A 169,979-nucleotide genomic window follows, 5' to 3' on the forward strand; every position below is an offset into this window, starting at 1 on the left:
GCCTTTCGTCGAAGCGAGCCGCCTATTATGGCAGCCTTTTCGTTGCCGTCAACACCTCGATGAGGGTGACTCCAACTTCTTCCTTCGCTGCCAACCGGGGCCGGCTGCGAAGGAGCGGAACTATACGGCGTGATTCAAATTTTGGGAAGAGGTTCCGGAAAGAATTCCTGCTCTGGGTTCTTCCCGTTCAGCCGATTCCCGCACCACCCATAGAGAGGTGTATCAGGCCGCGACCAGCAGGACGCGGGCGAACGTGCGCTTGCCAACCTGCAGCAACCCCTCGAAACCCGGCTGCAGGACAACCTGCGCGTCCTCGACGACATTGCCGTCCACCTTCACCGCGCGCTCCTTGAGCTTGCGCGAGGCCTCCGAGTTGCTCGGCGTGAGGCCGGCCGCGGTCAGCAGCGCACCGATACGCAGACCCTCTGCCGGTACCGCCACTTCCTGCAGGGGCAGCTGGGTGATGTCGCCCTGCCCGGTGACCGCGGCGTTCCAGCCGGCGATGGCCTGCTCGGCGGCGGCGGCATCATGGAAGCGGGTGGTCAGTTCGCGCGCCAGGCGCAGCTTGATCTCGCGCGGATTGACCGCACCGGCTTCGACATCGGCCCGCAGCTGCTTCGCCTCGGCAATGGAGATGTCGAAACTCAGCAGGTCGATCCAGCGCCACATCAGCGTGTCGTCGATCTTCATGGTCTTGGTGACGATGTCGATCGCCGGCTCGCTGATGCCGATGTAGTTGCCCAGCGACTTGGACATCTTGTTCACGCCGTCCAGGCCTTCCAGCAACGGCATGGTCAGCACGATCTGCGCCTTCTGTCCGTAATGCTCCTGCAGGCCGCGGCCCATCAACAGGTTGAACTTCTGGTCGGTGCCGCCCAGCTCGACGTCCGCCTCCAGCGCCACCGAGTCGTAGCCCTGCACCAGCGGGTAAAGGAACTCATGGATGGCGATGGACTGCTGGGCCGCGTAGCGCTTGGCGAAGTCGTCGCGCTCGAGCATGCGGGCCACGGTGTGCTGGCCGGCGAGCTTGATCATGTCGGCCGCGCCCATCCTGCCGAACCACTCGGAATTGAAGCGGACCTCGGTGCGCTCGCGGTCGAGCACCTTGAACACCTGCTCCTCATAGGTGCGGGCATTGGCCAGTACATCCTCGCGGGTAAGCGGCTTGCGGGTGACGTTCTTGCCCGAAGGGTCGCCGATCATGCCGGTGAAATCGCCGATCAGGAAGATCACCTGGTGCCCGAGATCCTGGAACTGGCGCAGCTTGTTCAGCAGCACGGTATGGCCCAGGTGCAGGTCCGGCGCGGTGGGGTCGAAGCCGGCCTTGACCCGCAGCGGACGACCGCTTTCCAGACGCTGGCGCAGTTCATCCACCTTGAGGATTTCGTCGGCACCGCGGCCGATCAGGGCAAGGGCTTCATCAATCGAGGACACGCTAGGAACTCCCGGCTTCGCCGTCAGACATGGGGTGTTAAGTGCAGGTTAACCGCCCAATTCATCAAAAAGCCATGCGGCTCAATGGTTTGACGCGGTATTGAAGGGTGACTATGTTACCCGCGTTTGGGCCCGCGATCCGGGTCGACCAGAGAACCGAGCGATGTCCCAACCCGATCACGGCCAGGCGCGCAGACAGCGCTTCCAGGAACGACTCCATGTCCTGCACGACACCGCCCTGCATCGGAAGCTGAAGCAACATCTCCCGGCCGCGTTCAACGAACGCTGGACGCGCCGCCACTGGATCCACGCCAGCCTGTTCGCGACCATCGGCGCGCTGGCGGCGACCATCGTGCCGGGCTTCTCAAATGCCATCGACGCACCGCTGCCGTCGGCGCATTCGACCCTGGCCCTGCCGCTGCCGCCCCTTTCCCTGGCCCGGCGCGGCGAGACCCCCGGCGACAGCTGGCAGATCCTGCGGGTGGAACGTGGCCAGACCCTGAGCGATCTGTTCGAGCTGGCCGGCGTGCCGGCGACGGTGATGCACCAGTTGCTGGATTACCCGGGCACCCGCGAGGCGCTGACCCGGCTCCGCCCGGGCGCCGAGATCGCCTTCGACCTGCCGGTGAGCGGCCAGCTGCGCACCATCCGCTTCGACCGCGATCCCAGCCATCGCGTCGAACTGTCGCTGCAGGGCGACCAGATCCGCGAGAAGGTGCTCGAGCGCGTCACCACCACCCGCACCGTGGTCGCCAGCGGGGAAATCCGCAGTTCGCTCTATGCGTCGGCGCTCAAGGCCGGCCTGTCGCCCTCGGCCATCAACACGATGACCGACGAGATCTTCAAGTACGACATCGACTTCTCCAAGGACGTGCAGCCTGGCGACCGCTTCAGCGTGGTCATGGACGAGACCTGGCGCGAAGGCGAACGCATCGACACCAGCAAGATCCTCGCGGCGACCTTCAGCACCGGCGGCAAGACCTATACCGGCTTCCGCTTCGAGCGCGGCGGCAAGTTCGAATACTTCGACCTCAACGGCCGGCCGCTGAAGAAGAGCTTCATCCGCATGCCGATTCCGTTCGCGCGCCTGAGCTCCACCTTCGGCTCGCGCCGCCACCCCATCCTCGGCACCATGCGCATGCACAAGGGCGTGGACTACGCCGCCGGCACCGGCACGCCGATCATGGCCGCCGGCGACGCCCGCGTGCAGTTCGCCGGCACCCAGCGCGGCTACGGCAACGTGGTGATCCTCGACCATGGCCGCGGCTACACCACCCTGTACGGGCACATGTCGCGCTTCGGCAACATCAAGAGCGGCCAGCGCGTGAACCAGGGCACGGTAATCGGCTATGTCGGCTCGACCGGCATGGCCACCGGCCCGCACCTGCATTACGAATTCCGCGTCAACGGCGAGCACCGCAACCCGCTGTCGGTGACCATGCCGCCGCCGGAGCCGCTCAAGGGCGCCGAGCTTGCCGCGTTCCGCGCCCAGACCTCGCCGGCGATGGCGCGCATCCACGGCATGGAAGAGCTGATGTACGCCGATGCCGGCAAGGACAAGCCCGCCACCACTACGGCCAGCGCCGCGGTGCCTCCGGCCAGGAACAAGCGCGGCTGACAGCCGGTCCACCGCATTGACGACCAGGGCAGGGAGCATCGAAGCTTCCCTGCCCTTCTTCTTTCCGGCTTCCGCATGGCGCCCGTCGATCCGCAGCTGCCCCTGTACCTTGGCCTGATGTCCGGCACCAGCGCCGACGGCATCGATGCCGCGCTGGTGCAGTTCCCGGTCGAAGGCGGCTGCAGGTTCGTGCATGGGCACACCTTCGACTGGAAGGCGGAAACCCGCGCCGCGCTGGTCGCGCTGGGCCAGGGCGCCGAACCCGCATCGCTGGATGCGCTCGGGCAGCTGGATGCCGAGGTCGGCATCACATTCGCCGCCGCCGCCAATGGACTGCTGGAGCGCGCGGGCATCGACCACGCGCAGGTGCGGGCGATCGGCTCGCACGGGCAGACCATCCGCCATCGGCCCACGTCCAGCCCCGGCTTCACCTGGCAGATCGGCGACGCCAACCGCATCGCCGAACTCACCGGCATCGCCACCGTGGCCGACTTCCGTCGCCGCGACGTGGCCGCCGGCGGGCACGGCGCACCGCTGATGCCGGCCTTCCACCTGGCGATGCTGGGCAGCACCGGCGAAGACCGGGCGGTGCTCAACCTGGGCGGCATCGCCAACCTGAGCCTGCTCGCCCGCGACGGCAGCCTGCGCGGTTTCGACACCGGCCCGGCCAACGCGTTGCTGGATGGCTGGTGCCAGCGCCACCTCGGTACCGCGTTCGATGCCGGCGGCGCATTCGCCGCCAGTGGTCGAGTGGACGACGCGCTGCTGGCACGCCTGCTGGACGAGGCATGGTTCGCACTGCCGCCGCCCAAGAGCACCGGTCGCGAACAGTTCCACCTGGACTGGGTGGACGCACGGATCGGCGGTGAACCGCTGGCTCCGGCCGATGTGCAGGCCACCCTGCTGGAACTCACCGCGGTCACCGTGGCGGATGCGCTGCTGGCGCACCTGCCCGGCGCGCAGCGGCTGCTGGTCTGCGGCGGCGGCGTGCGCAATCCGCACCTGCTGCAACGCATCGCCGCGCGCCTGCCCGGCGTGGAGGTGGTCTCCAGCGCTGCGTACGGGCTCGACCCCGACTACATGGAAGCGATGGGCTTCGCGTGGCTGGCGCGCGAAACCCTGGCAGGACGCCCGGGCAACCTGCCCAGCGTCAGCGGCGCGCGTGGGCCGCGGATCCTTGGCGCGATCCATCCGGCGTGAAAGGTCGGGGGCCCCGCCCGGCCTGTTCGCTGTCGCAGGTGCCGGGCTTCACCGGGAAGGCTCCATGCGGAGCAAGCCCCTATCTCCATGGAAGTCTGGCAGGCCGGGGTTATCTCCCCGACGGATGTCTGCTCGAAGACCAAGGCGCCAGGGCGTAGACGCGCGCTTGAACGTCGAGGCGTCGGGGGCATAGCCCCACCCCAGGTTGGACGTGCACTCAACCGAATTCGGCGCCGGCCGGCAGTGCCTGCAGGGCATGGATGGCTTCGGACAGCACATCCACTTCGGGATGTTCGAAGCCGTGGCTCATCTCATGCTCGCCGGCGAACAGCCCCTGTTCGAGCAGCACCACGCAGGTGTGCTCGCGGGTCCAGCCGCGCGCCACCCCGAGGCGGCGGATGCGTTCAAGCAGCAGCGGGTCGACATCCCGCAAGATCACGTCGGCCATGTCATCCCGCCAGCAGTCCGGCGGATCCCCCCGCCCGCATCATCGGCGAGGCGGTGACCGGATTCAACGGCTGGCCGATGGACGCTGCCGCGATCCATCCGGCCTTTGCCGCATTCAGCCGGACGCGGTCGCCTTGCGCGCCTGCATCGCCGCCAACGCCAGGCACAGCAGCAGCACCGGGATCGCCAGCAACGCCGTGCCGATGAAGAACAGCGCGTACCCCTCCAGCAGGGTGCGGCCCTGCGCCAGGTACTGCACGGTCATGCCCGAAAAGCCCTTCAACGCCTTGCCAGGCATCGCATAGAACGAACTGAGCAGCGCATACTGGGTGGCGGTGTAGCCGATGCTGGTCAGGCTGGACATGTAGGCGATCAGCGCGGTGCCGGCGAAGCCGCTGGACAGGTTGTCCACCGCCATGGCGATGGCGAACTCCAGCTTGCCCGGGCCGACATGGGCCATCCATGCGAACGCAAGGTTGGAACAGGGGCCAAGGATGGCGCCGACCAGCAGCGCCGCCATCACGCCCCAGCGCACCGAGATCACGCCGGCCAGGGCGATGCCGAAGAAGGTCGCGACCAGGCCGACAGAACCGCGCACCGCGCCCACCGTGTCCTCGTCCAGGCCGAGGTCGACATAGAACGGGTTGGCCATCGGCCCCATCACGAAGTCGGCCATGCGGTAGATGCTGATCGCCGCCAGGATCAGCAGCGCACCACTGCGGTATTCGCGGAAGAACATCACGAACGGGCCGACCACCGCGTCGAACAGGCCACGCGGCGTCCACAGCCGGGCGGCCTGGTCGTGCACGGCGATCACCGCCCGCGCCGGTTCGCGCGCCAGCGCCACGGCGGCCACGCCCAGGCCCATCAGCGCCGCCATGATCTCGTAGGACACCTGCCAGCCCACGCGCGCGGCGATGATCAGGATCAGCGCGTCGGTGACCAGCAGCGCGGTGCGGTAGCCCAGTGCCGAGGAGGCGGTCAGCAGGCCCAACTGCTCGCTGCTGCTGGCGCTCTCGATGCGCCAGGCGTCGATGACGATGTCCTGCGTGGCCGAGGCGAAGGCCACCACCGTGGCCAGCACGCCGAACACCAGCAGGTGCTCCATGGACATGCCCAGCACCATCACGCTGCCGCCCTTGGGCTGCACCAGTGCCATGCCCACCAGCGCCAGCCCGGCGAACAGCTGCGACAGCTGCATCCAGCCACGGCGGCGCCCGAACATCCTCCCCAGCACCGGTACGTCGGTCTTGTCGACGATCGGCGCCCACAGGAACTTCATCGAGTACGCCAGGCCGACCCAGGACAGGAAGCCGATGGTGTCCAGCTCGATGCCTTCCTTGCGCATCCAGAAGCCGAGCGTGTTGCCGACCAGGTAGATCGGCAGCCCGGAACTGAAGCCCAGCAGCAGCATCGCCAGCACCTTGCGCTGGCGCAGGTTGCCCATCACCTCCCGCCAGCCCTGGCGGCGCTTCGCGGCGGCCTCGCTCACAGGTCGTAGTCCACGATGAAGGGCGCGTGGTCGGAGAAGCGTTCGTCGCGGTAGATCGAGCAGCCGCGCAGGCGCTCGCGCAGGCCCGGCGTGGCGAACTGGTAGTCAATGCGCCAACCGACGTTGTTGGCGCGCGCGGCGCCGCGGTTGCTCCACCACGTGTAGTCCTGCCCTTCCGGGTGCAGCGCGCGGTAGGCGTCCACCCAGCCGCGGCCGCCGGCCGGGTCGGCATGCTCGGGCAGGTCGGCGCACAGGCCGTTGAGCCAGTCGCGCTCTTCGGGCAGGCAGCCGGAGTTCTTCTGGTTGGACTTCCAGTTCTTGATGTCCAACGCGGTGCGGACGATGTTCCAGTCCCCGCACAGCACGTAATCGCGGCCGCTGGCCAGCCATTCGTCCAGGATCGGCCGCAGCCAGTCCATCACCTCGAACTTGAAGCCCTGGCGCAGCTCGCCCGACGAGCCGGACGGGATGTAGAAAGACACCACGCTCAGATTGCCGAAACGCGCCTCGATATAGCGGCCTTCGTCGTCGAACGGCGCCCAGCCCAGCGCGGTGCGCACCTCGTCCGGCTCGCGCCGGCTCCAGATCGCCACCCCGCTATAGCCCTTCTTGGTGATGGCGTCGCGGTAGAAGCAATGGTGGCCATCCGGTCGGAACAGCGGGTCGGCCAGCTGCGACTCCTGCGCCTTGGTCTCCTGGATGCACAGCACGTCGGCCTGCTGGCCGGCGAACCATTCGCTGAAACCCTTGGTGGCTGCCGAACGGATGCCGTTGGCGTTGAAGCTGATGATGCGCATGGAGAACCGCTGACAGGGCCGGGACGGCACAGCATACCGCCCGCGCCAGCATTCCCCGAAGCCATGCTTTACCCTAGACACCTTCTATAGACGACAAAGAAAGCGCATCAATGAGTGACCACCGTTCCCGCTTCCTGCAGCTGGCGCTGAACGCCGACGCCCTGCGTTTCGGCCAGTTCACCCTCAAGTCCGGGCGGGTAAGCCCCTATTTCTTCAACGCCGGCCGTTTCGACACCGGCCTGGCGCTGGCCCAGCTGGGCAACTGCTATGCCGACGCGGTCGAATCGTCCGGGGTCGCCTTCGACCAGCTGTTCGGCCCGGCCTACAAGGGCATCCCGCTGGCCACCGCCATCGCCTGCGAGTTCTCGCACCGCGGCCGCAACCTGCCGCTGACCTTCAACCGCAAGGAAGCCAAGGACCACGGCGAAGGCGGCACCCTGATCGGCGCCGACATGGCCGGCAAGCGCATCCTGATCGTCGACGACGTGATCACCGCCGGCACTGCCATCCGCGAGGCGCTGGCCATCATCCGCGCCGCCAACGGCATCCCCGCCGGCATCGTGGTCGCGCTGGACCGCCAGGAGATCGCCTCCGAGGACGACCCCCGTTCGGCCGCCCAGGCCGTGGCCGCCGAGACCGGCATCCCGGTGATCGCCGTGGCCAACCTCGCCGACCTGCTTGCATTCGCCTCCGGGAACCCGGAACTTGTCGGCTACCGCGAACCGTTGCTGGCCTACCGGGCCCGTTACGGAAGCAATCCAACGGGCTGACCGCAGGGGGCTGCCATGAGGCCGAATCCGTCCATCGCCGGCGCTGGCATGCTGCTGGTACTGGCTGCGCTGGCCGCACCCGCGCTGGCGCAGAACAAGCCAGCCGACGCCGGCAAGAAGCTCTACTGCTGGGACAATGCCCGCGGCGAACGGATCTGCTCGGACACCCTGCCGCCGGAAGCGGTCAACAGCGCGCGCCAGGAATTCAACGCGCGCAGCGGCCTGCGCAGCGCCGAGGTGCAGCGCGCGCTCACCGTCGAGGAGCGCGCCGACGCGGAGCTCGCGGCGGCGCAGGCGCAGGTGGACGCGGCGGCGGTGGAAACCCGCCGGCGCACCGAACAGGCCATGCTGTCCACCTATGGCAGCGAGGACGCACTGCGCCGTGTGTTCAACGAACGCGCAGCCATCGTCGACAACAACATCAAGACCGCCATCTACAACGTGGGCAGCCTGCGCGAAGCCCTGGCCACCCAGCTCTCCACCGCCGGCGACCGCGAACTGGCCGGGCAGAAGGTGACCGACAAGCAGGCCGGGGACATCCGCCAGCGCCATACCGAACTGCTCGCCCAGCTGCGGCTGCAGGCGGCCTTTGAGCAGCAGCGCAAGGCACTGGACGTGGAAATCGCCGAAACCCTGGCCCGTTACCGCGAGCTCAAGGGCATCGCTGCACCGGCCGATGCGGCGGGCGCGCCGGTTTCGCCGCCGGGCTGAGCGGCCTGTCGGCATCGGGTACATGCGAGCGGCCTTCGGGCCGCTTTTTTGTTCCCGCCATCCCTGGCGGGAACCCTTCAGGTCATCGACGAGCGATGTAAAAAACTGCTCCCGGCGATTTTTTGTTGCCGCTCTCGCCTGCCGACACCCCTTCGAACCATCGGCAGGCGAGGTCAAAACCGCCCCCGACGGCTTTTCGCTGCCGCCGCTCCTGACGGCAGCCTCGACGGCGATATTGGCCCCCGACCTCGGCCATGACCGCGAACCACCGACCCGCATTTTTATGGCGTTTTTACGCCCGCGCCCGTTCCGCGGCATCGCACGTTTACGGCCTTCGGGAGGACGATAGCGGTCCTGATCGGGACGACGGCATACGACAACGGCGCCGCCCCGCCCTTCCACCGGCACGTCCGCGAGTGGCGTCCCGAAAGCGAGGTTTCCCATGCCCGGCTGGCTTTCCCTGTTGTGCGGACTGGTGGCGCTGGTCGCAGCCGCCTACCTGCTGTACGCGGTCCTGCGTCCCGAGTCGTTCTGAGGAACCCGCCATGACCGAAGCCCTTGTCATCCTGCTGGCCGGCATCGCCCTGGCGTGGCCGCTGGGCCTGTACCTGGCGCGGCTGATGCGCGGCACGCCGATGCGCATCGACCCGCTGTTCCATTGGATCGAAAAGCCGCTGTACCGGCTGCTGGGCGTGGACCCGGAGCGCGCCATGTCCTGGCGTGGCTATGCCGTCGCCTTCCTGCTCGGCAACCTGGTACTGGCCGTGCCGACGCTGGCCGTGTTCATGACCCAGGCCTGGCTTCCGCTCAATCCGGACCACATTCCCAACCTGCGCTGGGACACCGCGCTGCACACGATGGTGTCGTTCCTGACCAACACCAACCAGCAGCACTACAGCGGCCAGGCACAGCTGTCCTATCTGTCGCAGATGACCGCCATCACCGGCCTGCAGGTGATCACGCCGATGATGGGCCTCGCCCTGGCCGTGGCGACACTGCGGGCGCTGTTCGCCAAGGTGCCGGCCGATGGCGCCGACCTGGCTGCGCCCGCACGTGTCCGGGTCGGCAACTACTACGCCGACGTGGTGCGCCTGTGCCTGCGCTTCCTRCTGCCGCTGTGCCTGGTCTGGACGCTGCTGCTGACCTGGCAGGGCGTACCGTCGACACTCGCGGCTGGCCCGCAGGCCGTGCCGATCGATGCCGACGCCGGCATGCAGGCGCAGAAGATCCCGCTGGGCCCGGTGGCGGCGATGGTCGCGGCCAAGCAGCTCGGCGCCAACGGCGGCGGCTGGTACGGGCCGAACAGCAGTTTCCCGCTGGAAAACCCGACGCCGCTGTCCAATGCGCTGGAACTGCTCGGCATCGTACTGGTGCCGATGGCGGTCGTCTTCATGATCGGGGCCTTCACCGGCCGGCGCCGGTTCGGCGCGCTGGTGTTCGGCTGCATGCTCGGCATGTCGCTGCTGTCCACCTTCGGCACGGTGTGGCTGGAGGGCCACGGCGCCACCGCCGCCAGTCCACTGCTGATGGAAGGCAAGGAAACCCGCTTCGGCGCGGACGGCACCGCGCTGTGGGCCACGCTCACCACGCAGGTGCAGAACGGCTCGATCAACGGCATGCAGGATTCGATGAGCCCGCTGACCGGCATGGCGTCACTGGTCAACATGCTGGTCGGCGCCATCTGGGGCGGCATCGGCTGCGGCCTGCAGCAGTTCCTGGTGTACCTGATGCTGGCGGTGTTCCTGGCCGGGCTGATGACCGGTCGAACGCCCGAATTGTTCGGCCGCAAGCTGGAAACGCCGCAGGTACGACTGCTTGCCGTGCTGGTACTGCTGCAACCCGTCACCCTGCTCGGCCTGACCGCGCTGACCCTGGCCATCCCAGGGCTGGCCGGCACTTCCAACCCAGGTTTCCACGGCATCACCCAGGTGTTCTACGAGTTCACCTCGGCCTATGCCAACAACGGCTCGGGTTTCGCCGGGCTCGCCACCAATACCGTGTGGTGGAACCTGAGCTGCGCGCTGGTACTGGTGCTGGGCCGTTTCCCGATCCTGGTGGTCCCGCTGGTCATCGCCGCGCAGCTGGCCGGCAAACGGCAGGCGCCACAAAGCGCCGGCAGCCTGCAGATCGAAACCCCGACCTTCGCCCTGACCCTGGTCTGCGTGATCGTCGTCCTCACCGTGCTGCAGTTCATGCCGACACTGGTCCTCGGCCCGGTGGCCGACCACCTGGGCCTGGCGCTGCAGGGAACCCGATAACCATGAGTCTCCCGATGAATGCCCCTGCCTCCCGGGCCGCCACGCGCCGCCCTCCGCTGCTCGACGCCGCCGGCTGGCGGCGCGCCCTGCTGGAGTCGGTACGCAAGCTTGCGCCGATGCACCTGCTGCACAACCCGGTGATGGCCATCGTCATGGCCGGCACCCTGCTGGCACTGCTGCTCACGCTCAGCGGCAACGCACCGCTGGGCTTCGGCCTGTCGGTCACCGCGATCCTGCTGGTGACGGTGCTGTTCGGCAATTTCGCCGAAGCCGTGGCCGAGGCGCGCGGCCGCGGCCAGGCGGCGTCGCTGCGCCGTGCGCGCCGGGACCTGGTGGCGCGGCGCCTGGCCACCGCGATGGCCGGCGCTACCGAAGAGAAGGTCGCCGCCGCCGAGCTGCGCCCCGGCGACCACGTGATCGTCGGCGCCGGCGAATTCGTGCCGGCCGATGGCGAGATCGTGCAGGGCCTGGCCACGATCAACGAAGCGGCCGTCACCGGCGAATCGGCGCCGGTGCTGCGCGAGGCCGATACCGACCGCTCCGGCGTGATCGGCGGCACCAAGGTGCTCTCCGACCAGATCATCGTGCGCGTCACCGCCGAGCCGGGACACAGCTTCCTCGACCGCATGATCGCTCTGGTGGAAGGCGCCAACCGGCAGAAGACCCCGAACGAAATCGCGCTGACCCTGTTGCTGGCGGCGATGTCGCTGACCTTCCTGGTGGTGGTGGCGACACTGCCGGCGATCGCCGGCTTCGTCGGCGTGCGCGTCGATCCGCTGCTGCTGATCGCGCTGCTGGTCTGCCTGATCCCGACCACCATCGGCGGCCTGCTGCCGGCCATCGGCATCGCCGGCATGAACCGCGCGCTGGCGGCCAACGTGCTGGCCAAATCCGGCAAGGCGGTGGAGGTGGCCGGCGACGTGGACGTGCTGCTGCTCGACAAGACCGGCACCATCACCTATGGCGACCGTCAGGCCACGGCCTTCCACCCGTTGGCCGGCATCGAGACCTCGCACCTGCGCGAGGCGGCGCTGCTGTCCTCACTGGCCGACCCGACACCGGAAGGCAAATCCATCGTGCGGCTGGCCCGCGAGCAGGGATGCGCCGCCAGTGAGCCGGAAAGAGCGGACTACCTGGCCTTCAGCGCGCAGACCCGCATGTCCGGCGTCGATCTGGACGATGGCCGCCGTATCCGCAAGGGCGCGGCCGACGCCATCGCCGCGCACGTGTTGGCGCTGGGTGGCAACGTGCCGAACGAACTGCAGGCCCGCGTGGACCAGATCGCGCGCGGCGGCGCCACGCCGCTGGCGGTGTGCGAAGGCCGCCACCTGCTCGGCGTGGTCGAGCTGGCCGACGTGGTCAAGCACGGCATGCGCGAGAAGTTCGCACAGCTGCGGGCGATGGGCATCCGCACGGTGATGATCACCGGCGACAACCCGTTGACCGCGGCGGCCATCGCCGCCGAAGCCGGCGTGGACGACTACATCGCCCAGGCCAGGCCGGAGGACAAGCTGGCCCGGATACGCAGCGAACAGGCGGGCGGGCGGCTGGTGGCGATGGTCGGCGACGGCACCAACGACGCGCCCGCGCTGGCCCAGGCCGACATCGGCCTGGCGATGAATTCCGGCACGCAGGCGGCCAAGGAGGCGGGCAACATGGTCGACCTGGATTCGGACCCGGCCAAGCTGCTGGCGGTGGTGGAAGTGGGCAAGCAGCAGCTGATCACCCGCGGCGCACTGACCACCTTCTCGCTGGCCAACGACGTCTCCAAGTATTTCGCGATCCTGCCGGCGCTGTTCGCCGCGGCCATCCCGTCGATGGCGACGCTGAACGTGATGCAGCTCTCCAGCCCACACAACGCGGTACTGGCGGCGCTGATCTTCAACGCGCTGGTGATTCCGGCCCTGATCCCGCTGGCACTGCGCGGCGTGCGCTTCCGCCCGGCCACCGCCACCGCGCTGCTGCGCCGGAACATGCTGGTGTACGGCGTCGGCGGCGTGCTGCTGCCGTTCGTGGCGATCAAGGCCATCGACCTTCTCCTCGTCCTGGTGTCCGGCACATGAATCCTGCAATGCACACTCCACTGTGGCGCCCGGCCATCGGCCTGTCGCTGTTCGGCCTGCTTGGCACCGGCCTGCTCTACGCCGTGCTCGCCACCGGCATCGCCGGCACGCTGTTTCCGGCGCAGGCCGACGGCAGCCTGATCCGCGATGCTGACGGCACGGTGCGCGGCTCGTTGCTGCTGGCCCAACCCTTCGTCGGCGATGGCTATTTCCAGGCACGGCCATCGGCCGCCGGCTACGACCCCATGGCCGCCGCCGGCAGCAACCTGGCGCGCAGCAATCCGGCACTGGCCAGGCGCGTGGCCGAAGCCACTGCCGCCGCGGCCGCGCGCGAACGGGTCGCGCCGGCGCAGGTACCGGGCGATCTGGTCACTGCATCCGCCAGCGGACTCGACCCGGAACTCTCGCCGGCGGCGGCACGGTTGCAGGTGGCGCGCGTGGCGCGGGCGCGCGGCTGGCCGCCGCAGCGCGTGCAGGTGCTGCTGGAGAAGCAATTGCAGGACCGGCAATGGGGCGTATTCGGGCAGCCGCGCGTCAACGTGGTCGCCCTGAACCGCGCCCTGGATGCCGCCGCGCATGCGCCTTGATGCCGCGCATGCCGGCCGCGGCGCACAATCGCGGCCATGAACGACCCCCGCAGCCGCCAGGCCGATGCGCTGGCCGAAAGCCTGCAACGCGAAGCCGGCGGCAAACTGACGGTTTTCCTCGGCGCCGCGCCCGGCGTGGGCAAGACCTACGCCATGCTCACCCGCGCGCAGGAGCAGCTGCGCCGCGGCGTGGATGTGGTCGCGGCCGTGGTGGAAACGCATGGCCGCGGCGACACCGCCGCGCTGTTGAGCGGGCTGCCGGCGGTCGCGCTGCGCGAGGTCGACTACCGCGGCCACCGCCTGCAGGAAATGGACCTGGACGCGGTGCTGGCGCGGCACCCTGCGCTGGTGCTGGTCGACGAACTGGCCCACCGCAACGCGCCCGGCAGCCGCCATGAGCGACGCTGGCAGGACGTCATGGAACTGCTCGACGCCGGCATCGATGTCTGGACGACCATCAATATCCAGCACCTGGAAAGCCTCAACGACGTGGTGATGCGCATCACCGGTGTGCGTGTCGGCGAGACCGTGCCGGACGCGGTGTTCGACCGCCTGCACGACATCGTGCTGGTCGACCTGCCGCCGCGCGAGCTGATCGAGCGCCTGCGCCAGGGCAAGGTCTATGTACCCGAGCAGGCCGCGCAGGCGTTGCAGGCGTTCTTCTCGCCGGCCAACCTCACCGCGCTGCGCGAACTGGCCATGCAGGAAGCCGCCGACCGCGTCGACAGCAGCCTGCGCGAGACCCGCGCGGCGCGCGGCGAGGGCAACCTGCCGTTGCGGCGGCGCGTGCTGGTCGCCATCGACGGTGGCGGCCAGAGCGAGTACCTGGTGCGCGTGGCGCGGCGCATCGCCGAGCGCCGCGATGCGCCGTGGACGGTGGTGACGGTGCAGCACCGCCGCCACGACGAGGCCACCCGCCGCGAAATCGACGCCGCGTTCGCGCTGGCGCGCCGCCTGGGCGGCGACGCCGAACTGCTGCACGGGCCCGGCATCGCCGACGTGCTGCTGGACTACGCCTCGCACAATGCCGTGTCCTCCCTGGTGCTGGGCCGCACCCGCGAACGCCCGCTGGCGCGGCTGTTCAACCAGACCCTGACCCAGCAGTTGATCCAGCGCGGCGCGCACTACGAGATCACCATCATCAGTACACCGCAGGCACGCGCCAGCGCGCGCCGGGCCGGACTGTCGCTCGACCCGGAAAACCTGGGCAGGGATGCCGCGCTGGCGGTGCTGGCCACCGCCGTGGCCTGCGTGGCGGCGTGGCTGGGCGAGCGCTGGATCGGCCTGAGCGACCTGGCGATGGTGTTCATCGTCGCCGTGGTGCTGGTGGCCGCGCGCACCCGCATGAGCGCGGCGGTGCTGGCGGCCACGCTGTGCTTCCTGGCCTACAACTTCTTCTTCATCGCGCCGCGCTTCACCTTCGCCATCGGCGCGCGCCAGGGCGTGATCACCGTGTTCCTGTTCCTGGCCGCGGCACTGGTGGCCGGGCGGCTGGCGTCGCGGCTGCGCATGCAGGTGGTGGCGCTGCGCGCGGCCAACCGCCACGCCAACATGCGCCAGGCGCTGGGACGGCAACTGGTCGGCGCGACCGACAACGCGCAGGTGGCGCACGCCGGCCGCGTCGCGCTGGAACAGGCGCTGGACGCGCCGGCCTGGGTACGGGTGGCGCACGACACCAGCACCAGCGGCAGCGCGGCACCGGGGGCTACCGACCTGGCCGCAGCCGACTGGGCGCTGCGCCACGGGCAGACGGCGGGCCGTTTCACCGACACGCTGGCCGGCGCCGACTGGTGGTTCCTGCCGCTGCTGGACGGCGAAGGGCATGGCATCGGCGTGGCTGGCCTGCGCCTGGACCGCCAGTACCCGCGGCTGGCGCCGGAGCAGCGCCAGCTGGCCGAGGCCATGGCCGATGACATCGCCCAGGCGGCGCTGCGCACGCGGCTGGTCGCCGACCTGGAAACCGCGCACCTGCATAACGAGACCGAGCGACTGCGCTCGGCCCTGCTGTCGTCGGTATCGCACGACCTGCGCTCGCCGCTGGCGGCGATGATCGGCTCGGCCGACAGCCTTTCCAGCTATGCCGATGCGATGGATGCCAGCGACCGCCGCGCCCTGCTCGACACCATCGTGGTCGAAGGCGAACGCCTGGACCGCTACATCCAGAACCTGCTGGACATGACCCGGCTCGGCCACGACGGCCTCAAGCTCAGCCGCGACTGGATCGGCGTGGACGAACTGGTCGGTTCGGCGGCGCGGCGCCTGCAGCGCTACCAGCCGGACACGCTGCTGAAGCTGGACATCCCGCACGACCTGGCGCCGATCTGGGTGCATCCGGCGCTGGTCGAGCAGGCGGTGTTCAACGTGATGGAGAACGCGGCCAGGTTCTCCCCACCGGGCGTGGCGGTGGAAGTGCGCGCGCGCCTGCGCGATGGCGAACTGTGCATCGAGGTGATCGACGAGGGCCCCGGCATTCCCGATGCCGAGCGTGCGCGCATCTTCGACATGTTCTACAGCGTGGAGCGCGGCGACCGCGGCCGCCAGGGCACCGGCCTGGGCCTGACCATCTGCCAGGGAATGATCGGCGCGCACGGCGGCCACGTCGAAGCACTGCCCGGACGCGACGGCCGCGGTACGCTGGTGCGCATGACCCTGCCCCTCCTCCAGCCGCACCAGGAGAGCCCACGCGACGATGGCTGACGTCCCCGCCATTCCGCCGGCGCGCGTGCTGGTGATCGACGACGAGGTGCAGATCCGCCGCTTCCTCGACATCTCGCTGCGCGCGCAGGGCTACGCCTCCGTGCAGGCCGCCAGCGGTGGCGAGGGACTGCGCAGGCTGGCCGACGAAGGCGCGGACCTGGTGATCCTGGACATCGGCCTGCCCGACATGGAGGGCCACGAAGTGCTGGCCGAGCTGCGCCAGTGGAGCCAGGTGCCGGTGATCATGCTCAGCGTGCGCGCCGGCGAGGCGGAAAAGGTGCGGGCGCTGGACAACGGCGCCAACGACTACGTGACCAAGCCGTTCGGCACGCAGGAACTGATGGCGCGGGTACGGGCGCTGCTGCGTGGCCGCAGCGCCGACGGCGAAGGCCTGGTGCCGCTGTTCGACGACGGCCACCTGCGCATCGACCTGGCCCGCCGCGAGGTGCGCGTGGACGGCGCGGCGGTGGCGTTGACCCGCAAGGAGTACGCGCTGCTGGCGCTGCTGCTGCGCAATGCCGGACGCGTGGTCACCCAGCCGCAGATCCTTCAGGAAGTCTGGGGTCCGAGCCATCGCCACGACACGCATTACCTGCGCATCCTGGTCGGCCGGCTGCGGCACAAGCTGGGCGACTCGGCGCTGGAATCGCGCTACCTGTTCACCGAACCCGGCGTCGGCCTGCGTTTCCACGCGGCATAGGGCCGGGCGACGCCTGCTCCGGAATGCGGCCTCCCATCAAGCGGAAGGCCACCCGTGCATCGCACGGACGGCCTCCGGTTGCGCCATCGCCGCCGTTCAGAAGCCCGGTTCGGTTTCCGCCGGCAATACCTGCCGCAGCTGTTCGCGGAACAGGCCCTTGATCCGCTCCAGCGCGGCCTCGTCGTCCGCCTCGAAGCGCAGCACCAGCACCGGCGTGGTGTTGGACGCGCGCACCAGGCCCCAGCCGTCGCTGAAGTCGGCGCGCAGGCCGTCGATGGTGGAGATGCGGGCGCCGGCGAACGGCGAATCCTCGGCCTGCGCCGCGGCCACAATCAGTGCCACCTGCGCGTGCTGGGTGCCCTCGGCCACTGCGACCTTCAGCTCCGGCGTGGAGATGGCGTCGGGCAGTTCGTCGAACACGTCAGACGGGTCTTCCTCGCGCTGCGCCAGGATCTCCAGCAGGCGCGCGGCCGCGTACAGGCCGTCGTCGAAGCCGTACCAGCGTTCCTTGAAGAAGAAGTGGCCGCTCATCTCGCCGGCCAGTTCGGCGTCGGTCTCGCGCATGCGCGCCTTGATCAGCGAGTGCCCGGTCTTCCACATCATCGGGCTGCCGCCGTTGCGCAGGATGTAGTCCGACAGCCTGCCCGTGCACTTGACGTCGTAGATGACCATCGCGCCGGGGTTGCGCGCCAGCACGTCGGCGGCGAACAGCATCAGCAGGCGGTCGGCGAACACGATCCTGCCTTCCTTCGTCACCACGCCCAGGCGGTCGCCGTCGCCATCGAAGGCGATGCCGAGGTCGGCGTCGAAACGCCGGACCATCTGCACCAGGTCCTCGAGGTTGTGCGGCTCGCTCGGGTCCGGGTGATGGTTGGGAAACTGCCCGTCCACCTCGCAGTACAGCGGGATCACCTCCGCGCCGATGGCTTCCAGCAGCTGCGGCGCGACCGCGCCGGCGATGCCGTTGCCCGCGTCGGCCACCACCTTGAGCGGCCGGTCCAGCTGCACGTCGTCGGCGATGCGCTGTACGTAGTCGGCAATGACCTCGCGCTGCTGCAGCCCACCCGGCGCGTCGGCGCGCTGCAGGCGGCCTTCGGCGATGCGCCGGTACAGGTCGGTGATCGCCTCGCCGGACAGCGTCTCGCCGCCGATGACGATCTTGAAGCCGTTGTAGTCCGGCGGGTTGTGGCTGCCGGTCACCGCCACGCAACTGCCGGCACGCAGGTGGTAGGCGGCGAAATACACCACCGGCGTCGGCGCCATGCCGATATCGATGACCTCGCAGCCGGCGCGGCGCAGGCCTTCGACCAGCCCCGCGACCAGTTCGGGACCGGACAGGCGGCCGTCGCGGCCCACCACCACGTCGCGCAGGCCCTGCGCCTGCATCTGGCTGCCGATGGCCTGGCCGATCAGCGCGGCCACGGCCGGCGTCAGCTCGCTGCCCACCACGCCGCGGATGTCGTAGGCGCGGAAAATGCCGGGGATCACGGCGCTGATGTCCGCTCCGGGCGCCGCAGGCTCCTCGTCAGCCTCCCGCTCGCGCACCGCCGCCACCGGCAGCGGTTCCTGCGCCAGCGCCTCGCTCAGGGTGACGCCATCGTCGGCGGCCACCGCTTCGCCGCTTCGCCGCCGCGCCGGCAGGCGCAGACGCTTGCGGCCGACCAGCAACAGCACCGCGGTCGCCAGCATCAGCGCCGCGACCGTCGCGCTGGCCACCGTGCCCAGGCCCAGTGGGCCTTCCGTCGTGTCGGGCATTTCCGCCACCACGCGCAGGCCGGTGTCGGCCACCGGCCGCGCCAGCGCGTCGGCGCCGTTGCCCAGCGCGGCATCGCCGCGCCGCAATACGGTGAAGCTGCCCTGGCGCAGGCCGAGGAAGGCGGAATCCGGCGAATCCAGCGCATCGAACACCGCGCCCAGGCGCGTCAGCGGCTGGCGGACATAGGCGACCGCCGACCGCTCCTGCAGGCGCACCGGCGCGGCCAGGCCCAGACGCGGCCCATTGCCGTCGCGCACCACGCGCGCGACCGGCCTGCCTTCGCTCATCGCCAGTTCCAGCAGGGCCAGCCGCGAATAGCCAAACGTCGCCGGGTCGGCATAGGCGTCGGACAGCGCGCCATCGAGCACCTGCGCATCGTCCACACCGCTCCATTTCTCGCGCATCGCCGCCGCCGCTGCGGCGGCGTTGCCATTGGCGAGGGCGGCCTTGACCGGCTCCAGCTCGAGCTGGCGGGCGAACTGCGCGGCCTGCGCGACGATGGTCTTGTGCAGTTCCTCCACCGCCTGGTCGCGCGCCTGCTCCAGCCTGGCGCTGGTACCGGCCTGCTGCCACTGCTCGAAGGCGCCCCAGCCGAACCAGCCGGCCAGCAGCACCAGCAGCGCCGCCAGCAACGGTGTCGAACGGCCGAGCGCCGCGCGCGGGCGCCGGTTTTCGTTCCCTTGGCTCATCGTGCGTTTCCCCTGTCAGCGCACTCCGGTGTGGCCGAATCCACCCGTTCCACGCGCACTGTCGATGAAAGTATCCACCACCTGCAAGGTCACGCGGGCGATGGGCAGGACAACCAGCTGGGCGATGCGGTCGCCCGGTTCGATGGTGAACGGCTCTCGGCCGCGGTTCCACACGCTGATCAGCAACGGCCCCTGGTAATCGGCATCGATCAGGCCGGTGCCGTTGCCCAGCACGATGCCGTGGCGATGGCCCAGCCCGGAGCGCGGCAGCACCACGGCGCACAGGCCCGGATCGGCGATATGGATGGCGATGCCGCTGGGCAGCAGCGCCGCATCGCCGGGCTCCAGCGTCATCGGCGCCTCGATCGCCGCGCGCAGGTCCATGCCGGCGCTGGCTTCGGTGGCATAGGCCGGCAGCGGCCAGGCATCGCCGAAGCGCGGGTCCAGCAGTTTCACCTGCAGCGGCTGCAGGGCGATGTCCGTCTTCATGCGTCCAGTCTCTCCGCGATCAGGTCCAGCAGTTGTTCGGCCAGCTGCGTCTTGGCGGTGCCGGGGAAGGCGCGCTGGCCGTCGTTCCAGTAAGCGGTGGCCGCGTTCTGGTCGCTCTCGAAACCGCCGCCGGCGATGCCGACCTGGTTGGCGATGATCAGGTCCAGGTGCTTGTCGGCGAGCTTGCCGCGCGCGTACTTCTCCACGTCGTGGGTCTCGGCGGCGAAACCGACCACCAGCTTCAGCATCTGCTCCTGCGCGGCCACCTCGGCCAGGATGTCCGGGGTGCGCACCAGCTCCAGCGTCAGCGTCTGGCTGCCGGCGGTCTTCTTCAACTTCTGCTGCGCCACCTGCCGCGGCGTGTAGTCGGCCACCGCCGCCGCGCCGATGTAGATGTCGGCCGGCAGCGCGGCCAGCACCGCCTCGCGCATCTGCGCGGCCGAGCGCACGTCCACCCGTTGCACGCCGGGCGGCGTCGGCAACTGCACCGGCCCACTGACCAGCATCACCTGCGCGCCACGGCGCGCCGCGGCTGCCGCCAGCGAGTACCCCATCTTGCCGCTGGAGCGGTTGCCGACGTAGCGCACCGGGTCCAGGTCTTCATACGTGGGGCCGGCGCTGATCAGTACGCGCATGCCCTGCAGCCGGTCCGGCACGGCCGGCGCCGCGGGTCCGGCATTGCCGGCCAGCGCGGCGACGATCGCCTCCGGTTCGCTCAGCCGGCCGGGGCCGGATTCGCCCTCGGCCAGCGGGCCGTCCTCCGGCCCGACCACCTGCACGCCACGCTCGCGCAGCAGCGCGATGTTGGCCTGCGTGGCCGGGTGCAGCCACATGCGGTGGTTCATCGCCGGGCACACGGTCAACGGCGCGGTCGTGGCCAGGCACAGCGTGCTGACCAGGTCGTCGGCGTGGCCCTGGGCCAGCCGCGCCAGCAGGTCGGCCGTGGCGGGCGCGATGACGATGCGGTCGGCCCAACGGGCCAGTTCGATATGGCCCATCGCCTGTTCGGCGGCGCTGTCCCACAGCGTGGTGCGGACCGGCTGGCCGGACAGGGCCTGGAAGCTCAGCGGCGTGACGAACTGCTGGGCACCATCGGTCATCGCCACCTGTACGCTGGCGCCGGCGTCGCGCAGACGGCGTACCAGCTCCAGCGATTTGTAAGCCGCGATGCCGCCGCCGACGCACAGCAGCAGCTTCTGTCCGTCCAGCGGCCGGGACGGCGCATGGACACTGTGGGGAAAGCCGGTCACTTGGGAAATCCTACCTGCACAAGAATCTTTAGCTTACCCGAAGGGTCCGTGACGACTTATTACCTTGCGCACGGTCCGCGCTCACCCTGCAGCCATGCACATCCGCCACTGGCCCAACTCCGAACGCCCCCGCGAAAAGCTGCTGGCACATGGCGCCCGCATCCTTTCCGACGCGGAGCTGCTGGCGATCTTCCTGGGCTCGGGCCTGCCCGGCCAGGATGCGATACGGACCGCGCGCGAGATGCTGCAGACGCACGGCCCGCTGCGGCAGCTGATGGACCGCAGCGCGCGCGAACTGATGCGGGTGCCGGGGCTGGGCCCGGCCCGCGCCTGCCGGCTGGTCGCGGCGCTGGAGCTGGGCCAGCGCCATCTGGCTTCCGACCTGGAACGGGGTACCACCCTGACCGACCCGGACTCGGCCGGCCGCTATTTCGTCCAGCGGCTGCGGCCCCAGCCCCACGAGGTCTTCGCGGCCCTGTTCCTGGACACCCGGCACCGGGCGCTGGCCTTCGAGGAGCTGTTCCGCGGCACCATCGACAGCGCCGAGGTTTACCCTCGCGAACTCGTGCGCAGGGCCCTAGCCCACAACGCCGCGGCGGTCATCGTGGGCCACAACCACCCTTCAGGCAGCACCGAGCCCTCCACGGCCGACCGCGCCGTCACCCTGCGCCTGCGCGACGCCCTTTCCCTGGTGCAGGTACGGTTGCTGGACCATTTCGTCATCGGCGACGGTCTGCCGGTGTCCCTGGCTGCCCGTGGCTGGATGTAGCCCGGGTGCTTGCCCCCGCGTACTCCGGTCCGCCCCCCTGCAGTGGAGCACCGCGGGCCGGATCGATGGCGACCTGCATCACGGGCGGCGCGCGCAGGCCAGCCGCCGCGCGCGTCCACCCCCATGGGTGCGGCCTGCCGCCCGGCCCTGCACCCCGCGTTGACTTCGCTGACCGCCGGGCCGGCCCCGGAAGCAGCTCCCCCGTCGGTCGGGTAAAATGCGCAGTTCCGCGCTCCAAGCAGACAGTCACGTGAAATCCCTACTCCGCGCCCTGATCGGCCAAGGCATCGAAGCCTTGCGCGCCAACGGCACCCTGCCTGCCGACACCCTGCCACCGGATTTCGTGGTCGAACGACCCAAGACCCGCGAGCATGGCGACTTCGCCACCAACGCCGCAATGCTGCTGGCCAAGGCCGCGCGCAGCAACCCGCGTGCCGTGGCGCAGGCGCTGGTCGCGGCGCTGCCGCCCAGCGACGACGTCACCAGCGTCGAGATCGCCGGCCCGGGCTTCATCAACTTCAAGCTGGCGCCGGTGGCCTTCCAGCGGGAAGTGGCCAGCGTGCTGCGCGAAGGCGCCGACTATGGCCGCAACCTTGGCGGCAACGGCCGCAGCGTCGGCGTCGAATATGTTTCGGCCAACCCGACCGGCCCACTGCATGTCGGCCACGGCCGCGCCGGCGCCATCGGCGACTGCATCGCCCGCGTGCTGGAAGCCAACGGCTGGAACGCCAAGCGCGAGTTCTACTACAACGACGCCGGCGTGCAGATCGAGAACCTGGCCCGTTCGGTGCAGGCACGCGCACGCGGCTTCAAGCCGGGTGACGAGCAGTGGCCCACCGAGGCCTACAACGGCGAGTACATCGCCGACGTCGCCAAAGCCTACCTGCTCGGCCAGACCGTCGAACTGGAAGGCAGCCAGGTTGTCGGTGCCGGCGATGCCGGAGACTTCGAGGCCATCCGCCGTTTCGCCGTGGCCTACCTGCGCAACGAGCAGAATCTGGATCTGGCCGCGTTCGGCGTGGATTTCGACATCTACTTCCTGGAAAGCTCGCTGTACAAGGACGGCAAGGTCACCGAGGCGGTGGATCAGCTGGTCGCGTCGGGCCATACCTACGAGGAAGGCGGTGCGCTTTGGCTGCGTTCGACCGACTTCGGTGATGACAAGGACCGCGTGATGCGCAAGTCCGACGGCACCTACACCTACTTCCTGCCGGACGTTGCCTATCACCTGAGCAAGTGGCAGCGCGGCTACGAACGCGCCATCACCGAGCTGGGCGCCGATCACCACGGCTCGCTGGCGCGCGTGCGCGCCGGCCTGCAGGCGCTCGGCGTGGGCATCCCGCAGGGCTGGCCGGAATACGTGCTGCACCAGATGGTGACGGTGATGCGCGGCGGCGAGGAAGTGAAGCTGTCCAAGCGCGCCGGCAGCTACCTGACCCTGCGCGACCTGATCGACGAAGTCGGCAGCGACGCCGTGCGCTGGTTCCTGATCGCGCGCAAGCCCGATTCGCAGCTGACATTCGACATCGACCTGGCCCGCCAGCAGAGCAACGACAACCCGGTATTCTACGTGCAGTACGCGCATGCCCGTGTCTGCTCGCTGCTGCGCCAGGCACAGGAAAAGGGCCTGGACCATGACCAGGCGCAGGGCCTGGCCGCGCTGGCGCAGCTGGACGACGACGCCTCGCTGGAGCTGATGAACGAGATCTCGCGTTACCCGGAAGTGGTCGAAGCCGCCGGTGTGGCGCTGGAACCGCACCTGGTCGCGCAGTACCTGCGTGAATTGGCGCACGCCTTCCACACGTGGTATCACGGGACGCCGGTGCTGGTGGACGATGCCGCCACGCGCAACACCCGGCTCGCCCTCGCCGGCGCGGCGCGGCAGACGCTCGCCAACGGCCTGGGCCTGCTGGGCGTAAGCGCACCGGAAAAGATGTAAGCAAGGAGAAGCAGCAGAAATGGCAGCACGACGCGGCAAGAGCCAGGCCCGGCGCAACAGCGGCAACGGGACGCCCGGCTGGGTATGGCTGGTCGCCGGCGCGGCGATCGCGGCCGTGGTGTTCCTGGCCGCCCCGAATCTGTTCAAGAAGGATGGCGACGGCTTCCTGCGGGTAGGCCCGCAGCCCAACCCGGACGCGCAGCCGGCACCGGTCGCCGATGCCGACATCGACGCCGGCGCGGACCTGCCGCGTCCGGCCGCGCGCACGGGAGCGCAGCCGGCAGATAAGCCGGCCGCGACCCAGTACGACTTCTACACCCTGCTGCCGGGCAAGGAAGTGCAGATGTCCGACGCCGAACTGGCCGCCAGCGCCCGTGCCGAGGAACAGCGCCGCGCCCAGGCCGCGCGTACGGCACAGACCAGCGAAGCCCAGCGCGCGCAGGCGGCCCTGGAAGGACGCCCGGTACCGCCGGCGACCGCACCGCTGCCCGCACCCATCAGCGAGGCGCCGCGCCAGGCGGTGGCCAGCGAGAACGCGACTGCCCGCACCACTGCCCCCGCTACGGCGCCTGCCGCCACGGCGGCAGCGGACAGCACGGCGAAGCGCCCGGAACCGGCGGCACCAGCGACCGGCGCGACCAGCGACAACGTCCGCTACATCCTCCAGGCTGGCGCCTTCGGTGCTTCCGGCGATGCCGAGGCGACCAAGGCCAAGCTGGCGATGATGGGCCTGGCTGCGCGTGTCGAATCGGCGCAGATCAATGGCAATACGGTCTACCGCGTGCGCATGGGGCCCTACGGCACCGCCAGCGAACTGGCCGAGGCCAAGGCCAAGCTCAACGGCAGCGGGCTGCAGGCCATGGCCATAAAGGCGCAGTAACACCGCTTTGGCGGTGTTAACCCAAGGTTTGCGGAGCAAACCTTGGGCCCCGTGCCCGCTATCTCCACAACCCCGCGCCTGTCGGCGCGCCTCGGCAACACCGCCACGGCGGTGTTGCCCCAACGTCTGCTGCGCAGACATTGGGCCCAACGCCCTTTACCTCCACATCCCCGCGCCAGTCGGCACGCCCCTTGACTCAAGGGGGCTGTTTCTCCGATTGGTAGATGCAAGGGATCGCGCTGCGTGGGAGCGACTTCAGCCACAATGGCTTTGGCTTTCCGGTCCGTTGGTTCAAGCATCCGCGGGTGAACCCTGCTTCCCCGAAGCGGCCGCTCGCCGCTCTCTCCGATGCCATGCGCGGATCGGGCAAGACAGGTCGGACACGAGCATGCGAGAGCCACGATCCCGCGAAGGTGCGAAAATCGACGGCCCCCTTTCCCTGGAAATCCGTCATGTCCAAGACTGTCCTGATCACCGGCGCCACGTCCGGTTTCGGCGCCGCTGCGGCGCGCCGCTTTGCCGGTGCCGGCTGGAAAGTGATCGCCACCGGCCGCCGCGCCGCGCGCCTGCAGCCGCTGGTGGACGAGTTCGGTGCGGACACGGTGCACGCGGCAGTCTTCGACATCCGCGACGCCGCGGCGATGGAAGCGGCGCTGGCGGCGCTGCCTGCGGCGTTCCGCGGCATTGACCTGCTGGTCAACAACGCCGGGCTGGCGCAGGGCACCGCCGCCGCCCAGCACGCCCGCCTGGAAGACTGGCGCACGATGATCGACACCAACATCACCGCCTTGGTCACCCTCACCCATCGCCTGCTGCCGCAGCTGATCGAGCGCCGTGGCGCGATCATCAACATCAGCTCCACCGCTGCGATCCATCCGTATCCGGGCGGCAATGCCTATGGCGGCACCAAGGCCTTCGTCAGCCAGTTCTCGCTGGGCCTGCGCGCCGACCTGCACGGTACCGGCGTGCGCGTGACCGCGATCGAACCGGGCATGGCCGAGACCGAGTTCACCCTGGTGCGCACCCATGGCAACCAGGCCGCCTCGGACCAGCTCTACAAGGGCGCCAACCCGATGACCGCGCAGGACATCGCCGAACAGATCTTCTGGGTCGCCACCCTGCCGCCGCACCTGAACGTCAACCGCCTGGAACTGATGCCGGTCAGCCAGTCGTTCGCCGGCTTCCAGGTCGCGCGCGAAAGCTGACGTCCCCGCCGCCTGCGCGCCAGCGGCGCTCAGGCCGGCGCTTCGGTGGCATGGATGCGGTAGCCGTTCTTGCCACCACCCTTGATCTGGTACATGGCCCGGTCCGCGCACTCCAGCAGCTCACCCAGCGTATCGCCATGCAACGGGTACAGGCTGACGCCGATGCTCGCGCCCAGCACATACTCGCGCCCCTCCACCCGCAGCGGCGCGGTGAACTCGCGCAGCAGCTTCTGTGCGATGCCGTGGGCATGGTCCGCATCTTCCAGCTGGGTGCAGATGGCGACGAATTCGTCGCCGCCGATGCGGGCGCAGATATCGGTGCTGCGCGTGGACTGGCGCAGCCGCGCGGCCAGCGTCTTGAGTACTTCGTCGCCGACCCGGTGCCCGGCGCGGTCGTTGACCGGCTTGAAGTTGTCCACGTCGATATAGATGACCGCCGCCAACTGGTGCGGACGATGGGCCAGGACCAGCGCGCTCTCGAACAGCGTGCGCATGTAGCGCTGGTTGCTCAGCCCGGTCAGCGGATCCTGGAAGGCCATGTCCAGCGCCTTCGATTCGGCCTCCAGCAGGCGCTTCTGGAAACTGCGCAGCACCGCGGCAAGCAGCGAGAAATACTGCACCAGCACCAGCAGCGCGCCGAACAGGAAGCCGTAGACGAACCAGGCCGGCACGCGCTCGATGATGGCGAACGCCGTGGCCCAGTGCAGGGCGAGCAGGGCGCTGGCCGCGGCGGTGACCGACAGCAGGCGGCGGTCGAGCTGGTCGCGCCGGGTCCATGCGATCCAGGCCGCAACGGCCAGCAGCCCGGCGTTGAACAGCGCCACCCCGGCGCCGCGCAGCAGCGGCGGGAACGCCCAGGCCCAGGCCGCGAGTATCCAGACCTCGATCGCGAAAGTGGCGACCAGCAGGTCGCGCAACCGCACCGGCACCTCGAAGAACCGCACCAGGCCGACCACCAAGCAGGACTTCTCGACCACGTTCAACGCGGTGTAGACCGATACGAGGGCCGTGCGTCCGTGGTACTCGTCCAGCGGGAAGACGAACACCAGCCGGGAGGCGAGCGCGAACAACATCGCCAGGGCCCACCAACCGGCGCCGGGATTGATCCGCGGCGTGCGCCGCACCCACAGGAACAGCAGGAAAAAGATGAAATACACGGTCGAGCCGATCGTATGGACGATCTCGTACGGCATGCGGCACCCCCTGTTGTGCCTTTCCACACGCAGGCGCGGCCCGCACCGGGCTGACTTCGTCCCGGTATGGAGTGCCGCTTCCTTCGTTCCCCGGCGCCACTATCGACCCGATGTGACGGTCATTACAAGTCTTCCGCGACCACGGTCACGCTGTTCCGGTTCGACCACGCACATGGGCGCGCCAAGGCCTTCCGCCAGCACCACCCAGGTCCCACCCGCGGGGCAGAGACAGGGGCGCAGCTGTCGCCCGGCACGATGCGGATGCGTGCAGTGACCGGGGGCGCGGCGTGGCCTGCCTCCCTCTCCTCGATCGCTATCGGCGATGGAGGAGAGGGAGGCAGCATCTGCCGCCGCCTTCGCCTGGATCACCTGCCCGGGGCTCAGCCCAGCGGCTCGTCCGACAGGTAGGTATAGCCGGTCAGGCCGGCTTCCAGTGCCGCATCCAGCTCGGCCGCGCGCACGGCCGGCAGATTGGCGGCGGCCACGCGCTGGCGGTAGGCCGCGCGCAGGTCGTCCAGCCGGTAGCCGACGTAGTCGAGCATCACGTCGGTGGTGTCGCCACGGCGCTGCTGGGCGATGCGGTAACCGGCGTCATCGACCGTGACCTCCACCGCGTCGGTGTCACCGAACAGGTTGTGGATGTCGCCGAGGATTTCCTGGTAGGCGCCGACCAGGAAGAAGCCGATGCGGTAGCTCTCGCCATGGCGCACGGCGTGCAGCGGCAGCGAGCTGTCCAGGCTCTCGTTCTCGACATAGGTCTTGACCATGCCGTCCGAGTCGCAGGTCATGTCGGCGATCACGCCGCGACGCTGCGGGCGCTCGTCCAGGCGCTCGATCGGCACGATCGGGAACACCTGGTCGATCGCCCAGGCATCGGGGATCGATTCGAACACGCTGAAGTTGACGAAATACTTGTCGACCAGGCGGTCGTTCAGTTCGTCCAGCGCCGGGCGATGGCTCTTTTCGTCGTAGCTCAGGCGCGCGCGCACGCCGTTGGCGATGGCGTAGAACAGGTCGTCGATGCGCGCGCGCTGCGGCAGGTCGATCTGGCCCAGCGCGTAGGCGCTCAGGCCTTCGGCATGGAAATGCTGGGCTTCCTGGAACAGTTCCACCGCCGGGCGCTGGTCCAGTTCGTCGTGGATCTCGCGCAGGTGGCGGATGGCGGCCGGTTCATCGTCGTGCGCTTCCGGCACGCGGCCTTCGGCGGCCTGCTCCACTTCCGACACGTTGGCGATCAGCACCGCGTGGTGCGCGGTCATCGCGCGGCCGCATTCGGTGACGATGCGCGGCTGCGGCAGGCCATTGGCCTCGCAGGCCTCGGCCAGCGGCTGCACGATGTTGCTGGCGTAGGAACCGAGCCCGTAGTTGATCGAGCAGTAGCTGCGCGAACGCGTGCCTTCGTAGTCGATGCCCAGGCCGCCGCCGACGTCCACGTGGCTGATCTTCGCGCCCAGCCGCGACAGCTCGACGAAGTAGCGGGTGGCCTCGCGCATGCCGTTGGCGATGTCGCGCACGTTGCTGATCTGGCTGCCCATGTGGAAGTGCAGCAGGTTCAGGCAATCGGCGTACTCGGTGTCGCGCAGCGACTTCCACAGGTCCAGCAGCTGCCGCGGCGACAGCCCGAACTTGGCCTTGTCGCCGCCGCTGTTCTGCCACTTGCCGGCGCCCAGCGAGGCCAGGCGCATGCGCACGCCGATGCCCGGCTTCACGTCCAGCGCCTTGCATTCCTCCAGCACCAGCTTCAGCTCGGACGGCTTCTCGATGACGATATAGGTCTGCAGGCCGAGCTTGCGGCCGATCAGCGCCAGGCGGATGTATTCGCGGTCCTTGTAGCCGTTGCAGACGATCAGGCCACCCGGGCGCGACAGCGCCAGCACCGCCATCAGTTCGGGCTTGGAGCCGGCCTCCAGGCCGAAGCCCTCGCCATGGTGCGACGCCAGCGTGCCGGCCACGCCCTGGTGCTGGTTGACCTTGATCGGGTACACGGCGGTGTAGCCACCGGTGTAGTCCCAGTCGCGCTGGGCCTGGGCGAATGCCGCCTGCAGCTTGCCCAGGCGCTGGCCGAGAATGTCCGGGAAGCGCACCAGCAGCGGCAGCTTGGCGCCGGCAGCGCGGGCCGAGTCGACGATTTCCGGCAGCGACACGGCCGGGCCCTGCGCGCCGGTGGGGCGCACCACGACATGCCCGGCGGCATCGACGTCGAAATAACCATCGGACCAGTGCGGGATCGAATAGGTCTTGCGGGCCTGGTCGAGGGACCAATCGCTCATCGGCGTAGCAACTCTCGGCTGTGGGTAAGAATGGCGCGCATTCTAACGCCTGCGGGGCGGCGGTCCGTTACAATCCGCGCCCGCGCCACCTCCCCTCTCCCGGGGAGAGCGATCGGCCTGGACGTCAGTCCAGGTGAAACCTGCCCGTGGCAGGCTTCGCCCGGCCGCATCCTTTCCTTCCAGGCACTTCTCCGGTCGGGAGAAGGACCAGCCCCCAGCATTCAGGATCACCATGACCACCAACGAGAACTGGTTCATCGAACACTTCCAGCCGACTGGCTCGGCCATCGGTTTCCGCATCACCGCCAAGCTGGACGAAGTGCAGTCGCCGTTCCAGAAGATCGAGATCTACGACAGCACCGACTGGGGCAAGCTGATGGTCATCGACGGCGCGATGATGCTGACCACCAAGGACAATTTCTTCTACCACGAGATGATCAGCCACCCGGTGCTGTTCACCCACCCGGCGCCCAAGCGCGTGGTGATCATCGGCGGCGGCGACTGCGGCACCCTGCGCGAGGTGCTCAAGCACCCGGGCGTGGAGAGCGCCACCCAGTGCGACATCGACGAGCAGGTCACCCGCATGGCCGAGAAGTACTTCCCGGAGCTGTGCGAATCCAACGGTGACGCACGCGCCGAGCTGCTGTTCGACGACGGCGTTGCCTACATGGCCAACTGCGCCCCGGGCAGCGTGGACGTGGTGATCGTGGACTCCACCGACCCGGTCGGCCCGGCCGAAGGCCTGTTCAACAAGGCGTTCTTCGAAAGCTGCTTCCGCGCCCTGAAGGACGACGGCCTGCTGGTGCAGCAGAGCGAATCGCCGCTGGCCCTGCTGGACCTGATCAAGGACATGCGCGCGGAAATGGGCAAGGCCGGCTTCCAGTCGTTCAAGACCCTGCCGTTCCCGCAGCCGTGCTACCCGACCGGCTGGTGGTCGGTGACCGTGGCCAGCAAGCAGGCCGGTTTCGGCTTCGGCTTCCGTGAGGCCGACTCGGCCGCCAAGCCGTTCGACACGCTGTACTACACCGCCCCGCTGCACACCGGCGTGCTGGTCAGCCCGCCGTTCGTGGCCAAGGCGCTGGGCGAGTAAGCCCACGCCACATCGCAGTGCCGTACCCCAACCCCGCGCCGGCCACCGGCGCGGGGTTTTCATTGCTCTTGCTTGTTCCCTGCTCCCCCGTCCGGATCCATCTTCCCGCCGTGCGCAGCCATCCCCGACACGAGCAGGCATCTCGCCCAAAGAGAAGTCCCGGGCAATGCCGGACGACCACTTGACTACAAGTGTAGTCAATCGATAGTTTTAGGCGGGTTCTCCAACTGAGGTCAGTCAATGCGCCCCATTACCTGGGTGTGTGGTGTCGCCCTGCTGATGTGCAGCGCTCTCGCCCAGGCGAAGCAGCCTCCAACCGCCGATGAACTGCGCCGCCTGGCCGACAGCTATGCGGATCACCGTGGGTTCAATGGGACGGTGCTGGTGGCGCGGGGAGATCAGGTGCTTCTGCGTGCCGCCTATGGCCAGGCCAATGTCGAATGGGCGACGCCCAACCGGGTGGATGGGCGCTATCGGGTCGGTTCACTGAGCAAGCCGCTGGTCGCCACGCTCACGATGCAGTTGATCCAGCAGGGCAAGCTGCGGCCGGAGGGAACATTGGGGGAGTACCTGCCGGCGCTCTATGCCGGGACGCCCGCCGCAGCCGTGACGGTGGCCCAGCTGCTCAGCCACACCTCGGGGCTTGCCGACATCCCCGGGCGCTACACCGACCCGTGGTGGCAGACCGTCGCGCGCCAAAGCCATGCACCGATGGACTTTGCCCGGGAGTGGATCAAACCGGCACTTCTGGAGAACCCGGGCCAGCAGTGGCGATACAACAACAACGGCTTCTTCCTGCTCGGCCTTCTGATCGAACAGGTAACGGGGCAGTCTCTTGCGGACAACCTGCAGGAGCGGATATTCGCGCCGGCGGACATGGCTTCCAGCGGTCTTTTCAACGGCAGCTCGGTGCTGGAACGGCTCGCCGAAGGCTACACCCGCACCGTGGATGGCACCTTGGTGCACCCGCAGTGGATCGACCCGAGCGTGTCGTTCGCGGCAGCAGGAATCTACACCACGGTCGACGATCTCTACCGCTTCGATCGAGCGCTATACAGCGAGCGCCTGCTGAGCCATGACACGCGGCGGCAGATGCTGACAGCGCAGGCTTCCAACTATGGGTTTGGATGGAACATCGACAACTGGACCTTGCCCGACGGCGCCAAGCTGCAGGTCGTTTCCCACACCGGCAGCGTACCGGGCTACCAGAGCTATTACCTGCGGTCCGAGTCGCACGAGGACTGCGTCATCATCCTCGACAATTTCTGGCAGGGTTCGCTTGTGGTGACGATGGGCCAGGACTTCATGGAGGTCCTCAACGGCAAGCCGATGCAACCGGTAAAGCGGAGCCTGGACGACCTGCTGACGCCGATCGCCTATCGTGAGGGGCTCAAGGCCATGACGGCGGCATATGAAGGCCTGGGGTCGCGCCGCGACGACTACGACCACAGCGAGCGGGCATTGAACACGCTGGGCTACAGGTTTCTTCGTGCCGACCGGAAGGATGAGGCGGTCAGAGTATTCGAATGGGGCGTGGCGGCGTATCCCGGCTCGGCCAATACCCACGACAGTCTCGGCGAGGCGTATCGCGCGGCGAAGCGGCTGGATGAAGCGCGCAGAAGCTACCAGGTCGCGTTGAAGCTTGATCCGGCCAGCCAGAGCGCCCGCGCTGCGCTGGAAGAAATGGAGGCGGCCAGCCAACCAGAAGAGAGCAGCGATTGAGGCATGCCGATGCCTCCCGGCATGCGATCACCTCGTCCTGATGATCTCTTCCTGCAAAGAGCCATCACGCCAGATCGCCGCTTCTGGCCAGCCCGCCGTTCGTGGCCAGGACATCGGGCGAGAAGCCCGGTCTTCGTCCAGAAAAAACCCGCGGCGACGCGGGTTTTTCATTTCCGGAACGGATCCTCCCCCGGATAACGAAGTCGCAGCCCTGGAAAACCCGATCCCGGCAGGATCAGCCCTGGAAATCGCGCCACAGCGGGATGCCACGCCGACGCGCATTCCAACGCCCGTGCAGCCCCATTGCCAGGCCGAACAGCACGCCGGCCAGCACCATCGCCAGCAGCACCATGCCCACCGGCATCTGCGAACGGCGCCACAGTATCAGCCACATCATCAGGCCCCACACCGGCCCGAAGAAGGCACCGGTCAACAGGGCGGTGGAAGCCAGACCCGCCATCGGCGGTGGCGGCACGCGGAAGCCGAGCTTCCACAGCAACTGGTACAGCAGCGGCGCGGACGTACCGCGCGGCAGGCCCTTGCCATCCAGCATCGCCAGGGCCCGCTGCAGGCGCTGGCCGAATTCCCCGTCCATGGTCGCCACGGCTCAGAGCGCGTCGGCGTCGAGCTCGCCGGTGCGGATGCGCACCACGCTGCCCAGGTCGTAGACGAACACCTTGCCATCGCCGATCTTGCCGGTGCCTGCGGCCTTGACGATGGCTTCCACCACCTCGTCGGCCTGGGCGTCGGTGACCGCGACCTCGATCTTCACCTTGGGCAGGAAATCGACCACGTACTCGGCGCCGCGGTACAGCTCGGTATGGCCCTTCTGCCGGCCGAACCCCTTGACCTCGGTGACGGTGATGCCGGCCACGCCACGCTCGGCAAGCGCCTCGCGCACGTCGTCCAGTTTGAACGGCTTGACGATGGCCATGATCATTTTCATCGGTCGTTTTCCTGTCGGTGTGCCGATGGAAGGATAGCCTGCCCGGCCCCGGCCGGGGCGTGCCCCCGCAGGCACCAAGGGATTATCCTTACGTCCCTACGCAACAGAGCCCGATGGCCGCGGTTGTGGGTGGCACCTAATCTGCCAGCCTGCCCCTGCGGAGACTCCCCATGATCGACCTCAACCACATCGATGCGCTGGCCCGCCGCCTGAGCGACCTGGTGCCGCCGGGACTGCGCGAATCGCGCGAGGAACTGCAGGCCACCTTCAAGAGCGCCCTGCAGGCCGGCCTGGCCAAGCTGGACCTGGTCACACGCGAGGAATTCGAGGTGCAGCGCGCCGTGCTGCTGCGCACCCGCGAGAAGCTGGACGCACTGGAACAAGCTGTCGCCGCACTGGAAAAGCGTCCCGCCAGCGACGCCTGAGGCGCCGGCCATGAGCCTGGCGCTGGTGCACAGCCGTGCACGCGCCGGCGTGCATGCGCCGCCGGTACGGGTCGAAGTGCATCTGTCCGGCGGATTGCCCTGCACCCAGATCGTGGGTCTGCCCGAAGCGGCGGTGCGCGAATCCCGCGACCGTGTGCGCGCGGCCATCCTCTGCGCGCAGTTCGAGTTCCCGGCCCGGCGCATCACCATCAACCTGGCCCCGGCCGACCTCCCCAAGGATGGCGGCCGCTTCGACCTGCCCATCGCGCTGGGCATCCTCGCCGCCAGTGGACAGATCGACCGCCAGGCCCTGTCCGGCCATGAATTCATCGGCGAACTGGCGTTGACCGGCGAACTGCGTGGCGTGGATGGCACACTGCCGGCCGCCATCGCCGCGGCGCGCGAACAGCGCACGCTGGTGGTGGCGCCGGACAACGCAGACGAAGCCGCGCTCGCCCGGCAGGCGACGGTCAAGGTCGCACGTACCCTGCTGGAAGTCTGCGCTGCACTGTCCGGCGAGAAAGCACTGCCGGATGCGCAGGTCGCCGCCACGGATCCGGTTCCGCTGCCTGACCTCGCCGATGTACGCGGCCATGCGCAGGCACGCCGCGCACTGGAGATCGCCGCCGCCGGAAGCCACCATCTGCTGCTGGTCGGCTCACCCGGTTGCGGCAAGACCCTGTTGGCCTCGCGGCTGCCCGGCATCCTGCCCGAAGCCAGCGAAGCCGAAGCGCTGGAAACCGCCGCCATCGCCTCTACCGGCCGGCATGGCGTGGATCCGGCACGCTGGCGGCAGCGGCCATACCGATCACCGCATCACACGGCCAGCGCGGTGGCCCTCGTCGGAGGGGGCTCTCTCCCCCGGCCCGGCGAAGTGTCGCTTGCGCACAACGGTGTGCTCTTTCTCGACGAGCTGCCCGAGTGGAAGCGCCAGGCGCTGGAAGTGTTGCGCGAACCACTGGAGTCAGGTGTGGTCACCATCTCACGGGCGGCGCGCAGCACCGAGTTCCCCGCCTGCTTCCAGCTCGTCGCGGCCATGAATCCGTGTCCCTGCGGATGGGCGGGCGACCGCAGTGGCCGCTGCCGCTGCTCCGGGGACGCGATCGCCCGCTATCGCGCCCGCATCTCCGGTCCGCTGCTGGACCGCATCGACCTGCAGCTGCAGGTTCCACGGCTGCCACCGGCCGAATTGCACGGCGATACGCCCCCCGGGGAAAGCAGCGCCACCGTGCGGGAGCGGGTGGCACGGGCCCGCGCCCGCCAGTTGCAGCGGGCGGGCCGGCCCAATGCGCGACTGGACCCCGGACAGACCCTGCGCGACTGCGCACTGGCCCGCCCGGACCAGGCGATGCTCGAACAGGCGATGGAACGCCTGCAGTTGTCGGCACGCTCGATGCACCGCATCCTGCGCGTGGCCCGCACCATCGCCGACCTGGCCGGTGGCGGCCCCATCGAACGTGCGCACCTTGCCGAGGCCATCGGCTACCGCCAGCTGGATCGCGCCTCTCCAGACAGTCCGCTGTAGGCGGACAGGATTCCACCGCAGGCTTCAGCGGGAATGTTCCGCCGGGTGTTGTCAGACACGACAATGCGCCGCGGCCCATCGGACAGGGCATTCGCGAATGCCCTTCTGAACGGGGCAACGTCGTCCTGCAGGCTCCCGCGAAATGTCCAGCCGGGCCATGTCCGGCGCTGCACGACACCACAGCCCCATTGGACTGCAGCTCCTCCGCAGGCCTCCATGGGGCTGATGGCACCTTGCCGCAGACTGACGATGAACAGGCGTCGTTTCGATACTACGAGGCACGCTGACCAGTGCCCGGTCGCCCTCGGTGAAGCACGACAGTATCCCGCCAGGCTCCACGTCGAACCTGCGTCGAAGCAGGCGTGCCCGCTGAACTCGCCGGCCCGCACCTGCCGCATGCCCGGCCCGATGCAGCGGGCCTGCGAGGAACGCCGCCCGGCACGGCAGCCCCTTCGACCGACCCGGCATCGCCCAGGTCCACCCCCGGTCGCCCCGAATGCGACGACAATGGCCGAGCATCGCCTTCCCCTCCCGCGGAGCCGGACATGGACAGGATCGAACGCCCTTTCTTCCCGATCATCTACGTGCGCGGTTACGCGATGACACGCTCGGAGATCGTCGAGACCACCTCCACGCCCTACATGGGCCTGGAGGCCGGCTCCACCAAGATCCGCCAGGCGCAGGACGGCTCGGTGGTGAAGTTCGTGTTCGAGTCGCCGCTGGTGCGGTTGATGAAGGACTACGGTTACCGCGACGTCTACGACGGCGGCGCCGAACTGCGCAGCGGCATCGCGCCGCGCAGCATCGTCATCCACCGCTATTACGACGTGGCCGACCCCGCGTTCGGCGATGGCAAGGCGCCGTCCATCACCGAGGCCGCCGCCAGCCTGGGCCGGCGCATCCTGGAGTTGCGCGACAGCGTGTGCGGCAACAATGCCAGCCAGCGCCGCGACTTCCGCGTGTACCTGGTCGCGCACTCGATGGGTGGGTTGATCTGCCGCTGCCTGCTGCAGAACCCCGAGGTCGCCAGTGCCGAGGCGCGCACGCTGGTGGACAAGGTGTTCACCTATGCCACGCCGCATAACGGCATCGACATCGCCGGCATCAACGTGCCCGATCTGCTGTCGGCCAACGACATGAACAACTTCAACCGCGGCAACATGGCGCGTTACCTGAAGGTGTCCAAGGACAAGGTCAACACGCTGGGCGACTCCGGCTTCCCGCCCGAGCGCATGTTCTGCCTGATCGGCACCAACAGCCGCGACTACGCGGTGGCGCGCGGACTGTCCTCGTTCGCGGTCGGCGCGCTCAGCGACGGCCTGGTGCGCATCGCCAATGCCTACGTGGAAGGTGCGCCGCGCGCCTTCGTCAACCGCAGCCACAGCGGCTACTTCGGCATCGTCAATTCCGAGGAGGGCTACCAGAACCTGTCGCGCTTCCTGTTCGGCGACATCTGCGCCACCGCGCAGCTGGACATCACCGCGCTGGCTCTGCCGCCGGAAGTCGAGGCCGCGCGCAGGCGCGGCAAGCAGGTCCGCTCCTCGTACTACATCGAAGCCACCGTGGCGCCGCGCGGCGCCTATACCTACGAACTCACTGCGCGCACCCAGGCCAACGAGTGCGCGGTGCGCCGCGAATACAGCGACATCTTCGACGCGGACGGCAAGGTACGCCGCGACGCGCGCGCGCCGGTGCTGTTCTCGGTGTTCCTGGACAGCCGCCGCATCACCGCCGGCAGCGAGGTTGCCTTCTCCATCGAGCTGGCGGTGTGCAACGCCGGTTACGAGGTCGATGGCGCGCTGTTCCTGAAGAACCACATCCCCGGCGAATACCTGTTCCGCAACACGCTGGTGCTGTTCGCCAAGCCCGATGGGGGCAGCTGGCGGCTGCGCTATGTCTGGGGCGACGACCAGTGGGCCGGCGGCCCGAAGACCCAGGCCGAGCTGGACAGCGCCAAGGCCCGGGCCATCGGCATCGGCCAGCAGGCTCCCAACGTGTTCACGGTGCCCCTGTCCTCGGCCAAGGGTTTCGCGGCGGAACTGAAGATCGCGCTGTCGGACTGGGAGTGAGGCGGGATCGGCTGCGGATGGCGACGCTCTGCCCGCGGGTGCCGGAGCGGATGAGGCGGTAGAAGCCCGCGTCGTGCCGGCAAGCGCGACGTCGGCACGCAGGCCCCCGACATGTTCAACCTGCAACCACTTGAAGTGGTCGAGGGCCGCCGGCGGCGATCTTCAAGCGCCTGGGCGTGCGCAACAGCACCCAGGCCAGCGTGGTGCTGCGCGCCGATGCGGTACTGGTCAAGCTGCAGGGCGGGGCGGCAGACGCAGCTGGCGCTGGCCGAAGGCGAGCAGCTGCAGGTGCCGCCGATACCGGCCCGCCCCGTACCGCGCCGATGCCGACGGTGGCCGCCAACCGCGCGGTGTTCAGCACCACTCCGTGCTGGAACCGAGCTGCATGCAGCGACCGGTCGTCGGCCCTGCCGGGCGCCGCGAAGGTAGCGCAGCGCCTGCGTCCCCCCGGCCGCAGCCCTCCCGTGTGTTGCGCTAGTGGAAATCCCGCGAACGGGTCTGCAGGTCGCCCAGCAGGTGGCTGAGGTCGTGCAGGTCGCGGGCGATCAGGTGCTGCACGCCGTCCACCTGTTCCCAGCGCCCGCGCACCGCCATCAACCGCGCACCCAGCAGCACCTTGCGCCGGCGCGCGGCCAGGTCCTGCCATACCACCACGTTGAGTGGGCCGTGCTCGTCCTCGAGGGTGACGAACACCGTGCCCTTGGCCGTGCCCGGGCGTTGCCGCTGCACGACGATGCCGGCCACGTGCGCGCCGCGCCCATGCGACAGCTGCCGGACCTGGGCGATGTCGAGCACGCGCTCGCGCCGCAGCCGCGCGCGCAGCAGCGACAGCGGGTGTTCGCCGAGGGTGAGGCCGAGCGTGCGATAGTCGGCCAGCACGTCCTCACCGGCAGAGGGCGCCGGCAACGACACCGCCTCCTCGTCGGGGCTGCCGGGCAGCAGCGGCCGCTGCCGCTCGATGCCGGCCACTTCCCAGCGCGCGGCATGGCGGTGCCCGGCCAGCGCCTGCAGCGCACCGGCCTCGGCCAGCGCACGCCGCACCCGGTCGTCCAGGCCGGCACGCAGGCACAGGTCGCGCACGTCGGCGAACGGTCGCCTGGCACGCGCGGCGACGATGGCCGACGCCACGGCTTCCGATAGTCCGGCCACCTGGCGCAGGCCAAGCCGGATGGCCGCCTGCCCCTCGTCGTCGTCCTCGCCGCGACGCGCCCGTCCACCTTCCAGCGTGTTGTCCCATCCGCTGCAGGTCACGTCCACCGGCCGCACCTCCACGCCACGGCGTCCACCGCGACCCTCGCGGCGCGCGTCCTGCACGATCTCGCTGGGCGAATAGAAGCCCATCGGTTGCGCGTTGAGCAGGGCGCAGGCGAAGGCCGCCGGCTCGTGGCGCTTGAGCCAGCTGCTGATATAGACCAGCTTGGCGAACGAGGCGGCATGGCTCTGCGGAAAGCCATAGGAGCCGAAGCCCTTTATCTGCTCGAAGATCTGGTCGATGAATTCGTCGGAATAATTATTGCCCCGCATCCGTTCGCGGATGCGGACGCGATGCGGCTCCATGTCGCCGCCCCGGCCCCAGGCCGCCATCGAGCGGCGCAGGACGTCCGCTTCGCTGTGGGTGTAATCGGCGGCGATGATGACCAGTTCCATCACCTGTTCCTGGAACAGCGGAATGCCGCAGGTGCGCCCGAGGATTTCCTTCAATGCATCCGGACAGGTCGCCTCCTCCTTGCCCTGTCGTCGCCGCAGGTAGGGATGCACCATGCCGCCCTGGATCGGCCCGGGGCGCACGATCGCCACCTCGATCACCAGGTCGTAGAAACAGCGGGGCTTCAGCCGCGGCAGCATGCTCATCTGCGCGCGCGATTCGATCTGGAACACGCCGATGGTGTCGGCGGCCTGGATCATCGCGTAGGTGGGCTTGTCGCCGGCCGGCAGCCGCGCCAGGTCGATGCGATGGCCGCGGTGGCGCTCCACCAGCTCCAGCGCCTTGCGGATGCAGGTGAGCATGCCCAGCGCCAGGCAGTCGACCTTGAGCAGCTTCATCGTCTCCAGGTCGTCCTTGTCCCACTGGATGATGGTGCGCCCGTCCATGGCCGCGTTCTCCACCGGCACCACGCTGGACAGCGGCGCATCGCTGATGACGAAGCCGCCCACATGCTGGGACAGATGGCGCGGATGGCCGCGCAGCTGCATGGTCACCGCCATCAGCCGCTGGATCAGCGGGTTGTCCGGGTCGAAGCCGGTCTCTCGCAGCCGCTGCGCCATCGGCACTTCGCCATTGCCCCAGCCATGGCAGCCGGCCAGCAGCGCGATCTGGTCCGGCGGCAGGCCGAAGGCACGGGCCACGTCGCGCACCGCGCTCCTGCCGCGGTAGCGGATCACCGTGGCCGCCAGCGCGGCGCGGTGGCGACCGTATTTTCCGTAGACGTACTGCAGCACTTCCTCGCGCCGCTCGTGCTCGAAGTCCACGTCGATGTCCGGCGGCTCGTCGCGCTCGCGCGACAGGAAGCGCGCCATCAGCAGCCGGCTTTCGGCAGGGTTCACCACGGTGATGCCCAGTGCGAAGCACACCGCCGAGTTGGCCGAGGAACCGCGGCCCTGGCACAGGATCTTCCGCTCCCTGGCGAAGCGCACGATGTCCTGCACGGTCAGGAAGAAGGCTTCGTACTGCTTGTAGGCGATCAGCTCCAGCTCGTCCTCGATCTGCCGGGCGACGTCCACCGGCGTTCCCTCCGGCCAGCGTTCGCGCATGCCGCGTCCGGTCAGCTCGCGCAGCCAGCTGGTGGGGGTATGCCCGGCGGGCACCAGTTCGGTCGGGTACCGGTACTGCAGCTGGCCCATGTCGAAGCTGCAGCGGCGTGCCAGCCGCACCGCGTTGTCCAGCAGCGCAGGCGGATGGATGTTGCCCAGCGCGCGGCGGGTACGCAGGTGGCGCTCGCCGTTGCGGAACAGGTGCGCGCCGCAGTCGGCCAGCGGCAGGTTGTGGCGGATGGCGGTCATCGTGTCCTGCAGCATGCGGCGGCGGCGCACGTCCATGTGCACGTCGCCGCTGGCCAGCGGCGTCATCCGCAGTGCCTCGGCCAGCACCAGCAACTGCTGCAGCCGCGCGGCGTCGTCCTGCTCGCGGTGCAGTTCCACCGCCAGGTGCGCGTGCGCGCCGAACCGCGCCTGCAGCCAGCGCCCCTGTTCCTCCTGCGGTTCCGCGCCCGGCAGCCACAACGCGAACAGGCCCGAGGCTTCCAGCGCGATGCCCTCCAACACTGTTTCCACGTCCGCACGTCCCAGCAGGTAGGCACCCTTTCCGGCGGCACGGCGGCCGCGGGTGATAAGTTCGCACAACCGCGCGTAGCCGGCGGCGGTTTCCACCAGCAGCACGCAGCGCAGGCCGCAGGCCAGGGCGAACTCGCTGCCGACCACCAGTTTCACGCCGCTGGCACGCGCGGCTTCCCAGGCACGCACGATGCCCGCCAGCGAGCATTCGTCGGTGATCGCCAGCGCCTCGTAGCCGCAGTCGCGCGCGCGCGCGAACAGTTCCTCGGCGCTGGCCGCGCCGCGCAGGAAGGAGAAGTCGGACAGGCAGTGCAGCTCGGCGTAGGCGGGCAGGCTTTCCTCGCCGGGCGCGCCGTCGTTGGCGGCTTCGCGGCCCAGCCGCTGCGCCACTTCCCAGGCGCGCGGCGCGCGGGTGCCTGCATGCGAGTCGCGCGCTTCGCGCCGGCTCATGCGAACCATCCGTGCAGCATCCAGCCGCCCTGCTCGCCCGGCGGCGCGAACGCCCAGGCGCGCTGGCCCTGCGAGGTTTCCAGCACGTAGTAGTCGCGGCGCGCGTCGTCGCCGTCCCACCAGCCGCTTTCCAGCCGTTCCGGACCGGACACGATGCGCGGGCGCGGATCGCGCAGCGGCACCGGCTGCGGCAGCAGCCAGGCCGGGCGTGGCGGCAGCCCCGGTGCCGCGTCGCCGATGCGGCCTTCGTCGCCCTGCAGCGGCCGCCAGGCGCGTTCCGGGCGCGGATCGCAGGTGGGCGTGATGCGGTGCACCGCGCTGTCTCCCAACCGCGCGCGCAGCCGCTCGCGCAGCTGCGGCCACGGCTGCTGCTGGCGTGTGCGCGGATCGAAAAGATCGCGCGAGGCCGGCACGAACGGCGGCAGTTCGCGCGCCAGCAGGCGCAGCGCGACCACCGGCCGGTTGATCCGCACCTGTTCGAGGCGGTTGCGTACCAGCTCGAACAGCAGCGCCGGCTCGCGCTCGGCGGCCAGCAGCCCCACCGCCACGTCGCTGTGGCCTTGCTCGTGTTCCAGCCGCAGCACGAAACGCTGCACGCCGCCGTCGCGCACCGACAGGTAGGTGCACAGGTCGCCGACCAGGCGGCGCAGCGGGAACAGCAGCGCGGTATGGCTCTCGACCTCGTAGCCCAGTTCCAGGTGCGCGTCGAAGTGGTCCGGCGGTGCGTAGTACGCCAGCGGGTCGTCGGCCTGACCGTAGAGCCGGTCCAGGTGTTCCAGCAGCGGCAGGCCGAAACGGCGGCGCAGCGCATCGCGCGGCAGCGCGCGCAGCGTGCGCAGGTCGCCGATGCCCATGTGCCGCAGGCGCTCGCCGCCATCCTCCGGCAGTCGTGCACGGCGCACCGGCACGCAGTCCAGCAGGGCCGCCATCGCCGCCGGCTGAGTCACCGCCAGGCCGTCGCGCAGGTCGGCCAGCACCTGCGCGGCGCGCGGCGTCGACGCCAGCGCGATGCGGTGGCTGAAGCCCAGCAGTTCCAGTTCCTCGCGCAGCCGCGCCTCGATGCGCGGCCAGGGACCGAGCAGGGCGAAGCTGGCGCGCACCTCCAGCACGATGCAGCCAGACCATTGCGCGCTGACCAGCGAACTGTGCCGGTAGGCCCATGCGGCGAGGAAACGCTGCCAGCGCTGCTCGGCCTGCGGATCGTGCTCGACCAGGGCCAGCCCGGGCAGCAGCGCATGCGCGGCGGTCAGGCGCATGCCGGCCTGCACGCCGGCGGCAGCCGCGGCGGCGTTGACCGCATGCAGGGTGCGCAGCTGCGCCGGGCCGGTGACCAGGGCCAGCGGCGCCAGTGGATCAGGACAGCGGCGGAGGACGGCGTCCAGCGCCAGCTGCGGCAGCAGTACACAGGCCCAGAGCATGGCCGCACCTCACCGCGTGGCCAGGGCGAAGGCACGCGCCGGCGCCGGACCGCCACGGCATTTGCGCACCTGCCAGGCGCTGCCGCCGTGCGCGTCGCGCACCGCCTCCAGGCGCAGCGCGGCCGGCGAGGGATTGGCCGCATGGCGGCGGTCGCGCAGGGCGAAGCCCAGGCATTGCCCGCTGTCGGCCGCCACCTGCAACCGCCGCAACGCCTGCGCATCGGCGTGCAGCGGCCAGCCCAGCACAGCGGCGCAGGCGCCGCTGCGCAGGCATTGCTCGAACGCCCACAGCGCGTCGCGCGGCGTGGCCTGCACGATCTCCAGCCGTTCCAGCGCCACGCCCGCGGCCTGCCAGGCCGGGGCGTAGGGAACATAGGGCGGCGCCACTACCGCCACGGTGGCGCCAGCCCCGCTCAGGCGCGCCAGGGTGGGCAGCAGCAGGGCCAGTTCGCCCACGCCATCGGCCGGCAGCAACAGTTCGGTCAGCGCATGCCGCGGCCAGCCACCCTGCGGCAGCAGCGCATCGAGCGCGGCATGGCCGGTGGGCTCGCCCAGCGCCGCGACCGACGCACGCCCGGCGTGCCACAGCGTCTGCGCGGCCAGCAGGCTGTCGAGGGCGACTACCGTGCCCATTCAACCCGGGCGTACCAGCCCGCAGTAGACGCCTTCGATGGCGAAGTCCTGGCCCGGCCGCACCTCGATCGGCGCATGCGCGCGGTTGCGCGGCAGCAGGCGGATGCGCTTCGGCCCGCGCTGCAGGCGCTTGATGGTCAGTTCGCCATCGACGCGCGCCACCACGGTCTGGCCGTCGCGCGCCTCGGGCGTGCGCTGCACACCGACCAGGTCGCCGTCGAGGATGCCGTCGTCGATCATCGAATCGCCCTGCACGCGGAGCAGGTAATCCGGGCGCAGCGCGAACAGGCGCCGGTCCAGCCAGAACTGCTGGTCCAGGCCGATGTCGGCGCCGATCGGCTGGCCCGCGGCCACCCGCCCCAGTACAGGCAGCGGCAGCAGGTCGGCATCGCCCCCGGGCAGGCGCAGGCCGCGTTTGCGACCCGGCACCTGCTCCAGCAGGCCCTCGGCCAGCAGCGCCTGCACGTGCTTCTGCGCGGCGTTGCGCGAGGAAAAGCCGAAGGCCGCGGCGATCTCGGCCAGGCTGGGCGCACGCCCGGCCGCCAGCTCCCCGCGCAGGAAGGCGAGGACGGCAGCACGTTGCGGTGGCAGGTCGGCGGGGATCATGGGTGTACATTTGTACACCCACCGCGTGGCCAAGGCCAGTGATGGCGCAGGGAGGAGCTGCGGATGACGGCAACAGACCATCCTCTGGCACGCTTCCGGGATCACCTGCCGATGGCCCGGAAGATGACCGCCATCCCTGACGGACACAAGCAAGAAAGCCGGAGCCAATGCTCCGGCTTTCTTCTCGCCATTGTCGAGGGTGCGCTCCCGTTGAACTGATGGGCAGGGACCGTGCCTGCATGCCAGGCGTGCAGGGTGATCAGAGTCCCTGCCGCTCAGAACTCCGGCAGGTTTTCGAGATTGTCCCGGGGCAAGCCGTTATCCACGGTCTTGATGTATTCGACACCGTTGACCCTGATGACGTAGACCGGCTGCCCCTTCTGCCACTGGCCGTTCGCCTGGGGGATGGTGATGAACGTGACCCCTTCCTTGATCACTTCGACGATGACTGCACACTCATGCTCGGTAGGCGGCTCGAAGGTTCCACCGTTGTCCTGATGGATGCGTACCCGGTCGATATGCGTATGTGCCGCGTTATACCGGACAGCCGAAATGCCGTAATCCGCCCACTTGGTCATGTTGCCCCCTGCATTTGATTGGCAGGGCAGTGGTAACGGGGAGGCATCGCATGGGCTGCGACGGAAAGACAGAAGGCCGCCTCGATGAGCGGCCTTCCCATGACCCCAGAAATACCGGGGCTGGATCACGCAGAGCGTCGCAAGTGATTGACGCTCTGGAAAAGATGGCGCGCCCGGAGGGGTGAGGAGCCGCGCCTGCACGCCACTGGCGTGCGCGGCGCCGAACGCCTGAGCGCTCCGCGCGAGGGCGGGCAATCACGACGAAGCGACATCGAAGATGGCGCGCCCGGAGGGATTCGAACCCCCGACCAATGGCTTCGGAAGCCACTACTCTATCCGGCTGAGCTACGGGCGCGTTGTGTGTCGCAGCGGGAGCCGCATGGCTCCCTGCCGACCGGCGCTGCCGGGCGGAGGCGCATTCTAACGGCAAATGCATGCGCAGGTCTGCCCCCGTCGTAACCACGCGCCGCAACGGCGCGCCGGGCCCGGCTGGTAACCTGTGCGCATGGGTTACGAACGATACGAACGAGAGCCGGCGCCCACGCCCTCGCGGCTGGCCAGCTACTGGAAACTGATGCGCGCCGACCGCCCGATCGGCACCCTGCTGCTGCTGTGGCCGACGTGGTGGGCGCTGTGGCTGGCTTCCGGCGGACTGCCATCGCCGTGGACGCTGTTCGTGTTCACCGCCGGCGTGTGGTTGACCCGCTCGGCCGGCTGCGTGATCAACGACTACGCCGACCGCTGGCTGGACCCGCACGTCAAGCGCACCAGGGATCGCCCGCTGGCCACCGGCGCGGTGTCCGGGCGCCAGGCGCTGGCGTTGTTCGCCGGGCTGATGCTGGTCGCGTTCGCGCTGGTGCTGACCCTGAACGCGCTGACCATCGGCCTGAGCTTCGTCGGCGTGTTCCTGGCCGCCACGTATCCCTATCTGAAGCGCTACACCCACCTGCCGCAGGTCTACCTGGGCATGGCCTTCGGCTGGGGCATCCCGATGGCCTTCGCCGCAGTGCAGGGCAAGGTGCCGCCGCTGGGCTGGGTGCTGTACGCAGCCAACATCCTGTGGTCCACCGCCTACGACACCTGGTACGCGATGGTGGACCGCGACGACGACCTCAAGGTCGGCTCGCATTCCACCGCCATCCTGTTCGGCGACCTGGACCTGGTGATCCAGGGCATCCTCTACGCGCTGTTCTTCGCCGCGATGGCCTTGGTCGGGCAGCGTGCCGGACTCGGAACGATGTATTGGTCCGGGCTCGGCGTGGCCGCGGCGCTGGTGGCGTGGGAGTTCTGGCTGTGCCGCGGGCGCGGGCGCGAGGCCTGCTTCCGCGCCTTCCTGCACAACAACTGGGTCGGGGCCGCGCTGTTCGCCGGCATCGTCGCCAGCCAGTACCTGGACTGACACGCAACGGCCCGCCGCATGGCGGGCCGTCCGCTTCCAGGACCGTGCCGATGGCTCAGACGGCGGTCCTGCCCAGGCTGCGCAGGCGGAACGCGACCACCACCTGCAGCACGCCATAGACCAACGCCATCGCGCCGATCCACAGCGAGGTGACCATCAGCCCGCCCAGCGGGTTGAGCGCGAACATCACGCCCAGCGCCACCGCCAGCAGGCCGCTGAGGATCAGCAGCCATTCGCCGCGGATGTGCCTGCGCACGCGGATGGCGAAGACGATGCGGTAGATGCCGCCGACCACCAGCCACGCCGCCAGGAACAGCAGCAGCACGCTCGCGGTGGCCAGCGGGTTGAGGAGGGCGAGCACACCGAAGGCGATGGATACCAGCGCGTAGAACACCGCCCAGCCGCGCGATACCGGCGCCGAACCGCCGATCGCCGATGCCAGCGCCACCACGCCTTCGACGATCGCCATCACACCCAGCCACATTGCCAGCACCGCCGCGGTGCGCACCGGCGCCATCAGCGCCAGCACGCCGAAGGCCACCGCGAACAGGCCGAACAGCAGTACCACCCACCAGTGGCGGGACAGCGCGCCGAACAGCGGGCCGGCCGGGAAACTCGGATTGCCACTCATGTCATCGCTCCTTGCAGTGATCGTAGGGAATGCCGCTACCGGCCGAGCATAGGCACCGGGACGTCATCCCGCCGTGTTCACGGCACCCGCGCGCAGACCCAGGCGTCGACCCGCGCCACGCCCGCCCGGTGCAGCGCGCGGGCGGCGGCCTGCAGGGTGGCGCCGGTGGTCATCACATCGTCGACCAGGGCCACGTGCGCCGGCAGCGTGCCACGGGCGACGAAAGCCACGCGCAGGTTGCGGCGCCGCGCGGCCGCGTCCAGTTCCGACTGCGCCGCGGTGGCGCGGGTGCGGCGCAGCCCGGCCAGCAGCGGCAGGCGCAGCGCGCGGGCCAGCGGCCGCGCCAGCTCCAGCGCCTGGTCGTAGCCGCGCCGGCGCAGGCGCGACAGGTGCAGCGGCACCGGTATCAGCGCCTGCGGCAGCTCTACGGCCGCCAGCCGTGCGTGCATCAGCTGCGCCAGCAGGCGCCCGGCGGCAAGGTCGCCGTGGAACTTGAAGCGGCGCAGCAGCCCATCCACTGGTGCGGCATACAGGAACGCGGCATGGACCCCCGCCAGCGGCGAGCGGCCCGGACGGCAGGCACCGCACAGCGCACCGTCCGGCTCGGTGACCGGCAGCGGCAGGGCGCAGCCGCGGCAGGCGCTTTCCAGCCATGGCAGCGCGACGGCGCAGGCCGGACACAGATCGCGGCCAGGCTGGCCCGGCTCCCCGCATACGAGGCAGGAAGGAGGAAACAGCAGGTCGGACAGCTGCCCACCCACCCTGTAAACCAGACCACAAAGCGTTTTGTTGACAGTGGCGTGCATGCTCACCAGACTGCCCCGCTTCCGTTGCCCGATCTGTCAGGAAACACCCATGTCTGCCGTCATCCGCCACGACTGGAGCCGCGAGGAATTGCTGGCGCTGTTCGACCTGCCCTTCCCCGAACTGCTGTTCCGCGCCGCCAGCGTGCACCGCGAGCATTTCGACCCGGCGCAGGTGCAGGTCTCCACCCTGCTGTCGGTCAAGACCGGCGGCTGCCCGGAGGACTGCGCCTACTGCCCGCAGGCGCAGCGCTACGACACCGGCGTGGACGCGCAGAAGCTGATGGACACCGACAGCGTGGTCGCCCGCGCCCGCGCCGCCAAGCAGGCCGGCGCCTCGCGCTTCTGCATGGGCGCGGCCTGGCGCTCGCCCAAGGACCGCGACATCCCCAAGGTGGCGGCGATGATCCGCGAGGTGAAGGCGCTGGGCCTGGAGACCTGCGCCACCTTGGGGATGCTCGAAGGCCACCAGGCCCGCGCGCTCAAGGACGCCGGGCTGGACTACTACAACCACAACCTCGACACCGCGCCGGACTACTACGATTCGATCATCCACACCCGCCAGTACCAGGACCGGCTGGACACGCTCGAACACGTGCGCAACGCCGGCCTGAAGACCTGCTGCGGCGGCATCGTCGGCATGGGCGAGACCCGCGAGCACCGCGCCGGCCTGCTGCTGGCGCTGGCCAACCTGCCGGCGCACCCGGATTCGGTGCCGATCAACCGGCTGGTGCAGGTCGCCGGTACACCCTTACATGGAAGTGCGGAGCTGGATCCGTTCGAGTTCGTGCGCATGATCGCGGTGGCGCGCATCGCCATGCCGCGCTCGATGGTGCGGCTGTCGGCCGGGCGCGAGAGCATGAGCGACGAACTGCAGGCGCTGTGCTTCGCCGCCGGCGCCAATTCCATCTTCTACGGCGAGAAGCTGCTGACCACCGGCAACCCGGACACCGCGCGCGACCAGGCGCTGTTCGCGCGGCTGGGCATCCGCCCGATGGAAGTGAACGTCGATGCCGACGACCACGACCATCCCGGCACGGTGCACCTGGACATCGCCCCGCAGTGCGGCTGCGCGGCCTGACCCGGTAGGAGCGCACTTCAGTGCGCGAAGGGGCTCTACCGGGAAAGCCTCATCGCGCACTGAAGTGCGCTCCTACCGTGCGCCCCTACGCCGATAACCCGCCCCGCAAGCGGTTCCACCGGCAACCGGTTACGCTAGCCGCCCACCCGCCCATGAACTGACGCCATGGCCCGTCCCGACCTCCTCGCCCGCCTGCAGGACCAGCGCAAGCTGCGCGAAGCGCAGGGGCGCATCCGCGTCCGCCGCAGCGTCGCCCGCCGCGACGGCGTGCGCCTGGACGTCGGCGGCAAGTGGCTCACCGGCTTCTGCAGCAACGACTACCTGGGCCTGTCGCAGCAGTTCGAAGTGGTCGCCGCGCTGCAGGACGCCGCCGGCCGCGAAGGTGCCGGCAGCACCGCCTCGCACCTGGTCTGCGGCCACCACGTGCTGCACGAGCAACTGGAACGCGAGATGGCCGACTGGCTCGGCTACCCGCGCGCACTGCTGTTCGACAGCGGCTTCATGGCCAACCTCGCCGTGCAGCAGGCGCTGCTGTCCGAGGACAGCGACGTCTGCGTGCAGGACCGCCTCAACCACGCCAGCCTGCTCGACGCCACGCGCCTGGCCGGCTGCCGCCTGCGCCGTTACCCGCACCTGGACAGCGAAGGCGCCATGCGCCAGCTGAAAAATGCCGCCGACGGCGCCGCCATGCTCGCCACCGATGGCGTGTTCAGCATGGATGGCGACATCGCCCCGCTGCGCTCGCTGTCGCTGGTGGCGCGCATGCAGGAAGCGCTGTTCTACGTCGACGACGCGCACGGCATCGGCGTGGTCGGCGAGCACGGCCGCGGCTGCGTCGCCGACGCCGGGCTCGGCGTGAACGAAGTGCCGCTGCAGCTGGCCACGCTGGGCAAGGCACTGGGCAGCCACGGTGCGGTGGTGCTGGGCGAGGAAAACCTGATCCAGCACCTGGCCGAAACCGCGCGCCCCTACATCTACACCACTGCGCTGCCGCCGGCGCAGGCCGCCGCGTCGCTGGCGGCGGTGAAGCTGGCGCGCCGCGACCACTGGCGCCGCGAGAAGCTGGTCGAGCTGATCGCCGCCTTCCGCGATGGCGCGCGCCGCAACGGGCTGGAACTGATGCCCTCGGACACGCCGATCCAGCCCCTGCTGTGCGGCGACGAGGCCACGGTGATGGCGCTGGGCGCCGCGCTGGAGCAGTCCGGCTTCCTGGTCGGCGCGATCCGCCCGCCGACCGTGCCCGAAGGCAGGGCGCGGCTGCGCATCACGCTGTCGGCGCTGCACACCGTCGAGCAGGTCAAGGCGCTGGTCGACGCCACCGCGCGCGCGCGCGACCTGCTCTCCTACGAGCAGTCACTGAACACCGCCAGCGCCTGAAGAACGCCGTACACGCATGCACATCCACGTCACCGGCACCGGTCCGGCACTGGTCCTGATCCACGGCTGGGCGCTGCATGGCGGCATCTTCGCGCCGCTGGTCGAACGCCTTGCGCCGCAGTTCCAGCTGCACGTGGTGGACCTGCCCGGCCACGGCTTCAGCCGCGACGACGACACCCCGCTGCGCCTGCCCTACCTGGTCAATGCCATCGCCGCCGCCACGCCGCCGGCGGTGTGGTGCGGCTGGTCGCTGGGCGGGCTGGTGGCGCTGCATGCCGCCGCCACGCTGCCGCAGGTACGCGGACTGGCGATGCTCGCCGCCACGCCGCGTTTCGTCCGCGATGCCGATTGGCCCGACGCGGTGGACCGCAGCGTGTTCGAGCAGTTCGGCCAGGACCTGGAACGGGATTACCGCGGCACGCTGGAACGCTTCCTCGCGCTGGACGTGATGGGCTCGCAGCACGCGCGCAGCGAACTGCGCACCCTGCGCGACGCCCTGGTCGAGCGCGGCGAGCCGGCGCCGCGCGCCCTGCACGAAGGCCTGGCCCTGCTGGACCGCAGCGACCTGCGCGGCGCCCTGCCCAACCTGCGCACGCCCGGCCTGTGGATCGGCGGCCAGCGCGACCGGCTGGTACCGTCCAAGGCCATGCACAGCGCCGCGGCACTGGCGCCGGCTGGCCTGCATGCCGCACACACCATCGACGGTGGTGGGCATGCGCCGTTCCTCGGCCATGCCGACGATGTCGCCGGGCGCCTGCAACGCTTCGTTGCGGGCTGCGCGTGAGCCGCCGCATGCGCGCATCGCCGATCATGTGCGGCCACCGAACACACCAGGAGTAGGCCGATGGATCTTGGAATCGCCGGGCGCTGGGCGCTGGTCTGCGGCGCCAGCAAGGGACTGGGGCTGGGCTGCGCGCGTGCGCTGGCCGGCGAAGGCGCGAACGTGGTCATCGTCGCCCGCGGCGCCGATGCGCTGGAAGTGGCCGCGGCGGAACTGCGCGCCCTTCCCGGCGCCGGGCAGGTCATCGCCGTCGCTGCCGACATCACCACCGCCGCCGGCCGCGACGCCGCACTCGCCGCCTGCCCGCAGGTGGACATCCTGGTCACCAATGCCGGCGGCCCGCCGCCGGGTGACTTCCGCGACTGGGACCGCGACCGCTGGCTGGCCGCGCTGGACGCCAACATGCTCACCCCGATCGAGCTGATCCGCGCCACCGTCGACGCCATGGCCGCGCGCGGCTTCGGCCGCGTGGTCAACATCACCTCCAGTTCGGTGAAGGCGCCCATCGACATCCTCGGCCTGTCCAATGGCGCGCGCTCGGGATTGACCGGCTTCGTCGCCGGCGTCGCCCGCACCCATCTGGCGCGCAACGTCACGATCAACAACCTGCTGCCCGGCGCGTTCGACACCGACCGCCTGCGCGGCACGCTGGAAGCCAGCGCGCACCGGCAGCAGCAGCCGCTGGACGAAGTGGCCGCGCGGCGCCGCGCCGGCATCCCTGCCGGCCGCTTCGGCACGCCCGACGAGTTCGGCGCCGCCTGCGCCTTCCTGTGCAGCACGCACGCCGGCTACATCACCGGGCAGAACCTGCTGATCGACGGCGGCGCCTACCCCGGTACCTTCTGACAACGTTGCAAGCGCGTATTCCCATGCCTTCCCTGTTCGATTCCAAGCACGTCCGCCGCGCCTTCTCGCGCGCCGCCTCCAGCTACCATGCCGCCGCCGTGCTGCAGCAGGAGGTCGCCAAGCGCCTGCTGGAATCGCTGGACTACCTGGAGCAACGGCAACCGCAGGTGGTGCTGGACATCGGCAGCGGCCCGGGGCATTCGACCGCGGCGATGAAGAAGCGCTGGCCCAAGGCGCAGGTGATCGCGCTGGACCTTGCGATGCCGATGCTTGCCGAAGCGAAGAAGCAGGCCGGCTGGTGGCGCCCGTTCTCGCGCGTGTGCGCCGACGCGCGGGCGCTGCCGCTGGCCGACAACAGCGTGGACGTGATCTTCAGCAATCTGTGCCTGCAATGGGTGGAAGACCTGCCGTCGGTGTTCGCCGGCTTCCGCCGCGTGCTCAAGCCCGGCGGCCTGCTGGTGTGCTCCACCTTCGGCCCGGACACGCTCATCGAACTGCGCGAAGCCTTCTCGCAGGCCGACGCCACCCCGCACGTGAGCCGCTTCGTGCAGATCGCGCAGTTCGGCGACGCGCTGATGATGGCCGGCTTCCGTGACCCGGTGCTGGACCGCGACCTGTTCACCCTCACCTACGACGGCCTGCCGGCGCTGATGCGCGAACTCAAGGCCATCGGCGCGACCAACGCGCTGAGCGAACGCCGCCACACGCTCACCGGGCGCAGCCGCTTCAACGCCGCGCAGGCGGCCTACGAACCGCTGCGCCGGCCCGACGGCAAACTGCCCAGCAGCTGGGAAATCATCTACGCCCACGCCTGGGCGCCGGAGCCGGGCGCACCGATCCGCGAACACGGCCATGATGTCGCTTCGGTGCCGGTGTCGGCGATTCCGATCCGGCGGAAGAATCCCTCGTAGGAGCGCACCTTGGTGCGCGATGGGGCCTTACCGGAAATGCCTCCCGCGCACCAAGGTGCGCTCCTGCAGGCGGCTCAGCCGCCGACCTGCGCGATCCAGTCCTGCAGGTTGTAGTAATTGCTGACGCGCGCGATGCGCCCATCCCGGATATCGAAGAACGCACCGCCAGGCAGCACGTAACGCTGGCCGTTGGCCGGCGGCAGGCCTTCGTCGGTCTGGTGGTATTCACCATGCACCACGTATTCGGCAGCGGCGCGGGTGCCATCCATGCTGGCCATCACCACCACCTCGCGCAGCTGTTCGCGGTAGCTGGCGTCCATGCGCCGCAGGAAGGCGGCGAACGCATCGACGCCGCTTTCGCGCGCGCCCTGGTTCAGGTCGTGCACCACGTCGACGGTCAGGCACTCCAGCATCCCGGCCCAGTCGCCGCGGTTGAAGGCATCGTAGTAGCCGCGGACCAGGTCGATGGCCTGCTGCTGCGCGGGGGAAACATCGTGGCTCATGGGGTTTCTCGCAGAAGGAACGATGGCCGCGCTCAGGTGCCGCCGGCAAACAGGTCGCGGTGGAAGAAATAGACTTCCTGCGCCAGGAACCGCCAGCTGGTGTGGAAGCTGCGGAAGCGCGTGCTCGGCGTGGACGAGGCCAGCGCGTCGATGCCCAGTTCCCGCGACAGGCGCAGCGCGCGCGCCATGTGCAGCGGGTCGCTGACCAGGATGGCGCGGCGCATGCCATGCGCGTCCATCAGGCGCTTGGCCTCGACCAGGTTCTGGCGGGTGGTGCGCGAGCGGTTTTCGATCAGGATGTCCGTGGCGGGGATTTCCTGCTTCAGCGCATAACGGCGCGCGACCTGCGATTCGGAGAAACGCGCGCCGGCGCCGCCGAAGCCGCCGGTGAAGATCAGCTTGGGCGCATAGCCCTGCCGGTACAGGTCCAGCCCGTGGCGGATGCGCTCCTCGAACACCGGCGACGGCTTGGCGTCATAGGCCGCCGCGCCCAGCACGATGATCGCGTCGGCCGGCGCGGCCTGGTCGCGATCACCCACCCAGATGATCCACGCCGCCACGCCGAGCAGCCACAGCAGCACCAGCACGCACAGGCGCCACAGCCAATCGAACAGGCCGGCAGGCCTGCGGCTCACGCGCCCATCCACGGCAGCGCGTCCAGGTCGACGTTGCCGCCGGACAGCACCAGGCCCACGTTGCGCCCGGCAAAGCGCTGCGGCTGCGCCAGCACCGCCGCCAGCACCGTGGCCGACGAGGGTTCCACCACCTGCTTGAGCACCTGCCACAGCAGGCGCATCGCCGCCACGGTGGCGGCGTCGTCCACGGTGACGACTGTGGCGTTGCCATGCAGCAGCGCGAAATTGGGTTCGCCCAGCGCACCGCGCAGGCCATCGCAGACGGTATCCGGCTCGAAATCGATCAGCCGCCGCCCGGCTTGCAGCGAACGCGCGGTGTCGGCCGCGCCGGCCGGTTCGGCCAGTACCAGCTCACAACCCGGCGCCGCCTGGCGCAATGCCAGCAGGGTGCCCGAGGCCAGCCCGCCACCGCCGGCCGGCACCACCACCGCATCGAGCGCCGTGCCGGCCTGGCGCAGCAGTTCCAGCGTCGCCGTGCCCTGGCCGGCGATCACCTGCGCGTCGGCATAGGGGTGGACCAGGGTCGCCCCGGTTTCCTGCTGCACCCGCGCGCACTCGGCCTCGCGCGCGGCCTGGGTCGGCGCACAGCGCCACAGGGTTGCGCCATGGCGGGCGATGTTGGCCAGCTTGGCCGCCACCGCGCCTTCGGGCACCACCACATGGCAGGGAATGCCGCGCGAGCGCGCCGCCAGGGCCAGCGCCGCGCCATGGTTGCCGGAGGAATGGGTCACCACGCCGTGGCGGGCCTGTTCCTCGTCCAGCGCCCAGACCGCGTTGCAGGCGCCGCGGAACTTGAAGGCGCCGCCGCGCTGCAGGTGTTCGGCCTTGAAATGCAGGTGGGCACCGGACAGCGCATCCAGTCCGCGCGAACGCAGGACCGGGGTGACCGTGGCATGCGGCGCGATGCGGGCCGCGGCGGCCAGCACGTCGGCCGGCCCTGGCAGGATGAGTTCAACCATGGGGAAAGGTTAACGTAGGCCCCCGGTGCCGGACCATCTCGGGGATCGCTGGACCTGCGTTCAGCCCCCGCCGGCAGGGTTAAGGACCGATTCAATGCAAGCGCACGAAGCTGGCTGCGTGCCCAACAGGGGGAAACTCATGAAAATGCGCCTGATCCTATCGGCCGGCCTGCTGCTCGGCCTGTCCGGCTGCGCCACCTACGACTATGTCGGCAGCGGTGCGGGCGGCTATTACAGCGGTGCGGCGTCGGTGCAGCGCACCTACCCGTACGGCTATCCCTACGGTTCCTATGGCTATGGCTCCTACGGCTACGGCCCCTACGGTTATGGCAGCTACGGCTATTACGACCGCTACCCGTACCCGGTCTACCGCCCGCCGTACAACCCGCCGCCGCGACCGCCGCACGGCGGCCACTGGGGCGACGGACATCGCCCGCCGCCGGGCCATGGCAATGGCAATGGCGGCCACCGCCCGCCGCCGCGTCCGGGTGATGGCGATGGCAATGGGCGCCCGCCGCGTCCCCGTCCACCGATGGATGGCGGTGGCAGCGGCAAGTCGCCGTGGCGCGACATGGACCGCCTGACACGCCCGCAACCGCGTCCGCAGGCGCAGGCGATGCCGCGTTCGATGCCATCGCCCCAGGCCAATGGCGCACCGCGCCCGATGATGCAGCGCCCGGCACCGGCACGACCGCCGTCACAGTCCCGTCGGCCGGAGTCGGCACGGCAACAGGAGCCCTGAGGCGCTTGCATTTGCGGAAAAACCAGGCAATCTTGTCGAACCGGGTGACCGGCAGCGTCGCTAACTGACACGAACTGCCCTTCACACCTCACCGCTTCAATGTCGATGTCCGTCAGGAAATCTGGATCCCCCCTGTTCCGGCCCTGTCGGGCATCGGCGCCTACAACGACAAAGCCCCGGCCATGCCGGGGCTTTGTCTTTCCGGGTTCCGCTCCGTTCCCTCAAGCCGCCTGGACAAGCGGGCCCACATGAGGCCCCGCTTGCCCGGGCACCCGCGCCCGGCCCGGTGGAAACCCGCTTGAAACAGCGGCAGGACAGCCGTTTCACGGCGATGCCGCCCGAAGGGTGGCGCACCATGAAAAAAGGGCCGGCAGTCCCCCGACTGCCGGCCCCATGCTTCCCCGGTATGCGCCTCGGCTGGCCCCTGTTCCAATTCCAGCCACTGCGCCCATGTCGCATGCCACACCGGGTGCAATGACGTTAGCTGCAGTTTGTGTGCCAACTTTAGGGCTTCCTCCATGCCCGACAGGCATTGGCGGTAAAATCACCACACCCTCGCCAAGGGCCTGCGCCACAGGCCGGCGACGGACTTCACACTTCCAGCCTCCACCCCATTCATGACCGACTCCTTCCATCGTTACGACGTCATCGTCATCGGCGGCGGCCACGCCGGCACCGAGGCCGCACTGGCCGCGGCGCGTGGCGGCGCCCGCACCCTGCTGCTGACCCACAACGTGGAAACGGTGGGCGCGATGAGCTGCAACCCGGCCATCGGCGGCATCGGCAAGGGCCACCTGGTCAAGGAGATCGACGCCCTGGGTGGGGCCATGGCGCACGCCGCCGACCTGGCCGGCATCCAGTGGCGCACGCTCAACGCCTCCAAGGGCCCGGCGGTACGCGCCACCCGCTGTCAGGCCGACCGCAACCTGTACCGCATGGCGATCCGCCGCATCGTCGAATCGCAGCCCAACCTGACCGTGTTCCAGGCGGCGGTGGACGACCTGGTGATCGAAGGCGACGCCGTGCGCGGCGCCGTCACCCAGACCGGGCTGACCTTCCATGCGCCGGCCGTGGTGCTCACCGCCGGCACCTTCCTGGCCGGCAAGATCCACATCGGCGAAACCCAGTACACCGCCGGGCGCATGGGCGACCCGCCGGCCACCACCCTGGCCGCGCGCCTGCGCGAGCGCCCCTTCGCCATCGACCGCCTCAAGACCGGAACGCCGCCACGCATCGACGGCCGCTCGCTCGACTACAGCGTCATGGACGAACAACCCGGCGACGACCCCCTGCCGGTGATGTCCTACCTGGGCAACGTGGCCGAGCACCCGCGCCAGGTGAGCTGCTGGATCACCCACACCAGCGAGCGCACCCACGAGGTGATCCGCAACGCGCTGCACCGCTCGCCGCTGTATTCCGGCCAGATCGAAGGCATCGGCCCGCGCTACTGCCCGTCCATCGAGGACAAGGTGGTGCGCTTCGCCGAAAAGGACAGCCACCAGATCTTCGTCGAGCCCGAAGGCCTGGACGTGGTGGAGATCTACCCCAACGGCATTTCCACCTCGCTGCCGTTCGACGTGCAGCTGGAACTGGTGCGCAGCATCCGCGGCTTCGAGCACGCGCACATCACCCGCCCCGGCTACGCCATCGAATACGACTTCTTCGACCCCCGCGGGCTGAAGAACACACTGGAAACCCGCCAGGTCGCCGGCCTGTTCTTCGCCGGCCAGATCAACGGCACCACCGGCTACGAGGAAGCCGGCGCGCAGGGCCTGCTGGCCGGCGTCAACGCCGCGCTGTTCGTGCAGGGCCGCGAGGGCTGGTGCCCGCGCCGCGACGAGGCCTACATCGGCGTGCTGGTGGACGACCTCATCACCCACGGCACCAGCGAGCCCTACCGCATGTTCACCAGCCGCGCCGAATACCGGCTGCAGCTGCGCGAGGACAACGCCGACGCGCGCCTGACCCCGACCGGCCGCGAGCTGGGCCTGGTCGACGACCGCCGCTGGCAGGCGTTCGAGACCAAGCAGGCCGCCGTCGCCAGCGAAAGCGCGCGCCTGCGCGGCCTGTGGGCCACACCCGCCAACGCGCTGGGCCGCGAAGTGCAGGAAACCACCGGCGTGGCGGTGAGCCGCGAAACCAACGTGCTCGACCTGATCAAGCGCCCGGAACTGGACTACGCCACGCTCATGCAGGTGCCCTCGCTCGGCCCCGGCGTGGAGGATGCGCGCGTGGCCGAACAGGTGGAAATCAGCGTCAAGTACGCCGGCTACCTGGACCGCCAGCGCGAAGAGATCGAACGCCAGCAGCGCCACGAGAACACCGCCATTGCCGAAGGCTTCGACTTCACCGCCGTGCGCGGCCTCTCCGCCGAAGTGCTGCAGAAACTCGAACGCGTGCGCCCGCAGACCATCGGCCAGGCCCAGCGCATCCCCGGCATGACCCCGGCCGCAATCTCGCTGCTGCTGGTGCACCTGGAGCGGGCGCGGCGCGCGAAGGTGGCGTGACTGCGCCCGCTGTGAAGGACGCTGGTCGAGCAGAAGACGTTTGATCTCCTGCGCAACGCCTTCGCACTCGGCAACCGGAAGCATTGCCCAAGAAGAAGCCCGCTTACGCGGGCTTCTTCTTTTCATGACTGCGGAGAGCGCACTGCGGCGGCCAGCGCCATCAGTAAGCATCTATCGTTGAACAGCCCCAGCACGGCACCGCTCAATCGCTTTCCTTGCGGCTGATCAACAACAGTCCATTACCGACCGTCACTTGCAACGCATCACCCACGGAAAAGCCGCAGCGTTCCAGCCAACGGCCGGACAGGCGCAGCCTGGGCACGACGCAGCCGACGATCTGCTCGCCCCTGCGCTCGTCGTAATACAGGTAGCCCATCGTGCAGCGCTTGGGCATGCGTGCCCAGCCGCTGCAAGCGGGTGGCGTGGAAGATGGGGGCGAGAACAGCACGGTGAGCGGCGCGGAATCGATCATCCGCGGTGGGGATGCGTTGTGCCTGGACGTGCTGCGGTTGGACGCAACGGTGGGAACACGCGTGATTTCCTTGGAACTGCTCATGTCGGACTCCTTGCTCGATAGGGAATCCTTGTGTTTTCGAGCTGCCAAACCCGGCCGCGGATTGCTCCGCAGCGGGTTGATGTTGCTATCTGGTCCTCGAGACCGTCAATCAGACTTGTCCGCTGCCGGCCGAGGCCGTGTAAAAAACTCTTTGGCTGTGACTTCTGGCGACAGCTCACTCGGACCTGGCCTATATAGTAAGACGAGGCTTCCAGATTTCTATGCGGCAATCGCCTGCATCATGCGTGGCATTCCGACGATATTGATCATGCGCTTCATATTATAGGCCAGCACCGCCAGGCTGATCTCTTCTCTGACCTTGGGAAGCGTTTTGGTCAGTAATGGCGTGGTGCCCAACCACGCCTTGAGCGTGCCGAACACATGCTCGACGGTCTGCTTTCGTATCACGGCCACTTGTGGCCGGCGTTGAGCCGGAGCTGCATTGTCTCGAACACATGCTCGTGCTCCCATCGGCTGATGCGTCGGTAGCTGGCGGTCGTGCACTTGACTCGCATCGGGCAGGCCGGGCAGGCCGGACAGGCCGATGACCAATACTTGTGTAGCGTCAGGTCATTCTCTTCCGTGGTGAAGCGATGGGTCGCGGTTTCGGCCGCGGGACATTGATAGGTATCGGCTTACGGATCGTAGATGAAGTCCCGCTTGTCGTACTTGCCTTCGGCTTTGCTGTTAGATGTCAGCGGCGGGGGCACCAACGGAATAATGCCGGCCAGCTCGCATGCAAGGATTTCCGGTGCATTGAAGTAGCCGCGATCGGCCAAGGCGGTTATGTGCTCGACGCCGAGCGCGTGCTTAGCCTTCGTTGACATCGCATAGAGCTGAGTACGATCGCTTCCGGCATTGGTGACCTCATGGGCGACGATCGGATGATGCTCGGCATCGACCGCCGGCTGGAGGTTGTAGCCCACCGTGCCAGTTCCGCGTCCACTTGAGGTCATCGAGCGTGCATCAGGATCGGTCAGCGAGATCTGGTGGTCAGGCATGTCCTTGAGCTGCTGTTCAATGGCACCGAGCGCTTCCATCTGCCTACGCACCTTAGAGCTTCTAACAAAACCGTCAATCAGCGATGCTATGCATGATGAGACGTGCATTGATCGGTGAGAAATTGTGGGGTGAGCTTGCGCCGCTGGTTCCAGTGGTGCCGCGCTCGGCCAAGGGAGGATGTCCCCGGCTGGAGGATAGAGCGGTGTTCAACGGCATCCTGTTCGTGCTGTACACAGGGATCGCGTGGGAAGACCTGCCGCAGGAACTTGGCTACGGCAGTGGCATGAGTTGTTGGCGTCGCCTGCAGGCGTGGCAGCAAGCCGGTGTCTGGGAGCGACTGCACCATGCATTGCTGGGACGTCTGCGGCAGTACGACCAGATTGACTGGAGCCGGGCGAGCATCGACGGGGCAAGTGTTGCCAGTCCCCGGGGGGCATGAAACTGGCCCGAACCCCACGGATCGCGGCAAATCTGGCAGCAAACGACACCTGATCGTTGATCGTCGAGGTGTGCCGTTGGCCCTGAGGGTGTCGGCAGCGAACCGACATGATTCGATGATGTTCGAGCCGTTGGTGGAGGCGTTACCGGCCATTGCAGGCCTGCGAGGGCGTCCTCGCTAACGGGGTATCGCCGCACGGATCGCCCGGCGGGGTGTGGAAGGCGGCGAGCGATTGGGGCGGCATCGCTGGGTGGTAGAGCGAACACATGCGTGGCCGGCGGGCTTCGGCAAGCTGCGGATTCGTTTCGAGCGTCGTCTGGATACCCACCTGGCCCTGCTGCGGTTGGCCTGCGCAGTGATCTGTATGCGCTTTGTTGAGCGGTTTTGTTAGAGATTCTTAGGGTACGAGAAGCACGAGCCCATGGTCCACGGCGCTGGAAATCTGGGGCCAATGGAGGTTATAGAATAGCCATGCGCAAAGCATCCGCCAGCGCTACCCTGTCGTCACCCGACACGATGGCTGCTTCCGGATAGGTCCGGCCTGGGGCGAGAGAAACACCTCCTGGGATCAGGATAATGGATCGAGGATCTGGTTGGCGATCCGACCATAGAGCGGCGAAGTCGTAGAGATAGCCGAGCACCTTGTAGATGCTGTCACTGATATAGCGCTCATTCGCAGTCCGCTTCACCTCCACAATGACGAAGCGCGGATCGTCCGGACGATCGTAGATCAGAGAGATGTCTGGTCGGCGAGCGTTGCCGGTGACACCGCGGTGCGCACTGACAATGCCGCGGTAGCGATCCCGCAAACTAGTCGCGCCGGCTGGATGCTGATCGAAGATCACACGCAAGCGGCCTTGTTCGCTTCGGAACGCGGCGACATGACCTCGTCCCGACGCAACCAGGTCATATTCTTCAGGCGCGCCGAATCCGAGCTCCTGGGCGATTATGTCGATAACAAGGGTCAGCGCATAGAGCTCGAACATATCATCGTCGGACACAGGTTCAAGCCAGCCCACTGCGAGGAGCATCAGTATTGCGTACCAGCGAGAATCCTCGGACAGCGATTTGAGCCTGGCACGTGCTTCGGCCAGTTCTGCGGCGACCCGGTATTCCGGCCGACGGCTTCTTTTACCTGCTGCGATCATTTCGCCCGTCAGACAGGATGGCACCACAAGCTGTGACAGCCAGTGATGCGACGCCGCTTCCTCGCAATGCTGAAGAACAGCTGCCAGCGTGCCGTGTGGCGTTGTGCTTACCGAGCGACGGGTGAGGTTACGCGCCGAAGTTAGCAATTCATCGACCAACCAGCGCAGCATCGCGTTCTCGGGCAATGCAAACGATCGATGCGCCGTGCGCGAGTAATAACGCCCGATCGGCAGGGTGCCGGCCATACGAGACACGGTAGTACGATCCCATCGGGGATTGCCTCTTAGCCCAGGCCCGACGATCTCATCGCGGCTTTCCATCTCATTGGCCAATGCATCAAGCAGGCCGGGGAGTTGGTTACGCAAGAAATCATGGTAGGAGCCCGAAACAAGGTCGACCATATCGGCGAGTAGCGCAACATCTTGGTCAATCCGGAGCTTTTGCAGGAAATCGCCCAGGCTCGCCAAGTCGATTGCCTCAGAGTTCCCGCCGCGAACCGATGCGCCCAGACTAGCCAAGTGACGGTAGGGGTGATCGGGTGCGCAAATGAAATCCCGCCATGCGGCGCGATTCCCAGTCACGTCTGCACGCCCGTCCATACGCCGAGCACAGATGCTAGGCTCTCTGCGTCTGATACGTAGGGAGAAAGGACCGACAGGATATCGGAGTGCTTGTCAGGCCGACCTTGGAACTGCGGGATCAAATATGAATCGATCGCCGAGCGAACTATTTCTTCCCCCGATCGCGAGGGCCATGACACGGCTTCGGAAATGCCGTGTCGTATCATCGACAAGGGTATTCCCGGCCCGAGAGGAAACCCGATAGAACCTAGGCCTGTACTTCGATCAGAAAACAGTTCGATGAGACAAGCTGCCAGATCGTCCAATCGCACTCGCGCGGATGGTTCGGCGAGTGCGAGTTCGCCTTCAATGATCGCGACATAGGTATCTTTATCCGGCAAGTCGATCGGCACGAAGGCAAAGCGTCGAATGAAGGCAAGCGAGAGTCGTTTCAGACTGGCCTTGTCTGCATCGTTCATTGCACCAATTAGGCGCCACCAGTGCGGCACCTGGATGACGTCGATGTCCTCTTCAACGAGAGCGGCACTTGCCTGCAAGCGCACCCGCCGGAAGCCCTTCACGGAACGGCGACGATAAGGAAGCGTAACCGACTTCCCGGTCAGCAAGGTGAAGAGTTCACCGAATGCCTTGTCGATATCCGCGCGGTTGATCTCATCAATAATCAGGCATTGCCTCTGCTCGATGGCCCCAACGACCGCGCCGGGTAGAAAGTCGAGCCGGTCCTCCATCGCCGCTTCGGAAGGCACCGGAAAATAGCCGCCGATCGTCTCGAACGTAGTCCATTGGTCGGTAGCGGGAACGGTCCAAAACGGGAAACCCGCTAGCTTGCAAACAGCTTCCGCGAGTGTGGTCTTGCCAGTGCCTGGCGGCCCGGTGAAGACCACATGCATACCGGAATGTAGGGCCGCGATCGCACGCATAACCGGCTCGCGAACGCCTTGGAGTCCAGCAAAGTCGTCGAGCTCGCTTTCCGGGATCTCCCAGCTCCCTGGCGCGGCAATTTCATGAAGGATGCCCGCTGGTGAGACAGCATCTTCGCCCTCTGAAATATCGGGCTTGGATTTAGGTGGTGGCGAGAACCTAGCCAGCAGCTCAAGCAGGGTTTCAGCTGTGATAGGAGCATCGGCGAACTGAAAATCGCCAATGTGTCCGTCGTCGGCTACCGTAAAGACGCCGTTATTACCAATCAGGCCATCGCGATTGAGCTTGAAAGCAGCGATGGTTTTATCAACGGCATCCTGAAGACTCGTAATTTCCGTTTGTCGCAGGAGCCAAGCGGCTAAAGCCGGCACCGAAATAGCTGATTTCCCAGCCGTGGCCGGGTTGGTGACAACCTGCGCAACGTAATCTGGCCGCAAGTACCATTTCTTGTTGTCGCCCGGTGGCTGCGCAAAAACGGCGGAACGGTCTTTGCGCTGTCGCTGAAGACTGCTACCAGCATAGCCGGCGTCATGCCAGCGTGACTTGCCTCCCGCGTCACCGAAAGGAACAAAGTACGGCTTATCGTCCGGACCCAGCCTAGGCCGGAAAAACTCTTCGAGAAGGGCATTTTCCTGCTGTGATCCAAACTTGATTGCCTCCGAACCGTCCTCGCTGACTGGGACACCAGCTTTCAGCATGGCTAGCAGACTCACCAGTGATTGGTGGCCTGCATCGGCGAGGTAGGTCAGAGCGCCTTCGATCTGCTTAGATGAAAAGTACGGCATGGCCCCTCATGCTACTAGCGCTTTTATAGTCTGGCCTTTCGGCTTCTTCCGTGCTCCATGGAGCTTCAGGATTTCCATTTCTGATACACCGTGATCGACGACAACGGCATCCCTTACGGCCTCTATTTCAATACCGAACGCATCCTTCATCACTGCCGGAAGGATCGCTTCGCCGATGGCTTTGGCCAAAAGCGGTGGAACGGCGTTGCCAATCTGCTGACGGACTTGTGCAGCAGATCCGGAAAAGACAAACCGATCGGGGAAGGATTGTAGCCGTGCCGCCTCACGCAACGTTATGGTACGTGCTTGTTTGGGATGGATAAACGCACCCGTCGTTGCCTCGTTAAACTTTGTGGTGATCGTGTAGGTGGGTAAATCGTTCCGCAACCGCTTGAGCAGCGTTGTGGCGTCGTAGCGCCGAATTTTCTTGAAGCGATCTGGCAGTACCTCGTCGGACAAATCCCGCCAGTTCTGCCCAGGCTTCAGGGTCTGTGCGGCGATGCGATCGAGCGTAGAAAGTTCGGCCGCCTCATGCTGCCGGATGCTCTCGGACCCATCGCGCATGGCGACTTGATAAGGTGATTTCGGTTGACTCACATAGGGCTTATTGTCGACTTTCTTGCCTTCGGCGACCCTCGGCAGATCTGAGCAGGCATCCGCGAAGGTGACGTGCGGCAACACGTCGCCTTCATTGCCGTGTCCAATTCGCGACAGGTGGGCGAAAGGGAGGGAAAAGCCCTTCCACAGATTGGCATCGCCGTGCGTCGGCGTTGGGAACGAAATATCAGCATTGGTACGATTCCCGACAAACACTAGCCTTCGCCGTAGCTGAGGAACCCCGAAGTCAGCAGCCAAGAGAATCATGGGAACTAACTTGTAGCCGATCTCCCGAAACGCGCGGACGATTTCCAGCGCAACCTTACCGTTCTCGTAGAGGAGCAAGCCGGGAACGTTCTCGAAGACAATCCAACTCGGCCTCAGTCGGTCGACGATATCTGTGTAGTTGATGAAGAGACGGTTGCGCGGATCACTTTGATCTCGACCGGCCGACTTGCTGAGGCCGCCCGATGTACTAAACCCCTGACAAGACGGCCCGCCCACGATGACATCTACGCCCTTGAAGCGCCTCTCTAGATCATCGAGATTGGGCTCGCGCAAATCTGCAAGTACGCCGATAGCGCCCGGCATATTACTTTCGAAGGTTTCGATTGCAGCCGAAAAATAATCGATACCGCCGAGAATACGATAGCCCGCCTGCCGAAACCCTTCAGCAAGGCCGCCAGCTCCGCAAAATAAATCGAGGGCCGTGGGTTGCATATCATTACCCTGCCTCGAAATCTCCTTAATAATCATACTTCATGAATCTCCCTTGGCGTGGAATACAGCGCTGAGGGCTATCACCAAACTCCAGCACTTCGTCACGCTCATCAGCGAAAACCATTATGTTCGATACCCGCCCACATTGCAACCCCTGGCGCTCGCCCAAGACCTAATTAAATGGAATTAATTGAAGATTACCAATGAGGATAACTTACCAATAAACAGTAAACTAGCACCAACAAAACATAAATTTCAAAATGTCGAGGAAATGACCATGAACGCACGGCCAACAATAATTCGAGCGGAGCGGGGGTGGGCCATCAAGATCGCACAAAGCATATTAAGTAAACCCAACACCCGGTGAAAAAACCCTCCACGATAGACCCATGCGCCGCATGAAGAATAATGAAATGAATGCGTCACATTCGACTCTAAACGACAGAGTTTTTAGTATGCGCGCCATAGCCTGAGCCCTGCTAACAGGTCTGTTCATGGCAATTGAATTTACTGTAACGTTTGCCTGCGCAGCTCGAACAGACCAAGCCGTCCGACCAGTAGGAGACACCACTGCAGTCCGTCACCAAATCAGCTTGGAAGACCTGCAGCGAAATCCGGATGGGGACTGGACTCTATTCATTATCATGATCTGACTCCTACTCATGTGACGCGCCGCCTCATATGACGTGCTGTCAATGTGCCGCGACGCAAGCTCATATCCTGCGACTGAGCTGAGGTAGGATGCAAGTTGGGCAATGTCTTTGCTACATGATCCCGAAATTTCTTGTCCCGACCCCAATCATACAAACACGGCGACCTTGATCTGCCGGGCCCGGATGAGCGTCTTGTGACTGCGGCCGTTGTGGGCTGACCACGGGTTCGTACTTCTCGCGCCCTAAGCGCTCGGTTATCCAGGCGGCTGGAACGCCCAACTGGGTGAACTGGTGGTCTACACAAATACGCTCAAGGACCTAGCTTGGGACTGCGATGATCAGGCCCGAGCTAGACAGGGATCGTCTGCATCAAGAGTTTGGGATGGGCCACGCACATAAACGATTCGGCCCTACACCGATAGCCATGGGTCGCTGGACGTCCGCTTCGGGTCGAGGCTGTGTGAAAACCCTCCGCCGGCCAAAAGTTGGTCAAAGAATGATCAGTTGTGAGCCGTCTCCGTGAAATCTGACCCTCTGCTCCTTTGCTCAATGGCCAGAACGAAAGCTCGTGGTACAAAGCAAAGAGTTTTCACACAGCCTCGGTCAAGAACGGACAGACGAACAGCTTCGCTCAGCACCCGTACTATTCGCTTCTTGTCTGAGCTCTCGGGTTACTCCAATGCCTTCCCTCCGCCCCTTCCTCAACAAATCCCCCACCCTGGGCCAACGCGTCTACATCGACCCCGCCTGCACCATCATCGGCGACGTGGTGCTGGGCGATGACGTGTCGGTGTGGCCGGGCACGGTGATCCGGGGCGATGTGAACCATGTGCGCATCGGGGCGCGCACCAACGTGCAGGATGGCACCATCATCCATGTCAGCCACGAGAGCCCGTACAACAAGGGCGGCTACCCCACTCTGATCGGCGAGGGCGTGACCGTGGGGCATGGCTGCATCATCCATGCGTGCAGCATCGGCGATTACTGCCTGATCGGCATGGGCGCGTGCGTGCTCGATGGCGCGGTGATCGAGGACGAGGCGTTCATCGGCGCCGGCGCGGTGGTGGGGCCGGGCAAGCGGGTGGCGCGCGGCGAGCTGTGGGTGGGCAACCCGGCGCGGCCAGTGCGCACCTTGAGCGCGAAGGACATCGAGGGGCTGCGCTATTCGGCGGACCACTATGTGCGGTTGAAGGATCAGTACCTGGGAATGGCGGGCTGACGGCCAGCGGGGCGCCGCCCCGCTCTACAGGGCATTGCCGGCGTTTTTCGTTGCCGCCGGGTCCACGCTGCCTCACACTGCCGGCCTCGGGCGTGGGGACGCCCTCCAGGGAAAGGAACCCTCTTCATGTCGATCAGATCCATGGCGCTGGGCCTGCTGGCCGGCGCGACGCTGTTCTGCGCCGCTTCGCCGGCCGCGCTGGCACAGGACGAGCAGGACGCCGCGGCGTTCGTGCAGTCGCTGCATTTCCGCTCCGGTGCCATCGAGGTGCCCGAGGCCAAGGCGCGCTTCAACCTGGGCCCGGAATTCCGTTACCTGGACCAGGCCGATGCGCGGCGCGTGCTGGAGGACATGTGGGGCAACCCGCCCGACGAGGACGTGCTGGGGCTGATCGTGCCGCGCTCGCCGGGACTGACCGACGACGACAGCTGGGCGGTGGTGGTCACCTATGCCGACGACGGCTACGTGTCGGACGAGGATGCGTCCAAGATCAACTACGACGAACTGCTGCGCGACATGCAGGAGCAGATCAGCGAGGCCAACCCGGAACGCGAGAAGGCCGGTTACGGCACGCTGAAGCTGGTGGGCTGGGCGGTGCCGCCGCGTTACGACGCCGGCAACAACAAGCTGTACTGGGCCAAGGAGCTGGAGTTCAACGGCCAGTCCGGCCATGTGCTCAATTACGGCATCCGCGTGCTCGGCCGCCATGGCTACCTGAACCTCAACGCGGTGTCGGGCATGAACGAGCTGCCGCTGGTGCGCACCGGCATGGAGAAGCTGCTGCCGATGGCCGAGTTCGAGCAGGGCGCGCGCTATGCCGACCACAACCCCAAGACCGACAAGATCGCCGCCTACGGCGTGGCGACGTTGATCGGCGGCGGGCTGGCGGCCAAGGCCGGGCTGTTCGCCAAGCTGGGCCTGATCTTCGCCAAGTTCTGGAAGCTGCTGCTGATCGGCGTGGTGGCGCTGGGCGGCGTGGTGAAGAAGTTCTTCGGCGGCGACCGCAAGAACACCACGGTGCGGTAAGCCGTACCGGTCCGCGGAAGCGCGCTTCCGCGGGCTGGGCATCCGTTGCGGCGGTCGGTAAAGTCAGCCGCTGACAGGACGCTACCGAGACACGCATGCCAGCGGCAGCCGCCCGGTCCGGATACCGGGCTTGCGACAACTCCCGACCCTGCACGCGATGGGCGGCGCCCGGCCGTTGAGCGCAGCCCCGCCCATGCTCGATACCTTCCGCGAAGTCATCACGCCCGAAGGCGTGCCGCTGCAGTTGCCGGCGGCCGGCCCGGTGCCGCGCGCGCTGGCGTGGCTGATCGACCTGATGGCGCGCTTCGGCGTGCTGGCGCTGATGAGCCCGCTGCTGATGGCGCTGGGCGGGCTGGGCCAGGGGCTGTACCTGGGGCTGATGTTCCTGATGTTCTGGGGTTATCCCATCGTGCTGGAGGTCTGGTTCGGCCAGACCCTGGGCAAGCGCGCGCTGGGCCTGCGCGTGGTGGCGCGCGACGGAGCGCCGCTGGGCTGGATGCCGGCGATCGTGCGCAACCTGCTGCGCACCGTGGACATGCTGCCGTTCGGCTATGCGCTCGGGTTGATCGCCTGCCTGTGCGACGCGCACGGGCGCCGGCTGGGCGATCTGGTGGCCGGCAGCCTGGTGGTGCACGTGCCGGCGCCCGCGCCGGTGCCGCCGGCGCGCATCGACACCGTGCTGGCGCCGCCGCTGCCGCTGCAGCCGGCCGAGCAGATGGCGGTGATCGCCTTCGCCGACCGCGCCCCGGCGCTGTCCGGCCCACGCCAGAGCGAGCTGGCCGACATCGCCAGCGGCCTGAGCCGGGCGCAGGGCCAGACCGGCGTGCTGCGCCTGTACGCGATGGCCAACTGGCTGCTGGGGCGGCGATGAGGCAGGAACAGTTCGTCACCCGCCACCAGCACGAATGGCGCCAGTTCGAGGACTGGCTGCAGCAGCGCGGCGGCAGCGCGCGCAAGGCGCGCGGCACGCCCGCGCCCGATCTGCCGGGCGACGAGACCATTCCCGAACGCTACCGGCGCCTGTGCCAGCAGCTGGCGCTGGCGCGCCGCCGCGGCTACAGCCCGCAGCTGGTCGAACGCCTGCAGCAGCTGATGCAGCGCGGCCATAACCTGCTGTACCGCGCGCCGCCGCCGCGCTGGCAGCGCGCGGTGGAATTCCTGTTCGCCGGTTTCCCGCAGCTGGTGCGCCGCCAGGCCGCAGCCATGTGGGTGGCGTGCGCGCTGTTCGTGGTGCCGCTGGTGGGCGTGTTCGTGCTGTTGCAGTACAGGCCGGAACTGGTGCACCTGCTGCTGGACCCGCAGCAGATCGCGCAGATGGAAAAGATGTACGCGCCCACCGCCGACCACCTGGGCCGCGACAGCGGCACCGACTGGGCGATGTTCGGCCACTACATCATGAACAACATCAGCATCGGCCTGCGTACCTTCGCCAGTGGCCTGCTGGCTGGTATCGGCACGGTGCTGGTGCTGCTGTTCAACGGCCTGACCATCGGCGCGGTGGCCGGCCACCTGCAGCACGTGGGCTATGGCGATACGTTCTGGCGCTTCGTGGTCGGGCATGCGCCGTTCGAGCTGACCGCGATCGTCATTGCCGGTGGCGCCGGCCTGCAGCTGGGGCTGCGGTTGATCGCACCCGGCCGCAAACGGCGCATCGATGCGCTGGTGGAAGGCGGGGTGATCGGCGCGCGGCTGTGCCTGGGCGTGGCCTTCATGCTGCTGGTGGCGGCCTTCATCGAGGCGTTCTGGTCGTCCATCGCCTGGGTGCCGGCGTGGGGCAAGTTCACCGTCTCCGGCGTGCTGTGGACGCTGGTATTCGCCTGGCTGTGGCGCGGCGGGCACGGAGGCGGCGATGCGCATTGACCAGCTCGACGTGGTGCTGCGCGCGCGCTCGCAGTGGGAGGCGATGGAGCTGGGCAGCGCGCTGGTGCGGCGCCACGCCGCGGCCATCTGGAAACCGTGGCTGCTGCTGACCCTGCCGCTGTTCGCGCTGCTCAACCTGGCCGGCTGGTGGCTGGATGCCTTCTGGCTGCCGGCGCTGCTGATGTGGTGGCTGAAGCCGGCGTTCGAGCGCATCCCGCTGTACGTGATCTCGCGCGGCGCGTTCGGCGCGGTGCCCGGCACCGCCGACACGCTGCGCGCGCAGTGGCGCTGGGGATGGCGCGGGCTGCTCGCTTACCTCGGCTGGCGTCGGCTAAGCCCGGCGCGTTCGCTGCTGATGCCAGTGGACCTGCTCGAAGGCGGCGATGCCGGGCAACGGCGCCTGCGGCGGCGCGTGCTGGGCGGCGCGGCCTATGGCCATGCGGCGCTGCTGACGCTGGTGTGCTGGCATTTCGAGGCGATGCTGCAGTTGGCCGGCGTCGCCCTGGTCTTCATGTTCGTGCCGCTGGATTCCCTGCCCGAATCGCTGCGCGTGGCGGTATCGCTGATCGGCAGCGACACGCCGGCGTGGGTGTGGCTGGGCTTCAACCTGCTGGCGTGGGCGGCGATGACGGTCATCGGCCCGTTCTACAGCGGCGCCGGCTTCGGCCTGTACCTCAACCGCCGCACCCAGCTGGAAGCCTGGGACGTGGAGATCGCCTTCCGCCGCCTGCGCGAACGATTGTCGCGCGCAGCCCCGCTGCTGTTGCTGGCGCTGCTGGCCTTCGTGCCCTTGTCGCTGCCGGTCCATGCGCAGGACGCCGGCGATGCGGCAGCGGCGGCGCACGACAATCACAAGGGCGGTGCCAAGCCGGCAACGGTGGCGGCCACGCCCGCGACGGTCTTCGGGTCCGCGCAGGTCGATACCGCCAGCTTCCGCCAGGCTGCCGCACGCGCCTACGAGGACCCCCAACTCGGCGCCAAACACATGGTCTGCCGCTGGGAGCGCAGGAGCACGGAAGAGGAGAAGCCAGCGCGGGACTGGAATTTCCCCGGCGGCGAACTCGTCGGTGCCATCGTCAAGCTGCTGGCCCTGCTCAGCGAAGGCTTCCTGTGGATCGTGGTCGGCGCGCTGCTGCTCGCGCTGCTACTCACCGCGCGCTGGTGGCTGCCGTGGCTGCGCGGCAGCGGTCGCCGCAGGCAACGCGAGGCCGAGTCGGACGTCACCCGGCACGAACTGCAGCTGCCCGAGACCCTGCCGCCGGACATCCTCGCCAGCGCCCGCCGCCTGTGGCAGGACGGCCGGCCGCGGCACGCGCTGGCGCTGCTGTACCGCGCCAGCCTGGACGAACTGGCCCAGCGCGCCGACATCGTGCTGCCGCCGGGCAGCACCGAGGCGCAGTGCCTGCGCGCATCCAGGCGCATGCCGCAGGAAGCGGACCGGCGCCTGTTCGCGCGCATGGTGCGCACCTGGCAGTACGCCGCCTATGCCGGCCGCCTGCCCTCGGACGACGAGTTCAACGCCCTGCTCGACGACCTGCGCCAGCAGTACGGGTGGCCGGCATGAGCGCGCGCTGGCGCAATGCGCTGATCGCCCTGGCCGCCCTGCTGCTGGTGGGCGTCGCGGTGATGTGGTTCCTGCGCAGCTACCAGCGCGTCTGCGAACAGGCCACGCTGCCGGCCTACGGCGAACCCAGCTTCAACCCGCTGTTCGCGCTGCGCGAAACCCTGCGCCGCGACGGCGTGGATGCCGAGACCCGGCGCACGCTCGATCTGCCGGCCATGCACCTGCAGCCACGCGACACCGTGCTGCTGCTCGATGACCCGCGCCAGCTCGCGCCGGGGCAGGTCGAACAGCTGGTGGACTGGGTGGAATACGGCGGCCACCTGCTGCTGCGCATGCCCAAGGCCGACGACACGCTGGACGGCGAGCAGACGCTGTTCGACCGCTTCGGCATCGTTCCCGACGAGGCCGCACCGCGCTGCCAGCCGTGGCGCGTGCAGGGGCAGGAAGAACACCAGGAGTTCTGCGCCGGCAACCGCTTCACCCTCGGCGAGACCGCCCGCGCCGAACGGCGCTGGGGCGATGCCAGCGACGACACGCTGGCCTACGCGCGGCTGCGCTACGGCAGCGGCCGCGTGGACGTGCTGGCCGACATGGATTTCCTGCGCAACGGCCAGGACGAGAAGGACACCGGCCTGCGCGACCTGCCGCACCGCGACCTCGCGCGCCTGGTGCTCGCCCCCAACTACGGCAAGGGCCGCATGCACCTGGTCTACGCGGCGGAAGCACCATCGCTGTGGCGCACCGTGCTGCAGCGCGGCTGGCCGATCTGGCTGCCGCTGCTGCTGGCCCTGCTGGCGTGGCTGTGGATGCGCGCCCAGCGCTTCGGCCCGCTGCTGCCGTCGCCGCGGCAGGAACGCCGCTCGCTGCTCGAGCACGTGCGCGCCAGCGGCGAGCACCTGCACCGTTACGGCAAATCGCCGCTGCTGTACGACGCGGTGCGCCAATCCTTCCTGGCCCGCCTGCGCCGGCGCGCGCCGCTGGCCGCGGCCCTCACCGGCGACGCCCAGCTGCAGGCCATCGCCGACCACCTGCGCTGGCCGCCCGAACGCGTGCGGCTGGCGATGCAGCTGCCCCCGTCACGCGACGACGCCGCGCTGCGCGAACGCATCGCCCTGCTGATCCAGATGAGAAACCAGCTATGACCGACCTGCCCGCTCCGCCCGCCCTCCCCGGCGACGCGCCCGCACCGCCGCCCGCGCCCGGCAACACCGACCTGATCGAACGCGTCGAACACCTGCGCGAAGCCGTCGGCCAGGCCTTCATCGGCCAGGCCGACGTGCTGGACCAGATCCTGGTCGCACTGCTGGCCGGCGGCCACGTACTGATCGAAGGCGTGCCCGGCCTCGGCAAGACCCTGTTGGTGCGCGCCCTGGCGCAGGCGCTGGAGCTGGACTACGCGCGCGTGCAGTTCACCCCCGACCTGATGCCCAGCGACGTCAGCGGCCACGCGGTGTACGACCCCAAGACCGAGAGCTTCAAGATCCGTCGCGGCCCGGTGTTCACCAACCTGCTGCTGGCCGACGAGATCAACCGCGCCCCGGCCAAGACCCAGTCGGCGCTGCTGGAAGTGATGCAGGAAGGCCAGGTCACCATCGAAGGCCGCGCCTTCCCGCTCACTCCGCCGTTCCTCACCCTGGCCACGCAGAACCCGGTGGAGCAGGAAGGCACCTACCCGCTGCCGGAAGCGCAGCTGGACCGCTTCCTGCTCAAGGTACTGATCGACTACCCGCAGCTGGAGGACGAGAAGCGCATGGTCGAGGCGATCACCGCCGGCCGCAGCGCCAGCAACTTCGACCTGTCGCAGGTACCGCGGGTGATGAGCGGCGCCGACGTGGTGGCCATGCAGCAGGCGGTGGCGGCGATCACCGTCGACCCGCAGGTGATCGACTATGCGGTGCGCATCGTGGCGGCTACGCGTAAATGGCCCGGCATCGCCCTGGGCGCTGGCCCGCGCGGCAGTCTTGCACTGGTGCGTGCGGCGCGTGCACAGGCGGTGCTGGCCGGACGCGATTTCGTCACGCCCGATGACGTGCGCGAGATCGCCAAACCGGCACTGCGGCACCGCATCGCGCTGGCGCCGGAGCTGCAGATCGAAGGGCAGTCGGCGGACGATGCGCTGACCGCGCTGCTGGCGAAGGTGGAGGCGCCGCGCAAGTGAGTCTGCCTGGCGGCCATGCGGCTTCCGTTCCCATTTCTTCGTACATGGTGCGAAGGGAAGGTTTCGGGTGGGCCGCTGTTGCCGCCATTGCCGCTCATGCATCGGCTGAAGCCGCCGCACAGGCAGGAATTGCGGTTGCGGTTGCGGTTGCAGTTGCAGTTGCAGTTGCAGTTGCAGTTGCGGTTGCGGTTGCGGTTGCGGTTGCGGTTGCCCGTGATTTTGCTTTCCGGCTTTTGACCCACACCGCCGTAGAGCGAGCCGAGCACCGCAACGGGCCGAGGGGCGAAGAGGCGCACGTGTCTGAGCGAAGCGAGTTGTGCGCCGTCCCCTCGGCACGCGAGGAGCGCAGGGGACCGGCGGGCAGAGCCCGACGGATCGCGTCCCGGCGCGTGCTTGATCAGCCATTCGGCTGTTGGAAAGGCACTTCTCTTGGTTACTTCTCTTTGCACGAGCAAAGAGAAGTAACTCGCTCCTGCGAAGCAGGAGTGAAAGCTTTGCTTTCGAGCTTCCGCTTTGGCTCCGTGCTTGAGCTACTGTCGTTTCGCTTCAGGAAAGCCAAGACAATGGCAGGAGCAGGATCAAGTGCTTTCGCCCCCCTTCGGGGCGCGAGCTACTTTTCTTTGCTCGTGCAAAGAAAAGCTAGCCAAAAGAAAGCACGCCCTGCCTACGCGCCCGACGCGCTACGCGCCCCGGGTCCACTCCGCCAGCGGGATTTTTCTACGCGACATCCCTGTCGCGTAGAAAAACGACGTGCATCCATGCACGCCGCCCTTCGGGTTTTTCCCGCTGGCTCCGTCGCTGCGGAAGGGAACCCTGAAAGTCAAAAGCCAAAAACAACCGCAACCGCAACCGCAACCGCAACCGCAACCGCAACCGCAAAAATCTTCGTGCTTTCGCATCTGCCTGCAAGCCTCGAACCCACCATGAGTGCCACGGTATGAGGCCCTCTCCCCTGCTGATCGCACTGCTCACCCTATGGGGCCTGCTCGGCATCCTCGTCGCCCTGCACCTGCTGCCCGTCGAAATCTGGGCAGCAACCGCCTGCGCGATCGCCCTGCCCGCCCTGGCCGACGCGCTATGGCTGCGACGCCACCCCACGCCCACGGTGCGGCGCGAACTGCCCGAAACCTTGGCCCTGGGCGTGGAACGCGAAACCTGGCTGCAGCTGGACAGCTTCGGCCGGCAGCGCGTGGACGTGTTCGACCTCGTTCCCGGCGGCTGGGCAACGCGTGGCCTGCCGCGTACGCTGTGCCTCTCACGCGCCAGCGAATCCCACTTCAGCTACCACTTCACGCCGGGCGCGCGCGGCGCCTTCGCATTCGAGGGCGTGCAGCTGCGCCTGCACTCATCACTGCGGCTGTGGCGGCAATCGCGCGTCGCCGGACAGGTGCAGAAAGTGCGGGTCTACCCGAACTTCGTGCCGCTGACGCGGCTGGCCCTGCTCAGCGCGGAGATGGCCTCGCGCCTGGTCGGTGCGCACCTGAAGCGTCGCCGCGGCGAGGGTACCGACTTCCACCAGATGCGCGAGTATCGCGTCGGCGACAGCCTGCGCCAGATCGACTGGAAGGCCACCTCGCGCGCGCGCAAGCTGATCTCGCGCGAGTACCAGGACGAGAAGAACCAGCAGCTGGTGATGATGATCGACACCGGCCGGCGCATGCTGGCCGACGAGGGCGGGCTGTCGCATTTCGACCATGTGCTCAACGCTTCGTTGGTGGTGTCCTACCTGGCGCTGCGCCAGGGCGACGGCGTGGGCCTGTTCGCCAGCGGCGGCGAGAGCCGCTGGGTGGCGCCGCAGCGCGGGCTCGGCGCGATCGACACGCTGCTGCGCGCCAGCTACGACCTGCAGCCGCAGCCGGTGGCCACCGACTACCTCGCCGCCGCCACCGGACTGTCGCTGCGGCAGCCCCGGCGCTGCCTGGTGATGCTGGTGACCAACGTGCGCGACGAGGACATCGAGGACCTGCTCGCCGCCGTGCGCCTGCTGCAGAAGCGGCACCTGGTGTGCGTGGCCAGCCTGCGCGAGCGCGAACTGGACGATGCCCTCGCCCGTGGCGCCGACACCCTGCCCGATGCGGTGCAGGCCGGCGCCATCGCGCGCTACCTGCAGCAGCGCGCCGCCGCGCACGAGGCACTGCGCAGCCATCGGGTGATGGTGTTCGACGTCACCGCCGAGGAACTGCCCGCCGCGCTGGTCGAGCGCTATCTGGCGGTCAAGCGCGACGGGTTGTTGTAACGCGGGTGGCACGCCCCGTAGGAGCGCTCCTGCAGATGCCCGCGGTGCAACCCGGAGCTGATCAGACGTAGATGCGCGTGTTCCCCTGCGGGGCGTCGTCGATGATCGCGTGCGGCAGGAAGCGGGCGCTGTCGCGGGTGATGCGGCTGTCGTCCTCGCGCACGCCGATGCCGCAGGCGCGGTCGCCCACCACCCAGCTGCCGACCAGCGGGTAGTTGCCTTCAAACGCCGGCAGCGGATGGAAGGCCTGCACGATGCACGGCCCCGCGTACGGGCCTTCGCTCTCCTGCCAGCGGCCATCGCTCATGTGCATGGCGACGTTGGCGCCCTCGCGCGAATGCAGCGGCTTGCGCACCCAGCCGGCCGGCAGCGCGCTGCCGTCGTCGAAGTGCGCTTCCAGCAGGTTGGGATGGCCGCGGTGGCGCTGCCACAGCAGCGGCAGGATGCCCTTGTTGCTGAGCACCGCCTTCCACGCCGGTTCCAGCAGCTGCACGCCCGAACCGGGCAGGGCCGCGCCGAATTCCTCGCGCATCAGGTCTTCCAGCGGATACAGCTTGAACAGGCTGCCGATCACGGTGTCGTCCAGATCGGTGAAGCGGCCGTCGGCCGACAGGCCGATGTCCTCGATGGCGATCGCCGCGCCGTGCAGCCCCGCCTGCGCCGAGCAGTCGCGCAGGTAGGCGACCGTGCCCTGGTCCTCTTCCGAGTCGCGCACCGCGCTGAAATACAGCGGCGGCGGCAGCTGCGCCGCAAGTTCGGCGAAGCGTTCGACCAGGGTCTCGTGCAGGGAGTTGAACTGATCGGCCTGCTGCGGCAGCGCACCGCGGTTGCGCTGGTCCTCCAGCCATTGCCACTGGAAGAACGACGCTTCGTAAAGCGAGGTCGGCGTGTCGTAGTTCAGTTCGTACAGCTTGGCCGGGCCATTGCCGTCGTAGGCAAAGTCCAGCCGGCCGTAGAGATGCGGGTCGCCGTGGCGCCAGCTCTCGGCGATCCAGTCGCGGAACGGCGCAGGAATCGCCAGCCGCTCCATCAGTTCCTCGCTGGCCACCACGTCGCCGACCAGGTCCATCGCCATCGCATGCAGCTCGGCGCTGGGGTCTTCCAGGTCGTTTTCGATCTGGCGCAGGGTGAAGGCGTAATACGCGCTTTCGTCCCAGTACGGCGCGCCGTCGATGGTGTGGAAACGGAACCCCGCCTCGGCGGCGCGAGCGCGCCAGTTGGAGCGCTCGGCAATGGCAACCCGCTTCACCGCATCAACCGCCGACGCTGGTGCGGCCGCCGCTGCGCGAACCGAAGCCGCCGCGGCTGGCGGTGACGGCGCGGTTCGGCTCGGTGGTGACCGGTGCCAGGCCGGCCTTGCCGGCACCGATGCCGCTGGCGGTGTTCAGGCCACCGCTGCCGCCCGGGGCGGCCGGCTTCGCCCAACCATTGGCGTTGTCCTTGAACGCCGGCTGCGCGGCCGGCGGCGCGGCCACGGCGCCGGCGCGGTTGTTGAGCATCTGCGACATGAAGAAGCCCATCATCATCGGGCCGACGAACGAGGTGCCGGCGCTGGTGTGTTGCTGCACGCACTGCTCGGCCGGGTACTCCTTGGCGCACTCTTCCTTGCTGGCGTACTTGGGCGCGGCGTCGGCGGCCTGCTGCTGGGCGGTGGCGAAGGCCGTGCGGCAGGCGGACGGATCACCGGTGGCTTCGCTGCAGGCTTCCACCGAGGTGTACAGCCCTTCCTTCACCTGCACTGCCTGTTCCTGCTGGCAGGCGGTGAACAGCAGCGGCGCGGTGCTCATCAGCAGCAGCGCGGTGGTCCTGGATCGCTTCATTGTCGATAACCCCATGAATTCGTTCCCGGATGATGCCCGATCCGACACCGCGGACGGAAATCGACGGTGCCGTGAACCTGAACGTCGTTTCAGGTAATGGGCTGGGCAACCGCGGCGAGTGCGTGGTTCCACCGACCACCGACTTCCCTTGCCTGCGCTTTCCAACCCGTCATTCCCGTCGCCGCGATGGTTGCAACAGCAACCGGGTTCTTCATGCAGAATCGTTGGCACTGCGTTTGCCTGCCTTCCCCATGCCCGAATACCGCTCGAAAACCTCCACCGCCGGCCGCAACATGGCCGGCGCCCGCGCCCTGTGGCGCGCCACCGGCATGACCGACGGCGATTTCCACAAGCCGATCATCGCCGTGGCCAACTCCTTCACCCAGTTCGTGCCCGGGCACGTGCACCTGAAGGACCTCGGCCAGCTTGTGGCGCGCGAGATCGAGGCCGCCGGCGGCGTGGCCAAGGAATTCGACACCATCGCCGTGGACGACGGCATCGCCATGGGCCACGACGGCATGCTGTACTCGCTGCCCAGCCGCGAGATCATCGCCGACTCGGTGGAGTACATGGCCAACGCGCACTGCGCCGACGCGCTGGTGTGCATCTCCAACTGCGACAAGATCACCCCCGGCATGCTGATGGCCGCGCTGCGGCTGAACATCCCGGTGGTGTTCGTCTCCGGCGGCCCGATGGAAGCCGGCAAAACCAAACTGGCCGAGCACAAGCTCGACCTGATCGACGCGATGGTCGCCGCCGGCGATGAGGCGGTCAGCGACGAGCAGGTTGCCGCCATCGAGCGCAGCGCCTGCCCCACCTGTGGCTCGTGCAGCGGCATGTTCACCGCCAACTCGATGAACTGCCTGACCGAGGCGCTGGGCCTGTCGCTGCCGGGCAACGGCACCGTGGTGGCCACGCACAGCGACCGCGAGGCGTTGTTCAAGCGCGCCGGCCGGCTGGTCGTCGAGCTGTGCCACCGCTGGTACGGCGGCGAGGACGCCAGCGCCCTGCCGCGCGGCATCGCCACGTTCGAGGCGTTCGAGAACGCGATGACGCTGGACATCGCCATGGGCGGCTCGACCAACACCATCCTGCACCTGCTCGCCGCCGCGCAGGAGGCGGAGGTCGCCTTCGACCTGCGCGACATCGACCGCCTGTCGCGGCGCGTGCCGCAGCTGTGCAAGGTCGCGCCGAACACGCCCAAATACCACATCGAGGACGTGCACCGCGCCGGCGGCATCATGGCCATCCTCGGCGAGCTGGCGCGCGGCGGCCTGCTGCATACCAATGTGCCGACCGTGCACAGCCGCACCCTGGGCGACGCCATCGCGCGATGGGACGTGACCCAGGTGCAGGACGAGGCGGTCCACCAGTTCTACAAGGCGGGCCCGGCAGGCATTCCCACCCAGGTCGCCTTCAGCCAGAGTACGCGCTGGCCGTCGCTGGACACGGACCGCGCCGAGGGCTGCATCCGCGACGTCGCCCATGCCTTCTCCAGCGAAGGCGGCCTGGCCGTGCTGTACGGCAACCTCGCCGCCGACGGCTGCGTGGTGAAGACCGCCGGCGTGGACGAATCCATCCACGTGTTCGAGGGCAGCGCCCGCGTCTACGAAAGCCAGGACGCGGCGGTGAAGGGCATCCTCGGCAACGAGGTGCAGGCCGGCGACGTGGTGGTGATCCGCTACGAAGGCCCCAAGGGCGGCCCCGGCATGCAGGAAATGCTCTACCCCACCAGCTACCTGAAATCCAAGGGCCTGGGCAAGGCCTGCGCCCTGCTCACCGACGGCCGCTTCTCCGGCGGCACCTCGGGCCTGAGCATCGGCCACTGCTCGCCCGAAGCCGCCGCCGGCGGCGCCATCGGCCTGGTCCGCGACGGCGACCGCATACGCATCGACATCCCCCAGCGCGGCATCCACCTGCTGGTGGACGACGCCGAACTCGCACGTCGCCGCGAGGAACAGGCCGCACGCGGCTGGAAACCCGCACAGCCGCGCCCGCGCAAGGTCAGTACCGCGTTGAAAGCGTATGCACTGCTGGCGACCAGCGCGGACAAGGGCGCGGTGCGGGACAAGGCGTTGCTGGAAGGGTGATCGCCCACATCGGCGTGCGTCCCTCCCCGGCTCGCACACCCCCGTAGATGCCGGGCTCGCCCGGCATACGCCATCAATCCGAACCCGATCCTGCCCCCGGCAAACGGTCCAGCGGACTCAACAAGCCACCGGCGCCACGCCCCAGCACGTGCGTGTAGATCTGGGTGGTCGCTACATCCTTGTGGCCCAGCAGTTCCTGCACGGTACGGATATCGTGGCCGGCCTCCAGCAGATGCGTGGCAAAGGAATGCCGCAACGAATGACAAGTGGCCGGCTTGGCGATGCCGGCACGCATGCGTGCGGTTTTGATGGCCCGCTGCAGGGTTTCCTCGCCAACGTGATGGCGCCCTGCCCGGCCACTGCGTGGATCGGCAGAAATCCGCTCGGAAGGAAACAGGTACTGCCAACCCGGCTCGCTGTCGGCATTCGGGTATTTCCGTGCCAACGCATGCGGCAGATGTACCCGCCCGTTGCCATCAAGCAGATCCTGCCCATGCAGCAGCACCGCCCACTCGCGCTGCCGCTGCAGACGCCCACGCAACGATTCCGGCAGCGGCACCCGTCGATCCCTGTCGCCCTTGCCGCTGCGCACGCAGATTTCCTTGCGGGCGAAATCCACGTCCTTGATCCGCAGCCGCAGGCATTCCATCAGGCGCATGCCAGTTCCATACAACAGGCGCGCCATCAACCCGGACAGACCTTCGGGCATGGCCGCCAACATTCGCGCCACCTCCTCCTGCGACAACACCACCGGCAGCCGGCGCGGCCGCTTGGCACGTACCACTTCTTCCATCCAGGGCAGCTCGATCTCCAATACCACCCGGTAAAGGAACAGCAATGCCGACAACGCCTGGTTCTGTGTGGCAGCCGCCACATTGCCCTGCGTCGCCAGGCGGGTAAGAAATGCCTCGACCTCCTTCGCCCCTAATTCCCTTGGATGGCGCCTGCCGTTGAAGAGAATGAAACGCCGGATCCACCCGACGTAAGCCTGTTCGGTACGGATGCTGTAATGGCGCAACCGGATCCGCTCACGGACCTGATCAAGCAGGCGCGGTGATCTGGGCCCAAGTACACCAGTAGATTGAGGGGTGTAATCCATATGGCAGCGCTCCTGCGGCATAACGCTGCCATCCTGAAGCCCGCACCTCACCCGCCTCCATCACCCAACCCACTGATACGAGGTAGGATTCATCTGATTCACAAGGCAGCGGGAAGCCGCCATACTCGGGACAACGCCACAGATAGGCGGCCGAATAGGCGTTAGGCCGCTCAGGAGCAGTCTCGTTGGCACAATTTAAGTTCCAACCAAAATGGAAAGAGGAGCTTGTTTGCTCACATCCCGCAGGTACTTTTATCTTGGACATGCCTATGGGCGTTGTATCCGTCATCATGCCCTCTGAAAAATCGTGGTCACAGCACTCGCCACCTTGGGCTAAATTGCTTTGGTCACAACTACACTCAGAGCTTGCTGCTTGGTGTGCATCCAACAACATTCCGCTCCATGCCGAGGATAACGTTCGTGTTTGGTAGGCACACGCGGCCTAACAATTAATTCAAGCCGAACCCGCTTCGCGGGTCGGCTTAATTCAGGCATTAGGCCTCTCAAGACATGGACTCATACCCTTCAGAGAAGGATCTGCTTGTGGCGCTAGACCGCTGCGATGACCTGATTCGTGCATGTGCCTCTGGGCGCCTGTCATTCGCTGACTTCCGGGCCGAATACAACGACTTCTACTGGTCGTTTGCTTTAGACGGCCATGAGTCGGATCAGGCTGGTCAAGCCGTACTAGCTAGGTACGCCTCACGTATCGCTCCCCACCAAACGGTGGCGAAGACCATTCTTGCCAAGATATGTTCGGACACAGATGCGGCGCACGAGAGCTACCGTGCTGCAGGCCACTTCGGCTCCACTGAGGCAGTTGCAAGACTTAAGCTTGTGGCGGAGGGCCTCCCGGGCGGAGGGGCCTAACAATTCATTCAAGCCGAACCCGCTTCGCGGGTCGGCTTAATTCAGGCGTTAGGTGCCATGGGACAAACGTCATCGCCGAGCATTCTAAAGACAGACCTGGCTGTTCTCGGGCTTTTGGCGGTCTTCGCATTCGCTGCGTTCGTGCTTAGAGATGGCCTGGGTCTTCTGGTGTTCGTCGGGCTCATTCTTGCATTGCTGGTGCAGCTCATCCGGGTTGCGTTCCTACGCGGGCGAAGCGAGACGCTCAAGAAGCTTTGGGATGCAGTCAAGGACGCGTTCTGGGGCATTGGCTAAGCAACATACCTTTCAGGAATCACCGGCCATGGCACCTAACAGTTCTTTCAAGCCGACGCCGCTTCGCGGCGCGGCTTAACTCAGGCGTTAGGAGTCAAGGAATGACAATGCGAGCCGAAAGCACCGAGAAATGGCAGCACATCCGCAGCAAGGGCATCTTGAGATTTGTTGTTTTCAGGGGAGTCCTTGGTTGGGGCCTGGGCACGGCTACCCTATTCATCCTAATCCAGTGGCTAATGGGTGGCGCGGGGGAAGTCCCTAAAACTTGGGCAACTTGGTTTGTCGTCTTCCCGATTGCGGGCATCTTTTGGGGCGTATTTATGTGGCTGTTCCTTAGCCGCAAATTTCGGCAGGAGGAGGCTCGGCAATGACTCCTAACAATTCATTCAAGCCGACGCCGCTTTGCAGCGCGGCTTAACTCTGGCGTTAGGCGGCCAATCATGCTCAAAAGGCTATTTGCAGCTCTATTCGGCACAGCTGTTGCCACGTCAACCTCTGCCGCTCGCCAGTGGATTGAGGGCGGTCTCTACGTCATTCCACAGGCGAACGGAAACTTCGTCCCACTAAAGATCCTCAAAGTGGACAATCATGGCGTACACGTTCGCATCTATAGCAACGTGTATCCCTCGCCTCCCACGCACATCAATGAGTCCACCTTGTACATGGCAGGGGTGGACAAACGCGAGGGCGAGTCCTTAGGCATGGGGCACCTGCCAATCTCCGGTGAGAGCTTCTCTGGCTGGGGCGTCGCATTTGTTCAGCAGTCTTCGGTAAATGCAGAGGAACTGGAAGGGTATCAGATGTGGGCGGAGGCGGAGGGCGGGTACTTCTAAGTACGTCGCCTAACAATTCATTCAAGCCGACACCGCTTCGCGGCGCGGCTTAATTCAGGCGTTAGCCTTTCGAGACATGACATGCGCAATCTTCTGGCAATAGCGGCACTTCTACCGGCTTTCGCGGCGGCGTCCCCGCCGCCCGATAGTATTGGTGACCTTTTCGCTGGCACGTGCATGAAGCACTTTTATTCGCAGGACAATCTGCGGAAGTTGATGGGAGGCATTGGCGCTCCGGAGGCCCCGCCGGAAAAAGCAGAGTTCTTCCTTGGTGGTAATCCTGGCAAGGCTTGGTTCGTGATTGCGCCGTCCACCGCTTATGTGATCGCGCTTCGGGATGACACTGTTTGTGCCGTCTTCGCGCAGCGCGCCGACCCCGATCAAGTTCAGTCTGACTTCTCGGCCTTGTTGGGTACGGCTCCGGAGCCGCTCGCAGCAGCGGCACAAGACACAACTGGCTTAGGCCCTAACGACGCACATACCCGTACCGCGGCTTACTCGTGGTCACGACCTGAGGACCAAGATGAGCTTCTTTTTGTCCTCACTACTTCTGACAGCAGCGACGCCACTGCGCAAGCCATGATTTCAATGTCGCTGGTCGGCAAGGCTAACAATTCGTTCAAGGCGATGCCGCTTCGCGGCATGCCTTAACTCAGGCGTTAGGCACTTTTACCCAGCAAGGTCAGCCCATGAGAATAATCCACTTCTTCTCTCTGCTTCTAGTTGCTCTTACCTCATGCAATTCAAACAAGAGCCCACTATCAGAGAGTGAATGCAAGACTTTGACTGACAAAGAGGCCACTCATCTCGCAAGTCGTTTTGAGAGATTCCCGGACATGAAAGCTGGCTTACTTCATTTGGCCGATAGCCGAGCAGAGCAATGTGCAGCCGGCGAGAGTTTTGATAGAGAGGACTATGAATGCGTCATAAGCGCTGACAACGATTCGAGCATGGACAAGTGCTTAAATAACGCCGCAAAAAAATCCAAGCAACGCAGGGGCGCCTAACAATTCATTCAAGCCGACGCCGCTTCGCGGGAGACAACGTGCAGATCATCTACATCCTTCTCTGTATAGCTGGTGCAGCGTTACCTCTCTCGCAGTTCATACCTTGGCTCTCTGCACACGGCCTCAACGTGCCACTTCTGTTGCAACAGGCCACATCAAGCCACGTTCCTGCATTCGCTTGGGCCGATGTCCTTGTCTCGGGCATGGTTGTTGCTGTGTTCGCACTTGCCGAGGGCCGCAGGCTGGCCATGCGCCAGCTATGGCTGCCGCTGTCTTGCCTCGCAATTGGCCCTTCACTGGCATTGCCGCTTTTCCTTCTTCTACGGGAGCGGCATATTGCGGCGGCGGGGCCTAACAATTCATTCAGGCCTACACCGCTTCGCAGCTCGGCTTAGTTCAGGCGTTGGCTGTCCCAAGCAGTTCGTTCGCAATTGGGGAGGACTCGAATGAATACACCACCAAAATGGTTCAAGGTCGTTGCAGTTGTCGCCATGCTCTGGAACTTGCTCGGTTGCCTGGCCTTTGCCTCCGACCTCAGCCTGTCGCCGCAAGACGTGGCCATGCTTCCGGAATCACAACAGGCGCTCTACGCTGCTCGGCCGGCGTGGGCCATCGCAGCAACTGGAATCGCGGTTTTTTGTGGCGTGCTTGGTTGCATCGGCCTACTCCTGCGCAAGAAATGGGCATTCCCCGTATTGGCTCTTTCCTTGATCGGCATCCTGGTTCAGGACTTCGGCTTGTTTGTTCTGGTAGATGGCGCAACCTTGGCTGGCTCTTTTGCTGTCGTCATGCAAGCGGCTGTGCTCGCAATCGGTATTTTTCTTGTTTGGCTCAGCCGCAAGGGCATCACACAGGGTTGGCTCACCTAGCCCCAGACAGCCAACAATTCATTCAAGCCTACGCCGCTTCGCGGGCCGGCTTAACCCAGACGCCAGGTACACATGTCGGACAACGCGATCAATTTGCAGGAAAAGCTGGCCATGTTCTCGGAACATTGGTCGCCCCGCGTCATCGCGGAAATGAACGACTACCAGTTCAAGCTCGCCAAAGTGCTGGGCGAGTTCGTCTGGCACTCCCACGCGGACACAGATGAGGTCTTTATCGTTCTGGACGGCCAGATGATGCTTGAGTTCAGAGACAGGTCCGTTCTGCTTGCTGCCGGGGAAATGTACGTCGTGCCCAGAGGCATTGAGCATCGGCCAGTGGCACCCCAGGAGTGCTGCATCATGCTCGTGGAACCCCGCGGGGTGGTCAACACTGGTGACGCAGGCGGCCCCTATACCGCACAGAATGATGTGTGGGTGTAGCGCGGGCGTGCCTGACAATTCATTCAAGCCGATGCCACTTCGCTGCACGGCTTGGCTCAGGCGTCGGGCTTCAACAGGAGCGGCCATGCAATGACTTACATTTTCGCCGTCATCACGGCCGCCATCGCTCTCATTGCCATTTTCGCCTTCCGGCAGGAGCCTCGTGACGTCTCCTGCCTGCCTCCGCCATCGCAAGGTGTTCAAGAACTCATCCGTTCGGGGCGGAAGATTCCGGCAATCCGCGCATACCGCAAGCAAACGGGAGCCTCCCTGCTCGAGGCCAGCAGGGTTGTTGAGCACCATGCAGCCTGACGATATCCAAATCGACGCCGTTTCCCTGCCCCCGGTCTCAGGTGCGCCATGGCAGCTTTGACACATGTGATGGAAGCAGTCGTTTCCGGTGTCGACCTGCCACGGAAGCCTGAAGAACATGGCGGCTGCTTTACCAGATCATGAGACCTTGAGTCCTTGTCGTCATGAAGACCCTGCATCTCCTGGTATTGATCCTGTTTGTCGCGGCGCTGTGCCTTTACATGGCCGCCTCGATGGCCGGCGCATGGGTACTTGGCGCGATCGCCACCGCTCTTGAGGCTGCTGCCTGGATCGTGGCGCTCATTTCCAGGCACTCCTCAAAGGATGGTGAAGTCCATTGAGGTCATCGCGTACAGGACACCCGATCCTGTCATCGCCTGCCTCGCCATCGTCCCGGTCCCCGCAGGCGTGGCGTTCCCGCCATCCGCTCGGGCCAGGTGGTTTGTCCTCCCAGGCTCTTCCAGATCAGCCGCTCGGCGCATCCCCGACCTCTCCGGAGACCCATTGCATCGCATGTCGTGGGGGCAATGCGGAGGCTTTCATGACGCCCGATGGCGAGCGCTGTATCAGCAGTACAGGCCTTCCAGTCCGGGACAAGTGATCTGCGAGCGGGATGGCCAGATCGACCACCCGTGCGCGGGAACCCCATATCCCGCATACGCGCCTGCTATCGTGGCGCCAAACCACTCTGGAAGAGCACCATGCGGTCCGCATTGAAGGCTGTCTGTATCGGTGGTCTCGTCGGTGGCGCCCTGGACCTGGCGTTCGCGATCGGCTTTGCCGCATTGAACGGGCTCGCACCTGCCACGCTGCTCCAGGTCATCGCCAGCGGCTGGTTCGGAAGTGCATCCTTCGATATGGGCGCGGTGAGCGCGGGCATCGGGTTCGTTTCCCACTTCGCGCTTTCGCTGGGATGGGCGGCGCTGTTCGTCGCACTGACCATGCGGTTCCGCGTGGCGGCGCAGCCGTGGCTGAGCGGACCGATATTCGGCGCGGTAGTCTTCCTCGGCATGCGTCTGCTGGTGCTGCCGCTGTCCGCGTTTCCCAGGCCGGTCAATTTCGACATGCCCGCCGCGCTGTACGACCTGCTGTCGCACATGTTCCTGTTCGGCTTGCCGATCGCCCTGGCCGCGCGCGCCTTCATGCCCGGCCGAAGGATCTGAAGTTCCACCCGGCCCCTTTCAACAGACGCTACACGGAGAACAACGATGGACGCACCCGGACGACGCGACCTCATCGAGCGCTATATCGCCGCCTACAACGCCTTCGACGTGGATGGCATGCTCGCGACGCTTTCGGCGGACGTGGAGTTCCGCAATTTTTCTTCCGGGCAGCTCACCGCACAGTCCGACGGCAAGGAAGAATTCAGGCGCCTGGCCGAGCAGGGCAAGGCGCTTTTTTCCGAACGCGAACAGACCATCGTTTCCTTCCGCGATGAAGGCGATCGGGTGATCGTGGACATCGCCTACCGCGGCAGGCTCGCGCAGGACATTCCCGGCGGGCCAGCGGCAGACACGCTGCTTGAACTCACGGGACAGTCGGAATTCTCCTTCGGCGACGGGCGCATCACGCGGCTGGTCGATCGCAGTTGACGGGCACGAACCTGTGCCAGCCGACCTGCCGCAACGGCGCCTGTTCACCCACGCCACGGTTCCGGCGGGTGGTGGGCAGCCGACGCGGATTGGAACATCGCCGCCGGGTCGGCGAAAATGGGGCCTCAGACCGTCGCCACGCCGTCGCCGGCCCCAGCCAAGAGTCCCTGCATGAACATTGAAGCTTCCTCCGCCCTTCCGCCGCGCGAAGCGATGGAGTTCGACGTGGTGATCGTCGGTGCCGGCCCGGCCGGCCTGTCCACGGCCATCCGCCTGCGCCAGCTGGCGGTGGAGAAGGGCCAGGAGCTGTCGGTGTGCGTGCTGGAAAAGGGCTCCGAGCCGGGTGCGCACATCCTCTCCGGCGCGGTGATGGACCCGCGCGCGTTGAGCGAGCTGTTCCCCGACTGGAAAGAGAAGGGCGCGCCGCTGAAGCAGGCGGTGACCCGCGACGAATTCCTGTTCCTGGACGAAACCGGCGCCAAGGCCACTCCGAACTGGCTGCTGCCCGAGTGCTTCCAGAACCATGGCAACTACATCGTCAGCCTGGGCGAGGTGACACGCTGGCTGGCACAGCAGGCCGAAGCGCTGGAAGTGGCGATCTTCCCGGGCTTCGCCGCCGCCGAAGTGCTGTTTGATGAAGCCGGTGCGGTGAGGGGCGTGGCCACCGGCGACATGGGCATCCACAAGGACGGCACACCCGGCCCGAACTTCGAGCGCGGCATGGAACTGCATGCCCGGTACACGATCTTCGCCGAGGGTTCGCGCGGCCACCTCGGCCGCCAGCTGATCTCCCGCTTCAAGCTCGACGAAGGCAAGGACCCGCAGAGCTACGGCATCGGCATCAAGGAGCTGTGGCAGATCGACCCGGCCAAACATGAGCCGGGCCTGGTGGTACATGCGGCCGGCTGGCCGCTGGACGACGACACCTATGGCGGCGCTTTCCTGTACCACGCCGATGGCGGCAAGGTCTCCATCGGCTACGTGGTCGGGCTGGACTACAGGAATCCCTGGCTGAGCCCGTTCGAGGAGTTCCAGCGCTTCAAGACCCACCCGGCGATCCGCAGGCACCTGGAAGGCGGCAAGCGCATCGCCTACGGCGCGCGCGCGATCACCGCCGGCGGCATCCTGTCGCTGCCCAAGACGGTGTTCCCGGGCGGCGCGCTGGTCGGCTGCGAGGCCGGTTACCTCAATGTCAGCCGCATCAAGGGCAGCCATGCCGCGATCAAGACCGGCATGCTGGCCGCCGAGGCCGCGTTCGAGGCACTGGTGGCCGGCCGCTCGCGCGATGAACTGAGCGCCTACCCGGAAGCCTTCGAGGCCAGCTGGCTCAAGACCGAGCTGCTGCAGTCCAAGAACTTCAAGCAGTGGTTCAAGAAGGGCCGCACCCTGGCCACGCTGATGACCGGCATCGAGCAGTGGCTGCTGCCCAAGCTGGGCCTGCGCAACGCGCCGTGGACGATCCACCGTACGAAGGCCGACCACGAATGCCTGGAGCCGGCGAGCAGGCACACGAAGATCGACTACCCGAAGCCGGACAACGTGCTGACCTTCGACCGGCTGAGCTCGGTGTTCCTGTCCTCGACCAACCATGAGGAAGACCAGCCCAGCCACCTGACGTTGAAGGATCCGACGGTGCCGGTGCGCATCAACCTGGCGCAGTACGCCGGCCCGGAGGCACGTTACTGCCCGGCGGGCGTGTACGAGTTCGTGGGCGAGGGCAGCGACACCCGCCTGCAGATCAACGCGCAGAACTGCGTGCACTGCAAGACCTGCGACATCAAGGACCCGACCCAGAACATCGTGTGGGTCACCCCGCAGGGTGGCGGCGGACCCAACTACCCGGCGATGTGATGGCGCAACCGCGCATGGTTGCGGGTATGGGAATGGAACGGACCTCGCGTTCTGCCGGGCAAGCCCGGCAACCATGGATGCGCTGCCGTGGGAGCGCCGTGCGGCGCTGCATATTGCCGCTCGGAATGGCGGCAGCGCTATGCGCCTGCGGCCAGCGCGATGCGTTCAACCATGCCGCGGACGCCACGCCGCATCAGCGCGAGCTGGAGCGTGCATTCGCCATCTGCGCAGGCTGCCACGACACCCGTGCCGATCTCGGCCATCGCGTCGGTCCCAACCTGCACGGCGTGGTCGGCCGCCGCGCCGGCAGTGCGGCGGGCTACTCCTACTCCAAGGCGATGAAGAACAGCGGCATCGTCTGGGATGCGCGGACGCTGGATGCCTTCCTCGCCTCGCCGCAAAAGCAGGTACCCGGCTCCCGCATGCTCAATGCGACGTCCGATCCGCAGCGCCGGCAGGCGGTGATCGAGTATCTGTCCGGGCAGGCGCAGTGATCTGCCCGGCGCACCCGATGCCATCCATCGGGTGCGGGCCTGGCCGGAACATCGCTCAACCGCCGATGTTCTCCTGCAGGAATTTCTCCAGCGCGCGATAGAACGCGATGCTGTTGTCGTCGTTGTAGAAGCCGTGGCCCTCGCCCGCGACGGCCATCCAGCCCGGTGTGTTCCCTGCCGCGACCAATGCGGCGCGCATGGCGTTGGCCTGCGCGATCGGTGCCCGTTCATCGCGTTCGCCATGCACCAGCAGCACGGGCGCCTTGATGCTCGCCGCCAGGCTCACCGGTGAGTTCGCCAGCAGCTCCTCGTCGCTGCGGCCGATCACCCGCTCCAGGTAGTTGCGCCCATAGGCGCTGTCCTTGATGTCGCCCTTCCTGTACATCATCTTCAGGTCGTAAATGCCCGCCAGGCCGACCGCGCAGCGGAACCGTTGCGGCGCGCGCGCGGCCAGCATCATCGCCGAGTAGGCACCGAAGCTCGCGCCATACGCGCAGACCCGCTCCGGATCGGCCAGGCCTGAGGCCACGGCATGATCCAGCCCATCCAGCAGATCCTGCTGGATGCGGGTGCCCCAATGCAGGTAGCCCAGCCGCTCGAACGCGCGCCCGCGCCCGCCGCTGCCGCGATAGTTGACCTGCACCACCAGGTAGCCCCGGTTGGCCAGGAACTGCGCGTCGGTGTCGTAGAACCAGTCATCGCTGACGCCGTGCGGACCGCCATGCGGCAGCACCACCGTGGGAAGGCGGCGGCCCTCGCTGTTGCGCGGGATCGTGAGCACGGCCTCCAGTTCGACCCCGTCGCTGGCCTTGAAGCGCACCGGGCGTCGCTCGGCCATCAGCGCCGGGTCGATCGCATCACGTGACGCAAGCACCTTCTCCAGCTTGTTCGTCGAGCGCTTCAACACGTACCAGCCGCCAGGATCGCGGTCGCTGGCGATATGGATCAGCACAACCTGCCCGTCGCGGCTGACATCGACGAAGGTCACGTGCTGCTGCGGCAGCAACTCGGCCAATGCCCTGTGCAGTTCGGCTTCGGGGCGGCCCGGATCGAAATAGACCAGCCGCGGCCGGCCTACTTGCGGCGCAGCCGCGAACGGTATCGATGGATGGCCCGTCCACTGCGTCAGGCCGACGCTCGCGAAGCCATCGCCGGCAAGCACTTCGGAGTTGCCGCCGTCCAGGTCACTCAACACCAGCTGCGACGGCCCATCCGCGTGGCTGAGGTGGGCATACACCCTGGTGTTGTCCGCCGAGAACGACAACGGCGTCCAGATGCTTCCCGCCCGGAGCGGGGCCAACGGCTGCCAGCGCCTGCCGTCATCGGACCGGTACAGCAGATGGTTGTCGGCGTCGTCGCGCCCCCACGCATAGCGCGCGACGCCGTTGCGATCGATCACGAACTCCAGCTGCGGCACGCCGATATCGGCAACGAGCTTGAACGTCGGCCGTTGCGTATCGACCACATAGAGCATGGATGAGGTGGGGTCACGCTTGAGCTGGCGCATGTAGAAACGGCCATCATTGCCCTCGGCCACGCTTTCGATATAGCCGAAACCGCGATCCAGGCCGGCCGCGGCGTTCTGCTGCTCGTACCCATAGATGTAGCGCTGGTTCTGTCCGTCGAAATCGCTGGCGATGATCTCGCCCGTGGCAAGCGGCTTCTCCAGCGATCCGTACTTGCGGCCCTTGGCAACGACCAGACGCCTGTCGCCCACCCATGCAATCTGGAACGGGCTTTCATAGCGCGGGAGGCGCAGCACGGCCGTCCGCGTCATGTCGGACAGGCGCAGGATCTGCACGGCATGGTTGCCTTCCCCGAAGTCGGTTGAAACCGCCAGGTAGTCGCCCTTCGGCGACAGACGCGGCATCGAAAACGGGCTGGCCTTGGCGAACGCTTCCACCGGCACCGCCTGGGCCATCGCTGCCGGCGTCCACGCCATGCCGCCGAACATCCCTGTCACCAGCAACAACAGCCCACGCAATCCCCTTCCCATGACAACTCCCCAGAAGCCAGGTGGAAGTCTCAGCGTAGGGTATCGGCCCTCTCCCCGGAAGAGCGTCGTTGCGGCCGGAGTGGATTCACGGCGCCGGCGCCTGCCCGGCGCTGCAGTTCTTCTGGCAATGCCCGCAGAAGAACGTGCGGCGCTGCGTCCTGCCCATGTAGATCTTCCTGATCCGCGCGCGGACGCAGCCATCCGGTCGCATCAATCGACAGTACGCACCGCTGGATATCTACCCCGCCCGGCAGACAGGCCACGTGGGGATCGCCGCGTGGATGCGCGTCGACGGACGACTCAGCTCTGCTTGACCAACCTGCGCTGGCCGGTGACCGCCTGCGTTTTCGGCGTAAGCCTGGCCACGCCCGGAATCAGGAAGTCGGCGACGCTCCGGCCGTGTTTCGTCTTCGCCGCTAGCCAGCGCGGCATCCGGCCACGGCCGGTCCACGTATTGCGGCGGTTGTCGGGATCGCGGTACTTGGGTTCGACCTTGGCGCGTTTGCGCCTGACGCGGACTTTCGGCTCCGGCCGCGCCGCATCGGCATCCGGCCCGAAGATTTCCTCGATCGTATAGCCGGCGCGCCGCGCTTCGGCGGCCAGCATGCGTCTGACTTTTTCCGCCGGTGCCCGCCCGGTGAGCGTCTTGTGCCTGTCCTTGGCGGCCCGGATCAGGGTGTCCAGCTCGCGGAGATTCAGCGGCGTCAGGTCGATGTGCATGGCGCTAGCGTCAGTTTGGGCCGCACGGGTGTCAAGACATGATTTCACCGGCGATGTGAAGAACCGGGCCGGCGGCTGCTCAGTCCGGCGTCGATGACGGAGACGGCAACGCCCATCCTTCCTCCCTCCCTTTCGCCAGCACCCGCGCGACGATGCGGTCGCAGCGCGCGCCGTCGAAACTGAAGGCGTCAGCGAGTGCGGTATCCACTTCCCGGGCCAGGCTCTCGCGCAGCTGGCTGCGCGCCCGGAAAAAGCGCGTCCTGACGGTCGCCTCCGGTATCCGCAGCACCTGCGCGGTTTCCTCCACGCTCATTTCCTCGACCGCGCGCAGCACGAACACGAGCCGGAACGCCTCCGGAAGCTGGTCGATGCGTGCCTCCATCAACCTGCGCATCTGCCCGCGCATCAGCGACGGTTCGGGGCCGCGTTCGGGTGCGTCGGCAAGCCGGGACTGGATGTCGGAATCGTGGTCGGCCATGGCAGTTTCCAGCGGGATGACCTCCGCGCTTTTCCGGCGCCGACGGCCCAGGGCTTCGTTGATGGCGATACGCACCAGCCAGGTCGAAAGATGGCTCTCCGTCCGGTAGCCGCGCAGCGCCCGCCAGGCGTGCAGGTACGCCTCCTGGACGACATCTTCCGCATCGGCGTCGTCCCTGACGATGCTCCGTGCGGTGCGGAACAGCAGCCGGTTGTGCCGGCGCATCAGGCTCTCGAAGGCACGACCATCGCCTGCAATTGCGCGTGCGATCAGCTCGGCTTCGGACAATTCCGACATGCCCGGGGTCTGCGGCGATTCATCCGTGGCGGGCGGGGTGTTGATGCGCCTCTCCAGGGCAGGGGTCGGGGTCGATCGGATGAAGCATCGTGGTCGCGCCGGCTCAAGGCCGTCCGCGACCGACGCCATGGCCGTACACCAATCGTCCGCCAAACCAGCCACCGACCACCAGCGCGGCGGCACCCGCGGCGTCCAGCAGCAGGGCCGGCATGTCCGGTGGCAGGGGATGGCCGTGTTCCAGCCTCAGGAGCAGGCGGGCCGTGAACAGAACGAACGCCAGCAGCATGGCGGTCATGTGCACGTAGGCGTCGCGCATGGGTACGCCCTCGGGCACCTGCGACAGCTCCAGCAGGCCCGCCAGCATCGCCAACAGCGCCATGGCGCTGCCGACGACCAGCAGGCCGCTGGACCACCGCCATGCGCTTTCCCCCAGCCACAGGCCGGCGACATCGGCCGCCACGGCCAGCGACCAGCACGCTACCGGGAAATGCACGAGCGCCGGATGCAGGGGATGGCGCATGGCGTCAGAGCACCTGGCTGAGCAGCACAAGGAAGCCGGCGACGGCGACGCCGGCATGGATGACCACCACCGCCTTGGGCGGCAGCTTCCGGCGCAGGTGGAACGAAGCGAGGAAGAACCCGCCAAGCGCGGCCAGCAGCAATACCGCCAGGCCGGCCACGACCGGCTGGGAGGCGGCACCCCGGACCAGCAGCACGACAAGCAGGGCCAGCCCGGTGGCGCCCAGCGCCGCATGCAGCAGCGACAGCGCCCAGGGCGCGAACTTCCCGCGCAGGACGTGCGCGGCGAGGACCAGGCCGCCGAGGGCGGCGACCGCGAAGACGATCAGGGCATGGGCAAGCATGGGACGGCTCCGGTGGGTGATGTGGGCAAGCGACCTCCGGGAGGGGAATCCGCAATCGAACCGGGATTCCGCTGCTCCTTGTCCTGTCTGATGCGGGCAGCGCGCATTGCGTTCCCGATGCAGCCGGGATCCGCGGGATGTCCGGACGGAACCGGTTGCTGAAGCAGGCGCGAAGCCGTATTCCACCTGCGCGGCACAAGTTCCCGTCGACGCCGCCTAATTTATGTACTGGTCAGTTTGATATTCAGGGGCGATTCCGTCGGCTAACGGATAATTCACACCTGTCGACCGGCAAGCCATTGCCGCCAGGTCGATCAAACCAAAATAAAAAGGTAATCCGTAATGAAGACTTCCCTGATCGCTCTGGGCCTGCTGGCCGCCCTGCCGTTCGCTGCTTCGGCGACCGATGGCCTGTCCTACAACTACGTGGAAGGTGGTTACGTGAACACCGATGCCAAGGGCGGCGACGCCGATGGCTGGAAGGTGAAGGGTTCGGTGGCCGTGCACCCGAACTTCCATGTCTTCGGCGACTACAGCGCCCAGGAGACCGACAAGTTCAAGAATGACGTCGACCAGTGGCGCGTGGGCGTGGGCTACAACTACGGCGTCGCCCCGAACACCGACCTGCTGGCCCGCGTGGCCTACCAGCGCTTCGACCTGCAGCATGCCCCGACCCTCAATGGCTACAGCGCCGAGGTCGGCGTGCGTACCGCCTTCACCCCGATGATCGAAGGCTATGCCCTGGCCGGCTACGAGGACTACAGCAAGAAGGCCGGCTACAACCCCGACGGCGAGTTCTACGGCCGCGTCGGCGCCGCCGCCAAGTTCACCCCGAACTGGGGCGTGAGCGGCGAAGTGAAGCTGGGCAAGGGCGGCGACAAGGAGTGGTTCGTCGGCCCGCGCTTCACCTGGTAAGCCACTAGTACATCGTTTCAAGGCGCGTGCTCTCTCTCCCCCGCGCCTCCGGAGCCCGGTCCCCACGACCGGGCTCTTTCTTTTCCGGCCGCCGCGTTCTCCCGGATGCCACAAAAAAAGCCCGGCATTGCCGGGCTTTTTCGCTCATCTTCACCGATTCCTACTTGAACAGCGTTTCCGGGTATTCCGGCTTCTGTTCGCGGGCCAGCAGTTGCTTCAGGCCATCTGAGGGACTCAGTTCGCCGTGCAGCACCGATTGCACCGCCTTGGAAATCGGCAGATCGATGCCGTGGCGACCGGCCTGACGCATGACCTCATCGGCAGTCTGCACCGACTCGACCACCTGGCCGATCTCCTTCACCGCTTCCGGCAGGCTCTGCCCACGCCCCAGCGCCAGGCCGAGCCGCCTGTTGCGCGACAGGTCGCCGGTGCTGGTGAGCACCAGGTCGCCCAGCCCGGCCAGGCCCATCAGGGTCTCGGGCTTGCCGCCGATGGCCGCGGCCAGCCGCAGCATTTCGTTGAGGCCACGGGTGATCAGGCCGGCGCGGGCGTTCAGGCCCAACTGCATGCCATCGGCCACGCCGGTAGCCACCGCCAGCACGTTCTTCATGGCCCCGCCCAGTTCGGCGCCGACCATGTCGTCGCCCGTATAGGCACGGAACGCCGGGCCATGCATGGCGTCGGCGACCTGCTGGGTGAACACGGCATCGTCGCCGTGGACGGTGATCGCCGTGGGCAGGCCCAGGGTCACTTCCTTGGCGAAGGACGGGCCGGTGACCACTGCCAGCGGCACGTCCGGGCCCAATACTTCGCGCGCGACCTCATGCAGGAAGCGACCGGAACCGGGCTCGAAGCCCTTGGTCGCCCAGGCCACGCCGGCACCGGCCGGCAGCAGCGGCGCCAAAATGCGTACGGTTTCGCCGAAGGCATGCGACGGCACCACCACCAGGATCCAGCGGGCACCGGCGACGGTACCGGCCAGATCGGTGCTGGCGCGCAGGGAATCGGGCAGCGGAATCCCCGGCAGGTACCGGGGATTCTCGTGACGACGGTCGATCGCCTCGACCACGTTCGTGTCGCGTCCCCACAGCACGGTCGGGTGACCGTGCCGGGCCAGCAGGCTGGCCAGCGCGGTGCCCCAGGAGCCCGCGCCGAGAACGGCGATCTTTTCCGCGTCGTTGGTACTCATCCGCAGGGATGGACGCCGATCAGGCGTTGCCGGCCGGCTCGGAGTCGGCCAGCGAAGCGCCGTCGGCCTGCTGCTGGCGCTGGCGCAGGGTTTCGGCGTACAGGCCTTCGAAGTTGATCGGCTGCAGGTAGAACGGCGGGAAGCCGCCGGCCTGGATCAGTTCCGACACCATCGAACGCACGTACGGGAACAGGATGTTCGGGCACTGGGTGCCGAGCAGCACGTCGATCGCCTGCGGCTCCAGGCCGATCAGGCCGAACACGCCGGCCTGCTCCACTTCGGCCACGTAGGCGGTCTTGTCGCCGGCCTTGCAGGTCAGGGTCACGCCCAGCACCACTTCGAAGGCGTTCTCGGACAGGCGCTGCACCTTCTGGTTCAGGTTCAGCTGCAGGTCCGGCTGCACGTTCTCGTTGAAGATGGTCGGCGAGTTCGGGGATTCGAAGGAAACGTCCTTGACGTAGATCTTCTCGACGGTGAACGCCGGGCCGTTGTTGGCTTCGGCCGGAACGGCGTTGTTGTTCTCTTCGGACATTTCTCTATGACTCCAGAACGGTTCGTTCGTTGAATGGGATTGTTACAGGACCTGCGATGGGGGCGGCATCGGCCCCGCACAAGGGCTTAACGTCAAATGAAGGCTCAGCCGCGACCCTTGACCAGTGGCAGGTCCGCCGCCTGCCACGCCGCGATGCCACCATCGAGCACGGATACCTGCTCGAAACCGGCTTTCTTCAGCACCTTGGCGGCATTGGACGAGGCAGTGCCGGTGCCGGTGCGGCACACCAGCACCACCGGGGACTGCCTGGCCGAGGCCAGCAGCTTGTGCGTCGGGGTCAGCTGGGCGGGCTGCACGTTGCGGCTGCCGGTGATGTGGCCCTTCTCGAAGTCGCTGCCCGCCGACAGGTCGATCACCACCGCGTCGCCGGCATTGATCAGGCGGGTCAGTTCGGCCGGCTTGATCGATTTGTAGCCGCGGAACAGCCGTGCGATCTCGGTGACGATGATGGCGATGGTCAGGCCGGCGAAGGCCAGCGACAGCATCGGGTTTCGGCCAGCGAAGGCCAGCAGCTCTTCGTAATTCACTCGGGTCACGGGTAGACAAGCGGGCGGCGATTGTCGCACAAGCCGGCCGCGGGACGGCCAGCCCCGCCTATTGGCCCTGCCACAGGTCCGGCAGCCCCTGCGCCTGCCACCAGCGCTTGGCTTCGGGGTCCCAGCGCCAGCGTTCGGTCACCATCACCGTGCGTTCGGCCAGGGTATTGCGGTTGATCACGCCCATCTCCACCCGGCGCTCGACCGCGCCATCCGCAGCAACGCCGTTGGAGCGTTCGCGGTAGTTGGATACCTGCACCTGTTTATAGCGTTCGCGCTGCAGGTCGGTCAGCGGATGCGCCCGCCAGTATTCCGGGTCGATGAATCCCTCGGCGGCCTCGAAGTCGCTCCAGCGCACCGCCGCCACGTAGGCATCCTGGGTCTGGGTCAGCTTGTTGCGCTGGCTGCGGCTGGGGCCGGCGGCCTGGGCGGTCATGGCCATGCCCAGCAGCAGGACGAGGGCGGACTGGATGAGTCGTCGGTGCATGGTGTCTCCCCGGAACCGCACCATCCTACCCCTTGGCCAGGGCCACAAAGCGCCCTTCCAGCTCCGCGGCGCCACCCTCGATCTGCGCGCGCACGGTGATGCGCGCCCGGCCACGCTTGTCGAACAGGGCCAGGAAGGCGTCCCAGTCCTCATCCGGGGCCGCGCGCGCGGTGGCGTCCAGGTCGCCATAGACCGGCGCCCGGTAACGGATGCTGCTGTCGGCGACGTAGACCTCGGCGTCATGCCCGGCCAGCGACAGGCGCAGGCTTACCAGCGCCCAGCCGGCCAGGGTCATCACCGACGCGAGGCTGCCGCCGAAGGCATTGCCCTTGTCGTTGACGTTGGTGGCCAGCGGCGCCTGCAGGCGCAGCGCGCCATCGGCGTAGCCGGCGATGCGGATGCCCATCGCCGCGACCGGCGGCATCGCATCGAGGGTGGCCTGCAGTCGATGCAGCAGGGTGTCGCGGTCGGGTGTATCGGACATGGGGATCGTGCGGGAACAGGAAACGGGAAGCGCCCGCATAATGCATGGAATGAACAGCCGCGCCTATGTGCCGGCCGACACGGCCTGGTATCTGATTTCCCTGCGTCCTTCCGGCCAGCACGACGGGCTGCGTCGCGCCGCAGCCCGCCACGGCGCGCGCACGGTGGCGGTTTCGCCGTGGCGGCTGCGGATCCGCGACGATGCCGCGACCCGCGACCAATTGCTTCAGGCGCAGGCCTGCGACCGGCTGGTTTTCACCAGCCCGGCGGCCGCCACCGCTGCCGCCCGGCTGATGCCGCTCGGGCAGTTGAAGGCCGGCAGCCTCGTCGCCGTCGGCCAGGGCACGGCCCGCACGCTGATGCGGCATGGCGCTGCCGCCGTGCAGGCGCCCGAGCGCATGGACAGCGAGGGCCTGCTGGCGCTGTCGGCCATGGCCGACCTGGAAGGGAAACGAGTGGCGCTGATCACCGCGCCCGGCGGCCGCGGCATGATCGCCGCCCAGGTGCAGGCGCGGGGTGCGCAGCTGCTGCGCGTGGATGTCTACGAACGCGTGCCGCTGCAGGTTCCGGCGGCGCTGTGGTCGCGCCTGCAGGCGCTGGATGCCCCCACCGTGCTGGCGGTAAGCAGCGGCGAAGCACTCGAACGCGTGCTGCCACAGTTGCCGCCCGCCCTGCGCCGACGCTGGCAGGAGCAGCCGGTGGTCGCCGCCAGCGCGCGGCTCACGGAACTGGCCACGACGCTCGGCTTCGCCCATGCGCACGTGGCCGCCGGCCCCCTGCCGGGCCAGCTCGCCGACGCTGCCCAAGAGGCGTTGTTCCCCACCATGGCCTGAAACGGCCGGACGGCTTGCAGCCGCGCGGCATCGCGGGCGATGCTTGAAGCGCACCGCCGCCGCCCGCTGGGCGGCCTGCCAAGGATGCCGTACCCCCATGAACGACGATTCATCCCCCTCCCCGCAGCGCCGCACGGCGCGCTGGATCATCGCCATCCTGCTGTCCGCCGCGCTGGCCGCGGCCGCCTGGTTCGGCTGGCGGAGCTGGCAGGCGGAGCAGCGCCTGGCCGAACACAACCGCGCCACCGCCGGCCAGCAGCTGGCGGCGCTGCAGCAGTCGGTGGAGGCGCTGCGCCGCGACCAGCGCGCCAACGCGCGCGGCCTGCAGGACGTCGCCGCCACCAACCGCATCCTGCGCGACGAAGTGCTCGGCCTGGGCCAGCGCAACGCGCTGCTGGAGGAGAACGTCGCGCGCCTGGCCGACCATTCGCGCCAGGGCGCGCAGGCGGTGCGCCGCGAGGAGGCCGAGCTGCTGCTCAGCCAGGCGCAGCAGCGCCTGGCCTATGCCGGCGATCTGGACGGCGCCCGCCATCTGTATGCGCTGGCCGCCGGCGTGCTGGAGAGCATGGACAGCCCCGGCTACCTCAACCTGCGGCAGGCATTGCTGCAGGAACGCACCGCGGTGGACGCGCTCGGCCCGGGCGTCCGCGCCCGCACCGCCGGCCAGCTCACGCAGTGGGCCGGAGCGCTGGATTCCCTGCCGGAACAGGGCGGAGAGGTGGCCGACGCGCGGCCATCGTGGTGGCAGCAGATGCTCTCGCCACTGGTGCAGATCCGCCCGGCCGACCCGCAGGTGCTGGTGGCCCGTTCCGAACGCATCGCCGCCGGCGATGCGCTGCAGATCGAACTGAGCCTGGCCCGCGCCGCGCTGGAACGTGGCGATAGCGAGGGCTGGCAACAGGCGCTGCAACGCGTGGACGGCTGGCTGCTGCGGCTGTGGCCGGATTCGCCGCAGCGGCGCAATCAGCGCCATGCCCTGGCGGAACTGCGCAGGGTCGACCTGCGCATCGCCCTGCCGGAGCTGGGCAGTACCCTGCAGCAACTGCGCGGCATGCGCGACGGGAAGGTGGCGCCATGAAGGCATTCCGTTCGCTGGTGATCGTCCTGCTGGTGGCCGCCACCGGCATCCTCGGCGCGCAGTGGCTGGGGCAGGAGTCGGTACGCGGCATCGGCGAGGTGATCGTGCGCGCCGGCGGCAACGACTACATCGCCACCCTGCCGCAGGCGCTGCTGGCCCTGCTGATCGTCGGATTGCTGCTGTGGCTGCTGTGGACCCTGCTCAGCGCGCCGTTCCGCACCTGGGCACGCTACCGTCGCCGCCAGGGCCGCGCACGGCTGATCGACGGCCTGCAGGCCCTGGACAGCGGGCAATGGCAGCGCTCGGAAAAACTGCTGGTCAGCGCCGCCAGCGAAAAAGAGGTGCGCCCGATCGCGCTGGTCGCGGCGATGCGCGCAGCCGAAGCACGGGGCGATGCCGCCAGCGCCGGCCAGCACCTGCAGCAGCTGGGCGCGCTGGACGCCACCCTGCACGCGCTGCACAGCGCCGAGCGCTGGCTGCAGCTGGACAAGCCGCAGCAGGCCATTGACGCCCTGGACCTGCCGACCATCCAACCACTGCCGCCGCGCGGACTGTGGCTGCGCACCGACGCGCTGGCCCGCGCCGGCCGTGCCGAGGACGCCTACGGCCAGCTCGGCGCGCTGCGCCAGCAGCAGGCGGTGCCGGCCGACACCCTGGCCGCGCTGGAAACCCGGCTCGCCCTGCAGATGCTAGATGAGGCCACCGACGTGAACACGCTGGCCGCACGCTGGGAAGTCCTGCCCAGGGCGCTGCGCGGCACGCCGGCGGCGGTGTCGCGCTACGCCGGTCGCGCGGTGGCGCTGAACTGGAACGACGCGGCCCTGCACAGCATCGAGCAGGCGCTGGACAGCCACTGGGACGAAGCCTTGATCGCGCTCTATGGCGAACTGCCGGTGGACAAGCTCGATTCGCGCCGCGCCAGCGCACAGCGCTGGCTGCAGTCGCATCCGTCCAGCCCGGCGCTGCTGCTGACATTGGGGCGCCTGGCGCGCGGCCAGGGCCAATGGACGCAGGCCGAGGAGTTCCTGCACCGCGCCATCGCCCAGGGTGCCGGCATCGAGGCCTGGGAAGAACTGGGCGAAGGCTTCGCCGCCGCCGGCGAGGACGCGCTGGCCCGGCAGTGCCTGCTCAACGCGCTGCACCATCGCCGCGGGCACACCACGCAACCGCTGCAGCGCCGCGACCTGCGCCAGCAGATCCAGGACCATGCCGTGGCCGAAGAGCGCGACAGGCATGGTTTCCCGCGCTTGCCTGGTTGAACACCTCTCGCTCGAGGACGCCCATGAAGAAACTGGCCACACTCGCCCTGCTGGTACTTTCCACCTCGCCCGCGCTCGCGGAAAGCCGCTACGCGCAGGCGCGCGCACTGGCATTTGATGTCCTGGGCCATCAATACGAAAACACCCGCACTTCCGGCAATGTCTGCGCATTGGGGCTGCCGACCGAGGCGCAACGCAGCGCCATCAGCGCCGCATTGGCAAGCGTCGAGCCCCCTTTGCCCGAGTCGCCCGATCCCACGCTCGTTGCGGCGTCCGTCAACCCCGCCCTGCTGACCGAACGCAGCTGGCTCGATCCACTGATCCTGGCGACCTTCGCCGACGACGTGGCCATGCTCGAACGCATGGAAGCCAGCGGCCATCCCCTGCAGGAACGCGCTGGCGGTCTGTTGCAGGATGCGGTCCATGCCGGCTCGCGGCAGGTGCTCGATTACCTGCTGGCGCGCGGCGCGGCGCCGGATACGACCAACGAGTCCGGCGCCAGCGCCCTGATCGTCGCTGCGGCCAACAACCGGCTCGACATGGCCCGCGTCCTGCTCCAGGCCGGCGCATCACCGTACCTCGCGGCCGGCAGCGGCGCCACGGCGCTGCGTTATGCCGTCGGCTGCCGCAACCAGCCGATGGTGGACCTGCTGCTGGCGGCCGGCACCTCGCCGGACGAAAAGACCCGGCAATCGGCGATCAGACTCGGCATGCGCCTGAACAGCGCCGACCGTTGAGGCAGCAGAATTTCGCGGTACTTCGATAGAAGCGGCAACGGTTTGCACCCGCCGGACCGATCACGACACGCGCTCATCCCGCTCACGCCTTCAACTTTTCGGCCAGATTCGCGACCGGCGTATAGATGAACGCTTTGCCGATCTGCTGGCGACGCATCAGTTTCAACTCCGCCAATGCGGCAAGGTCGGTTCTGGCAGTCTGGTAGGTGACGCCATGCGCCTGCATGTGCCGGTCGATCCGATACACCTTGCCGGGGTGCCGCACGGCATCGAGCAGCAGCTCGCGCTGCCGGTGGTTCAATTTCGCACCCAGTCGTGAGGTTGGCTTGAGCAGGGTTTCTGCATGGCTGCGCTCCTGGACCTTTCTGGCGAGATAGCCGTGCAGTCCGTCAATCGCCTGGGCGATGACATCCAGATGGTGATCGACAAAATAGCCCAGGTCCGATTCGTCTGTTTCGGTGTACAGATAGGAGCGTAGGTATTGCGCCTTGGCCTGTTTGAAAACGCTGGAAATCGACAGGAATTCACTCAGCCAATAGCCGGAGCGGAGCATCGACCAGTAGAACAGCGCGCGTGCAGTCCGGCCATTGCCGTCACAGAAGGGATGGTCGTAGCCAATCTGGAAATGGAGGGCGATAGCCCGCACCACCGGATGCAGGAAGCCTTCCTCACCCACACCATTGGCAAAGTCGCATAGCGCCTGCAGGCGCTGTGGCAACTCGTGGGCGGGAGGCGGCATGTGCAGCACGCGCCCCTCCTCGTCTTCCACCACCACGTTGTCCACCTGTGTGCGCAGCCTGCCGCTTTGGCCCGCGTCCTCCAGCGTCCCATCGGTCACCAGACGGTGGATCTCGAACACCGCATCCGGCGTCAAAGGCTGGTCCTTCCAGCGCCTCAATTCCTGCATGGCGAGGAAATTGTTGAAGATCATCCGCTCGCCGCGATCCTTGGGATCACGGCCGCTGCGCAGCATCTCCTTGGCAACGGCTCGCGTGGTGCCCGCGCCTTCCAGCTGCGAGGATGTCATGGCTTCTTCGATCTGCGAACGCAGCACGAATTTCTGCCGGGCGCGCTCATCCTCGATCTGATCCAGTCCCCGCAACGAGCCGGATGCCTGCTGGGTGATGGTGTGCAGCCTGCTCGCCATCGAGTCGGTAACGGCAAGGCGGAACTGCCGCCCTTCCCGGTCCCGCAGCGGTAGATCGCGTGCGGAGGCATTCCGGGCCAGTTTGATGCCCAGCCACCATTGTTCGACCGTCAGCCCTTGTGGCGGCGTGAGATGGCGCAGATGGTCCCAATGTTCATAGACACCCCGGACCTCCGGCCCGATGCGTCGATGCAGCAGGTCACCCAAACCTTGGGAGTGGGCATGCAACAAGCCGAGGAAAGACGGCGGCTGGACAGGTATCTTCATGACACCTGTCAATCTACTACTAATTTACATCAATTTAGTATCAAATCACCAATTTCAACTTAACTTGTTGTTTTATGAATATTTATCGCTCGATGATCGCCACCACGCCCATGCCACCGGCGGTGCAGATCGACACCAGCGCGCGGCCGCCGCCGCGTTCGGCCAGTTCCCTGGACACGGTGGCGACGATGCGCGCGCCGGTGGCGGCGAACGGGTGGCCGGTGGCCAGCGACGAACCCAGCGGATTGATCTTCTCCGGGTCGATGCGGCCCAGCGGCGCATCCAGGCCCAGGCGGTTGCGGCAGTAGTCCTCGCTCTCCCAGGCGCGCAGCGTGCACAGCACCTGCGCGGCGAAGGCCTCGTGGATTTCGTAGATGTCGAAGTCCTGCAGGGTCAGGCCGTTGCGCCGGAGCATCTCCGGCACGGCGATGGTCGGCGCCATCAGCAGGCCTTCGCCGTGTACGAAATCCACCGCCGCCACCTGCGCGTCGCGCAGGTACGCCAGCGGTTCGTGACCGTGGGCCCGCGCCCATTCCTCGCTGGCCAGCAGCACCGCGGCGGCGCCATCGGTCAGCGGCGTGGAGTTGGCCGCGGTGAGCGTGCCGCGGCCGGAGGTCTTGTCGAATGCCGGTTTCAGCGTGGCCAGCTTCTCCAGCGAAGTGTCAGGACGCAGGATGTTGTCGCGCTCGACGCCGCGGAACGGCGCGATCAGGTCACCGAAGAAACCGCGCTCGTAGGCGGCGGCCAGTTTCCTGTGCGAGGACACCGCCCACTCGTCCTGCGAATCGCGCGAGATGTTCCACTCCTTGGCCATGTCCTCGCAGTGGTCGCCCATGCTCTTGCCGGTGCGCGGCTCGGCCACGCCGGGGAACTCGGGCTTGAGCTCGGACAGGCGGAAACCGGACAACAGCGCCTTGACCTTGTCGCCGGTGGTCTTGGCGCGGTTGGCGGCCAGCAGGCGCCCGCGCAGCTTCTTGCCGTAGACGATCGGCACGTCGGAAGTGGTGTCCGAACCGCCGCCGATGCCCGAGTCGATCTGGCCCAGGGCGATCTTGTTGGCCACGGTGATGATGCTGTCCAGCGAGGTGCCGCAGGCGCGCTGCAGGGTGATGCCCGGGGTCAGCGGCGACAACCCGGAGGACAGCGCGGCCTCGCGGCCGAGGTTCCAGTCGCTGGGATGCTTGATCACCGCGCCCATCGCCACTTCGCCGAGCTGCTGCCCATGCAGGCCGAAGCGCTCGACCAGCGCGCCGAGCGTGCGCACCGACATGCCGAGATTGCCGACATCCGCGTAGGCGGTGTTCTGGCGGCAGAACGGGATGCGGACACCACCGAGGATGGCGACGGGACGGGCGCTGGACATGCGGTTACCTGGGGCTGGTGGGGGAAGGCGACGCGGACCTGCCTGCGGCAGCAGGCATAATGGACATCGAGTGTAGCTTCGAGCCTGTGACGGGCCAACCGCGAACCATGAGCAATTCCAACCCCGACATGAACGCACTGGGCGTGATGGCACTGGAACTGGCCGGCGGCCAGCAGCCCCGGCTCGCGGCGCTGCCTTCCGGGCAGGCCGGCGAACTGGCCGCGCTGGTGGGCCGCGACCTTCAGAAACTGGTACCGCAGGCCAGCGGGCTGGACCTGGTGCTGGCCGCGGCGCATTTCGACCCGGCCGAGGTGCTGCGCCCGGGCTGGCCTATCCACCGGCGCCTGGAAGAGCTGCAGATGCGCGCCCCCGGCCGCAACCAGGGACCGCGCCTGCTCGCCTTCGGCGCCGACGCGGCCGGCGACGTGCCCCTGCCCCTGCAGGCCGACCCGGCGCTCACCGGTGGCGGCCTGCGCGTATTGCCGTTCGTGCTGACCGGCAGCGATGCCGCGCTGCTGGCCGAAACCCGCGACGCACTGGAAGACGTGCTGCTGGCCAACGGCATGGCCCAGGCCGATACCGCGCTGCTGGCGCAGAACGCATTCGGCGCGCAGGTCGAGCACGCGCGCTATTTCACCGTCAACGACCTGGCCGCGATGATGGCCATGCAGTACGACAACCAGGGCCTGACCGGACTATGGCCGGTGCTGGAAACGGCGATGTTCTCGCCGGAGCGCGAGCAGTGGCTGGACGCCGCGCCCGAGCCGCTGCTGCGCTATGCCGGCAGCGAGGTGCGCATGGCGCTGTTCGACCCGGCCGGCTGGTGCGCGTACTACGCGCAGGACAAGAACGACTGCGACCGCCTGCAGCGCATCTACGAGCAGTATCTGATGCGCCAGCGGCAGATGGCCGCGGTGCTCGAAGCGCATGGGCTGGACGTGCTGTACGTGCATGTCGAAGCGGGGCAGGATGCGCGCGTGGTGATGGCGCGCTGACGGCCCGGCAGGCCGGCGCCAGCCAGCTTCGAATGAAAACGCCGGCATCCGCCGGCGTTTTCCGTTGGTGCAGCGGAAGCCTTATTCAGCCTTGCTGATCACCGCGCAGGCCAGGCGCGCGCCGGCATTGCCGGTCGGCTGGCTGTGGTAATCGTCCGGGTCGGCATGGACGATCAGGCCGCGGCCGATGATGTCGAAGCCATCGCCCTTGCCGGCGTTGACGTTGCTCGATACCGGCCCGTCGACGTGCGCATTGCCCTGCGCGTCGGCGACGATGTTGGGCATGTCGCCGCCATGGTGCGCGGTCGCGTCGATGCTGCCGTGCTCGGCATTGCCCGGGTTGAAGTGACCGCCGGCGCTGGTGCCGTCCGGCGCGCTGCAGTCGCCCTTCTCGTGGATGTGGAAACCGTGCTCGCTGCCCGGCTTCAGGCCGCTGATGTCGCCGCTGGCATGCAGCCTGCCGTCCACGACGGTGAAGCGGATGCTGCCCTTGACGGTGCTGTCCTTGGTCGGCTGCAGGTCGGCGGTGGCAACGGCCGCTGCGCTGGCTGCCGCGGGCTCCATGGCTGGCGGCGCGGCAGGATCGGCGGCCGGCGCCGGCGCGCTGGCAACGTCGGCGGGTGTAGCAGCGGGCTCGGCGTCCTGCTTGCAGGCACTCAGCGCCAGGGCGCTGGCGAGGAACAGGCTGGTGTGGATCAAACGCATCGTCGTACTCCCTTCGTTGAACTGGAACGGCCGGATCGCCGCATTCAGCGGGTGACGTGGATCACGCCGCAGGCGACCCGGGCGCCGGCGTTGCCCGCCGGCTGGCTGTGGTAGTCGTCGGCGTCGGCATGGACCACCAGGGCGCGGCCGGCGATGTCGTTGGCCGCGCCGCCGCCAAGGGTAACGCCGCGCAGGTGTACGTCCACGTGCACGACGCCTTCGGCGTTGGCCAGCAGGTTGTCCATGTCGCCGGCATGATGCGCGCCGCCGCCGGTACGGCCATGCGCCTGCGCCGACGGATTGAAGTGGCCACCAGCGCTGCCGGCATCCACCGCGCTGCAGTCGCCCTTCTCGTGCACGTGGAATGCGGCCTGGCGGCCGCGCTGCAGGCCGCCGATCACGCCGGTGATGTGCACGCCGCCGGCTTCCGGCACCAGTGCGACGCGTCCACTGACCAAGCTGGCCGAGGCGGGCGCGAGATTCGCTTCGGCCATCCGCGCGGTGCTGACCGCCGCCGGCACCGGTGGCGCTTCCGGCTTGACGGGCGGACGGGTGCCGCAACCGGCCAACAGGGCGGTGCCGACGAGAGTCGTCAGGGAAAAGCGAAGACGCATGTATCACTCCTTGCAGTGTGCAGCCGGCGCGGCGCCCATCCGTCCTGCAGGATGGAACGCTGGCGCGGTCTCGTTCGTGAAGCCCTGCAAAGATGCCTGTTCGATGCCCGCGGGTCGAGCGCGGCTCAGCGTTTCCGCCCCGGCCCCAGCTTCCGCGTGACCGTGTTGCGGCCGAGGCCGAGCCGTGCCGCGGCGTCGCCGCGATGTCCATCGGTGGCGGCCAGCGCGGCTTCCAGCAGCACCGCCTCCATGCGCTCGCGCACTTCAGCATGCAGGCCACTGGCACCTTCGGCCAGGCGTTGCCGCGCCCATTGCGCCAGCGCCCGGTCCCATTGTGCGGGCGCGACCGCTGCATCGGCCACGCGCGCGCGGCCGCCACGGGCCAGCGCCGCCTGCACGTCGGCCGCGGAGATGGTGTCGGCCACCGCCAGGGCGGCCAGGCGCCAGCACACGTTCTCCAGTTCGCGCACGTTGCCGGGCCAGTCGTGCTGGCGCAGTGCCTGCACGGCGGCGCCGGACAGGCGCTTGGGCGGCATATCGAGGCGACGCGCGGCATTGGCCAGGAAGTTCGCAGCCAGCGTCGCCACGTCGTCCATTCGTTCGCGCAGCGGCGGCAGCCACAGCCGCACCATGTCCAGCCTATGCAGCAGGTCGGCGCGGAAGCGGCCCTGCTCGACCAGCGCCTCCAGGTCCTGGTGGGTGGCGGCGACCACGCGCACATCGACATGGATCAGCTCGCGCCCGCCGACGCGGAAGAACTCGCCTTCGGCCAGCACGCGCAGCAGCCGCGTCTGCAGCGGCAGCGGCATGTCGCCGATCTCGTCCAGGAACAGGGTGCCGCCATGGGCCTGTTCGAAGCGGCCGATATGGCGCTTGCTCGCACCGGTGAAGGCGCCGGCCTCGTGGCCGAACAGTTCGCTCTCCAGCAATTCGGCGGGAATGGCGGCGGTGTTGAGCGCGACGAACGGGCCGCGCGCGCGCGGCGATTCGCGGTGCAGCGCGTTGGCCACCAGTTCCTTGCCGGTGCCGGTCTCGCCGTTGATCAGTACCGACAACGGCGCCTGCGCCAGGCGCCCAATCGCGCGGAACAGCGCGCGCATGGCCGGGGTGTCGCCGATCAGCTGCGGCGCTTCGTTGCCCGGCGCGGCCGCGTGCGCCGTTTCCGCGCGCGGCTCGGGTTCTGGCAGCGCGCGGCGCGCCAGTTCCACCGCGTCGTCCAGGTCGAACGGTTTGGACAGGAATTCATGCGCGCCGCCGCGGAACGCGCCGGCGGTGCTGGCCACGTCGGTGTAGGCCGACATCACGATGACCGGCAGCTGCGGATGCGCGGCCTTGAGCTTTTCCAGCAGGACCAGCCCGTCGTCACCGGGCATGCGCACGTCGGTGAACAGCAGGTCGGGCACCGGCTGCCGCGCCAGGGCATCGAGCGCCGCCGCGGCGCTGTCGAAACCCTCCACGGTGTAGCCGGCATCGCGCAGCGCGGTGGTCAGGACGAAGCGCACCGCGCGGTCGTCGTCCACCACCCAGATCGTGGCCGCAGACGCGGCGGCATCAGGCATCGGCCACCTCCTTTTCCTCGCCGGTGGCCGGCAACGGCAGCAGCAGGGTGAACACGGTATGCCCGGGGCGCGAGCGGAAGCTCAGCGTGCCGCGGTGCTCGCGCGCCACTTGCTGCGCCAGCGCCAGGCCGAGGCCGGTGCCTTCGGCGCGGCCGCTGACCAGCGGCAGGAACAAGTGTTCGGCCAGGTCGTCCGGTACGCCGCGGCCGTCGTCGGCCACTTCCAGGCGCAGCGCCAGCGGCGAGGCATGCTCGGTGACGCGCACGCCATGTTCGACGCGGGTGCGCAGCACGATGCGGGTGGCGCCGGCCTGGATCGCGTTGCGCACCAGGTTGAGCAGCGCCTGGGTCAGGCGGTCGGCGTCGCCGGCGAATTCGGGGATGCTCGGGTCGTAATCGCGCTGCAGCTGCAGGGCCCAGCCGGCCTCGTTCTCGGCCAGGCGCAGCACGCGTTCGAGTGCGGCATGGATGTTGAGCGGCGCGTGCGGCCGCTGCGGCGCCGGCGACAGCAGCTGCTCGAGCAGGGCGTTGAGACGTTCGATCTCGGCGCCGATCAGGTCGATCAGTTCGCTTTCGGCGGCATCGCGGTTGCCCGCGCGGCGCGCCAGCAGCTGCGCCGCTCCTTTCAGCCCGGCCAGCGGATTGCGCAGTTCATGGGCCAGCCCCTTGAGCGCGGCGGCGAACGCGCCGGGCAGCACCTGCGCCGGATCGGGCGCGGCGAACTCGTCCACCGGATGCGCCTCCAGCAGCCAGCCACCGGCGTCCAGCGGCGTCAGCCAGCCCTCGGCGAAACGGGCACGCTCGCCGGGCAACGCCAGCGCCAGCCGCGGCAGGCGCGTGGCATCGGTGCCGTCACGGTGCCCCAGCCTTTCGGCCAGGTCGTCTCCCTGGCTCTCCAGCGAAGCCAGCGGCTGACCCAGCAGGCGCCGCACGCTGACGCCCAGCCAGCGGCAGAACGCTGGATTCGCCCCGGCGATGCGGCCGTCCGCCGCGGCCCACACCAGGGGCGTGGCCATCATGTCGGCAGTGGGCAGGGATCCGGTATCGCGCATTGCACCAATGTAGTGCAAAGCCGGCCGCCCTGCCGACTCCTGCTCAGGCCTCGTAGGCCGATTCGCCATGGCTGCTGATGTCCAGGCCGGTGCGCTCGGCTTCCTCGCTCACGCGCAGGCCGACCAACGCGCGCACTGCCAGCAGGACCAGCGCGGTGATCGCCGCGCTCCACAGCACGGTGAAGCCGACGCTGACCGCCTGCACCCACAGCTGGTGCGCGATATCCAGTCCTGCCCGGGTGCCGCCGAGCGATTGTGCGCTGAACACGCCGGTGAGGATCGCCCCGACGATGCCACCGACGCCATGCACGCCGAACACGTCGGCGGTGTCGTCGACCCGCAGCAGGCGCTTGAGCCCGGTGACACCCCATACGCAGAGCATGCCGGTGACCAAGCCGATCACGATGGCGCCCAGCGGCCCCACCGTGCCGCAGGCCGGGGTCACGCCGACCAGGCCGGCGACCGCGCCCGATGCCGCGCCCAGCGCCGAGGGATGGCCCTTGGTCACCGCTTCCACCAGCGTCCAGCCCAGCACCGCCGCCGCGGTGGCCAGCACGGTGTTGATGAAGGCCAGCGATGCCACGGTATCGGCGGCGGCCGCCGAGCCGGCGTTGAAGCCGAACCAGCCCACCCACAGCAGCATCGCGCCGAGCCAGGTCAAGGGCAGGTTGTGCGGCTTCAAGGCCACGTGGCCGTAGCCCAGGCGCTTGCCGACGAACCATGCCGCCACCAGTCCGGCGACACCGGCATTGATGTGCACCACGGTGCCGCCGGCGAAGTCGATGGCGCCCATTTCGCCCAACCAGCCGCCGCCCCAGACGGTGTGCGCCATCGGCAGATAGCCCAGGGTGAACCACAGCGCCGAGAACAGCAGTACCGCGCGGAAGCGGATGCGCTCGGCGAAGGCGCCGACAATGAGGGCTGTGGTGATGCCGGCGAACGTGGACTGGAAGGCCACGAACAGATAGTCCGGCAGGCCGGCGATGGGCGTGTTGCCCACCGATTCCGGGCCGAAGCCGCGGAGGAAGGCGAACTGCGTGAACGAGCCGAACAGCGCGTTGCCCGCGCTGAACACCACGCTGTAGCCGTAGGCCACCCACAGCAGCAGCACCAGCGAGAACACCACCAGCACCTGGCTGAGCACCGACAGCACGTTCTTGGCGCGCACCAGGCCGCCGTAGAACAGCGCCAGCCCGGGCACCACCATCATCAGCACCAGCAGCGTTGAAGTGAGCATCCAGGCCACGTCGCCACGGTCGAACGCGGGCGCGGCTTCCTGCGCCGATGCAGCCAGGGGAAGCATCGCCAGCGCAAGGCCGGCGGATGCGGATGACAGGCACAGACCACCGACCCGGGCCTTGGGCCCGGTGAAAATTTCCGTTCGCATTGTCGACTCCGGTTGTGGGGGAAGCTGCTGGCGGCCTGCCGTTGCCCGGCGGCAGCCGCCACCGGAGGACGGGGCGTCAGCGGGTTGTCAGAGCGCGTCGGCGCCTGTTTCGCCGGTGCGGATGCGCACCACCTGCTCGAGCGGGGTGACGAAGATCTTGCCGTCGCCGATCTTGCCGGTACCGGCGGCCGCCTGCAGGGTTTCGATCACCGCATCCACGTTGTCGTCGGTGACGGCGGTTTCGATGCGGATCTTGGGAAGGAAATCGACCACGTACTCGGCGCCGCGGTACAACTCGGTGTGGCCCTTCTGCCGGCCGAAGCCCTTGACCTCGGTGACGGTGATGCCGGAAACGCCGGCCGCGCCCAAGGCTTCGCGCACTTCGTCGAGCTTGAACGGGCGGATGATGGCGGAGATCAGTTTCATGCGCGGGTCCCGATGTGGAGGAGACCGGCCGTCGCGGGCCGGCATCGTGTCATCCATCGGCCAGGAAACGGCCGCTGGCGTTGCGCCGGATGCGCTGCGGGCCGGTGACGCGGGGAGGAAGGCTGGCCCGCGCGGCGCGTTTCCGGGTTCTCTTGCCACTGCCTGGGTGTTGCCGGGGTTTGCCGCCGGGTGGCGGCGATGGCGAAAGCGGGAGGGAGGGACTTTGCCATCGCCGCCGTTGCCGGCGGCAAGGGGGTGGGCGGCCGCGCGATGCGGCCGCCTCTCATCAGCTGGCGTAGTACAGCTGGTACTCCAGCGGGTGGGTGGCCGCGCGGAACGCGGTCACTTCCTTCATCTTCAGCGCGATGTAGGCATCGATGAAGTCGTCGCTCATCACGCCGCCGGCCTTGAGGAACTCGCGGTCCTTGTCCAGCGCCTCCAACGCCTGGTCGAGCGAGGAGCAGACCTGCGGGATCAGCTTCTCTTCTTCCGGCGGCAGGTCGTACAGGTCCTTGTCCGAAGGAGCACCGGGGTCGATCTGGTTACGGATGCCGTCCAGGCCGGCCATCATCAGCGCGGTGAAGGTCAGGTAGCCGGACTGGATCGGGTCCGGGAAACGCATCTCGATGCGGCGCGCCTTCGGGTTGGACACCCACGGGATGCGGCACGAGGCCGAGCGGTTGCGCGCCGAGTAGGCCAGCATCACCGGCGCCTCGAAGCCCGGCACCAGGCGCTTGTAGCTGTTGGTGCCGGAATTGGTGAAGGCGTTGATGGCGCGCGCGTGCTTGAAGATGCCGCCGATGTACCACAGCGCCATCTGCGACAGGCCGCCGTAGCCGTCGCCGGAGAACAGGTTCTTGCCCTCCTTGGCCAGCGACTGGTGCACGTGCATGCCGCTGCCGTTGTCGCCGACCAGCGGCTTGGGCATGAAGGTGACGGTCTTGCCGTTGCGGTGCGCCACGTTCTTGATGACGTGCTTCATGCGCTGCAGTTCGTCGGCCTTGGTGACCAGCGTGTTGAACTTGGCGCCGATCTCGCACTGGCCGGCGTTGGCCACTTCGTGGTGGTGCACTTCGACCTCGATGCCGACCTTTTCCAGCACCTTGCACATCTCGGCGCGGATGTCGTGCAGCGAATCGGTCGGCGGCACCGGGAAGTAGCCGCCCTTCACGGTCGGGCGGTAGCCGCTGTTGGTGCCTTCGTAGCTCTTGCCGGTGTTCCAGGCGCCTTCCTCGGAGTTGATCTTGAAGAAGGTGTGGCCCATGTCATTGGCGAACTGGACCGAGTCGAAGATGAAGAATTCCGGCTCCGGGCCGAAGAAGGCCAGGTCGGCGATGCCCGAGGATTTCAGGAAGGCCTCGGCGCGCTTGGCGATGCCGCGCGGGCAGCGGCCGTAGCCCTGCATGGTGGCCGGATCGAGCACGTCGCAGGTCAGCACCAGGGTCGGATCGGCGTAGAACGGATCCAGGTAGGCGCTGTCCGGATCCGGCAGCAGCACCATGTCCGATTCGGCGATGCCCTTCCAGCCGGCGATCGAGCTGCCATCGAACATCTTGCCTTCCTCGAACAACGACGGCTCGACGATGGAGACCGGGAAGGTCACGTGCTGCTCGATGCCGCGCATGTCGACGAAACGCAGATCGATGAACTCGATCTGGTTGTCCTTGATCAGCTTCTCGATATTTTCCAGGGACATCGGGCAAAACCTCGGATGGGAGTGGCGTGCCTTGATCAAAGCAACTCGCATGCCAACTTCCAATGATTCGCAAGCCATTGTTTCCAAAGGAATCCGGTAGATCCACGAGCACCGAATTGCACCAAAAAGGTGCATTTCATGAAGAGACGCACTGTATGGGTGCAGAAAGCTTGATGCTCTATCCTCTGCCGGTCCTCAGCCATCCCACGCCCATGTCCGACCCGATTTCCGCCCTGCTGCTTGGCATTCTCGAAGGCCTCACCGAATTCCTGCCCGTTTCCAGCACCGGCCACCTGCTGATCGCCGAACGCTGGCTCGGCGCCCGCTCGGACTTCTTCAACATCGTCATCCAGGCCGGCGCCATCCTCGCCGTCGCCCTGGTGTTCCGGCAGCGGCTGTGGTCGCTGGGCACCGGCCTGGGCGAACGCGGGAACCGCGACTACGTACTGAAGCTGGGCACCGCTTTCCTGGTGACCGCGGTGGTCGGCCTGCCGGTGCGCCTGGCCGGCTGGCAGCTGCCGGAGACGGTCACGCCGGTGGCCTGGGCACTGGTCATCGGCGGCGTCTGGATGCTGCTGGCCGAGCGCTTCGCCGCACGCCTGCCCGACCGCGACACCGTTACCTGGAGGGTCGCCGTCGGCGTGGGCCTGGCGCAGGTGGTGGCCGGCATATTCCCGGGCACCTCGCGTTCGGCCGCGGCGATCTTCCTGGCCATGCTGCTGGGCCTGAGCCGGCGCTCGGCTGCGGCCGAGTTCGTGTTCCTGGTCGGCATCCCGACCATGTTCGCGGCCAGCGCCTATGCCTTCCTCGAACTGGCCCGCCACGGCCAGCTCGGCCACCAGGACTGGGGCGATGTCGGCATCGCCTTCGCCGCCGCCGTGATCACCGGCTTCGTGGTGGTGAAGTGGCTGCTGGGCTACATCAAGCACCATCGCTTCACGTGGTTCGCGATATACAGGCTGGCGTTGGGCGCCGCGCTGCTGCTGTTCCTGCCTGCTGGAAACTGAATGCGGAAAGCCACCGGCGACCCCGCAGCCGGCTGTCATACGTTTGCATGCCCTCCATCCATGGCGGCCCCCTCCGGCCATCGCTGCCGCGATGTCGAAAAACCGCTCCAGGCGGTTTTTTCCCATCCATCCTTTCCACATGCTTCCCAAGGAGTACGACATGAAGCGCATCCTGCTGCTGGCCCTGCCCATCGCCCTGATGACTGCCTGCAACAACACCCCCTCCACCGCCCAGGGCGACGCCACGCCCGCGGCCGACACCGCGCCGGCCGCTGCGGCCGCGCCGGTCGACGGCAAGCAGCTCGGCGCCAGCCACTGGGTGCTCGACAACGCCACCGACAGCGCCGGCAAGCGCATCGACGCACTGTTCGTGCGCGCCGACAAGCCGGTCACGCTGAATTTCGTTGATGGCCGCCTTTCCGTGGACAACGCCTGCAACCGCATGGGCGGCGGCTACACCCTGGCCGGCAGCGAGATGACCGTCTCGCGCATGGCCTCGACGATGATGGCCTGCACCGACCAGGCGCTGATGGCGCTGGACCAGGCCGTGGGCAGCCGCCTGGAAGGCACGCTGAAGATCGATCAGCTCGACGCCTCCACGCTCAAGCTGACCAGCGCCACCGGCGACGTGCTGAGCTTCCGCGGCGAGCCGACCGCCGAGACCCGCTATGGCGGCCCGGGCGAGACGGTGTTCCTCGAAGTCGATGCACAGACCAAGCCCTGCCCGCACCCGCTGATCCCCGACAAGCAGTGCCTGCAGGTGCGCGAAGTGCACTACGACGACAAGGGCCTGGAACAGGGCAAGCGCGGCGAGTTCAGCAATTTCTACGACGGCATCGAGGGCTATGCCCATGAGGACGGCGTGCGCAATGTGCTGCGGGTCAAGCGCTATGCGGTGAAGAACCCGCCGGCCGACGCGTCCTCGCAGGCCTACGTGCTGGACATGGTGGTCGGTTCGGAAACGGTGAAGAAGTAACCGGCATCGCCACACCTGGAAATGACGAAGGGCGCCTTGCGGCGCCCTTCGTTTTGCTCTGCAGGAGCGCCCTGTAGGAGCGCACTTCAGTGCGCGAGGGGGCTTTCCCGGTAGAGCCTCATCGCGCACTGAAGTGCGCTCCTACGAGTGCTCCTGCGGAGATCAGGCCAGGGCCGGATTGAGCGTGTAGGTGCCATGCACCGTGGCTTCGGCCAGCACGTGGCCGTGCATGGCGCGGTGCGCGTCGGCAGCGGTGAAATCGCCTTCGACCGGCAGGTGTTCCACGTCCAGCGCGAACAGGCGGAAGAAGTAACGGTGCACGCGCTCGTCGTTGAACGGCGGGTACGGACCGTCGTAGCCGCGGTAGAGGCCGGCCATGTCCGGGTTGCCGGCGAACCAGGCGGTGTAGTCGTTCACGCCCTGGCGCGCGCCGGCCGGGCCCACCGGCGGCTGTTTGCCGCGCGCGGTGAAGCCTTCGCTGCAGCTGCCGGCGGCGATCTCGCGCAGCGACGCGGGAATGTCCACCATCACCCAGTGGATGAACTCGCCGCGCGGCTGCTCCAGCGGGATGGTGACGTCGTCGCGGCCGACCAGCTCCGGCACGGTCGGGACATCCGGGTCCACGCAGACCAGCGCGAACGAGCGCGCACCGGCCGGCACATCGCTCCAGGCCAGCTGCGGGTTGCGGTTCGCGGCGAAGCCGCTGGCGTCGCCGGCGGCGTATCCGGCCGGGATCGGCTCGCCGTTGCCAAAACTCTGGCTGCTCAGTTTCATTGCCTTCTCCTGATGGGATGCGCCGGCCCATGGCCGGCGCCTGCCGCGTGGATCGTGTACTCAGGCTTCGGGGTAACCCAGGCGCGCGGCGACCGGGGCCAGGTGCGCGAACTCGGCCGCCAGCACTTGCGCGTACCTGCGCCAGTGGCCGGCGTCGATGGTGGCCGGGCCGAGGCTGCGCACCGGCGGGAAGCGCAGGCCGAAGGCCTGTTCCAGCAGGTTGCCCATCGCTTCCGGATCGTTGACCGCACCGTCGATGCGCAGGATCAGGTGGGTATAGAGATCCTGTTCGTGCAGGTCGGCCACCTGTTCCAGCGCGCGCGCCAGCCAGCGCGCGGCCTCGTCGGCCGAGGTCAATGCCAGCGGCGCCGGCGCGCCCAGCGCCAGCCACTCGACCAGCATGTCGCGCGGATCGCGCACGGCGATCACCAGGCGGCCTTCCGGCAGCTGCGGGCGCAGCGCCCACAGCAGCGCGTTGTCCCACCACAGCAGCCAGTCGATCACGTTGCCGTCGGTTATGCCGCGCGCCGGCAGGGCGTCGCGCCACTGCTGCACGAACTGCGCCGGGCTCAGCGCGTCCTCGGCCAGGCGCTGCAGGGTGTGGAAATTCTGGAAGGCGTCATCCGGCGGGTTCGACCCGAAACGGTCGCCACGCAGCACCTGGCTGCCGGCGGCCATCACCGTTACCACGCGCTCGACGCCCGAGCCCGGCGCACCCCACACGAACAGCGGCCGCAGCGGGTTGTCCTGCGCGATCTCGCCCAGCGCCGGCCATTCGCCCGGCGCCTTGGCCTGCGGCGGCAGCGGCAGGCGCGATGGCGCCAGCTCGCCATGCAGGCGCAGCCAGGTGGCCAGCGCCGCAGCCGGTTCGTCGGCGCGGTCCTGCACCGCACCCAGCCACACGCGCAGTTCCGGATGCGCCGCCTCCGGGGCGCTGTCGATCAGGGCCTGCACATGGGCGATGGCGGCCGCCGGTTCGCGCGCCAGCAGGGCTTCGACGATGCGCTGCTCGCCGCTGACGCGGCCCGGCTCCAGCGCGACGATGCGCCGCGCCATCGCTTCGGCGTCGTCGGCTTCCCCGTTCATGTCGTGCAGGCTCAGGCGCGCTTCCAGCGCCGGCAGATGCTCGGGCATCGCCGCCAGCCAGCGTTCGACCACCTCCACCGCTTCCGGGCTCCCGACCGGCGCCACCGCCAGCCGTGCCAGCCACAGGTCGTGCAGCTGCGGGTGCGCGGCCAGCGCCGCGTCCAGTTCGTTGCGCGCCTCGTCCTCGCGGCCCAGGCGCTGCCAGGCGACCAGCAGCATCTGCAGGGTGGCGCGGTCGCCGGGCAGTTCCACCAGCAGCGGACGCAGATGTTCAAGCGCCTGCAGCGGCTGGCCTGAATCAAGCTCCAGTTCGCCGGCCAGGCGGCGCATGCCCGGGGTGTCGCCTTCCGGCGTGGACAGCACCTGCCGCATCACGTCGGCGGCGCGGTCGGGATGGCCCTGGCGCAAGGCCAGCTGCACCAGCAGGCCCTGCAGCGCGTGGTTGGACGGACTCAGTTCGAGCACGCGGCGGAATGCCTGCTCGGCGAAGGCCAGCAGATCCTTGGCGAGGTAGGCGAAGCCCAGCGCATAGAGCACGCGCGGGTCGTCGGGCAGGCGCTGGCTGGCCGCCGACAGCACCGCCAGCGCGCGGTCGGCATCGCCGCGACGCAGCGCGACCATGCCTTCGATGGCGCCCAGTTCCGCGCTGTCCGGCTCCACGCGCGCGGCCATGCGGCCGAGGCGCTCGGCCTCGTCGATGTCCTCGCGGGCCAGCGCCAGATGCGCCTGCATCACGTAGGCGGAGAATTCGTTGGGATTGAGCGCGGTGGTGCGCTCCAGCGCCTGCCCGGCGTCGTCGAGGCGGCGCTGGGCCAGCAGCAGGCCGGCGTGCTGCAGGTGCAGGGCGGCATCGTCCGGGGCCAACGCCAGCGCCTGTTCGAGGCTGGCCTGCGCGGCGGCGGCATCGCCCTGCTGCTGCAGGGCCAGCGCCAGCCAGCGGTGGGCCTGCGGTTGCTGCGGTTCGGCGCCGACCCATTGCCGGGCCGCGGCTACGGCTTCGTCGGTGGCGTTGCGGCGCAGGGCTTGGATGATCGTGTCTTGCATGGCGGTCCGGCGTAAGCGCAAAAACCCATTGTAGCCGGCGTCCGCGCGCCGCCGCCCTGCAATGGGGCCGGAACGCTCAGGACCCGAGCGGAACCGCGACGGCCTGCGACGCCCGCTCCACGCCCACCGCGGCGGCCAGCCGCTGCGCCACCCAGCGTTCGGAGAAGCCATCGCCGCGCAGGTTCTCGATGAAGCCGCAGTGCCCGCCCCAGCGCGCGATCTCCAATCGCGCATGGGCCGGCAGCCGCCAGTGGCGGAAGGTGGTGAACGGGATCACCGGATCGTCGCGCGCCATCAGGATGTCGGCCGGCACTTCCAGCGCGGACAGGCGCTGCCCGGCGATGGAATAACCGTCGAAATAGTCCTGCAGCGTGGCGAAGGCGGTGTGCCGCTCGACCAGCCAGCCGGTCAGCGCGCGGATGTCCAGCTTCAGCACCGCGTCGTCGCAGTCGGCCAGCTCGGGAAACAGTTCGCGCTTGCGCCGCAGCGAGCCGGTCCACTTGCGGCGGAAATACCAGTCGTACATCGCCGGGCCGCGCTCGATGCTGTCCATGGTCAGCGCCGGGTCCAGCACCGGGCATACCGCCGCAACGTGCCGCAGAGGCACGCGGGCGGCGGGCGCGTGCAGGGCCAGGCGCAGCACGAAGTTGCCGCCCAGCGAATAGCCCGCCGCCACCAGCGGCAGGCCGGGGAAACGGTTCGCCACGTCGCCGGCGGCCTGCACCACCTCGGCGATGCGGCAGGAGTGGAAGATGCCCGGATTGAGGTGATGGGTATTGCCGTGGTCGCGGAAGTTCAGCCGCACCACGTCGAAGCCCTGTTCGAGCATGCGCGCGGCGGTCATGCGCATGTAGCTGGATTCGGCGCTGCCCTCCCAGCCATGCAGCAGCAGCGCCAGGCCGACCGGCGCATTGCCTGGCAGGCGGCTGTGCCAGGCCTGCAGGCGCACGCCATCGCCACCGTCGAGGATCAGTTCGCGGGTGACCGCACCGCTGGACGCCAGCAATCGCTGGCCGTGGCGCAGGCGCACGCCGCTGGACGCCAGCATCGACTGCAGGTGCGGATTGCGCAGCCAACGCGGCGGCTGGTACTGGGCGGCGCTCAACATGGCGCGCATGCTGCGCCCACCCGGCGGGAGAAAACGTGAACCGCCACCATCGGCCGGCAAGCGCTCACGACCGGCCGGCAACGCCGCCCGGCAGCCCCGCGCACGCCGAGCCCGGAGACATTCCGGGCATCGCACGCGGGTTGCAGGACGAACGCCACGGGAACACGTCGTTACGGGCCTTCCATCGCCGCCACGATGCGCGTGCGCGAAGTCTCGGCGATGCGCCGGCGCCCTTCCAGGTCATGGCTGCCGACCGGCTCGAGAAAATGCACCTCGGCGCGCCGCGCCGGCTCGCCCAGCAGGCGCAGGAAATTGCCGAAGAAGCTCTCGCCCGGTGCGAACGCAACCCGGGTCTGGGCGTCGCCGCGCACGCCGTAGCGCAGCGCCACCGGCTGCACCGGCACGCCGGTTTCCACCGCGGCCTGGAAGATGCGCGCGTGGAACGGGCCTACTTCGTGACCGCCACGGGTACGGCCTTCCGGGAACACGGCCACCGGCCGGCCCTCGCGCAGCCGCTTGGCCATTTCCTCCATCACCCCGCCCAGCGACTCGGTGTTGCCGCGCTGGTGGTAGATGGTATGCCCGCGGCTGGCCAGCCAGCCGACCAGCGGCCAGCCGGCGATCTCGCGCTTGGCGACGAAACCGACCATCTTCTGGCTATGGATCATGCTGATGTCGACCCAGCCGACATGGTTGGCGACGAACAGCACCGCCCCCGGCAGCGGCTGGCCGGAGCGGCGCAGGCGGAAACCGAAGATCCACATCAGCCCGCCGGACCACCAGCGCACCACCTTGTGCTCCAGCGGATCGGCGGCCGGGCCAAGGCGGCCGAACGGCGGCGCCATCAGCAGCAGGATCAGCGGCAGGAAGACCGCGACGTGGACCAGCAGCAGGGGCACGCGGTACAGATAGCGAAACGCACGCGCCACGCTGCCCGGGCGGGCGGGACGGGGGGAAGTCATCCGCGCAAGATACCGGATGCGGTCCGGCTTCCGCCAGCGGATGTCCCCCTGACTCTCGCATACTCACCCCGACTCACCTGCAAAGCGGTATAAATCCGCTCACGCCTTCAGGGGAGCGGAAACATGGAGCGGTTATCGCAGTCGCTGGGCGGGGACGTGCTGCCCCTGTTCTCGGCGGCGCTGGAGCAGGTCGACAGCGGCGTGATCCTGTTCGATGCCCAGAACCGCATCGTGCATTTCAACAAGGCCATGGAAGTCCTGTCCGGCTGGCCGTGCGCCGAGGCGGTAGGCCGCAACCTGGGTATCCTGGCGCCTGCGGCCATGCGCGAACGCTACGACAGCGACCTGCATCCGGGTTCGGCCAATCGCGTGCAGGAGCTGGCCAGCCAGCCGCGCGACGTGCAGCTGGTGCGCAAGGACGGGCAGATGCGCTGGATCAGCGTGTCGCTGGCGCAGACTCCCGGCGCAGACGGCCAGCTGCACATGGCCTTCATCCGCGACGTGACCGCGCGACGCCAGCGCCAGGAGCGCGAGCGGCTGCTGTCGCTGGGCTTCGACGAAACCCAGAGCGCGGTGCTGATCACCGACGCGCGCGGCCGGGTCGTGCATCTGAACAAGGGTTTCTGCCGCCTGTTCGGCTTCGATGCCAGCCAGGTCCTGCGCCGCCACGTCGCCGCGCTGCTGGTGCCGGACCGCACGCGGCGCCGCGCGATGCAGGGCTATTCCGCGCGCCTGCTGGCCGGCGAACCGGTGTGCTGCGACGAACGCGTGGCCTGCCGCGACGGCCGCCCGTTGTGGTGCTCGATCAGCATCAACCCGATCTTCGACGACTACGGCACGCTGGCCAACCTGGTCATCGTGCTGATGGACATCACCCACACCAAGGTGCACGAGGTATTGCAGCACCGGATGCTGGACGCGCTGGTGCGCGAGGTGCCCACCAGCGAGGTGATGCAGATGATGTGCCGCGACGTGGAGCAGACCGCGCCGCAGGTGCTGTGCTCGGTGCTGCGGGTGGAGGACGGACGGCTGCGCACGCTGGCCGCGCCCAGCCTGCCCGAAGCCTACACGCGGCAGGTGGATGGCATTCCGGTCGGCCCCGGCGTGGGCAGCTGCGGCACCGCTGCGCATACCGGGCAGACGGTGGTGGCGCGCGATATCGCACTGGATCCGAACTGGCAGGGCATCAGCCACCTGGCGCTGGAGCATGGGCTGGCGGCATGCTGGTCCACGCCGATCAAGGCCAGCGACGGCCGCGTGCTGGGTACCTTCGCCTTCTACTACCGCCGCCCACACGACCCGGACGCCTTCCATCGCCGCCTGGTCGAGGTGATCGTGCATCTGTGCGCGCTGGCGCTGGAACGCGAGGAAGCGCGCAACCGCATCCGCCGGCTGGCCTTCTACGACGACCTCACCGGCCTGCCCAACCGCAACCTGCTGCATGCCCAGACCGACCAGGCGATCGCCGCGGCGGCCGCCGCCGGCCAGGCGCTGGCGGTGCTGTTCATCGACCTGGACCGGTTCAAGCAGATCAACGACTCGTTCGGCCATCCCGGCGGCGACCAGCTGCTGCGCGCGGTCTCGCGCCGCCTGCAGGAAGAGGCCGGCACGGCGGACATCGTGGGCCGCCTGTCCGGCGACGAGTTCGTGATGGTGCTCAGCCCCTGCGATGCGCAGTACGCGGGCGAACGCACCGAGCGCATCCTGCGCCGGCTGTCGTTGCCGCTGCAGCTGGACGATGTGCAGATCCGTCCTTCGGCCAGCGTCGGCATCAGCATGTTCCCGCATGACGGCCACGACACCGAAACCCTGCTGCACCACGCCGACATGGCCATGTACCAGGCCAAGAACAGCGGCCGCAACGGCGCGCGCTTCTATTCCCGCGAAATGGACCACAACGCGCAGGAACGGCTGGCGCTGGAGACGGCGCTGCGCGAGGCGGTCGAACAGCGCCAGCTGCACCTGCACTACCAGCCGCAGGTCGGCATCGGCGACGGCGCCCTGTGCGGCGTGGAGGCGCTGGCGCGCTGGCGGCACCCGCGCCTGGGCGACGTGCCGCCGATGCAGTTCATCCCTCTGGCCGAGGAGTGCGGGCTGATCGGCGACATCGGCCGCTGGGTGCTGGAGGAAGCCTGCGCGCAACTGGCGCGGTGGCGCCGTGCCGGGCTGGAGGTTCCGTCGATGGCGGTGAACCTGTCGCCCACCAACTTCCACGAACTGGAACTGCCGCAGCGGATCGAACAGGTACTGCGACGCGAAGCGCTGGCGCCGGGCGACCTGACCGTGGAGATCACCGAGGACGTGCTGCTGGACACCGATCCGAGCACCCTGCGCACGCTGCACGCGGTACACGCGCTGGGCGTGCGCCTGTCCATGGACGACTTCGGCACCGGCTATTCCAGCCTGAGCTACCTGCGCCTGCTGCCGATCAGCGAACTCAAGCTGGACCGCAGCTTCGTCCGCGGGATCGAGAGCGACGAAGTGGCCAGCGCCCTGACCCGCGCCATCGCCCATATCGGCCAGAGCCTGCGCCTGACGGTGGTCGCCGAGGGCGTGGAAAGCGCGGAACAGCTGCGCCTGCTCGGCGAACAGGGCTACTGCATCGCGCAGGGCTACCACTTCACCCCGGCACTGCCCGCCAGGGAACTGGAAGCGTGGGTACGCGAACACCTGCCGGCCACCATCGCCGCGTCACTCCCCTGACGCGGCGCTAGCGGGTTCCCACGGCAGTATCAGACCGGCACCACCGCCAGCGTCAGGCGCGAGATGCACACCGGCTTGGCGGCCTCGTTCTCGATGCGGATTTCCCACACCTGGGTGGTGCGCCCGACGTGCAGCGCGCGGGCGGTGCCGGTGACCACGCCGGAGCGGGCCGCACGCAGGTGGTTGGCATTGATCTCCAGGCCCACGCAGACCTGGCTGGCGGTATCCACGCACAGGTTGCCGGCACTGCTGCCCAGGGTCTCGGCCAGCACCACCGATGCGCCGCCGTGGAGCAGGCCATAGGGCTGGCGGGTACGTTCGTCCACCGGCATGGTCGCCTGCAGCCAGTCCTCGCCGACGCCGGTGAAGACGATGCCGAGGTGGTCGATTAGGGTGCCCTGGCTGAGGCGGTTGAGTTCGTCCAGTAAAACGGGGGCGCGGAAAACCATGGCGATGACCGATGTGGAATCGGCGCCAGTTTAAGACGCGGCGCGGCTGCCGGGTTCAATCGAACAGACCGTCCTGGGGCGGCGGATAGACCAGGCGGCCATCGACCATGCGCGCGGTGTCGGTCAGCACATGTACCTGTGCGTGGCTGGCGTCGAGGATGTGCAGCACCTCGATGCCGCGCGCGGTGAGCACATCGGCGATCAGGCGGCGGTGGCAGCGCCACCACACCGCTTCGGCGCACATCAGCGCGGTGCGGCGGCGCGCCGCAAGCTCCAGCAACAGTGCCAGGCCTTCGGCAAACCCGGCGCTGTACAGATGATCGGCATAGCCCTGTAAGGCGGCATTGCGCCAGCCGCCGTTGGGCGAGCCCGGCAGCGCGCGACGACGCCCGCCGAGCTGCGGCAGCCAGAGGTAATCGAGGCCCGCGGCCGGCAGGGCCTGCGCCATCGTCCCGCCGGCGAACCACGGGTAGCGCCGCGAGCCGGGAAAGCGGCGTACGTCGGCAACGGCCTCGATGCCGTACCCGGCCAGCAGGGCGAGGAACTTGTCCCAGCTACGGGTGGAGTGGCCGATGGTCCAGACGGTGGTGGCGTCCGCCATGTCAGCCGATCTTCTCCAGCACCGCGCCGCGGTGCAGGGCGATGTGGTCGGTGCGGTCGCTGCGGATCTCGTACTGCGGGTCGTCCTCGCTGCAGCGGTGCATGTGTCCCTTGTACGGCGTGTCGCGGACATGGACCTTGATGACGTGGCCGCTGACGTGGCCGGCCTCGGAATTCCAGCGGACGTGGTCGCCGATCTTGAAGGCATGAGGCATGACCGGTCTCCGTGCGGAAAGAGGGCCGTCATTGCAGCCGATGCGGCGTTCATATCCCGTGTGCATGGGTGCTGCACGGTGACGATCCGGAGTCCGCTCCGGGAACACGGCTCCCCGCCGGGCGAGTCCGGCAGCTACAGGATCGGCACCAGTCCGGCGCCGAATGCGGTCAGCATGCGTACCAGCAGCCATTTCGGGCCGACGTCGACCTCGGGGAAATCGCCCACCGGCACATAGCAGCGGCGGAAATCCGGATCGTGCCGCGACAACGGCAGCGGGCATTCCGGTCCCGGCTGGAACGCATAGTTGGTGGCGTAGCGCCATGGCCAGAGGTCGAGGATGGGCAGGGCCTCGGAGGCCTTGCCCAGGCTGTAGTTCAGGCCCGAGAACACCGGCGCCTTCTCGCGCGGCGCCACCACCCAGGCGTTGTCCGGCTCGATGTCGCGCAGGATGCTCTGCGCCAGATGCTCGGCGAACACCGGGTCGTCGATGATCACCGCGCCCTCGGTGTTGTAGTTCTCGCTGCGCGGATCGAAATTATGGGTACCAACGACACCGATGCGGCGGTCCACCACCAGCGACTTGGCGTGCAGGCCCATGCGCGCGCCGCGCCGCGTCACCGGCAGCGGCCGGTTCGCCGCCTTGCTGCCGAGGAACGAGGGCCGCGTCTCGGTGCGCAGCACCTCGCGCTCGACCTCGCTGCCGTCGGCGCCCGCACGGCGCCCGGAACCGCTGCCGCGCACGTTGCTGCCCGCTGCGCTCGCGCCGATCACGCGGTCTGGCGCGGGCGCATCGTCCAGCGCCGCGGACAGCAGGTTGGCCGGCGCCACCGGCGCGTCCAGCGGGAACGGCTTGTACTCGTAGACATCGAAGCCCAGCACGCGCAGGTTGCGGCGCTTGTACTTGTAGGCCATCGCATAGACGACCGGGTTGTCGGTCGCGGCCAGGCTGTTGGTGGACACCACCACACGCGGCGGCGTCTGCCGCGCGCGCAGGTCCTTGAACAGCTTCTGCGCCGGCTTGGACAGCACCAGGTAGGGTGTCTGCAGCAGCACTTCGGACTGCGCGCCGGAGATCAGCGCGTCCAGCCGCGGTTCGGTCGCCTGCGGCGCCGGGTCGTTGCGATGCTTGCGCGGCAGGTCGGCGACGTAGGCCACCGAGCGCACCGGCAACGCGGTATCGACGAAGGTTTCGGCGATGAAGGCCGCGTCGGCGGCCTCCGCGGCGGCACGCGCCACCCGCTCCGGACGCCGGAACCGCGCCGCCGGCATCGGCGGTACGCCTTGCCTGAGCAGGGTCCGGCCGACATCGTTGAGCCGCTCGGCCGGTACGCTGCGGCGCGCCTCCCAGAAGGCCTGGAAGTTGGCCGCCATCGCGCGCGCCTCGGGGCCGGCGACGACCACGTCGCGGTCGCGGAAGTTGTACTCGCTGTCCCAGTCGTAATAGTCGTCCTGGTAGTTGCGGCCGCCGACCACCCCGATCACGTCGTCCACCACCAGCAGCTTGTTGTGCATGCGCTGGTTGAAGCGGCGGAAGCAGCACAGCACGCTGCCGGCATAGTCGAAATAGTTGAGCTTGGCCTTGCCGAAGGTGGGGTTGTAGACGCGCAGCTCGAAGTTGGCGTGCGCGCCGGACAGCGCGCCGAGCATCTGCAGGTCGGAGATCGCCGAAAGCTGGTCGATCAGCAGCCGCACCTTGACCCCGCGCCGGGCCGCGTCCAGCAGCGCATCGATGATCATGCGCGCGCTGTCGTCGGTATCGAAGATGTAGGTCTGCAGGTCGACGCTGCGGCTGGCGCTGCGGATCAGGTTCAGGCGCGCCACCAGCGACAGCTCGCCCTCGTCCACCAGGGTCGCGTAGTGCCGCGGCGCGCCGGCGGCGGTGGAATCGGCGATGGCCTGCGCGCCCAACGCGCGCAGCGGCGAATCCAGCGCGCAGCGGTCGGCGCGGTCGCAGTCCAGTGCCGGGGTACGCGCAGCCACCGCGATGCCTTCGGCACGGTCGCGCAGTTGCGGCGACAGCGACGCGCAGCCGCCGGCCAGCAGGGCCGAGCCCAGCAACAGGAGACGGAGCAGCAGGCTCACGATTCGGGGGCGCCGATCAGGCGCGTACGCAGTATGAAAGTCACACGGTCACTCAGGGCGATCTGCCAGCTGTCCATGCCGTAACGACCGCGCAGGACGGTACCCCGGCTGACAAGGTCGCAATCATAGCCCGGCCGCGCGCATTCAGGCTCCTCCAGGTGCAGGACCTCGCGCCGGCTGATGCCGCGGATGGTCAAGCGCCCCTGCACATCGCCTCCGCGCTCGGCGATGTCCGGCTCATAGGGATCGGATTCGAACTCGACCAGCGGGTGCCGCTGCGCGTCGAAGAATTCCTCGCCGCGCATCCAGCCGGTGTAGCGCGGCTTGCCGGGAATCTCGACGTACTGGGTGAACATGCGCAGGCGCACCTGGTGCCGGCCGTCGGGCAGCACCGTGATCCAGCCGTCGAAGCGGGGAAACTCGCCCTCGATCTTCTGCCCGAAACGGGTACGTATCTCGAAACCGAAGCGCGAGTGGGTGGTATCGAACTGCAGCGGCTGCGCCGCGGATGCCGCACCCGTCGCCGCCAGCCCTGTCAGCAGCAGTCCACAACGCACCCACCGCATGCGCTCAGCCCCTGTCCACGGCCTTGGGGCAGTGTGCGGCCACGCCTCCGGCGCCGCACACCCGGTTCATGCCGGCCGGCATGCGCCGCACTCGGGCAGGGGCCGCGGGCCGGCGCTCGCGACGGGATACGGCCATGGGCTCAAGGCCACCAGAACGCGGCCAGGCGGGCGATGCCCGGTTCGATGGCCGCCGCCATCGGCAGCGAAAGCACCGCCACCGAGGCGGTGGGCATGCCGCGGTAGTCACCGGACTGGCCGCTGTGCATCAGCGCCACCAGCCGTTCCATGCCCGGGTTGTGGCCAACCAGCAGCAGGCGCTCGACCTCGCGGTGCTCGTCCACCAGCGCGGCGAGGGTGCCGGGCGTGGCGTCGTAGATCCGCTCCTCCAGCCGCTGCTCGACGTAGCCGGTCAGCGACAGCACCGCCTCCAGCGTTTCGCGCGCGCGCCGCGCCGGCGAACACAGCACCCGGTCCGGCACCAGCCGCTGCTCCTGCAGCCAGCGGCCTGCCGCCTCGGCCTCGGCCAGGCCATGCGGGGAAAGCGGACGGTCGATGTCGGCCAGGCCATTGTCGGCCGGCTCGGCGTGGGCATGTCGCAGCAGGATCAGTTCACGCATGAGGGTTCATTAGCTCCGGGTCAGACCTTGTTCAACCATTTCAGAAGCGGCTCCCAGTCCTGCTGGTGTTCGCGGACCTGGGCGGAGTGGTAATCGAACAGGCTGCGGCCCAGGCCGACCATGACCACGTAGCTCTGGCTGTCGCGCAGCTGCGCGACGACCTCGTACGGCCATTGCGCCAGCATCTGCCGCGCCTGCTGCGATGTCTGCGTCCACGGCTTGGTGCGGTTGAGCACCAGGCCCACCGGCAGCGCGCGCGTATGCACGCGCTTGACCTTGGCCAGACTGTTCAGGAAACCGACGATGGCCTCGATGTCCAGCGCCGATGGCAGCACCGGCACCACTACCGCATCGGCCACGTCCAGGAAATGTTCGAGATCGTCCGCATGGGCGCCGGCCGGGGCATCGATGACCACCTGCTCGGTGCCGTCGGGAATGTGCTTTTCCCATGCCTTCCTGCGGTAGACGTCCACCGGCAGCACGGCACTGTCCAGGCCGGCGCGGCGTTGCGCCCAGCGCGTGCTCGACCCCTGCGGGTCGGCGTCGGCGATCACCGTCGCCCTGCCCTGCAGCGCCGCATGCGCGGCCAGATGGGTGGCGATGGTGGTCTTGCCGACACCGCCCTTGGAGCCGGCCACCAGGATCGTCTTCATGCACGCCTCGTTTTGCGCGGGACTGACCGCAGCGTACACCGGCGCGCGACGGCCGCGGTAGTCGGTGCGTGAGGACGGCCGCCGGCAGGAGCGCACTGCGGTGCGCGAGGAGCTTTCCCGGTGGAGTCCCATCGCGCACCAGGGCGCGCTCCTGCGGGCATCGCGCGCTTTGCTATCTTTACGGCCCGTACCGGAGCCGCCATGAGCGAACTGCAGGACCTGACCGCGCTGATCCGCGCCAACACGCCGCTGATCGTCATCGAGACCCCGGACGAGGCGCGGATCGTGGACCTGTTCCGGCAGGCGCTGATGAACGTATGGCGCGCGCTGTACCGCTGGTCGATCACCGAAGGCCTGCGCCGCATCGACATGGACCGCGAGGACGAGGCGGTTGGCCCGCCCGATGCCAGCGCTGCGCTGCGCATGATCCAGGAGGCCGACCAGCGCGGCATCTACCTGCTGCTCGATTTCCACCCCTACCTGGGTTATGCCAGCCACCAGCGCCTGCTGCGCGACATCGTGCAGCGCCGCCACAGCCAGCCGCACGTGCTGGTGCTGGTCGGCACCAAGGTCGAACTGCCGGCCGAACTGGAAGCGCTGGCCACCCGCTTCAACCCGCGCCTGCCCGACGCCAACGCGCTGCTGAAGATGCTGCGCGAGGAAGCGGCCGCCTACGCCGGCGAGAATGGTGGCCGCCGCGTGGAAGTGGACCAGGACGCGGTGCGGCAGATCCTGCGCAACCTGCAGGGCCTGAGCCTGTCCGACGCGCGCCGCATCGGCCGACAGCTGATCTACAGCGACGGCGCGCTGCGTGCCGACGACCTGCCGCAGCTGGCGAAGCTGAAGTTCGAACTGCTCAACCGCAGTGGCCACCTGCACTACGAGTACGACAGCGCGCGCTTCGGCGACGTGGCCGGCGCCGCGCGGCTCAAGCGCTGGATCGAGCAGCGCCGCGCGGTGTTCGTCGCCGGCGACGCGCCACCCGGGCTGGACCCGCCGCGCGGCATGCTGCTGCTCGGCGTGCAGGGCTGCGGCAAGTCGATGCTGGCCAAGGCCACCGCCGCCGGATTCGGCGTGCCGCTGCTGCGCCTGGATTTCGGCATGCTCTACAACAAGTACCACGGCGAGACCGAGAAGAACCTGCGCGATGCGCTGGCCTCGGCCGAGCAGCTGGCGCCGTGCGTGCTGTGGATCGACGAGATCGAGAAGGGCCTGGCCAGCAGCGGCGAGGACGGCGGCGTCTCGCGCCGGGTGCTCGGCTACCTGCTGACCTGGATGGCCGAGCGCAAGGGGCCGGTGTTCATCGTCGCCACCGCCAACCAGGTGCACGAACTGCCGGCCGAACTGCTGCGCAAGGGCCGCTTCGACGAGATTTTCTTCGTCGACCTGCCCACACCCGACACCCGCGTGGAACTGCTGCGCCTGCATCTGGGCAAGCGCGGGCTGGACGTCGGCAGCTTCGCCCTGCCGGCACTGGCGGCGGCGGCCGACGGCTTCTCCGGCGCCGAGATCGAGCAGGCGGTGGTCGCCGGCCTGTACGCGGCGCACGCCGAGCACAGGCCGCTGGACACCGACCTGCTGATGGCCGAGATCCGCAGCACACGGCCGCTGTCGGTGCTGATGGCCGAGCAGGTGCAGGCGCTGCGCGAGTGGGCGCACGGGCGCACGGTGTCGGCGGACTGAGAACGCCAGCCGGCGCGCCGCCGGGCTGGCCCGGCAGCGTGGCAGGCGCGATGGCTCAGGGCCAGGCCGGTGGATTCGCGGCCCAGGCCTGTTGCACTTCGGCCAGGCGCGCGCGCTCTTCGTCCTTCCACAACGGCAGCAGCTGCGGGAAGCGCGCCGGGGTGTTCCATTGCTCCGGCTCGGTGCGGACCGCTGCCGCGTACCACTGCAACGCCTCATCCCTGCGACCCAGCGTCCACAGCGCCAGTGCCAGGGTCGGCGGCGCCCAGCCGGCGTTTCCGCGCGTACCGCCGGCCGCCTGCGCCCACAGCGCCAAGGCACCCTCGGCATCGCCATGGCGATACAGGTCCCAGGCCTGGTTCCAGCGGATGCCGCGCGACTGCAGCGAGTTTTCGGACACCGACGCCAGCGCTTCCTGGTAGAGCTTGGCCGCCAGCTCCCCGCGGCCTTCGGCATAGGCGATGCCTGCCAACTGGACCGTGGCATCCACGCTCTTGCGGCCGCGCTCGCGCAGTTTCATCAACTGGTCGACCAGCCCCGCCTGTTCCGGCGGCAGCGCCTGGATGGGCTTGGCCGCGGTGTCGTCATCGAAGTAGAACTCGGCGATCTTCGGCATCCCCTGTGCCCACGCCGTCGAACAGAACAAGCCGGCCAGCAGCAACAGGCCGCCAGCCACGCCCTTTATCACCTGCATGTTGCAATCCCCATCGTTCAGCATCCAGCAAGGGTCCGATCCTAACCGCTCGGCCCACCGGCCGCGAGTCCGCCCCGCCGGGGCGGCGGCGGGCGCCAAAATCCGCGCTGGTACAATCGCCGGCCGCGTGCGCGCCGCCCTGGCGCGGCAGCGGATGCCAGCCGTTCCTGCAATGGGCCAGCCATGACCAGTACCGCCGAACTCACCTCCCCCGCCTCCGCCAACACGCCGCTGATCGGCGTGCGTGACCGCGATTACACGCTGGAGCACAAGTACACCCGCACCGACGGCCGCATCTACCTGAGCGGCGTGCAGGCGCTGGTAAGGCTGCCGCTGATGCAGCAGCAGCGCGACATGGCGGCCGGGTTGAACACCGGTGGCTTCGTCAGCGGCTATCGCGGTTCGCCGCTGGGCGGCTTCGACCTGGAGCTGTGGCGCGCGCGCAGGCATCTGGAAGCGGCGAAGGTGAAGTTCGTGCCGGGCCTCAACGAGGACCTGGGCGCGACCATGGTGTGGGGCACGCAGCAGGCCAACCTGTTCCCCGGCGCCAACGTCGATGGCGTGTTCGGCATGTGGTACGGCAAAGGCCCGGGCGTAGACCGCTGCGGCGACGTGTTCAAGCACGCCAATGCCGCCGGTACCTCGAAACATGGCGGCGTGCTGGCGCTGGCTGCCGACGACCATGCCTGCCGCAGCTCCACCCTGCCGCACGGCAGCGAGGACGAATTCGTCAGCGCGATGATGCCGGTGCTGAACCCGGCCGGTGTGCAGGACATCCTGGACATGGGCCTGGTCGGCTGGGCGATGAGCCGCTACACCGGCCGCTGGATCGGCTTCAAGACCATCGCCGAGACCGTGGAGTCCTCGGCCTCGGTGGACGTTGACCCGTTCGCGCGCCGCATCGTCCTGCCGGAGGATTTCGAGATGCCGCCGGCAGGCCTCAACATCCGCTGGCCGGACCCGCCGCTGGAGCAGGAAATGCGCCTGCACCGCTACGCGGTGAAGGCCGCGCAGGCCTTCGCCCGCGCCAACGGCGTCGACAAGGTGGTGATGGATTCGCCGCAGGCGCGCCTGGGCATCGTCACCACCGGCAAGAGCTACCTCGACGTGCTGCAGGCGCTGGAGTACCTGGGCCTGGACGAAAAGGCCTGCGCCGGGATCGGCATCCGCGTGTACAAGGTCGGCATGACCTGGCCGCTGGAGCCGCAGGGCATCAGCGCGTTCGCGCGCGGGCTGGAAGACATCGTCGTGGTGGAGGAGAAGAAGGCCTTCATCGAGCGGCAGATGAAGGAATACTTCTACAACTGGCCGGCTGGCTGGGGCGCGCGCCCGTCCATCGTCGGCAAGTACGACGAACAGGGCGAGTGGATCCTGCCCTCCACCGGCGAGCTGACCCCGGCCACGATTGCCGGCGTCATCGGCCGTCGAATTCAACGTTTCTTCAATACGGAATCCATCGAGCAGCGCCTGCGCTGGATGGATGAGAAGGAAGCGGAAATGGCACTGCCGCGCGCACAGTTCCCGCGCGTGCCGCACTACTGCTCCGGCTGCCCGCACAACACCTCGACCAACGTGCCGGAAGGCTCGCGGGCGATGGCCGGCATCGGCTGCCACTACATGGTGACGTGGATGGACCGCGACACCGACACCTTCACCCACATGGGCGGCGAAGGTGTCACCTGGGCCGGGCAGGCGGCGTTCACCGACACCCCGCACGTATTCCAGAATCTCGGCGACGGCACCTATTTCCACAGCGGTTCGCTGGCGATCCGCCAGGCCATCGCCGCCGGCGTCAACATCACCTACAAGATCCTCTACAACGACGCGGTGGCGATGACCGGCGGCCAGCCGGTGGACGGCACGCTCACCGTGCCGCAGATCGCCCAGCAGATGCGCGCCGAGGGCGTGCACACCATCGTGCTGCTGTCCGACGACATCGAGAAGTGGAAGCTGCGCCGCCACGAGTTCCCGCACGAGGTGGAATTCCACGACCGCGCCGAACTGGATGCCGTGCAGAAGCAGCTGCGCACGGTGAAGGGCACCAGCATCCTGATCTACGAACAGACCTGCGCCACCGAGAAGCGCCGCCGCCGCAAGCGCGGCAAACTGGTCGACCCGCCCAAGCGCACCCTGATCAACTCGCTGGTCTGCGAGGGCTGCGGCGACTGTGGCGAGAAGAGCTTCTGCGTGTCGGTGCTGCCCAAGGAGACCGAGTTCGGCCGCAAGCGCGACATCGACCAGTCCAACTGCAACAAGGACTTCTCCTGCACGACGGGCTTCTGCCCGAGCTTCGTCACCGTGCACGGCGGCCAGCTGCGCAAGGGACAGAAGAGCAATGCCGCCAGCCTGCTCGACAACCTGCCCGATCCGGTGTTCCGCAGCGACCTGTCACAGCCCTGGAACATCCTGATCACCGGCGTCGGCGGCACCGGTGTGGTCACCATCGGCGCGCTGCTGGGCATGGCCGGGCACCTGGAAGGCAAGGGCGCCACGGTGCTCGACCAGACCGGCCTGGCGCAGAAGGGCGGCGCGGTCACCACCCACATCCGCATCGCCAACACCCCGGCCGACATCCACGCAGTGCGCATCGCCGCCGGCGAGGCCGACCTGGTGCTGGGCTGCGACATGGTGGTGGTCAACGACTACTGGGCGCTGTCCAAGGTGCGCGGCGAGCGTTCGCAGGTCGTGCTCAACACCTACGAAGCGATGCCGGGCACCTTCACCACCCACCCGGACATGCAGTTCCCGGCCGCCGACATCATCGCCGGGGTGAAGGTGGCGCTGGGCGGGCGCGACCCGATCCTGCTCGATGCCACCCAGCTGGCCACCGCGCTGCTGGGCGATGCCATCGCCTCCAACCTGTTCATCCTCGGCTTCGCCTGGCAGCAGGGCCTGGTGCCGCTGTCGCTGGAAGCACTGATGCGCGCCATCGAACTCAACGGCGCCGCCATCGAGATGAACCAGCGCGCCTTCGCCTGGGGCCGCCGCGCCGCGATCGACCCGCAGGCGGTACAGCAGGCCGCAGGCCTGGTGCGCAACGCGCCCACCGAGGCCGAGCGCACCCCGGGCACGCTGCGCGAACTGCCGCCGGGCGAGTGGGAAGGCAGCGAGGCCGGTGCGCCATCGGCGCCGCGCAACCCGGGCAACGAGCCGGAGGTGCGCGGCCTGCCCTCCAGCGACCCGCAGCCGGGCGACGTCACCTTCGCCACGCTGGACGACGCGCGCCTGTCGCGCTCGCTGGACGAGCTGATCGCCCGCCGCAGCGGCTTCCTCATCGACTACCAGGACGCCGCCTACGCCACCCGCTACCGCCAGCTGGTTGATGCGGTGCGCAAGGCCGAGCAGCGCATCGCCCCGGACAGCACCGCGCTGACCGAGGCGGTGGCGCGCTACTTCTTCAAGCTGATGGCCTACAAGGACGAGTACGAAGTGGCCCGCCTGTACACCAGCGGCGATTTCCTCAAGCGCGTGCAGCAGCAGTTCGAGGGCGACTACCAGGTGCGTTTCCACCTGGCGCCGCCGCTGCTGGCCAGGCGCGACGAACAGGGCCGCCTGCAGAAGAAGGAATACGGCCCGTGGATGTTCAAGGCGTTCGGCCTGCTGGCCAGGCTCAAGGGCCTGCGCGGTGGCCGCTTCGACATCTTCGGCTACACCGAAGAGCGCCGCGGCGAACGCCAGCTGATCGCCGATTACGAAAAGACCCTGCGGGAACTGCTGGGCGCGCTCGACGCCGGCCGGCTGGCGCTGGCGGTGGACATCGCCAGCATCCCGGAACACATCCGCGGCTACGGTCACGTCAAGGAGGCGCACCTGCACGAAGCCAAGGCCCGCGAAGCGGCGCTGCTGGCGACGTGGCGCAACCCGAAGGCGCTGCATATCGTGCAGGCAGGCTGATGTATGTGTTCGCTGACATATCCATGAATGTCAGCGAACACTTGCTTCAGCCAGACTGGGCACCCTCAATGTAAGCGAACACTTACATTTGCCTCAATGTAAGCACTCGCTTACATTGCACCACATGGCCGCCCTCAAGACTCCTGCCGACCTGGGCAATGTGATCCTGCAGCGCCGCAAGGCGCTGGGCTGGGACCAGGCACGCCTGGCCCATGAGGCCGGTGTAAGCCGGCAATGGATCATCGAAATCGAGAAAGGCAAACCCAGGGCGGAACTGCAACTGGTGCTGAGGGCGCTCAATGTTCTCGGCATCGAACTCGATGCCTTCCACCGCGAAGCCCCAAAAGCCTCCGGAGGCCAGACGCTGGACCTTGCTGATGTCGACCATATCGTCGAACACAGCCGAACCGAGCCGGACAATGCATTCGGCTCATGGCTCGATGCCCTGCGCAAGCCTTCCACCGCTCTCTCCGTATTGGAGAAGCGGCAGGAGAAGTACAGCGCACGGTCCAACTCCGCATTTGAAGAACAACAGAGGTTGCCACCCGATCCCAAAGCAACGTCGAGCGGCAGCCGGAAGGGGAAGAAATAGTGGCGCTGACGCTCCTGTTGTCCGGGCGCATCGCCGGACGGCTGGAAGTCGATGGCGACGGCAACCCGAGGCTGCGCTATGCCGATACCTGGCTCGACACCGCTGGCGCCTACCCCGTCTCGCTTAGCCTGCCGCTGACGCAACGGGATTTCCCACCGCAGACGGTCTCCGCCGTTCTGTGGGGATTGCTTCCCGACAACGAGAGCCTGCTGCAGCGCTGGGGTTCGCATTTCCATGTTTCCCCGCGCAATCCCCTGGCCTTGCTCTCCCACGTCGGCGAAGACTGCGCCGGCGCGGTGCAGTTCGTCGGCGATGAACGGCTTGAAAGCATCCTGGCGGGCGCCGGCGACCGGATTGAACCACTGAGCAACGCCGAGCTGGCAGACCGGCTGCGACGCCTTCGCCAGGACGGCGGCATGGCACGCAGGGTGGACGACGTCGGGCAGTTCAGTCTCGCGGGCGCGCAATCCAAGATTGCCCTGTTGAAGCAGGACGACGGCAGCTGGGCCATTCCCGCCGGGCGCATTCCCACCACGCATATCCTGAAACCGCCGGGCGGCGACTACGAGGGCTTCGTCGAGAACGAGATGTTCTGTCTACGGCTGGCACGGGCGCTCGGCCTGCCGGCCGCCACGGCAGAGAAGATCGAGATCGACGGGGAAACCGCCATCTGCATCAGCCGCTACGACCGCGTCCGCATGAACGGCAATCTGGTGCGCGTGCATCAGGAGGATTTCTGCCAGGCCTTGGGCGTGATGCCCCAGATCAAATACCAGAGCCAGGGTGGGCCAGGGCCGGCCGATCTGGCAAAGGTACTGTGGGATCACTCATCGCAGCCACGCAACGACGTGGTGACCTTGTTCCAGGCATTGGCCTTCAACTACCTCATCGGCGGCACGGATGCCCATGCCAAGAACTACTCGCTGCTGTTCGGCGCCGGCAGCAACGTCCGTCTTGCTCCGCTGTACGACATTTCCAGTGCCCTGCCGTACCCGCAGTTGCAGAAACGCAAGATCAAGATGGCGATGAAGGTCGGCAATCATTACCGCTGGTGGGATATCCGCCTGGAAGACTGGCAGGCGACCGCCACCAGCTTGCGGCTGGAACCGGCATGGGCGTTGGATGCGCTTGCCGCCATGTGCCTGCTGCTTCCCGAAGCGGCGCAGCAGGTGCGCAAGCAACTGCAGGACGAAGAAATCGTCAATCCGGTAATCGACCGGTTGCTGCACGAAATCCAGCTGTCCTGCGAACGCTGCCTGGCGAAATTCCAGGCCAGCTGACGGCACGCATACGCCCCGCACTGCGGGGCGCTTCATGCCACGGAAGACTCAACGCCGCGGCGCGAGAATCTTCGTCAACAGATCCGCACGGCCGGCAATGCGGCGCAGGTGCGGGTAGCGCAGGCCATCGCGGTAGTCGATGCGCACGGTACGGAAGCTGTCGGCCTGGCGCACGATCAGTTCGAGCGGCGTGCCGCCCTTGGCGTCGGTCACCGCCTGCTTCAGGCGCCCGCCGGTATAGGCCAGCCCGTTGACCGCCACCACGGTGACGTCCTTGGCCAGGCCGGCCTTGAACGCGGGGCTGTCCCAGCCCACCGACTGCAGCACGCCGTCGCTGCCGACCTTCAGGCCCAGCGAGTACTGCAGGTCGGCCAGGCCGTCGGCCTCGCCGTCGGCGATCACCAGGTTCGGATGCTCATCGAAATACAGCTCCCAGCCGGCCGCCGCCAACCCGTCCGGCGCGCTGCCATCGCGCGCGTCCAGGCGTTGGCCGATGAAGTCGTCCCAGCCGCCGGGCTGCGCCGCTTCCAGCGCCTGCATCACATCAGCGCGGTCGTACAGGCGGATCTCGCCCTGCGCGCCGCCCTGGTGGAAGCGGCGGGCGAAGTCGTCCAGCGCCACCTTGCCCTTGGACAGCGTGCGCAGCCGCGCATCCACGCCCAGCCACAGCAGGGTGCTCTCGTTGTAGAACTCGAAGGCGCGCTGCCAGTCGGCCCAGGCCTGCGGCTTGGAATTGAAGTCGAGAATGCCCTGGTGGACGGTGTCGTGCAGATCGCGCCACTGCCGCCCCGGCTGGGTGGCGTAGTTGGCCTGCAGCTGCGCCAGCATCGCCATCGCGTAATCGTGGTTCCACAGCCCCGAGCGCGCGGCCAGCACCACCGCCCAGTACTGGGTCTGGCCCTCATACATCCACAACTCGTCGTTGTGCATCGGCGCGTTGTAGTGCGGCACCCAGGTCGGGCGCGGGCGCCAGGCCTTGCCGATCCACGCATGGGTGTATTCGTGCGGCAGCAGGTCGTTGTCGGTGTACGGGCGCTCGCCGCGCAGGTAGCCGTCGTGCATGCCGTTCTCGCTGGACTGCGCGTGCTCCAGGCCGATGCCGGTGAACACGTCCGACACCGCCAGCAGGAAGTCGTAGCGCGTGTAGGGGCGCGGCCCGAACACCTTGTCGGCCTCGTGCACCAGCGCGCGGTGCGCATCCAGCACCTTCGGGTCGGCCTGCAGCGCCTGCGGGTTCTCGGCCACCACGTCCAGCCACACCGGCCGCGCCGCCTTGTCGTCGAGGGCGAATCGCCTGAACCAGCGTCCGGCATAGACCGGCGAGTCGATCAACGTCATCAGCGACACCGGCACGTAGTGTTCGGTGGCGCCGCCGCGCTGGGCGACGTCCAGCGCGGTACCGCTCTGCCAGCCCTCGGGCAGGCGCAGCGTCGGCTTCACCTGGATGCCGCGCGCATCGAAGCCGGCCGGGTACAACACCACGCGGTGCCACTGCAGGTCGAGCAGGTTGGGCGTCATCGCCACCCGGCCCTGGTCGGCGGCGGTGGGCGAGAGGTACTGGAACTCGATGTCCAGCGCGTCCACGCCTTCGGGCACCTCCAACCGGAAGGCGTACATGTCGCCCGGATCGCGGGTCCATGGCAGCGGCCGGCCGTCGCCGCGGATCACCAGCCCGGCCATCTGGTTGATCGGCCCGGTCGGCGCATGGTTGCCGGGAATCCACTGCGGGTACCACAGGGTCAACGGACCGGGCGACACCGGGATGCGTTCGCGCACGCGCTGGATGCGGCGGTCGATGTCGCTGGCGTCCACCTCCAGTTCGATCACGCCCGGATAGCGGGCCTGCACCTGCATCGCCGCCTGCCGCGCATCGCCGTCCTGCGCCTGCGCGCAGGCCAGCGGGGCCATGCCCAGCACCATGGCCAACGCTCCCAACAACCAGTTGTGCCCCTGCATCCGTCCACCTGCCCCGCGTTGAAGTTTCCGCATCCTAGCCGGTCCGCGCCGGCATCCGCCGCCAGACCAGGGTGCGATTGTTGGCCGGCATCGCCACGTCCTCGCGCAATTCCAGTCCCTGCGCGCGTGCCAGGGCGTCCACCGCCTCGAAATCGCGGATGCCCGAGCGCGGGTCGCGCGCCTTCAGCCAGCCATCGAAGACGCGGTTGCTCTCGCTGCTGAAACCGCCGCCATGGTTGAACGGCCCGTAGGCGATGAACAGCGCATCCGGCGCCATCAGCGACGGCAGCCCGGCGAACAGCGCCTGCACCTCGTCCCAGCCCATGATGTGCAGGGTATTGGCGGTGAACACCGCATCGAAGCCGGTCACGCCGGCGACCAGCGGCAGCGGCGGCAGGGGCCGCAGTCCGCCACCCACGACCGCCTGCAGTTCCAGCGGCGCCGGCGCGTTGGGCAGCGCGACCTCATCCAGCCATTGGCCGATGCCGGGCAGGTGGTCGCGGTGGTCGCTGGCCTGCCAGCGCAGCCACGGCATCGCCGCGGCGAAGTACACCGCGTGCTGGCCGGTGCCGCTGCCGATCTCCAGCACATTGTGGGTCTCGCCCAAATGGCGCCGCAGCACCGCCAGGATCGGCTCGCGGTTGCGGTCGCAGGACTCGGCATGGGGCTTGGCGGTCATGGCGGCGGGTTCTTCGTGGTCCGCGCGATTGTGCCGCAGGGTGCCGCCGCCCACGCATGACCATGGTCACTTGTGCCCGCACCACGCCGCGGCCGAGATTCGCGGGTCCCGCGCGATGCCCGCATCGCCACGCTCATGGAGTTCCGCATGCAACGCCGCCAGTTCCTCGCGCTTTCCGGCCTCGGCCTCGCCGGCATGATGCTGCCCAATGCCCGCCTGATCGCCGCCGAGGAACTACTGGCGCCGGCCGACGTGGCGCGCAGGAAGGCGCTGGCCGATACCGTGCTGGCGCTGGCCCGGAAGGGCGGCGCCAGCTACTGCGACGTACGCATCGGCCGTTACCTCAACCAGGCCATCGTCACCCGCGAGGACAAGGTCCAGAACGTCACCAACAGCGAGTCGGCCGGCATCGGCATCCGCGTGATCGTCGATGGCGCCTGGGGCTTCGCGGCCAGCAACCAGTCCACCGACCAGGGCGCGGCCGCAGCGGTGGCGCAGGCGCTGGCCATCGCCCGCGCGAACGCGAAGATACAGACCCGGGCGGTGCAGTTGGCGCCCACGCCCGGCGTGGGCGAGGTGCGGTGGCAGACGCCGATCCGCCGCAACGCGATGGCGGTGCCGGTCAAGGACAAGGTGGACCTGCTGCTGTCGATCAATGCCGCAGCACTCAACGCCGGCGCCAGCTTCATCAACTCGCAGCTGTTCCTGGTCAACGAGCAGAAATACTTCGCGTCCAGCGACGGTTCGTGGATCGATCAGGACGTACACCGCATCTGGCTGCCGTTCACCGCCACCTCCATCGACAAGGCCAGCGGCAAGTTCCGCACCCGCAACGGGCTGTCGGCGCCGGCCGGCATGGGCTGGGAATTCCTCGACGGCGACGCCGCCGGCAAGTACCACCTGCCTGGCGGGGTGATCGGCTACGGCCATTCCTACGACCCGGTGGAAGACGCCATCGCCGCCGCGAAGCAGGCGCAGGAAAAGCTCAAGGCGCCGTCGGTAAAGCCGGGCAAGTACGATCTGGTGCTGGACCCGTCCAACCTGTTCCTGACCATCCACGAGAACGTCGGCCACCCGCTGGAGCTGGACCGCGTGCTCGGCTACGAGGCCAACTACGCCGGCACCAGCTTCGCCACGCTGGACAAGCGCGACGCCGGTTTCCGCTGGGGCAGCGACATCGTCAACTTCACCGCCGACAAGACCCAGCCCTACAGCCTGGGCGCGGTGGGCTACGACGACGAGGGCGTGAAGTGCCGGCGCTGGGACCTGGTGAAGGACGGCATCCTGGTCAACTACCAGGCCACCCGCGACGAGGTGCACATCCTCGGCGAGAACGCCTCGCACGGCTGCAGCTACGCCGATTCGTGGAAGAGCGTGCAGTTCCAGCGCATGGCCAACGTGTCGCTGGCGCCGGGCAAGGCGCCGCTGACCCCGGCGCAGATGGTCAAGGACGTGGAGAACGGCATCTACATCCACGGCCGCGGTTCGTATTCCATCGACCAGCAGCGCTACAACGCGCAGTTCGGCGGCCAGCTCTGCTACCAGATCAAAAATGGCGAGATCACCGGCATGGTCGAGGACGCCGCCTACCAGATCCGCACCCCGGAATTCTGGAACGCCTGCTCGGCCATCTGCGACGAGCGCGATTTCCGCCTCGGCGGCTCGTTCTTCGACGGCAAGGGCCAGCCGGGCCAGGTCTCGGCGGTGTCGCACGGCTCGGCGACGACGCGCTTCGACGGGGTGAACATCATCAATACCGCGCGCAGCCTCGGCTGAGCTTCCGTAGGAGCGCACCTTGGTGCGCGATGGGATTTACCGGGAAAGCTTCATCGCGCACCAAGGTGCGCTCCTACGGGTGGTCCGCATACGCCTCAGCGCGTCGTATACCCGCCGTTGACCAGGATGGTCTGCCCGGTCATCCACCAGCCCTCGGACACCAGGAAGCGGATCCACGGCACGATGTCCTCGATGTCGGTCAGGCCGGTGCGCGAGAACGGCGACAGCGCCGCCGCGGTCTTGTGGTAGGCCACCGCATCGGCACCCTCGGCCGGGTAGAAGAACGGCGTGTCCATCGGCCCCGGGCCGATCGCGGTCACCGAGATGCCGCGCTCGCCGAATTCCTTGGCGGCCGCGCGCGTGTAGTGTTCCACCGGCGCCTTGGTACCGGCATAACTGGAATAGAACGGGGTGAACGCGCCCAGCAGCGAGGTCACCAGCGTGCAGACCCGGCCGTTGTCGGCGAGATGGCGGCCGGCTTCGCGGAGGAAGAAGAACGCGGCCTTGTTGTTTACCGCGTCCATCTCGTCGAACTCGGCCTCGCTGATCTCGGCCATCGGCTTCTTCAGCACCTTGCCGACGGTGTTGACCGCGATGTCGATGCGGCCCAGCGCCTGGCGGGCGTCGGCGAACAGCTTCTCCACCGCGCCGGCGCGGGTCAGGTCGGCCTGGAACAGGTGCGCGTTGCTGCCGGCGGCGCGCACCGCGGCCGCGGTCGCCTCGGCCTGGCCGCGGGTGGCGATGCTGTTGTAGTGGATGGCGATGCCGCTGGCGCCGTGGGCGGCAAGATCGTGGGCGAGCAGGCCACCCAGGTTCTTGGCGCCGCCGGCGATGAGGACGGTCTTGCCGTGGATGCGGTGGTCGGTCATGGCGAACTCCTGTGGGGGAACGTCCACAGAGGCTATAGGCTTGGATTTCCGGATAAAGCGGGCCATCCTGACTTCACCTGTCGGATTTTCCGGACAATCTCCATGGACCGCATCGAGCTGTGCCGCATCTTCGTCCGCGTGGTGGACTGCGCCGGCTTCACCCGTGCCGCCGACCAGCTGAACCTGCCGCGCTCCACCGTCTCCGAGGCGGTGCGCACGTTGGAACAACGGCTGGGCACGCGCCTGCTCCACCGCACCACCCGCCAGGTCACCCCGACCCAGGACGGGCTGCTGTTCCACGCCCGCTGCCAGCAGCTGATCGCCGACATGGACGAGGCCGAGCAGTTGTTCCGGCAATCGCCGCATGCGCTGAGCGGCCGCCTGCGGGTGGACGTGCCCGGCCGCATCGGCCGCCTGATCGTGGCGCCGGCGCTGCCGCGCTTCCTCGACGCGCATCCCGGGATCGACATCGAGCTGGGCATGACCGACCGCACCATCGATCTGGTCGAGGACGGCGTGGACTGCGCGCTGCGGGTCGGCCCGCTGCAGGATTCGCGGCTGGTGGCGCGCGGCCTCGGCCAGCTGCCGCTGGTCAATGTGGCCAGCGCCGCTTACCTCGCCGCGCACGGCACGCCCATGCATCCGCGGGAACTGTCTGCGCACTGGGGCGTGCGCTACGCCTCGCCCGGCAACGGCCGGGTCGAACCCTGGGAATGGCGCGAGGAAGGCGTGCTGCACGAGCAGCCGCTGCGCGGGCGCGTCACCGTCAACAACGCCGAGGCCTACATCGCCTGCTGCATCGCCGGCATGGGCCTGATCCAGATCCCGGCCTACGACGTCCGCCGCGAACTGGCCGACGGCATCCTGGTCGAGGTGATGCCCGACCATCGCGCCGATCCATTGCCGATGCACCTGCTGTATCCGCACCGGCGGCATCCGTCGCAGCGGCTGCAGGTGTTCGTGGCATGGCTGCAGGAGGTACTGGGCGAAGCGCTCCGGTAAAGGCGGCGCTCGTTTCTATGTCTAAAGTCACTACCGCCGCCAGCGGCTCCCCGCAAGAATCGAACGGTTCGCGGAGCACCGCGAAGCCATCCTCGTTCGTTGCATCCACGCCGCACCGCGCATCCCGTTCATGGAGAACAGCCTTGCATAGACGTGACTTCCTCGCCCTGACCGGGCTTACCGCCGGCGGCCTGATGGTGCCGTCGTTCTTCGGCAAGGCCATCGCCGCCGAACAACTGCTCAGCGCGATCGACCCGGCACTGAAGAAGCGCCTGGCCGACGATGCGATGAACGCGGCCCGCGCCGCTGGCGCCAGCTACTGCGACGTGCGCATCGGCCGCTACCTGCGCCAGTTCGTGATCACCCGCGAGGACAAGGTGCAGAACGTGGTCAATACCGAATCCACCGGTGCCGGCATCCGCGTGATCGCCAATGGCGCCTGGGGCTTCGCCGCGACCAACGACCTGAGCCCGGCCGGCGTGGTCAAGGCCGCGCAGCAGGCCGCCGCCATCGCCAAGGCCAATGCAAAGGTACAGACCGCGCCGGTGCAGTTCGCCAAGGCGCCTGGCTTCGGCGAAGTCAGCTGGCGCACGCCGATCAAGAAGAACGCGATGGAAGTGCCGATCAAGGACAAGGCCGACCTGCTGCTGGGCGTGAACGCCGCCGCGCTGTCCGCCGGCGCCAGCTTCGTCAACTCGATGCTGTTCCTGGTCAACGAGCAGAAGTACTTCGCCTCCACCGACGGCTCCTACATCGACCAGGACGTGCACCGCATCTGGGCGCCGATGACGGTGACCGCCATCGACAAGGCCAGCGGCAAGTTCCGCACCCGCGACGGGTTGTCCTCGCCGATGGGCCTGGGCTTCGAATACCTGGACGGCGACGCCTCGCAGAAGTTCGTCTCGCCCAACGGCGTGGTCAACTACGGCCTGTCCTACGACATGCGCGAAGACGCCATCGCCGCCGCGAAGCAGGCGCAGGAAAAGCTCAAGGCGCCGTCGGTCAAATCGGGCAAGTACGACCTGGTGCTGGACCCCTCGCACACCTGGCTGACCATCCACGAGTCGGTCGGTCACCCGTTGGAACTGGACCGCGTGCTCGGCTACGAAGCCAACTATGCCGGCACCAGCTTCGCCACCCTGGACAAGCGCGAGCAGCATTTCCAGTACGGCAGCGACAAGGTCAACATCTTCGCCGACAAGGTCCAGCCGGGCAGCCTCGGTGCGGTCGGCTACGACGACGAGGGCGTCAAGACCAAGCGCTGGCCGCTGATCAGCGACGGCAGGCTGGTCGATTACCAGGCCATCCGCGACCAGGCCCACATCCTCGGCAAGACCGAGTCCGACGGCTGCTGCTATGCCGATTCGTGGTCGAGCGTGCAGTTCCAGCGCATGGCCAACGTGTCGATGGCGCCGGGCAAGACCCCGCTGAGCGTGGCCGACATGATCAAGGACGTGGAGAACGGCATCTACATCATCGGCGACGGCTCGTTCTCCATCGACCAGCAGCGCTACAACGCGCAGTTCGGCGGCCAGCTGTTCTACGAGATCAAGGAAGGCAAGATCACCCGCATGCTGGAGGACGTGGCCTACCAGATCCGCACGCCGGAATTCTGGAACGCCTGCAGCGCCGTGGCCGACGAACGCGACTACCGCCTGGGCGGCTCGTTCTTCGACGGCAAGGGCCAGCCGGGCCAGGTCTCGGCGGTGTCGCACGGCTCGTCCACCGCCCGTTTCGACGGCATCAACGTCATCAATACCGCGCGCAGCCTCGGCTGACCGTCCAAGGAGTTCTTGAGCAATGAGCATCTTCACCGAACAGGAAGCCAAGGCCATCCTGGACAAGGTCATCGCGCTGTCCAAGGCCGACGAATGCACCGCCACGCTGGCCGGCTCCATCGACGGCAACATCCGCTTCGCGCTGAACAACGTCTCCACCAGCGGCATGGTCAACAACGCCGAGCTGGCCGTGCAGGTCGCCTTCGGCAAGCGCGTGGGCACCGCCTCGATCAATGAATTCGACGACGCCTCGCTGGAGCGCGTGGTGCGCCGCGCCGAAGACCTGGCCCGGCTGGCGCCGGAAAACCCGGAATTCATGCCCATCATCGGCAAGCAGGAATACCGGTCCAGCCCGACCTTCAGCGCGTCCACCGCCGCCATCGATCCGGAATTCCGTGCCAAGGTCGCCGCCGATTCGATCACGCCGTGCCGCGGCCACGGGCTGATCGCCGCCGGCTTCCTCGAGGACAGCCGCGGCTTCGTCGCCATCGCCAACAGCAAGGGCAACTTCGGCTACCAGCAGAACACCTCGTTCGACTACACCTGCACCGTGCGCACCGAAGACGGCCGCGGGTCGGGCTGGGTCGGGCGCAACCTGAAGGATGCTTCCGACTTCCATGCGGAGCAGGAAATCGAGATCGCCAAGCGCAAGGCGATCGAGTCGGCCGACGCCAAGGCGCTGGAGCCGGGCAAGTACACGGTGATCCTGGAACCGGCCGCCGCCGCCGGCCTCATCAGTTTCATGATGAACTTCTTCGATGCGCGCTCCGCCGACGAAGGCCGCAGCTTCCTGTCCAAGAAGGGCGGCGGCAACAAGCTCGGCGAGCAGGTCTACGACCCGCAGGTGAACATGTTCGCCGACCCGTGGCACCCGGACGCGCCGGTGCTGCCGTGGGATGGCGAAGGCACCCCGCGCGAGCGCATGGCCATCATCGAGAACGGCAAGGTCGCCAACCTCAACTACTCGCGCTACTGGGCGCAGAAGCAGGGCAAGACCGCCAACGCGCGGCCCGGCAACCTGCTGATGAGCGGTGGCAGCAAGTCCATCGCCGAGCTGGTCAAGGGCACGCAGAAAGGCATCCTGCTCACCCGCACCTGGTACATCCGCATGGTCGATCCGCAGACCGTGCTGCTGACCGGCCTGACCCGCGACGGCACGTTCTACATCGAGAACGGCCAGATCAAGCACCCGGTGAAGAACTTCCGCTTCAACGAATCGCCGGTGATCATGCTCAACAACATCGACGAACTGGGCAAGCCGGTGCGCGTGGCCGGCGATGAATCCAGCTACGTGATGATGATTCCGCCGATGAAGCTGCGCGATTTCACCTTCACCTCGCTGTCGGACGCGGTGTAACCCTGTCTTTTCCCTCTCCCTCCGGGAGAAGCTGCCCGAAGGGCGGATGAGGGTCCGGGCACAGCCCCGGCCCTCTCCCCCGGCCCCTCTCTCATCAGGAGAGGGGCTTCAGTGCCCCAGAGATCTCCCCCCGCCTTGTCCCGGTCCCCGCTAACGCGCGCGCAATTCCTCCACCTGCTGCTCGGCGGCGCGGTGGCGGCCGCATTGCCCGGACGGGCGGGCGCACAGGCCAGCCGCTACGACTTCTGGTTCACCCGCCTCAAATACGACTCCGGCGACTGGGACGTGGATGCGCGCATGCCGTCCAACCTGGTCACCTCGCTGATCGACTACACCACGCTGCGCGTCGATCCGAAGGAACACGTCCTCGCCCTGTCCGACCCGAAGATGCTGCGCGCGCCGTTCTGCTACCTGGCCGGGCACAAGCTGGTCGAGTTCAACCCCGACGAACGCCGCAACTTCGAGCGCTACGTGCGCAACGGCGGCTTCGTGCTGGTGGACGACTGCAACCACGACATCGACGGCCTGTTCGCTACCTCGTTCGAGGCACAGATGCGCGCCATCTTCGGCGCCAATGCGCTGAAGAAGCTGCCCAATACCCATGCGCTCTACAACAGTTTCTTCAGGTTTCCCGAAGGCCCGCCGGCCACCACGTTCGAACTGAATGGCTGGGGCGACGACCTGGTGCACGACTACCTGAAAGGCATCGAGATCGACGGCCGCCTGGGCGTGCTCTACAGCAACAAGGACTACGGCTGCGAATGGGACTACGACTGGCGCAACAAACGCTTCCTGGCCGAGGACAACACGAAGTTCGGCGTGAACATCGTGATGTACGCACTGACGCATTGACCCCACTGGTGACCGCATGAACGCCCCCGCCCACGATCTCGATTCCCTTCTGCCCCGCCTGGGCGAACTGCGCGGCGCGCTGGCGCAGGCGGTGGTCGGCCAGCAGGACGTGGTCGAACAACTGCTGATCGGCCTGCTCGCCGGCGGCCACTGCCTGCTCGAAGGCGCGCCCGGCCTCGGCAAGACGCTGCTGGTGCGCTCGCTCGGGCAGGCGCTGGAACTGCAGTTCCGACGCGTGCAGTTCACCCCCGACCTGATGCCCAGCGACATCCTCGGCACCGAGCTGCTGGAGGAAGACCACGGCACCGGCAAGCGCGCGTTCCGCTTCCAGAAGGGCCCGGTGTTCACCAACCTGCTGCTGGCCGATGAGCTCAACCGCACGCCGCCCAAGACCCAGGCCGCGCTGCTGGAGGCGATGCAGGAGCGCACCGTCAGCTATGCCGGCACCACCTATACGCTGCCCGCGCCGTTCTTCGTGCTGGCCACGCAGAACCCGATCGAACAGGCCGGCACCTATCCGTTGCCCGAAGCGCAGCTGGACCGCTTCCTGCTGCACGTGCGCGTGGACTACCCCAGCGAGGCCGAAGAGCGCGACATCCTCGCGCAGACCACCGGCAGCAGCGGTGGCGCCGTGCCGAAGGTGATGGACGCCGAAGCGGTGAAGGCGCTGCAGGCCGCGGTGCGCGACGTGCACGTCGGCGCCGACCTGCTGACCTGGATCACCCGGCTGGTGCGCGCCAGCCGCCCGGGCGATGGGGCGCCGGCCGAGGTGAACAACTGGATCAAGTGGGGCGCCGGTCCGCGCGCCGGGCAATCGCTGGTGCTGGCCTCGAAGGCGCGGGCCCTGCTGCATGGCCGCTTCGCCGCTACCCGCGAGGACGTGCAGGCCCTGGCCGCGCCGGTGATGCGCCACCGCCTGCTGCTGTCCTTCGCCGCCGAGGCCGAGCAGAAGAGTGCCGACGACGTGATCGCCGCGCTGCTGCGCGCGGTGCCGTATCCGGCCTGACCCGCACCCTGCATCCGCCTTGGCCGCCACCGCGCCACCGCTGATTCCCGCCGACGTGCGCAGCCGCCTGCGCGGCCTGCGGCTGCTGCCGCAACGGGCCAGCGGCAGCCGCGGCATCGGCATGCACGCCAGCCGCAGCCGCGGCGCCGGGCTGGAGTTCGCGCAGTACCGCGCCTACGAGCCCGGCGACGAACTGCGCCAGATCGACTGGAAGCTCTACGCGCGCTCGGACCGCTTCTTCGTGCGCGAATCCGAACGCGAAAGCCCGCTCACGATCTGGCTGCTGCTCGATACCACCGCGTCGATGGCACAGGCCGACCAGGCGCGGCGCGACTGGACCCGCCTGCACGCCGCCAGCGCCCTGGCCGCCTGCGTTGCCGAACTGGCACTGCAGCAGGGCGATGCCTTCGGTCTGGTCGCCATCGGCGGCGACGGCGTACGGCTGGTACCGGCCGGCCACGGCCTGCGCCAGCGCGACCGCCTGCACCTGCAACTGCACGACCTGCGCGCGTACGGCCAATGGCCGGCGCAGGAGCGGCTGGCGCCGGTGTGGGAACGCATCGCCGCCAACGACCTGGTGGTGATGATCGGCGACGGCTTCGACGACGCTGCGATCGCATTGGCCGAGCGCCTGGCGAAGGCGGGCCGCGATGTCGTGCATCTGCAGCTGCTGACCGCCGAGGAGCGCGACTTCCCGTTCCGCGACGGCCACCGCTTCCGCGACCCGGAAACCGGCGACGAGCTGCTCGGCGATGGCGCGGCGGTACGCGCCGACTACCTCGCCCGCTTCGCCGAAGCGCGGCGCACGCTGGATGCACGCCTGCAGGCCGCCGGCATCCGCCATGACACCGGCTTCCTCGACGAAGCCATCGACGCACCGCTGCAACGGCTGTCCGCTCGCCACGGGGGCCGCGGCGCATGAGCCTGGTGTGGCTGTTCCCGGCAGGCCTGGCCACGCTGGCGGCGTTGCTGCTGCCCTTGCTGATCCATCTGGCGCGGCGCGACGAACAACAGTTGATCGACTTCGCCGCGCTGCGCTGGCTGTCGGCCAGACCACGGCCGCGCCGGCGCATACGTTTCGACGACTGGCCGCTGCTGCTGGTGCGGCTGCTGCTGCTCGCCCTGCTGGCGGTGCTGCTGGCACGGCCGGCGTTGAACGGCATCGAGGACGACACACCGCGCATCGCCGTCGCGCCCGGTGTGGACCCTGCCGCCGCACGCGCGACTGTCGATGCGGACAAGTCGCAATGGCTGTGGCTGGCACCGGGCTTTCCGGCGTTGGATGCGCCAACCGCTCCTTTGCCCTCGCAACCGCTCGCCAGCCTGCTGCGCGAGCTGGATGCAGCGCTGCCGCCCAAGGCACCGCTCACCGTGGTCGTGCCAACGGCGCTGGATGGGCTGGATGCGCAGCGGCCGCAGCTGTCGCGCGCGGTGCGCTGGCAGGTGATCGAAACCGCATCACCGGCAGCCACTGCCACCCTGCCGGCCGCGCCGCGCCTGCACATTCGTCATGACGAAACCGGCACCGCCACGCTGCCATGGTTGCGTGCGGTCGGTCAGGCATGGAACTCGCCGCCGGATATCGCCGCCGACAACCAACCATTCACCGATGATGCCGGCGTGCGCATCTGGCTCTCGGCCAAACCGGTTCCCGATGCCTTGCAGGCGTGGGCGCGCGATGGCGGCCGGCTGCTGGTCGATGCACGCACGCCGTTGCCCGGCGATACGCAACGCCTGCCGCTGTGGCGCGACGACAGCGGCGTACCGGTGATCGAACAGGTGGATGGCCCCCACGCGCAATGGCTGCGCTGGGCCACGCCCCTGCAACCGGCGGCAATGCCAGCCCTGCTGGATGCCGGCTTCCCGCAGCACCTGCGCGAACTGTTGCAGGCGCCTCCCGCACCGACGCGGGCACCGGCGACGGCGATGCAGCCGGACAGCGGCGCCAGCGCATGGCCGCAGCCGGCGTATGAGCCCGTGCCGTGGCTGGCCGCCGCCATCGCCCTGCTGTTCCTGCTGGAGCGCTGGCTCGCCAGCGCGCGCCGGCGCCGGAGGCAGGCATGAGCACCCAGGCATTGCTGCGTGGTGCGCGGCGCCGGGTGCTGCTGATCGCGCTGGCCGGCGGCGTGCCGCTCGCGCTCGCGCTCGGCCTGCTCACGATGCGCGCCGCCGGTTTCGACGCGGGCAGCGTGGCACTCACGCTCGCCCTGCTCGCCGCCGCCGCTTTCGCCACCTGGCGCGCGCGGCGGCTGGACGCGCGCTGGCTGGTCGCGCGCCTGGACGAAGAGCCACGTTTCGAGGACAGCGCCGACCTGCTGTTCGCCGCACCGGAAGCGCTGAACCCGCTGCAGCAGCGCCAGCGCGCGCGCATCGAGCAGCGCCTGCGCGCGACGCCGCCCGACCTGCGTCCGCATTGGCCATGGCTGCGCCTGTTCGCCTGGGTTGGCGGTGCGCTGTTGATCGCGGCCATCGCCATGCTGTGGCCACTCGCGGCGGGCGTGACTTCGGTGGAGGGCCACGATGGAAGCGCCGCCCCCACCGCTGCGACGACGCCCCCCGCACTGCGCGGCACGCGGCTGGAAGTGACGCCGCCGACCTACACCGGCCAACCTGCCAGCGCCGGCGAAAAGCTCGATGCGCGCGCCCTGCAGGGCAGCCACCTGCGCTGGCAGCTGCGGTTCGCGCCGCAACCGCGGCAGGCGTGGCTGCAGTTCCACGACGGCCGCCGCCTGCCGCTGCAGCGCGAGGGCGACCGCTGGCAGGCCAGCGAGACCCTGCAGCGCTCCGGCCTGTACCGCATCGTCACCGAGCCGGCGCTGGCCGAGGCAGGGCGCGCGTGGCGGCTGGAGGTGGTGCCGGACCGGCCACCGCAGGTGAAGGTCATCGAACCGGCGCAGACACTCACCCAGGCCGCGCCGCATCAGCGCCGCTGGCAGCTGCGCTTCGAAGCCAACGACGATTTCGGTGTCACCGCCAACGCCGCGCTGGAGCTCACCACCGCCAAGGGCAGCGGCGAGAACATCGACTTCCAGCAGCGCCGCATCGAACTGTCCGGCGGCGGCACGGCTACCGCGCGCCGCTTCGCCTACGACGTCGATCTGGCTGCGCTGGGCGTCGGCCCCGGCGACGAAGTGGTTGCGCGCCTCACGGTACGCGACAACCGCGCGCCGCAGCCGCAGGAAGCGCGCAGCCCCAGCCTGATCCTGCGCCTGCCCAGCGAGCAGGACGTGCAGACCAGCGATCTGGAAGGCGCAATCAAGAAGGTGATGCCGGCCTATTTCCGCAGCCAGCGCCAGATCATCATCGACGCCGAGGCATTGCTGAAGCAGCGCAGTGCGCTCGACGCCGACACCTTCATCAAGCGCGCGGACGCCATCGGCGTGGACCAGCGCATCCTGCGCCTGCGCTATGGCCAGTTCCTGGGCGAGGAAGCCGAAGGCGGCGCGAAACCGCCGCCTACCGGAGACGGCCCACCTACCGCCGACGCGGCGGCCAGCGAGCATGCGCACGACGACGGACACGACCACGATCACGCGGGCAGCGGCGATACACCAACCTTCGGCAGCGCCACCGACGTGCTGTCCGAGTACGGCCACACCCACGACCATGCCGAGGCCGCGACCCTGCTCGATCCGCAGACCCGCGCCATCCTCAAGGCCGCGCTCGACCAGATGTGGCAGTCCGAAGGCCACCTGCGCCAGGGCCATCCCGACAAGGCGCTGCCTTACGCCTACAAGGCGCTGGGGTTCATCAAGCAGGTGCAGCAGGCCGAGCGCGTCTACCTGGCAAGGGTCGGCCCCGAACTGCCGCCGATCGACATGGCGCGGCGCATGGGCGGCAAGCGCGATGGGCTTGGCAATCGCAGCCTGCAGCTGGCACCGCGCGAAAGTGGTGACGCCATGCCGGTGAATGCCTGGCGGGCGCTGGCCACGGCGGACGCGGTGGTCGATCTGGACGCACTGTCGCGCTGGCTCGATGCGCATCCGCAGGCCGTTCCCGATCCGCTCGACATCGCCGCCGCCATCGATGAACTGCGCCAGCAACCCGATTGCCGCGCCTGCCGGCAGCGCCTGCGCGACCAGTTGTGGCCGGCGCTGCCGCGCGCGCCGGGACCGCCGCCGCGGCGCGACGCCGCCGACGCCATGGGCCGCCGCTACCTCGACGCATTGACCGCACCGCGGGAGACCGCGCGATGAGCTGGCTGCCCCTCGCCCTCATCGCCCTGGCCGTGCTGCTCGGCAGCCTGCGCCTGTGCCTGGCGCCGCGCCCATCGCTTGCGCGCCTGGGCCTGCGGCTGGCCCTGCAGCTGGCAGCGGCGCTGCTGCTCGGGCTGACCCTGTTCCCGCCGCGGCATGCCGTACCCGCCGATACGCTGCTGATCGCCACCGCCGGCACGACGGCGGCGGACATGGCGGCCATCCCCGCCGCCGTGCGGCTGCGCCTGCCCGAAGCGCCGGTACTGATGGGCGTGGACCGGGTACCGGATCTGGCCACCGCGCTGCGCCAGCATCCGCGCGCGCGCGGACTCATCGTCATCGGCCAGGGCCTGCCGGCGCGCGACCGCGATGCCGCGCTGCCACCGCTGCGCTTCCTGCCCGCGGCCGCACCGCAGGGGCTGGTGGAACTACAGGCGCCGCCGCCGCTCGCCGCGGGCGCGCGTTTCGAGGTCGGCACGCGCGTGCAGGGCCTGCCGCAGGCGCGGGTGGAGCTGCTCGATCCGGCCGGGCATCGCGTCGCCGTCGCCACGCCCGCCGAGGATGGCCGCGTGCGTCTTGCCGCCAGCGCGCGCGATGCCGGCGATGTCGAATTCACCCTGCGCGCGCTCGACGCCGAGGGCAGGGTACTCGACCAGTTACCGGTACCGGTGCGCGTGCAAACGGTACCGGCGCCCGCGCTGCGCCTGCTCGCCGGCGCACCCGGGCCGGAACTGAAGTACCTGCAGCGCTGGGCCGCCGATACCGGCGCGACCCTGCAGACCGGCATCAGCGTCGGCGGCGGCGTGCAGCTGGGCGACGCGCCGCAGGCCATCGACGCGGCCAACCTCGCCAGGCTCGACCTGCTGCTGCTCGACGAACGGCGCCTGGCCGCGCTGTCGTCGGCGCAGCGCGCGGCCATCGCCGCGGCCATGCGCGATGGTCTCGGTGTGCTGGTGCGCATGGGTGGCGTGCTCGACGGCAACGGCCGCCGCATCCTGCGCGAATGGGGGCTGGACGCACGCGGCGACGAGCAGACCGCCACGGTGAAACTGCGCGATGCCGCCAGCGACGGAGGCGACGCGCCGGCGACGCTGGACATCGAACGCTTCGACCTGGCGTTCGCCGACACCGGCGTGGTGCCGCTGCTGCGCGCCGCCGACGGCGCCGCAATCGGCGGCTGGCGAGCCGTGGGCCGTGGACGCATCGGCGTACTGCCGGTCGCCGACAGCTACACCCTGGTGCTCGCCGGCCATGCCGGCGCCCACGCCGAACTGTGGAACCGCGTGCTGGCGACGCTGGCGCGGCCGCTGCCGGCAGCGCCGCTCGCCGCGCTGCCGGCCTGGGCCTGGGCCGGCGAACGCACCGCGCTGTGTGGCCTGCCCGACGGCACGCGGATCGAAGCGCCCGATGGCGGCGGCACCACCCTGGTGGCCGATCCGCACGCGGGCAACTGCAACGGCTGGTGGCCACGGCAGGCCGGCTGGCACCGTGGCGTCGCCAGCGACGCCAGCGCCGGCGTGCGGGTCATCGACCCGGCCGACGCGCGCGCCCTGCATGCACAGGCCACGCGCGAGGCCACTTCAGCCCTGCGCGGCGGCACCGGAATGACCGCAGCATCCGCGCTGCCGATACCCGGCCCGCGCTGGCCGTGGCTGCTGGGCTTCGTGCTGGCGGCGGCGCTGCTGTGGTGGCTGGAACGGCGGCCACGACCATCAGGCACTGCTCATGCGCCGGGCAGTGCGTAGGAAACGGCGGTTCCCGATACCTTCACGTAGCCCCGCTCGCGCAGCCCGGCGATGAGCCGCTGGACCTCGGCACGCGGCAGCTTCTTGCCGAACATGGAATCCAGTGCGCTTTCCAGGGTCTTCACCCGCGTCGGCCGGGTCATGGCCGCAAGCCGCTGCAGGACAAGCTGCAGGCGCGCCTCCTGCTCCGGCGGTGGCGCGGCCGGCGCGAAGCACGGCATCCGCGTAATGGCAGTGGAGCGGCACGCACGTATCCGGTTGTCCTTGAGGTGCCGGATCAGCGGATCGAAGCCGGTGTCGCCGGAGATGACATGGAAGAACCCCCGCGGATCGGCCTCCGCCAGGCGCCCCATGTACCAGGCGATGTGGAAGTCGGCCGCATTCGGGCCGTTGCCGGCGATCTTCACGTACTCGGCATGGCGCCCCATCCGCTGCAGCGCCGCGGCGATCTCGAACGGAATCTTCCCTTGGTTGGCGCCGACGAACACGATCACCCGGAACTCCGGCCGTTCCAGCCGCGCCAGCGATTCCGGCTGCACGTTCTCGTAATCGATCAGCACATAGTTGATGCATGCGGTCGAAGCCGATGCTTCGCCTGCACTTGCCTGCAGATCCATCGCCATCCCTGTTCGCGACCGCCGACAGGTACCGCTTATACGCCTCGATGGACCCTGCTGCCAGGCCGGTGCCTGGAAAAACGGCGCCCGCGCCCGGAGCGGGCGCGGGCGTCGGCACGGCTCAGCGTGCCGGCGCGTTCACTTCGTGCGGCTTGCTGCCCTGCTCGGCGTCCATCCGGTTGCGCTCTTCATGCAGGGCCTGCCCCTGCTCCTTGCTCAGGCCATCGTGCAGGGTGTCGCGCAGGCGGGTCAGCCAGGGGATGCGCTGCCGGTCGGGCAGCTGCCGCACCCACATGCGCAGGTCGTAGCGCTGTTCGGGCGTCATCTGCCAGTACGCGGCGGCCGTGGGCACCGGCGGCACTTCCATCTGCGGCATCAGCATGAAGGACACCGCGCGGCTGATCGCCGCGGGGATGACCGTGCCATGATCCTCGCCGGCGATCTCGTCGAAGCGCGCGTCCACGGGCGTGCGCTCCACCAGTGCCGCTGCCAGGGCGCGGCTGCTGTCCACCTGCGCCCGTTCCTTCTGCAGCAGCGCCAGCTTGGCGACATTCGGCCGCGAATGCGCCAGCGGCGACAGCGCCTGCTCGTATTCGCCCGCGGTGAGCAGCAGCTTGAGCGGCGGCGATCGCGGGGCGCGCGTGGCCAGGGTATCGGCCAGCTGCCGGGCGATGTCGGCGCGGTCGAACCAGATCGACGGGCTTGCCGCGGCGCGTACGGCGAAGGCCTCGGGCTTGCGCAGCATCGAATGCAGTACGAACAGGCCGCCGAAGGAATGCCCGAAAAGCGCCTGCCGCGCCGGGTCGACCGGCGCCAGCGTGGCGATGCGCGGCTTGAGCCGGCCCTCGATGAAATCGAGGAAGGCATCAGCGCCGCCCGAAGCCGCGCTGATGCGCGGGTTGCCGCTGCCCGGCGGCGTCAGGTCCAGGGTGCGCGCGCTGCCGATGTCCACGCCATCAGGATAGCCGATGCCGACCACCACCGTGGCCAGGTCGCGCGGCACGTCGGGGCGGCGCTCCATGGCGCGCACCGTCTCCATCGCGGTGAGGAACAGGGCGTTGCCGTCCAGCACGTAGAACACGCCATAGCCGCCACGCGGCGCCGGCTTGTCCGGCACCGACACGAAGATGCGATAGCTGCGGCCATCGGCAGCAGCCAGGTCGAACTGCTGCGCGCCTTTGACCTGCAACGGCGCCGCGGCCGCTGCGGCGGGCTGGTCCGGTGCGGCCGCCGCCATCGCTGGCGCCAGGGCCAGGCCCAGCGCCAGCACCACGGATACTGCTTTCATCATCGATTCTCTCCCGGCCTGCCCGGCATGGCGCCGGACAGGCCTGCGTTGCTCACCAGCGCTTGTCGAACGACAGCACCAGGCTGCGGCCCATCACCGTCGCGTTGGCTGGATCATAGGGGTCCGGCAGGGTATCGACGGCGGCGGTGGTGCCAGTGTCGAAGAACGGCGGCGCGCTGTTGGTGAGGTTGATGGCGGTGAAGCTCACCCGCGAGTCGCGGAACAGACCACCGATGTCGGACAGGTCGTAGCCCAGGTGGAAGTCGAAGGTCTTCCAGGCCTTGATCTTCACCGGCGCGGTCGCCGCCACCGGCATGCCCTGCGCGTTGGGCAGGAAGCAGCCGGCCACGCACTGGTAGTCATCCACGTAGTTCATCGTCAGCGATGCGTTGAGGTTGCCGTAGTACCACTTCACCCCGTGCATCGAGCGCAGCTTGACCGGACTGGAGCCGTCGGCGGCGCTGTACCGGGCGAGGCGGTCGACATAGCCGGCGCCCGGCGTGGCCTCGATCTCGTAGGACTTGAGCAGGGTGCCGCGGTTGAAGAACTCCAGCGAACCGCCATAACTGGTGTCGAAGCCGTAGTCCAGGTTGAAGTCGAAGCCGTCCATCCTCAGCGAAGCCAGGTTGAGCTGGGTGGCGTTGACGATCATCGCCACGTCCGCCGGTCCCATCACCGGACCGGCGCCGAGCTGACCGAGGTAGCGCGGGTCGTTCTCCATGATCTGGCGCACGCGGTCCACGCCCGGGTTGATTTCCAGGCTGTTGATGTACGGCGTGGTGCCGGTGGTGAACAGGTCGTTGAGGATGCCGCCCAGCTGCCCGGCCTGGATGCGCACGATGCGGTCGTCGACCTTCAGGTTGAAGTAGCTCGCACCGGCACGCAGGCCCGGCGCCCACTCCGGCTTCCAGTCGAAGCCCAGGGTCCAGGTCCTGGCCTCTTCCGGCTTCAGGGTCGGACCGGCGCCGCCGGAGACGACGATCGCGTTGAAGGTGCAGCCGGCCGCGGTATTGGACACGCCGTTGAGCGGGACCACGGTGGTATCGCAGGGCGCGCGGTACAGGTCCGCACGCAGGAACGCGCCGTTGCCGCCGGTGATCGGCTGCACGCCGTCGTAGGCGTAGCGCATCGGCGGGGCATGGAACGAGGTGCCCCAGCTGGCGCGCAGGGTCAGTCCGTCGGTGGGCTTGAAGTCCAGGCCGACCTTCGGATTGAAGGTGGAGAAGTCGCCCATGCCGCGGCTGCGCTCGTAGCGGGCGGCCAGGGACAGGTCCAGCTTCTGCGCGAAGCGCGCGGCGTTGTCCTTGCCGATCAGCGGGAAGGCCAGTTCCGCGAACACCGCGCCGACGTCGCGCTCGGTGGTGCCGAACACTTCGTGCTTGCTGGAGGTGGAGCGCCAGTTGAAGTCCAGCTCGCCACCGATGTTCTCGCGGCGGTAGTCGATGCCCGCCGCCAGCTTGGCGGTGCCGCCGGGCATCGCGAACAGGTCGCCATCGACCTTGAAGCTGGCCTGCGCCAGCCACGAGGCGAAGTCGAGATTCTCATAGCCGATCAGCTGCGACAGCACCTGCTCGGACAGCGGCTCGGTGGTCCACGGATTGAACGCGGCGTAGTTGAGTCCGGCGCAGTAGGCCTGCTGCGCCGGGGTGGCGGTGGCCGGCAGGCCCTGGCTGCACTGGATCGCGGTCGGCGCCTGCACCCTGCCGCCAGCGGGCGTGGGCAGGTAGTCGTAGATGTTGGCGTTGCGCTGCACGTCGGAGTTGCGGAACTGCTCGTCGCGGCTGTAGCTGAGCGTGGCCTCGCCGCGCCAGCTGCCGCCAAGGTCGAAGCCGGCGCCGATGGTCGCGGCGATGCTGTCCACCCCGACCTCGCGCTGCAGCGGGCGGTCGTCGATCAGCACGCCGTAGTTGTTGGCCACGCCCGGGATCAGGTACGGATTGTTCGGGCCAAGGGTGCCGTACAGCGCCTGGTAGCCCTGGTTGTAGGTGCCGCGACGGCGGGTATAGCGCAGGTCGCCATACAGGCCGACGGCGCCGACCTCGTGCTCGAAGCCGACGAAGGCGCTGTGGCGCTGCATCTCCGGCAGGATGTCCACCTTGTCCCAGGCATCGTGGGTGTTGCCGACGCCATCGGTCACCGCGACCAGGCTGCCACCGGAGATGCGCCGGGCCGGAGTGCCCCAGCCGTTGGCGGTGGGCGTATTGAACTGGTTGGCCGCCGCACCGGCACGGGCGCCGGCACGGCGCCAGTTGACGCCGCCGCGGTCGCTGAAGTCGCTGCCGGAGCGGTAGATGCCCAGGTCGGTGGCGGCCAGCGCGTCCTGCCGGTCGTATTCGTAGCCGACGATCATGCCGCCGCCGTTCCAGTGCCTGCCCCAGGTCTGGCCGATCTGGACCTGGCTGTTGCCTCCCTCGGTGGCGTTGCCGAGGCGGACGGTGGTGCGGGCGCCGTCGTCGCTGCGCTTGAGGATGATGTTGACCACGCCGCCGACCGCGTCGGAGCCGTACACCGCCGAAGCGCCGTCGAGCAGGACCTCGATGTGGTCGACCGCATTGCTGGGAATGGTCGAGATGTCGACGAAATCGCCGTACTGGCCGGCGGCGGCGACGCGGCGGCCGTTGACCAGCACCAGCGTGGACAGGGCGCCCAGGCCGCGCAGGTTCACGCCCTGGCCGCCGGTCATGTTGGAGCCGGCGACGCTGCTGTCCGACCCCTGGATGTTGTCGCTCATGCCCACGCCGCCGGCGAAGTTGGCCGGCAGTTCGCGCAGGAAATCGCCCACCGTGGCCTTGCCGCTGGCCTGGATCTGCTCGGCGCCGATCACCATCACGGCGTTGCCCGCCGGTGTCGCGCCGCGGATGTTGGTGCCGGTGACGACCACCGTATCCAGTTGCACCGGCGCCTCCTGCGCCTGCAACGCGCCGGCGATGCACACCGCCAATATCGAAAATCCGCTGGCCAGAACCCGCTGTTGCCCTGCTCGACTGCTCATCATTCCCCCGCAATTCACTGTGGCTGACGGATGGACGCCCGCGCTGCCCGGCATGTCGCCGGCAGTGGCCGTTCCCGGGCCCGGGCCGATGCCCCATCCACGTTCCGAAGGCCGGCGCTGGCGCCGGAGTGCACCCGGATCACAACAAGACCTCGTCAGGGTGTCAATAAAAATTACGATATTTTTTCTTCCATCATGCGATTGATTGGCAACAACGCAGGATGCACCTCGCTAGAAACGTTTAAAAACAATCGCTTATTCTCGTCACGGAAATTTAGCAAAATTCCCGTTGTCGAAATTAATCCGGAGAATGCTGCATCACAGCAGAGGAATTTGATTTTCGAAATTCCCGCCCCACACTGTACGCATGAAGACCACCGCCTCCGCCCCGGCCGCCGCCCGTACCCTGGCCAAACGCGCCTACCAGCGCCTGCGCCGCGACATCGTCCACGGCCAGTGGCCGCCTGGCGGCAAGCTCAAGCTCGAGGCCCTGGTCCAGCATTACGAGATCGGCATGTCGCCGCTGCGCGAGGCGCTGGCGCGACTGGTCGGCGACCAGCTGGTGAAGACCGAGGACCAGCGCGGTTTCTGGGTATCGCCGCTGTCGCTGGAGGAGCTGGACGACATCTCGCGGGTGCGCAACCTGATCGAGACCGAGGCGCTGCGGCTGTCGATCGAGCGGGGCGACGACGCCTGGGAGGCGCGCGTGCGCGAAACCTACGACGCCCTCAATGAGGTCGAGGGCGAAGTGCTGGGCCGCGGCGAAGCCGCTCCGCAGGAGCTGCTCGATGCCTGGGAAGAACGCAACCGCCAGTTCCACTATGCGCTGGTGTCCGCCTGCGATTCGCCATGGCTGATCAAGCTGCAGGAACTGCTCTACCACCAGGCCGAACGCTACCGGCGGGTGTCGTTGAGCGCCTCGCGCGGCAAGCGCTTCGTGCAGGACGAGCACCAGGCGATCTTCGAGGCGACACTGGAACGCAACGCGCTGCGCGCCTGCCGCCTTACCCACGACCACCTGATGCGCACCTATGACGAGGTGCGCAAGACCGTGGCGGCACTGGACGCCGGGCAGAAAGACGCCTCGTGACCGGCGCTGCCGCACGCCGCGGCAAGGCGCCTCCACGCCAGCCCGGCGCGGAGGCGGGATCTCAGCCGGCCGCGCAGATCCGCGGCTGCGCGCGCAGCAGTTCGCGGGTGCGCTCGAAGCCCGCCACCGCCTTGGGATCGAAATCCTTCACGCCCTCGGACACGTACAGGCCGACGATCAGCGCGCCCTGCCTGTCGTAAAAACCGAGGATGCGGGTGAACTTGTCCGCTTCCTTGGTGGGAATCTGCAGCGCCCAGATCTGGTCCACTTCCTGCGGCGTGATATGGCCGTGCACGCCCGCGCCGCCATCGGCGTACATGTCGTACCAGATCGGCGTGGTGGTCGACTGGGTCTGCGGCACCTTGCTGGGGAAGTTCCAGACATGCATGCCGCCGGAGGTGAACACGATGCCGATGCGGGTATCGGCGCCCCAGGCGTCGACCGATTTCCAGACTTCGTCGAACAGCAGGCGGTTGGAGCGCACGCCGTAGGCCTGGGCCGGCTCCAGCGCACTGACCACCCGCGTCTCCTCCATCCGGAACAGGCGCGCCACCGCCGGCGGCGGCGCGCCCGGGCGGGTCTGGGCGTAGTAGTGGCGGATCACCTTGGCATCATCGGCCGAGGCGCAGGTGTCGGCGGCCGCGGCATGGCCGGCCAGGCCGAGCGCCGCCAGCAGCGACGCGTTCAGCAGGATCTTCATCGGTCTTTCTTCCGTCTTCGGGTGGCAATGGAAGCGGGCGGCGGCTCAGTCCAGCTCGACGTCGCCCGCGGTGAGGTAGTCCCACATGCGCTCGAGCAGGCGGCCGTTCCAGGTCGCGCGGACCGCGGACTGCTCCTCGCTCAGGCAGGTCGGCAGGGTGTGCGCAGCGGCGGACAGGCAGTCCAGTTCCACGCGCGCGGCGTCTTCCAGGTACCAGGCCAGCACCACCGCCGCCTGCAGCGACTGCCCGGCGGTCACCGCGCCGTTGCCGCGCATGACGATGGCGCGCGCGTCGCCGAGCTGTTCGGCCAGACGCCGCGCCTGCACGTCCGAGCGCAGCAGCAGCGGGTCGTCCCACAGCGGCGGCTGCGGATGGAAATAAGCGCCGAAACCGTGCCGGGCCAGCGGCGTGCGGCCGAGCACGCTCAGGCTCATCAGCTTCGGCGGCTGGATCCGCGCCACGCCACCGACGTCGGGGCGGCGGCGGTAGATCTCGCGGTGGATGCGCACTTCCGGCAGCACGCCCTCGGGCAGCTCGCCGTCCAGCGGCACCACCGTGCAGCGCTCGCCCGGCCGCACCAGCCCCAGCGGCCGCGACGGCGCCACCAGGAACGAAGTGGCGTCGATACGTGCGCTGCAGTGGCCATAGGCATGCACCAGCCCGGCGCGGCCCAGCGCGCGCGCGGCCACGCGCACGCCGCGCGCCAGCGCCTCCAGCTGCGCGCTCACTTGCGGAACTCCCGGATCTGCGGCTCGGCGCCCCACATGCAGAAGCCGGGCGGTGCGAACTCGAACTGGCGTTCGCGGTACAGCAGCTCGTCGGCGATGCTGCTCACGCCCGAGGAATACTCGTAGACCATGCCGTCGGGCCCTTCGAAGTACAGGAAGCGCGCGCCGGAGGTCGGATGGCGGCCCGGCCCGAACACCACCGGGATGCCATGGCCGCGCAGATGGTGCAGCGAGCGCTGCACGTCGTCGGCGCTGGCCACCTGGTGGTTGATGTGCTGGATGCCGGCGCGGGTGGTGGGGAACAGCGCGATCTTGTGGTGAACCTCGTCGATGCGCAGCAACGGCGCGTCGCCGATGCGGTCGCTGACCCGCGCATTGCACACCGAGGTCCAGAACGCCTCGTCGCGCGCCGCGTCGGTGGTGCACAGCCCGATGTGGCTGAAGCCGGTGATGCCGGCATCGCGCGCGCCGTGGTAGCGGCGCGAGGACATCTGCGGCCGCCACACCAGCTCGATGCGGTTGCCGGTGGGGTCGCGGAAAGCGATGAAGTCGCGCACCTTGCGCTGCTGCGCCTCGCCGGCGGTGCCGCGGTGCACCGGATGCCCCAGCCGCTCGAGCTCGGCACCCGCCGCATCCAGTTCGGCGCGCGTGTCCACCTCGAAGGCGACGACCTGGTCGGCCGGGTCGCCCTCGAAGTAACACAGGGTGTGCTCGCGCTGGTCGGACTTGAAGTACGCCGCGCCATGGACGCGCTCGGCCACTTCCAGGCCGAGGATGGTCGTGGCGTAGCGCATGGCGCCTTCCAGGTCGCGGGTTCCCAGGCGCACGTAGCTCACGTCGCGCAGCTGGATCATGCGCTGGGCACTCCGCGCAGCGCCGGCCGCGGCGATACCGCGTCGGCCGCCAGCTCGGCGATGGTGCAGTCGCTGCCCCAGGCGCAGTGCGAATCGGCGCGCATCGCGAACTGGCGCGGGCGCCGCGGCGATGCGACAGCGATGCGCTCGCCCTCGGCGACGAAGCTGTAGTACACCGCGTCGGGACCGGCGAAGGTGACGAACGCCTGCGCGGATGCGGGGCGGCGGCCGGGGCCGTGCGCGATGGCCTGCGGCAGTCCGCGCAGGCGGTGGTACTGCTGCATCACCTGGTCCAGCCCCTGCACCTCGAACTCGACCGCCAGCACGCCGGCAGCCGCGGCCGGGAACAACGCCAGCCGGTGGTGCGCCGCATCCATGCCCAGGTAGGACGCATCGCCGATCCAGTCGCGGACCTGCAGGCCGAACAGGTCGACCAGCAGCGCCTCGTCGGCGGCCGCGTCGGTGCTGCGCAGCGCCAGCGCCGCCAGCCCGGCCACGCCGCTGTCGCGCGCGGGGAAGAAACGCCAGCCCTGGTTCTGCGGGCGCACCACCAGCTCCAGGCACAGGCCGCCGGGCGTGGTGAACGCAGCCAGCGCGCGCACGTTGCGCCGCGCCGCCAGCGCGGCATCGCGCTGCGCCGGGATGCCGCGCGCCTGCAGCGCCTGCAGCGCGGCCTGCAGCGCCGCTTCGTCGCGCAGTTCCAGGCCCACCGCATGGCGGCGCGGCGACGCGCTGGAATAGACCAGGCTGTACTGGCGCTCGTCGGAACGGAACGCCTGCTCGCCGTTGCCGGCCGGCAGCGCCTGCAGCCCCAGTTCGGTGCCGGCGAAGTGCGTGGCCGCTTCCAGGTCGCGGGTTCCAAGGACGACGTAACGCAGTTGCTCGACGACGATCGACATGACGCGGTACCTCAATGGATGCGGTGGGCCGTGGGGAAGGAACGTTGCGCCGGTACGCCGCCCGGGCTCAGCCCAGGCGGCGGCGCACGATCCGCTCGAATACCGCCGCGGCCACCGGCAGCAGCTGGTCGTCGAACCGGAACGTCGGGTGGTGGCACATGGCGCTGTCCATGCCCAGGAACAGGTAGGCGCCGGGCCACTGTTCCAGCATGTAGGAAAAATCGTCCGAGAACGGATAGGCGCGCATGTCGGTCCTGACGTTGTCCGCGCCCAGCACATCGCCCAGCGCCTGCGCCGCCAGCGCAGCCTGCTCCGGCGCGTTGACGCAGGGCGGGCAGGAGTGCGGGATGCGCAGGTCGATGCTGCAGTCGGAGATCTGCGCATACCCCTCGCACAGCGCGCGCAGGCGCTTGAGTAGTTCCTCGTGCACCTCGCGCGACAGCGAGCGGATGGTGCCGCTGAGCGAGGCGGAGGACGGGATGATGTTGTGGGTGGTGCCGGCCTGCAGGCTGCCCACATTGATCAGCGCCGCTTCCATCGGGTCGATGTGGCGGCCGACGATGGCGCTGATCTCCACCGCCAGGCGCGCGGCGACCTGCAGCGGGTCGTTGGCGCGGTGCGGTGCGGCGGCATGGCCGCCGACACCCTCGATCGCGATCTCGAACACCGCCAGTGACTGCAGCGTGGCACCGGTGCGCACGCTGGCCTGGCCGCCGGGCAGCGCCGGCATGTTGTGGAAGGCATAAACCTCATCGCACGGCCAACGCTCGAACAGGCCGTCTTCGACCATCTTGATGGCGCCGCGCCCGCCCTCCTCGGCCGGCTGGAAGATCAGCACCACGCGGCCGCTGGCCGGCGGATTCGCCACCAGGTGCTCGGCGGTGCCCAGCAGCGCGGCGGTATGGCCGTCGTGGCCGCAGGTGTGGGCCACGCCCGGGCGCTGCGAGCGGTACGGCAGCTCGTTGTGTTCGTCCATGGGCAGGGCGTCCATGTCGGCGCGCAGGCCGATGGACATCCCCGGCTTGCCGGAGTCGATCACCGCCACCACGCCGGTGCCGCCCAGGCCGGTGTGCACGTCCAGCCCGAGGCCGCGCAGCACCTCGGCCACCAGCGCCGAGGTGCGCTCTTCCTCGAAGCCCAGCTCGGGCCAGGCGTGGATGCGCTGGCGCCAGTCGGCCATGCGCGGCGCCAGGGCGAGGACGGAATCAGGAACGGCGGCCATCAGGGTGCATCTCCGGAACGTGGGCGTGGGACCGATCAAAGCAGAGTCGCACCTCGCTTGTCAAATTTAATTTCGATATTTTGCAGACATCTCGAAATTTGTCTGGCATGATCGCCGCTCCAAGCAAATCCAATAAACATTGATGTTTGGCTGAAATACGGCAGATATCCGGCCCCCGAAGCACCACGAGGAAACGGAATAAATTTCGTAATTTATGGATTCGACCACGGAAACCGCATGAACATCACTGCAGCGCAAGCGCCCGCCTCCCCTGTCATCACGCACTACATCGCAGGCCGCCCGGTCACTTCCAGCCGGCCTCCGTTCGCCAATGTCGACCCCGCCACCGGCCAGGTCGTGGGCCATGTCCACGAGGCCGATGCCGGCATCGTCGATCAGGCGGTGCGCGCGGCGCGCGATGCCCTGCATGGCCCCTGGGGCCGGCTCACCGACGGCGAGCGCGCGGCGATCCTGCGCCGGCTGGCCGACGGCATCCGCGCCCGCTTCGACGAGTTCGTCGCCGCCGAAGTGCGCGATACCGGCAAGCCGTACAGCCTGGCCAGCCACCTGGACATCCCGCGCGGGGCGGCCAACTTCGACGTGTTCGCCGACCAGCTGGCGCACGGCGCCACCGAGGCGTTCCGCTCGCCCACGCCCGACGGCGGCACCGCGCTCAACTACGGCCTGCGCACCCCGCGCGGAGTGATCGCGGTGATCTGCCCGTGGAACCTGCCGCTGCTGCTGATGACCTGGAAGGTGGCCCCGGCGCTGGCCTTCGGCAACACCGTGGTGGTCAAGCCGTCGGAGGAAACCCCCAGCACCACCACCCTGCTGGCCGAGGTGATGAACGATGCCGGCGTGCCGCCGGGCGTGTTCAACGTGGTGCACGGCTTCGGCCCGGACAGCGCCGGGCAGTACCTGACCGAACACCCCGGCGTGAACGGCATCACCTTCACCGGCGAAACCCGCACCGGCACGGCGATCATGAAGGCCGCCGCGGTGGGCGTGCGCCCGGTCTCCTTCGAACTGGGCGGCAAGAACGCGGCCGTGGTCTTCGCCGACTGCGACCTGGACGCGGCCATCGCCGGCACCACCCGCTCGGCCTTCCTCAACAGCGGCCAGGTCTGCCTGGGCACCGAGCGCATCTATGTCGAACGACCGATCTTCGACACCTTCGTCGCGCGCCTGAAGCAGGCGGCCGAGGCACTGCGCCCGGGCGACCCGAACGCCGGGGACACCACGTTCGGCCCGCTGATCAGCAAGGCGCACCACGACAAGGTGCTGTCCTACTACGCCCGCGCGCGCAACGAGGGCGCCACCATCGTCACCGGCGGCGGCGTGCCGTCGCTGCCGGCGCCGCTGTCCGGCGGCTGGTGGGTGGAACCGACCATCTGGACCGGCCTGGCGGCCGATTCGGCGGTGCTGACCGAGGAGATCTTCGGGCCGTGCTGCCACATCGCCCCGTTCGACCGCGAGGACGAAGCCATCGCCGCGGCCAACGACAGCCCCTACGGGCTGGCCACCTCGATCTGGACCGGCGATCTGTCGCGCGCCCACCGCGTGGCCGCCGCCATCCAGGTCGGCGTGGCCTGGGTCAACTGCTGGTTCCTGCGCGACCTGCGCACCGCCTTCGGCGGCGCCAAGCAGTCGGGCATCGGCCGCGAAGGCGGCGTCCACGGGCTGGAGTTCTATACGGAGCTGCGCAATGTCTGCATCAAGCTTTGAAGCGCTGGCCGGCACCGCGCCGGTGCGCGAGGCCGCGCGCCTGCTGGGCGAGGCCGCACGCAGTGGAACGGCCTGCGAGCCGGTCGCGCCGCTGCTCGGATCCGGCGGCATCGACGCCGCCTACGCGGTCCAGCACCTGCTCACCGAGCAGGCGCTGGCCGGCGGCCGGCGCCTGTCCGGGCGCAAGATCGGCCTGACCTCCGTTGCCGTGCAGCGGCAGCTGGGCGTGGACCAGCCCGATTACGGCATGCTGTTCGACGACATGGCCTATGGCGACGGCGAGGAGATCCCGCTCGGCCGCCTGATCCAGCCCAAGGTCGAGGCCGAGATCGCCTTCGTGCTCGACCGCGACCTGGACGCCGAGCGGCCGACGCTGGGGCATGTGCTGAGGGCCATCGGCTACGCGCTGCCGGCCATCGAAGTGGTCGACAGCCGCGTGCGCGACTGGAAGATCAGCATCCTCGACACCATCGCCGACAACGCCTCCTCCGGCGTCTACGTGCTCGGCGGGTCGCCGAAGAAGATCGAGTCGCTGGACCTGCGCCTGTGCGGCATGAGCCTGGAACAGCGCGGCGAACCGGTCTCGCTGGGCTGCGGCGCGGCCTGCCTGGGCAATCCGCTCAACGCGGTGGTGTGGCTGGCGCGCACCGCCGCGCGCATCGGCCGGCCGCTGCGCGCCGGCGACACCGTGCTGTCCGGGGCGCTGGGGCCGATGGCCGTGGCTCGCCCGGGCGATGTCTTCGAAGCCCGCATCTCCGGCCTGGGCCGGGTCGCGGCCGCCTTCCGTGGAGAGTGAGCCCATGAGCAAGCACAACGTCGCGGTGATCGGTTCGGGCAACATCGGCACCGACCTGATGATCAAGATCCTGCGCCACGGCCGCCACCTGCAGATGGCGGCGATGGTCGGCGTAGACCCGCAGTCGGACGGCCTGGCGCGCGCGCGCCGGCTCGGCGTGGCCACCACCCACGACGGCATCGAAGGCCTGCGCGCGATGCCGGAGTATGCCGGCATCGACATCGTGTTCGACGCCACCTCGGCCGGCGCCCACGTCGGCCACGACCGCCTGCTGCGCGCCGACGGCAAGCGCGTGATCGACCTGACCCCGGCCGCGGTCGGTCCCTACGTGGTGCCGGCGGTGAACCTGGACCAGCACCTGGCCGCGGGCAACGTCAACATGGTCACCTGCGGCGGCCAGGCCACCATCCCGGTGGTGGCCGCGGTCGCGCGCGTGGTGCCGGTGCGCTACGCCGAGATCGTCGCCTCCATCGCCAGCAAGTCGGCCGGCCCCGGCACCCGCGCCAACATCGACGAATTCACCGAGACCACCTCGCGCGCGCTGGAGACCGTCGGCGGCGCGCAGCGCGGCAAGGCCATCATCGTGCTCAACCCGGCCGAGCCGCCGCTGATCATGCGCGACACCGTGTACTGCCTGACCGAAGGCGGCGACCCGGCCGCGATCGCCGCATCCATCGAGGCCATGGTCGCCACCGTGGCCGGCTACGTGCCCGGCTACCGGCTCAAGCAGCAGGTGCAGTTCGAAGCCGTGGACGCCGCCGCATGCGCGGCCATCCTCGGCCGCGCCGACGCCGCGCCGGGGCTGAAGGTATCGGTGTTCCTCGAAGTCGAAGGCGCCGGCCACTATCTGCCGGCCTATGCCGGCAACCTGGACATCATGACCTCCGCGGCGCTGGCCGCGGCCGAGCGCATGGTCGAGGTTTCCCAGGAAGCCGCCACCGAGGAGGACGCGCGATGAACCGGCTCTACATCCAGGACGTCACCCTGCGCGATGGCATGCACGCCATCCGCCACCAGTACGGACTCGACCATACCCGCGCCATCGCCGGCGCGCTGGACCGTGCCGGCGTGGCCGCCATCGAAGTCGCGCACGGCGACGGCCTGGCCGGCTCCAGCTTCAACTACGGCTTCGGCCGGCATTCGGACCTGGAATGGATCGCCGCGGTGCGCGAGAGCGTGCAGCAGGCGAAGTTGACCACCTTGTTGCTGCCCGGCATCGGCACCGTGCACGACCTGCGCGAGGCGGTGGCCGCCGGCGTGCGCTCGGTGCGCGTGGCCACCCACTGCACCGAGGCCGACGTCGCCCGCCAGCACATCGAGGAGGCGCGCCGGCTGGAGATCGACGTGGCCGGCTTCCTGATGATGAGCCACATGACCTCGCCGGCCGAGCTGGCCGCGCAGGCGCTGAAGATGGAGAGCTACGGCGCGTACTGCGTGTACGTCACCGACTCCGGCGGCGCACTGACCATGGACGCCACCCGCGACCGGGTGCGCGCGCTGCGCGACGCGCTGCGCCCGGACACCCAGATCGGCATCCACGCCCACCACAACCTGTCATTGGGCGTAGCCAACTCCATCGTCGCGGTGGAGAACGGCGTGACCCGCGTGGACGCGTCGCTGGCCGGCATGGGCGCTGGCGCCGGCAACGCGCCGCTGGAGGTGTTCATCGCCGCGGTCGAGCGCATGGGCTGGGAGCACGGCTGCGACCTGTACGCACTGATGGATGCGGCCGACGACCTGGTGCGGCCGCTGCAGGACCGCCCGGTAAGGGTGGACCGCGAAACCCTGAGCCTGGGCTATGCCGGCGTCTATTCCAGCTTCCTGCGCCACGCCGAGAAGGCCGCCGCCGACCACGGCCTGGACGTACGCTCGATCCTGGTCGAGCTGGGGCGCCGGCGCATGGTCGGCGGACAGGAAGACATGATCGTCGACGTCGCGCTGGACCTGCTGGCGCGCAACCGCACTACCGAGGGACAGACCGCATGACCGCCATCGACATCGAGGCGCTGGCCGGGCGCCTGGACGACGCCGCCCGCCACGCCAACGCCACCCCGCAACTGGAGCAGGCCATCAGCCTGGAACAGGCCTATGCGATCCAGCGCCTGAGCATCGAACGCCGGCTGCGCCGCGGCGAGCGCCGCATCGGCATCAAGATGGGCTTCACCAGCCGCGCCAAGATGGTGCAGATGGGCGTATCGGACATGATCTGGGGCCGGCTCACCTCCTCGATGCTGATGGACGACGGCGCCACCGTGCGCCTCGGCGACTACGTGCATCCGCGGGTGGAGCCCGAAGTGGCCTTCCTGGTCGGGCGCCCGCTGGCCGGCGCGGTCACCGCGCCGCAGGCGCTGGCCGCGATCGACGCGGTGGCGCCGGCGCTGGAGATCATCGACTCGCGCTACGAGAACTTCCGCTTCTCGCTGACCGACGTGGTCGCCGACAACAGTTCTTCGTCAGGCTTCGTGGTCGGCCCCTGGCGCAGCCCGGCCACCGACCTGGACAACCTCGGCCTGGTGCTGGATTTCGACGGCCGTCCGCAGGCATTCGGCTCCACCGCAGCGATCCTGGGCCATCCGCTGCGTTCGCTGGTGGCCGCCGCGCGGGTGGTCGCCGAGGCCGGCGAGAGCCTGCAGCCGGGCGACATCGTGCTGGCCGGCGGCGCCACCGCCGCCTGCGCGCTGCGCGCCGGCATCCATGTGTCGCTGGAGGTCGAGTCGCTCGGCCGCTGCGGCTTCCACGTCGAGGGCTGAACCATGCCGATCCTGCACGCACACATCCTGGCCGGCCGCAGCGCCGCGCAGAAGCAGGCCTTCGCCCGCGCGGTCACCGAAGCCGCGACCGTCCACCTGGCGGTTCCGGCCACGGCGGTGCGGGTGCTGATCCACGAGATCCCGGCGGCCGAGTGGTTCACCGCCGGCGAGCCGAAGACGCCGCCCGCCCCCGCCCGCTGAAGCCGACCCGCGCCACGATCACGAGCGATTCCGACCATGTCCCATGCCGCAGCCCCAGCCGTTCCCTCCCCCCCGCCGGCCGCACCGCGCCGGCTCTGGCTCCTGCTGCTGGTGGTACTGGCGGTCACGGCCCTGACCGAATGGATCGGGCCGATCGCGGTACCGGTGTGGTCATCGAAGATCGTGATCCTGCCGATGCTGATGGCGCTGCTGCTGACCACGGCACTGGCGGCCCTGCATGCGCGGATGCCGCAGGCGCTGCGACTGGACGTGCCGCTGCAGCGGCATGCCGGCAAGCTGCTCAACGCCGCGCTGCTGCTGTTCATCGTCAAGCTCGGGCTGATGGCCGGGCATTCGATGCCCCAGCTGCAGAAGGTCGGCTGGGCGCTGGCCTTCCAGGAACTGGGCCACGCCTTCGGCACCATGGTGCTGGCATTGCCGCTGGCGCTGGTACTGGGCATCAAGCGCGAGGCGGTCGGCGCCACCTTCTCGATCGGGCGCGAGAACAGCCTGGTCATCATCGGCCAGAAGTACGGCATGCAGTCGGCCGAAGGCCGCGGCGTGCTCGCCGAGTACATCACCGGCACGGTGCTGGGCGCGGTGTTCATCACCCTGCTGGTGAGCATGATCGCGCCGCTGGGCATCTTCGATCCGCGCTCGCTGGCGATGGGCGCCGGCATGGGCTCGGGCAGCCTGATGGCGGCCGCGCTGGGCGTGATCACCGTCGGCATGGCGCCGGAGATGGTCAAGGAGCTGAACGCCATCGCCGCGGCGGCGAACCTGATCGCCGGTGTGGTCGGGTTCTACTTCGCGGTGTTCGTCACCCTGCCGCTGTGCAACTGGCTGTATGCGCGGCTGGAACCGGTGCTGGGCCGCACCGCGCTGGCGCGGCGCGCGCCGACGGCCGACGACCTGGATCCCGAAGCGGCGATGGCCGAGGAGGACGAGACCCCTTCCTTCGCCGACAGCATGGTGGCGCTGCTGCTGATGGTCGCCGGCATCACCCTCAGCAACTACATGGGCCATGGCGTGCCGTCGCAGCAGACCCTGCCCGGCGTGGCGGTGATGGTGGCGATCGTGCTGGCCGGCATCGCGCTCAAGCGCGTGCTGCGCCGGCTGCCGCTGATGCTGTTCCTGGCGGTGGCGGCGACGCTGGTGACCATCCCCGGCGGCTGGCCGCTGGCCGACGCGCTGGCCACGACCACCGACCGCGTGCAGTTCATGAGCATCACCACCACCGTGCTGGCGCTGGCCGGCTTCTCGGTGGCGCGCAAGCTGCCGATGTTCCGCCGGCTGGGCTGGCGCATCGTCGCGGTGTCGCTGACCGCCACCACCGGCACCTTCATCGGCGCGGCGGCGATCGCCGAGTTCTTCCACTGACGCGGCCGGGGCGAGCGACATGGATCACGACTTGCCGCGCGTTTCCCCGCGCTGGCCGGCGGCGGTGCGCTGGCTGCACTGGCTGGGCCTGCTGCTGGTCGTCGCCTCCGCGGCGATCGGCCTGTTGATGGTGGACATGGAACGCGGCAGCGACCCGCGCCGTCTGTGCTACGGCCTGCACAAATCGCTGGGCGTCACCGCGCTGGCGCTGGCGGCGCTGCGCGTGGCGGTACGCCTGGCCACGCGCGCGCCCGCGCCGCTGGCCGCACCGGCATGGCAGCTGCGCGCCGCGCAGGCCACCCACTTGCTGATGTACGCGCTGCTGCTGGCGCTGCCGCTGTCCGGCTGGCTGCTCAACTCGGTGGCCGGACAGCCGCTGCCGTGGTTCGGTCTGTTCCAGCTACCAGCACTGGCCGCGCGCGACCCGGATCTGCGGCAGCTGCTGGACGCTGCCCATGTGTGGTTGTTCTGGGCGCTGGCCGCGCTGGTCGCGCTGCACCTGGCGGCGGTGCTGCACCACCAGCTACTGCGCCGCGACGGCCTGCTGCGGCGCATGCTGCCGGCCGGACGCGGCTGAGCGCACCGGGAACCGGCATGTCCGTCAGCACGTTCGACCTGTTCAAGATCGGCATCGGCCCGAGTTCCTCGCACACCGTCGGCCCGATGCGCGCGGCCGAGCGCTTCGTCCACCGCTGGCTGCTCGATCCGGGCAGGCTCCAGGACGTGGTGCGCATCCGTGCCGA

153 protein-coding genes, 1 tRNA gene and 1 pseudogene are annotated in these 169,979 nt (G+C 68.4%); 82 read left to right on the forward strand and 73 right to left on the reverse strand.

The features are described from left to right. Nucleotides 1-222: 222 nt before the first annotated feature. The gene (tyrS, locus tag AC1DGW_RS12830; RefSeq protein WP_478023544.1) at nucleotides 223-1,434 is read right to left on the reverse strand and encodes a tyrosine--tRNA ligase; all 1,212 of its coding nucleotides are present in this window, start codon (nucleotides 1,432-1,434) and stop codon (nucleotides 223-225) included. Between the two features lie 163 nt (nucleotides 1,435-1,597). Between tyrS and AC1DGW_RS12835 the strand changes: the two genes are divergently transcribed. Further along, nucleotides 1,598-3,052: a peptidoglycan DD-metalloendopeptidase family protein gene (locus AC1DGW_RS12835; protein ID WP_478023546.1), complete on the forward strand. Its 1,455-nt coding sequence runs from the start codon at nucleotides 1,598-1,600 to the stop codon at nucleotides 3,050-3,052. Between the two features lie 75 nt (nucleotides 3,053-3,127). Then, nucleotides 3,128-4,252, forward strand: a complete 1,125-nt coding sequence (locus AC1DGW_RS12840; protein ID WP_478023548.1) for an anhydro-N-acetylmuramic acid kinase — start codon at nucleotides 3,128-3,130, stop codon at nucleotides 4,250-4,252. Between the two features lie 217 nt (nucleotides 4,253-4,469). Here AC1DGW_RS12840 and AC1DGW_RS12845 read toward each other — a convergent pair whose 3' ends face one another. From AC1DGW_RS12845 to AC1DGW_RS12855, 3 genes are all read right to left on the reverse strand, one after another. After that, nucleotides 4,470-4,700: a hypothetical protein gene (locus AC1DGW_RS12845; RefSeq protein ID WP_478023550.1), complete on the reverse strand. Its 231-nt coding sequence runs from the start codon at nucleotides 4,698-4,700 to the stop codon at nucleotides 4,470-4,472. A gap of 114 nt (nucleotides 4,701-4,814) precedes the next feature. Next, nucleotides 4,815-6,146, reverse strand: a complete 1,332-nt coding sequence (locus AC1DGW_RS12850) for an AmpG family muropeptide MFS transporter (RefSeq protein WP_478023849.1) — start codon at nucleotides 6,144-6,146, stop codon at nucleotides 4,815-4,817. A gap of 41 nt (nucleotides 6,147-6,187) precedes the next feature. Beyond that, nucleotides 6,188-6,988 (reverse strand): exodeoxyribonuclease III, encoded by an 801-nt coding sequence (locus AC1DGW_RS12855; RefSeq protein WP_478023552.1) that lies wholly within the window; start codon nucleotides 6,986-6,988, stop codon nucleotides 6,188-6,190. Between the two features lie 110 nt (nucleotides 6,989-7,098). On the opposite strand from AC1DGW_RS12855, the gene pyrE reads away from it, so the two are divergent. From pyrE to AC1DGW_RS12895, 8 genes are all read left to right on the forward strand, one after another. Then, the gene (gene pyrE, locus AC1DGW_RS12860; protein WP_478023555.1) at nucleotides 7,099-7,758 is read left to right on the forward strand and encodes an orotate phosphoribosyltransferase; all 660 of its coding nucleotides are present in this window, start codon (nucleotides 7,099-7,101) and stop codon (nucleotides 7,756-7,758) included. Nucleotides 7,759-7,773: 15 nt separating this feature from the next. Next, nucleotides 7,774-8,469: a hypothetical protein gene (locus tag AC1DGW_RS12865; protein WP_478023559.1), complete on the forward strand. Its 696-nt coding sequence runs from the start codon at nucleotides 7,774-7,776 to the stop codon at nucleotides 8,467-8,469. Nucleotides 8,470-8,911: 442 nt separating this feature from the next. Continuing rightward, nucleotides 8,912-9,004 (forward strand): potassium-transporting ATPase subunit F, encoded by a 93-nt coding sequence (locus AC1DGW_RS12870; RefSeq protein ID WP_161615418.1) that lies wholly within the window; start codon nucleotides 8,912-8,914, stop codon nucleotides 9,002-9,004. A 10-nt stretch (nucleotides 9,005-9,014) separates the two neighbouring features. Continuing rightward, the gene (kdpA, locus tag AC1DGW_RS12875) at nucleotides 9,015-10,727 is read left to right on the forward strand and encodes a potassium-transporting ATPase subunit KdpA (protein WP_478023563.1); all 1,713 of its coding nucleotides are present in this window, start codon (nucleotides 9,015-9,017) and stop codon (nucleotides 10,725-10,727) included. Between the two features lie 14 nt (nucleotides 10,728-10,741). Beyond that, a complete protein-coding gene (kdpB, locus tag AC1DGW_RS12880) occupies nucleotides 10,742-12,790 on the forward strand; it encodes a potassium-transporting ATPase subunit KdpB (RefSeq protein WP_478023566.1) in 2,049 nt (682 codons plus the stop codon). An 8-nt stretch (nucleotides 12,791-12,798) separates the two neighbouring features. Continuing rightward, a complete protein-coding gene (gene kdpC / locus AC1DGW_RS12885) occupies nucleotides 12,799-13,377 on the forward strand; it encodes a potassium-transporting ATPase subunit KdpC (protein WP_478023569.1) in 579 nt (192 codons plus the stop codon). 36 nt (nucleotides 13,378-13,413) lie between these two features. Continuing rightward, nucleotides 13,414-16,074: an ATP-binding protein gene (locus AC1DGW_RS12890; RefSeq protein ID WP_478023571.1), complete on the forward strand. Its 2,661-nt coding sequence runs from the start codon at nucleotides 13,414-13,416 to the stop codon at nucleotides 16,072-16,074. Beyond that, complete coding sequence (locus AC1DGW_RS12895; protein WP_478023574.1) at nucleotides 16,067-16,774, forward strand: response regulator transcription factor; 708 nt, start codon at nucleotides 16,067-16,069, stop codon at nucleotides 16,772-16,774. Before AC1DGW_RS12890 ends, AC1DGW_RS12895 begins: the two co-directional genes overlap by 8 nt. Before the next feature lie 96 nt (nucleotides 16,775-16,870). Here the strand turns inward: AC1DGW_RS12895 and AC1DGW_RS12900 are convergent, their stop codons facing one another. Genes AC1DGW_RS12900 through coaBC form a run of 3 tightly spaced genes read right to left on the reverse strand, consistent with a single transcriptional unit; the run spans nucleotide 16,871 to nucleotide 20,958 of the window. After that, the gene (locus tag AC1DGW_RS12900) at nucleotides 16,871-19,219 is read right to left on the reverse strand and encodes a phosphomannomutase/phosphoglucomutase (protein ID WP_478023576.1); all 2,349 of its coding nucleotides are present in this window, start codon (nucleotides 19,217-19,219) and stop codon (nucleotides 16,871-16,873) included. Nucleotides 19,220-19,234: 15 nt separating this feature from the next. Beyond that, nucleotides 19,235-19,708, reverse strand: coding sequence for a dUTP diphosphatase (dut, locus tag AC1DGW_RS12905; protein WP_478023579.1), 474 nt, complete (start codon nucleotides 19,706-19,708; stop codon nucleotides 19,235-19,237). After that, a complete protein-coding gene (coaBC, locus tag AC1DGW_RS12910) occupies nucleotides 19,705-20,958 on the reverse strand; it encodes a bifunctional phosphopantothenoylcysteine decarboxylase/phosphopantothenate--cysteine ligase CoaBC (protein WP_478023581.1) in 1,254 nt (417 codons plus the stop codon). The genes dut and coaBC overlap by 4 nt, the downstream gene beginning before the upstream one ends. Before the next feature lie 94 nt (nucleotides 20,959-21,052). Here coaBC and radC point away from each other — a divergent pair, with 94 nt between their 5' ends. From radC to AC1DGW_RS12930, 4 genes are all read left to right on the forward strand, one after another. Next, entirely contained in the window at nucleotides 21,053-21,727 is a 675-nt protein-coding gene (radC, locus tag AC1DGW_RS12915) for a RadC family protein (protein ID WP_478023583.1), read from the forward strand. A gap of 250 nt (nucleotides 21,728-21,977) precedes the next feature. Beyond that, the gene (gene argS / locus AC1DGW_RS12920; RefSeq protein ID WP_478023585.1) at nucleotides 21,978-23,666 is read left to right on the forward strand and encodes an arginine--tRNA ligase; all 1,689 of its coding nucleotides are present in this window, start codon (nucleotides 21,978-21,980) and stop codon (nucleotides 23,664-23,666) included. Between the two features lie 19 nt (nucleotides 23,667-23,685). Next, on the forward strand, nucleotides 23,686-24,546 hold the full coding sequence (locus AC1DGW_RS12925; RefSeq protein WP_478023587.1) for an SPOR domain-containing protein: 861 nt from the start codon (nucleotides 23,686-23,688) through the stop codon (nucleotides 24,544-24,546). 452 nt (nucleotides 24,547-24,998) lie between these two features. Beyond that, nucleotides 24,999-25,751 (forward strand): SDR family NAD(P)-dependent oxidoreductase, encoded by a 753-nt coding sequence (locus AC1DGW_RS12930; protein ID WP_478023590.1) that lies wholly within the window; start codon nucleotides 24,999-25,001, stop codon nucleotides 25,749-25,751. Nucleotides 25,752-25,780: 29 nt separating this feature from the next. Here the strand turns inward: AC1DGW_RS12930 and AC1DGW_RS12935 are convergent, their stop codons facing one another. Both AC1DGW_RS12935 and speA read right to left on the reverse strand, forming a co-directional pair. Further along, on the reverse strand, nucleotides 25,781-26,944 hold the full coding sequence (locus tag AC1DGW_RS12935) for a diguanylate cyclase domain-containing protein (RefSeq protein WP_478023592.1): 1,164 nt from the start codon (nucleotides 26,942-26,944) through the stop codon (nucleotides 25,781-25,783). Between the two features lie 380 nt (nucleotides 26,945-27,324). Further along, a complete protein-coding gene (speA, locus tag AC1DGW_RS12940) occupies nucleotides 27,325-29,214 on the reverse strand; it encodes an arginine decarboxylase (RefSeq protein ID WP_478023594.1) in 1,890 nt (629 codons plus the stop codon). Between the two features lie 232 nt (nucleotides 29,215-29,446). Here speA and speE point away from each other — a divergent pair, with 232 nt between their 5' ends. Together speE and AC1DGW_RS12950 are read left to right on the forward strand one after the other, a co-directional pair. Beyond that, nucleotides 29,447-30,304 carry a polyamine aminopropyltransferase gene (gene speE / locus AC1DGW_RS12945; protein ID WP_478023596.1) on the forward strand — a complete coding sequence of 286 codons (858 nt, stop codon included), beginning with the start codon at nucleotides 29,447-29,449 and terminating at the stop codon, nucleotides 30,302-30,304. A gap of 240 nt (nucleotides 30,305-30,544) precedes the next feature. Beyond that, nucleotides 30,545-32,026, forward strand: coding sequence for a serine hydrolase (locus tag AC1DGW_RS12950; RefSeq protein WP_478023598.1), 1,482 nt, complete (start codon nucleotides 30,545-30,547; stop codon nucleotides 32,024-32,026). 235 nt (nucleotides 32,027-32,261) lie between these two features. On the opposite strand, the gene AC1DGW_RS12955 is transcribed toward AC1DGW_RS12950, so the two are convergent. Then, the gene (locus tag AC1DGW_RS12955) at nucleotides 32,262-32,621 is read right to left on the reverse strand and encodes a DUF6404 family protein (protein WP_478023600.1); all 360 of its coding nucleotides are present in this window, start codon (nucleotides 32,619-32,621) and stop codon (nucleotides 32,262-32,264) included. Between the two features lie 12 nt (nucleotides 32,622-32,633). Continuing rightward, nucleotides 32,634-32,972: a P-II family nitrogen regulator gene (locus tag AC1DGW_RS12960; RefSeq protein WP_054662546.1), complete on the reverse strand. Its 339-nt coding sequence runs from the start codon at nucleotides 32,970-32,972 to the stop codon at nucleotides 32,634-32,636. A gap of 170 nt (nucleotides 32,973-33,142) precedes the next feature. Here AC1DGW_RS12960 and ubiK point away from each other — a divergent pair, with 170 nt between their 5' ends. From ubiK to AC1DGW_RS12975, 3 genes are all read left to right on the forward strand, one after another. Then, nucleotides 33,143-33,397 carry a ubiquinone biosynthesis accessory factor UbiK gene (ubiK, locus tag AC1DGW_RS12965; RefSeq protein ID WP_478023602.1) on the forward strand — a complete coding sequence of 85 codons (255 nt, stop codon included), beginning with the start codon at nucleotides 33,143-33,145 and terminating at the stop codon, nucleotides 33,395-33,397. 10 nt (nucleotides 33,398-33,407) lie between these two features. After that, a complete protein-coding gene (locus AC1DGW_RS12970) occupies nucleotides 33,408-34,922 on the forward strand; it encodes a YifB family Mg chelatase-like AAA ATPase (RefSeq protein ID WP_478023604.1) in 1,515 nt (504 codons plus the stop codon). Between the two features lie 545 nt (nucleotides 34,923-35,467). Further along, on the forward strand, nucleotides 35,468-36,991 hold the full coding sequence (locus AC1DGW_RS12975; protein ID WP_478023606.1) for an esterase/lipase family protein: 1,524 nt from the start codon (nucleotides 35,468-35,470) through the stop codon (nucleotides 36,989-36,991). Nucleotides 36,992-37,465: 474 nt separating this feature from the next. On the opposite strand, the gene AC1DGW_RS12980 is transcribed toward AC1DGW_RS12975, so the two are convergent. The 6 genes from AC1DGW_RS12980 to AC1DGW_RS13005 all read right to left on the reverse strand — a co-directional run bounded on the left by AC1DGW_RS12980 (nucleotide 37,466) and on the right by AC1DGW_RS13005 (nucleotide 44,301). Further along, nucleotides 37,466-40,711: an error-prone DNA polymerase gene (locus AC1DGW_RS12980; RefSeq protein ID WP_478023608.1), complete on the reverse strand. Its 3,246-nt coding sequence runs from the start codon at nucleotides 40,709-40,711 to the stop codon at nucleotides 37,466-37,468. Beyond that, nucleotides 40,708-42,129, reverse strand: a complete 1,422-nt coding sequence (locus tag AC1DGW_RS12985; RefSeq protein ID WP_478023610.1) for a Y-family DNA polymerase — start codon at nucleotides 42,127-42,129, stop codon at nucleotides 40,708-40,710. Before AC1DGW_RS12985 ends, AC1DGW_RS12980 begins: the two co-directional genes overlap by 4 nt. Nucleotides 42,130-42,138: 9 nt before the next feature. Then, nucleotides 42,139-42,762 (reverse strand): translesion DNA synthesis-associated protein ImuA, encoded by a 624-nt coding sequence (imuA, locus tag AC1DGW_RS12990; RefSeq protein WP_478023612.1) that lies wholly within the window; start codon nucleotides 42,760-42,762, stop codon nucleotides 42,139-42,141. Further along, nucleotides 42,763-43,368 carry a transcriptional repressor LexA gene (lexA, locus tag AC1DGW_RS12995; protein ID WP_055772995.1) on the reverse strand — a complete coding sequence of 202 codons (606 nt, stop codon included), beginning with the start codon at nucleotides 43,366-43,368 and terminating at the stop codon, nucleotides 42,763-42,765. Between the two features lie 275 nt (nucleotides 43,369-43,643). Next, on the reverse strand, nucleotides 43,644-43,946 hold the full coding sequence (locus AC1DGW_RS13000; RefSeq protein WP_478023614.1) for a DUF3892 domain-containing protein: 303 nt from the start codon (nucleotides 43,944-43,946) through the stop codon (nucleotides 43,644-43,646). 278 nt (nucleotides 43,947-44,224) lie between these two features. Continuing rightward, nucleotides 44,225-44,301: transfer RNA gene (locus AC1DGW_RS13005), tRNA-Arg, on the reverse strand. Between the two features lie 150 nt (nucleotides 44,302-44,451). Here AC1DGW_RS13005 and ubiA point away from each other — a divergent pair. After that, entirely contained in the window at nucleotides 44,452-45,345 is an 894-nt protein-coding gene (gene ubiA, locus AC1DGW_RS13010) for a 4-hydroxybenzoate octaprenyltransferase (RefSeq protein ID WP_478023616.1), read from the forward strand. Nucleotides 45,346-45,400: 55 nt separating this feature from the next. Here ubiA and AC1DGW_RS13015 read toward each other — a convergent pair whose 3' ends face one another. Both AC1DGW_RS13015 and AC1DGW_RS13020 read right to left on the reverse strand, forming a co-directional pair. Then, nucleotides 45,401-45,976 carry an HdeD family acid-resistance protein gene (locus tag AC1DGW_RS13015; RefSeq protein ID WP_478023618.1) on the reverse strand — a complete coding sequence of 192 codons (576 nt, stop codon included), beginning with the start codon at nucleotides 45,974-45,976 and terminating at the stop codon, nucleotides 45,401-45,403. Between the two features lie 77 nt (nucleotides 45,977-46,053). After that, complete coding sequence (locus tag AC1DGW_RS13020) at nucleotides 46,054-46,782, reverse strand: ComF family protein (protein ID WP_478023620.1); 729 nt, start codon at nucleotides 46,780-46,782, stop codon at nucleotides 46,054-46,056. A 49-nt stretch (nucleotides 46,783-46,831) separates the two neighbouring features. Between AC1DGW_RS13020 and bioB the strand changes: the two genes are divergently transcribed. The 5 genes from bioB (at nucleotide 46,832) to bioC (ending at nucleotide 51,775) form a co-directional block, all read left to right on the forward strand. Further along, nucleotides 46,832-47,860 (forward strand): biotin synthase BioB, encoded by a 1,029-nt coding sequence (bioB, locus tag AC1DGW_RS13025; protein WP_282278012.1) that lies wholly within the window; start codon nucleotides 46,832-46,834, stop codon nucleotides 47,858-47,860. Between the two features lie 165 nt (nucleotides 47,861-48,025). After that, nucleotides 48,026-49,237, forward strand: a complete 1,212-nt coding sequence (gene bioF, locus AC1DGW_RS13030; RefSeq protein ID WP_478023622.1) for an 8-amino-7-oxononanoate synthase — start codon at nucleotides 48,026-48,028, stop codon at nucleotides 49,235-49,237. A 16-nt stretch (nucleotides 49,238-49,253) separates the two neighbouring features. Beyond that, nucleotides 49,254-50,021, forward strand: a complete 768-nt coding sequence (bioH, locus tag AC1DGW_RS13035) for a pimeloyl-ACP methyl ester esterase BioH (protein WP_478023624.1) — start codon at nucleotides 49,254-49,256, stop codon at nucleotides 50,019-50,021. A 60-nt stretch (nucleotides 50,022-50,081) separates the two neighbouring features. Further along, nucleotides 50,082-50,864: an SDR family oxidoreductase gene (locus tag AC1DGW_RS13040; protein WP_478023626.1), complete on the forward strand. Its 783-nt coding sequence runs from the start codon at nucleotides 50,082-50,084 to the stop codon at nucleotides 50,862-50,864. 23 nt (nucleotides 50,865-50,887) lie between these two features. Next, the gene (gene bioC / locus AC1DGW_RS13045; RefSeq protein WP_478023628.1) at nucleotides 50,888-51,775 is read left to right on the forward strand and encodes a malonyl-ACP O-methyltransferase BioC; all 888 of its coding nucleotides are present in this window, start codon (nucleotides 50,888-50,890) and stop codon (nucleotides 51,773-51,775) included. Nucleotides 51,776-51,849: 74 nt separating this feature from the next. On the opposite strand, the gene AC1DGW_RS13050 is transcribed toward bioC, so the two are convergent. From AC1DGW_RS13050 to AC1DGW_RS13060, 3 genes are read right to left on the reverse strand one after another with little or no spacing between them, the layout of a single operon-like run. After that, complete coding sequence (locus AC1DGW_RS13050) at nucleotides 51,850-52,278, reverse strand: ketosteroid isomerase-related protein (protein ID WP_478023631.1); 429 nt, start codon at nucleotides 52,276-52,278, stop codon at nucleotides 51,850-51,852. Nucleotides 52,279-52,310: 32 nt separating this feature from the next. Continuing rightward, nucleotides 52,311-52,913 (reverse strand): YdcF family protein, encoded by a 603-nt coding sequence (locus AC1DGW_RS13055; protein ID WP_478023633.1) that lies wholly within the window; start codon nucleotides 52,911-52,913, stop codon nucleotides 52,311-52,313. Then, nucleotides 52,910-53,872 carry a pyridoxal-phosphate dependent enzyme gene (locus AC1DGW_RS13060; RefSeq protein WP_478023636.1) on the reverse strand — a complete coding sequence of 321 codons (963 nt, stop codon included), beginning with the start codon at nucleotides 53,870-53,872 and terminating at the stop codon, nucleotides 52,910-52,912. Before AC1DGW_RS13060 ends, AC1DGW_RS13055 begins: the two co-directional genes overlap by 4 nt. A 139-nt stretch (nucleotides 53,873-54,011) precedes the next feature. Between AC1DGW_RS13060 and AC1DGW_RS13065 the strand changes: the two genes are divergently transcribed. After that, complete coding sequence (locus tag AC1DGW_RS13065) at nucleotides 54,012-54,614, forward strand: hypothetical protein (RefSeq protein ID WP_478023638.1); 603 nt, start codon at nucleotides 54,012-54,014, stop codon at nucleotides 54,612-54,614. Between the two features lie 617 nt (nucleotides 54,615-55,231). Next, nucleotides 55,232-57,121, forward strand: coding sequence for a tRNA uridine-5-carboxymethylaminomethyl(34) synthesis enzyme MnmG (gene mnmG / locus AC1DGW_RS13070; RefSeq protein WP_478023640.1), 1,890 nt, complete (start codon nucleotides 55,232-55,234; stop codon nucleotides 57,119-57,121). 202 nt (nucleotides 57,122-57,323) lie between these two features. Here mnmG and AC1DGW_RS13075 read toward each other — a convergent pair whose 3' ends face one another. The 3 genes from AC1DGW_RS13075 to AC1DGW_RS13085 all read right to left on the reverse strand — a co-directional run bounded on the left by AC1DGW_RS13075 (nucleotide 57,324) and on the right by AC1DGW_RS13085 (nucleotide 58,717). After that, on the reverse strand, nucleotides 57,324-57,677 hold the full coding sequence (locus AC1DGW_RS13075; protein ID WP_478023643.1) for a SymE family type I addiction module toxin: 354 nt from the start codon (nucleotides 57,675-57,677) through the stop codon (nucleotides 57,324-57,326). Nucleotides 57,678-57,896: 219 nt separating this feature from the next. Beyond that, entirely contained in the window at nucleotides 57,897-58,229 is a 333-nt protein-coding gene (locus AC1DGW_RS13080) for a hypothetical protein (protein ID WP_478023645.1), read from the reverse strand. An 83-nt stretch (nucleotides 58,230-58,312) separates the two neighbouring features. After that, nucleotides 58,313-58,717 carry a transposase gene (locus AC1DGW_RS13085; RefSeq protein ID WP_478023648.1) on the reverse strand — a complete coding sequence of 135 codons (405 nt, stop codon included), beginning with the start codon at nucleotides 58,715-58,717 and terminating at the stop codon, nucleotides 58,313-58,315. A gap of 56 nt (nucleotides 58,718-58,773) precedes the next feature. Between AC1DGW_RS13085 and AC1DGW_RS13090 the strand changes: the two are divergent. After that, nucleotides 58,774-59,509, forward strand: a pseudogene (locus tag AC1DGW_RS13090) (IS5 family transposase). 67 nt (nucleotides 59,510-59,576) lie between these two features. On the opposite strand, the gene AC1DGW_RS13095 reads toward AC1DGW_RS13090, so the two are convergent. The 3 genes from AC1DGW_RS13095 to AC1DGW_RS13105 all read right to left on the reverse strand — a co-directional run bounded on the left by AC1DGW_RS13095 (nucleotide 59,577) and on the right by AC1DGW_RS13105 (nucleotide 63,871). Further along, on the reverse strand, nucleotides 59,577-60,734 hold the full coding sequence (locus tag AC1DGW_RS13095; protein ID WP_478023651.1) for a hypothetical protein: 1,158 nt from the start codon (nucleotides 60,732-60,734) through the stop codon (nucleotides 59,577-59,579). A gap of 110 nt (nucleotides 60,735-60,844) precedes the next feature. After that, nucleotides 60,845-62,554 carry an AAA family ATPase gene (locus AC1DGW_RS13100; protein ID WP_478023654.1) on the reverse strand — a complete coding sequence of 570 codons (1,710 nt, stop codon included), beginning with the start codon at nucleotides 62,552-62,554 and terminating at the stop codon, nucleotides 60,845-60,847. A 6-nt stretch (nucleotides 62,555-62,560) separates the two neighbouring features. Next, on the reverse strand, nucleotides 62,561-63,871 hold the full coding sequence (locus AC1DGW_RS13105) for a DNA cytosine methyltransferase (protein ID WP_478023656.1): 1,311 nt from the start codon (nucleotides 63,869-63,871) through the stop codon (nucleotides 62,561-62,563). Between the two features lie 1,332 nt (nucleotides 63,872-65,203). On the opposite strand from AC1DGW_RS13105, the gene AC1DGW_RS13110 reads away from it, so the two are divergent. The 8 genes from AC1DGW_RS13110 to AC1DGW_RS13145 all read left to right on the forward strand — a co-directional run bounded on the left by AC1DGW_RS13110 (nucleotide 65,204) and on the right by AC1DGW_RS13145 (nucleotide 74,587). Next, nucleotides 65,204-65,743 carry a gamma carbonic anhydrase family protein gene (locus tag AC1DGW_RS13110; RefSeq protein WP_478023658.1) on the forward strand — a complete coding sequence of 180 codons (540 nt, stop codon included), beginning with the start codon at nucleotides 65,204-65,206 and terminating at the stop codon, nucleotides 65,741-65,743. Nucleotides 65,744-65,869: 126 nt separating this feature from the next. Next, a complete protein-coding gene (locus AC1DGW_RS13115; RefSeq protein ID WP_478023660.1) occupies nucleotides 65,870-66,769 on the forward strand; it encodes a DUF2167 domain-containing protein in 900 nt (299 codons plus the stop codon). 193 nt (nucleotides 66,770-66,962) lie between these two features. Next, complete coding sequence (locus AC1DGW_RS13120; protein WP_478023851.1) at nucleotides 66,963-67,640, forward strand: RDD family protein; 678 nt, start codon at nucleotides 66,963-66,965, stop codon at nucleotides 67,638-67,640. Then, nucleotides 67,637-68,629, forward strand: coding sequence for a stage II sporulation protein M (locus AC1DGW_RS13125; RefSeq protein ID WP_478023662.1), 993 nt, complete (start codon nucleotides 67,637-67,639; stop codon nucleotides 68,627-68,629). The genes AC1DGW_RS13120 and AC1DGW_RS13125 overlap by 4 nt, the downstream gene beginning before the upstream one ends. Then, on the forward strand, nucleotides 68,619-70,193 hold the full coding sequence (locus AC1DGW_RS13130; protein WP_478023664.1) for a DUF4129 domain-containing protein: 1,575 nt from the start codon (nucleotides 68,619-68,621) through the stop codon (nucleotides 70,191-70,193). Before AC1DGW_RS13125 ends, AC1DGW_RS13130 begins: the two co-directional genes overlap by 11 nt. Then, a complete protein-coding gene (locus AC1DGW_RS13135) occupies nucleotides 70,190-71,335 on the forward strand; it encodes a DUF4350 domain-containing protein (protein ID WP_478023666.1) in 1,146 nt (381 codons plus the stop codon). Before AC1DGW_RS13130 ends, AC1DGW_RS13135 begins: the two co-directional genes overlap by 4 nt. Beyond that, nucleotides 71,332-72,351, forward strand: a complete 1,020-nt coding sequence (locus tag AC1DGW_RS13140) for an AAA family ATPase (RefSeq protein ID WP_478023668.1) — start codon at nucleotides 71,332-71,334, stop codon at nucleotides 72,349-72,351. Before AC1DGW_RS13135 ends, AC1DGW_RS13140 begins: the two co-directional genes overlap by 4 nt. A 937-nt stretch (nucleotides 72,352-73,288) precedes the next feature. Then, nucleotides 73,289-74,587 (forward strand): DUF58 domain-containing protein, encoded by a 1,299-nt coding sequence (locus tag AC1DGW_RS13145; RefSeq protein WP_478023670.1) that lies wholly within the window; start codon nucleotides 73,289-73,291, stop codon nucleotides 74,585-74,587. Nucleotides 74,588-74,648: 61 nt separating this feature from the next. Here AC1DGW_RS13145 and AC1DGW_RS13150 read toward each other — a convergent pair whose 3' ends face one another. Together AC1DGW_RS13150 and AC1DGW_RS13155 are read right to left on the reverse strand one after the other, a co-directional pair. Next, entirely contained in the window at nucleotides 74,649-75,836 is a 1,188-nt protein-coding gene (locus tag AC1DGW_RS13150; protein WP_478023672.1) for a glutathionylspermidine synthase family protein, read from the reverse strand. 4 nt (nucleotides 75,837-75,840) lie between these two features. After that, entirely contained in the window at nucleotides 75,841-76,407 is a 567-nt protein-coding gene (locus tag AC1DGW_RS13155) for a DUF1190 domain-containing protein (RefSeq protein ID WP_478023675.1), read from the reverse strand. Between the two features lie 251 nt (nucleotides 76,408-76,658). On the opposite strand from AC1DGW_RS13155, the gene ilvD reads away from it, so the two are divergent. Further along, nucleotides 76,659-78,497, forward strand: a complete 1,839-nt coding sequence (gene ilvD, locus AC1DGW_RS13160) for a dihydroxy-acid dehydratase (RefSeq protein ID WP_478023853.1) — start codon at nucleotides 76,659-76,661, stop codon at nucleotides 78,495-78,497. A 73-nt stretch (nucleotides 78,498-78,570) separates the two neighbouring features. Here the strand turns inward: ilvD and AC1DGW_RS13165 are convergent, their stop codons facing one another. Next, nucleotides 78,571-79,596: an integron integrase gene (locus tag AC1DGW_RS13165; protein ID WP_478023678.1), complete on the reverse strand. Its 1,026-nt coding sequence runs from the start codon at nucleotides 79,594-79,596 to the stop codon at nucleotides 78,571-78,573. A 927-nt stretch (nucleotides 79,597-80,523) separates the two neighbouring features. On the opposite strand from AC1DGW_RS13165, the gene AC1DGW_RS13170 reads away from it, so the two are divergent. The 12 genes from AC1DGW_RS13170 (at nucleotide 80,524) to AC1DGW_RS13225 (ending at nucleotide 88,156) form a co-directional block, all read left to right on the forward strand. Further along, nucleotides 80,524-80,760 carry a hypothetical protein gene (locus AC1DGW_RS13170; protein ID WP_478023680.1) on the forward strand — a complete coding sequence of 79 codons (237 nt, stop codon included), beginning with the start codon at nucleotides 80,524-80,526 and terminating at the stop codon, nucleotides 80,758-80,760. Between the two features lie 440 nt (nucleotides 80,761-81,200). Then, nucleotides 81,201-81,593, forward strand: a complete 393-nt coding sequence (locus AC1DGW_RS13175) for a hypothetical protein (protein WP_478023682.1) — start codon at nucleotides 81,201-81,203, stop codon at nucleotides 81,591-81,593. A gap of 81 nt (nucleotides 81,594-81,674) precedes the next feature. Beyond that, nucleotides 81,675-82,244 (forward strand): NMCC_0638 family (lipo)protein, encoded by a 570-nt coding sequence (locus tag AC1DGW_RS13180; protein ID WP_478023684.1) that lies wholly within the window; start codon nucleotides 81,675-81,677, stop codon nucleotides 82,242-82,244. A gap of 394 nt (nucleotides 82,245-82,638) precedes the next feature. Continuing rightward, nucleotides 82,639-82,995, forward strand: a complete 357-nt coding sequence (locus AC1DGW_RS13185; protein WP_478023686.1) for a DUF2834 domain-containing protein — start codon at nucleotides 82,639-82,641, stop codon at nucleotides 82,993-82,995. 51 nt (nucleotides 82,996-83,046) lie between these two features. Continuing rightward, nucleotides 83,047-83,469 carry a hypothetical protein gene (locus AC1DGW_RS13190; RefSeq protein WP_478023688.1) on the forward strand — a complete coding sequence of 141 codons (423 nt, stop codon included), beginning with the start codon at nucleotides 83,047-83,049 and terminating at the stop codon, nucleotides 83,467-83,469. Nucleotides 83,470-83,541: 72 nt separating this feature from the next. After that, nucleotides 83,542-83,907 carry a cupin domain-containing protein gene (locus AC1DGW_RS13195; RefSeq protein ID WP_478023690.1) on the forward strand — a complete coding sequence of 122 codons (366 nt, stop codon included), beginning with the start codon at nucleotides 83,542-83,544 and terminating at the stop codon, nucleotides 83,905-83,907. A 90-nt stretch (nucleotides 83,908-83,997) separates the two neighbouring features. Then, complete coding sequence (locus tag AC1DGW_RS13200) at nucleotides 83,998-84,219, forward strand: hypothetical protein (protein WP_478023692.1); 222 nt, start codon at nucleotides 83,998-84,000, stop codon at nucleotides 84,217-84,219. 164 nt (nucleotides 84,220-84,383) lie between these two features. Continuing rightward, nucleotides 84,384-84,560, forward strand: a complete 177-nt coding sequence (locus AC1DGW_RS13205) for a hypothetical protein (protein WP_478023695.1) — start codon at nucleotides 84,384-84,386, stop codon at nucleotides 84,558-84,560. Nucleotides 84,561-84,920: 360 nt separating this feature from the next. Continuing rightward, on the forward strand, nucleotides 84,921-85,382 hold the full coding sequence (locus AC1DGW_RS13210) for a hypothetical protein (protein ID WP_478023697.1): 462 nt from the start codon (nucleotides 84,921-84,923) through the stop codon (nucleotides 85,380-85,382). A 45-nt stretch (nucleotides 85,383-85,427) separates the two neighbouring features. Next, entirely contained in the window at nucleotides 85,428-85,811 is a 384-nt protein-coding gene (locus AC1DGW_RS13215; protein WP_478023699.1) for a nuclear transport factor 2 family protein, read from the forward strand. A 171-nt stretch (nucleotides 85,812-85,982) separates the two neighbouring features. Beyond that, nucleotides 85,983-87,662: an electron transfer flavoprotein-ubiquinone oxidoreductase gene (locus AC1DGW_RS13220; RefSeq protein WP_478023701.1), complete on the forward strand. Its 1,680-nt coding sequence runs from the start codon at nucleotides 85,983-85,985 to the stop codon at nucleotides 87,660-87,662. Between the two features lie 125 nt (nucleotides 87,663-87,787). Continuing rightward, nucleotides 87,788-88,156 carry a c-type cytochrome gene (locus AC1DGW_RS13225; protein WP_478023703.1) on the forward strand — a complete coding sequence of 123 codons (369 nt, stop codon included), beginning with the start codon at nucleotides 87,788-87,790 and terminating at the stop codon, nucleotides 88,154-88,156. 55 nt (nucleotides 88,157-88,211) lie between these two features. Here the strand turns inward: AC1DGW_RS13225 and AC1DGW_RS13230 are convergent, their stop codons facing one another. The 5 genes from AC1DGW_RS13230 to AC1DGW_RS13250 all read right to left on the reverse strand — a co-directional run bounded on the left by AC1DGW_RS13230 (nucleotide 88,212) and on the right by AC1DGW_RS13250 (nucleotide 92,510). Further along, nucleotides 88,212-90,353: an alpha/beta hydrolase family protein gene (locus AC1DGW_RS13230; protein ID WP_478023705.1), complete on the reverse strand. Its 2,142-nt coding sequence runs from the start codon at nucleotides 90,351-90,353 to the stop codon at nucleotides 88,212-88,214. A 99-nt stretch (nucleotides 90,354-90,452) separates the two neighbouring features. Next, nucleotides 90,453-90,872, reverse strand: a complete 420-nt coding sequence (locus tag AC1DGW_RS13235) for an H-NS histone family protein (RefSeq protein WP_478023707.1) — start codon at nucleotides 90,870-90,872, stop codon at nucleotides 90,453-90,455. Nucleotides 90,873-90,951: 79 nt separating this feature from the next. After that, entirely contained in the window at nucleotides 90,952-91,647 is a 696-nt protein-coding gene (locus AC1DGW_RS13240; protein WP_478023709.1) for an RNA polymerase sigma factor, read from the reverse strand. 103 nt (nucleotides 91,648-91,750) lie between these two features. Beyond that, on the reverse strand, nucleotides 91,751-92,167 hold the full coding sequence (locus AC1DGW_RS13245) for a DUF2231 domain-containing protein (protein WP_478023711.1): 417 nt from the start codon (nucleotides 92,165-92,167) through the stop codon (nucleotides 91,751-91,753). A gap of 4 nt (nucleotides 92,168-92,171) precedes the next feature. Beyond that, nucleotides 92,172-92,510, reverse strand: coding sequence for a hypothetical protein (locus tag AC1DGW_RS13250; protein WP_478023713.1), 339 nt, complete (start codon nucleotides 92,508-92,510; stop codon nucleotides 92,172-92,174). Between the two features lie 342 nt (nucleotides 92,511-92,852). Between AC1DGW_RS13250 and AC1DGW_RS13255 the strand changes: the two genes are divergently transcribed. Further along, nucleotides 92,853-93,425, forward strand: a complete 573-nt coding sequence (locus tag AC1DGW_RS13255; protein ID WP_478023715.1) for an OmpO family porin — start codon at nucleotides 92,853-92,855, stop codon at nucleotides 93,423-93,425. A gap of 160 nt (nucleotides 93,426-93,585) precedes the next feature. On the opposite strand, the gene AC1DGW_RS13260 is transcribed toward AC1DGW_RS13255, so the two are convergent. The 5 genes from AC1DGW_RS13260 to AC1DGW_RS13280 form a co-directional block, all read right to left on the reverse strand. After that, nucleotides 93,586-94,614, reverse strand: a complete 1,029-nt coding sequence (locus AC1DGW_RS13260; RefSeq protein WP_478023717.1) for an NAD(P)H-dependent glycerol-3-phosphate dehydrogenase — start codon at nucleotides 94,612-94,614, stop codon at nucleotides 93,586-93,588. A gap of 19 nt (nucleotides 94,615-94,633) precedes the next feature. After that, nucleotides 94,634-95,146 carry a protein-export chaperone SecB gene (gene secB / locus AC1DGW_RS13265; protein WP_478023720.1) on the reverse strand — a complete coding sequence of 171 codons (513 nt, stop codon included), beginning with the start codon at nucleotides 95,144-95,146 and terminating at the stop codon, nucleotides 94,634-94,636. A 104-nt stretch (nucleotides 95,147-95,250) separates the two neighbouring features. Next, nucleotides 95,251-95,694, reverse strand: coding sequence for a rhodanese-like domain-containing protein (locus AC1DGW_RS13270; protein ID WP_478023722.1), 444 nt, complete (start codon nucleotides 95,692-95,694; stop codon nucleotides 95,251-95,253). A 67-nt stretch (nucleotides 95,695-95,761) separates the two neighbouring features. Next, complete coding sequence (locus tag AC1DGW_RS13275) at nucleotides 95,762-96,190, reverse strand: hypothetical protein (protein WP_478023724.1); 429 nt, start codon at nucleotides 96,188-96,190, stop codon at nucleotides 95,762-95,764. 25 nt (nucleotides 96,191-96,215) lie between these two features. Next, entirely contained in the window at nucleotides 96,216-96,674 is a 459-nt protein-coding gene (locus AC1DGW_RS13280; protein WP_478023726.1) for a YiiD C-terminal domain-containing protein, read from the reverse strand. Between the two features lie 49 nt (nucleotides 96,675-96,723). On the opposite strand from AC1DGW_RS13280, the gene AC1DGW_RS13285 reads away from it, so the two are divergent. The 4 genes from AC1DGW_RS13285 (at nucleotide 96,724) to AC1DGW_RS13300 (ending at nucleotide 100,580) form a co-directional block, all read left to right on the forward strand. Next, complete coding sequence (locus AC1DGW_RS13285; RefSeq protein WP_478023728.1) at nucleotides 96,724-97,506, forward strand: uroporphyrinogen-III synthase; 783 nt, start codon at nucleotides 96,724-96,726, stop codon at nucleotides 97,504-97,506. Between the two features lie 97 nt (nucleotides 97,507-97,603). After that, on the forward strand, nucleotides 97,604-98,584 hold the full coding sequence (locus AC1DGW_RS13290) for a uroporphyrinogen-III C-methyltransferase (RefSeq protein WP_478023730.1): 981 nt from the start codon (nucleotides 97,604-97,606) through the stop codon (nucleotides 98,582-98,584). Next, nucleotides 98,581-99,843 carry a heme biosynthesis HemY N-terminal domain-containing protein gene (locus tag AC1DGW_RS13295; protein ID WP_478023732.1) on the forward strand — a complete coding sequence of 421 codons (1,263 nt, stop codon included), beginning with the start codon at nucleotides 98,581-98,583 and terminating at the stop codon, nucleotides 99,841-99,843. The genes AC1DGW_RS13290 and AC1DGW_RS13295 overlap by 4 nt, the downstream gene beginning before the upstream one ends. A gap of 23 nt (nucleotides 99,844-99,866) precedes the next feature. After that, nucleotides 99,867-100,580, forward strand: coding sequence for an ankyrin repeat domain-containing protein (locus tag AC1DGW_RS13300; RefSeq protein WP_478023735.1), 714 nt, complete (start codon nucleotides 99,867-99,869; stop codon nucleotides 100,578-100,580). An 82-nt stretch (nucleotides 100,581-100,662) separates the two neighbouring features. Here AC1DGW_RS13300 and AC1DGW_RS13305 read toward each other — a convergent pair whose 3' ends face one another. Both AC1DGW_RS13305 and AC1DGW_RS13310 read right to left on the reverse strand, forming a co-directional pair. Next, on the reverse strand, nucleotides 100,663-101,994 hold the full coding sequence (locus AC1DGW_RS13305) for a Fic family protein (RefSeq protein WP_478023738.1): 1,332 nt from the start codon (nucleotides 101,992-101,994) through the stop codon (nucleotides 100,663-100,665). An 82-nt stretch (nucleotides 101,995-102,076) separates the two neighbouring features. Beyond that, a complete protein-coding gene (locus AC1DGW_RS13310; protein ID WP_478023740.1) occupies nucleotides 102,077-103,357 on the reverse strand; it encodes an acetyl-CoA C-acetyltransferase in 1,281 nt (426 codons plus the stop codon). 107 nt (nucleotides 103,358-103,464) lie between these two features. On the opposite strand from AC1DGW_RS13310, the gene AC1DGW_RS13315 reads away from it, so the two are divergent. After that, nucleotides 103,465-104,352 (forward strand): hypothetical protein, encoded by an 888-nt coding sequence (locus AC1DGW_RS13315; RefSeq protein WP_478023742.1) that lies wholly within the window; start codon nucleotides 103,465-103,467, stop codon nucleotides 104,350-104,352. An 81-nt stretch (nucleotides 104,353-104,433) separates the two neighbouring features. Here the strand turns inward: AC1DGW_RS13315 and AC1DGW_RS13320 are convergent, their stop codons facing one another. From AC1DGW_RS13320 to glnA, 7 genes are all read right to left on the reverse strand, one after another. Further along, the gene (locus AC1DGW_RS13320) at nucleotides 104,434-105,057 is read right to left on the reverse strand and encodes a superoxide dismutase family protein (RefSeq protein ID WP_478023744.1); all 624 of its coding nucleotides are present in this window, start codon (nucleotides 105,055-105,057) and stop codon (nucleotides 104,434-104,436) included. 44 nt (nucleotides 105,058-105,101) lie between these two features. Beyond that, nucleotides 105,102-105,671, reverse strand: a complete 570-nt coding sequence (locus AC1DGW_RS13325; RefSeq protein ID WP_478023746.1) for a superoxide dismutase family protein — start codon at nucleotides 105,669-105,671, stop codon at nucleotides 105,102-105,104. 125 nt (nucleotides 105,672-105,796) lie between these two features. Beyond that, nucleotides 105,797-107,230, reverse strand: coding sequence for a nitrogen regulation protein NR(I) (ntrC, locus tag AC1DGW_RS13330; protein WP_478023748.1), 1,434 nt, complete (start codon nucleotides 107,228-107,230; stop codon nucleotides 105,797-105,799). Then, complete coding sequence (locus AC1DGW_RS13335; RefSeq protein ID WP_478023751.1) at nucleotides 107,223-108,281, reverse strand: two-component system sensor histidine kinase NtrB; 1,059 nt, start codon at nucleotides 108,279-108,281, stop codon at nucleotides 107,223-107,225. Before AC1DGW_RS13335 ends, ntrC begins: the two co-directional genes overlap by 8 nt. A gap of 43 nt (nucleotides 108,282-108,324) precedes the next feature. Continuing rightward, nucleotides 108,325-109,668, reverse strand: a complete 1,344-nt coding sequence (locus AC1DGW_RS13340) for an ammonium transporter (RefSeq protein WP_478023753.1) — start codon at nucleotides 109,666-109,668, stop codon at nucleotides 108,325-108,327. Nucleotides 109,669-109,755: 87 nt separating this feature from the next. Continuing rightward, nucleotides 109,756-110,094: a P-II family nitrogen regulator gene (locus AC1DGW_RS13345; protein WP_055772808.1), complete on the reverse strand. Its 339-nt coding sequence runs from the start codon at nucleotides 110,092-110,094 to the stop codon at nucleotides 109,756-109,758. Between the two features lie 286 nt (nucleotides 110,095-110,380). Then, nucleotides 110,381-111,790 (reverse strand): type I glutamate--ammonia ligase, encoded by a 1,410-nt coding sequence (glnA, locus tag AC1DGW_RS13350; RefSeq protein ID WP_478023755.1) that lies wholly within the window; start codon nucleotides 111,788-111,790, stop codon nucleotides 110,381-110,383. Between the two features lie 212 nt (nucleotides 111,791-112,002). Between glnA and AC1DGW_RS13355 the strand changes: the two genes are divergently transcribed. Both AC1DGW_RS13355 and AC1DGW_RS13360 read left to right on the forward strand, forming a co-directional pair. After that, nucleotides 112,003-112,797: an undecaprenyl-diphosphate phosphatase gene (locus tag AC1DGW_RS13355; RefSeq protein ID WP_478023855.1), complete on the forward strand. Its 795-nt coding sequence runs from the start codon at nucleotides 112,003-112,005 to the stop codon at nucleotides 112,795-112,797. A 160-nt stretch (nucleotides 112,798-112,957) separates the two neighbouring features. Further along, nucleotides 112,958-113,773, forward strand: a complete 816-nt coding sequence (locus tag AC1DGW_RS13360) for a DUF4377 domain-containing protein (RefSeq protein WP_478023757.1) — start codon at nucleotides 112,958-112,960, stop codon at nucleotides 113,771-113,773. A gap of 162 nt (nucleotides 113,774-113,935) precedes the next feature. Here AC1DGW_RS13360 and AC1DGW_RS13365 read toward each other — a convergent pair whose 3' ends face one another. The 4 genes from AC1DGW_RS13365 to AC1DGW_RS13380 form a co-directional block, all read right to left on the reverse strand. Next, complete coding sequence (locus AC1DGW_RS13365) at nucleotides 113,936-114,547, reverse strand: YbhB/YbcL family Raf kinase inhibitor-like protein (protein WP_478023759.1); 612 nt, start codon at nucleotides 114,545-114,547, stop codon at nucleotides 113,936-113,938. Between the two features lie 60 nt (nucleotides 114,548-114,607). Continuing rightward, on the reverse strand, nucleotides 114,608-116,677 hold the full coding sequence (locus AC1DGW_RS13370; RefSeq protein WP_478023761.1) for a tetratricopeptide repeat protein: 2,070 nt from the start codon (nucleotides 116,675-116,677) through the stop codon (nucleotides 114,608-114,610). Between the two features lie 76 nt (nucleotides 116,678-116,753). Then, a complete protein-coding gene (locus AC1DGW_RS13375) occupies nucleotides 116,754-117,785 on the reverse strand; it encodes a YheT family hydrolase (RefSeq protein ID WP_478023857.1) in 1,032 nt (343 codons plus the stop codon). A 170-nt stretch (nucleotides 117,786-117,955) separates the two neighbouring features. Beyond that, on the reverse strand, nucleotides 117,956-118,747 hold the full coding sequence (locus tag AC1DGW_RS13380) for a lysophospholipid acyltransferase family protein (protein ID WP_478023763.1): 792 nt from the start codon (nucleotides 118,745-118,747) through the stop codon (nucleotides 117,956-117,958). Between the two features lie 123 nt (nucleotides 118,748-118,870). Here AC1DGW_RS13380 and AC1DGW_RS13385 point away from each other — a divergent pair, with 123 nt between their 5' ends. Continuing rightward, a complete protein-coding gene (locus AC1DGW_RS13385) occupies nucleotides 118,871-121,450 on the forward strand; it encodes an EAL domain-containing protein (protein WP_478023765.1) in 2,580 nt (859 codons plus the stop codon). A gap of 29 nt (nucleotides 121,451-121,479) precedes the next feature. On the opposite strand, the gene AC1DGW_RS13390 is transcribed toward AC1DGW_RS13385, so the two are convergent. From AC1DGW_RS13390 to AC1DGW_RS13420, 7 genes are all read right to left on the reverse strand, one after another. Beyond that, entirely contained in the window at nucleotides 121,480-121,899 is a 420-nt protein-coding gene (locus AC1DGW_RS13390) for a hotdog fold thioesterase (protein WP_478023767.1), read from the reverse strand. 55 nt (nucleotides 121,900-121,954) lie between these two features. After that, entirely contained in the window at nucleotides 121,955-122,500 is a 546-nt protein-coding gene (locus AC1DGW_RS13395) for a DUF488 domain-containing protein (protein ID WP_478023769.1), read from the reverse strand. A gap of 1 nt (nucleotide 122,501) precedes the next feature. Further along, nucleotides 122,502-122,714, reverse strand: a complete 213-nt coding sequence (locus tag AC1DGW_RS13400; protein WP_478023772.1) for a hypervirulence associated TUDOR domain-containing protein — start codon at nucleotides 122,712-122,714, stop codon at nucleotides 122,502-122,504. A gap of 134 nt (nucleotides 122,715-122,848) precedes the next feature. Beyond that, nucleotides 122,849-124,798, reverse strand: a complete 1,950-nt coding sequence (locus AC1DGW_RS13405) for a phospholipase D family protein (protein ID WP_478023774.1) — start codon at nucleotides 124,796-124,798, stop codon at nucleotides 122,849-122,851. Next, a complete protein-coding gene (locus AC1DGW_RS13410; protein WP_478023776.1) occupies nucleotides 124,795-125,364 on the reverse strand; it encodes a YceI family protein in 570 nt (189 codons plus the stop codon). The genes AC1DGW_RS13405 and AC1DGW_RS13410 overlap by 4 nt, the downstream gene beginning before the upstream one ends. Nucleotides 125,365-125,504: 140 nt before the next feature. Further along, nucleotides 125,505-125,981: a SixA phosphatase family protein gene (locus AC1DGW_RS13415; protein ID WP_055772772.1), complete on the reverse strand. Its 477-nt coding sequence runs from the start codon at nucleotides 125,979-125,981 to the stop codon at nucleotides 125,505-125,507. A 20-nt stretch (nucleotides 125,982-126,001) separates the two neighbouring features. After that, nucleotides 126,002-126,634 (reverse strand): nucleotide-binding protein, encoded by a 633-nt coding sequence (locus AC1DGW_RS13420; RefSeq protein WP_478023778.1) that lies wholly within the window; start codon nucleotides 126,632-126,634, stop codon nucleotides 126,002-126,004. Between the two features lie 201 nt (nucleotides 126,635-126,835). Between AC1DGW_RS13420 and AC1DGW_RS13425 the strand changes: the two genes are divergently transcribed. Beyond that, a complete protein-coding gene (locus tag AC1DGW_RS13425) occupies nucleotides 126,836-128,317 on the forward strand; it encodes an AAA family ATPase (protein WP_478023780.1) in 1,482 nt (493 codons plus the stop codon). 55 nt (nucleotides 128,318-128,372) lie between these two features. Here the strand turns inward: AC1DGW_RS13425 and AC1DGW_RS13430 are convergent, their stop codons facing one another. After that, a complete protein-coding gene (locus AC1DGW_RS13430) occupies nucleotides 128,373-129,011 on the reverse strand; it encodes a tetratricopeptide repeat protein (RefSeq protein ID WP_478023782.1) in 639 nt (212 codons plus the stop codon). 183 nt (nucleotides 129,012-129,194) lie between these two features. On the opposite strand from AC1DGW_RS13430, the gene AC1DGW_RS13435 reads away from it, so the two are divergent. The 3 genes from AC1DGW_RS13435 (at nucleotide 129,195) to AC1DGW_RS13445 (ending at nucleotide 134,777) form a co-directional block, all read left to right on the forward strand. After that, entirely contained in the window at nucleotides 129,195-132,905 is a 3,711-nt protein-coding gene (locus tag AC1DGW_RS13435) for an indolepyruvate ferredoxin oxidoreductase family protein (protein WP_478023784.1), read from the forward strand. A gap of 124 nt (nucleotides 132,906-133,029) precedes the next feature. Next, complete coding sequence (locus AC1DGW_RS13440) at nucleotides 133,030-133,497, forward strand: helix-turn-helix transcriptional regulator (protein WP_478023786.1); 468 nt, start codon at nucleotides 133,030-133,032, stop codon at nucleotides 133,495-133,497. Beyond that, nucleotides 133,497-134,777: a type II toxin-antitoxin system HipA family toxin gene (locus AC1DGW_RS13445; protein ID WP_478023788.1), complete on the forward strand. Its 1,281-nt coding sequence runs from the start codon at nucleotides 133,497-133,499 to the stop codon at nucleotides 134,775-134,777. Before AC1DGW_RS13440 ends, AC1DGW_RS13445 begins: the two co-directional genes overlap by 1 nt. Nucleotides 134,778-134,825: 48 nt before the next feature. Here the strand turns inward: AC1DGW_RS13445 and AC1DGW_RS13450 are convergent, their stop codons facing one another. Next, complete coding sequence (locus AC1DGW_RS13450) at nucleotides 134,826-136,733, reverse strand: M61 family metallopeptidase (RefSeq protein WP_478023791.1); 1,908 nt, start codon at nucleotides 136,731-136,733, stop codon at nucleotides 134,826-134,828. A 34-nt stretch (nucleotides 136,734-136,767) separates the two neighbouring features. Further along, the gene (locus tag AC1DGW_RS13455; RefSeq protein WP_478023793.1) at nucleotides 136,768-137,412 is read right to left on the reverse strand and encodes a DUF938 domain-containing protein; all 645 of its coding nucleotides are present in this window, start codon (nucleotides 137,410-137,412) and stop codon (nucleotides 136,768-136,770) included. Between the two features lie 147 nt (nucleotides 137,413-137,559). Here AC1DGW_RS13455 and AC1DGW_RS13460 point away from each other — a divergent pair, with 147 nt between their 5' ends. Then, nucleotides 137,560-139,188 carry a TldD/PmbA family protein gene (locus AC1DGW_RS13460; protein WP_478023795.1) on the forward strand — a complete coding sequence of 543 codons (1,629 nt, stop codon included), beginning with the start codon at nucleotides 137,560-137,562 and terminating at the stop codon, nucleotides 139,186-139,188. Nucleotides 139,189-139,283: 95 nt separating this feature from the next. On the opposite strand, the gene AC1DGW_RS13465 is transcribed toward AC1DGW_RS13460, so the two are convergent. After that, entirely contained in the window at nucleotides 139,284-140,057 is a 774-nt protein-coding gene (locus tag AC1DGW_RS13465) for an SDR family oxidoreductase (protein ID WP_478023797.1), read from the reverse strand. 102 nt (nucleotides 140,058-140,159) lie between these two features. Between AC1DGW_RS13465 and AC1DGW_RS13470 the strand changes: the two genes are divergently transcribed. From AC1DGW_RS13470 to AC1DGW_RS13510, 9 genes are all read left to right on the forward strand, one after another. After that, nucleotides 140,160-141,059 (forward strand): LysR family transcriptional regulator, encoded by a 900-nt coding sequence (locus AC1DGW_RS13470; RefSeq protein ID WP_478023799.1) that lies wholly within the window; start codon nucleotides 140,160-140,162, stop codon nucleotides 141,057-141,059. A 143-nt stretch (nucleotides 141,060-141,202) separates the two neighbouring features. Further along, nucleotides 141,203-142,837 carry a TldD/PmbA family protein gene (locus AC1DGW_RS13475; protein WP_478023801.1) on the forward strand — a complete coding sequence of 545 codons (1,635 nt, stop codon included), beginning with the start codon at nucleotides 141,203-141,205 and terminating at the stop codon, nucleotides 142,835-142,837. A 22-nt stretch (nucleotides 142,838-142,859) separates the two neighbouring features. After that, entirely contained in the window at nucleotides 142,860-144,194 is a 1,335-nt protein-coding gene (locus tag AC1DGW_RS13480) for a TldD/PmbA family protein (RefSeq protein ID WP_478023803.1), read from the forward strand. 111 nt (nucleotides 144,195-144,305) lie between these two features. Continuing rightward, nucleotides 144,306-145,046 (forward strand): DUF4159 domain-containing protein, encoded by a 741-nt coding sequence (locus AC1DGW_RS13485; protein WP_478023805.1) that lies wholly within the window; start codon nucleotides 144,306-144,308, stop codon nucleotides 145,044-145,046. A gap of 16 nt (nucleotides 145,047-145,062) precedes the next feature. Then, nucleotides 145,063-146,052: an AAA family ATPase gene (locus AC1DGW_RS13490; RefSeq protein ID WP_478023807.1), complete on the forward strand. Its 990-nt coding sequence runs from the start codon at nucleotides 145,063-145,065 to the stop codon at nucleotides 146,050-146,052. Between the two features lie 19 nt (nucleotides 146,053-146,071). Continuing rightward, nucleotides 146,072-146,974: a DUF58 domain-containing protein gene (locus tag AC1DGW_RS13495; protein ID WP_478023809.1), complete on the forward strand. Its 903-nt coding sequence runs from the start codon at nucleotides 146,072-146,074 to the stop codon at nucleotides 146,972-146,974. Further along, the gene (locus AC1DGW_RS13500) at nucleotides 146,971-148,116 is read left to right on the forward strand and encodes a BatA domain-containing protein (RefSeq protein WP_478023811.1); all 1,146 of its coding nucleotides are present in this window, start codon (nucleotides 146,971-146,973) and stop codon (nucleotides 148,114-148,116) included. Before AC1DGW_RS13495 ends, AC1DGW_RS13500 begins: the two co-directional genes overlap by 4 nt. Further along, nucleotides 148,113-150,248: a hypothetical protein gene (locus tag AC1DGW_RS13505; protein WP_478023813.1), complete on the forward strand. Its 2,136-nt coding sequence runs from the start codon at nucleotides 148,113-148,115 to the stop codon at nucleotides 150,246-150,248. Before AC1DGW_RS13500 ends, AC1DGW_RS13505 begins: the two co-directional genes overlap by 4 nt. Continuing rightward, the gene (locus AC1DGW_RS13510) at nucleotides 150,245-151,993 is read left to right on the forward strand and encodes a hypothetical protein (protein WP_478023815.1); all 1,749 of its coding nucleotides are present in this window, start codon (nucleotides 150,245-150,247) and stop codon (nucleotides 151,991-151,993) included. The genes AC1DGW_RS13505 and AC1DGW_RS13510 overlap by 4 nt, the downstream gene beginning before the upstream one ends. On the opposite strand, the gene AC1DGW_RS13515 is transcribed toward AC1DGW_RS13510, so the two are convergent. The 3 genes from AC1DGW_RS13515 to AC1DGW_RS13525 form a co-directional block, all read right to left on the reverse strand. Beyond that, complete coding sequence (locus AC1DGW_RS13515) at nucleotides 151,972-152,610, reverse strand: PIN domain-containing protein (protein WP_478023817.1); 639 nt, start codon at nucleotides 152,608-152,610, stop codon at nucleotides 151,972-151,974. The two genes, AC1DGW_RS13510 and AC1DGW_RS13515, sit on opposite strands and share 22 nt — an antisense overlap. Nucleotides 152,611-152,731: 121 nt before the next feature. Further along, on the reverse strand, nucleotides 152,732-153,898 hold the full coding sequence (locus AC1DGW_RS13520) for an alpha/beta hydrolase (protein ID WP_478023819.1): 1,167 nt from the start codon (nucleotides 153,896-153,898) through the stop codon (nucleotides 152,732-152,734). Nucleotides 153,899-153,950: 52 nt separating this feature from the next. Then, nucleotides 153,951-156,833 (reverse strand): TonB-dependent receptor plug domain-containing protein, encoded by a 2,883-nt coding sequence (locus AC1DGW_RS13525; RefSeq protein WP_478023859.1) that lies wholly within the window; start codon nucleotides 156,831-156,833, stop codon nucleotides 153,951-153,953. 424 nt (nucleotides 156,834-157,257) lie between these two features. Between AC1DGW_RS13525 and AC1DGW_RS13530 the strand changes: the two genes are divergently transcribed. Then, nucleotides 157,258-157,980, forward strand: coding sequence for a GntR family transcriptional regulator (locus AC1DGW_RS13530; RefSeq protein ID WP_478023821.1), 723 nt, complete (start codon nucleotides 157,258-157,260; stop codon nucleotides 157,978-157,980). Between the two features lie 61 nt (nucleotides 157,981-158,041). Here the strand turns inward: AC1DGW_RS13530 and AC1DGW_RS13535 are convergent, their stop codons facing one another. The 5 genes from AC1DGW_RS13535 to AC1DGW_RS13555 form a co-directional block, all read right to left on the reverse strand. Next, entirely contained in the window at nucleotides 158,042-158,680 is a 639-nt protein-coding gene (locus AC1DGW_RS13535) for a ChuX/HutX family heme-like substrate-binding protein (RefSeq protein WP_478023823.1), read from the reverse strand. Nucleotides 158,681-158,725: 45 nt separating this feature from the next. Continuing rightward, nucleotides 158,726-159,409: a class II aldolase/adducin family protein gene (locus AC1DGW_RS13540; protein ID WP_478023825.1), complete on the reverse strand. Its 684-nt coding sequence runs from the start codon at nucleotides 159,407-159,409 to the stop codon at nucleotides 158,726-158,728. Then, entirely contained in the window at nucleotides 159,406-160,263 is an 858-nt protein-coding gene (locus tag AC1DGW_RS13545; RefSeq protein WP_478023827.1) for a VOC family protein, read from the reverse strand. Before AC1DGW_RS13545 ends, AC1DGW_RS13540 begins: the two co-directional genes overlap by 4 nt. Then, nucleotides 160,260-161,162: a VOC family protein gene (locus tag AC1DGW_RS13550; RefSeq protein ID WP_478023829.1), complete on the reverse strand. Its 903-nt coding sequence runs from the start codon at nucleotides 161,160-161,162 to the stop codon at nucleotides 160,260-160,262. The genes AC1DGW_RS13545 and AC1DGW_RS13550 overlap by 4 nt, the downstream gene beginning before the upstream one ends. A gap of 67 nt (nucleotides 161,163-161,229) precedes the next feature. After that, entirely contained in the window at nucleotides 161,230-162,384 is a 1,155-nt protein-coding gene (locus AC1DGW_RS13555) for an amidohydrolase (RefSeq protein ID WP_478023831.1), read from the reverse strand. 237 nt (nucleotides 162,385-162,621) lie between these two features. Between AC1DGW_RS13555 and AC1DGW_RS13560 the strand changes: the two genes are divergently transcribed. From AC1DGW_RS13560 to AC1DGW_RS13600, 9 genes are all read left to right on the forward strand, one after another. After that, complete coding sequence (locus tag AC1DGW_RS13560; RefSeq protein WP_478023833.1) at nucleotides 162,622-164,109, forward strand: 2-hydroxymuconic semialdehyde dehydrogenase; 1,488 nt, start codon at nucleotides 162,622-162,624, stop codon at nucleotides 164,107-164,109. Next, on the forward strand, nucleotides 164,090-164,905 hold the full coding sequence (locus AC1DGW_RS13565) for a 2-keto-4-pentenoate hydratase (protein WP_478023835.1): 816 nt from the start codon (nucleotides 164,090-164,092) through the stop codon (nucleotides 164,903-164,905). The genes AC1DGW_RS13560 and AC1DGW_RS13565 overlap by 20 nt, the downstream gene beginning before the upstream one ends. 4 nt (nucleotides 164,906-164,909) lie before the next feature. Continuing rightward, entirely contained in the window at nucleotides 164,910-165,863 is a 954-nt protein-coding gene (locus tag AC1DGW_RS13570) for an acetaldehyde dehydrogenase (acetylating) (protein WP_478023837.1), read from the forward strand. Then, nucleotides 165,860-166,891, forward strand: a complete 1,032-nt coding sequence (dmpG, locus tag AC1DGW_RS13575; protein ID WP_478023839.1) for a 4-hydroxy-2-oxovalerate aldolase — start codon at nucleotides 165,860-165,862, stop codon at nucleotides 166,889-166,891. The genes AC1DGW_RS13570 and dmpG overlap by 4 nt, the downstream gene beginning before the upstream one ends. After that, entirely contained in the window at nucleotides 166,888-167,655 is a 768-nt protein-coding gene (locus tag AC1DGW_RS13580) for a 2-keto-4-pentenoate hydratase (RefSeq protein WP_478023841.1), read from the forward strand. Before dmpG ends, AC1DGW_RS13580 begins: the two co-directional genes overlap by 4 nt. A 3-nt stretch (nucleotides 167,656-167,658) precedes the next feature. After that, nucleotides 167,659-167,856, forward strand: a complete 198-nt coding sequence (locus AC1DGW_RS13585) for a tautomerase family protein (protein ID WP_478023843.1) — start codon at nucleotides 167,659-167,661, stop codon at nucleotides 167,854-167,856. A 36-nt stretch (nucleotides 167,857-167,892) separates the two neighbouring features. Then, complete coding sequence (locus AC1DGW_RS13590) at nucleotides 167,893-169,236, forward strand: DUF3100 domain-containing protein (RefSeq protein WP_478023845.1); 1,344 nt, start codon at nucleotides 167,893-167,895, stop codon at nucleotides 169,234-169,236. Between the two features lie 31 nt (nucleotides 169,237-169,267). Then, a complete protein-coding gene (locus tag AC1DGW_RS13595; protein ID WP_478023847.1) occupies nucleotides 169,268-169,813 on the forward strand; it encodes a cytochrome b in 546 nt (181 codons plus the stop codon). Between the two features lie 17 nt (nucleotides 169,814-169,830). Next, nucleotides 169,831-169,979: serine dehydratase beta chain (locus AC1DGW_RS13600; protein ID WP_478023861.1), on the forward strand; the 149-nt coding region annotated here is incomplete at its 3' end.

The organism is Stenotrophomonas sp. 05N423, assembly GCF_056397145.1.

Bases quoted from the DNA above. Each gene is read 5' to 3' on its own strand.
- AC1DGW_RS12900 (WP_478023576.1), bottom strand. From the start codon at position 19,219: ATGAGCCAAGGGAACGAAAACCGGCGCCCGCGCGCGGCGCTCGGCCGT.
- AC1DGW_RS13075 (WP_478023643.1), bottom strand. From the start codon at position 57,677: ATGAGCAGTTCCAAGGAAATCACGCGTGTTCCCACCGTTGCGTCCAAC.
- AC1DGW_RS13590 (WP_478023845.1), top strand. From the start codon at position 167,893: ATGTCCCATGCCGCAGCCCCAGCCGTTCCCTCCCCCCCGCCGGCCGCA.
- AC1DGW_RS13285 (WP_478023728.1), top strand. From the start codon at position 96,724: ATGAACAGCCGCGCCTATGTGCCGGCCGACACGGCCTGGTATCTGATT.
- AC1DGW_RS13275 (WP_478023724.1), bottom strand. From the start codon at position 96,190: ATGCACCGACGACTCATCCAGTCCGCCCTCGTCCTGCTGCTGGGCATG.
- AC1DGW_RS12895 (WP_478023574.1), top strand. From the start codon at position 16,067: ATGGCTGACGTCCCCGCCATTCCGCCGGCGCGCGTGCTGGTGATCGAC.
- AC1DGW_RS12855 (WP_478023552.1), bottom strand. From the start codon at position 6,988: ATGCGCATCATCAGCTTCAACGCCAACGGCATCCGTTCGGCAGCCACC.
- AC1DGW_RS12925 (WP_478023587.1), top strand. From the start codon at position 23,686: ATGGCAGCACGACGCGGCAAGAGCCAGGCCCGGCGCAACAGCGGCAAC.
- AC1DGW_RS13325 (WP_478023746.1), bottom strand. From the start codon at position 105,671: ATGCGTCTTCGCTTTTCCCTGACGACTCTCGTCGGCACCGCCCTGTTG.
- AC1DGW_RS13415 (WP_055772772.1), bottom strand. From the start codon at position 125,981: ATGCGTGAACTGATCCTGCTGCGACATGCCCACGCCGAGCCGGCCGAC.
- AC1DGW_RS13385 (WP_478023765.1), top strand. From the start codon at position 118,871: ATGGAGCGGTTATCGCAGTCGCTGGGCGGGGACGTGCTGCCCCTGTTC.
- AC1DGW_RS12970 (WP_478023604.1), top strand. From the start codon at position 33,408: ATGAGCCTGGCGCTGGTGCACAGCCGTGCACGCGCCGGCGTGCATGCG.
- dut (WP_478023579.1), bottom strand. From the start codon at position 19,708: ATGAAGACGGACATCGCCCTGCAGCCGCTGCAGGTGAAACTGCTGGAC.
- AC1DGW_RS12975 (WP_478023606.1), top strand. From the start codon at position 35,468: ATGGACAGGATCGAACGCCCTTTCTTCCCGATCATCTACGTGCGCGGT.
- AC1DGW_RS12890 (WP_478023571.1), top strand. From the start codon at position 13,414: ATGAACGACCCCCGCAGCCGCCAGGCCGATGCGCTGGCCGAAAGCCTG.
- AC1DGW_RS13530 (WP_478023821.1), top strand. From the start codon at position 157,258: ATGAAGACCACCGCCTCCGCCCCGGCCGCCGCCCGTACCCTGGCCAAA.
- AC1DGW_RS13400 (WP_478023772.1), bottom strand. From the start codon at position 122,714: ATGCCTCATGCCTTCAAGATCGGCGACCACGTCCGCTGGAATTCCGAG.
- ubiK (WP_478023602.1), top strand. From the start codon at position 33,143: ATGATCGACCTCAACCACATCGATGCGCTGGCCCGCCGCCTGAGCGAC.
- pyrE (WP_478023555.1), top strand. From the start codon at position 7,099: ATGAGTGACCACCGTTCCCGCTTCCTGCAGCTGGCGCTGAACGCCGAC.
- AC1DGW_RS13430 (WP_478023782.1), bottom strand. From the start codon at position 129,011: ATGCAGGTGATAAAGGGCGTGGCTGGCGGCCTGTTGCTGCTGGCCGGC.
- AC1DGW_RS13000 (WP_478023614.1), bottom strand. From the start codon at position 43,946: ATGACCAAGTGGGCGGATTACGGCATTTCGGCTGTCCGGTATAACGCG.
- AC1DGW_RS13545 (WP_478023827.1), bottom strand. From the start codon at position 160,263: ATGATCCAGCTGCGCGACGTGAGCTACGTGCGCCTGGGAACCCGCGAC.
- AC1DGW_RS13200 (WP_478023692.1), top strand. From the start codon at position 83,998: ATGACTTACATTTTCGCCGTCATCACGGCCGCCATCGCTCTCATTGCC.
- AC1DGW_RS13480 (WP_478023803.1), top strand. From the start codon at position 142,860: ATGAGCATCTTCACCGAACAGGAAGCCAAGGCCATCCTGGACAAGGTC.
- AC1DGW_RS13460 (WP_478023795.1), top strand. From the start codon at position 137,560: ATGCAACGCCGCCAGTTCCTCGCGCTTTCCGGCCTCGGCCTCGCCGGC.
- AC1DGW_RS13135 (WP_478023666.1), top strand. From the start codon at position 70,190: ATGAGCGCGCGCTGGCGCAATGCGCTGATCGCCCTGGCCGCCCTGCTG.
- AC1DGW_RS13305 (WP_478023738.1), bottom strand. From the start codon at position 101,994: ATGAAGATACCTGTCCAGCCGCCGTCTTTCCTCGGCTTGTTGCATGCC.
- AC1DGW_RS13440 (WP_478023786.1), top strand. From the start codon at position 133,030: ATGGCCGCCCTCAAGACTCCTGCCGACCTGGGCAATGTGATCCTGCAG.
- bioC (WP_478023628.1), top strand. From the start codon at position 50,888: ATGCCTTCCCTGTTCGATTCCAAGCACGTCCGCCGCGCCTTCTCGCGC.
- AC1DGW_RS13110 (WP_478023658.1), top strand. From the start codon at position 65,204: ATGCCTTCCCTCCGCCCCTTCCTCAACAAATCCCCCACCCTGGGCCAA.
- AC1DGW_RS13510 (WP_478023815.1), top strand. From the start codon at position 150,245: ATGAGCTGGCTGCCCCTCGCCCTCATCGCCCTGGCCGTGCTGCTCGGC.
- AC1DGW_RS12845 (WP_478023550.1), bottom strand. From the start codon at position 4,700: ATGGCCGACGTGATCTTGCGGGATGTCGACCCGCTGCTGCTTGAACGC.
- AC1DGW_RS13550 (WP_478023829.1), bottom strand. From the start codon at position 161,162: ATGTCGATCGTCGTCGAGCAACTGCGTTACGTCGTCCTTGGAACCCGC.
- AC1DGW_RS13015 (WP_478023618.1), bottom strand. From the start codon at position 45,976: ATGAGTGGCAATCCGAGTTTCCCGGCCGGCCCGCTGTTCGGCGCGCTG.
- AC1DGW_RS13060 (WP_478023636.1), bottom strand. From the start codon at position 53,872: ATGGTTGAACTCATCCTGCCAGGGCCGGCCGACGTGCTGGCCGCCGCG.
- AC1DGW_RS13585 (WP_478023843.1), top strand. From the start codon at position 167,659: ATGCCGATCCTGCACGCACACATCCTGGCCGGCCGCAGCGCCGCGCAG.
- ubiA (WP_478023616.1), top strand. From the start codon at position 44,452: ATGGGTTACGAACGATACGAACGAGAGCCGGCGCCCACGCCCTCGCGG.
- AC1DGW_RS13180 (WP_478023684.1), top strand. From the start codon at position 81,675: ATGCGCAATCTTCTGGCAATAGCGGCACTTCTACCGGCTTTCGCGGCG.
- ilvD (WP_478023853.1), top strand. From the start codon at position 76,659: ATGCCCGAATACCGCTCGAAAACCTCCACCGCCGGCCGCAACATGGCC.
- AC1DGW_RS12865 (WP_478023559.1), top strand. From the start codon at position 7,774: ATGAGGCCGAATCCGTCCATCGCCGGCGCTGGCATGCTGCTGGTACTG.
- AC1DGW_RS13255 (WP_478023715.1), top strand. From the start codon at position 92,853: ATGAAGACTTCCCTGATCGCTCTGGGCCTGCTGGCCGCCCTGCCGTTC.
- AC1DGW_RS13175 (WP_478023682.1), top strand. From the start codon at position 81,201: ATGCTCAAAAGGCTATTTGCAGCTCTATTCGGCACAGCTGTTGCCACG.
- AC1DGW_RS13555 (WP_478023831.1), bottom strand. From the start codon at position 162,384: ATGGCCGCCGTTCCTGATTCCGTCCTCGCCCTGGCGCCGCGCATGGCC.
- AC1DGW_RS13580 (WP_478023841.1), top strand. From the start codon at position 166,888: ATGACCGCCATCGACATCGAGGCGCTGGCCGGGCGCCTGGACGACGCC.
- AC1DGW_RS13120 (WP_478023851.1), top strand. From the start codon at position 66,963: ATGCTCGATACCTTCCGCGAAGTCATCACGCCCGAAGGCGTGCCGCTG.
- AC1DGW_RS13125 (WP_478023662.1), top strand. From the start codon at position 67,637: ATGAGGCAGGAACAGTTCGTCACCCGCCACCAGCACGAATGGCGCCAG.
- lexA (WP_055772995.1), bottom strand. From the start codon at position 43,368: ATGATCCCCGCCGACCTGCCACCGCAACGTGCTGCCGTCCTCGCCTTC.
- AC1DGW_RS13205 (WP_478023695.1), top strand. From the start codon at position 84,384: ATGAAGACCCTGCATCTCCTGGTATTGATCCTGTTTGTCGCGGCGCTG.
- AC1DGW_RS12960 (WP_054662546.1), bottom strand. From the start codon at position 32,972: ATGAAAATGATCATGGCCATCGTCAAGCCGTTCAAACTGGACGACGTG.
- secB (WP_478023720.1), bottom strand. From the start codon at position 95,146: ATGTCCGAAGAGAACAACAACGCCGTTCCGGCCGAAGCCAACAACGGC.
- AC1DGW_RS13310 (WP_478023740.1), bottom strand. From the start codon at position 103,357: ATGTCCAGCGCCCGTCCCGTCGCCATCCTCGGTGGTGTCCGCATCCCG.
- AC1DGW_RS13320 (WP_478023744.1), bottom strand. From the start codon at position 105,057: ATGCGTTTGATCCACACCAGCCTGTTCCTCGCCAGCGCCCTGGCGCTG.
- speA (WP_478023594.1), bottom strand. From the start codon at position 29,214: ATGAGCGATTGGTCCCTCGACCAGGCCCGCAAGACCTATTCGATCCCG.
- AC1DGW_RS12935 (WP_478023592.1), bottom strand. From the start codon at position 26,944: ATGCCGTACGAGATCGTCCATACGATCGGCTCGACCGTGTATTTCATC.
- AC1DGW_RS13515 (WP_478023817.1), bottom strand. From the start codon at position 152,610: ATGGATCTGCAGGCAAGTGCAGGCGAAGCATCGGCTTCGACCGCATGC.
- ntrC (WP_478023748.1), bottom strand. From the start codon at position 107,230: ATGCCTGATGCCGCCGCGTCTGCGGCCACGATCTGGGTGGTGGACGAC.
- AC1DGW_RS13455 (WP_478023793.1), bottom strand. From the start codon at position 137,412: ATGACCGCCAAGCCCCATGCCGAGTCCTGCGACCGCAACCGCGAGCCG.
- AC1DGW_RS12870 (WP_161615418.1), top strand. From the start codon at position 8,912: ATGCCCGGCTGGCTTTCCCTGTTGTGCGGACTGGTGGCGCTGGTCGCA.
- AC1DGW_RS13215 (WP_478023699.1), top strand. From the start codon at position 85,428: ATGGACGCACCCGGACGACGCGACCTCATCGAGCGCTATATCGCCGCC.
- bioF (WP_478023622.1), top strand. From the start codon at position 48,026: ATGGCCCGTCCCGACCTCCTCGCCCGCCTGCAGGACCAGCGCAAGCTG.
- dmpG (WP_478023839.1), top strand. From the start codon at position 165,860: ATGAACCGGCTCTACATCCAGGACGTCACCCTGCGCGATGGCATGCAC.
- AC1DGW_RS13500 (WP_478023811.1), top strand. From the start codon at position 146,971: ATGAGCCTGGTGTGGCTGTTCCCGGCAGGCCTGGCCACGCTGGCGGCG.
- AC1DGW_RS13140 (WP_478023668.1), top strand. From the start codon at position 71,332: ATGACCGACCTGCCCGCTCCGCCCGCCCTCCCCGGCGACGCGCCCGCA.
- AC1DGW_RS13250 (WP_478023713.1), bottom strand. From the start codon at position 92,510: ATGCTTGCCCATGCCCTGATCGTCTTCGCGGTCGCCGCCCTCGGCGGC.
- imuA (WP_478023612.1), bottom strand. From the start codon at position 42,762: ATGGGCACGGTAGTCGCCCTCGACAGCCTGCTGGCCGCGCAGACGCTG.
- AC1DGW_RS13345 (WP_055772808.1), bottom strand. From the start codon at position 110,094: ATGAAACTGATCTCCGCCATCATCCGCCCGTTCAAGCTCGACGAAGTG.
- AC1DGW_RS13465 (WP_478023797.1), bottom strand. From the start codon at position 140,057: ATGACCGACCACCGCATCCACGGCAAGACCGTCCTCATCGCCGGCGGC.
- AC1DGW_RS13190 (WP_478023688.1), top strand. From the start codon at position 83,047: ATGAATACACCACCAAAATGGTTCAAGGTCGTTGCAGTTGTCGCCATG.
- AC1DGW_RS13570 (WP_478023837.1), top strand. From the start codon at position 164,910: ATGAGCAAGCACAACGTCGCGGTGATCGGTTCGGGCAACATCGGCACC.
- AC1DGW_RS13490 (WP_478023807.1), top strand. From the start codon at position 145,063: ATGAACGCCCCCGCCCACGATCTCGATTCCCTTCTGCCCCGCCTGGGC.
- AC1DGW_RS13390 (WP_478023767.1), bottom strand. From the start codon at position 121,899: ATGGTTTTCCGCGCCCCCGTTTTACTGGACGAACTCAACCGCCTCAGC.
- AC1DGW_RS13295 (WP_478023732.1), top strand. From the start codon at position 98,581: ATGAAGGCATTCCGTTCGCTGGTGATCGTCCTGCTGGTGGCCGCCACC.
- AC1DGW_RS13240 (WP_478023709.1), bottom strand. From the start codon at position 91,647: ATGTCGGAATTGTCCGAAGCCGAGCTGATCGCACGCGCAATTGCAGGC.
- AC1DGW_RS13085 (WP_478023648.1), bottom strand. From the start codon at position 58,717: ATGGAAGCGCTCGGTGCCATTGAACAGCAGCTCAAGGACATGCCTGAC.
- kdpB (WP_478023566.1), top strand. From the start codon at position 10,742: ATGAATGCCCCTGCCTCCCGGGCCGCCACGCGCCGCCCTCCGCTGCTC.
- AC1DGW_RS13040 (WP_478023626.1), top strand. From the start codon at position 50,082: ATGGATCTTGGAATCGCCGGGCGCTGGGCGCTGGTCTGCGGCGCCAGC.
- AC1DGW_RS13195 (WP_478023690.1), top strand. From the start codon at position 83,542: ATGTCGGACAACGCGATCAATTTGCAGGAAAAGCTGGCCATGTTCTCG.
- AC1DGW_RS13210 (WP_478023697.1), top strand. From the start codon at position 84,921: ATGCGGTCCGCATTGAAGGCTGTCTGTATCGGTGGTCTCGTCGGTGGC.
- bioH (WP_478023624.1), top strand. From the start codon at position 49,254: ATGCACATCCACGTCACCGGCACCGGTCCGGCACTGGTCCTGATCCAC.
- AC1DGW_RS12950 (WP_478023598.1), top strand. From the start codon at position 30,545: ATGCGCCCCATTACCTGGGTGTGTGGTGTCGCCCTGCTGATGTGCAGC.
- AC1DGW_RS13115 (WP_478023660.1), top strand. From the start codon at position 65,870: ATGTCGATCAGATCCATGGCGCTGGGCCTGCTGGCCGGCGCGACGCTG.
- AC1DGW_RS13230 (WP_478023705.1), bottom strand. From the start codon at position 90,353: ATGGCTGCGTCCGCGCGCGGATCAGGAAGATCTACATGGGCAGGACGC.
- AC1DGW_RS13100 (WP_478023654.1), bottom strand. From the start codon at position 62,554: ATGCCGTACTTTTCATCTAAGCAGATCGAAGGCGCTCTGACCTACCTC.
- glnA (WP_478023755.1), bottom strand. From the start codon at position 111,790: ATGTCCCTGGAAAATATCGAGAAGCTGATCAAGGACAACCAGATCGAG.
- AC1DGW_RS13520 (WP_478023819.1), bottom strand. From the start codon at position 153,898: ATGAAAGCAGTATCCGTGGTGCTGGCGCTGGGCCTGGCCCTGGCGCCA.
- AC1DGW_RS13245 (WP_478023711.1), bottom strand. From the start codon at position 92,167: ATGCGCCATCCCCTGCATCCGGCGCTCGTGCATTTCCCGGTAGCGTGC.
- AC1DGW_RS13470 (WP_478023799.1), top strand. From the start codon at position 140,160: ATGGACCGCATCGAGCTGTGCCGCATCTTCGTCCGCGTGGTGGACTGC.
- AC1DGW_RS13395 (WP_478023769.1), bottom strand. From the start codon at position 122,500: ATGGCGGACGCCACCACCGTCTGGACCATCGGCCACTCCACCCGTAGC.
- AC1DGW_RS13360 (WP_478023757.1), top strand. From the start codon at position 112,958: ATGAAGCGCATCCTGCTGCTGGCCCTGCCCATCGCCCTGATGACTGCC.
- bioB (WP_282278012.1), top strand. From the start codon at position 46,832: ATGTCTGCCGTCATCCGCCACGACTGGAGCCGCGAGGAATTGCTGGCG.
- AC1DGW_RS12840 (WP_478023548.1), top strand. From the start codon at position 3,128: ATGGCGCCCGTCGATCCGCAGCTGCCCCTGTACCTTGGCCTGATGTCC.
- AC1DGW_RS13130 (WP_478023664.1), top strand. From the start codon at position 68,619: ATGCGCATTGACCAGCTCGACGTGGTGCTGCGCGCGCGCTCGCAGTGG.
- AC1DGW_RS12835 (WP_478023546.1), top strand. From the start codon at position 1,598: ATGTCCCAACCCGATCACGGCCAGGCGCGCAGACAGCGCTTCCAGGAA.
- speE (WP_478023596.1), top strand. From the start codon at position 29,447: ATGACCACCAACGAGAACTGGTTCATCGAACACTTCCAGCCGACTGGC.
- AC1DGW_RS13165 (WP_478023678.1), bottom strand. From the start codon at position 79,596: ATGGATTACACCCCTCAATCTACTGGTGTACTTGGGCCCAGATCACCG.
- radC (WP_478023583.1), top strand. From the start codon at position 21,053: ATGCACATCCGCCACTGGCCCAACTCCGAACGCCCCCGCGAAAAGCTG.
- AC1DGW_RS13065 (WP_478023638.1), top strand. From the start codon at position 54,012: ATGAAAATGCGCCTGATCCTATCGGCCGGCCTGCTGCTCGGCCTGTCC.
- AC1DGW_RS13315 (WP_478023742.1), top strand. From the start codon at position 103,465: ATGAGCAATTCCAACCCCGACATGAACGCACTGGGCGTGATGGCACTG.
- AC1DGW_RS13535 (WP_478023823.1), bottom strand. From the start codon at position 158,680: ATGAAGATCCTGCTGAACGCGTCGCTGCTGGCGGCGCTCGGCCTGGCC.
- AC1DGW_RS13290 (WP_478023730.1), top strand. From the start codon at position 97,604: ATGAACGACGATTCATCCCCCTCCCCGCAGCGCCGCACGGCGCGCTGG.
- AC1DGW_RS13220 (WP_478023701.1), top strand. From the start codon at position 85,983: ATGAACATTGAAGCTTCCTCCGCCCTTCCGCCGCGCGAAGCGATGGAG.
- AC1DGW_RS13435 (WP_478023784.1), top strand. From the start codon at position 129,195: ATGACCAGTACCGCCGAACTCACCTCCCCCGCCTCCGCCAACACGCCG.
- AC1DGW_RS13340 (WP_478023753.1), bottom strand. From the start codon at position 109,668: ATGCGAACGGAAATTTTCACCGGGCCCAAGGCCCGGGTCGGTGGTCTG.
- AC1DGW_RS13410 (WP_478023776.1), bottom strand. From the start codon at position 125,364: ATGCGGTGGGTGCGTTGTGGACTGCTGCTGACAGGGCTGGCGGCGACG.
- AC1DGW_RS12985 (WP_478023610.1), bottom strand. From the start codon at position 42,129: ATGCTCTGGGCCTGTGTACTGCTGCCGCAGCTGGCGCTGGACGCCGTC.
- AC1DGW_RS12980 (WP_478023608.1), bottom strand. From the start codon at position 40,711: ATGAGCCGGCGCGAAGCGCGCGACTCGCATGCAGGCACCCGCGCGCCG.
- AC1DGW_RS13450 (WP_478023791.1), bottom strand. From the start codon at position 136,733: ATGCAGGGGCACAACTGGTTGTTGGGAGCGTTGGCCATGGTGCTGGGC.
- AC1DGW_RS13105 (WP_478023656.1), bottom strand. From the start codon at position 63,871: ATGCAACCCACGGCCCTCGATTTATTTTGCGGAGCTGGCGGCCTTGCT.
- AC1DGW_RS13235 (WP_478023707.1), bottom strand. From the start codon at position 90,872: ATGCACATCGACCTGACGCCGCTGAATCTCCGCGAGCTGGACACCCTG.
- AC1DGW_RS13155 (WP_478023675.1), bottom strand. From the start codon at position 76,407: ATGAAGCGATCCAGGACCACCGCGCTGCTGCTGATGAGCACCGCGCCG.
- AC1DGW_RS12955 (WP_478023600.1), bottom strand. From the start codon at position 32,621: ATGGACGGGGAATTCGGCCAGCGCCTGCAGCGGGCCCTGGCGATGCTG.
- AC1DGW_RS13335 (WP_478023751.1), bottom strand. From the start codon at position 108,281: ATGCGCGATACCGGATCCCTGCCCACTGCCGACATGATGGCCACGCCC.
- AC1DGW_RS13420 (WP_478023778.1), bottom strand. From the start codon at position 126,634: ATGAAGACGATCCTGGTGGCCGGCTCCAAGGGCGGTGTCGGCAAGACC.
- kdpC (WP_478023569.1), top strand. From the start codon at position 12,799: ATGCACACTCCACTGTGGCGCCCGGCCATCGGCCTGTCGCTGTTCGGC.
- AC1DGW_RS12930 (WP_478023590.1), top strand. From the start codon at position 24,999: ATGTCCAAGACTGTCCTGATCACCGGCGCCACGTCCGGTTTCGGCGCC.
- AC1DGW_RS13280 (WP_478023726.1), bottom strand. From the start codon at position 96,674: ATGTCCGATACACCCGACCGCGACACCCTGCTGCATCGACTGCAGGCC.
- AC1DGW_RS13170 (WP_478023680.1), top strand. From the start codon at position 80,524: ATGGGACAAACGTCATCGCCGAGCATTCTAAAGACAGACCTGGCTGTT.
- AC1DGW_RS13050 (WP_478023631.1), bottom strand. From the start codon at position 52,278: ATGAGCCACGATGTTTCCCCCGCGCAGCAGCAGGCCATCGACCTGGTC.
- AC1DGW_RS13505 (WP_478023813.1), top strand. From the start codon at position 148,113: ATGAGCACCCAGGCATTGCTGCGTGGTGCGCGGCGCCGGGTGCTGCTG.
- AC1DGW_RS13260 (WP_478023717.1), bottom strand. From the start codon at position 94,614: ATGAGTACCAACGACGCGGAAAAGATCGCCGTTCTCGGCGCGGGCTCC.
- AC1DGW_RS13020 (WP_478023620.1), bottom strand. From the start codon at position 46,782: ATGCACGCCACTGTCAACAAAACGCTTTGTGGTCTGGTTTACAGGGTG.
- AC1DGW_RS13355 (WP_478023855.1), top strand. From the start codon at position 112,003: ATGTCCGACCCGATTTCCGCCCTGCTGCTTGGCATTCTCGAAGGCCTC.
- AC1DGW_RS12850 (WP_478023849.1), bottom strand. From the start codon at position 6,146: ATGGGCAACCTGCGCCAGCGCAAGGTGCTGGCGATGCTGCTGCTGGGC.
- AC1DGW_RS13225 (WP_478023703.1), top strand. From the start codon at position 87,788: ATGGCGGCAGCGCTATGCGCCTGCGGCCAGCGCGATGCGTTCAACCAT.
- AC1DGW_RS13565 (WP_478023835.1), top strand. From the start codon at position 164,090: ATGTCTGCATCAAGCTTTGAAGCGCTGGCCGGCACCGCGCCGGTGCGC.
- AC1DGW_RS13425 (WP_478023780.1), top strand. From the start codon at position 126,836: ATGAGCGAACTGCAGGACCTGACCGCGCTGATCCGCGCCAACACGCCG.
- AC1DGW_RS13375 (WP_478023857.1), bottom strand. From the start codon at position 117,785: ATGTTGAGCGCCGCCCAGTACCAGCCGCCGCGTTGGCTGCGCAATCCG.
- AC1DGW_RS13145 (WP_478023670.1), top strand. From the start codon at position 73,289: ATGAGGCCCTCTCCCCTGCTGATCGCACTGCTCACCCTATGGGGCCTG.
- AC1DGW_RS13365 (WP_478023759.1), bottom strand. From the start codon at position 114,547: ATGAAACTGAGCAGCCAGAGTTTTGGCAACGGCGAGCCGATCCCGGCC.
- AC1DGW_RS13380 (WP_478023763.1), bottom strand. From the start codon at position 118,747: ATGACTTCCCCCCGTCCCGCCCGCCCGGGCAGCGTGGCGCGTGCGTTT.
- AC1DGW_RS13560 (WP_478023833.1), top strand. From the start codon at position 162,622: ATGAACATCACTGCAGCGCAAGCGCCCGCCTCCCCTGTCATCACGCAC.
- AC1DGW_RS13300 (WP_478023735.1), top strand. From the start codon at position 99,867: ATGAAGAAACTGGCCACACTCGCCCTGCTGGTACTTTCCACCTCGCCC.
- mnmG (WP_478023640.1), top strand. From the start codon at position 55,232: ATGACCGACTCCTTCCATCGTTACGACGTCATCGTCATCGGCGGCGGC.
- AC1DGW_RS13370 (WP_478023761.1), bottom strand. From the start codon at position 116,677: ATGCAAGACACGATCATCCAAGCCCTGCGCCGCAACGCCACCGACGAA.